209 protein-coding genes, 1 tRNA gene and 3 pseudogenes (1 of these 213 running past the window's edge) are annotated in these 226,313 nt (G+C 68.7%); 101 read left to right on the forward strand and 112 right to left on the reverse strand.

The window, feature by feature from the left end:
• Positions 1-56: 56 nt before the first annotated feature.
• Both ITJ61_RS11420 and ITJ61_RS11425 read right to left on the reverse strand, forming a co-directional pair.
• Complete coding sequence (locus tag ITJ61_RS11420) at positions 57-584, reverse strand: hypothetical protein (RefSeq protein WP_194686228.1); 528 nt, start codon at positions 582-584, stop codon at positions 57-59.
• Between the two features lie 234 nt (positions 585-818).
• The gene (locus ITJ61_RS11425; protein ID WP_104239742.1) at positions 819-2,990 is read right to left on the reverse strand and encodes an ATP-dependent Clp protease ATP-binding subunit; all 2,172 of its coding nucleotides are present in this window, start codon (positions 2,988-2,990) and stop codon (positions 819-821) included.
• Positions 2,991-3,178: 188 nt separating this feature from the next.
• Here ITJ61_RS11425 and ITJ61_RS11430 point away from each other — a divergent pair, with 188 nt between their 5' ends.
• Entirely contained in the window at positions 3,179-3,730 is a 552-nt protein-coding gene (locus ITJ61_RS11430; protein WP_194686229.1) for a methylated-DNA--[protein]-cysteine S-methyltransferase, read from the forward strand.
• Positions 3,731-3,733: 3 nt separating this feature from the next.
• Here ITJ61_RS11430 and ITJ61_RS11435 read toward each other — a convergent pair whose 3' ends face one another.
• A complete protein-coding gene (locus ITJ61_RS11435; RefSeq protein ID WP_194686735.1) occupies positions 3,734-4,822 on the reverse strand; it encodes a substrate-binding domain-containing protein in 1,089 nt (362 codons plus the stop codon).
• A 240-nt stretch (positions 4,823-5,062) separates the two neighbouring features.
• On the opposite strand from ITJ61_RS11435, the gene ITJ61_RS11440 reads away from it, so the two are divergent.
• Positions 5,063-10,465, forward strand: coding sequence for a fibronectin type III domain-containing protein (locus ITJ61_RS11440; RefSeq protein ID WP_194686230.1), 5,403 nt, complete (start codon positions 5,063-5,065; stop codon positions 10,463-10,465).
• Between the two features lie 193 nt (positions 10,466-10,658).
• A complete protein-coding gene (locus ITJ61_RS11445) occupies positions 10,659-11,513 on the forward strand; it encodes a hypothetical protein (RefSeq protein ID WP_194686231.1) in 855 nt (284 codons plus the stop codon).
• Positions 11,514-11,529: 16 nt separating this feature from the next.
• Here the strand turns inward: ITJ61_RS11445 and ITJ61_RS11450 are convergent, their stop codons facing one another.
• Both ITJ61_RS11450 and ITJ61_RS11455 read right to left on the reverse strand, forming a co-directional pair.
• Positions 11,530-11,940, reverse strand: coding sequence for an META domain-containing protein (locus ITJ61_RS11450; protein ID WP_181062843.1), 411 nt, complete (start codon positions 11,938-11,940; stop codon positions 11,530-11,532).
• Positions 11,941-12,036: 96 nt separating this feature from the next.
• Positions 12,037-12,624: a TetR/AcrR family transcriptional regulator gene (locus ITJ61_RS11455; RefSeq protein WP_104239738.1), complete on the reverse strand. Its 588-nt coding sequence runs from the start codon at positions 12,622-12,624 to the stop codon at positions 12,037-12,039.
• A gap of 23 nt (positions 12,625-12,647) precedes the next feature.
• Here ITJ61_RS11455 and ITJ61_RS11460 point away from each other — a divergent pair, with 23 nt between their 5' ends.
• The gene (locus ITJ61_RS11460) at positions 12,648-13,922 is read left to right on the forward strand and encodes an MFS transporter (protein WP_194686232.1); all 1,275 of its coding nucleotides are present in this window, start codon (positions 12,648-12,650) and stop codon (positions 13,920-13,922) included.
• Here the strand turns inward: ITJ61_RS11460 and ITJ61_RS11465 are convergent.
• Positions 13,858-14,808: a hypothetical protein gene (locus ITJ61_RS11465; RefSeq protein WP_194686233.1), complete on the reverse strand. Its 951-nt coding sequence runs from the start codon at positions 14,806-14,808 to the stop codon at positions 13,858-13,860. The genes ITJ61_RS11460 and ITJ61_RS11465 overlap by 65 nt on opposite strands.
• Before the next feature lie 145 nt (positions 14,809-14,953).
• Here ITJ61_RS11465 and ITJ61_RS11470 point away from each other — a divergent pair, with 145 nt between their 5' ends.
• Both ITJ61_RS11470 and ITJ61_RS11475 read left to right on the forward strand, forming a co-directional pair.
• Positions 14,954-15,733, forward strand: coding sequence for an L-threonylcarbamoyladenylate synthase (locus tag ITJ61_RS11470; protein ID WP_194686234.1), 780 nt, complete (start codon positions 14,954-14,956; stop codon positions 15,731-15,733).
• 88 nt (positions 15,734-15,821) lie between these two features.
• On the forward strand, positions 15,822-17,159 hold the full coding sequence (locus ITJ61_RS11475; protein WP_194686235.1) for a hypothetical protein: 1,338 nt from the start codon (positions 15,822-15,824) through the stop codon (positions 17,157-17,159).
• Between the two features lie 19 nt (positions 17,160-17,178).
• On the opposite strand, the gene ITJ61_RS11480 is transcribed toward ITJ61_RS11475, so the two are convergent.
• From ITJ61_RS11480 to ITJ61_RS11505, 6 genes are all read right to left on the reverse strand, one after another.
• Positions 17,179-18,333, reverse strand: coding sequence for a zeta toxin family protein (locus ITJ61_RS11480; protein ID WP_228496655.1), 1,155 nt, complete (start codon positions 18,331-18,333; stop codon positions 17,179-17,181).
• Positions 18,330-18,590: a hypothetical protein gene (locus ITJ61_RS11485; RefSeq protein ID WP_104239732.1), complete on the reverse strand. Its 261-nt coding sequence runs from the start codon at positions 18,588-18,590 to the stop codon at positions 18,330-18,332. Before ITJ61_RS11485 ends, ITJ61_RS11480 begins: the two co-directional genes overlap by 4 nt.
• Positions 18,591-18,639: 49 nt before the next feature.
• Complete coding sequence (locus tag ITJ61_RS11490; protein WP_104239731.1) at positions 18,640-18,978, reverse strand: hypothetical protein; 339 nt, start codon at positions 18,976-18,978, stop codon at positions 18,640-18,642.
• Between the two features lie 130 nt (positions 18,979-19,108).
• Positions 19,109-20,659, reverse strand: coding sequence for a maltokinase N-terminal cap-like domain-containing protein (locus ITJ61_RS11495; RefSeq protein ID WP_194686237.1), 1,551 nt, complete (start codon positions 20,657-20,659; stop codon positions 19,109-19,111).
• Between the two features lie 77 nt (positions 20,660-20,736).
• Entirely contained in the window at positions 20,737-21,858 is a 1,122-nt protein-coding gene (locus ITJ61_RS11500) for a class I SAM-dependent methyltransferase (protein ID WP_194686238.1), read from the reverse strand.
• Positions 21,859-21,860: 2 nt separating this feature from the next.
• Positions 21,861-22,301, reverse strand: coding sequence for a pyridoxamine 5'-phosphate oxidase family protein (locus ITJ61_RS11505; RefSeq protein WP_194686239.1), 441 nt, complete (start codon positions 22,299-22,301; stop codon positions 21,861-21,863).
• A gap of 154 nt (positions 22,302-22,455) precedes the next feature.
• Here ITJ61_RS11505 and ITJ61_RS11510 point away from each other — a divergent pair, with 154 nt between their 5' ends.
• Positions 22,456-22,704 (forward strand): DUF6458 family protein, encoded by a 249-nt coding sequence (locus tag ITJ61_RS11510; RefSeq protein ID WP_104239727.1) that lies wholly within the window; start codon positions 22,456-22,458, stop codon positions 22,702-22,704.
• A gap of 37 nt (positions 22,705-22,741) precedes the next feature.
• Here ITJ61_RS11510 and ITJ61_RS11515 read toward each other — a convergent pair whose 3' ends face one another.
• Positions 22,742-24,118, reverse strand: a complete 1,377-nt coding sequence (locus ITJ61_RS11515; RefSeq protein ID WP_104330060.1) for an NAD-dependent succinate-semialdehyde dehydrogenase — start codon at positions 24,116-24,118, stop codon at positions 22,742-22,744.
• 128 nt (positions 24,119-24,246) lie between these two features.
• On the opposite strand from ITJ61_RS11515, the gene ITJ61_RS11520 reads away from it, so the two are divergent.
• Together ITJ61_RS11520 and ITJ61_RS11525 are read left to right on the forward strand one after the other, a co-directional pair.
• Positions 24,247-25,809 (forward strand): CoA-acylating methylmalonate-semialdehyde dehydrogenase, encoded by a 1,563-nt coding sequence (locus tag ITJ61_RS11520; protein WP_194686240.1) that lies wholly within the window; start codon positions 24,247-24,249, stop codon positions 25,807-25,809.
• Between the two features lie 184 nt (positions 25,810-25,993).
• Positions 25,994-26,473 carry a hypothetical protein gene (locus ITJ61_RS11525; RefSeq protein ID WP_194686241.1) on the forward strand — a complete coding sequence of 160 codons (480 nt, stop codon included), beginning with the start codon at positions 25,994-25,996 and terminating at the stop codon, positions 26,471-26,473.
• Between the two features lie 13 nt (positions 26,474-26,486).
• Here ITJ61_RS11525 and ITJ61_RS11530 read toward each other — a convergent pair whose 3' ends face one another.
• Positions 26,487-28,097 (reverse strand): helix-turn-helix domain-containing protein, encoded by a 1,611-nt coding sequence (locus ITJ61_RS11530; protein ID WP_194686242.1) that lies wholly within the window; start codon positions 28,095-28,097, stop codon positions 26,487-26,489.
• A gap of 108 nt (positions 28,098-28,205) precedes the next feature.
• Here ITJ61_RS11530 and ITJ61_RS11535 point away from each other — a divergent pair.
• A pseudogene (locus ITJ61_RS11535) lies at positions 28,206-29,525 on the forward strand (aspartate aminotransferase family protein).
• Between the two features lie 202 nt (positions 29,526-29,727).
• Here the strand turns inward: ITJ61_RS11535 and ITJ61_RS11540 are convergent.
• The 4 genes from ITJ61_RS11540 to ITJ61_RS11555 form a co-directional block, all read right to left on the reverse strand.
• The gene (locus tag ITJ61_RS11540) at positions 29,728-30,309 is read right to left on the reverse strand and encodes a hypothetical protein (RefSeq protein ID WP_194686243.1); all 582 of its coding nucleotides are present in this window, start codon (positions 30,307-30,309) and stop codon (positions 29,728-29,730) included.
• Between the two features lie 55 nt (positions 30,310-30,364).
• Entirely contained in the window at positions 30,365-31,042 is a 678-nt protein-coding gene (locus tag ITJ61_RS11545) for a CE1759 family FMN reductase (protein WP_194686244.1), read from the reverse strand.
• 116 nt (positions 31,043-31,158) lie between these two features.
• Entirely contained in the window at positions 31,159-32,325 is a 1,167-nt protein-coding gene (locus ITJ61_RS11550; RefSeq protein ID WP_194686245.1) for an LLM class flavin-dependent oxidoreductase, read from the reverse strand.
• Positions 32,326-32,419: 94 nt separating this feature from the next.
• Positions 32,420-33,403, reverse strand: a complete 984-nt coding sequence (locus ITJ61_RS11555) for a DMT family transporter (protein WP_194686246.1) — start codon at positions 33,401-33,403, stop codon at positions 32,420-32,422.
• 70 nt (positions 33,404-33,473) lie between these two features.
• Between ITJ61_RS11555 and ITJ61_RS11560 the strand changes: the two genes are divergently transcribed.
• Positions 33,474-34,361, forward strand: a complete 888-nt coding sequence (locus ITJ61_RS11560) for a LysR family transcriptional regulator (protein ID WP_194686247.1) — start codon at positions 33,474-33,476, stop codon at positions 34,359-34,361.
• A gap of 7 nt (positions 34,362-34,368) precedes the next feature.
• Here ITJ61_RS11560 and ITJ61_RS11565 read toward each other — a convergent pair whose 3' ends face one another.
• The 7 genes from ITJ61_RS11565 to ITJ61_RS11595 form a co-directional block, all read right to left on the reverse strand.
• Complete coding sequence (locus ITJ61_RS11565) at positions 34,369-34,932, reverse strand: gluconokinase (RefSeq protein WP_323744346.1); 564 nt, start codon at positions 34,930-34,932, stop codon at positions 34,369-34,371.
• On the reverse strand, positions 34,929-36,011 hold the full coding sequence (locus tag ITJ61_RS11570) for an L-idonate 5-dehydrogenase (protein ID WP_323744347.1): 1,083 nt from the start codon (positions 36,009-36,011) through the stop codon (positions 34,929-34,931). The genes ITJ61_RS11565 and ITJ61_RS11570 overlap by 4 nt, the downstream gene beginning before the upstream one ends.
• 34 nt (positions 36,012-36,045) lie before the next feature.
• Positions 36,046-36,783, reverse strand: a complete 738-nt coding sequence (locus tag ITJ61_RS11575; RefSeq protein ID WP_104305621.1) for a fumarylacetoacetate hydrolase family protein — start codon at positions 36,781-36,783, stop codon at positions 36,046-36,048.
• Complete coding sequence (locus ITJ61_RS11580; RefSeq protein WP_323744348.1) at positions 36,783-37,580, reverse strand: SDR family oxidoreductase; 798 nt, start codon at positions 37,578-37,580, stop codon at positions 36,783-36,785. Before ITJ61_RS11580 ends, ITJ61_RS11575 begins: the two co-directional genes overlap by 1 nt.
• Positions 37,577-39,034 carry an MFS transporter gene (locus ITJ61_RS11585; RefSeq protein ID WP_194686248.1) on the reverse strand — a complete coding sequence of 486 codons (1,458 nt, stop codon included), beginning with the start codon at positions 39,032-39,034 and terminating at the stop codon, positions 37,577-37,579. Before ITJ61_RS11585 ends, ITJ61_RS11580 begins: the two co-directional genes overlap by 4 nt.
• A gap of 133 nt (positions 39,035-39,167) precedes the next feature.
• Entirely contained in the window at positions 39,168-39,980 is an 813-nt protein-coding gene (locus tag ITJ61_RS11590; protein WP_258064908.1) for an IclR family transcriptional regulator, read from the reverse strand.
• A 67-nt stretch (positions 39,981-40,047) separates the two neighbouring features.
• Complete coding sequence (locus ITJ61_RS11595; RefSeq protein WP_104244749.1) at positions 40,048-41,106, reverse strand: D-2-hydroxyacid dehydrogenase; 1,059 nt, start codon at positions 41,104-41,106, stop codon at positions 40,048-40,050.
• 111 nt (positions 41,107-41,217) lie between these two features.
• Here ITJ61_RS11595 and ITJ61_RS11600 point away from each other — a divergent pair, with 111 nt between their 5' ends.
• Complete coding sequence (locus tag ITJ61_RS11600; protein WP_194686249.1) at positions 41,218-42,114, forward strand: NAD(P)-dependent oxidoreductase; 897 nt, start codon at positions 41,218-41,220, stop codon at positions 42,112-42,114.
• On the opposite strand, the gene ITJ61_RS11605 is transcribed toward ITJ61_RS11600, so the two are convergent.
• Together ITJ61_RS11605 and ITJ61_RS11610 are read right to left on the reverse strand one after the other, a co-directional pair.
• Positions 42,111-43,178, reverse strand: coding sequence for a hypothetical protein (locus ITJ61_RS11605; protein WP_194686250.1), 1,068 nt, complete (start codon positions 43,176-43,178; stop codon positions 42,111-42,113). The genes ITJ61_RS11600 and ITJ61_RS11605 overlap by 4 nt on opposite strands.
• Before the next feature lie 119 nt (positions 43,179-43,297).
• Positions 43,298-43,693, reverse strand: coding sequence for a GreA/GreB family elongation factor (locus ITJ61_RS11610; RefSeq protein WP_323744349.1), 396 nt, complete (start codon positions 43,691-43,693; stop codon positions 43,298-43,300).
• A gap of 364 nt (positions 43,694-44,057) precedes the next feature.
• Between ITJ61_RS11610 and ITJ61_RS11615 the strand changes: the two genes are divergently transcribed.
• Positions 44,058-44,648, forward strand: coding sequence for a hypothetical protein (locus ITJ61_RS11615; protein ID WP_194686252.1), 591 nt, complete (start codon positions 44,058-44,060; stop codon positions 44,646-44,648).
• Between the two features lie 11 nt (positions 44,649-44,659).
• On the opposite strand, the pseudogene ITJ61_RS11625 reads toward ITJ61_RS11615, so the two are convergent.
• Positions 44,660-45,781: pseudogene (locus tag ITJ61_RS11625) on the reverse strand (helix-turn-helix transcriptional regulator).
• Between ITJ61_RS11625 and ITJ61_RS11630 the strand changes: the two are divergent.
• A complete protein-coding gene (locus tag ITJ61_RS11630; RefSeq protein WP_323744350.1) occupies positions 45,780-47,258 on the forward strand; it encodes an MFS transporter in 1,479 nt (492 codons plus the stop codon). The pseudogene ITJ61_RS11625 and the gene ITJ61_RS11630 overlap by 2 nt on opposite strands.
• Here the strand turns inward: ITJ61_RS11630 and ITJ61_RS11635 are convergent.
• Positions 47,255-47,623 carry a nuclear transport factor 2 family protein gene (locus tag ITJ61_RS11635; RefSeq protein ID WP_104301446.1) on the reverse strand — a complete coding sequence of 123 codons (369 nt, stop codon included), beginning with the start codon at positions 47,621-47,623 and terminating at the stop codon, positions 47,255-47,257. The two genes, ITJ61_RS11630 and ITJ61_RS11635, sit on opposite strands and share 4 nt — an antisense overlap.
• Before the next feature lie 121 nt (positions 47,624-47,744).
• Here ITJ61_RS11635 and ITJ61_RS11640 point away from each other — a divergent pair, with 121 nt between their 5' ends.
• From ITJ61_RS11640 to ITJ61_RS11650, 3 genes are all read left to right on the forward strand, one after another.
• Positions 47,745-48,203: an Lrp/AsnC family transcriptional regulator gene (locus ITJ61_RS11640; protein ID WP_104244735.1), complete on the forward strand. Its 459-nt coding sequence runs from the start codon at positions 47,745-47,747 to the stop codon at positions 48,201-48,203.
• A gap of 28 nt (positions 48,204-48,231) precedes the next feature.
• Complete coding sequence (locus ITJ61_RS11645; RefSeq protein ID WP_104305612.1) at positions 48,232-48,897, forward strand: VOC family protein; 666 nt, start codon at positions 48,232-48,234, stop codon at positions 48,895-48,897.
• A gap of 137 nt (positions 48,898-49,034) precedes the next feature.
• A complete protein-coding gene (locus tag ITJ61_RS11650) occupies positions 49,035-49,697 on the forward strand; it encodes a hypothetical protein (protein ID WP_194686255.1) in 663 nt (220 codons plus the stop codon).
• 28 nt (positions 49,698-49,725) lie between these two features.
• Here ITJ61_RS11650 and ITJ61_RS11655 read toward each other — a convergent pair whose 3' ends face one another.
• Positions 49,726-50,187 carry a VOC family protein gene (locus tag ITJ61_RS11655; protein ID WP_194686256.1) on the reverse strand — a complete coding sequence of 154 codons (462 nt, stop codon included), beginning with the start codon at positions 50,185-50,187 and terminating at the stop codon, positions 49,726-49,728.
• A gap of 110 nt (positions 50,188-50,297) precedes the next feature.
• Here ITJ61_RS11655 and ITJ61_RS11660 point away from each other — a divergent pair, with 110 nt between their 5' ends.
• From ITJ61_RS11660 to ITJ61_RS11695, 8 genes are all read left to right on the forward strand, one after another.
• On the forward strand, positions 50,298-51,287 hold the full coding sequence (locus tag ITJ61_RS11660) for a helix-turn-helix transcriptional regulator (protein ID WP_194686257.1): 990 nt from the start codon (positions 50,298-50,300) through the stop codon (positions 51,285-51,287).
• Between the two features lie 34 nt (positions 51,288-51,321).
• Complete coding sequence (locus ITJ61_RS11665) at positions 51,322-51,915, forward strand: NAD(P)H-dependent oxidoreductase (protein ID WP_194686258.1); 594 nt, start codon at positions 51,322-51,324, stop codon at positions 51,913-51,915.
• Positions 51,916-51,977: 62 nt separating this feature from the next.
• Complete coding sequence (locus ITJ61_RS11670; RefSeq protein ID WP_194686259.1) at positions 51,978-53,414, forward strand: DUF4041 domain-containing protein; 1,437 nt, start codon at positions 51,978-51,980, stop codon at positions 53,412-53,414.
• An 87-nt stretch (positions 53,415-53,501) separates the two neighbouring features.
• The gene (locus ITJ61_RS11675; protein ID WP_194686260.1) at positions 53,502-53,777 is read left to right on the forward strand and encodes a DUF1905 domain-containing protein; all 276 of its coding nucleotides are present in this window, start codon (positions 53,502-53,504) and stop codon (positions 53,775-53,777) included.
• A 126-nt stretch (positions 53,778-53,903) separates the two neighbouring features.
• On the forward strand, positions 53,904-55,334 hold the full coding sequence (locus ITJ61_RS11680) for a DUF2130 domain-containing protein (RefSeq protein ID WP_194686261.1): 1,431 nt from the start codon (positions 53,904-53,906) through the stop codon (positions 55,332-55,334).
• A 70-nt stretch (positions 55,335-55,404) separates the two neighbouring features.
• Complete coding sequence (locus ITJ61_RS11685; protein WP_194686262.1) at positions 55,405-56,592, forward strand: ATP/GTP-binding protein; 1,188 nt, start codon at positions 55,405-55,407, stop codon at positions 56,590-56,592.
• Positions 56,589-56,933: a hypothetical protein gene (locus ITJ61_RS11690; protein WP_104244715.1), complete on the forward strand. Its 345-nt coding sequence runs from the start codon at positions 56,589-56,591 to the stop codon at positions 56,931-56,933. Before ITJ61_RS11685 ends, ITJ61_RS11690 begins: the two co-directional genes overlap by 4 nt.
• A gap of 61 nt (positions 56,934-56,994) precedes the next feature.
• On the forward strand, positions 56,995-58,059 hold the full coding sequence (locus ITJ61_RS11695) for a hypothetical protein (RefSeq protein ID WP_194686263.1): 1,065 nt from the start codon (positions 56,995-56,997) through the stop codon (positions 58,057-58,059).
• Between the two features lie 83 nt (positions 58,060-58,142).
• Here ITJ61_RS11695 and ITJ61_RS11700 read toward each other — a convergent pair whose 3' ends face one another.
• The 4 genes from ITJ61_RS11700 to ITJ61_RS11715 form a co-directional block, all read right to left on the reverse strand.
• Entirely contained in the window at positions 58,143-58,838 is a 696-nt protein-coding gene (locus ITJ61_RS11700; protein WP_194686264.1) for a hypothetical protein, read from the reverse strand.
• Between the two features lie 1,088 nt (positions 58,839-59,926).
• Positions 59,927-60,340, reverse strand: a complete 414-nt coding sequence (locus ITJ61_RS11705) for a cupin domain-containing protein (RefSeq protein ID WP_323744351.1) — start codon at positions 60,338-60,340, stop codon at positions 59,927-59,929.
• Positions 60,337-61,770, reverse strand: a complete 1,434-nt coding sequence (locus ITJ61_RS11710) for an NAD(P)/FAD-dependent oxidoreductase (protein WP_194686265.1) — start codon at positions 61,768-61,770, stop codon at positions 60,337-60,339. Before ITJ61_RS11710 ends, ITJ61_RS11705 begins: the two co-directional genes overlap by 4 nt.
• Before the next feature lie 43 nt (positions 61,771-61,813).
• Complete coding sequence (locus ITJ61_RS11715) at positions 61,814-63,274, reverse strand: APC family permease (RefSeq protein ID WP_228496656.1); 1,461 nt, start codon at positions 63,272-63,274, stop codon at positions 61,814-61,816.
• 197 nt (positions 63,275-63,471) lie between these two features.
• Here ITJ61_RS11715 and ITJ61_RS11720 point away from each other — a divergent pair, with 197 nt between their 5' ends.
• The 4 genes from ITJ61_RS11720 to ITJ61_RS11735 all read left to right on the forward strand — a co-directional run bounded on the left by ITJ61_RS11720 (position 63,472) and on the right by ITJ61_RS11735 (position 67,413).
• Entirely contained in the window at positions 63,472-64,932 is a 1,461-nt protein-coding gene (locus ITJ61_RS11720; protein WP_258067445.1) for an aldehyde dehydrogenase family protein, read from the forward strand.
• A gap of 124 nt (positions 64,933-65,056) precedes the next feature.
• On the forward strand, positions 65,057-65,509 hold the full coding sequence (locus ITJ61_RS11725) for an Lrp/AsnC family transcriptional regulator (RefSeq protein WP_258064046.1): 453 nt from the start codon (positions 65,057-65,059) through the stop codon (positions 65,507-65,509).
• Positions 65,510-65,638: 129 nt separating this feature from the next.
• The gene (locus tag ITJ61_RS11730; RefSeq protein WP_194686266.1) at positions 65,639-66,280 is read left to right on the forward strand and encodes a DUF937 domain-containing protein; all 642 of its coding nucleotides are present in this window, start codon (positions 65,639-65,641) and stop codon (positions 66,278-66,280) included.
• Between the two features lie 206 nt (positions 66,281-66,486).
• Positions 66,487-67,413 carry a hypothetical protein gene (locus ITJ61_RS11735; protein ID WP_194686267.1) on the forward strand — a complete coding sequence of 309 codons (927 nt, stop codon included), beginning with the start codon at positions 66,487-66,489 and terminating at the stop codon, positions 67,411-67,413.
• Between the two features lie 47 nt (positions 67,414-67,460).
• Here the strand turns inward: ITJ61_RS11735 and ITJ61_RS11740 are convergent, their stop codons facing one another.
• The gene (locus ITJ61_RS11740) at positions 67,461-67,793 is read right to left on the reverse strand and encodes a nuclear transport factor 2 family protein (RefSeq protein WP_104244703.1); all 333 of its coding nucleotides are present in this window, start codon (positions 67,791-67,793) and stop codon (positions 67,461-67,463) included.
• Between the two features lie 202 nt (positions 67,794-67,995).
• Between ITJ61_RS11740 and ectB the strand changes: the two genes are divergently transcribed.
• Together ectB and ITJ61_RS11750 are read left to right on the forward strand one after the other, a co-directional pair.
• Complete coding sequence (gene ectB / locus ITJ61_RS11745; RefSeq protein ID WP_104244701.1) at positions 67,996-69,321, forward strand: diaminobutyrate--2-oxoglutarate transaminase; 1,326 nt, start codon at positions 67,996-67,998, stop codon at positions 69,319-69,321.
• Between the two features lie 859 nt (positions 69,322-70,180).
• The gene (locus ITJ61_RS11750) at positions 70,181-70,405 is read left to right on the forward strand and encodes a hypothetical protein (RefSeq protein ID WP_104244699.1); all 225 of its coding nucleotides are present in this window, start codon (positions 70,181-70,183) and stop codon (positions 70,403-70,405) included.
• Here ITJ61_RS11750 and ITJ61_RS11755 read toward each other — a convergent pair.
• Positions 70,383-71,117: an SDR family oxidoreductase gene (locus tag ITJ61_RS11755; protein ID WP_194686268.1), complete on the reverse strand. Its 735-nt coding sequence runs from the start codon at positions 71,115-71,117 to the stop codon at positions 70,383-70,385. The two genes, ITJ61_RS11750 and ITJ61_RS11755, sit on opposite strands and share 23 nt — an antisense overlap.
• 178 nt (positions 71,118-71,295) lie before the next feature.
• Here ITJ61_RS11755 and ITJ61_RS20300 point away from each other — a divergent pair, with 178 nt between their 5' ends.
• Entirely contained in the window at positions 71,296-72,084 is a 789-nt protein-coding gene (locus ITJ61_RS20300; RefSeq protein WP_323744352.1) for an HNH endonuclease family protein, read from the forward strand.
• Between the two features lie 61 nt (positions 72,085-72,145).
• Here ITJ61_RS20300 and ITJ61_RS11765 read toward each other — a convergent pair whose 3' ends face one another.
• Positions 72,146-73,687: a serine hydrolase domain-containing protein gene (locus tag ITJ61_RS11765; protein WP_194686269.1), complete on the reverse strand. Its 1,542-nt coding sequence runs from the start codon at positions 73,685-73,687 to the stop codon at positions 72,146-72,148.
• Positions 73,688-73,871: 184 nt separating this feature from the next.
• Here ITJ61_RS11765 and pdxY point away from each other — a divergent pair, with 184 nt between their 5' ends.
• Positions 73,872-74,723 carry a pyridoxal kinase PdxY gene (gene pdxY / locus ITJ61_RS11770; RefSeq protein ID WP_104244693.1) on the forward strand — a complete coding sequence of 284 codons (852 nt, stop codon included), beginning with the start codon at positions 73,872-73,874 and terminating at the stop codon, positions 74,721-74,723.
• Between the two features lie 147 nt (positions 74,724-74,870).
• Here the strand turns inward: pdxY and ITJ61_RS11775 are convergent, their stop codons facing one another.
• The 3 genes from ITJ61_RS11775 to ITJ61_RS11785 are packed head-to-tail and all read right to left on the reverse strand — an operon-like array spanning position 74,871 to position 77,988.
• The gene (locus ITJ61_RS11775; RefSeq protein ID WP_194686270.1) at positions 74,871-76,079 is read right to left on the reverse strand and encodes a metal-dependent hydrolase family protein; all 1,209 of its coding nucleotides are present in this window, start codon (positions 76,077-76,079) and stop codon (positions 74,871-74,873) included.
• Positions 76,076-76,591: a hypothetical protein gene (locus tag ITJ61_RS11780; protein WP_104305592.1), complete on the reverse strand. Its 516-nt coding sequence runs from the start codon at positions 76,589-76,591 to the stop codon at positions 76,076-76,078. The genes ITJ61_RS11775 and ITJ61_RS11780 overlap by 4 nt, the downstream gene beginning before the upstream one ends.
• Positions 76,588-77,988 (reverse strand): MFS transporter, encoded by a 1,401-nt coding sequence (locus ITJ61_RS11785; protein ID WP_104244687.1) that lies wholly within the window; start codon positions 77,986-77,988, stop codon positions 76,588-76,590. The genes ITJ61_RS11780 and ITJ61_RS11785 overlap by 4 nt, the downstream gene beginning before the upstream one ends.
• 171 nt (positions 77,989-78,159) lie before the next feature.
• Here ITJ61_RS11785 and ITJ61_RS11790 point away from each other — a divergent pair, with 171 nt between their 5' ends.
• Positions 78,160-79,056 (forward strand): MurR/RpiR family transcriptional regulator, encoded by an 897-nt coding sequence (locus tag ITJ61_RS11790; protein WP_104305591.1) that lies wholly within the window; start codon positions 78,160-78,162, stop codon positions 79,054-79,056.
• Between the two features lie 85 nt (positions 79,057-79,141).
• Positions 79,142-79,876 (forward strand): VIT1/CCC1 transporter family protein, encoded by a 735-nt coding sequence (locus ITJ61_RS11795; RefSeq protein ID WP_228496657.1) that lies wholly within the window; start codon positions 79,142-79,144, stop codon positions 79,874-79,876.
• A gap of 3 nt (positions 79,877-79,879) precedes the next feature.
• Here the strand turns inward: ITJ61_RS11795 and ITJ61_RS11800 are convergent, their stop codons facing one another.
• Entirely contained in the window at positions 79,880-80,251 is a 372-nt protein-coding gene (locus ITJ61_RS11800) for a nuclear transport factor 2 family protein (RefSeq protein ID WP_104305589.1), read from the reverse strand.
• A gap of 213 nt (positions 80,252-80,464) precedes the next feature.
• Between ITJ61_RS11800 and ITJ61_RS11805 the strand changes: the two genes are divergently transcribed.
• A complete protein-coding gene (locus ITJ61_RS11805; RefSeq protein WP_194686272.1) occupies positions 80,465-81,937 on the forward strand; it encodes a sensor histidine kinase in 1,473 nt (490 codons plus the stop codon).
• Positions 81,938-82,044: 107 nt separating this feature from the next.
• Positions 82,045-82,671, forward strand: coding sequence for a response regulator transcription factor (locus ITJ61_RS11810; protein WP_194686741.1), 627 nt, complete (start codon positions 82,045-82,047; stop codon positions 82,669-82,671).
• 175 nt (positions 82,672-82,846) lie between these two features.
• On the opposite strand, the gene ITJ61_RS20305 is transcribed toward ITJ61_RS11810, so the two are convergent.
• Positions 82,847-85,171 carry a S8 family serine peptidase gene (locus ITJ61_RS20305; RefSeq protein ID WP_194686273.1) on the reverse strand — a complete coding sequence of 775 codons (2,325 nt, stop codon included), beginning with the start codon at positions 85,169-85,171 and terminating at the stop codon, positions 82,847-82,849.
• Positions 85,172-85,485: 314 nt separating this feature from the next.
• Here ITJ61_RS20305 and nagA point away from each other — a divergent pair, with 314 nt between their 5' ends.
• A complete protein-coding gene (nagA, locus tag ITJ61_RS11820) occupies positions 85,486-86,631 on the forward strand; it encodes an N-acetylglucosamine-6-phosphate deacetylase (RefSeq protein WP_194686274.1) in 1,146 nt (381 codons plus the stop codon).
• Positions 86,632-87,828: 1,197 nt separating this feature from the next.
• Here the strand turns inward: nagA and nagB are convergent.
• The 7 genes from nagB to ITJ61_RS11855 all read right to left on the reverse strand — a co-directional run bounded on the left by nagB (position 87,829) and on the right by ITJ61_RS11855 (position 96,053).
• Positions 87,829-88,611: a glucosamine-6-phosphate deaminase gene (gene nagB / locus ITJ61_RS11825; protein WP_194686275.1), complete on the reverse strand. Its 783-nt coding sequence runs from the start codon at positions 88,609-88,611 to the stop codon at positions 87,829-87,831.
• Between the two features lie 179 nt (positions 88,612-88,790).
• Positions 88,791-90,710 (reverse strand): N-acetylglucosamine-specific PTS transporter subunit IIBC, encoded by a 1,920-nt coding sequence (gene nagE, locus ITJ61_RS11830; protein ID WP_104299996.1) that lies wholly within the window; start codon positions 90,708-90,710, stop codon positions 88,791-88,793.
• 94 nt (positions 90,711-90,804) lie between these two features.
• Complete coding sequence (locus tag ITJ61_RS11835) at positions 90,805-91,521, reverse strand: GntR family transcriptional regulator (protein WP_104244665.1); 717 nt, start codon at positions 91,519-91,521, stop codon at positions 90,805-90,807.
• A gap of 306 nt (positions 91,522-91,827) precedes the next feature.
• Positions 91,828-92,490, reverse strand: coding sequence for a response regulator (locus ITJ61_RS11840; protein WP_104342031.1), 663 nt, complete (start codon positions 92,488-92,490; stop codon positions 91,828-91,830).
• On the reverse strand, positions 92,487-93,716 hold the full coding sequence (locus tag ITJ61_RS20310) for a sensor histidine kinase (RefSeq protein WP_194686276.1): 1,230 nt from the start codon (positions 93,714-93,716) through the stop codon (positions 92,487-92,489). The genes ITJ61_RS11840 and ITJ61_RS20310 overlap by 4 nt, the downstream gene beginning before the upstream one ends.
• Complete coding sequence (locus ITJ61_RS11850; protein ID WP_194686277.1) at positions 93,713-94,402, reverse strand: DUF998 domain-containing protein; 690 nt, start codon at positions 94,400-94,402, stop codon at positions 93,713-93,715. The genes ITJ61_RS20310 and ITJ61_RS11850 overlap by 4 nt, the downstream gene beginning before the upstream one ends.
• A gap of 1,348 nt (positions 94,403-95,750) precedes the next feature.
• Positions 95,751-96,053, reverse strand: a complete 303-nt coding sequence (locus ITJ61_RS11855) for a DUF427 domain-containing protein (RefSeq protein WP_104243600.1) — start codon at positions 96,051-96,053, stop codon at positions 95,751-95,753.
• 195 nt (positions 96,054-96,248) lie between these two features.
• Here ITJ61_RS11855 and glgX point away from each other — a divergent pair, with 195 nt between their 5' ends.
• Entirely contained in the window at positions 96,249-98,294 is a 2,046-nt protein-coding gene (glgX, locus tag ITJ61_RS11860) for a glycogen debranching protein GlgX (RefSeq protein ID WP_228496658.1), read from the forward strand.
• 57 nt (positions 98,295-98,351) lie between these two features.
• On the opposite strand, the gene ITJ61_RS11865 is transcribed toward glgX, so the two are convergent.
• Together ITJ61_RS11865 and ITJ61_RS11870 are read right to left on the reverse strand one after the other, a co-directional pair.
• Complete coding sequence (locus ITJ61_RS11865) at positions 98,352-98,651, reverse strand: hypothetical protein (RefSeq protein ID WP_194686279.1); 300 nt, start codon at positions 98,649-98,651, stop codon at positions 98,352-98,354.
• Between the two features lie 142 nt (positions 98,652-98,793).
• On the reverse strand, positions 98,794-99,894 hold the full coding sequence (locus tag ITJ61_RS11870; RefSeq protein ID WP_194686280.1) for a DUF418 domain-containing protein: 1,101 nt from the start codon (positions 99,892-99,894) through the stop codon (positions 98,794-98,796).
• A 180-nt stretch (positions 99,895-100,074) separates the two neighbouring features.
• Here ITJ61_RS11870 and ITJ61_RS11875 point away from each other — a divergent pair, with 180 nt between their 5' ends.
• Positions 100,075-100,659 carry a hypothetical protein gene (locus tag ITJ61_RS11875; protein WP_194686281.1) on the forward strand — a complete coding sequence of 195 codons (585 nt, stop codon included), beginning with the start codon at positions 100,075-100,077 and terminating at the stop codon, positions 100,657-100,659.
• Here ITJ61_RS11875 and ITJ61_RS20315 read toward each other — a convergent pair.
• A complete protein-coding gene (locus ITJ61_RS20315; RefSeq protein WP_194686282.1) occupies positions 100,630-103,230 on the reverse strand; it encodes a LuxR C-terminal-related transcriptional regulator in 2,601 nt (866 codons plus the stop codon). The two genes, ITJ61_RS11875 and ITJ61_RS20315, sit on opposite strands and share 30 nt — an antisense overlap.
• Before the next feature lie 179 nt (positions 103,231-103,409).
• Positions 103,410-104,102: a hypothetical protein gene (locus ITJ61_RS11885; RefSeq protein WP_194686283.1), complete on the reverse strand. Its 693-nt coding sequence runs from the start codon at positions 104,100-104,102 to the stop codon at positions 103,410-103,412.
• Positions 104,103-104,452: 350 nt separating this feature from the next.
• On the opposite strand from ITJ61_RS11885, the gene ITJ61_RS11890 reads away from it, so the two are divergent.
• From ITJ61_RS11890 to ITJ61_RS11915, 6 genes are all read left to right on the forward strand, one after another.
• Positions 104,453-104,914 carry an Asp23/Gls24 family envelope stress response protein gene (locus ITJ61_RS11890; protein ID WP_194686284.1) on the forward strand — a complete coding sequence of 154 codons (462 nt, stop codon included), beginning with the start codon at positions 104,453-104,455 and terminating at the stop codon, positions 104,912-104,914.
• The gene (locus ITJ61_RS11895) at positions 104,911-105,111 is read left to right on the forward strand and encodes a DUF2273 domain-containing protein (RefSeq protein ID WP_104243617.1); all 201 of its coding nucleotides are present in this window, start codon (positions 104,911-104,913) and stop codon (positions 105,109-105,111) included. The genes ITJ61_RS11890 and ITJ61_RS11895 overlap by 4 nt, the downstream gene beginning before the upstream one ends.
• Positions 105,108-105,488: a hypothetical protein gene (locus ITJ61_RS11900; protein WP_194686285.1), complete on the forward strand. Its 381-nt coding sequence runs from the start codon at positions 105,108-105,110 to the stop codon at positions 105,486-105,488. The genes ITJ61_RS11895 and ITJ61_RS11900 overlap by 4 nt, the downstream gene beginning before the upstream one ends.
• Positions 105,485-106,066: a DUF6286 domain-containing protein gene (locus tag ITJ61_RS11905; RefSeq protein WP_194686286.1), complete on the forward strand. Its 582-nt coding sequence runs from the start codon at positions 105,485-105,487 to the stop codon at positions 106,064-106,066. Before ITJ61_RS11900 ends, ITJ61_RS11905 begins: the two co-directional genes overlap by 4 nt.
• Positions 106,063-106,668, forward strand: coding sequence for a hypothetical protein (locus ITJ61_RS11910; protein ID WP_194686287.1), 606 nt, complete (start codon positions 106,063-106,065; stop codon positions 106,666-106,668). The genes ITJ61_RS11905 and ITJ61_RS11910 overlap by 4 nt, the downstream gene beginning before the upstream one ends.
• A 64-nt stretch (positions 106,669-106,732) precedes the next feature.
• Positions 106,733-106,906, forward strand: coding sequence for a CsbD family protein (locus tag ITJ61_RS11915; protein ID WP_160073784.1), 174 nt, complete (start codon positions 106,733-106,735; stop codon positions 106,904-106,906).
• A gap of 114 nt (positions 106,907-107,020) precedes the next feature.
• Here ITJ61_RS11915 and ITJ61_RS11920 read toward each other — a convergent pair whose 3' ends face one another.
• Positions 107,021-108,352: an NtaA/DmoA family FMN-dependent monooxygenase gene (locus ITJ61_RS11920; RefSeq protein WP_194686288.1), complete on the reverse strand. Its 1,332-nt coding sequence runs from the start codon at positions 108,350-108,352 to the stop codon at positions 107,021-107,023.
• A 155-nt stretch (positions 108,353-108,507) separates the two neighbouring features.
• On the opposite strand from ITJ61_RS11920, the gene ITJ61_RS19870 reads away from it, so the two are divergent.
• Positions 108,508-109,122 carry a TetR/AcrR family transcriptional regulator gene (locus ITJ61_RS19870; RefSeq protein WP_104342045.1) on the forward strand — a complete coding sequence of 205 codons (615 nt, stop codon included), beginning with the start codon at positions 108,508-108,510 and terminating at the stop codon, positions 109,120-109,122.
• Positions 109,119-109,826, forward strand: coding sequence for an NADPH-dependent F420 reductase (locus tag ITJ61_RS11925; RefSeq protein ID WP_104243630.1), 708 nt, complete (start codon positions 109,119-109,121; stop codon positions 109,824-109,826). Before ITJ61_RS19870 ends, ITJ61_RS11925 begins: the two co-directional genes overlap by 4 nt.
• A gap of 15 nt (positions 109,827-109,841) precedes the next feature.
• On the opposite strand, the gene ITJ61_RS11930 is transcribed toward ITJ61_RS11925, so the two are convergent.
• Positions 109,842-110,705, reverse strand: coding sequence for an alpha/beta fold hydrolase (locus ITJ61_RS11930; protein WP_228496659.1), 864 nt, complete (start codon positions 110,703-110,705; stop codon positions 109,842-109,844).
• An 86-nt stretch (positions 110,706-110,791) separates the two neighbouring features.
• Positions 110,792-113,209: a phosphoenolpyruvate synthase gene (ppsA, locus tag ITJ61_RS11935; RefSeq protein WP_194686289.1), complete on the reverse strand. Its 2,418-nt coding sequence runs from the start codon at positions 113,207-113,209 to the stop codon at positions 110,792-110,794.
• A gap of 124 nt (positions 113,210-113,333) precedes the next feature.
• On the opposite strand from ppsA, the gene ITJ61_RS11940 reads away from it, so the two are divergent.
• On the forward strand, positions 113,334-114,773 hold the full coding sequence (locus tag ITJ61_RS11940) for a helix-turn-helix domain-containing protein (RefSeq protein ID WP_194686290.1): 1,440 nt from the start codon (positions 113,334-113,336) through the stop codon (positions 114,771-114,773).
• A 47-nt stretch (positions 114,774-114,820) separates the two neighbouring features.
• Entirely contained in the window at positions 114,821-117,058 is a 2,238-nt protein-coding gene (locus tag ITJ61_RS11945) for a beta-glucosidase family protein (RefSeq protein WP_194686291.1), read from the forward strand.
• 70 nt (positions 117,059-117,128) lie between these two features.
• On the opposite strand, the gene ITJ61_RS11950 is transcribed toward ITJ61_RS11945, so the two are convergent.
• Positions 117,129-117,731: a TetR/AcrR family transcriptional regulator gene (locus ITJ61_RS11950; RefSeq protein ID WP_194686292.1), complete on the reverse strand. Its 603-nt coding sequence runs from the start codon at positions 117,729-117,731 to the stop codon at positions 117,129-117,131.
• Between the two features lie 156 nt (positions 117,732-117,887).
• On the opposite strand from ITJ61_RS11950, the gene ITJ61_RS11955 reads away from it, so the two are divergent.
• Positions 117,888-118,601 (forward strand): SDR family oxidoreductase, encoded by a 714-nt coding sequence (locus ITJ61_RS11955; RefSeq protein WP_194686293.1) that lies wholly within the window; start codon positions 117,888-117,890, stop codon positions 118,599-118,601.
• Positions 118,602-119,018: 417 nt separating this feature from the next.
• Here the strand turns inward: ITJ61_RS11955 and ITJ61_RS11960 are convergent, their stop codons facing one another.
• Genes ITJ61_RS11960 through ITJ61_RS11970 form a run of 3 tightly spaced genes read right to left on the reverse strand, consistent with a single transcriptional unit; the run spans position 119,019 to position 121,832 of the window.
• A complete protein-coding gene (locus ITJ61_RS11960; protein WP_104307459.1) occupies positions 119,019-119,879 on the reverse strand; it encodes an alpha/beta fold hydrolase in 861 nt (286 codons plus the stop codon).
• A gap of 52 nt (positions 119,880-119,931) precedes the next feature.
• Complete coding sequence (locus tag ITJ61_RS11965) at positions 119,932-120,927, reverse strand: NADP-dependent oxidoreductase (protein WP_194686294.1); 996 nt, start codon at positions 120,925-120,927, stop codon at positions 119,932-119,934.
• Between the two features lie 53 nt (positions 120,928-120,980).
• Positions 120,981-121,832, reverse strand: coding sequence for an alpha/beta fold hydrolase (locus ITJ61_RS11970; RefSeq protein WP_194686295.1), 852 nt, complete (start codon positions 121,830-121,832; stop codon positions 120,981-120,983).
• Positions 121,833-121,915: 83 nt separating this feature from the next.
• Between ITJ61_RS11970 and ITJ61_RS11975 the strand changes: the two genes are divergently transcribed.
• Both ITJ61_RS11975 and lpdA read left to right on the forward strand, forming a co-directional pair.
• On the forward strand, positions 121,916-122,587 hold the full coding sequence (locus ITJ61_RS11975) for a TetR/AcrR family transcriptional regulator (RefSeq protein WP_194686296.1): 672 nt from the start codon (positions 121,916-121,918) through the stop codon (positions 122,585-122,587).
• Positions 122,584-123,984, forward strand: coding sequence for a dihydrolipoyl dehydrogenase (lpdA, locus tag ITJ61_RS11980; RefSeq protein WP_194686297.1), 1,401 nt, complete (start codon positions 122,584-122,586; stop codon positions 123,982-123,984). Before ITJ61_RS11975 ends, lpdA begins: the two co-directional genes overlap by 4 nt.
• 32 nt (positions 123,985-124,016) lie before the next feature.
• On the opposite strand, the gene ITJ61_RS11985 is transcribed toward lpdA, so the two are convergent.
• Both ITJ61_RS11985 and ITJ61_RS11990 read right to left on the reverse strand, forming a co-directional pair.
• Positions 124,017-124,724 (reverse strand): SDR family oxidoreductase, encoded by a 708-nt coding sequence (locus ITJ61_RS11985; protein ID WP_194686298.1) that lies wholly within the window; start codon positions 124,722-124,724, stop codon positions 124,017-124,019.
• Between the two features lie 54 nt (positions 124,725-124,778).
• Positions 124,779-125,645 carry an SDR family oxidoreductase gene (locus ITJ61_RS11990; protein ID WP_194686299.1) on the reverse strand — a complete coding sequence of 289 codons (867 nt, stop codon included), beginning with the start codon at positions 125,643-125,645 and terminating at the stop codon, positions 124,779-124,781.
• Between the two features lie 49 nt (positions 125,646-125,694).
• Here ITJ61_RS11990 and ITJ61_RS11995 point away from each other — a divergent pair, with 49 nt between their 5' ends.
• Positions 125,695-126,306, forward strand: coding sequence for a TetR/AcrR family transcriptional regulator (locus ITJ61_RS11995; protein WP_194686300.1), 612 nt, complete (start codon positions 125,695-125,697; stop codon positions 126,304-126,306).
• A 29-nt stretch (positions 126,307-126,335) separates the two neighbouring features.
• On the opposite strand, the gene ITJ61_RS12000 is transcribed toward ITJ61_RS11995, so the two are convergent.
• Positions 126,336-127,571 (reverse strand): MFS transporter, encoded by a 1,236-nt coding sequence (locus tag ITJ61_RS12000; RefSeq protein WP_228496660.1) that lies wholly within the window; start codon positions 127,569-127,571, stop codon positions 126,336-126,338.
• A 164-nt stretch (positions 127,572-127,735) separates the two neighbouring features.
• Between ITJ61_RS12000 and ITJ61_RS12005 the strand changes: the two genes are divergently transcribed.
• From ITJ61_RS12005 to ITJ61_RS12020, 5 genes and pseudogenes are all read left to right on the forward strand, one after another.
• On the forward strand, positions 127,736-128,194 hold the full coding sequence (locus ITJ61_RS12005; RefSeq protein WP_194686301.1) for a winged helix-turn-helix transcriptional regulator: 459 nt from the start codon (positions 127,736-127,738) through the stop codon (positions 128,192-128,194).
• Positions 128,094-128,720 (forward strand): annotated as a pseudogene (locus ITJ61_RS20320) (SDR family NAD(P)-dependent oxidoreductase); the annotation flags it as partial. The gene ITJ61_RS12005 and the pseudogene ITJ61_RS20320, both read left to right, overlap by 101 nt.
• 121 nt (positions 128,721-128,841) lie before the next feature.
• Positions 128,842-129,306: a hypothetical protein gene (locus ITJ61_RS20325; protein WP_323744353.1), complete on the forward strand. Its 465-nt coding sequence runs from the start codon at positions 128,842-128,844 to the stop codon at positions 129,304-129,306.
• 9 nt (positions 129,307-129,315) lie between these two features.
• Positions 129,316-130,161, forward strand: coding sequence for a helix-turn-helix transcriptional regulator (locus tag ITJ61_RS12015; RefSeq protein ID WP_194686302.1), 846 nt, complete (start codon positions 129,316-129,318; stop codon positions 130,159-130,161).
• A gap of 403 nt (positions 130,162-130,564) precedes the next feature.
• Complete coding sequence (locus tag ITJ61_RS12020) at positions 130,565-131,335, forward strand: SDR family NAD(P)-dependent oxidoreductase (RefSeq protein ID WP_194686303.1); 771 nt, start codon at positions 130,565-130,567, stop codon at positions 131,333-131,335.
• Between the two features lie 174 nt (positions 131,336-131,509).
• Here the strand turns inward: ITJ61_RS12020 and ITJ61_RS12025 are convergent, their stop codons facing one another.
• From ITJ61_RS12025 to dnaK, 4 genes are all read right to left on the reverse strand, one after another.
• Positions 131,510-132,058: a heat shock protein transcriptional repressor HspR gene (locus ITJ61_RS12025; RefSeq protein ID WP_194686304.1), complete on the reverse strand. Its 549-nt coding sequence runs from the start codon at positions 132,056-132,058 to the stop codon at positions 131,510-131,512.
• Between the two features lie 9 nt (positions 132,059-132,067).
• Complete coding sequence (locus ITJ61_RS12030; RefSeq protein WP_104243659.1) at positions 132,068-133,078, reverse strand: DnaJ C-terminal domain-containing protein; 1,011 nt, start codon at positions 133,076-133,078, stop codon at positions 132,068-132,070.
• 115 nt (positions 133,079-133,193) lie between these two features.
• Complete coding sequence (locus ITJ61_RS12035; RefSeq protein WP_104243661.1) at positions 133,194-133,904, reverse strand: nucleotide exchange factor GrpE; 711 nt, start codon at positions 133,902-133,904, stop codon at positions 133,194-133,196.
• A gap of 2 nt (positions 133,905-133,906) precedes the next feature.
• The gene (gene dnaK / locus ITJ61_RS12040; RefSeq protein WP_104307464.1) at positions 133,907-135,772 is read right to left on the reverse strand and encodes a molecular chaperone DnaK; all 1,866 of its coding nucleotides are present in this window, start codon (positions 135,770-135,772) and stop codon (positions 133,907-133,909) included.
• Between the two features lie 360 nt (positions 135,773-136,132).
• Between dnaK and ITJ61_RS12045 the strand changes: the two genes are divergently transcribed.
• From ITJ61_RS12045 to ITJ61_RS12105, 13 genes are all read left to right on the forward strand, one after another.
• Complete coding sequence (locus ITJ61_RS12045; RefSeq protein ID WP_194686305.1) at positions 136,133-137,758, forward strand: ABC transporter substrate-binding protein; 1,626 nt, start codon at positions 136,133-136,135, stop codon at positions 137,756-137,758.
• Positions 137,759-138,002: 244 nt separating this feature from the next.
• Positions 138,003-139,457 carry an MFS transporter gene (locus tag ITJ61_RS12050; protein ID WP_104330041.1) on the forward strand — a complete coding sequence of 485 codons (1,455 nt, stop codon included), beginning with the start codon at positions 138,003-138,005 and terminating at the stop codon, positions 139,455-139,457.
• Positions 139,458-139,591: 134 nt separating this feature from the next.
• Positions 139,592-140,422, forward strand: a complete 831-nt coding sequence (locus tag ITJ61_RS12055) for a MurR/RpiR family transcriptional regulator (protein WP_194686306.1) — start codon at positions 139,592-139,594, stop codon at positions 140,420-140,422.
• Positions 140,423-140,516: 94 nt separating this feature from the next.
• Positions 140,517-141,683 (forward strand): ABC transporter substrate-binding protein, encoded by a 1,167-nt coding sequence (locus tag ITJ61_RS12060; protein ID WP_104300071.1) that lies wholly within the window; start codon positions 140,517-140,519, stop codon positions 141,681-141,683.
• Positions 141,680-143,458, forward strand: a complete 1,779-nt coding sequence (locus ITJ61_RS12065) for an ABC transporter permease (protein ID WP_194686307.1) — start codon at positions 141,680-141,682, stop codon at positions 143,456-143,458. The genes ITJ61_RS12060 and ITJ61_RS12065 overlap by 4 nt, the downstream gene beginning before the upstream one ends.
• Positions 143,455-144,558 (forward strand): ABC transporter ATP-binding protein, encoded by a 1,104-nt coding sequence (locus tag ITJ61_RS12070; protein WP_104243676.1) that lies wholly within the window; start codon positions 143,455-143,457, stop codon positions 144,556-144,558. The genes ITJ61_RS12065 and ITJ61_RS12070 overlap by 4 nt, the downstream gene beginning before the upstream one ends.
• On the forward strand, positions 144,555-145,115 hold the full coding sequence (locus ITJ61_RS12075) for a histidine phosphatase family protein (RefSeq protein WP_104243678.1): 561 nt from the start codon (positions 144,555-144,557) through the stop codon (positions 145,113-145,115). The genes ITJ61_RS12070 and ITJ61_RS12075 overlap by 4 nt, the downstream gene beginning before the upstream one ends.
• A 77-nt stretch (positions 145,116-145,192) precedes the next feature.
• Positions 145,193-146,245 carry an aldo/keto reductase gene (locus ITJ61_RS12080; protein WP_194686308.1) on the forward strand — a complete coding sequence of 351 codons (1,053 nt, stop codon included), beginning with the start codon at positions 145,193-145,195 and terminating at the stop codon, positions 146,243-146,245.
• Between the two features lie 144 nt (positions 146,246-146,389).
• Positions 146,390-147,769, forward strand: coding sequence for a hemolysin family protein (locus ITJ61_RS12085; protein WP_194686309.1), 1,380 nt, complete (start codon positions 146,390-146,392; stop codon positions 147,767-147,769).
• Entirely contained in the window at positions 147,762-148,805 is a 1,044-nt protein-coding gene (locus ITJ61_RS12090; protein ID WP_194686310.1) for a hemolysin family protein, read from the forward strand. The genes ITJ61_RS12085 and ITJ61_RS12090 overlap by 8 nt, the downstream gene beginning before the upstream one ends.
• Before the next feature lie 152 nt (positions 148,806-148,957).
• The gene (locus tag ITJ61_RS12095; RefSeq protein ID WP_194686311.1) at positions 148,958-149,944 is read left to right on the forward strand and encodes a CPBP family intramembrane glutamic endopeptidase; all 987 of its coding nucleotides are present in this window, start codon (positions 148,958-148,960) and stop codon (positions 149,942-149,944) included.
• Between the two features lie 21 nt (positions 149,945-149,965).
• The gene (locus ITJ61_RS12100) at positions 149,966-150,493 is read left to right on the forward strand and encodes a hypothetical protein (protein ID WP_228496661.1); all 528 of its coding nucleotides are present in this window, start codon (positions 149,966-149,968) and stop codon (positions 150,491-150,493) included.
• Between the two features lie 49 nt (positions 150,494-150,542).
• Positions 150,543-151,346 (forward strand): IclR family transcriptional regulator, encoded by an 804-nt coding sequence (locus ITJ61_RS12105; RefSeq protein ID WP_104243688.1) that lies wholly within the window; start codon positions 150,543-150,545, stop codon positions 151,344-151,346.
• A 9-nt stretch (positions 151,347-151,355) separates the two neighbouring features.
• Here ITJ61_RS12105 and ITJ61_RS12110 read toward each other — a convergent pair whose 3' ends face one another.
• Genes ITJ61_RS12110 through ITJ61_RS12120 form a run of 3 tightly spaced genes read right to left on the reverse strand, consistent with a single transcriptional unit; the run spans position 151,356 to position 155,023 of the window.
• On the reverse strand, positions 151,356-152,288 hold the full coding sequence (locus ITJ61_RS12110) for a hydroxymethylglutaryl-CoA lyase (protein ID WP_194686312.1): 933 nt from the start codon (positions 152,286-152,288) through the stop codon (positions 151,356-151,358).
• Complete coding sequence (locus tag ITJ61_RS12115; protein ID WP_194686313.1) at positions 152,285-153,535, reverse strand: CaiB/BaiF CoA transferase family protein; 1,251 nt, start codon at positions 153,533-153,535, stop codon at positions 152,285-152,287. The genes ITJ61_RS12110 and ITJ61_RS12115 overlap by 4 nt, the downstream gene beginning before the upstream one ends.
• Positions 153,536-153,574: 39 nt before the next feature.
• Entirely contained in the window at positions 153,575-155,023 is a 1,449-nt protein-coding gene (locus tag ITJ61_RS12120; protein ID WP_194686314.1) for a GntP family permease, read from the reverse strand.
• 130 nt (positions 155,024-155,153) lie between these two features.
• On the opposite strand from ITJ61_RS12120, the gene ITJ61_RS12125 reads away from it, so the two are divergent.
• The gene (locus ITJ61_RS12125) at positions 155,154-156,095 is read left to right on the forward strand and encodes a 2-hydroxyacid dehydrogenase (RefSeq protein WP_194686315.1); all 942 of its coding nucleotides are present in this window, start codon (positions 155,154-155,156) and stop codon (positions 156,093-156,095) included.
• 45 nt (positions 156,096-156,140) lie between these two features.
• On the opposite strand, the gene ITJ61_RS12130 is transcribed toward ITJ61_RS12125, so the two are convergent.
• Positions 156,141-157,820 (reverse strand): methyltransferase, encoded by a 1,680-nt coding sequence (locus ITJ61_RS12130; RefSeq protein WP_194686316.1) that lies wholly within the window; start codon positions 157,818-157,820, stop codon positions 156,141-156,143.
• Positions 157,821-157,823: 3 nt separating this feature from the next.
• Complete coding sequence (locus ITJ61_RS12135) at positions 157,824-158,909, reverse strand: LLM class flavin-dependent oxidoreductase (protein WP_228496662.1); 1,086 nt, start codon at positions 158,907-158,909, stop codon at positions 157,824-157,826.
• 145 nt (positions 158,910-159,054) lie between these two features.
• Here ITJ61_RS12135 and ITJ61_RS12140 point away from each other — a divergent pair, with 145 nt between their 5' ends.
• The 3 genes from ITJ61_RS12140 to ITJ61_RS12150 are packed head-to-tail and all read left to right on the forward strand — an operon-like array spanning position 159,055 to position 162,161.
• Complete coding sequence (locus tag ITJ61_RS12140) at positions 159,055-160,137, forward strand: trypsin-like serine peptidase (protein WP_194686317.1); 1,083 nt, start codon at positions 159,055-159,057, stop codon at positions 160,135-160,137.
• Positions 160,137-161,042, forward strand: coding sequence for a hypothetical protein (locus ITJ61_RS12145; RefSeq protein WP_194686318.1), 906 nt, complete (start codon positions 160,137-160,139; stop codon positions 161,040-161,042). The genes ITJ61_RS12140 and ITJ61_RS12145 overlap by 1 nt, the downstream gene beginning before the upstream one ends.
• 48 nt (positions 161,043-161,090) lie before the next feature.
• Positions 161,091-162,161, forward strand: coding sequence for a DUF4333 domain-containing protein (locus ITJ61_RS12150; protein ID WP_194686319.1), 1,071 nt, complete (start codon positions 161,091-161,093; stop codon positions 162,159-162,161).
• Positions 162,162-162,250: 89 nt separating this feature from the next.
• Here ITJ61_RS12150 and ITJ61_RS12155 read toward each other — a convergent pair whose 3' ends face one another.
• The 3 genes from ITJ61_RS12155 to dcd form a co-directional block, all read right to left on the reverse strand.
• On the reverse strand, positions 162,251-162,799 hold the full coding sequence (locus ITJ61_RS12155) for an NUDIX hydrolase (protein ID WP_194686320.1): 549 nt from the start codon (positions 162,797-162,799) through the stop codon (positions 162,251-162,253).
• 5 nt (positions 162,800-162,804) lie between these two features.
• Entirely contained in the window at positions 162,805-163,935 is a 1,131-nt protein-coding gene (locus tag ITJ61_RS12160; protein ID WP_194686321.1) for a VIT1/CCC1 transporter family protein, read from the reverse strand.
• A gap of 156 nt (positions 163,936-164,091) precedes the next feature.
• Positions 164,092-164,697 (reverse strand): dCTP deaminase, encoded by a 606-nt coding sequence (dcd, locus tag ITJ61_RS12165; protein ID WP_104300105.1) that lies wholly within the window; start codon positions 164,695-164,697, stop codon positions 164,092-164,094.
• A 47-nt stretch (positions 164,698-164,744) separates the two neighbouring features.
• Here dcd and ITJ61_RS12170 point away from each other — a divergent pair, with 47 nt between their 5' ends.
• Positions 164,745-164,918 carry a hypothetical protein gene (locus tag ITJ61_RS12170; RefSeq protein WP_181058052.1) on the forward strand — a complete coding sequence of 58 codons (174 nt, stop codon included), beginning with the start codon at positions 164,745-164,747 and terminating at the stop codon, positions 164,916-164,918.
• Positions 164,919-164,987: 69 nt separating this feature from the next.
• Here ITJ61_RS12170 and ITJ61_RS12175 read toward each other — a convergent pair whose 3' ends face one another.
• Entirely contained in the window at positions 164,988-165,683 is a 696-nt protein-coding gene (locus tag ITJ61_RS12175) for a hypothetical protein (RefSeq protein ID WP_194686322.1), read from the reverse strand.
• 213 nt (positions 165,684-165,896) lie between these two features.
• Here ITJ61_RS12175 and ITJ61_RS12180 point away from each other — a divergent pair.
• A tRNA-Gly gene (locus ITJ61_RS12180) sits at positions 165,897-165,970 on the forward strand.
• Between the two features lie 59 nt (positions 165,971-166,029).
• Here ITJ61_RS12180 and ITJ61_RS12185 read toward each other — a convergent pair.
• From ITJ61_RS12185 to cls, 3 genes are all read right to left on the reverse strand, one after another.
• The gene (locus ITJ61_RS12185) at positions 166,030-166,266 is read right to left on the reverse strand and encodes a DUF3072 domain-containing protein (protein WP_104243732.1); all 237 of its coding nucleotides are present in this window, start codon (positions 166,264-166,266) and stop codon (positions 166,030-166,032) included.
• A 98-nt stretch (positions 166,267-166,364) separates the two neighbouring features.
• Entirely contained in the window at positions 166,365-167,282 is a 918-nt protein-coding gene (locus tag ITJ61_RS12190; protein WP_194686323.1) for a VOC family protein, read from the reverse strand.
• A gap of 126 nt (positions 167,283-167,408) precedes the next feature.
• Complete coding sequence (cls, locus tag ITJ61_RS12195; RefSeq protein ID WP_104243733.1) at positions 167,409-168,887, reverse strand: cardiolipin synthase; 1,479 nt, start codon at positions 168,885-168,887, stop codon at positions 167,409-167,411.
• A 114-nt stretch (positions 168,888-169,001) separates the two neighbouring features.
• Here cls and ITJ61_RS12200 point away from each other — a divergent pair, with 114 nt between their 5' ends.
• Entirely contained in the window at positions 169,002-169,625 is a 624-nt protein-coding gene (locus ITJ61_RS12200; protein WP_323744354.1) for a TetR/AcrR family transcriptional regulator, read from the forward strand.
• A gap of 121 nt (positions 169,626-169,746) precedes the next feature.
• Complete coding sequence (locus tag ITJ61_RS12205; RefSeq protein ID WP_194686324.1) at positions 169,747-171,438, forward strand: MDR family MFS transporter; 1,692 nt, start codon at positions 169,747-169,749, stop codon at positions 171,436-171,438.
• Here ITJ61_RS12205 and ITJ61_RS12210 read toward each other — a convergent pair.
• Both ITJ61_RS12210 and ITJ61_RS12215 read right to left on the reverse strand, forming a co-directional pair.
• Entirely contained in the window at positions 171,435-172,109 is a 675-nt protein-coding gene (locus ITJ61_RS12210; RefSeq protein WP_194686325.1) for a hypothetical protein, read from the reverse strand. The genes ITJ61_RS12205 and ITJ61_RS12210 overlap by 4 nt on opposite strands.
• A complete protein-coding gene (locus ITJ61_RS12215) occupies positions 172,106-173,653 on the reverse strand; it encodes an HNH endonuclease signature motif containing protein (RefSeq protein WP_194686326.1) in 1,548 nt (515 codons plus the stop codon). The genes ITJ61_RS12210 and ITJ61_RS12215 overlap by 4 nt, the downstream gene beginning before the upstream one ends.
• 369 nt (positions 173,654-174,022) lie before the next feature.
• Between ITJ61_RS12215 and ITJ61_RS12220 the strand changes: the two genes are divergently transcribed.
• The 3 genes from ITJ61_RS12220 to ITJ61_RS12230 all read left to right on the forward strand — a co-directional run bounded on the left by ITJ61_RS12220 (position 174,023) and on the right by ITJ61_RS12230 (position 176,609).
• Entirely contained in the window at positions 174,023-174,742 is a 720-nt protein-coding gene (locus ITJ61_RS12220) for a DedA family protein (protein ID WP_104300119.1), read from the forward strand.
• A gap of 200 nt (positions 174,743-174,942) precedes the next feature.
• Positions 174,943-176,139, forward strand: a complete 1,197-nt coding sequence (locus ITJ61_RS12225) for an MFS transporter (protein ID WP_194686327.1) — start codon at positions 174,943-174,945, stop codon at positions 176,137-176,139.
• Positions 176,140-176,402: 263 nt separating this feature from the next.
• Entirely contained in the window at positions 176,403-176,609 is a 207-nt protein-coding gene (locus ITJ61_RS12230) for a hypothetical protein (protein ID WP_194686328.1), read from the forward strand.
• Positions 176,610-176,721: 112 nt separating this feature from the next.
• Here the strand turns inward: ITJ61_RS12230 and ITJ61_RS12235 are convergent, their stop codons facing one another.
• The 7 genes from ITJ61_RS12235 to ITJ61_RS12265 all read right to left on the reverse strand — a co-directional run bounded on the left by ITJ61_RS12235 (position 176,722) and on the right by ITJ61_RS12265 (position 184,605).
• Entirely contained in the window at positions 176,722-178,197 is a 1,476-nt protein-coding gene (locus ITJ61_RS12235) for a GntP family transporter (RefSeq protein ID WP_194686329.1), read from the reverse strand.
• 87 nt (positions 178,198-178,284) lie between these two features.
• On the reverse strand, positions 178,285-179,187 hold the full coding sequence (locus ITJ61_RS12240; protein WP_104243750.1) for an NAD(P)-dependent oxidoreductase: 903 nt from the start codon (positions 179,185-179,187) through the stop codon (positions 178,285-178,287).
• A gap of 47 nt (positions 179,188-179,234) precedes the next feature.
• Positions 179,235-180,713, reverse strand: coding sequence for a four-carbon acid sugar kinase family protein (locus ITJ61_RS12245; protein WP_194686747.1), 1,479 nt, complete (start codon positions 180,711-180,713; stop codon positions 179,235-179,237).
• Positions 180,714-180,845: 132 nt separating this feature from the next.
• Positions 180,846-181,553 carry a FadR/GntR family transcriptional regulator gene (locus tag ITJ61_RS12250; RefSeq protein WP_104300127.1) on the reverse strand — a complete coding sequence of 236 codons (708 nt, stop codon included), beginning with the start codon at positions 181,551-181,553 and terminating at the stop codon, positions 180,846-180,848.
• A 22-nt stretch (positions 181,554-181,575) separates the two neighbouring features.
• A complete protein-coding gene (locus ITJ61_RS12255) occupies positions 181,576-182,481 on the reverse strand; it encodes a MerR family DNA-binding transcriptional regulator (RefSeq protein ID WP_194686330.1) in 906 nt (301 codons plus the stop codon).
• Positions 182,482-182,597: 116 nt separating this feature from the next.
• On the reverse strand, positions 182,598-184,070 hold the full coding sequence (locus ITJ61_RS12260; RefSeq protein ID WP_104243757.1) for an MATE family efflux transporter: 1,473 nt from the start codon (positions 184,068-184,070) through the stop codon (positions 182,598-182,600).
• A gap of 88 nt (positions 184,071-184,158) precedes the next feature.
• Positions 184,159-184,605, reverse strand: a complete 447-nt coding sequence (locus tag ITJ61_RS12265) for a MarR family winged helix-turn-helix transcriptional regulator (protein WP_104243759.1) — start codon at positions 184,603-184,605, stop codon at positions 184,159-184,161.
• 187 nt (positions 184,606-184,792) lie between these two features.
• Here ITJ61_RS12265 and ITJ61_RS12270 point away from each other — a divergent pair, with 187 nt between their 5' ends.
• Positions 184,793-187,075 (forward strand): FdhF/YdeP family oxidoreductase, encoded by a 2,283-nt coding sequence (locus tag ITJ61_RS12270; protein ID WP_228497033.1) that lies wholly within the window; start codon positions 184,793-184,795, stop codon positions 187,073-187,075.
• Between the two features lie 12 nt (positions 187,076-187,087).
• Here the strand turns inward: ITJ61_RS12270 and ITJ61_RS20330 are convergent, their stop codons facing one another.
• The 6 genes from ITJ61_RS20330 to ITJ61_RS12300 all read right to left on the reverse strand — a co-directional run bounded on the left by ITJ61_RS20330 (position 187,088) and on the right by ITJ61_RS12300 (position 192,874).
• Positions 187,088-188,059, reverse strand: a complete 972-nt coding sequence (locus tag ITJ61_RS20330; protein WP_146081109.1) for an AraC family transcriptional regulator — start codon at positions 188,057-188,059, stop codon at positions 187,088-187,090.
• 275 nt (positions 188,060-188,334) lie between these two features.
• Positions 188,335-188,970, reverse strand: coding sequence for a hypothetical protein (locus ITJ61_RS12280; protein WP_146082030.1), 636 nt, complete (start codon positions 188,968-188,970; stop codon positions 188,335-188,337).
• A gap of 156 nt (positions 188,971-189,126) precedes the next feature.
• Complete coding sequence (locus tag ITJ61_RS12285; protein ID WP_194686332.1) at positions 189,127-189,387, reverse strand: DUF3253 domain-containing protein; 261 nt, start codon at positions 189,385-189,387, stop codon at positions 189,127-189,129.
• The gene (locus tag ITJ61_RS12290; RefSeq protein ID WP_104243767.1) at positions 189,384-190,205 is read right to left on the reverse strand and encodes an alpha/beta fold hydrolase; all 822 of its coding nucleotides are present in this window, start codon (positions 190,203-190,205) and stop codon (positions 189,384-189,386) included. The genes ITJ61_RS12285 and ITJ61_RS12290 overlap by 4 nt, the downstream gene beginning before the upstream one ends.
• Positions 190,206-190,314: 109 nt before the next feature.
• Positions 190,315-191,847, reverse strand: coding sequence for an APC family permease (locus ITJ61_RS12295; RefSeq protein ID WP_219819530.1), 1,533 nt, complete (start codon positions 191,845-191,847; stop codon positions 190,315-190,317).
• Positions 191,848-191,965: 118 nt separating this feature from the next.
• On the reverse strand, positions 191,966-192,874 hold the full coding sequence (locus ITJ61_RS12300) for a LysR family transcriptional regulator (RefSeq protein WP_194686333.1): 909 nt from the start codon (positions 192,872-192,874) through the stop codon (positions 191,966-191,968).
• A gap of 121 nt (positions 192,875-192,995) precedes the next feature.
• On the opposite strand from ITJ61_RS12300, the gene ITJ61_RS12305 reads away from it, so the two are divergent.
• The 5 genes from ITJ61_RS12305 to ITJ61_RS12325 all read left to right on the forward strand — a co-directional run bounded on the left by ITJ61_RS12305 (position 192,996) and on the right by ITJ61_RS12325 (position 197,342).
• A complete protein-coding gene (locus ITJ61_RS12305) occupies positions 192,996-193,493 on the forward strand; it encodes a YjbQ family protein (protein ID WP_104307494.1) in 498 nt (165 codons plus the stop codon).
• A complete protein-coding gene (locus ITJ61_RS12310; RefSeq protein ID WP_194686334.1) occupies positions 193,490-194,971 on the forward strand; it encodes an FGGY-family carbohydrate kinase in 1,482 nt (493 codons plus the stop codon). The genes ITJ61_RS12305 and ITJ61_RS12310 overlap by 4 nt, the downstream gene beginning before the upstream one ends.
• Before the next feature lie 69 nt (positions 194,972-195,040).
• A complete protein-coding gene (locus ITJ61_RS12315; protein WP_228497037.1) occupies positions 195,041-195,847 on the forward strand; it encodes a sugar phosphate isomerase/epimerase family protein in 807 nt (268 codons plus the stop codon).
• Positions 195,844-196,578, forward strand: a complete 735-nt coding sequence (locus ITJ61_RS12320; protein ID WP_194686336.1) for a triose-phosphate isomerase — start codon at positions 195,844-195,846, stop codon at positions 196,576-196,578. The genes ITJ61_RS12315 and ITJ61_RS12320 overlap by 4 nt, the downstream gene beginning before the upstream one ends.
• A complete protein-coding gene (locus tag ITJ61_RS12325) occupies positions 196,575-197,342 on the forward strand; it encodes an SDR family oxidoreductase (RefSeq protein WP_194686337.1) in 768 nt (255 codons plus the stop codon). The genes ITJ61_RS12320 and ITJ61_RS12325 overlap by 4 nt, the downstream gene beginning before the upstream one ends.
• 119 nt (positions 197,343-197,461) lie before the next feature.
• Here the strand turns inward: ITJ61_RS12325 and fdhA are convergent, their stop codons facing one another.
• Positions 197,462-198,676 (reverse strand): formaldehyde dehydrogenase, glutathione-independent, encoded by a 1,215-nt coding sequence (fdhA, locus tag ITJ61_RS12330; protein ID WP_104243781.1) that lies wholly within the window; start codon positions 198,674-198,676, stop codon positions 197,462-197,464.
• A 258-nt stretch (positions 198,677-198,934) separates the two neighbouring features.
• On the opposite strand from fdhA, the gene ITJ61_RS12335 reads away from it, so the two are divergent.
• Positions 198,935-199,792 carry an SDR family oxidoreductase gene (locus ITJ61_RS12335; RefSeq protein WP_104300152.1) on the forward strand — a complete coding sequence of 286 codons (858 nt, stop codon included), beginning with the start codon at positions 198,935-198,937 and terminating at the stop codon, positions 199,790-199,792.
• 198 nt (positions 199,793-199,990) lie between these two features.
• Here the strand turns inward: ITJ61_RS12335 and ITJ61_RS12340 are convergent, their stop codons facing one another.
• Positions 199,991-201,166: an FAD-dependent oxidoreductase gene (locus tag ITJ61_RS12340; RefSeq protein ID WP_104243785.1), complete on the reverse strand. Its 1,176-nt coding sequence runs from the start codon at positions 201,164-201,166 to the stop codon at positions 199,991-199,993.
• 53 nt (positions 201,167-201,219) lie between these two features.
• Between ITJ61_RS12340 and ITJ61_RS12345 the strand changes: the two genes are divergently transcribed.
• From ITJ61_RS12345 to ITJ61_RS12355, 3 genes are all read left to right on the forward strand, one after another.
• Positions 201,220-201,762 (forward strand): TetR/AcrR family transcriptional regulator, encoded by a 543-nt coding sequence (locus tag ITJ61_RS12345; protein ID WP_194686338.1) that lies wholly within the window; start codon positions 201,220-201,222, stop codon positions 201,760-201,762.
• A gap of 182 nt (positions 201,763-201,944) precedes the next feature.
• On the forward strand, positions 201,945-203,468 hold the full coding sequence (locus tag ITJ61_RS12350; RefSeq protein ID WP_194686339.1) for an APC family permease: 1,524 nt from the start codon (positions 201,945-201,947) through the stop codon (positions 203,466-203,468).
• A 126-nt stretch (positions 203,469-203,594) separates the two neighbouring features.
• Complete coding sequence (locus ITJ61_RS12355; RefSeq protein ID WP_194686340.1) at positions 203,595-204,833, forward strand: saccharopine dehydrogenase family protein; 1,239 nt, start codon at positions 203,595-203,597, stop codon at positions 204,831-204,833.
• 245 nt (positions 204,834-205,078) lie between these two features.
• Here the strand turns inward: ITJ61_RS12355 and rbsK are convergent, their stop codons facing one another.
• Positions 205,079-206,008: a ribokinase gene (gene rbsK, locus ITJ61_RS12360; protein WP_194686341.1), complete on the reverse strand. Its 930-nt coding sequence runs from the start codon at positions 206,006-206,008 to the stop codon at positions 205,079-205,081.
• Positions 206,005-206,415, reverse strand: coding sequence for a DUF6157 family protein (locus ITJ61_RS12365; RefSeq protein WP_194686342.1), 411 nt, complete (start codon positions 206,413-206,415; stop codon positions 206,005-206,007). The genes rbsK and ITJ61_RS12365 overlap by 4 nt, the downstream gene beginning before the upstream one ends.
• 171 nt (positions 206,416-206,586) lie before the next feature.
• Here ITJ61_RS12365 and ITJ61_RS12370 point away from each other — a divergent pair, with 171 nt between their 5' ends.
• The gene (locus ITJ61_RS12370; RefSeq protein WP_194686343.1) at positions 206,587-207,120 is read left to right on the forward strand and encodes a hypothetical protein; all 534 of its coding nucleotides are present in this window, start codon (positions 206,587-206,589) and stop codon (positions 207,118-207,120) included.
• A 14-nt stretch (positions 207,121-207,134) separates the two neighbouring features.
• On the opposite strand, the gene ITJ61_RS12375 is transcribed toward ITJ61_RS12370, so the two are convergent.
• From ITJ61_RS12375 to rpmB, 11 genes are all read right to left on the reverse strand, one after another.
• Positions 207,135-207,692, reverse strand: coding sequence for an AAA family ATPase (locus ITJ61_RS12375; protein WP_194686344.1), 558 nt, complete (start codon positions 207,690-207,692; stop codon positions 207,135-207,137).
• 190 nt (positions 207,693-207,882) lie between these two features.
• Entirely contained in the window at positions 207,883-208,440 is a 558-nt protein-coding gene (locus ITJ61_RS12380) for a YceI family protein (protein ID WP_104243798.1), read from the reverse strand.
• 166 nt (positions 208,441-208,606) lie between these two features.
• Positions 208,607-209,896: an ATP-dependent DNA helicase gene (locus ITJ61_RS12385; protein ID WP_104243800.1), complete on the reverse strand. Its 1,290-nt coding sequence runs from the start codon at positions 209,894-209,896 to the stop codon at positions 208,607-208,609.
• Positions 209,893-212,046 carry a cytochrome c oxidase assembly protein gene (locus ITJ61_RS12390; RefSeq protein WP_228496663.1) on the reverse strand — a complete coding sequence of 718 codons (2,154 nt, stop codon included), beginning with the start codon at positions 212,044-212,046 and terminating at the stop codon, positions 209,893-209,895. Before ITJ61_RS12390 ends, ITJ61_RS12385 begins: the two co-directional genes overlap by 4 nt.
• Before the next feature lie 125 nt (positions 212,047-212,171).
• Positions 212,172-212,459: an HU family DNA-binding protein gene (locus ITJ61_RS12395; RefSeq protein ID WP_068483913.1), complete on the reverse strand. Its 288-nt coding sequence runs from the start codon at positions 212,457-212,459 to the stop codon at positions 212,172-212,174.
• 256 nt (positions 212,460-212,715) lie between these two features.
• A complete protein-coding gene (locus ITJ61_RS12400; RefSeq protein ID WP_194686345.1) occupies positions 212,716-214,434 on the reverse strand; it encodes an AMP-binding protein in 1,719 nt (572 codons plus the stop codon).
• Positions 214,435-215,191: 757 nt separating this feature from the next.
• Positions 215,192-215,428 (reverse strand): helix-turn-helix domain-containing protein, encoded by a 237-nt coding sequence (locus ITJ61_RS12405; RefSeq protein WP_104243802.1) that lies wholly within the window; start codon positions 215,426-215,428, stop codon positions 215,192-215,194.
• Positions 215,428-216,051: a DUF2975 domain-containing protein gene (locus ITJ61_RS12410; protein WP_104243804.1), complete on the reverse strand. Its 624-nt coding sequence runs from the start codon at positions 216,049-216,051 to the stop codon at positions 215,428-215,430. Before ITJ61_RS12410 ends, ITJ61_RS12405 begins: the two co-directional genes overlap by 1 nt.
• A 473-nt stretch (positions 216,052-216,524) precedes the next feature.
• The gene (gene rpsN / locus ITJ61_RS12415) at positions 216,525-216,830 is read right to left on the reverse strand and encodes a 30S ribosomal protein S14 (RefSeq protein WP_068483923.1); all 306 of its coding nucleotides are present in this window, start codon (positions 216,828-216,830) and stop codon (positions 216,525-216,527) included.
• Between the two features lie 2 nt (positions 216,831-216,832).
• A complete protein-coding gene (gene rpmG / locus ITJ61_RS12420) occupies positions 216,833-217,003 on the reverse strand; it encodes a 50S ribosomal protein L33 (protein ID WP_068483925.1) in 171 nt (56 codons plus the stop codon).
• On the reverse strand, positions 217,003-217,239 hold the full coding sequence (gene rpmB, locus ITJ61_RS12425; protein WP_068483927.1) for a 50S ribosomal protein L28: 237 nt from the start codon (positions 217,237-217,239) through the stop codon (positions 217,003-217,005). The genes rpmG and rpmB overlap by 1 nt, the downstream gene beginning before the upstream one ends.
• 195 nt (positions 217,240-217,434) lie before the next feature.
• On the opposite strand from rpmB, the gene ITJ61_RS12430 reads away from it, so the two are divergent.
• Positions 217,435-218,790, forward strand: coding sequence for a carboxylesterase family protein (locus ITJ61_RS12430; RefSeq protein WP_194686346.1), 1,356 nt, complete (start codon positions 217,435-217,437; stop codon positions 218,788-218,790).
• Between the two features lie 24 nt (positions 218,791-218,814).
• Here the strand turns inward: ITJ61_RS12430 and ITJ61_RS12435 are convergent, their stop codons facing one another.
• The gene (locus tag ITJ61_RS12435) at positions 218,815-219,543 is read right to left on the reverse strand and encodes a DUF554 domain-containing protein (protein WP_194686347.1); all 729 of its coding nucleotides are present in this window, start codon (positions 219,541-219,543) and stop codon (positions 218,815-218,817) included.
• Between the two features lie 239 nt (positions 219,544-219,782).
• On the opposite strand from ITJ61_RS12435, the gene ITJ61_RS12440 reads away from it, so the two are divergent.
• Complete coding sequence (locus ITJ61_RS12440) at positions 219,783-220,358, forward strand: hypothetical protein (RefSeq protein ID WP_194686348.1); 576 nt, start codon at positions 219,783-219,785, stop codon at positions 220,356-220,358.
• 129 nt (positions 220,359-220,487) lie between these two features.
• Here ITJ61_RS12440 and ITJ61_RS12445 read toward each other — a convergent pair whose 3' ends face one another.
• Positions 220,488-220,820: a VOC family protein gene (locus ITJ61_RS12445; RefSeq protein ID WP_104300171.1), complete on the reverse strand. Its 333-nt coding sequence runs from the start codon at positions 220,818-220,820 to the stop codon at positions 220,488-220,490.
• 156 nt (positions 220,821-220,976) lie between these two features.
• Here ITJ61_RS12445 and ITJ61_RS12450 point away from each other — a divergent pair, with 156 nt between their 5' ends.
• Positions 220,977-221,735 carry a hypothetical protein gene (locus ITJ61_RS12450; RefSeq protein WP_194686349.1) on the forward strand — a complete coding sequence of 253 codons (759 nt, stop codon included), beginning with the start codon at positions 220,977-220,979 and terminating at the stop codon, positions 221,733-221,735.
• Here the strand turns inward: ITJ61_RS12450 and ITJ61_RS12455 are convergent.
• Positions 221,711-221,947: an MbtH family NRPS accessory protein gene (locus tag ITJ61_RS12455; RefSeq protein ID WP_104243814.1), complete on the reverse strand. Its 237-nt coding sequence runs from the start codon at positions 221,945-221,947 to the stop codon at positions 221,711-221,713. The genes ITJ61_RS12450 and ITJ61_RS12455 overlap by 25 nt on opposite strands.
• A 235-nt stretch (positions 221,948-222,182) precedes the next feature.
• Here ITJ61_RS12455 and ITJ61_RS12460 point away from each other — a divergent pair, with 235 nt between their 5' ends.
• From ITJ61_RS12460 to ITJ61_RS12475, 4 genes are all read left to right on the forward strand, one after another.
• A complete protein-coding gene (locus ITJ61_RS12460; protein WP_194686350.1) occupies positions 222,183-223,649 on the forward strand; it encodes a protein adenylyltransferase SelO in 1,467 nt (488 codons plus the stop codon).
• 66 nt (positions 223,650-223,715) lie between these two features.
• The gene (locus tag ITJ61_RS12465) at positions 223,716-225,032 is read left to right on the forward strand and encodes a sensor histidine kinase (protein ID WP_194686351.1); all 1,317 of its coding nucleotides are present in this window, start codon (positions 223,716-223,718) and stop codon (positions 225,030-225,032) included.
• Entirely contained in the window at positions 225,026-225,742 is a 717-nt protein-coding gene (locus ITJ61_RS20335) for a response regulator (protein ID WP_104243820.1), read from the forward strand. Before ITJ61_RS12465 ends, ITJ61_RS20335 begins: the two co-directional genes overlap by 7 nt.
• A gap of 115 nt (positions 225,743-225,857) precedes the next feature.
• Positions 225,858-226,313, forward strand: partial view of a MarR family winged helix-turn-helix transcriptional regulator gene (locus tag ITJ61_RS12475; protein ID WP_194686352.1) — the 5' portion only. It continues 84 nt past the right edge of the window; 456 of the gene's 540 nt are visible here — the first part of the coding sequence; it begins with the start codon at positions 225,858-225,860; the stop codon falls past the right edge of the window.

The raw sequence follows: 226,313 nt of genomic DNA on the forward strand, positions 1-226,313 counted from the left end.
CCCCGCCCGGCCGCAGAAGCGAACGCACCGCCCGAGTGCGGGATCGAGGACGAGGGTCAGGCGGTGACGCCCACCTCGCCGGTCGCGGTCGCATCGGCGACGGCGCGCCTGCTGGCGCGGGCTCCGAGGGTACCGCGGAACCACAGCGCGCCCGCGACCGCGAGGCAGACGAGGAAGGCGCCGAGTGCACTCACGACGGGCACGAGCGCCTCGCTCGGTCCTGCCACGAACGGCATGAAGGCGACGACGAAGAAAGCAACGACGGCGATGGCCGGTGAGAAGAGCAGCGGCAGCGTCCAGGTCGCGAAAAGCGGCGTCTCGCGCAGTGCGATCCACCCGAACGTGGTGCCGACGGCGTACACGGCGTAGGCGATGAGACCGACGATGAACGCGAGGAGGACAAGCGGCACGAGCGTGCCAAGGAAGAACTGGTAGGCGTCGCGCCCGAACAGCACCATGACGTCGTCGCTCGCGACGGGCGTGGACGTGAGCCGTCGCAGCGAGAGGGCGATGACGCCGACGATGCCGAGCACGGCGACGACGGGCGCGGCGATGAGTGGCAGTATCCAGCGCAGGTGCTCCATGCCGCTCAAGATAAGCGCGGTTGCGGATGCGCGCGGCGAGCGACGCGCCCGAGTTACCCACCAGAGACCTCCCGACTGCGTCTCCCTGCCGCCTCACTCGGCGCTCACCCGGCGCAAGAGTGAGCCAGATGCAGGCTCCAGCGAACTGGAACCTGCATTTGGCTCACTCTTCTGTCATCGGCGCCGGCGCCGGCACTGATACTGGCGCCAACGCAGGCGCCAGGCGCCAGCGCCCTACTCGATGGCCGCGGAGTGCGGCGTGGTGGACTGCACGTTGAGAGACTCGCCGTCGCTCGCCACGACGACGGAGATCGTGTCGCCGTCGCGGACCGTGCCCGCAAGGAGTGCCCTCGCGAGGCGGTCGTCGATCTCGCGCTGCATGAGCCGACGCAGCGGCCTGGCCCCGTAGATGGGGTCGTAGCCTCGCTCAGCGAGCCAGGCCCTGGCGTCGTCGTCGACCTTGATCGTGAGGCGACGCTCGCCGAGCCTGCGCTGCAGCCGCTCGATGTACAGCGCCACGATCTGCGCCAGCTCATCCTGCGAGAGGGCGCTGAACACGACGATGTCGTCGAGTCGGTTCACGAACTCCGGCTTGAACGAGTGCCGGACGGCCGCCATGACGCTCTCCTCCCGATCCTCGGGGGTGAGGAGCGGGTCGATGAGGTACTGCGAGCCGAGGTTCGAGGTGAGGATCAGGATGACGTTGCGGAAGTCGACCGTGCGTCCCTGGCCGTCGGTGAGGCGCCCGTCGTCGAGCACCTGCAGGAGGATGTCGAAGACCTCGGGATGCGCCTTCTCGACCTCGTCGAACAGCACGACCGAGTACGGCCTGCGTCTGACGGCCTCGGTGAGCTGCCCGCCCTGCTCGTAGCCGACGTACCCGGGAGGGGCGCCGACGAGCCGGGCGACGGAGTGCTTCTCCCCGTACTCGGACATGTCGATGCGGATCATGGCCTTCTCGTCGTCGAAGAGCAGCTCGGCGAGCGCTCGCGCGAGCTCCGTCTTCCCGACTCCGGTGGGACCCAGGAAGAGGAAGGAGCCCGTGGGGCGGTCGGGGTCCGCGATGCCCGCGCGCGTGCGGCGGATCGCATCCGCGACCGTCGCCACGGCCTTCTCCTGCCCGACGAGTCGCTTGCCGAGTTCGGCCTCGAGGTGGAGGAGCTTCTCCATCTCGCCTTGCAGCAGCCTGCCCACGGGGATGCCGGTCCACGCGGCCACAACCCCCGCGATGTCCTCGGCGGTGACGTGGTCGTTGACGAGCTTGGGCCCGCCGCCTTCCGTGGCCTCAGCCTCGTGCAGCTGCTTCTGGATGCCGGGGAGCTCCCCGTAGAGCAGCCGGGAGGCGAGCTCGAGGTTGCCCTCGCGCTGCGCACGGTCGGCGCGCACGCGGATGTTGTCGAGCTCCTCGCGGAGCTCGCCGATGCGGTTGAGGGATGCCCGCTCGATGCTCCAGCGCTCCTTCAGCTCGCCGAGGCGCGCGTTCTTCGTGTCGAGGTCGGCACGGAGCGTGGCGAGGCGCTGCCGCGAGGCGTCGTCGTGCTCCTTCTTGAGCGCGAGCTCCTCGAGGCGGAGACGGTCGACCTGCCGCTGGAGGGTGTCGACCTCGACCGGCGAGGAGTCGATCTCCATCCGCAGGCGCGAGGCCGCCTCGTCGATGAGGTCGATCGCCTTGTCTGGCAGCTTCCGGCCCGTGATGTAGCGGTTCGAGAGCGCGGCTGCGGCGACGAGCGCCTGGTCGGCGATCGACACCTTGTGGTGCGCTTCGTACCGCTCCTTCAGACCGCGGAGGATCGCGATCGAGTCCTCGACGCTTGGCTCACCGACGAACACCTGCTGGAAGCGTCGCTCGAGCGCCGCATCCGATTCGATGAACTGGCGGTACTCGTCGAGTGTCGTCGCGCCGATGAGGCGCAGCTCGCCACGAGCGAGCATGGGCTTCAGCATGTTCGCTGCCGAGATGCTCGACTCTCCGCCCCCAGCACCCATGAGGGTGTGGAGCTCGTCGATGAACGTGATGATGCGCCCGTCGGATTCGGTGATCTCCTTGAGGACGGCCTTGAGCCGCTCCTCGAAGTCGCCGCGGTACTTGGCGCCCGCGATGAGCGCCGACATGTCGAGGCTGACGAGCTCCTTGTCCTTGAGGGATTCGGCGACGTCGCCGGCGACGATGCGCTGGGCGAGGCCCTCGACGACCGAGGTCTTCCCGACGCCGGGTTCGCCGATGAGCACTGGGTTGTTCTTGGTGCGCCGGGTCAGCACCTGGCTGACGCGTCGGATCTCGGAGTCGCGGCCGATGACCGGGTCGAGCTTGCCCGAGCGGGCGATGTCGGTGAGGTTGATTCCGTACTGTTCGAGTGCGCTCTTGGCCTCTTCGTCTGGTGCCTGAGCGCCTTGCATGTTTGCCATGGGGCTCCTTCGTCAAAGTTGCTTCCGACCCAGATGGATCAAAAGTTGAGTCGGAATGGCTCAAGTTTAGATTCCGAGACGGAATAACACCACCCAAAGCTGGGTGGCTCAGCCAACTCCCAGCGCAACCTCGACGCCTCCGCACCGCCTCTGACCAGGACTTCTCCTAACGTGGCAGAGTTCCTGTTATGCCAGAAGCACCCGAAGAGTCGCCGCTCGACGTCAACGCACTCCGCGTCGGCAGCGTCGAGCTGCTCGGCGAGCGATTCTCGATCGTCAAGGCCGGGCCGTCGGAGGCCGTGCGCGCCTCAGGATTCGGGAGCCCGAACTCGCTCGCCTACGCGGTCTTCGGCCGCCGATCCGAGCTCCTCGAGGTGCAGGAGCTCGATGACGCCGACGCCGCACTCGCCGCCGTCCGAGCCTTCGATGACGGCGACCCGTCTCTCCTCGACGCCATCGACGTCCACCAGGACGGCACCGAGCTGCGCCGCGCCATGTGGAGGGCGGCCAGGCTCGTCGAACCCGGCACCCTCGCGAGCTACGGCGACGTCGCGACCATCGCCGGGCATCCACGCGCCGCCCGCGCCGCCGCGAGCGCGTGCGGCGCCTGCCTCGTGGGCCTCTTCGTGCCCGTGCACCGCATCGTCCAAGCCAGCGGCAAGCTCGCGGGGCACGCTGACGACATCGCCGTCCGGCAGGCGCTCATCGACCACGAACGCGCGACGGGGATGCGCGGCTGACGGTCAGGAGCGCGCCGCGGTGGAGCTCCGAGCGTGCAGCACGGGGAGGACACGCGTGCGCTGCACCGGTCGACGGGGACCCTCCTCGAGGCGCGACACCATCGTCTCGACGGCCAGCCGCCCGATGTGCTGCTTGGGAGGACGCAGCGCCGTGATGGGCGGCTCGGCGTTCTGCGCCACCTCGTCGTCGTAGGCGACGACGGCAAGGTCGTCGGGGATCGACCAGCCGTGATCGCGGGCGTACTGCTGCACGAGCACCGCTTGAGGGTCGGAGTGGATGAGCAGGGCCGTCGCAGATGCCCGGCGGCAATCATCGAGCACTCGAGCGATGAACGCCTCCCGCGACAGCCCGTCCATCTCGTCGAGGTTCGCGTCGACGTCGACCACCGATTCGAGGCCGAGCTCCGTGACGGCACCGCTCCACCCCTGCCGGAGCTGCGCGGAGGTCGGGGAGCCGGTCGAGGTGAGGATGCCGACCCGGCGGTGCCCGAGCACTGCGAGGTGGTCGGCGGCGAGGGAGCCGCCGAAGACGTGGTCCGTGGTGACCCATTCGAGGCTCGTGAGCGCGGCGACGGAGGAGGCGTGGCGCTCAGCGAGCACGACGGGCACCGGGAGGGACTCCAGCCAGTGCAGCAGCGCCCGTCCGTCTGCACCGCCCGTCTCCGGTGCGGCGATGATGCCGTGGAGGCCGCCCGATTCGACGAGGGAGGAGATCTGCCTGCGCTGATCATCGACGGAGTAGCTGGCACCCCTGAGCACGAGCTGCACGCCGAGGTCCGTGGCCGCGGCCCGTGCGCCGACGATCACCTGGGGCCAGTAGTAGCTCAGCGACGGGGTGACCATGCCGACCCTGAAGCGAATCGCGGTCGCCTGTGCGGCGACCGATGGCACCGAGGTGTCGAGGCGGCTCCGCAGGGTCGCGCCGCCGTGGACTCTGGTCAGGAGACCGCGATCGGAGAGGTGCGTGATGTCGCGGCGGATCGTGAGCTCGGACACCTCGAGCTGCCGCGCGAGCGCGGCGACGCGGACGGATCCTGCCCGCCGCAGCTCGTTGAGGATCCGCTCTCGACGCAGGAGACCGAACGGCGGCATGTCGTCCACGGATCCGAGCGTACAGACATGTTCGCATCGCGTCGAGCATGAACGGTTCTGTTCGCTTTGCTGGCCTTTTCGCCGACCCCACTTCAAGATCAGCTCGGAAGCACACAGTCGTGCCCGCCGCGCACTCAACGAACGAGCCCGCGCGGACAGCGCACAGAACGGAGAGCGCACATGCCTCAGGACCATCGGCTCGGTCGAGTCACGAGCACGAGCAGGGTCCGCAGGCGGCGGATGAGTCTGGCATTCATCGCGGCCACGGCGGTGGCGATGATCGCGCCGGTTCTCGTCGCCCCCACGTCCGCGCAGGCCGCGGGATCGGATCCCGTCTCGGTGACCGTGGACGGCGCAGATGTCGCGGCAGCCGCAGAGAACGTCAACGGCCTCACGTTCAAGGGCTTCGGCGTGCTCACCGCCAACTCGACGAGCGCTCTGCTCCTCGACTACAAGGCGCAGCATCCGGAGAAGTACTGGGAGCTGATCGAGACGCTGTTCGGGGGCGACCGCCCGATCATGAACACCATCAAGATCGAGATGGGCAACGACCGCAACACCTCCACCGGGCCGAACGCAGCCACGATGCGCACTCGTGACGAGTACCCGAACGTGCAGCGCGAGCCCGGCTTCCAGCTCGCGGCCGACGCGCAGCTCGTCGCGCACGGCGACGTGCACGTCAGCATCCTGCGCTGGAATCGGCCGGCCTGGGCCACCACGCACGCCGCCCAGTACATCTGGTTCAAGAACACCGTGCTCGCCGCGTACCGCGAATACGGCATCATGGTCGACTCGATCAACCCGGACGCCAACGAGACGAGCAACCCCGAGGTCCAGCTCTACAAGGACTTCTCCGGCTGGCTCCGCGGCGACGACAAGGGCTACGAGAGCGCGAGTGCGGGCGACCCGAACAGCGGCTTCGCCTCGGACCAGGAACGGGACCTCTACCGATCCATCGAGACGGTCGCCGCCGACACGGTCGGGACTCCGCCGGTGTCCTTCGGCAACCAGATGACGTCCCCGAGCGACTCCTCGCTGCGTGACGCCGTCGACATCGTGGGCTTCCACTACTCGAGCGCCGACGACAACGCGGGCAACCTCAAGAAGGTTGCAGAGGAGCTGGACAAGGAGGTCTGGAACTCGGAGGGCCAGTCCACGTTCTCCAACTCGGCCGACCGGCCGAACAACACCAACAGCGACGAACGGGGCGGAACGGGCACCGAATTCGGCGGCCCGAACAGCGCCCTCGAGATGGGCAACTGGGTCACGACCGGATTCGACGAGTCCCGACGCACCCTCAACATCTTCCAGCCCGCGATCGGCTCGTTCTACGACGGGTTCCAGTACTCCTCCAAGGAGCTCGTGAGCGCGCGCGACCCGTGGTCCGGCTGGCTGTACTACGACGGCGGCCTCGCGATGATCGAGCAGTTCACGAAGTTCGCGAAGCTCGGCTGGGAGAACGACGACAACACGGCGGGAATCTGGCGGGCGATCCCCCAGGCGTCCGACAGCGAGCTGGGGAAGGGCAATCCGCCGAGCGGTGCCCGCCTCGGTGGCGCATCCTTCACGACCCTGGCGGCACCCGACGCCAGTGACTTCTCGACCGTCATCATCAACGACAGCAGCTTCACGAAGACGTACCGCATCACGGCCAAGGACATGGAGCTCGGGGCCGACCGCACGGCCGAGCTCTGGGAGACGCGCGCCGCGGACGACGGCCAGGCCTACAACGACAACTACCTCACCCCCATCGGCGAGATCTCGCCGGATGGGGACGGGCTCTACACCGTCGAGGTCAAGCCCTGGTCGTCGTTGACCCTCACGACGCTCGACCAGGCGACAGCAGCAGCCGACGGCAGCCTCGCGCCCAGGGACGGCTACGCCAGCTCGCTGCCGACATCCCCCGAATACACCGACCAGGACGGGGGCCGCGACGTTCTCGACACCGACCCGACCGGCGCCCAGAACGGTGTCACCGATGACGAGGTCCTGTACGCCGACGACTTCGAGTACGCCGGCGCAGGCAACATCAGCGGCTACGACCCTGCCACCGGAGCGCTGGTCGATTCCGGAGCGTCGTTCCTGGACAGCCGCGGCGCCAAGCAGAAGCCGAGCGGAACCCCAGCGCTGCAGCCGGAGGACCAGGGCGTGACCCCGCGCTACACCAACGACACCAACGGCGCATTCGAGTCGGTTGCCACATCCGATGCGACGCACGGCCGGGTGCTCAGGCAGCAGGTCGGCCCCGGCATGGCCGGCGGCGCGTGGAACAGCGGCGACCCCAAGACGACGATCGGCGACGCCCGGTGGGCGAACTACACCGTCTCGACCGACGTGCTCTTCGAGGCGGCGGGAGCGCAGTACGCGACCATCGGCGCCAGGGAGCAGGGTGGCACGGCGAACGGGCAGAACGTCTCGGCGGCCGAGCTCAAGGTCGAGCCCACCGGCGCGTGGACCTTCAGCCGCTACGGCGCGACGCTCGCGAGCGGCACCGTGGCAGGCAACGCGGAGGTCGCGTTCAATGCTGGTGCCGGCGTCTGGAACAGCATCGCCGTGACCGTCGCAGGCGACACCTCCACTGCCTCGATCAACGGCGTGCAGATCGCGTCGCACACGGATACCGCGCCGCAGGCCGCGGGGCGCATCCAACTCGGGTCCAGCTTCAACTTCGTGCAGTTCGACAACCTGCGGATCCAGACGCTGCCCGGGTACACGCCCTACTACACGCAGATCATCGACGGGATGCACCAGAGCAGCTGGTCGAACACGTCGACCCCGGTGCTCGAGTTCGACGCCAACTGGAGCCACGTCAACGGACAGGGCATGTTCGAGTGGCAGCGAACCGCATCCAAGAGCACGGCCAAGGGAGCCGCACTGAGCTACTCCTTCACCGGAACGGGCTTGGACATCATCGGCGCCAACCCCGGCACCGCGACGCTCGATGTCGAGGTGGACGGGATCCCCGTCGCGCTCGCAGCTCCAACGTGGAGCGCAGGCAGCGCCCGAACGACCTTCACGCTCCGCGGGCTCGCGAACGGGGCCCACACGGTGGTCATTAGGACCGCCAACGACAGCGCACTCAACGTCGACTCGGTCGCCACGATTAGTGCGGTCGCCGACTCCGCGCGCGTCGACACGGGAGCACTCACCGAAGCCGTCTCCGCCGTCGCGCAGCTCGTCGAGGCAGACTACGGCCCCCAGTCGTGGGCCCCGTTCGCTGCCGCACGGACGGCCGCGCAGACCGCGATCGCCGACCCGGTCGGCTACGGACTCGACGTCGAGGGCGCCACAGCGCTCGAACGGCGTCTCGACTCCGCGGCAGACGCGCTCACCCCCAAGGATGTGAGCGCCGACGTGACGGACCTCGGCTCCGTGGCCATCACGACCGCCCAACGTGCCCTGCCCGGCACACTCCTCCTCTCGGGCACCGAGGAAGAGGTCATCTGGACCGCCGCGTCGAACGCCAGCGCCGCGACCACCGGCGAACTCGCGAGCTTCGCCGCCAGTGGGCGCACCTCGGAGAAGACCGAGGCCGGCGTCTACCAGCGCTTCTCGGCGACGGTGCTCGTCGTCCCCGCCGATCTCGACTACTTCATCGACTCCGGCTCGAGCGGTTCGGAGGCAGGATCGGCCCACGCGGCCGCGGCAGGCGTCTCGCCTGAGCTCCGCAACGAGACCGCCGACCAGAAGTGGGACGGCACCGCCCCGGGCAGCACGTGGGGGTACTCGACCGCGGCGACCACGCTCGCGAGCGGAACACCGCAGGATTGGGGTTCCTCCTATATCGGCGCCGATTTCAACAAGCCGGTCACCTACCACCTGACCCTCCCCGCCGGTTCCTACAACATCGTCGGAGTTCAGGCACCCCGTGCGGGACTCACGACGAACCTCTCCGCGAAGCTCACGGCGAACGGCGAGACCGTCTCGAAGACGGCGACCTCGACAGGGTCGGCGACGCCGATCGCGCAGACGCTCACGCTCGACGAGGAAGCCGTCGTCCAACTGGAGTTCGGCACCAATGGAACGAGCGGCTACAACGCACGACTCGCACTCGTCTACGTGCAGACGCTGCCACGCGACCTCGGCGTGCAGGGCGTGCTCGACACCGACGATCCACTCCCGAGCACGGTGAAGGTCGCAGACACCGAACGTGCCGTCACGTGGGAGCCTGCAGCCCACGAGCAGCCCCGCACCGAATACGAGACGATCACGGCCAACGGACGCCTCGACGAGAGCGACGCACCGGTCGTCGCGCAGTTCGAGATCGTGCCACCCGGGATCGTGTACTTCATCGACGCCGGAACGGACGGCGCCGCCTCGCCCCAGTACGCGGCAGTGTCAGCCGCCGTCGATGGACTGCGCAACGACAAGGTCGACCAGGTCTCCACATCCGCCACGCAATGGGGGCACCTCTCTGACGGCATGAAGCTGAAGACCGGGACCGATATCAAGGACAAGTACTCGACCGGGCTCTACCAGGACACCACCAAGCTGAGCTACCGGCTCCCTCTCGAGGCTGGCACCTACACGCTGACCGGCGGCTTCACCGAGTGGTGGAACCTCAGCAGGACCATGTACCAGACCGTGTCGGTCAACGGCACGGAACTCGCGAAGGGAAGCATCCCCCTCTCCGGTTCAACACCCAAGCTCTCCGCCGGCCTGACCTTCACGCTCTCGGAGGCGGCGACGGTCGACTACCTCGTGACCAACGAGGGCGCAGGCGGCGAGAAGCCGGTCATCTCCTGGCTGGCCGTCGCCGACGAGACGCTGCCGGGGACTCCGCAGAACGCCGTCGCGACGCAGGAGGGCGACACCTCCATCGCCGTCTCCTGGGATGACCTCGCCAACCCCGGTGCGGGCTTCGCGGGCTACCGCGTCTACGAGGCAGGGGAATCGGAACCGGTCTGTGCAGCGACCGAGACGAGCTGCACCGTCACCGGACTCGCTCCAGGTTCGACCCACTCCTACGAGGTGACCGGCGTCAACGCCTCCGGCGAGGGTCCTCGCTCGGCGGCGACCGCACCCGTGACGCTGCCGGAGGCGCCGACGGACGACGGCGCGACGAAGGCGCCGGGAAAGGGAGTGCTCTCCTCCAACGACGGCTGGAACACCGGTCTCCGTGACGGCGAGTTCCAGCTGACGATGAATCTGTGGTGGGGCGAGAACGGCTCCATCTTCCGGCTCTACCAGGACGGCCAGCTGGTCAGCACGACACCGCTCAGCACGAACTCGCCAGCGGCACAGTCAGCCGTCGTCGACATCGCCGGCCTGGCGAACGGAACCTACGTCTTCACCGGCGAGCTGGTGAACTCGAAGGGAACGACCGCAACGGAGTCGCTCACGGTGACGGTGACGAACGCCTCCCCCGGCGCCCCGTCCCTCTCCTCGGACAACTGGGACGGCGACGGCACCTACACCGTGACGGCGAACCTCTGGTGGGGTACGAACGCCACCGCCTACCGCTTCCTCGAGAACGGCGTCGAGGTCGGCACCGGCGAACTCACCGCGGCGAGCCCCGCCGCCCAGAAGGCGACGCTGCAGGTCGAGGGCAAGGCGCCGGGGCAGTACGCCTACACGGTCGAGTTCATCAACGCCGCAGGCACCACCGTGAGCACAACCCACGAGGTGTCGGTCACGAAGTAGCTGCACGCCCGAGTGGGCTCCGCGTCGGACACGAACGCGGCGCCCGCTCGGCGGCGTTCGCCGGGCCCGCGGCCGAAGCGCTCACCGAGGGCACCACCCAGTTCCCGGCCGCGCCCGTTCGATAGCGTCGTCGTCGACCCAGAAGCCGGCAGCGCCTGCCGAAACGCGACGCGACGCGACAACGGGGGCCTCGATGCCAAAGAACCGCAACCGCAAGAGAGCGCTCGCAGTCCTCGCGAGCGCTCTCCTGCTCATCGGCCTCGTGACCGCCGCTGCGCTGCTCGGCCTCCCGACCGGCTGGGTGATCTTCATCGCCATCGCTGGTCTCCCGCTCGTCCTCGTGCTTGCCGCATTTCTCGGGCTTCGCTGGGGCGACGCCAGGATGGCCAAGGCTGGGCCCGGCGTCCTGACGGCCCTCGGCCCGGGGGAGATCCACGAAGTGGACATCGCTGAGACGTCCGTCGCGAAGCTCGGCTGGCGGGCCGCCGTGCAGCATCTCCCCGCTCAGCTGCCGCCGGCACGCATCCGCACCCTGGTGGTCGCTGGAGTCGTCGGCGCGGTCGCGGGCGTGTGGTTGACCGTGACGCTCACCGAGGCCCCCGAACCGTGGCAGACGACTCTCGGGGCAGTGCTCCTCGGCGTGACCGGGTCAGCGGCCCTCTGCCTCGCACTGCTCCTCGCCTGGCTGCTCATGGCTCACCGAGACACGCCACTTGACCGGAGCTCGCGCAGGCTCCTGGAGCAATCGATCAACCCCGCGAATGATCGCATCCGCATCAACATCGCGAGGATCGATGAGCTGCAGGAGGCGATCGATCAACGACGCACGGTCACCCCACTGCTCCTACCCATCGCAGCCGGCACGACGATAGCCTTCTTCACCGCTGCCGCCGCCGAGCTCGTCCTCTCGGGCGGCGAGCAGTTCCCCCGCCTGGCGTCATTCGCATCAGTGCCGATCCTGCTCTGGATCGGGCCCACGGTTCTCGGCAGAGTCGAGCAGATCGCCCTCGCGCTGGATGAGGTGCGGTCGCGCGAGGGGGCCGCCTGACGTCCGCACCCGGGGTTCAGCCCTCGCGAATGAAGCGAGCTTCTCCAGCAGACGTCGGCATGACGATCTCCTCACCATCGACAGACAAGCCAGTGAAGCCGCTGTAGAGCAGGTCCTCCACTTCGTGGAGATTCGGATCGCAGCCGACCTCGGACGCGGCCCAGAAGTCGATTCGGATCCGGTTCCCAACCACGGAGTACGGGCCGGATGCACCGTTGCAGCCAGCTCCGGCGAAGGCGTGCTCGTCGGTGAACTCGATCGTCGCCGAGCCGAACTCCGCAGGGACGTCGGCTGGCGACTGGCTCACGACCCAGGTGCCGATCAGCTCCTCCTGCGAGAGCGTCGGTGCCGTGCAGGCTGCAAGAGCGAGAACGACGAGGGCAAGCGACGACAAAGCCACTCGGGTGCGGCGGGACGTGTGCTGCAAGATACCTCCGGTGTGGTCGAGTGCTCGTCGAGCATCCGCTCACCATCACCCTACGAAGACCACGCGCTGCAGACCAGGCCGGCTGAGCCTCAGCCGCTACGCCGAGTCGCGCCTCGAGTCGGGTTCGGTCGTGGCGGCCCGGATGAGGCCCGACGCCATCCGCCGTGCCGTGGCCGTCGAGTACCGCTCATCGCGGAGACGCATCGCGAGGTAGCCCGTGACGAGCAGCAGCAGCTCCTCAGCGAGGGACGCTGACTCGTCGAACGGGCTCGCGAGGTGCGTGAGCCGCGACCGCAGCGACTCGGTGTCGGTCTGCACCGCGGCACGGACCTCGGCGGGAGCGTCGGCGTACTCGGCGGAAGCCCCGAGGAAGGCGCACCAGCGAGAGCCGAGAGGCTGCTGCCGAAACGCGTCCAGGGCATCGAAGACGGCGAGCAGCTGCTGCTCGTCATCGCGATGCTTGGCGATCTCCGCATCCCACAGCTCGATCCAGGCACGGTGTCGGCGCTCGAGGGCCGCCGCGACGAGGGCCTCCTTGCTGGCGTATCCGCGATAGAGCGTGGCCGCCGAGACTCCCGCGCGCTCGAGGACGGCGTCGATCGGCGTCGCGTGGATGCCTGCCGTGAAGAACAGCTCGTCCGCGGCGTCGAGCAGCTTGGTCTCGGTCCTGGAGCGGATTGCCATGCCAACACTCTAGAGTCGTAAACATGAAACGATCGTTTTCGTTACGGGATCGCCGCCCACTCCTGCTGGTCGCCTCGGGGACCGCCCTGATCGCAGCCACCTACGGGCTCGTCCGCCTCGCCTACGGACTCTTCCTCCCCGATGTCCAAGCGGAGCTCTCACTGAGCGCATCCGCCGCCGGACTCATCTCGAGCGGCGCCTCCGCCGCCTACTGCGCAGCCGCGCTCGCCAGCTTCCTGCTGGCGGCCCGCGCCCCGCACCTCTTCGCGGCCCTCGCGACCGTGACCGCTGCCGGCGGCGCGCTCGGCATGGCCCTCGCCGCTGACGGAGGCGTCTTCGCGGCCTCGGCGATCCTCGCGTCGAGCGGAGCCGGTTTCGTGTCACCCGCCCTGGTGGAGCTGCTGCACAGGACAGTCAAGAAGGAGCACGTGGGACGGATGCAGGGCGTCGTCAACGCGGGCACCGGCCCCGGCCTCGTCGCAGCAGGCCTCCTGGCGCTCGTCCTGCTGCCCGACTGGCGACTCGCCTGGACGCTCGCCGCGGGGGCCAGCATCGTGGCCGGCGGCTTGGTCATCGCCTCGACCTGGCGAGGAACCACCGCCACCACCGCGCGACCGGATGCTGCGCCCCGCCTCGCCCCCGTTCCGCCGCGATCGTGGTTTCGCCAGCACCTGCCCGTCATCGCCGCGGCGCTCTTCCTCGGCGCAGGCTCAGCCGCCGTCTGGACGTTCGGGCGCACCGCGCTCGTCGACGCAGGCGCAAGCCAGGAACTCTCCGCCGGGGCCTGGATCGCGCTCGGTGTGGGAGGAGCGGCGGTCATCGCCTCAGCCGGCAGACTCCAGAAGCTGACCTCTCGACGGGCCTGGCTCATGACCAGCCTGCCCGTCGCCGCGGCGACGGTCCTGCTCGGCACCTCCGCGGGGGTGTGGCCACTCGCCTTCGCCGCCTGCATCGCCTTCGGCTGGGGGTACACGGCCGGCACCGGCGTGCTCATCTGGTGGACGACGCGACTCGATCCCACCCGCGCGCCGGCAGGGACGGCGCTGCTGTTCGTTGTCCTCGTCCTCGGCCAGGCGCTCGGCTCGGCACTTGTCGGGCAGGCCATCGAGCTCGTGGGCATCCCGGGCAGCTTCATCGCATCCGCCCTGCTCGTGGTGATCGGCATCCTCGCCGCCTCGAAGCAACCGGCAGCGAGCTCACCGGCGCGCGCCTCGGACGCGCCTCCCACGCAGGTCAGTCGTACTGCAGGCGCAGACGCAGCCGCTCACCGACCTCGAACTGCGCATCCGCCAGCTTGAGCGGATCGAGCTGCAGGTCACGGAGATCGATCGGGTCCTTCAGCTCCTCGCGGATCTGACTGCGGACCGCCAGCAGCAGCAGGCCGATGAGCGGGTTGCGGCTCGTGAGGCGCGGGTTGATGAGCTGCAGCTTCAGGTCGTCGCCGAGCTGCGCCTCCGTCGTGAACAGCAGACTCGCGCGCAGGAAGCCCCGCCGGACCTTGCCGGACGCGTGCAGGTGCGCACCTCGGGGACCGGCCTGCGTGAGCTCGAGATCGACATCGGACACGTGGATGCCCTGGCTCTCCCCCGACTCCGTGACGATGGACACGAGCGCATCCACCACCTCCCGCTGCCTCGCGGAGACGTCGATCAGCAGCGTGTCGACGGGGAAGACCGTCGCGGCCTCACCACCCGCCGTGCCCTGCTTCAACGCCAGCGCGAGCTGCCCGCGATCATCCTCCGCCCAGTCGGCGTGCACACCGGCGGCAGTGATCGACGCCTCGACTTCGGCGCCCTGGATGCGAACCGGGAGGCCCCGCACCCGCACCTCGGCGACGCGGGCGTCGGTCCTTGCGACCTCGGTGCCGAACTCGGGGAACTCCGGGAGCGGCGGCGCCTCCTCGACCGTGGCGTCGAAGGTGACCTCGACGCCCGTGAGATCGATGTCGATGCCGAGGAGGTCTCCCGCGAGCGGATGCGCGGTGACACGCGCCAGGTCAAGGCCCCGCACGTCCATGGTGTTGTCCGCGTCGAAGATCGGCGGCATCACCTCGCGCACGAAGCGCTCCAGCACTTGGGAGACCTCCTCAGGCGTCGTCGGCCGCGGGGCCGTTGCGACGACCAGCGCCTCGGGTTCCACCTCGGAGGGTGCGTCGCCTTCTGGGCCCTGCTGAGGAGTCTCCATGCCCTCAACCCTACGGGCGAGCGGGTGCGCGACCCTGGCTGCGGGCCAACACCAAGTAGGATCGATCCTCGACGCGACCCAAGCGGACGCGACAGTTCACTCCGGCTCGACGAGCCCGAGCACCAATTTCGAGAGAAACGCAGCTATGGACAGCAAATTGATCGCGTGGAACGGCGACGTGCAGCCAGAAGCCGTCGAGATCCTCACGGGAGACGGCGGACTCGTCGTCGTCCCGACGAAGGTCGGCTACATCATCATGACCTCCGACAAGGAGGGACTCGAGCGGAAGTTCGAGGCGAAGGAGCGCAACCGCAACAAGCCTGGCGTCGTGCTGTGCGGTTCCCTCGAGCAGCTGCGCGAGCTCGCGCAGCTCACGCCGGAGATCGACGCGTTCTACGAGCGCCACTGGAACGACGACATCCTCCTCGGCTGCATCCTCCCGTGGAAGGAAGAGGCCGTCGCGGCCCTTCCCGACGACGGCACGAAGGAGCTCATGATGGACGGGCGCGGCACGAGCTGCTTCGTCATCAAGTTCGGCATCCCCGGCGAGAAGCTCGCGAAGGAGCTGTACGAGAAGCACGGACGCTTCGCGTTCGCGAGTTCCGCGAACCCGTCCGGCAAGGGCAACCGTGGACTCGTCGAGGGCATCGGCGAGCGCATCCACGACCGCGCCGACCTCATCATCGAGGCGAACGACTACGTCGCATCCATCCAGCCTGAGGCCACCACGGAGACGCGCCACGAGCAGGGCGTCATGATCTCGATGGTCGACGCCGACGGAACGCTCATCCCCGAGCAGGGCGGCCAGCGTTCCATCTCGCCGGCTCCCGTCGTGATCCGCAAGGGCCTCGACATCAACCGCATCATGGCGATCCTCGCTGAGTCGTTCAACAGCTGGGACTTCCGCCAGGGCGAGTACTACTGATTCCGGCTCGCACCGGGGGCTGAGCGCCTCTTGTGCGTACGGCAGATTCACGACGTGATTTGTCGGACGGGCTCGCTACGCTTTCCGCGTGCGAGCCCGTTCTTCGTCTGCTGACCTCACCCGCCTCATCGCGTCGCGGCCCATCTCGCGTGGGCGCCTGCGTCGTGTGCTGAACGCGCCTCCCACGGCCGCGACGACGCGGGAGTGGTGGGGCGCCTTGTCGGAGGCCGAGCGCGCGCGTCTCCTGAAGCAGGTTCCGCTGCTTGTCGGCAACCTCGATGGCATCCCGTGGTCGGTTCGCGTGCGGGCCAACCGGGAGTCGCTCGGGCGTGCGATCGGTGCTTTGGAGTCGGGCGCCTCCATCGAGCGTGCGCTCGGCAGTGCGAGTGCGTTCGCGGGTGGTGAGATCAAGAGCATCCTGGCGGATGCGAGCCGCGGGGAGCTGCGCGACCGCGAGCGGCTCGTGCACCAGCTGCGGGAGCTGCACGGGGGCCGTGGCTTCGTCGACCGCGGCGGGAAGCCGCGCTTCGTGATCGCGTTCGATCCCGAGCGGGACTCGATCGTCGAGTACGTGGGCGCGGCGATCTCGGAGTCGGAGGACCCGTTCGCGTCTCCGTTCGCGGAGGGGGTCACATCGGTGGGGGTGTTCGTGCCCGGCAACGAGTCGCGGCTGCTCGACTTCGAGGGCAAGGCGCACACCATGTCGGAGCTCATCACGCTCGCGCCCGCTGGCACGGCCGGGCTCGTCGTGTGGCAGGGCGGGCGGTTCCCGCGTGGCCCGTTGGCGTTGTCGGCGGCGATGGCGGATGGGCTGGCGCGCAAGCTGGGTGGGTTCGTGAACTCGATCCCCCGTGACGGGCGCGTGGAGCTGACGGCGTTCGGGTTCAGTTTCGGCGGCGGCGTGACGGGGCGGGCGATGGCGCTCGGGATGCGGGTCGACCGGGTCGTGCACGTGTCGAGTGCCGGGCTGGGGCACGGTGTGGCGTCGCTCGACGATCTGCCCGTGTCGGCTCGCGTGCCGCATTACTCGCTGCTCGCTCCCGTCGATCCCTCCGTCGGTCCGATCCTGGGCATCAACGTGCACCTGCCGTTCCTGGGGCGGGTCGGCCATTTCGGGCATGGTGTGGATCCGGCGCATGCGCCCGGGGTGGTTCGCTTGGAGACGGGGGTGCTCGGTGCGGCGCAGGGGAAGCGCGCTGCGGGTGCGGCGCTGTCGCTCGGTGACGTGCTGACGGGGCACTCGGCGGTTCTGGAGCAGTGGGGGACGACGGCGAAGCGCAACATGGTGGCGGTTCTCATGGGTGGTGGCGCTGAGGTCGAGTTGGCGGCCGACGGCGGCGTGCTCGGCCGCATCGCGCAGCGTCTCGTCGTGCCGTACGTGCCGTTCCTGCGGGTGCGCGAACCGGAGCTGCGCAGCGTCGCCTGAACGGGTGCGGTGCCGGAGGTCAGCGTTCGTCGCGTTCGTGCTGCGGGGAAGCCTGCTGCGTGCGCGCACGGGTGGACGTGTGGGAGCGGGTTGGGTCGGCGAGTGGGCTGGTGGTGTGTCCGAGCGCCGTGGCGAGCTCGGTGGTGAGGCGCGGGCCCTGCGCGCGCTCCTCGACCGCGCCCGCTCGAGTGGGCCGCTCGCCGTGGCTGAGGGCTTCGCGTGCGGCGCTGGTGCGGGCGCCGAGGGCCGCGAGCGCTGCCGACGTCTCCGCGTGGGCGGGGCTCTGCGTGGTGTGGGCGCGGGCCGCGATGTGGGGTGCGTCGGCTCGGAGGTCATCGATGGTGGCGAGCACGTCGCCGCCGAGATCGGCTTGTCTGAGCACGAAGTTCGCGTCTCGGTCGAGTGCTGCGAGCCAGGTGTTCGCGTCGCTCGGGGTGAGGCTGTCGAGGCCCCTTCCGGCGATGACGGCTGCTCGGGCGTCGGCGCCGTCGCGCGCGCCGGTTGTGCTCGCAGCGTTCGTGTCGATGTCGGCTGCGTGGAGGGCACGACCGCCGCGGTCGACGACGAGCACCCGGTCGACGTGCCCCTCGGCGATGACCCGTTCGAGCGACTTGGGCATCTGCTCGGCGGCGACGTCGTGGAATGCCTGTGGGGTCCACCTGCCGGCCCCTTGGTCGCGGACCTGTTCCGCGTACCGCGAGAGCACGCCGAGCCGCGAGACCGCTTCGGGCACGGCAAGCGCGCGCACTTCGACGCGGTAGCCGGCATCGCGAAATTCCTTGGCCGTCGCGACGACGGCGTCCGGCTGTCGGAACGTCGTCTCGAACACCACGGATGCCTGACGTTCCCGCAGGTAGTCGCTCGACATGCGCGCCCACGCGCCAGCAGCCTGCGCCGTCACCTCCGGCATGCGAAGCGGGTCCTCCCGCATCACGCTCACGTAGTCGGGATGAAAGACTCGCAGGTCGTCCCCGATAACCGGGATAGCCCCTCGGAAGTCCTTCTGCGCGCGACCCACCGTTCGCGTTTTCCCGGCACCGGGTTGTGCTCCAACAAGCACGAGCGTCGGCTCCGAGGCTCGTTGGGAAGATCGGAGAGCATCGAGTTCCGGCCGAATGGACTTCTCAAAGATCTCGCGCAGTTGCTCGCGGGTGACCTCTGACTCCGAGCTCAATGGTCCTCCGCCTTGAGCCGTGCGACGAACGACGCCCGGAGAGCTTGCACCGCATTGAGCGAGTACGTGTCGACTTCATCCGCCTCGATCCTGACGGCGATCTGCTTCTCCAGCCAGTGCTGTCGCTGTTGTTCAGAGCCGGCTTCATTCTGTCGAGCAACATAAAGACCCCTGAGCCGGTTCGCGGCTTCGCGCATGGCGTCGTAGATCATCGGGTCGTAGTCGTCGATGGGCTCGTCGCTGGGCATGTCGGTCATGTTCGTCCTCTCGTGGTGCGTGTCTGCCGTGGCGCAATCACCGTCGCGTTCATCCGGTGCCCCGGACTGCCCTGCCGCTGCCGCGCCCGCTGGCGACGATGCTCGCCTCTGCCCGGTGCCGCTCCAGCAGCTCGTTGCGCTTCCGGACGACGCTCACGTTCGACTGGGCGTCGACGCCCGCGACCTCCTCGCGGAGTTCGGCGAGCTTCCCCAGCCACCGCCTGGACTCGAGGTCGCTGCGGGCACGCGCTGCTCGCGCGGCATAGAAGGCGGCCAGCCTGCCGCCAGCATCCAGCAGGAGGTCGTACACCTCAGGCGAGTAGCCTCCCGTGCTCGGCACCCCTCGCGGGTCGCCGGGTGAACTGTCGAACGTCGTGGTGCGCGGCACGTGCATCCTCCCGATTGCGTACTCGCGAACCTACTCGCGGCGCGGCGCCCGAAACGGTGGAGGGGCGAATCTGTGGACAACGGCAGCCGACCACGCATCGCGGTCGGCTCCGTCGAGACCGGCAGCGCCCCTAGGCGAGGATGCGCTGCACCGCGCGCACGGGAATCCTGAGCCAGGCCGGCCGCTGAGATGCCTCGTAGATCACTTCGTACAGTGCCTTGTCGAGCTCGAAGACCCTGATGAGCGCGGCTGACTCCGCAGCGCTCAGCGGCAGCGAGCTCGACTGACCCCCTTGCGAGAAGGGACCAGACCCACCTCTCGCGTCGCGCGTGCTCCTGGCATCGTCGAAGTCACGCGCCTGCCTGCGCGCGGCCCGGCTGTCGAGCGTGATCGCGCCCGTGTGACGCCCGATTCGCTCCTGGCCGCTCACGGCCGCGGCGTAGCCGTTCAGGAACGACTGCCGAGCACGGGCGGCCCAGTCACCGGCGATATCCCGCCCAGTCGTCATCTCCAGCGACCCGGCGACGTAGTCGAACGATCGCAGGATGCCGGCGATGTCGCGTTGCGGGGCATCCGCCGTATTGCGCTGCTCGATGCTGCGCAGCGGCTCTCCCTCGAAGTCGAGGAACACCCAGCCGCTGCCCTCCACGGCAAGCACCTGACCCAGGTGCAGGTCGCCATGCACCCGCTGCAGCGTCGGCCAGTGCATCTCGGCGGCGTGCGCGTAGACCTCCTCCGCTGCACCCCGCAGGCGCTCGAGGGCCGGGGCGACGGCGATGGCCGCATCCAGGCGCTGCCGCATCGCGTCGACCTCAGCCTGCACCTTCAGGGCGCTCGCCTCGACGCTCGGCAGCACCTCGCGGAGCGTGCGATGCACCTCAGCGGTCGCCTCCCCGAGCGTGTACGCGGCGTCACCGAAGTCGTCGCCAGTCTCGGCGGCGCGCAGCGCCACCCGCCACGCATCCTCGACCCCGGGGAGGAACTCCTGCGCGAACACGAAGTTGCCAGAGGCGCGCCCGCTGCTGACGCGCGGGTCGGGCCAGTAGCCCGACAGGTGGCCGATGGCGGGCGGCACACGCACGGAACCGGCCGCGGCGAGCGCCGACTGCAGCGTCACCTCCGGGTTCTCGCCATCGTGCAGCATGCGGAAGACCTTGAGGATGAGCGGGGCAGCGGCGCTCCCATCTGGCATGCGCATCTCGCAGATGATCGACGAGTTCGACTGCTCCCCAGACAGCACCCGACTCGTCACGAAGCTGCCGAGCACGACCCCGGGCATCGGCAGTCCGTACGCAGCGATGTCCGTCCGCCCACCGGCCCCCGCCGCGTGCCCCTCGCGCTCGAGCAGCGCCAGGAGCGCCCGAGCGAACGCGATGTCGTGCGGACCATCGACGACGGCGCTCACACGCCCGGCCGCGTTGCTGATCGACCCGATGTACCCGAGCGCGGGAACGCGCGCATCCACCTCGCGGAGCACGATCGGCACCTGGTACACGACCGGGACGTCGCCGGAGGAATCGAGGATGCACGGCACCGTGACGAGATGCACCCCGGCCTCCCCGTTCGGGTTGGCGAGCACGTAGCTGCCGAGGTGCGTGAGCTGCGGCGTCCGACCCTCACCGCCCGAGTACCAGCGCTGCTTCGGCATCCAGTCGCGAAGCATGTGGATGAGATCGGTCATTGCGCCTCCGGTTCAGTTCCCCAGCCTACCGACCGGATGCCCGCCCGGAGGCGCGAATCCGCCACTTCTCGTCGCGATCAGCCGCGCCTGCGACTGAGCACCACCGTGAACTTTGCACCGCGCGAGATCTGCGTGCTGGGGCCGACGATTCGCTCGAGCGCCGCACGGTGGGCCAGACCCGAGTTGAACACCGTGAGCATGCTGGCACCGGGCCTCAGCATGCGCGCGGCCTGCTCGAAGAGCGGATGCGCCATGTCCTCGACCACCTCGTGCCGGTCGTGGAACGGCGGGTTGAGGAGCAGCACATCCACGGAACCGGTCTCGATGCTCGACCCCGCGTCCTCGCGGCGCACCTCGACCCTGTCTTCGACCCCCGCGATGCGCACCGTCTCGCGAGCAGAGGACACGGCAGCCCAGGATCGATCGCTCGCGATCACCTCGAGCTCCGGTCGGAGCCTCGCGAGCGCGACGGCGAGCACGCCCGTGCCGCAGCCGAGGTCGACGGCGAGGCCCGCCTCCGGGAGCTCGTCTGCGGGGAGGTCACGCAGGGCCGAGAGCAGCTCGCGCGTGCCCAGATCGAGGCGCGGGCCCGCGAACGCACCACCGTGGCTCGCGATCGAGAAGCCGAGCTCGTCGGAGCTCTGCACGATCGGGTACGCCGACGCCGCGCCTCGCAGCTCCGCCTTCGGGGCGCTCGCGTGCAGCACCCTCGACTTCTGCCTGCCGAGGCTCGCCGTCACACTCTCGAACGAGCGCTCGAGGGTCTCGTTCATTCCGCGGCTCATGTGCTTGATGCGTCCGCCAGCGACGATCCGCACCTCTGGATGCGCGTGCGCCGCGACGAGGCGCGCGATCTCATCGAGTTCCGCGAGCGACTTCGGCAGGCGCAGCAGCACGAGGCGAGCGCCGTCGAACAGCGCCGGCTCCAAGCCGAAGCGAACGGCCTTGAGCGAACGGAAGCTCGCCCGCACTGCATCGTCGCTGGCCCGCTCCTCCGAGACGGCGTCGTGGAAGGTGCGGACCGTGTCCAGGTCGAAGCGCTCCGCGGCCGCGACGGCCAGCGCACCCGTGGCGTCGCCGACGACCGCGAGCGGCACATCCACCACACCCAGCTCGGCGGCTTCATCGAGGATGAGCCGGTCGACGGGGTCGGGCTCGGTGACGCCGGAAGCTGCGGCACTCAACAGGGGATCCGGCATGCCTAGGCGATGGTGTCGATGAGGGGCTCGGCCTCTTCACCGGTGATGTAGCGGCGGCCAGAGACCTCGACGACCGTGATCGCCACGTACTCGTTCTTGGGTGCCGCGATGAGCGGGCGCACGCCGAGCGCTTCCGCCTTCTCGAGCTCGGCCTCCGTGCTGAGCACCCGGGCTCCCCCGCGTGCCACGAGGCTCGTCGCGAACCCGTCGCCGAGGGCGTCGGATTGGAACACGACCTCCTTCGCGATGGAGGCCCCCGCGAGCTTGAAGCCGGGCGCCGACTTGAAGACGATCTCACCATCGCGCTCGCTGAACACGACGTTGATCGGATAGATCTCCACACGGCCGTTCACGGCGAACGCGATGCGACCGAACGTCGTCGCGCGCAGCAGAGCGCGGCTTTCCTGGTCACTCAGGACGGTGATCAGTTGCTCGTCTTCCATGCGTCCATCATGGCCTGATCGGCGCCCCCTCGCCTGACCGATTCTCGTCGCCGCGCACGAATCGACATCTGGGAGTCGAGTTACGACGCGAGCGGTGCGAAACTTGAGGCATCCCCCGAGCGACGTCCGCTCGATCCGACACGGAGGTCATCCAATGGGCTACGGCAGCGGCATCGCACTCATCGTCATCGGCGCCATCCTGGCGTTTGCCATCAACATCGACCTCGACGGCTTCGTCGACCTCAAGACCATCGGCTACATCCTCATGGGTGCTGGCGTCGTCGTCTTCATCCTGAGCCTCGTCACGGCGCTGCGCCGCAAGCAGTCCACGTCGACGACCCGGAAGGTCATCGACCCCAACACGGGCCAGGAAGTCATCGAGCGCACGAACCGCAGCAACTGACCTGAACGGTCAGCGCTGAGTTCGGCACCCGCTGCGCTCAGGCGGAGACGAAGAACAGGCGCTTGTTGGCGAACTCGCCGATCCCTATGGGGCCCATCTCGCGTCCGAAGCCCGAGTTCTTGACCCCGCCGAACGGCAGCTCTGCCGCCTCCGCCGCGATCGTGTTGACGTGCGCCATGCCCACCTCGAGGCGCTGCGCGATACGGGTCGCGCGCGCTTCGTCGCTCGAGAAGACCGAGCCACCGAGACCAAGCGCGCAGTCGTTCGCGAGGTCGAGCGCCTCCTCGTCACTCGACACTCGGTAGACCGTCGCGACGGGACCGAAGAGCTCGACGCCGTACGACTCGGAGTCGCGTGGGACGCCGGTGAGCACGGCCGGCGAGTAGTGGGCTCCCGGGCCGTCGGACAGCACTCCGCCGATCTCGAGCGTCGCGCCCTCCGCGACCGCCTTCTGCACCTGAGCATCCACGGTCTCGGCCGCCGTTCGGCTGGACATCGGCGCGAACTGGCCCTCGGCCAGGTCGAGCTGGTCGCCGGGGACGAGTCCCGTCGCGAGCTTCTTCAGCTCCTCGACGAACTCGTCGTAGATGTCGTCCATGACGATGAGACGCTTGTTCGAGTTGCAGACCTGGCCCACGTTGTAGACGCGGAAGTCCCACGCCTGCTTCGCAACAGCCGCGACGTCATCCGAGTCGAGCACGATCATGGGGTCGATGCCGCCGAGCTCGAGCACGCACTTCTTCAGGTTCCGGCCCGCCTGCGCCCCGATGATCGCCCCAGCACGTTCGGAGCCCGTGAGCGAGATTCCCTGCACGCGCGAGTCGGCGATGAGCGTCGCGATCTGATCGTGCGACGCGAAGACGTTCTGGTAGCCCCCGACCGGGACGCCGGCCTGCTCCATGATCTCCTGAATGGTCAGGGCCGACCGCGCGCAGATGTCCGCGTGCTTGAGCAGGATGGTGTTGCCCAGCACGAGGTTCGGTGCCGCGAAGCGCGCCACCTGGTAGTAGGGGAAGTTCCACGGCATGACGCCGAGCAGGGTGCCGACGGGACGATGCTCGATGAACGCCTTGCCGGGAATGGTGCTGGGGATCTCGGCGTCGGTGATGAGGCTCGGGCCGTGCACGCCGTAGTAGTCGATGATCGACGCAGCGAACTCGACCTCGTCGATCGACTCCTGCACGGACTTGCCCATCTCGACGGCGATGAGGTGGGCGAGCTCGTCCTTGCGCTCGAGGAAGATCGCGGCGACGCGTCGCACGACAGCGGCCCGCTCCTGCACGCTGCGCTCACGCCATTCCCGGTACACGGTGTCTGCGCTCGCGACGGCCTGCTCGATCTGCGCATCCGTCGCGTCGTCGAACGTCTCGATGATCTCGCCGGTGGCGGGATTCTGCACTCGGTACTCGGACATTTCGCTCCTCGGTCGCACGGTTCGTCGGTGCCAGTCTGTCGCAAAACCCGCTGCCAGTTTGGTCGAATACCGGGACGCGGCTCTACAAAGCCGCCATTCGAACGTCGGTGCCCGTCCGTAGGCTGACCATGTTTTCAGCCAGAACAAGCCCGCACCCCGAGGAGCATCACGTGGACTCTGCCCTTCCCACGATCCAGCACTGGATCGACGGCGCCTGCTCGACCTCGACGCCCGAGCGCACCTCGCCGGTCTTCAACCCCGCCCTCGGCACCGCGACGAGCAACGTCGCTCTCGCCGACGACGCGGAGATCAACGCAGCGATCGCCGCTGCGAAGGCCGCATTCCCTGGCTGGTCGAACACCTCGATCGCGAAGCGCCAGAACATCATCTTCAAGTTCCGTGAGCTGTTGAACGAGCGGAAGCTGGAGCTCGCGCGCATCATCACCTCCGAGCACGGGAAGGTCGTCTCCGACGCCGCTGGCGAGATCCAGCGGGGCCTCGAGGTCGTGGAGCTCGCGACCGGGTTCCCCCACATCATGAAGGGCGACTTCACCGAGAACGCCTCCACCGGCGTCGACGTGTTCTCCATCAAGCAGGCCCTCGGCGTGGTCGGCATCATCAGCCCGTTCAACTTCCCCGCGATGGTCCCGATGTGGTTCTTCCCCATCGCGATCGCGGTCGGCAACACCGTCGTGCTCAAGCCGAGCGAGAAGGACCCCTCCGCCGCGATCTGGCTCGCGGAACTCTGGAAAGAAGCGGGCCTGCCCGACGGCGTCTTCAACGTCCTCAACGGCGACAAGCAGGCCGTCGACGGCCTCCTCAACCACGACGACGTCGCCGCGATCAGCTTCGTGGGCTCGACCCCCATCGCGCAGTACATCTACGAGACCGCCTCCAAGAACGGCAAAAGGGTGCAGGCCCTCGGCGGCGCGAAGAACCACATGCTCGTGCTCCCCGACGCCGACCTCGACCTCGTCGCCGACCAGGCCATCAACGCCGGCTACGGCTCCGCGGGCGAGCGCTGCATGGCCATCAGCATCGTCCTCGCGATCGAACCCGTCGCGGACCAGCTCATCGAGAAGGTCACCGAGCGCATCAAGGGGCTCCGCATCGGTGACGGCACCCCCACCGACACCCACGCAGAACCCGACATGGGCCCCATCGTGTCGGAAGTGCACCGCGACAAGATCGCCTCCTACATCCAGATCGCCCACGACGACGGCGCCGACGTGCTCGTCGACGGACGCGAGATCACAGCAGAAGGCGCCGAGGGCGGATTCTGGCTCGGCCCGACCCTCATCGACAACCTCCCCACCACCAGCCGCGCCTACACGGAAGAGATCTTCGGCCCCGTCCTCGGCATCGTGCGCGTCAAGAGCTTCGAGGAAGGCGTCGAGCTCATCAACACCGGCCAGTTCGGCAACGGCACCGCGATCTTCACCAACGACGGCGGCGCCGCCCGCCGCTTCCAGAACGAGATCCAGGTCGGCATGATCGGCATCAACGTGCCCATCCCCGTCCCCGTCGCCTACTACTCCTTCGGCGGCTGGAAAGACTCCGCGTTCGGCGACTCCAAGGCCTACGGCCTCCAGGGCTTCCACTTCTACACCCGCGAGAAAGCCGTCACCAGCCGCTGGCTCGACCCCGCCAAGCACGGCGGCATCAACCTCGGCTTCCCCGAAAACGACTAGGAGGCGGGGCGCCCGCACTGCGGGCGCCCTGTGACCGCTTCGCGCCCGCCCCGTGCCCGCTTCCCCGCGCCGGAGTTGTGGCGAGATGCGCTTCGGCACCGCGGCAGCAGCATCAAGCCACACCGCTGTCGCGGACGGGCGAGACGTGCAGGTGCCGCGCGGAGACACGAGGGAGGATGCACACGTGCGAATCCTCCTCAAGCTCGAGCTCGACTGCCCAACCGAACTGCTCGCCGACGCCCTCCAGCGGCCGGAAGCCTTCCGCGCAGTGGCGGGCCCACTCGCGGAAGTGCGCTCGCTCGAACCCGGCGGCTTCCCCGAACGCTGGTCACCCGAGCGCCCGCACCGCGTCGAGATCCGCCTGCTCGGCGTGGTTCCGCTCGGCACGCAGGTCATCGACGGCCAGTACCGCGACCTGGAAGACGGGATGCACGAGCTCCGCGATCGCGGGTACCCGGAGTCGGGACTCATGGCCGTCATGACGACGTTCGAGCACACGATGGTCGTCTCGCCGCTGCCCGGCGGTCGCACGCTCTACCGCGACCAGCTCCAGCTGGGCGCTGGCCTCCTCACTCCGTTCGTGTGGTTCGGGATGTGGATGTTCTGGCAGAAGCGCGCCTTCAGCATGCGGCAGCTCGCAGACAGACTCCGGAACGGGCGGTAGCCGCCGCGCGGGGTCAGGCCTCGTCGAGGAGGCGCATCGCCGACCACACCTCGGCCCGGCCGGCGAAGGTCTGCAGGTCGATGCCGAGAAGCTGCTCTGCCGTGGTCACGCGGCTGCGAAGCGTGTGCCGGTGGATGCCGAGTGACTTCGCGACCGGGTCCCACGCGCAGTTCCCCTCCGTCCAGGCGGCGAGCGTGTCGAGCAGCAGGCGTCCCTGCTCCCCATGCTCGAGCAGGGGCTGCAGGACGCGGCGCGCGGTGACTCGGCCGTCGGCCGCCTCGAGCGCGCCGAGCATCCCCGTCGTGGCGAGGTCCTCGAACCGCACGGACGGCCGGTTCGGCGTGCTGCGCTCCGCGGCCTTGCGCGCCTCCGCGAGCAGTCGCGGCAGCTCAGGCCAGTCCCCGGGCGCGGAGGCGCCGGCCGAGAAGCCAGCTTCTGTGAGCGCCTCGAGCAGTGCCTCGCCCCCTCGCGCCGGCACGATCGCCACGAGGTCGTGGTCCCGTGCGGCGAAGAAGATCGGCTCGGGACCGGACCCCGCGAGCCGCTCGAGCCGGTCGAGCAGCGCCTGCCCGGGTTCACCGCCCCGCGCCTGCATGACCCGGATCGGAGCCGCGGGGAGCTTGCCCCACACCGTCTCGGCAGTGCGCGTCGCCACCTCCATCTCGCCGGCGAGGAGCAGCTCCAGGAGGCCGACACGCAGGTGCCCGCGGGCCGCATCCAGCTCCCGATTCTGCTCGAGCGCGATCGACGCGTGACCGATCGCGCTCGCGACGAGGTCGTTGCCCGCCAGATCAAGCGGGGCTCGCCCGCCGACCGCGAGCACCCCGCGGAGCTGGCCGTGCTGGCCGACGGTCTGCAGGGTCACGTCACCGCTCTCGCCGTGCAGGTGCGCCCCCGAGCGACCGCCGCGCGCGAGGAGGCTCTGCACCATCCGCTCGATCTCAGGGGCTTCGCTCTCCGGCACCCGGATGCGCGTCTGCGCGTCCACGCGGAGCCCCGTCGAGTCGTAGAGCGCCACCCAGCTCTCCAGCTGCCGTTCGAGCTCGACGAGGATCGCGCCGAGACCGCCGGGCCTGAGGGCGGCCCTCGCGAGCTTGCGCTGCGCCTGCAGCGACCATTCGAGCCGTGCTCGCTGCTCGAGGGCGCGCTGGTCCGCGAGGTAGCGGATGATGCCGATGAACGGGGTGCGTTCGGCGACCTCGACGAGCGTCAGGCCGTGGCGCTCGCAGGCGGCGACGAGGGCAGCGGGCACCTCCGCGTGGATGACCTCGGTCGCGAAGCCGAGCGCCGCGATGTCGGCCGCCCGCAGTCGGGCGACATACGCGTCGAAGACGTCCTCGCTGGCGAGCGCTTGGAATCGAACGGTCGCGGTCGCGGAGACCGGCGAGCGCAGTCCGTTCGCGGCGCTCTGCGGCTGCGCTCCGGGGTCCGGCGCCTCGGACACCGCGAACTGCATGCCGTCGGTGAGCAGGAGCTGGCCGGCTTCGAGCCACGGTGTCGGGTCGCCGAGGTCGGAGCTGTGCGCCCACACGAGCTCGCGTTCCAGTGCGCTCGCGTCCGCGGCGTGCAGCACCCGCAGCTTGAACTCGGTCTCCTCCACGAGCTCGCGCAGCGTGACACTCACGCCAGCCCCCTGGGCGCGGAACCATGCTGACGCTTTTGTCGAGTCATGGCACCCATTCTCACCGATTTGACCACGAACGCGACGCATTCCGGGCCGCAGAGTGGAGACATGACCGCTCCCACCCTCAGCCCCCACCTCAGCAACACGGACGTTCGCGAGCGCGACCTCGCCTCGGTGTTCCACTCCTGGTCAGCTCAGGGGAAGATCTCGCCGCTGCCCATCGCCCGCGGCGAAGGCGCGAGACTGTGGGACTTCGACGGCGACGAGTACCTCGATTTCTCGAGCCAGCTCGTGAACGTCACGATCGGCTACCAGCACCCGAAGGTCATCGCGGCCATCCAGGAGCAGGCCGCGAAGCTCGTGACGATCGCCCCGGCGCACGCCAACGAGACAAGGGCGAAGGCGGCGGAGCTGATCCTGTCGCACGCACCAGAGAGCTTCTCGAAGGTGTTCTTCACGAACGGCGGTGCGGATGCGGTCGAGAACGCGATTCGCATGGCCCGCCTCTCGACGGGGCGCGACAAGGTCGTGTCCCTGTAACGCAGCTACCACGGCAACACGGGAGCCGCGATCGTCGCGACCGGCGACTGGCGACGCATCCCCAACGAGTACGCGCGCGGCCACGTGCACGCCTTCGGCCCGTACCTGTACCGCTCGGAATTCTGGGCCGAGACGCCCGAGCAGGAGAGCGCACGGGCACTTCGACACCTCGAGCGCGTCGTCCAGGCGGAGGGCCCCGCGTCCGTCGCGGCCATCCTCATCGAGAGCATCCCCGGAACCGCTGGCGTGCTCGTGCCGCCGCCCGGGTACCTTGCCGGTGTGCGGGAGATCTGCGACCGCTACGGCGTCCTGCTCATCCTCGACGAGGTCATGGCCGGGTTCGGGCGGACCGGCGAGTGGTTCGCGTTCGATGCCTACGATGTCCGTCCCGACCTCATCACCTTCGCGAAGGGCGTCAACTCGGGCTACGTGCCGGTCGGCGGGGTCGTCATCTCCGAGGAGATCGCCGCGCGCTTCGACGGGGAGGTCTTCCCAGGCGGGCTCACGTACTCGGGGCATCCACTGGCCGCCGCATCCATCGTCGCGACCCTCGAGACCATGGAGGAGGAGGGCATCGTCGAGAACGCGGCCCGCCTCGGACGCGAGGTCATCGGCCCCGCACTGCACGAGCTTGCCGCACGCCACGACGTCGTCGGCGAGGTGCGCGGCAAGGGCGTCTTCTGGGCGGTCGAGCTGGTCAGCGACCCGCTGACGCGCGCCCCGCTCGCCGCGGCCGACATGGCGACCATCAAGTCGCAGCTCGTGGCCCGCGGCCTGCTGCCGTTCGTCGCAGACAACCGCATCCACGTCGTGCCACCCGCCGTCATCACCGACGCCGATGCGCTCCGCGGCATTGCCATCATCGACGAGGTGCTCGCCGGATTCTGAGCGCTGGGCCTCGGCGCCGCCGCGCTCCTGCACGACTGGACTGCTGCGGCAATGGGCGTCGCCGCGAACGGAATCGCGTTTCCTGGCCAACTTCCGTGACGATTCGGCACCGGCGGACCGCCGGGGCGTCAGCGCAAGCAGGGCGTCACGGAAGTTGGACAGCCGCGGCTTCGCGCCGCAGGGAACGCCCGCGGCCGAGGGCCTACTTGTCCTCTGGCGGCGGAATCAGCGCCATGAGCGCGGTGAGGCCACCGATCACGAGGCCCGTCTTGGTGTGCGCGGCCGTCACCCCGCGGCTGGCGCGACGCTCGCCGAAGCGGTAGATCCACCGCTCGCCGGCGACGGCGGCGAGGATCGCCCCGGCTCCAGCAGCCGTGGCGAGCCCGCCGAGGGCGACCCGGCTCGCCGGAGAGAGCGAGATCCAGAACTGGGAGAAGCTCTGCGGCTTCCCGTCTGCACCGTCTTCACCGTTCGGTCGCTCGCCCGACGCCGGGTGTGGCGCATCAGCCTGCTCGCCTGGGCCGCCGATGAGCTCGCCCGGTGCCTGCGCCGCCGGCTGCACGAGCAGGTCGGTGTCTTCGGCGCGGCCGCGCTTGCCGATCTTCAGCTCGTCGTACTCCGACGCCGCGAGCCCGCCGACGCCGAGGGCCAGCATCGTCTTCGCGACTCCGCGACCAGCCCTCGACGAGATCACGTCAGGGGTGGCGTAGTAGAGGGCGGTCAGCGCGCCCTGTCCCGCTGCCAGGATCGCGCGCTTTCGGAGGTCGGTTCTCGGAGAAGTCATGCTCCATTGTCCCGACTCGGTCTGATCAGAGCCTCAGCGGCAAACCGCAGCGCGGCTAGGCCGCGCCTCCACCTGCGGCCATGCGCATGAGGTCGGAGTTCAGCTCGATGCCGAGCTCGGTTCCGCCTGCGCTGCCGAGCTCGTGCTGGTAGCCGCCCCAGTTGTCGCCGCGGATCGTCTGCTCGACGCCAGCCTCCATCAGGGCGAGGAGCTCGACGGATGCGCGCTCGATGCGGGACCCGAGGCCCGCATCCTGCCAGTCCTCGGTTGAGGCGAAGAGCGACGTGGGCACGGTCATGGTGCGCAGGTACGCGAACATCGACCGCATCTGCTCGTCCACGACAAGCGCGTGACGCGCGGTGCCGGCGGTTGCGGCGAGCACGACGGGCTTGGCGATGAGGAGGTCGTTGTCGAGGGTCTGGAAGAACGAAGTGAAGAGTCCGCTCGGCCCGGCCTTGTAGACGGGGGCGGCCGCGATGATGCCGTCGGCGTCGCGGAGCGCCGCGATGGCGCGCTCGAACTGGGGGCCGAAGCTCTGCGAGCCGAGGGCTGCTGGCAGTTCGGGGAGGAGCATCCGCAGATCGATGCGCGTCGATACGACGTCACGGCCTCGTGTCGCCGCGAGCTTGGAGACGCCACGCTCGATGCGGTCTGCGAGCAGCTTCGTCGACGACGGGTCGCTGATACCGGCGTTGACGACGGCGACGCGGTAGGCGCCTTGTGCGTTGGTCATGGAAGTCCTTCCGAACGGGTTGGAGCTGAGGGGAGAGCCAAGAGGAGAGGCGAGGAGCCGAACGGATGCGCGGGGCCGGTCGAATGGGCCGGCCCCGCGCACTTGCTTCGCGGTCGCTAGGCGACGAGCGCGGTGTCCTGGTAGGGCGAGGAGCCGGTGACGTTGTCGCCGCGGTTCTCGTTGGGGCGCGGCTGGCGCGGCGCGGCGTCGCCGTACTTCGCGAGGACAAGCGACTCGTGCGTGGGCGCGTCGGGGACCTCGGCGGGGCGGAGCGCCTCGAGCTCGCGGCGCAGCACGGGAACCACTTCGGAGCCGAGGAGCTCGAGCTGGTCGAGCACCATTCCGAGCGGCAGGCCGGCGTGGTCCATGAGGAACAGCTGGCGCTGGTAGTCGCCGAAGTGCTCGCGGAACGTCAGGGTCTTGTCGATGACCTCCTGCGGGCTGCCGACCGAGAGCGGGGTCTGCTGCATGAAGTCCTCCATACGCGGCCCGTGGCCGTAGACGGGCGCCTCGTTGAAGTAGGGGCGGAACTGGTCCTTCGCGTCCTGCGAGTTCTTGGCGATGAACGCCTGCCCGCCGAGGCCGACGATCGCCTGCGATGCCTTGCCGTGGCCGTAGTGCTCGTAGCGCTGGCGGTAGAAGTCGATGAGGCGCATGTAGTGCTCCTTCGGCCAGAAGATGTTGTTCGCGAAGAACCCGTCGCCGTAGAAGGCGGCCTGCTCGGCGATCTCCGGGGTGCGGATGGAGCCGTGCCACACGAACGGTGCCACGTCGTCGAGGGGGCGGGGCGTCGAGGTGAAGCCCTGCAGGGGAGTGCGGAACTTGCCTTCCCAGTCGACGACGTCCTCGCGCCAGAGGCGGTGGAGCAGGTTGTAGTTCTCGAGGGCGAGGGGCAGGCCGGAGCGGATGTCCTTGCCGAACCACGGGTAGACGGGGGCGGTGTTGCCGCGGCCGAGCATGAGGTCCATGCGGCCCTTGGAGAGGTGCTGCAGCATCGCGTATTCCTCGGCGATGCGCACGGGGTCGTTGGTCGTGATGAGGGTCGTCGACGTGGAGACGCGCAGCGTCTTCGTGAGCGCCGCGATGTGCGAGAGGAGCACGGCGGGCGAGGAGGAGAAGAAGGGCGGGTTGTGGTGCTCGCCGACGGCGAAGACGTCGAGGCCGACCTCTTCGGTCTTCTGGGCGATCTTGACGATCGCGTCGATGCGCTCGGCCTCGCTCGGCGTCTCGCCGGTGACCGGGTTGCGTGTGATGTCGCTGACGGAGAAGATTCCGAACTGCATGTTCAGCCCTTTCGTTGTGGATGCACGGGCCGGGTCGGTCCTGGTTCTGGATTCCCAACTCCATGCATATGCATACAACGTAGCGCGTTCGGATCTATTCCCGCGTGCTCGACTCCACTGGCAGCACACCTTCGACGGGAGCAGCGACAGGGGCGGCGACGGCGGTTCGAGCCCGCATCCCGGGCACGCGCCCCTGGCTCGCGAGCACCCCCACCACAACGATCAGACCGCCGAGCGGCTGGTTCCAGTGCACCGACTCCCCCAGCACCACGACCCCCAGGATGACGCCGACAACTGGCGAGAGATAGGTGACGGTGGATGCGCGGGCCGGACCCCAGTCACGCAGGATGCGGTTGTACCAGATGTAGGCGAGTCCGGTCCCGAGCACGCCGAGCCCCGCGACGGCCAGGAGCACCGGCAGGTCGATCGCGACCTCGCCCCGCGCGGTGAGGGGCGCGAGGAGCCACACGATGACGGCGGCCAGGCCGATCTGGACGGTCGACAGGGTGATCGTGTCGTATCCCGAGCTCGTGAGGAACCGGCGCATGTAGAGCCCGGCGAATCCGTAGGAGATGGTGGCGCCGAGGCAGGCGAGCTGGGAGGGCAGCAGCTCGGGCACCTGGCCTGTGCCGATGAGCTGCCAGGGGGCCGCGAGCACGACGACCCCGCTCAGGCCGACCACGAGGCCGACGACCTGCGTGCGCGTGAGTCGCTCGCCGACGAGCACAAGCGGCATGAGCAGGAGCGTCATGATGGGTGTCGTCGCGTTGTAGATGCTCGAGAGGCTGCTCGGCATGTACTGCCCAGCCCAGGCGAAGAGCGAATAGGGCACAACCGCGAGCGCGAGGGACACGACGAGCATGTGCACCCAGATCTTCCGACCCCTGGGCCAGCGTCGCCGAGTGACCAGCATGATCGCGACGAGTGCCGCGGCCCCCAGCGTGAGCCGTCCCAACACGAGCTGCGCTGGACTGAGCCCCTCGAGCCCGACTTTCATGAAGAGGAAGCTCGCACCCCAGACGAGGGAGAGGACGACAAAGGCGGCGACGGTGCCGCGGGTGTTGCCGGTAGGTCTCATGGGACTTATTGTTGGCGGCACCCCAACATGAGGCAAATGCATCTGCTTCATCCCCACATGAGGAGACCTCATGAGCGTCACCATCGCCCAGCTCCGTGCGCTGGTCACGGTCGTGGATCGCGCGTCCTTCACCGTTGCCGCCACCGAGCTGGGGGTCAGTCAGTCGGCGATCTCGCACTCCGTGACGGGCCTCGAGAAGGCTGTCGGCGGCCGGGTCCTGCGCCGCGACGGCGGGATCACCCTCACCGCGCTCGGCCTCGGCGTGATCGAGCACGCCCGAGCCGCACTGGCCTCCGTCTCAGCGCTGGAGAGCGCCGTGCGCAGCGACGAGACCCTGTCCGGCACCGTCCGACTCGGGGCCGTCGCGACGGTCTGCCAGGGACTGGTCCCTGACCTGCTGGCCCTGTGGTCCGCGCGGCTGCCCAACATCGCCGTGTCGATCTACGAGGGCGACGACGAGGAGATGCCCGAGTGGCTCGAAGCGGGACTCGTGGACGCCGCGGTCCTCGTCGAGCCATCCCCCGCGCCGCCAGGCGGGCTCCTCGTCGCCACGGACGAGTTCGCCGCGCTTGTGCCTGCCGACCACCCGCTCGCGCAGCAGGACTCGATCCCGCTCGACGAGCTCGACGACGACGGCCTCATCGTGTCGACGGGCGGATGCGAGACGCACGTCAGGAAGATGCACGACGAGCTCGGGCTCCCCTACGTCTTCTCGCACCGCGTCCGCGAGATGAGCACGATGTTCCGCATGGTGCAGCAGGGCATGGGTGTCGCCGTCATCCCGTCCCTGGGGCGCGGGATGCTCCCGGACGACCTCGTGATGCGCCCGCTCACGGCACGCAGGCCGCGGCAGCTCGTGCTGTCCGGGCCCAACACTCGCCCATGGCACCCGCTTGTGGGGGCACTCGTCGATGCGACTGGCGTCGACTTCGCGAGCACGGTGAAGGTCGAGCTCTGATGGCCCCTCAGGCCTCGGAGGGTTCGGCTCCTTCGAGGTACGCGACGATCTCGTCCACGATCTCCGCTGGTGTGCCCGCGACGGGAACGACGACCCCCGCTTCCCAGGGCGCGAGCGGTTCGAGTACCTCGAACTGACTGTCGAGCAGCGTCGTCGGCATGAACTCGTGCTGTCGCGTCGCGAGGCGTGAGGCGACGAGGTCGCGCTGGCCTGACAGGTGGATGAAGCGCAGCTCTGGCACGCTCGAGCGCAGCAGCTCCCGATACCAGCGCTTGAGCGCCGAGCACGCGACGATCGTCACGCGCCCTTCGGCGGCGTTCGCGGCGATCGTCGCGCCGATGACCTTGAGCCAGGGCACGCGATCTTCGTCGTCGAGGGGGTTCCCTGCCGCCATCTTGGCCTTGTTGGCGGGCGGGTGCAGGTCGTCGCTGTCGATGAAGGTCACGTCGAGTCGTGCCGCCAGTGCCGAGCCGATCGTCGTCTTGCCCGTGCCCTGCACCCCCATGACGACCATGGGCGGATGCGCAGGAGCGGGACGCGCGGCACCTTCGGCGGCCTCCGCAGCGCTCACGACGCGGCCCCGTCCACGCGAGCGTCGGCGTCGGCGTCGGCGTCGGCGAACGAGAGCAGCACCTTCGACGACCTGGAGGCGTCACCGGCCACGGCAAACGCCTCGAGCGCCCGCTCGACCGGGAACTCGTGCGTGAGCACTGCATCCACGACCAGTGAGCCGTCGGCGAGCGCGCCGATCACGGCGTCGATCTCGTCGGTGAAGCGGAACGAGCCGACGAGGGTCAGCTCGCGAGTGATCGCGAGCGACAGCAGGGCGGGGACCTCACCGCTGCGCTGCAGACCGAGCAGGACGACGCGGCCCGCGCGACCGGCGCCACGGATGGCGCTGGCGAGCCCCGGCACCGTGCCAGACGACTCGATGACGACGTCGGCGTGCACGGCGGCGATCGCAGCCGCATCGCGCGCGTCGATGACGCGATTCGCCCCGAGCTCGGTGGCGACGGCGAGCGGCAGCTCGTGGAGATCGCTCGCGATGATCTCGCCAGCGCCGTGGTGCTTCAGCACGGCGACGACGAGCGCACCGATCGGGCCGGCGCCGATGACGAGCACCCGCTTGCCTCGCACGTCTCCAGCCTGCCCGACTCCATGCCAGGCGACGGAGGCCGGCTCGGCGAGGGATGCCAGCTTGAGGTCGAGGCCCGCTGGCAGCGCGCGGAGCATGCGTGCTGGCAGGGCGACTCGACGCGCGAATGCCCCATGGGTGTGCGGGATGCGCGCGGCGGAACCGAGATAGGTGCCGGCAGGCGAGAGGTTCGGTCGCTCGGCCGGGTAGGGCGTCACACCATCGTCACCCTGCGTGGCGGGGTGGACGGCGACTCGCTGGCCGGGCTGAGGGCCACTGCCGTCAGCCGCTGCCTCGAGCACGGTGCCGACGATCTCGTGGCCGAGGAGGAGCGGGTCACGCAGGATCGACTCCCCCGCGGCCCCGTGCATCCAGTAGTGCAGATCCGATCCGCACACGCCGCCATACGCGATCGCGACGACGGCCTGATCCGGGGTCGGCTCCGGTTCCGGCAGCGCATCGAGCCGCAGGTCGTCCTTGCCGTGGGCGACGACTCCGAGGTTCTCCTGGGTCACTTGCGATCTCCTTGCACGTCGAATGGTTCGTGAGTCAGACGCACGGCGTCACCAGCGGCACGCCCGCGACGGTGATCTCGATGAGGTCCCCGGGTTGGGCCGCGAACCCCGACTTCGGGGCGCCCGTCATGATGATGTCGCCGGGGCCGAGCGGCACCCAGCTCGTGACGTAGGCGACGCACTCGGCGATGCCCGCTGGCAGCTCCTGGCTTCCGGTGAGCACCTTCCGCTCGCCGTTGATGCGCACCTCGAGCTCGGCGGCGGCGAGGTCCGCTCCCGTCTCGATCCAGGGGCCGAGCGGCGTGTAGCCGACGCCGCCCTTGCCCTCGAAGTTACGGGGGTCGATGCTGCCCCGGTCTGGGTTCGAGATGTCGTTGACGGCGGTGAGACCGAGGATCACGGTGTGCGCGTCCTCCGCAGACACGTCGACCGCGTCACGGCCGATGACGACGCACACCTCGCCCTCGATGACGACCTTGCCGACGCCTCGGCGCAGCGCCACCGGGGTTCCGCTCGGCACGACCGTGCGGGGGCTCTTCAGCCAAGCCTGCACCGGAGAGGGATGCTCCGGGCCGTTCTGCGCGATCCCGACGACGATGCGCGGCTCGCTCGGAGCGAGCAGCGTCGCATCCGCGACACCCTCGCCCTCGCGCGTCGGCTCGACGCCGCGTGCGAACGCCTCGTAGGGGTCACTGCAGGGCACCCACGAGTCGCCATCGGCGAACGCGTGCGTGACGGTGCCGTCACTGGTCTGGATCCTGGAGATTCGCATCACACAACCGCCGTCATTCCGCCATCGACATAGATCGTCTGGCCGTTCACGAACGCCGAAGCGTCACTGGAGAGGAACACGAGCGTGCCGACGAGCTCGTCGACCTGCCCCCAGCGCCCGGCGGGCGCCCTCTGGGCCACCCAGGCCGAGAACTGGGCGTCGTCGACGAGCGCCTTCGTGAGCTCGGTCGCGAAGTAGCCGGGTGCAAGCGCGTTCACGGTGATCCCCGCCGGCGCGAGGTCGGCGCAGAGCCCCTTCGTGAGCATCACGATGGCGCCCTTCGTCGCACTGTACGGCGCGATCGAGGGGCGGGCGATCTGCGACTGCACGCTCCCGATGTTCACGATCTTGCCGGTGCCCCGCTCGAGCATGCCGCGAGCCACGCGGCGCGAGAGCAGGAACGCGCTCGTGAGGTTCGTGGCCAGCAGCTCATGCCAGTCGGAGTCGGTGAACTCGGCGATGGGGGCGCGCCGCTGGATGCCCGCGTTGTTGACGAGGATGTCGACCGTTCCGATGCTCGCCTCGAGTTCGCCGATGCCGGCATCGACGGCTGACGCATCCGTCACGTCGAAGGTCGAGACGATCGGCTCGGCCGTCGTTCCCTCGAGGCCGAGGGCCTCGGCGATGGACGCCGCCGCGCGCTCAGCTTTCGCCCGGTCCCGTCCGTGCACCACGACCCTGGCCCCCGCGGCGGCGAGACCGCCCGCGAGTGCCCGGCCGATGCCCTGGCTCGACCCCGTGACGAGGGCTGTCCGACCCGTGAGGTCGAACGCCTTCAGCCCGGCGGGGAGGCTCACGACCTGGCCCCCACCGCGGCGGATGCGCTGCTCGCGGTGCCTGCGGCAGGTGCGGCCTCGTAGATGTCCTGCAGGTCGATCAGGCCGGTGTCCTCCTCGTCGGTGGAGACGCGAATGGCGTCTTCCTTGCGGAGCAGGTCGCGGCCCTTCGTCTCTGGAACGAGGAACGTCGCTGCAGTGGTGATCGCGGCGAGCGTCGCGAGGTAGAGCCCCATGACCACCCAGTTGCCGCCGGTGAGCGTGAGCAGCCACGTGCCGACCACGCCGGCCAGGCCGCCGGCGAGCACGGCAGAGAGCTCTCGGGCCATGGCCACGCCGAGGTAGCGGTGCTTGTTGCCGAACAGCTCAGGGAGCATGGCGCACTGCGGCCCGAGCATCGAGTTGACGGCCACACCGATACCGACGGCGATGACGGCGATCGTGAGGGGTCCGTTGCCGAGCGAGAGCATCCACCATGCGGGGAATGCGAAGAGCAGCATGAAGACGGCTCCGAACCGGTAGACGGCGCGGCGGCCGAGCTTGTCGGAGAGGTGCCCGGAGAGCGGCACCGAGAAGATGCCGATGAGCGAGCCGATCGTGACACCCCAGGTCGCGATGCCGCGGTCGACGGGGTTCGCGATGAACGTGCCGGCGACGAACGCGAGCGACACGTTCTGGAAGATGTACGAGCCGCCGTTCTCGGCCATGCGCAGGCCGATGCCCGTGATGACGCCCGGCATGCCGCGGGTGAAGATCTCACGGATCGGGTGGTCGGCGACCTGGTCGCTCTTCTCGAGCTCGACGAACGTCGGGGTCTCACGGAGGCGCATGCGGATGAACAGCGCGACGAGGATGAGGGCGAACGACCCGAGGAACGGGATCCGCCAGCCCCACGACAGGAACGCCTCATCCGGCATGAGCGTCAGCAGGCTGAAGACCACGGCGGCGAGGAGCGTGCCGGCCTGGATGCCGACGAACGGGAGCGCGGAGAAGAACCCGCGGCGCTTCACGGGCGCGTACTCGGCCATGAGCACCGTGGCACCGGCCTGCTCGGCGCCGGCGCCGAAGCCCTGCGCGAGACGCAGGAGAACGAGCAGCGCCGGGGCCCACAGCCCGATCGTCTCGTAGGTGGGGAGGAGGCCGATGGCGGTGGATGCGCCGCCCATGAGCACGATCGTGATGACAAGCACACCCTTGCGGCCGAGGCGGTCACCCATCGTGCCGAAGAAGAGCCCGCCGAAGGGTCGGGCGACGAAGCCGACGCCGTAGATGGCGAAGGCCCCGATGACGGCGACGGCCGGGTCGCTCTGGTCGAAGAAGAGCTTGTTGAAGACAAGCGCGGTCATGAGGCCGTAGAGCGCGAAGTCGAAGTACTCGAGGGCGGAGCCGATGCTCGAGGCCAACGTCGCGCGGCGCAGGTTGTCTGCGTACTCCGGGTCGTCGGTCGGCACTGGAGGCCGGGTGTTCTCAGTCACGAAACATCTCCTTTGATGTGCGGTGCACCGAGGCCGTGGTGAGCCCGTCGGTGCATGCTTGCTGACCACAAGCTAACACTCCAGTGGACGACGTTCAACACTTTGAACGCACGAGATGTTGCCGAGGCCTGAGCTACCGCCCTGCCAGCGGGTTCGTGAGCTCCCGCGCAGCCTCGATGAGCGCCGCACCGACGCGAGCGACGTGCTCAGCATCCGCGAGCTCCGTCGGCAGAGCCGCCCCGAGCGCAAACGGGGGATCACTCGGCGACCAGGAGGCGAGCGGCACCGCGACGCCCGTCACTCCCCCGACCGAGCCGTTCGAGTCGATCGAGTAGCCGCGCTCCCGAGCGACGGCGAGGCAGTCGAGCAGCTCCCGCGTCGTCCCGATGCTCTGCGGCGTCAGCTTCGGGAAGGAGGCGGAGGCGCCGACGAGCTCCACGACCTCCTCGTCGTCGAGACGCATGAGCAGCGCACGACCCGAGGCCGTGAGCGCCGCCGGCAGGCGCGAACCCAGCGGCGTGCCCAGCTGGTAGCGCCGTCGACCCTCGTGACGAGCGAGGTAGACCGTGTCCGGGCCGTCCAGCATGACCACCTGCACGAGCTCGCTGCGAAGCACGGGAGACGCATCGCATACCCCGAAGAACTCTCTGATCTGGTTGAACTGCTGCGCGAACGCGCCGCCGAGCTCGGCCGTGCGCCTGCCCAGCTGGTACCCCTGCGGCACACGCTGCAGCATCCGCCCGTCTTCGAGCACGGCGACCAGATTGGCGGTCGACGATTTCGCGATACCGAGCGCCCTGGCGATATCGCTCAGCGTCATGGGCGCGCCATCAGCGTCGGCCAGCAGCGACAGGATGCGCAGCGAGCGCGTCACCGCCGGTGCGAGGTCGCGCTCCGGCGCGTCCTGCGCGCCCGCCTTCGTTGATGCATCCGCAGCTTCTGGCACGGTGCCGCTCCTCGCCTCGTCACGCCTGCCGGCCCGTTGACGTCGCAACGGGCCCACAGGTGGGAAATCAGTAGAACTCGACGATATCGACAACGTTCTTGAGCGGCTCACCGTCGAGGAGCCGGCGCGCGTTCTCGGCGAAGAGCTTCGCGATCCGGGGCTCCTCTGCGCTCGAGAGCGCGGCCGTGTGCGGGCTGACGAGCACGTTCGGGTGCGCCCAGAGCGGGCTCTCGGCTGGCAGCGGCTCCACCTCGAAGACGTCGAGGGCCGCGAACCCGACGCGGCCGTCGTCGAGGGCCGCGAGAAGCGCGGATTCGTCGATGACCGTGCCGCGCCCGACGTTGGAGACGATGACACCCGGCTTCACGTTCGCAAAGACCTCCTCACCGAGGAGTCCCGTCGTCGCATCGGTGCCGGGGAGCGTGACGACGATGGCGTCAGCCTCGGACACGGCCGAGGCGAGCTGGTCGATGGGCACCAGCCTGTCGACACCCTCGACGGCCTCGCCGCTGCGCGTCGTGCCGAGCACGGTGGCACCGAGGGCCGAGAACTTCAGCGCCGCCGCCTTGCCGATGCCGCCGAGGCCCACGATGAGCACGGTCATCTCATCGAGCTGGCGCATCTCCCAGCGGCCCGTCCACTGCCGGGCCGACTGCTGCTGCTGCAGGCGCGGAAGATCCTTCGCCCCGGCGAGCACGCCGAAGAGCGCGAACTCGGCGAGGGTCCCGCCGTGGACTCCGGCACTCGTCGTGAAGACGATTCGCTCGAGCGCATCCTGGCCGAGGCCCGCCGCCTTCACCTGCCCCCCACCGCCCGCCGCCGTCGCATGCACCCAGCGGAGTCGCGGGTTGGCCGCGACCGTGCGCGCGAGGGAGGCGGAGTCGACATCCGGGAGCCCGAAGAGGACGTCGGCCGAGTCGATCAGCTCGTCGAACGCGGCCTGCTGCTCGGGAGTTCGAGTCACGCTCGGATCTCCGGACCAGTCGGCGGGCCCTCGCATAGGCCGGTAGAACGTGTGGTCCCGCACGACTTCGAGTCGAGGCTCGAGGCGCTCGACGAGCTGGCAGAGCTCCTCGCTCAGGTCGACGGCGACGACCGCGCGCAGTTTCTGGGGGCTGTCAGTCATGGGATCCTCTTCGATTCGTGGCGACAGGTGCAGTCTCTCGTGGTGAAGTCTACGTCGATTCAACACTGTGGACACTGTCCTACACAATGATCAGCAGGCTAGGGTGTGCTCATGACCACTGCTGCTCACACTCCTCGCGTCGGCGTACTCGGCCTCGGCGCCATGGGTCTCCCGATGGCCGGGCACCTGCTCGCCGCGCACGGCACCCTCCAGCTCACGGGGCGCCGCCCCGACCGGGCAAGCGCCCTCATCGAAGCGGGCGCCACCTGGCACGAGTCGCCACGCGAACTCGCCGCGGCCAGCGACGCGATCCTCGTCATGCTCCCCGACCTCCCAGAGCTCGAGGCCGTGCTCGCCGGGGACGACGGCCTGCTCGCTGGCGCAGGAGAGCTGCTCATCATGGTCGGCTCCACCGTGTCGCCAACCGGGCTCCGCGAGCTCGCGGAGCGCCTGGCCAGCGAGAGCGAGGGTCGCGTTCGCGTCATCGACTCCCCCGTCTCCGGAGGCGAAGACGGCGCGAAGGCTGGCACGCTCTCGATCATGCTCGGCGGAGGTGACGACGAGGTCGCGACGGCCACGAGCATCCTGAACCCCTGCGGACGCCCCGTGCACCTCGGGCCGCTCGGCGCCGGCGAGGTCGCGAAGGCCTGCAACCAGATGATCGTGTCGTCCACGATCCTGGCACTCGGCGAGGCGAGCGTGCTCGCCGAGCGCAGCGGCATCGATCTCGCCGTGCTCTGGGACCTGCTCGGCGGCGGCTACGCCGGATCCAAGCTGCTCGAGAGCAGGCGCGAGAAGCTCGTCACGGGAGACGACTCCCCCTCCGGCGTCGCCAAGTACATGGTGAAGGACCTCACCTTCGCAGCCGACGTCGCCGACGCGACCGGCACGCACCCAGTGCTGCTCCCCACCCTGCGGGCCGCCTTCGACGAACTCGTGGATGCTGGCCTGGGCGAGCGGGACATCGCCGTCACCAGACGCTTCGTCGCGGAACGCTCCGAGAACTAGACCGCGAGCGACGTCCGCGGCGCGAGGAACTGGATGTCCTCGCGAGGAACGCGCTGCTTCCCGCCGCGCAGGTAGCCGTAGGCGAGCGAGGTGACCACGCCCTCCTCGGCGTTCGGGCCCGCTGAGAACGTGAAGTCGAGGGTGAGCATCGAGCCGATGGGAACCTCCTGCGTCGTGGTCCACACCTTGCTCGGCGCCGTGGCCCAGTCCTCTTCGTTCAGGAAGCCGGGGCGAGCAGCCCCGTCGATCGCCACCGTGGCGACGTCGAACGCGGTGATGAAGTCGGTCGGCTGGCTCGCGAACGAGTACTCGATGGTCTCGCCGGCAGGGATCGGGTTGGGTCCGGTGGACGTGATCGTGAGCTGCCGCGGGAAGGAGTAGCTGTACTCGCTTCCATCGATCGTGACCGGATGCACTCCCCATACGGTCGAGAGCGTCGCATCCCACGGCTCGATGTCCTCGATCTGGGACGTGTACGTGACGGTGTTGTTGCTCAGGTCCGGGTCTCCGCTGGTGATCACCTCGACCTTCCAGGGGGCGAGGTCGGGGAGCATCTCCGTCAGCGCGCTCGGTTGAGTGGGAAGGACACGGAGCCGGCCCTCCGCCCCAGCCGCGATCGACTCCGGGTGCTCGGCCGACTGGGTCGAGACGTTCCCGACCGTCGTGATCGGCCCCGGAACCGAGCCTTCGGTCCATTCGACTGCCGTCGCCCAGCGGGCGTCCCAGCTCGCGCGCGCCGTGAATCCCGTCGGCGCTGGCGCCGTGCTCAGATTCGTGACGGAGAACATGGTCCCGACCGTGAGCGACTGGAGCTGCAGACCGTCCTCGCTGTACCAGGAGTCGGTGTAGCCAGCTCCGTTCGTGAGCTGGAGGTCTGCGCCGGTCGCGCCACTCGCGGAGGAGGCCGGGGCGGCACTGGCCAGAGCGATGACCGGAAGAGACCAGGCTGCTCCGGTGAGGATGCTGCGGCGGCCGATCTCGCGTCGCTCGCTGTTCGAGGCGCCGGCGGCGTGTGTGGAGGGTGTGGTGCGGGGCATGGCGGGGGTCCAATCTGCGGAAGCCATCGGGGAGGTCGTACGGCTACGGCTCTCGCACCGAGGTGCGGAGAAGAGGCGCTTACGATACCCGGATTTCCCCGGTGAATTCCCGCTATCGCCCGGGGAGTTCTCCCCGGGCGAGAGCACTACCAGGAGAACGGCACGGCAGACAGAATGGTGACGCGCTGCTGACCGGCCGGTGGCGTGAAGGTCACCGTGCTGCCGACTCGGCTCCCCAGGATGGCCTCCCCGAGGGGCGAGTCCGACGAGTAGACGTCGATCGCGACGCTCGGGTCCAACCCGGCGAGCACCCTGCTTCCGAGCAGGAAGGTCGCCTCGCGCCCGGCGTCGTCGAAGCGCACCGTCACCTGCATCCCGGACTCGACGAGCCCATCATTGGGCTTGGCGGCGACCTCGGCATGATCGATGAGCTTTCGAATCTCCCTGCCCCGCGCCGACGAGTCGGCGCCCACGCGCAGCAGCGCCTCGAGCTCGTCCTGCAGGGCACGCAATGCCGTCGGCGTCATCCAGACCGTTTCCACGGAAACCTCCTCTTTCATGTCGCGAGGCGACAAAAGGGTAAACGATCACGATAGCCCAAAAGCCCCCAGAAAAGCCATTTTCCCCAAGGATGAGAACGTGCAGGAAATGGACTATGGTCGTCCGGATACCCGCCAGCTGAGAAAAGGGAAGCGAGTAAGAGAATGACGGACAGAAAGTCCAAGGAAAACGCGAAGAAGGCACCACAGCTCACGCTGAAGGAGCGACGCGCACTCAAGCGAGACAAGACCCAGGCAGAGGACCCGTTCAAGCGAAAGAGCTAGAACGACAGGCCGCACGGGGACACCTGAGACCACCGGAGGCTCCCATGCGCCTCCTTCACAGCTCTGAACGAGGTATCAAGCCATGTTTTCGTCGAACCCCGGCGCCTTTTCGGCGCCGGGGCATCGTCACGCAGGAAAAGCAGCCAAGAAGATCGTGCCCAAGCTCATTCTTCGGGGCGACGCGTTACCGTGCCTTGCCGCCCTTGATCCACGTTTTCGGACAGATGAAAACGAAGCCTCGACATTCGAGGGACTGGCGGATTCTCCTGTCTCCCTGGTTATCGGAAGGGACGCCTCTCGAAGAGAGAATCGCCGAAGCTTGTCCGACCTCCTCCAGGAGGTCATGCACGACTGCGTCGCGCTCTCCTCGAAGCTGCCGAAGCTGCGCCACGTCATCGTGGTGCTCGCGGACCCGGGCCTCAGTGATTCGATCGTTCTCACCGCCTGCGAGCAGGCCGCCTCGCGACTCTGCGAACGGGTCGCGAGAGAACACGGCGACTACCTGGTCACGACATTTCTCCTCGTCGCCGATTGCGACGACCCTGAGTTGCTCGCTCGACGCATCCGCGATCGAGCCGCGCAGCCACCGGCGACCGATTCCGCCTGCGCACTCACCTGGGACGACATCAGGGACGTCTCCATCGAGTTCGCGGCCATGAATCGCTACGTCTGACACCGGCGCAGTCACTCAGGGGCGTCCGCCTCCTCTGGGAGGCCGACGCGCAGCAGCCGGCGACCCCAGGCTCGCAGCGCGTCGACGAGTTCAGGTGGTCCGACGACCTCGCACCGGGCATCGAGCCTGGCGAGGAGGTAGACGACGTAGTCGAGGTCGTCCGTGCGCATCCGCACCTCGCTTCACCCTTCTTCGAGCTCGAGGACCACACCCCACTGGCCAACCTCAGCCCGTGCGTCCTCGGCTGGCACCTCGACTCGCACGACCGCCTCGTAACGGGTGGGCAGGTTGCGGATGCTCGACTGCACGAACGCGTCAGCATCGCCTCCCGGAATGGGCCGCGAGCCGAAGCTCTTCGGCAAGGACTCGACGCCGCGCATCCGGTCGAGGCGGAACGTGCGCCAGCCGCCCGCCCCCTCGTCGAACGCGACGAGGTACCAGCGGCGGGCGACCGGAACGAGCGCATGCGGCTCGACGAGCCGACTCGAGAGGGCACCATCACGCTTCTCGTAGTCGAACGCCAGCATCGTGCGGTCCCGGCAGGCCGTCGCGACGCTGGCGAGCACGGCGACCTCGACCTGGGGCGCCCCCTCGCGCGCCTGCCCGGCACCGACCGTCGAGCCGATACCAGCAGCGAGCTTGCGCACGTGCATCGGCAGCACTGGCACGATCTTCGCGAGCGCGCCGACCGCCGCGTCCTGCACCCCTTGGACCCCACTGGCAGTCACGGCCCTGAGTCCGAGCACGATCGCCAGGGCCTCCTCGTCGCTGACCATGAGTGGCGGGAGCGAACCGCCAGCGCTCAGCCGGTACCCGCCCCCGACGCCGCGCGTCGTCTCAACCGGGTAGCCGAGCTCCCGGAGCTGCTCGACGTCACGCCGTAGCGTGCGCGGGCTCACCCGGAGCTTCGCGGAGAGCTCATCGCCGGTCCAGAACCGATGGTTCTGGAGGAGCGTGAGCAGCGTGAGCATGCGGGATCCGGTGGACATGATCCCATCGTAGGGAGATAGCGGCCAGTATTCGTCCGCAATTACCGTCATCGTGAATCCTGCAAGCATCACCCGACCCGCTTCCGAATGTCGGAGGACAGGTGGATGATGAGAACACCGATTCAGGAAATCAGGGATACGCATGGCCGACACCACACCCCCGTCCACACCTGAAGAACGCTCCTCGGCTCCAGAGGCCTCGCCGCGAGCGCTGCCACATCAGGACGTGCCAACGCTGGCGACCCTGCGCAGCTTCTACCAGGTGCTCGTCAACACGCTCATCGCCAACGTCACGACGAGTTACCTGTGGTTCGCGCTCACCTTCTGGGCGTACCTCGAGACCGGTTCGGTGCTGGCGACGTCCATCATCGGCGGCAGCTACATGCTGCTCGTGGCGGTCTTCGGCATGATCTTCGGCGCGATCGTCGATCACATGAAGAAGAAGGCCGTCATGCTCATCTCGAGCGCGGTGACCCTCATCACCTACCTGCTCGCCGGCGTGCTCTACCTGAGCTTCCCGGAGGAGGCGCTCGTCGACTGGAACGGCATCTGGTTCTGGCTCTTCGCCGGCGTCATCCTGGTCGGCGGGGTCGTCGAGAACCTGCGCAACATCGCGCTGTCGACCACCGTCACGCTGCTGGTGCCCGCCGACCGGCGCGACCGGGCGAACGGCCTGGTCGGCACGGTGCAGGGCATCGCGTTCATGGTCACCAGCGTGTTCTCCGGCCTGTCGATCGGCCTGCTCGGCATGGGGCCGACCGTGCTCATCGCGATCGTCGCGACCGCAGTCTCGTTCGCTCACCTCCTCTTCGTGTCGATCCCCGAACGCGGCATCGCCCACGACCCAGAAGCAGGAGCCGCGAAGGTCAACTTCCGCGGCGCGATTCCCGCCGTCATGCTCGTGCCCGGACTGCTCGCGCTCATCCTCTTCACGACGCTCAACAACCTCGTCGGCGGCGTCTTCATGGCGCTCATGGACCCGTACGGCCTCACCCTGTTCTCGGTCGAGATGTGGGGAGTCTGGCTCGGCGTCACGAGCATCGGCTTCATCGTGGGCGGCGGCCTCGTCGCGAAGTTCGGCCTCGGGAAGAACCCCGTCCGCACCCTCCTCATCGTCAACATCGGCGTTGCCCTGCTCGGCGCGACGTTCACTATCCGCGAGTACGGCTGGCTGTTCATCGTCGGCATGTTCATCTTCATGGCGATCATGCCCATCGCGGAGGCGGCAGAGCAGACCGTCATCCAACGCGTGGTGCCGTTCGAGAAGCAGGGACGCGTGTTCGGCTTCGCGGCCACCGTCGAGTCGGCCTCGACGCCCATCAGCGCGTTCATGATCGGCCCCATCGCGGAGTTCTGGCTCATCCCATACATGGAGTCCCGCGAGGGCCAGGAGTCGCTGGGGTGGATGCTCGGCGACGGCGATGCCCGCGGCATCGCGCTGGTGTTCCTGGTCGCGAGCGTCCTGCTGCTCAGCCTCGTCATCGTCGCGTTCGCATCCCCGCAGTACCGTCTCCTCTCGAAGTCGTACGCGGAGACTCCGCCGCCGAACTCGGAGGCAGCCGAGGCCGCTGAAGGGGCCGTCGTCGCGGAGGCACCGGAGGAAGCCGAGCAGCAGCGTTAGGCGTCGCGCCAGGTCTTCGCCACGACCCGAAAATCACCGTCGATGTTGGCGAGCGACAGGTGGTCCTCGAAGACCTGGTCGAGGATCCTCAGCCGTACCTTCGCGACGACCAGGTCGGCGGAGAGGAAGTCGAGCGACAGCAGCTCGTCCTCGCGCGCCTGCCCGACCGACTGCGGCGACGGTCGATTGGCGACGATCTCGCGCCACTCGGCGAATGGCATGGCGGTGAACGTCCCGTCGGTGACGTCGTACAGGCTCGCGGAGCTGTCGAAGACCCGGTCGAGCTTGGTGACATCGCACTCGTGCAGCGCTTGGAAGTAGAGGTCGACGGCGGAGGTCACGGCGGGGACTGCGTGGAGTGACATGAGGGCGGATCCTTCGGTTGTTAGTGTGCCATCCATTCAATCCGGGGCTGCGCGGAGAGTGAAGGCTCACTCAACGGCCCTCCGCTCTCGAGGGAACGGATTCCACGGTAGTTTCGGTCTCATGCCACCCGATCAACGGTCCAGCCTCGACGGCACCGATCATGCGATCCTGGCGCACCTGCAATCGGACGGTCGCGCCAGCATCGCCGACGTCGCCAGGTCAGTCCTGTTGTCGCCCAGCGCGACGGCGGAGCGGGTACGCCGCCTCACGGACACCGGCGTGATCACCGGCTACGCGGTCACCGTCGACGCGGAGGCGCTCGGGTACACGGTCATGGCGTTCGTGCGACTCGCCTACCCCTCCGGCAACTACAAGCCGTTCCACGACCTCGTCGCGACGACGCCGGAGATCGTGGAAGCCCACCATGTGACCGGGGCGGACTGCTTCATCATCAAGGTGCTCGCCAGGTCGATGCGGGACCTCGAACGGATCACGGGCCGCCTGGCGACGCTCGGGGGCATCACGACGAACGTCGTCTACTCCAGCCCGCTCCCCGCTCGCCACATCTCACCGGCATAACTCACCCGCTTCGGCGAGAATCGCCGTCATGAGCGATCGAGTCTCCCCCAGACAATTTCGGCAAGCGGACGGCACCGCCGACTGGCGGGTCGTGGGCGACGGCGCCCGCGCGAACTTCACGACCGGCGGCTTCGCGAAAGGTGCCGCGTTCGTTGCTGAGATCGCCCGCGCCGCCGACGAAGCCGATCATCACCCCGACGTGGACCTCCGCTACGGCTCGGTCATGGTGCGCCTCATCAGCCACGACGTGGGCGATATCAGCGAACGAGACACCGCCCTCGCCGCACGCATCTCCGAGATCGCCCGCGGGCTGGGCATCGAGGCGAGCACGGGCGCCGTGCAGAGCATCCAGATCGCGATCGACGTCGTCGACGTCGACGCCGCGCTCCCCTTCTGGGAAGCAGTCCTCGCGTACGAGCGGCGCGGTGGCGAAGACCTCGCCGACCCGATCGCCGTCGGACCGAACGTCTGGCTGCAGCAGATCGACGCGCCCCGCGCCGAGCGGAACACGATGCACGTCGACGTGTACGTTCCACGCGACCAGGCTGACGCTCGCGTCGCAGCGGCGCTCGCCGCCGGCGGGCGCATCGTCGACGAAACCAACGCCCCGGAGCACTGGACGCTCGCCGACCCGGAGGGCAACGAAGTCGACGTCGCCCCGTGGCGCGACGACAGCCCATGGAAGCCCGAGTAGCGCGCATCCGCCACCGCAGCGCAGTGCGACGGAAAGTTCAGACCCGAGACGCCCCGAGTCAGCGACCGTTTCGCAGCTGACGACGCCCGCATAGCTTGGCCCGAATACGCCAGGTACCAGCGAGGTGAGGAGTCCCGATGTCCGCGCAACCCAAACCCTCAGCAGTGATGTCGATGGGCACGCTCCGGCTCGTGGAGGCGGGCGAGCAGGTCGAGCCACGAAGGCTCGCGCATGCCAGGACCGACGCGCAGCTCCTCCAAGAGCTGCGCGCACTCCGCCGGGAGAACAGCGACCTCGCCGAGAGACTCCACGAGAGTGAGGCGCGACTCCGGGGCGTTCAGAAGCGACTTCGAGTCCTCCAGAAGGCCCGGGATGAGCGCGTCGGGAGTATCGACTTCGCCGACCAGGAGGAATGGGCTCGCCACCAGATCCACGTCAGCTGGCTGCAGAACTCCTCCGCGATCGATCGGGCCGCGCATCCGCTCGGCGAGTACCTCGTGGGCCCCGCCTTCGCCGCCTCGGTCAGATCACTCGCGCCGCAGCTGCAGGCGAAAGTGTGGCGTGCGGCCGTCGACATCGTGACCGGACGCGGTCGGCACCTGCACTCGAGGGGCGCGCATCCGCTGCGCAGCGGCAATGGCGCGCACGCCCACGACGTCGTCCGCGACGACGGCGCGAGGTGCTTCCGCTACTCCGTCGGCTTCAAGGCGGCGGGTGCCAGACGCCTGCACGCCTGGCACCTGCCGGACGGGCGAGTGGAGCTCTGCCGCGTCGTCGCCCACGGCGACATGTCACCGTGAGCCGTGGCCGACACTCCGGTCCGGCGGCTCAGATGGCAGCCGCGACATCGAGCACCCAGGTCACCCCGAAGCGGTCGCGGAGCATCCCGAAGCCCGCCGACCATGCCGAGGCGGCGAGCGGCTCGATGACGGCGGCCCCCACGGACAGGGCATCCCAGTAGGCGGTGATCTCGTCGAGCGTGTCCCCGCTCGCAGCGAGGAAGAAGGGCTGGGTCGTCACGGTGGCGCCCTGCTCCCGCCGCGTCTCTCCCACCGCGCCCGCGAGCCCCTCGGCAGCTTCGCCGAGGGTGTCGTAGGCGAGCACGCGGAAGCCGTTGGGGGCATCCACTCTGCCGAACACGACATTGGATGCGCCCGGCAGCTCGGCGGGCATCCCGAACTGCGCGTAGGTGGCGATCGAGACCTCGCCGCCGAAGACGCCCGCGTAGAACTCGAGCGCCTCGCACGCGGTGCCGGCGAAGTTGAGGTGGGTCGTCGTGGTGATGCTCATGGTGTTCCCGCTTCCTGACTGGATTCGAAGGTGCGCGGCTCGTGCCGCTGCGGCAAGGATGACAGCAGTAGCGGACGGGTTCGGTCCTCTACTCGGGGGACACTGATCGCATGACCTCGGCAACCTCCTCGCGCATCCTCACCCTGCTGTCGCTGTTGCAGACTCGGCGAGAATGGTCGGGCCTGGAGCTCGCCGAGCGTCTCGACGTGACCCCGCGCACCGTTCGCCGCGACATCGACCGGCTGCGCGAGCTCGACTATCGGATCGAGGCATGGAAAGGGCCCGCGGGCGGCTACCGCCTCGCGGCCGGCTCGGAGCTGCCACCGCTGCGGTTCGACGACGAGCAGGCCGTCGCGATCGCGGTGGCACTGCGCGGTGCGCCCGCGCTGGGGGTCGACATCGACGATGCCGCCGCGCGTGCCCTGGAGACGGTGCGACAGGTCATGCCGTCGAGGTTGCGGCACCGGGTCGATGGCATCCGCTTCACGGGGTCGGCCGGCGCGCAGGCCGGGGAGCTCGTCGACCCAGACGTGCTCGAGCTCGTGAGCCGAGCGGCCCAGGAGCACCGCACGCTTCGGTTCGACTACACGGGCGGCTCGTCGCACGCCGCCGTCGGCGCGGCGACCCCGACGCCCCCTCGGCGGGTCGAACCGCACACGGTGCTCGCACGGAACGGGCGCTGGTACCTCGTCGCCTGGAACCTCGACCGGAGTGAGTGGCGCGTCTACCGAGTGGACCGGATCGTGCCGCGGAGCCAGCTGGGCGCCCGCTTCGAGGAGCGGCAGCTGCCGAGCGGCGACGCCGCCGCCTTCCTCGCGGCGCGGTTCACAGGCTCGAGCGCGGAAGACCGGTGGCCGTGCACGGGCGACCTGCTCCTCCGCGTTCCAGCGCGCGAAGCCGCGAAGTGGTTGCCGGATGCGGTGGTCACCGAAGTCGACGACTCCTCCTGTCGGCTGCTGCTCGGCTCGTGGTCGTGGACCGGCGTCCTCGCGTCGATCACGAGGTTCGATGCCGACTTCACGGTGCTCGGCCCGCAGCAGCTCGTCGAAGCATCCACGGCTCTCGCCGAGCGCCTTGCAGCGGCGAGCCGGCGTCCCTGAGCGTGGTCGGAGGTGGGACCCCGAGAATGATCGGATGCCTACGCTCATCGTGACCGCGCATCCCGACGAAGATTCCCTGACCCACGCCGCGGCGCTGCATCTGCGCGAACGCCTCGAAGCAGACGGCGTGGAGGTGGAGCTCGCGCACCTCGCGCAGGAGGGCTTCGACCCGCGGTTCACCGCGCGCGACCGCGCAGATTACAAGGGCGGGGCGATCACAGGTCCCGACGTGCTCGCCGAGCAGGCGCGACTCGACCGCGCGAGCGATGTCGTCCTTGTGTTCCCCGTCTTCTGGTGGTCGATGCCGGCGCTGCTGAAGGGGTGGATCGACCGCGTCTTCATCACGGGGTGGGCCTTCGAGCTTGGCGACGACGACCGCGTGCTGGGGAAGCTCGGGCACCTGACGGCGCATCTGCTGCCGGTCTCCGGCTTCTCGGAGGCGTCCTTCGCGCGGCATGGCTACGAGGAGTCATTCAGCACGCAGATCGAGCACGGCGTCTTCGACTACTGCGGCATGCCGCGCGGGGCGAAGGCGTTTATCCGCGAGTCGGAGGATGCGGCTTCGGTGAAGCTGGGCCTCGAGGCCGCCGTCGCCAAGGTAGCCGCGGCGGTTGGCCTTCGACCTTAGAAGCCGGATTCGAATATCCCCGGACGTTGTGGGGATTCGCCTAGGGCTGGTTGCATCTCTTCATGAGCATGAATGAGACGTCCTTTCCCGCCGGTTGGTACCCGGACCCTATTCAGCAGTTCGAACATCGGTACTGGGATGGCGCCCGATGGACGGAACACGTGCAGCGCGGTGGACAGCAAACGACAAGCGCCCTGCATGGTCCGGCAGCGGATACACCTCGGGTCGTCTCGCAACTCGCGGACGCGAAAATCCCGGTCTTGGGGACTCGTCGTCACGCTGAATTGCTGCGCGAGGAAATCAAACGACTTGCGGGGCTGGTCGAGCACCATGGCTTGCTGGAAGTCGAAGAACGCGCCGCAGCGGTGGGTGCACTCTTGGCGGAGGAAGAACAGGTAAGGTCCCGGATCCGGGGAGCTCAAAACGAACTAGCTCAACGACAACACGAGGCCTCGGCCTTGAACACAAGCCTCTTAGATCTTCGGGGAGCAGTCGAGATTCAAGAGAATGGACTCTACGATTTCGAACATCCCGCCGAGGACTCGATCGTCCTTGCGAGTCGCTTGGAGGCTGTTCGATCACGAATCAAGACCACGGTCCGTGATGGTGGAGCAACCCAGGCCTCCACCAACTTTACGTTCAACAACAGTGAGGCCCAGGGGCGCAAGTTTGTTCGAGACATGTCCAAGCTCATGCTTAGGTCCTACAACGCCGAGGCCGAGAACTGCGTCAAGGCGGTGAGGGCCGGCAACCTCCACACAGCCCAGTCCCGCCTCAGTAAAGCCGTAGAACAGATCGAGCGCCTTGGCACGATGATCTCGCTCCGCATCTCACCACACTTTCACGCCCTGCGCCTCGAGGAACTCGAGCTCGCCAACCGCCATCTGCGCGCCCTACAGGCTGAAAAGGAGGCGGAGCGCGCGCACAAGGAAGAACTTCGTGAGCAGCGGAAAGCCGAGAAAGAACTGCAAGCAGAGAAGGCGCGCCTAGAGAAGGAGCGCAGCCACTACGCCAATACCATCGCAGCACTTGATGCGAAGGGCGATTTCGCCGGGGCCGAGCGAATGCGAGCACGGCTCGATGACGTTGTCCACGCCATAGAGAACGTGGACTACCGAGCAGCAAACATCCGTGCGGGTTACGTCTACGTGATCAGCAACGTTGGTTCCTTCGGACCTGAAGTCGTCAAGATTGGCCTCACCCGAAGACTCGAGCCCATGGATCGAGTGCACGAACTTGGCGATGCCTCCGTCCCATTTCGGTTCGATGTCCACGCGCTCTTCTTCGCCGACGACGCTGTCACAATCGAGGCTCAGCTCCACAGACACTTCGCAGATCGAAGGATCAACAAGGTCAACTTCAGACGTGAGTACTTCCGAGCGACACCAACCGAGGTTCGTGATGCTCTGCAAGAACAACGCGTCGAACTCTTGGACTTCAGGTTGGATCCGCAGGCCGAGGAGTTCAACGCCTCGCGGGCGCTCGAGGCCAGTGCTTAGGGGCGTCACCCCACCACGAAATGAGAACGAGCCCCGACGATGCGTGCTGAGCCACGGAAGTACAAGAGCAGAAGCTACGCTCACCCCATGACCGACAATCTCGTCTTCAGTGGTGAAATCGTGAATCCGGAATGGATGCCCTCGTGGTCCGTCATCGAGGTGCCCGGCTCCAAGGAGTTCTTCGGCACCGGCAAGTCGGTGAAGGCCGACACGACCGTCGACGGGGTGGCCGTGACCTCCGCGCTCATGCCGACCGGGCAGGGCGACCACTTCATCTCGGTGAGCGCGGCGCTCAGGAAGAAACTCAAGAAGGACGTCGGCGACCGCGTCGACGTGGTGATTGGGCACCTCGCGGCGAAGTAGGCCCCGCTACTTCGATCTCGCCTGGTAGGCGGCGCCGATGACGATACCGGCGAGCATCCCGAGGCCTGTGCACTTTACGATGACCACACGGAGCATCGCCGATGACGCACTGCAAGGAGAACTGACGTGCACGAGATCACCTGCCCCCACTGCCACAAGGCGTTCAAGGTCGACGAGGCCGGATACGCGGACATCGCGAAGCAGGTCCGCGACGGCGAATTCGAGAAGGACCTCCACGAGCGGCTCGAGCTCGCCGAGCAGGCGAAGCGCGCCGAGATCGAACTGGCCGAGTCGAGGGTCGTGCAGGAGTTCGAGGCGGCCGCCGCGAAGAAGAACGCCGAGCTGCAGGAGCTGAAGGCGAAGCTCGAGGCGGGTGAGGTCTCGCAGAAGCTGGCGATCGCCGAAGCAATGCAGAAGATCGAGAAGGAGCGCGACACACTCGCGAACGAGCTCGCTACGGCCAGACAGGAGCGCCAGGCTGCAGAGCAGCTCGCGGAGGCGCGGCGTGCCAGCGAACTGCAGCAGGCCGCATCCGCGAAGGAGACCGAGATCCAGGAGCTGAAGGCGAAGCTCGGCGCGCTCGAGACGCAGAAGAAACTGGCCGTGAACGAAGCCGTGGGACGCGTCGAGAAGGAACGCGACGAGTTGAAGAACGGCCTGCAGCGGGCGGAGCTCGAACGCCAGCTCGTCGAGAACTCCCTCAAGGACAAGTACGAGACGCAGCTGCGCGACCGCGACGACGCCATCGAGCGCCTCAAGGACATGAAGGCACGCCTGTCCACGAAAATGCTCGGGGAGACTCTCGAGCAGCACTGCGAGACGCTCTTCAACCAGCTCCGCGCCACCGCCTTCCCGAACGCGTACTTCGAGAAGGACAACGACGCTCGCAGCGGCAGCAAAGGCGACTACATCTTCCGCGACTCTGACACCGACGGCACGGAGATCGTGTCGATCATGTTCGAAATGAAGAACGAGGCAGACGGCACCGCCACGAAGAAACGCAACGAGGACTTCCTCAAGGAGCTCGACAAGGACCGCACCGAGAAGGGCTGCGAGTACGCCGTCCTCGTCTCCCTCCTCGAGCCGGACAGCGAGCTCTACAACACGGGCATCGTCGACGTCTCCCACCGCTACCCGAAGATGTACGTCGTTCGGCCGCAGTTCTTCATCCCCCTCATCAGCCTCCTGCGCACGGCGGCCACTGGCGCCCTGAAGTACAAGGCGGAGCTGGCGTCGGTGAAGGCGCAGAACGTCGACGTCACGAACTTCGAGGAGCGACTCGACGAGTTCCAGCATGCCTTCGGCCGCAACTACGAGCTCGCATCCCGCCGCTTCGGGGAGGCGATCGACGAGATCGACAAGGCCATCGCCCGGCTCCAGAAGGTGAAGGACGCGCTCCTCGGCTCCGAACGCAACCTGCGCCTCGCGAACGACAAGGCGCAGGACGTCACCATCAAGAAGCTCACGCGCGGCAACCCGACGATGACGCAGAAGTTCGCGGAGCTGGGCGGCGGCGACGGCGACAGTTCCCAGGACGCCGCAGAGGCGAACGCCTAGGCTCGACGCTCCGCGCACCACTTCCGCGAGACCCGCGGAAACCCGCCCCCGACCCGCAGGAGACGCGCCCATGGCATCAGCGAAGAGCAGGACGCGAGAGCAGCACATCGCTGTCTTCGGCGGCAGCGGAAGCGGGAAGACGGTGCTCGTCTCCTCGTTCTACGGCCCGACGCAGGAGCCGCAGTTCGCGAAGGACAACCTGTACGAGGTCGTCGCCGATGACACGGGGCAGAGCGACAAGCTGTACCAGAGCTACCTCGGCATGAAGAACGCAGCGAAGGTGCCCGCATCCACTCGCTTCTCGCACACCGCCTACTCGTTCATGGTTCGGCCGAAGGCCTGGTCCCAGCAGCGGGCGAAGCAGTCGAAGCCGTTCGACGCGCTCCGCCTCGTCTGGCACGACTACCCGGGCGAGTGGTTCGAGGAGTCCGCGGTGGGCGCCGAGGAGACCCGTCGGCGAGTGGAGACCTTCACGGCGCTGCTCAGCTCGGACGTCGCGCTGCTGCTCGTCGACGGGCAGCTGCTCCTCGAGAACGGGGGCTCTGAGGAGCTGTATCTAAAGTCGCTCCTCACCAACATCCGCTCCGAGCTGCTCCGCCTCAAGCCCGAGCTCCTCAAGGACGGGAAGCCCCTGACGCAGTTCCCGCGCATCTGGGTGCTGGCGCTGTCCAAATCCGACCTGCTTCCCGGTATGGATGCGCACAGGTTCAAGGCGCTCCTCGTCGAGAAGGTCAGCGACGAGCTCGACCAGCTGCGCCAGGAGCTGCGCGGCTTCGTGGAAGCACCCGAGGCGATGTCGTTCGCCGAGGACTTCATCCTGCTCTCCTCCGCGAAGTTCGCGCCAGGCAAGATCGAAGTGACCCAGCGGGTCGGAGTCGACGCCGTCCTCCCTCTGGCCGCCATCCTCCCCTTCGAGCGCCACGTCAAGTGGGCTAAGACCCTGCACGACGGCGGCAAGGTGGCCGAGAAGATCTTCGGCAAGGCCGGCGACGTGGCCGGCGTCGCGGCGATGGGTGCCTTGTTCGTCATCAAGAAGGTCAAGCTGCCGGGACCGCTCGGCCTGCTCGCCGGGCTCGCCGCATCCTTCGTCTCGAAGGATGCGATCGAGCGCGGAGCCTCGCTCGCGGGCGACAAGCTCAAGGCGGTGAACGCGGAGGCGCTCGCCAAACGCGACTACCTCACGGCCATGCTCACCCGCTTCAAGCTCGACCTCGAAGACGCCGAACGCAAGGGCGTCCTCCTCCGGAGCAAGAAGTGAAGCTCATCTGGGCCACCAGGGGCCGCACCTGGGGGCATCGCTTCCTCCTCGACGGCGGCTACGCCGACCCCCTGCCCGAGTACGACAAGGCGTTCTCGAGTCTCGGCGACGACTCCGAGCTCTGGCATCTCGGGGACGACCGGGCGGCGCTGCGCTTCCCCGATCCCGAAGGACGCACTGACCGCGCCGGCCGACCCATCTCCCACGAGTTCGTGGTCTTCGCCCCCGAGCTGAACAACATCTCCTCCGCGGCGACCGGCCTGTCGCTGATCTGGACGCAGCCCGTGATCGCGGCCCGGTTCGCAGACATCTGGGACCTGCCCGCCCCGCCCCGCGCATGACCGCGAACGCCGGGATCGACCGAAGCTGATCCCGAGAAAAACTCGAGGAGAAGGAGCCACGATGCAGCACCACGCTTTGGAACCTGAAGCGACCGGAACCGTCGGCGCCGGAGCCGAATGGCTGCACGATGCGAATGGCGCGCGCTCGCAGGCAGACCCGCTGCGCTGCGAGTTCGCGGGCTGGCTGGGCGATGAACTCGTCAGCGTGCTTCCGGACTTCGTCGTCACCGGCGCACTCGCCGACGCCTTGCGCGCCTCGGAACTCACTGGGTTCGAGCTGCGCGAGGCGATCGTCACGAAGTCGCCGGAGTTCGTCTCGTACGCAGGCGGGTTCCCGGAGCGCTGGGAGCGGCTCGCGCCCACCGGCCGTCCGGACACGGACGACGACTTCGCCCAGCGAGATGGGATGCTGTTGGTTAGCGAGCGAGCACTCGCGCTCCTCAACGGACACCGCATCGTCGAAGCGCAGCTCGCGGCGGTCGGAGAGACCGCCGAAGCATCGCGGTTCGCGCAGCACCGCGAGGAAGCACGAGCAGCCGCGCTGCTCCGCGAGCAAGCCGCGCAGGACTCCGAGGCCGACGAGGATGCCCGGGAGATCGCTCGCCTCACCGCGCTCGTCGACGCGCTCGGCCCAACCGCATCCACGCCGCCGACGATGCGGGTCAACGGCGACGCGAAACGCACGGTGGCCGGAGACCTCACGCTTGCGGCGGCCGCGCTGGGCAAGAAGATCGAGGATCCCGCGGCCCTCGCGCTGCTCCGGCTCATCGACGGACCGATCGAGATCAACCGCTCGGGCGCGTACCAGTGCGCCTACCGGAGCACCGACCGTTCCCTCATCGTGGGCATGAGGGGCGGCGCGGTGAAATGCGTCGAGCTCGTCTTCCACCCGCACCGGAACGCCCCGGAAGCCAACTACCCGCGCACGTCGCACCTGATCACGGGGCTCTCCCCGTTCACGCGCGAAGGAGTCCTCGAGCACCTCGGTGCCCCGAAGGAGGCCCTCCCTCCGGACGAAGACGAGCGAAGCCGCGACGAGTACAGAATCGGCCGTCAGCGCGTGATGCTGTACTGGAGAGGCCAGGACTACTCGCCGCGGTCGGTGATGGTCGGCCGGAAGGGCTGAGGGCTGAGGGCTGCGGGCTGCGGGCTGCCACCAGCACCAGCTTCGACGTCGTGCCCACTGGCGCCGGGCGGAGCCGCAGCCCGCTACCCACCACGCGCCTCAGCTCTCTGCAGCGCGGCGCGCACCTGGTCCACGAAGCGTGTCGGCGTCGGCCAGAGCTGCGCCGCGGTGGCCCTGATGGCAAACCAGTCGATTTCCTGCAGACGGTTGACGCGCCCGATGTCCTTCCGCCACTGTCGCTTGTCGGTCCGATGATGGTCACCCTCATATTCGATGGCGATTCTCTGCGCCCGATAGGCGAGGTCGACCCGTCCCACGAACTCCGGACCATTCCACACTTCGACGCCGACTTCCGGCTCCGGCAGGCCGGCGGCGACGATCACCAGCCGGGTCCAGGTCTCCATCGGAGATTCCACTCCGAGACGAATCCGCGCGGCGGCGACCCTCAGCGACGCTCCCCCTTCGCGATTGCCCCAGGCATTCGCGATGCCCGCCAGCTCTTCGAGTGATGCAAGCGCTGGGGCTGTCCGCGCGCCGTCGGACGGCGCGTTCGGCCGGACCAGCCGCTCGTAGTTCGTGGAGGTCGCGACGAGTGCATCGCCGAGCACGACCAGCTCGGAGACCTCGAGATGTCTCGCGGCCGTCGCCCAGGTCAGCGCCGGCGAGGCGACCGGCGTACCCTGCAGATCGCGGGCATCCCAGAACCGTTCATGGATGCTTCGCGACCGGATTCCGCGCCCCGCCGGCCGGTTCCGGCCCGCCGGGACGAGGACGTGCACGGTGGAGTCGCCGTCGAGGCGTCGAGGGACGGGGAGACCCCAGACGCGTGCAGCGCTCACGCCGCCGAGAACACTCCGTTCCCTGAGGCGCGGCACGAACGCCTGCGCGATCTCGAGGGGCGTGGTTGCGATCCCGCGCATTCGCACGCCTCGGTGCGGGCTCGTGAACTCCGCTGAGTTCAGCTGGCCCGCCGTCATTCCCGCGCGACGCCCGTCCCCGACGCTAAAGGGACCGGCTGCGGCGCCATCCGGCAGATTCTCGGGTCCAGACATGCGGCCAGAGTACGGACGCGCGCCGTCTCCTCCGCGTTATCCACAGCCGGGATACCGCCCGCGTCGCACCGGTGCGCCGGTGGCGCGGGCGCGGGCGCGGTGTCCCCGTCCCCGGCGGCTCGGCGGCTTGGTGGTTCGGTGCCTCCGTGGCTCGGTGGCTCGGTGGCTCGGTGCCTCCGTGGCTCGGTGGCTCGGTGGCTCGGTGGCTCGGTGACTCCGTGGCTCGGTGGCTCGGTGCCGGCTCAAGAAAGGCTCGTGCGGGGTTTTCGCGACTCTGATGGGTTTCTCGGATGCACGTGATGGGTTTCGGCGACCGGTGATGGGTAAAAACCCATCACGGTCACCGAAAGCCATCACGCACCCGGCGTCAGCGGCAGGCGCGGCACGGGACAAAGGGGAGGCGCGGGCGGGTGCCGGCGGCTCGTGCCGCTGCCTGAGATCCGCCTTGGCAGCACGCTGATGGGTTTTCGCGACTCTGATGGGTTTCTCGGATGCACGTGATGGGTTTCGGCGACCGGTGATGGGTAAAAACCCATCACGGTCACCGAAAGCCATCACGACCCCGGCGTCAGCGGCAGGCACGGCCCGGGACAAAGGGAGGCGCGGGGCCGGTGCCTCGTCCCGCGGCTCGGTGACTCGGTGCCGGCCCAGAAAGGTCCGTGCGGGGTTTTGCGACGCTGATGGGTTTCTCGGATGCACGTGATGGGTTTTAGCGACCGGTGATGGGTAAAAACCCATCACGGTCGCCGAAAGCCATCACGGCCAAGGCAGGGCGGCGGAAGCCGAAGCGGCGGCGGAAGCAGCCCCCGCCGCCGCTAGCTGCCGCTCTCCACGAGGTACAGCTTGCGCAGGGGCGCGCCGGTGACGGTCCACCGGGTGCGCATCCCTTCACCGAGTCGCACGATGGAGCCGGGTTCGAGGTCGATCGAGGGCAGTTCCGGCTCGAGGAACTCGACCGTCGCCGTGCCGCTGATGACAAGGAACACCTCGTCGGCCTCGACGTCGAGCATCGACCCGGCAGACATCTCCCACAGCCCGAACTCCGCGCCCGCGAAGGCACCGAGGTCGAGGGCGGCGGTCGTCGGCTCGCCGCTCACCTTCTGCCAGCCCTCGACGGGGTCGTGCGACAGGGATGCACCCCGCGCGTGCACAACCGAACCGGGGAGCATCCCGCTCACGTCCGCGGCTGCGGCCTCGGCATCCGCCTCACGAGCACCGTCGCCGCTCACGAGTCGAACCCCAGCCCGACTGCGTCCATCGTCTTCAGCCACAGTCCGCGCTTGCCTTCGTTGCGGTCGGCGCGCGCCATCTCGGCGAGCGACACCTTCGCACCGAACGACGCGAACGGCTCCGGCGGGAACGGCAGCGGCTTCTTCTTCACGAAGTCCATGCGCGTGCGCTCGGTCTCCTCGCCGCTCAGCAGGTCGAGGAGCACGTTCGCCGCGTACCTGGTCGCGCCGACGCCGAGGCCGGTGAAACCGGCGGCATGCGCGACGCGGCCGTCGTACTCGGTGTCGAAGAACGAGAAGAAGCGCGTGCACGTGTCGATCACGCCGCCCCACTTGTGGGAGAAGCCGAGCCCCTCCAGCTGCGGGTAGGTGGCGATGAAGTGCGCCGCGAGCTTCTCGAACGTCTCGGGGCGCTGGTCGTACTCCTTCTTGATGCGCCCGCCGTAGTTGTACACGGCGTCGTACCCGCCGTAGAGGATGCGCGTGCGGCCATCCGCATCCGTCACTAGTCGCGAGTAGTGGAAGCGGTTGTTGAGGTCGGTGATGCCCTGGCGCCGCTTCCAGCCGATCGATTCGAGCTGCTCGTCGCTCATCGGGTTCGTCATGAGCACGTAGTCGTAGACGGGGACCGTGTAGAAGCGGTCGCGCTTGATGAGCGCGGGGAACGCGTTCGTGCCGAGGGCCACGCGCTGCGCGTAGACGCTGCCCTCGTCGGTCCCGACCGTGATCCCGCCCCCGTCGGCGTCGAGCGAACGGACCGGGGTGTTCTCGAAGATCGCGACACCCATGCCGAGCACCACGCGCCGCAGCTCCCACACGAGCTTCGCGGGGTTCACGAGCGACGTGCCCTCGCGTTCGTAGGCTCCCGCCAGGTAGAGGGGCGACGCAGCTTCGGCTTGCACCTGCTGCCGGTCGAAGAACTCGACGCCCGAATCTCCGACGGCCTCGTCCTCGAGTTCCGTGACCTGGTGGGGCTCGGTGGCGACGCGCAGCACCCCGGTCTCCTCGTAGTCGCAGTCCATGCTGTACCGCTTGACGGTGTCGCCGATCTCGCGCAGGTTCTCGAGGCCGAGCGCCTGCAGCTTCGCGAACTCATGCGGCAGGCGGTCCTTGCCGTTCGAAGCGCCGTGCGTGAGGCTCGCCTCGCAGAATCCGCCGTTGCGACCGGATGCCGCCCAGCCGACCCGCTGTCCTTCCAGGAGCACGACCTTTCGCTTCGGGTCGCGCTCCTTCGCCAGCAGGGCGGTCCACAGTCCCGTGTATCCGCCACCCACGATCACGAGATCGGCCGTGTGGTTGCCGCGCAGCGGGGGCAGGGCCTCCGGGCGGCCCGGGTCGTCGAGCCAGTAGGTCGTCGCCTTCGCACCGGCGAGGGATGCTGCGACGCGTTCCTCGCTGATCTCGGCTTCTGCTCGATCGAACGTGGTCATGGTGTCCTCCGTTTGGGGGTGATGGCCATCTGTCTGCTGGTGCCTAGTCGTGTCTACCCTGCGTACCTACCGTTTGGGTGGACGCACTGTCGGGTGTTGATGGAAGCTCTCGACGATCCGTCCCCCGCTGCACGAAGACCCAGATGACAACACCGAGCGCCAGCAGACCGAGAGCGATGCCGAGCTCGAGGAAACCGCCATAGCCGGTGACCGAGAAGCCCGTTGCCCCCACGACCAGGATGATGGCGAGGATCACGGACAGGACGATCGAGAGCGGGACGAAGAACCGGGGAAGCTTGATGGGCCTCTCCGCGTCTGGCCGGTCCTTGCGAAGCAGGAAGAAGCCGGAGACGGCGAGCAGGTGCGTGAGGATGTAGCCGAGGTTGCCCGTGACGATGATCGCGAGCGGGTTCTGCAGCACCACGAGGATGACGACGTTCATGACGAGCATCACGTTGAGCGAGCGGAGCGGCACGCCGCGCTTGTTGAGGACACCCAAGCCGCGGACCGTCACGCCCTCCTTGCCCATGTTGAAGAGAACGCGCGACGCATCCGCCACCGACGTGGTCATGATGAGCAGCAGCGAGGCGATGAGGCACACGACCATGAAGTCGGACGCGCCGCCCACCAGGTCGGCGAAGCTCGCGATGAAGAACGTGGCCGGGTCTTCGGCGATGGCGGCCTCACCGGCGTACCCGCCGAGGGTGAGCGGCACGAGGAAGAACACACCGAGGCAGAAGAGGACGGATGCCTTGATCGCGCGCGTCGTGTCCTTTACGGAGTCGCGGTACTCGGGTGCGAAGGTGGCGCACACTTCGATGCCGAAGGTCGTCCAGGCCATGATGTACAGCCACACGATGGCCGTGTGGAGGCCCTCGATGCCGTGCAGGTTCCACGTGAGATCCATGGGCGCCCAGTCGGACTGGAACAGCGGGAACACGATGAAGACGAAGAGCGGGATCATGAGGATCGCCGCGGTCACGTAGACGAAGGTCATCGTCACGCGCACGCCGATGACGTTGATCAGGTACATGACGCCGATCACGATGAGCCCCACCATGACGGGGAACGTGATCGAGACCGGGCCGAGCTGCAGCACCCAGTCCTGGTCGGGGAACCACTGGGCCATGACGAGGGAGCCCGTTACGGCGCCGTAGGTGGCGAGGTTCGTGCCCCACGGCAGCCAGTAGCCGACGCCGGCGAGCGGTGCGACCCAGGGCGCGCGCTTCTTCCAAGCCTCCGCGGCGTAGTGCGCGATACCGCCGGACGAGTCGGGGAACATCGTCGCCAACTCCGTGTAGATCCAGTTGACCCCCATCGCGAGCAGCATCGAGATGGCCCACAGCACGGCGGCACCCCAGCCGCCGAGGCCGGCGATGGATGCGCCGAGCGTGGCGATCAGTGCGGCCGGCATGGTCATCGCCATGGCGAAGCCGTCGAACCAGCGCATTCGCTTGGGGAGGTGTTCCGCCTGGACCGCAGCGGGGATCTGTTCTGTCGACATGCGTGACTCCATCGATTCGGGGGCGGCGATGCTCTCGCCGTCGCACTGCGCCCACTCTGGCCCCGACTTCTTCGTCGGCGCAAGATATAGGCACTCAAGTTGCTGAAAACGTAACTCTTGCGAAACATAACTGCTTGTTCGTGAGAATGCAACGCCGTAGGGTGAAGGGGATCGTTCACCACACAAGGAGGTGCGGAGTGACAACTCTGCCTGCAGCAACCCGTACCCAGCTCTTTCTCGCTGGAGACTTCGTCGATGGCTCCACCGGGGAGCAGACCGACGTCGTGAGCCCCGTCACCGGTCAGGTCATCGCATCCATCGCCGTGCCAGGCCAGGCCGATCTCGACAAGGCCGTCGAGAAGGCCCGGACGGCGCAGAAAGCCTGGCGCAAGCTCGGGGTCTTCGAACGGGCGAAGGTCTGCCACCGCATCGGCGACGCCATCGAACGACGCGTCGACGAGCTCGCGCGACTCCAGACGCTCGAGCAGGGCAAGCCCGTCGCCGAATCGATCGCCGACATCAAGGAAGCCGCGCAGCTCTTCCACCTGCACGCCGAGGATGCGCTGCGCCTCTACGGCGAGACCCTGCCATCGAGCGACATCGACAAGCGCATGTTCACCTACCGGGCACCCGTCGGCACGTGGGGCATCATCACCCCCTGGAACTTCCCCCTCCTCATGTTCACGGAGTTCGTCGCCCCGGGCCTCGCGACCGGGAACGCCTGCATCGTGAAGCCGCCGAGCAACACCCCGCTTGCCGTGCTCGCAGCCATGGACTGCCTCCTCGAGGCCGGCGTCCCCGACGGCCTCGTCAGCGTGCTGCCCGGCGACGGGCCGTTCGGCGCGCAGCTCGTGTCGCATCCCGGCATCGACGCGATCGGCTTCATCGGCTCCTCGGCGACCGGCGCGAAGATCGTGCAGACCGCCGGCCTCAAGCGCTCGCTGATGGAGTGCTCCGGCAACGGCCCCATCGTCGTCCTCGAGGACGCGAACATCGAGCGCGCCGCGAAGGCCGCAGTCGATTCCGCCTTCTACTGCGGCGGCCAGGTCTGCTGCGCGACCGAGCGCCTCATCGTGCACCACCGCGTCCACGACGCGTTCGTCGAATCGGCGCTCGCCTACGCGAGCTCGCACGTCGTCCTCGGCGACCCGTTCGACCCGGCCGTGAACCTCGGGCCGCTCAACAACGAGGGAGTGGCCGCCAAGATGGACCGGCACCTCGACGAGGCACGCCGCCTCGGCTTCGACGTCCTTCTCGGCGGTGGCCGAGCGCCAGGCCACCCCACCGGGCTGTACTACGACTTCACGATCGTCGACGGGGTCAGCGAGGCCAGCCTGCTGTCGCAGGAGGAATCGTTCGGCCCAGTGCTGCCGATCCTCACCGCGAAGGACGATGACGACGCGCTTCGGATCGCGAACGCCGACCGCCTCGGTCTGCAGTCCGCTGTCTTCACGGAGAGCCTCAGCAAGGCCTACCGCTTCATCGAGGAACTCGAGACGGGCCAGGTCATCGTCAACGACTCCAACGGCTGGTGGGACATCAACATGCCGTTCGGCGGCGCAGGCGGCAAGGGCACCGGATGGGGACGCATCGGGGGCATGTACACGCTGCACGACATGACCGATCTCCGCACCGGCGCCATCCACGTCGGCTCCTAGTCCGACCCCACCTCGGTCGGGTCCTGCCTCAGCATGCGCGCTGCGGCAGGACCCGCCCCATCGTGCGAGCATGAAAGCAGGTCAGAACGTGATGACACCGCAGCACAGGAACCGAGGAGCAGCCGTGAACGAACTCGACGACATCGATCGGCAGCTCATCGCGATCCTGCAGAAGGATGGCCGGCGCTCTTTCAAGGACATCGCCGACGAGACCGGGCACCCCGCGTCGTCGGTCAGATACCGAGTCCAGCGACTTGAGGATTCGGGCATCCTGCAGATCGTCGGCATCGCGAACCCGCTCTCGATCGGCTTCGACCACCTGGCCATGGTGGGCATCCACTGCGAACCCGGAGCTGCGCGCAGCGTCTGCGAGTCGCTGTCCGCGCTTCCTGAGACGAGCTACGTCGTGCTCACGAGCGGTGGCTTCGATGTCATGGTCGAGGTGATCTGCCGCGACATGGAGCACTACAAGGAACTCCTGCTGGAGCGCCTCCAGACGACCGTCGGCGTGCGCCGCACTGAGACCTTCTTCGTACTGGAAGCGCACAAGCTCGCCTACGGGTGGGGCGTCGGATAGTCGGCCGCGCTCTCCAGGTCTCGCGCTCGCACCGCATCCGGATCTTCCGGCGGATCCACCGCCTCCACCGCTACCCTCGGGCTCACGCGGCCCCACGATCGGTGCCGCGCCATCGATCAAGGGGAACTCATGACCGACATCACTGAACTGCTCGCGCTCATCCCGGTGGACGACATCGCCGGCAAGCTCGGCGTCGACAAGCAGACCGCGCAGCAGGGGATCCAGGCAGCGTTGCCGACCCTCATCGGCGGACTGCAGGCCAACGCGGCTGACCCCGCCGGGGCCGCATCGCTCGAGCATGCGCTGGCGAAGAAGGACACGACCCTCGTCGACGGCCGTGTCTCGCTCGCCGACATCGACACGAACGACGGCCAGAAGATCGTCGACAACGTGTTCGGCAGCAACACCGACCAGGTCGCCGCCGCCCTCGGCTCGGCACCAGGCGGCCAGACCTCCGGCCTCGTGCAGAAGCTGCTCCCGATCCTCGCGCCCATCGTGCTCGCGTGGCTCGCGAAGAAGTTCCTCGGCGGCCAGCAGGGCGCATCCACCACGGCGGGCGCGAGCTCCGGCGGCGGCCTCGAGGACCTCCTCGGCGGGATCCTCGGCGGCGGTTCGGCGTCCGGCAGCAAGGCGGGCGGCGCGGCAGGCGGCGGGCTCGGCGACATCCTGGGCGGAATCCTCGGCGGCGCCGCAGGCGGCTCGGGCGGCGCTGCGGGCGGCGGCGGGCTCGGCGACATTCTCGGCGGGCTGCTGGGCGGCGGCAAGCGCTAGGCGCATCGAGCGCGGATGCGCGGGAGGGCCCGCGAGCCCGGTTCCCCCCTCCCGCGTGCCCGCAGCCTGACTCCAGGCGCGTTCCGATCCGGCCGCTGCTTCGAAACGAGACCACCATCACCACTGCCAGCACCGAGGACCTGTGGGCAGCAATTGCGTTCGCCGCCTTCCTGATCATCACCGCATCCGCGATCGCGCTTCTCCTGATGAAATTGCCGATCTCTCCGGGCTCGAGACTGCCGCTGACGCCACTGGCCGCGCAGCACCGTCTGAAACGACTCGACGACGACAGCCGCGGCTGGGAGACAGCCTTCGCTGGCGAGCTCCTCTGGCTGGCGCACCGCGGGATGCTGCGCATCCACGAGGTCGACGACACGGGTGGCGCGGCGAGAATCACCGACGCGGGCTACCGGCCCCCGGTTGCGACGGGGTGGGAGGTCGAGTTCCTCGGCGACGATCCGCTGCTGCCTGCCTGGTCGCAGGCTGTCGTGGACGTCTACTTCCCATCGGGGACACGCCGGCCAGCGGACCGGGCGCGAGTCGACCGCACCGGCAGGGACGATCCTGCCCGCAGAGCGGCGCTGAAGACGAGCGTCATCGCCGAACTCGACCGCCACCGCGTCGACACGTCGGCCCGCGGCACCTGGGTGTCGCGGCTCCTCGGGAGCCCATACAGCCGCGCCTTCGCGGGCCTCCTGGTGGTGCCGATCGGCTTGCTGCTGCTGGCCCCTCTGCTCCCCGCCTGGGCGGTGCCCGTCTACCTCGCGGCGCTCGCCGTCGTCGTCGCACTCACCTTCGTGCGGTCACCCCTGCAACGCCGCTGGTCGAAGCTCTGGGACCGATACCGCGAAGAGAGCCAGTACCTCCACGAGCTACCGCTCGGCGAGCGCGGCGCGGGACCCACGAGAGTCGTCTACCTCGAAACGTTCGCCGAGAACCTCGGCTTCGCCGACGTCGTCCTGTACGGCCTATCTGAAGATGTGGCCCGCGGATACGCGCAACAAGCCGACATCATGGTGCGAGAAGGGCTGCTGGAGAGCATCCAGCCAGCCTGGCTGGTCCCTCAGCGCCAACGGGTCACGCCGAGCCAGCTCACCGATCTCGTCGACGGATTCCTCTTCACCGTGCGCTGAGCGCCACCCCCTGCAGAATCCGCACCGCCAGGCCGCGCATCGGCCGACTAGCGGTGCGACGGGATGCTGAACCGCTTGATCTTGTCACCCTCGACAGTCACGAACGCGCGCGAGGTGCCGTTGAAACGGTTGCTGCGCCAGTCGAAGAACAACTCGGTCGTGTCGCCCTCGGTCGTCGACTCCTTGATGACCATCTGAGCGCTCTGCCCGATGGCGTCACTCTGCGCCCAGCTGCTGACACCCTCTCGCCCCTCGAGCACGCGGCCCCAGTCATCGACGCAGCCGTCTTCGGCGAACGCGTCGACGAACGCCTGCTCATCCCCGTCGTTGATCGCATCGACAAGGGCCTGCACCGGCGCAGGCACTGTGATTTCAGTCATGGAACCCCCATCTCGTTGCGGACGATCGCCGCCCGAACGGCCACAATGTAGCAAGCCAGCCTCCGGATTCCCGGGCATAGCCGTAAGCTCAGAATCTCAGGATGCGCGGCGACCAGCCCCACGCATCCGCCCTGCGGCTCCATAAAGGAAAGCCCGGCCCGTCACAAACGGGCCCCGTCAACAAGCAGAAGGTGAACTGAGCATGAGCGACTTCTCGCCCCTTGAAGTATTTGACCGTCGCGAGTCAGAAGTCCGCGGATACATCCGCTCATTCCCCGTGGTGTTCGACCGCGCATCAGGTTCGACCCTCGTGACGGCAGACGGCGACGAATACCTCGACTTCTTCGCGGGAGCGGGCGTGCTCAACTACGGGCACAACAACCCGCTGTTCACGAAGGCACTTGTCGAGTACATCGAGCACGGCGGCATCCTCCACGGCCTCGACATGGCGACCTCCGCGAAGCGGGCGTTCATCGAAGCGTTCGAGCAGTACGTGCTCGAGCCGCGCGGCTACGACTACAAGATCCAGTTCACGGGTCCCACCGGCGCCAACGCCGTCGAGGCGGCCCTCAAGGTCGCGCGCCAGGCGACGGGGCGCACGAACGTGGTCGCGTTCACGAACGGCTTCCACGGCCTCAGCCTCGGCGCGGTCGCCGTCACCGGCAACAAGAAGTACCGCGATGCTGCCGGCACGACCCTTGGCGACGTCACCCGCCTTCCCTTCGAGGGATACCTGGGCGACAAGCTCGACACGCTCGACCTGTTCGAGAAGATGCTCGACGACACCGGCAGCGGCCTCGACCTGCCCGCCGCCGTCATCGTCGAAGCCATCCAGGGTGAGGGCGGCATCAACGTCGCGAGCCCCGAATGGCTGCGACGCCTCCGCACGATCACGGAAGAGCGCGGCATCCTGCTGATCCTCGACGAGATCCAGGCCGGCATCGGCCGCAGCGGATCCTTCTTCGCGTTCGAGGAGTCTGGCATCGTCCCCGACCTCGTCACGGTGTCGAAGTCGATCTCCGCATCCGGCCTGCCCATGTCGCTGGTCCTCCTCCGCCCCGCGGTGGATGTGTGGAAGCCGGGCGCCCACACGGGCACCTTCCGCGGCAACAACCTCGCATTCGTCACGGCACGCGTCGCGCTCGAGCAGTACTGGGCTGACGACGTGTTCATGACGACGGTCGCGGAGCGTTCCGCCGAACTGCGCGCTGGCCTCGAGAGCATCGCCGCCGACTACCCGCAGCTCGGCCTCACGGTGCGCGGCCGCGGCCTCATGTACGGCATCGTCAGCCTCGACGACCGCGACCTGCCTTCGCGCATCTCCGCCGAGGCGTTCCAGCGTGGACTCGTCATCGAGACCGCGGGCGCTTTCGAAGAGGTCCTCAAGTTCCTCCCGGCGCTCACGCTCACCAGCGATGAACTGCAGACGGGTCTCCGCATCGTGCGCGAGAGCCTCGACGCGGTCCTCTCCGGTGACGACTCCGAAGCCGAGCACGCCGTGGAAGACCACGCCGCCTCGCACGCGTAGCTGCTCGCAGCACTCGACAGACGCGCCCCCGGCCCGACCTTCACGGTCGCCGTGGGGCGCGTCTCTGTCTCTGCGCCCCGGGCACAGACAAGTCACCCAGAAACACCCTCCGCGCGCCGGCAACATGCTTCTGGCTCGCTCCAGTGGCTGTGGCTGTGGGGCGGGGGCGGGAGTGGGAGTGGGGTCAGCTGCTTCGGGGTCCGCGGCCGCTGAACGTCGAGCCGTACTGGTGCGGCGCTGGAACGGAGGTTTCTGGATCAGACGCTGCGGCAGGCGCTGGCGCAGGAGGGGCAAGGTCAGGCGCGGCAAGCCGTTGAGCGACTTGGGGCGAACCGGACAGAGCGGGAGCGGGAGCAGGAGCAGGAGCAGCGGCCGGAGCAGACGCTGCGGCGGGAGCAGGACCAGATTGGGGCAGAGCTGGCGGAGCGGGCGCGTACCGAGGCGGGGCTGGAGGAGCCTGCGCCCCTCGGTCCTGTGCCCCTCCGCCATGGGCCGTGAGCCCCGGAACTCCGGACTCCGCGACGCCGGGCGCGCGCACCGCGAACCCCTGTCCTGCAGCTCCCTCTCTTGCAGCTCCCTGTCCTCCAGACCACGGAGCTCCGGGCACCGGCGCTCCAGGCCCGCGCACCCCAGACTCCGGCACCGCAGACTCCGGCACGCCAGACCCCGGCAACCCAGACCCCGGGGTTCCAGACGCGCGCTGCACTGAAGCCGACAGCCAGGCGGCCTGCCGTTCGGCAGGGCGCGGCGCCGCCGCCCAGGGCGATGGCTTCGCGGGTGCGCCGCTCGGGGCATCCGGTACCGCTTGCTGCACAGAGAGCCCAAGGAGGGAGATGCCGCCGCTCGTGTCGGTGTCCTCGTGCAGGCCTGCGATGCCCGCATCGACAGCCCTGCGGCGCTCGGCCTTCCGGAGGTCCGACGCGGCCTTCGCCTTCTTCGCCCGGTGTCGCTGCACGAAGATCGCGACGAGCAGGCCGAGGCCGAGCACGAGCACGACGAGCAGCGCGAACGCGACGATGGTGAAGATCTGGTTGGTGCCGCCCATGGTCTGGTCCGCGTCCTCAGCGCATCGGGCGGATCTTGAGCTCGTCGACCGCCCCGCCAGCTGGAGTGTCGACGGCGAGGCGTACAGCTTGGGCGACGGCCTGGGGGGTCAGGTAGCGCTCCCGCTCGTAGCTGCCGTGCTCGAGCTGGCGCAGCTCCCGCTGCATGTCAGTGTCGACGCGTCCCGGGTGGATGCTCGACACGCGGACGCCGTGTTCGCGTTCCTCCTCGCGGAGCGCGTCCGTCAGCGCGCGCAGCGCGAACTTCGTGCCGCTGTAGACGCTCGTGCCCGCGCCGCTCGCGTAGCCGGAGCCTGAGTTGATCATGACGATCGTGCCCTCGCTCGAGCGGATGAGCGGCAGCAGGAGGCGGGTGAGGTCGGCGACCGCGAACACGTTGAGTTCGAAGGCGCGGCGGAAGCGCTCGCGTGAGCTCTCGGCGATCGCGTCGTGCCCGCCGAGCACGGCCGCCGAGTGCACGAGCACGTCGAGACGGCGGATGCTGCGGGTCGCCTCGGCAAGTTGGCGCTCGTCGTAGAGGTCGGCAACGAACGGGGTGGCTCCGGGAATGCGCGCCGCGGCTTCGGCAACCGCGCGCGGCTCCCTGCCGCCGACCAGGACTTGGTGGGTGCGACCGAGCTCCTGCGCGATGGCCTCGCCGATGCCGCGCGTTGCGCCCGTGACGAGGGCAACAGGTCGCTGGGAGTCGCCTTCGGACCCAGCGGGTGAGCCGGTCTGGCCTACTTCAGTCATGGATGTTCCCCCGGGGGTGTGCGGCGTGTGACCGCGGGCAGCCGCGGCTCCCACATTCTGCCACCGTCAGGCCAGGCGCTCCCTCTGAGTCCGCGCACGAGGAGAGGAGGTGAGCTTCGTGCTCGGTGCCCCGCCCTGTGGCAGTCTTGAGCGGCAGACCCGCTCGAGAAAGCTCCAAGTGCCTCCCACCTCCTCGCCCACCGCGCGCCGCTCCGTTCACCGTTCCGGCCGCCGTGCGCTCGCGGCCGCGGCGCTCATCGGCGTCGCGGCCCTGCTCGCGGGATGCACGCCCCTCGCCCCTCCGGCGACGTCGCCCGCAGACGGCAGCACCGCTCCCGAGTCCAGCCAGCTCGTCGACCTCGCCGGCGAGGTCGAGGCCGCCGCCGCCGAGGGTGACGATCCGACATCCTTCGCCGCGGATGCCCTCAACGTGCTCGGCAAGCTCGACGTCGCTCCGCGCGACGAATGGCAGGAGTTCGACCGCGAGGGCTCGTTCGGCGAGGGCTGGCAGGACCCGGACGGCAACGGCTGCGACGCTCGCAACGACGCACTGGCCGCCTCCATGACCGAGGTCAACCGCAACCGAGACGGCTGCCGAGTCGACACGGGCGTCTTCGTCGACCCGTACTCGGGGGACGAGATCGACTTCCAGCGGGGACCCGACACCAGCCCGCTCGTGCAGATCGACCACGTCGTGGCGCTCGCGAATGCGTGGCGCACTGGCGCGAAGGATCTGTCGTTCGAGGAGCGGGTGGAGCTGTCGAACGACCCCATGAACCTGCAGGCGACGGCGGGGTGGGTGAACGACGACAAGAAGAGTCAGGATGCGGCGAACTGGCTGCCACCCGAGGAGTCGTACCGCTGCACCTACGTTGCACGGCAGATCGTCGTGAAGGCCACCTACCGCCTCTGGGTGACGCAGGCCGAGCACGATGCGATGCGCGATGTGCTCGAGGACTGCGCGTAAGCGCGACCTCGAGCACGCCGCGCCGGTCGCGTGCGGCCCGCCGGTGCACTGACGTCTCAGCTCAGATGACGAGCAGCGTCGACCCGAGGATGAGCAGCACCACGGCGAGGCCGACCCAGCTGAGCCAGGCCCATCTCTTGGGCTGGAAGCGGAGCGCTGGAGAGCGCAGCAGGCCGACCGCGACCGCCGCGAGCGCTGGTGCCAGAGCGAGCCCGAACGCCCAGCCGCCGACGCTCGCCCATGGTCCAGCGAACCAGAGGCTGACGAGGCCCGCGGCGGCGAGCAGCAGCCAGTTCACGATGGGCAGCGCCGCCTTCGAGCGGAACGCGAAGAGCAGGGCGAGACCCGAGGCGAGCACAGCGAATCCGAACGTCACCCACAGCAGGAGCGAGCCCTGCGCGCCGAGGTCGGGCACCTCGGCTCCGCTGAGCAGCGACACGGCGATGGGGTCGACGACCTGCTGCGTGTTCCCCAGCACGACGACCGCCCTCTGCGCTTCGCGGTCGATCATGACGACGGAGGCGAACCCACCGGTTCCGCCGCTGTGCCAGGTGAGTGTCGGGTTCGAGTCGGCCGTGGGGTTCGTGACCTGCGTGCTCTGCCAGACCCAGCCGATGTCGCTGCCTTCGGCGAACTGAGCAGTCGGCTCGAGCGCCGACGCTCCAGGTGCGGAGCCGTCGAGGTTGGCGGCAGCCCACGCGGCGAGGTCGTCGATGTCGGTTGTCGTCGAGGATCCGGTCGGCGCGTACCCCTCGCCCCACCAGTGATCGGTCGAAGCGCCGTTGGTGAGGAAGCCTGGGGTGGTCTCGGCCGGCACCTCGGCCTCGGTCGTGGCGATGCTCGTCGACTGCATGCCGACGGGCCCGAGCACGCGCTCCTCGAGCAGCGACGGGTAGCTCTCGGCGCCAGACGCGTTGACGAGGGCCGTGCCGAGGAGCGCCACTCCGAGGTTCGAGTAGACGGGGCCCTGCGCGGGGTCGACGGGAGCGGAGGCCGCGTCGGTGATCATGGCGTCGCGCGTCTGCGGGCCGTAGGGGTTGCCTCCGGAGAGGGAAGCCGCGAGCGACTCGATGGCGAAGGCGGGGCCGAGGCGTGGGAGGCCTGAGCTGTGCTGGGCGAGGCTCGCGAGCGTCACCTCGCCGGCCGGAGTTCCCTCGAGCTCGGGGATGTGCGTCGAGAGCGGGTCTTCGGCGCCCACCTCCCCGCGTTCGATCGCATCGGCGAACAGCGCGGCGGTGAAGGTCTTCGTGACCGAACCCAGCTCGTAGAGCGTCTCGTTAGTGGGCACTGGCCCGTTGCGGCCATCACCCGTCTTGCCCACCCCGGCCCACGTCGTGCTCTCCGGTGTGACCTCGGCGACGACGACGGAGCGGAAGCCGCCGTGCCCGCCCACCGCCTCCACGACCCTGGCCGCGAGCGCCTCATCGCCGGTGACCTGCGTGCCGAGCGACTGACGCTGCGGGCCGACCACCATGCCGAGCACCACCGCGACGATCCCTGCCACGAGTGCCGTGATGACGAGGATGCGCTTCGCCGGACCTCGCGGTGCTTCTGCGATCTGCGGCGCCCCGGCAGGGTGCTCCTGCTGACGTTCGTGTGACATTCGCTTCCCCAGTTCTCGGCCGTGTTCCTGTCCCGTCCTCCAACGCTATGGGCAGCCACCGACACCGGCCTCGGCCGTGGGCGGGAGATGCATCCGCCCCACGTGGGAGATGCGGCGAGCAGCCGAACCCGTCGCATGGCGTCGCCCGAGCGCGCTGCAGCGCTCGGCGTGGCAAGATCGGGGGATGAAGATCCTGTCGATCCAGTCGTCGGTCGCCTACGGGCACGTGGGCAACTCGGCCGCCGTGTTCCCGCTGCAGCGCCTCGGACATGAAGTGTGGCCGGTTTCGACGGTCGTGTTCTCGAACCACACGGGCTACGGCGCGTGGCGCGGTCCGCTCCTTCCTGCGTCCGATGTGCGCGACGTCATCCTCGGCATCGAGGAGCGCGGCGCGCTCGCCCAGGTCGACGCGGTGCTGTCTGGCTACCTGGGTGGCGAGGAGATCGTGGATGTCGTCGTCGACGCGGTCAAGCGCACCAAGGAGCTCAACCCGGCGGCGAGCTACACGTGCGACCCCGTCATGGGCAACGCGAAGTCGGGCTGCTTCGTCGCTCCCGCGATCCCGGAGCTGATCCGTGAGCGGGTCGTGCCGGTCGCCGACATCCTCACCCCCAACCAGTTCGAGCTGGGTTTCCTCACGCGCACGACACCCGCGACGATCGAGGAGACCCTCGACTCGGTGCAGCGCGCCCGCGACCTCGGGCCGCGCACGGTGCTCGTCACGAGCGTCGAGCGACCCGACCGACCTGAGGGCACGATCGAGATGATGGCCGTCGACGATTCGGGGGCGTGGATCGTACAGACCCCGTACCTGCCGTTCAAGGCGAACGGCTCCGGCGATGTCACGTCGGCCCTCTTCACGGCGCACTACCGCACGTCGGGCTCGGCAGCCGAGGCACTCTCCGCGACCGTCTCGAGTGTCTTCGATCTGCTGCAGACCACGCTCGACTCCGGCGAGCGCGAGCTGCAGATCGTCGCGGCTCAGGATGCGTTCGCGAACCCGCGCATGCAGTTCGAGGTGCGCGAGATTCGCTAGACAGCTGACGCGTGTCCGGGTACCCGCGCGCGCCCGGGCTGTCCTTCGCGTCCGAAGTTGTGGCGAAGTGCATCCGGTCGACGCCCGGACAGCACTCCGCCACAACTCTCGAGCCCCGAACCGCCGGGCCGGCCGGCGCCCGCCGTCCTAGACGCGCGTCCCGCCCTGCATGACCCAGTCGAGGCGCGACTCGGCGAGCACGCTCACGTCGTCGAGCGGGTCGGTGGATGCGGCGATCAGGTCGGCGTGTGCGCCCGGCGCGATCACGCCGAGCTCTCCTTCGCGCTGGAGCAGGCGGGCGGCCGTGGTCGTCGCGCTGCGGATGATGTCGATGACGGGCATGAACTCGGCGCGCACCTCGAACTCGCGGGCCTGGTGGCGCTGCATGCCGCCGAGCAGGTCGCTGCCGTAGCAGAGGTTGACGCCACCCTTGTGGGCCTTCTCGAGCGCGACCTTGCCGCCTTCGAGCACGTCGGAGACCTTCACCCAGTTGTCCTGCGGCAGGCCGTGCTCGCGGCCTTCCTCCATGAGCGCCCAGTAGGTGACGAGGTTCATGGTGAGGTAGGCGTCGTGCTCGAGGAAGAGCTCGATCGACTCGTCGTCGAGGAGGTTGCCGTGCTCGATGCCGCGCACGCCTGCCCGGAGCGCGCGGTTGATGGCGCGCGCCGTGTAGGCGTGTGCGGTCACGTAGCGGTTGGCGGCGGTCGCCTCCTCGACGACGGCCTCGATCTCCTCGACGGAGAACTGCGTGGAGTCGACGCGGTCGGTGGGCGAGGCGACTCCGCCACCGGCCATGATCTTGATGTGGTGCGCGCCGCGGCGGATCTCGTCTCGGGCCGCGTGCCGGACGGCGGAGATGCCATCCACGACCCTGCCGATGTGGGAGCACGTGTACTCGCCGTCATGGCTGTCGCGGCCCCGCGAGCGCGGGTCGCCGTGCCCGCCGGTCTGCGAGAGCGCCTTGCCGCCGAAGAAGAGCCGCGGCCCTCGCACGAGGCCATCGACCTGCGCATCGTGCAGGCCGAAGTCGGCGCCGGCGACGTCGCGCACGGTCGTGAAGCCGCGGTCGAGCATCTCGCCCATGAGCTTCGCCGCCTGGAGCGCGACGTAGTTCGGCGATTCCTCACCCATCGAGGACAGGTCTGCTGTGTGGGCGGTGACGTGCACGTGGCAGTCGATGAGGCCGGGCAGGAGGTATCGACCGGCTGCGTCGAGCTCCTCGACGCCGTCCTGCGCTTCGATCTGGCCACCGACCCGCTCGAAGCGCCCGTCGCGGATCGAGAGGTCGCCCGTGCGGTACTCCCCCGCGTCGACGTCGAGCCACGTGGCGTTGCGGATGATCAGGTTCGAGGTCATGCGGATGCTCCCTGCTGCTCGGCGCTCTCCACGCCGGTGTCGATGATCTGCACGGCGCGTTCCTGCGCCGTCGGCGTGTAGGTGCCCTCCGGGGCGCACATGTTGACGGTGGCGAGCGGGGTGCCGTCCGGGCCCGGGCCCAGGATGGGCACGTTGAGGATGGAGCCGCAGCCGAGGGCCTTGATCGTGCTCGCGTCGTCGAAGATGCGGTCGAGGTCTGCCGGGGTGGCACCGAGGAACGGCTCCCCCGAGTCGCGGCAGGCGGCGACCCAGTCTGGGGACACCTGCGTCGCGACCTGCTTCGTGCCGCCGACCGGGTACTCGTCGGCGTGCGACGAGTAGATGCGCTCCATGACGGCCCCGCCCTCGGTGAAGCGAAGGACCGTGAACAGCACGACCCCCACCTCCTGCTCGATCGTGTGGTGGATGCTCGCCCAATCCACCGCTTCCAGTGCCACCTCGCTGTTCCGTCCGAGTTCTCCGTTGCGCACTCGTTCTCCATTCGGGGTCATGCGTTGCTCTCCTTCTTCTCGATTGCCTGCTTGTCCGTGCCCTTGCCGCTTCCCGTGATGTCCTCGAGCGAGCGCCCGGCGGTGCGGACGGCGAAGAGGAGCGTGCAGGCGACGCCGATGACGAGCACGGTCGTGGTCATGCCGAACACTCCGACGAAGCCCCACTGGGCGGCGAAGGTGCCGATGATGATGGGGGCCGTTATCGAGCCGATGCGGCCGAACGACGAGCTCATCCCGACGCCGGTCGCGCGCAGCCAGGTCGGGAAGACCTCCGGCGTGTAGGCGTAGACGCCGGCGTAGGTGCCGTTGAGGAAGAACGAGAGGACGATGCCGGCGACCGTGACCATGATCGGGTCGTTGGCCTGGCTCATCCACAGTGCCGCACCGGCGGAGCCGATGAGGTAGAGCGCGATCGTGAACTTCCTGTCGAGCTTCTCGTTGAGGTACGCGGCACTGAAGTAGCCGGGGATCTGTGCGAGGTAGATGTAGAGCGAGTACGTGAAGCTCGTCGTCACGTCGATGCCGCGGTCGACGAGGAGCGTCGGGATCCAGGTGAAGAAGCCGTAGTAGGAGAACGTGATGACGAACCAGATGAGCCAGGTCGTCGCCGTGATGCGCCACATGGTGCGGCCCCACAGGAACTTGACGGCCTTGATGAAGCCGAACTTGACGGGCGCTTCCTCTTCTGGCGCGTTCGGGTCGACGGCCGGGAGGTCCTTGCCGGTGGATGCACGCACTCGGTCTTCGAAGCTCGCGACCACCGCTTCCGCTTCCGCGTGCCTGCCGACGCTGGCGAGGTAGCGCGGCGACTCGGGGAGCGAGCGTCGCCACCAGAGCAGCATGACGATGGGCAGGAAGGTGAGGACCTGCGCCCAGCGCCAGCCGTCCTCCGACGCGGGGACGACGAAGCGGCCGATGAGTGCGGCGGCGACGAACCCGAAGGAGAAGAACCCTGCGAGCGTGCCCACGAACCAGCCGCGTCGGTGCTTGGGCACGAACTCGGAGAGGAAGGGCGCGATGATGGCGCTCTCGGCTCCGGCTCCCATTCCGGCGAGGATGCGCATGAAGAGGAAGATCTCGAAGTTCCAGGAGAGGGCCGCGACGAGGGATGCGACCGCGTACAGCACCAGCGACCACATCATGACCTTCTTGCGGCCGATCTTGTCGCCGAGGTAGCCGGCGAGGAGGGCCCCGAAGAGGAACCCGAAGGGGGCGGCGGAGCCGACGAGGCCGAGCTGCGCGGCCTCGAGGCTGAAGACGTCGCGGACGCTCGGCATGAGGAAGGCGACGATCGCGCCGTCCATGCCGTCGAAGGTGTAGCCGAGCCCGCCGATGAGGAGGAGCGCGTAGTGGGGTTTGCTGATCGGCAGGCGATCGAGCCGTGCTGTGAGTGACAACGGGGTCTCCTGAGGGATCGGAACGTCGGTGTTCGAGAAAGCATGATCCAGCCGCATCCATCATGCAACAGAGATTGCAAAAATGTAACTCGCGCGAAATCTCTTGCAGGATTGTCCGGGGAACCGACCCGCGGCACGCGACCCCCAGCGGATCCGTGCTGAAATGAACACATGCCAGCCGTCGAACCGCCCACCGACGACGAGACGCGACTCTCCCCCGACGCGTGGCTGCGGGGCGTCCTCGCCGGCAGCAATCTCGGCCCCACCAGCCAGAAGCTGGCGAACTACCTCGTCACGAACATCAACGCCGCCAGCTACGCGCAGGCCTCCGAGATCTCGGCGTCGGCGAGGGTGAGCGCGTCCACGACGACGCGCCTCGCCCAGCAGCTCGGCTTCAAGGGCTGGCCGGACCTGCAGCAGGCCCTGCGAACCCGCTACCTCGCACAGCTCTCGATGGTCGACATCGCCGAGATCCACGGCCTCACGGACACTCCGTTCCAGAACGCGCTGCGCAACGACGCCGCACTGCTCGCGGCCACGATGCGCGACATCGACGACGTCGCGATCGCCCGCGTCGCGTCGGCCGTGCAGTCGGCGAAGCGCGTGCACGTCACGGCGATGGGCAGCTTCGCCGCGGTTGGCCAGGCGCTCGTCCACAATCTGCAGATCGCCGGCTACCACGTGCACGCGCTCCTCGACCGCGACAGCGCGCTCTCGAACAGCGTCGCCCAGATGGGGGCCGGGGACCTGCTCATCGTGTGCAGCTACTGGCGGCACTACCGCACCATCGTTGCGGCCGCGAACGCCGCGCACCGGCAGGGCGCGACGGTCGTGGCGCTCACCGACTACCTGCCCCCGCAGCTCGAGGGCGCCGTGGACGACCTCATCAAGATCCCCGCAGAGGGAACATCGTTCTTCCCGTCGCTCACCGTTCCCATGGCGGTGCAGCAGGGCCTCGTCGCAACGCTCGCGCAGCTCGACCCAGAGGCCACCAAGGTGCGCATCGACGCCGCCGAGCGGCTGTGGAACGAGCTCGACATCCTCATCGACCCGCGCGCAGCCGAGTAGGCACGAGGTCTTCGAAGGTCGCACTCACCAGAACGCCACCGTCGAACCGCTCAGACACGGCATCCTGCGTGCTTGGATGACGCCCATGACCGCACCCGCCGCGCCTGCCCCCGGCGCCCACGCGAACGAACCGCACGACGCGTCCATCCACAGCCGCCTGAACTGGCTACGCGCCGGAGTCCTCGGCGCGAATGACGGCATCGTGTCGGTCGCGGCGCTCGTCGTCGGCGTGGCCGGGGCCACCACCGCGACGCCCGCGATCCTCACGGCGGGGGCCGCGGGACTCGTGGGCGGCGCGATCTCGATGGCGCTCGGCGAGTACGTGTCCGTCAGCAGCCAGAGCGACAGCCAGCACGCGCTCATCGCGAAGGAGCGTCGCGAGCTCGAAGAGGAGCCCGAGGAGGAGCTCGCCGAGCTCGCGGGCCTCTACGAGCAGAAGGGGCTGACCCCGGAGACCGCGCAGCAGGTGGCCATCGAGCTCACGGCACGAGACGCGCTCGCCGCCCATCTCGAGACCGAGCTCGGACTGAGTGAGGAAGCCGTCGCGAGCCCGCTCGCCGCGGCCGGCGCATCCGCACTCGCCTTCACGACCGGCGCACTGCTGCCGTTGCTGTCGATCCTGCTCCTGCCCGAGAGCATCCGAGTGCCAGGGACCTTCGGCGTCGTACTGCTCGCCCTAGCAGCGACCGGCTACTTCAGCGCTCGCATCGGGCAGAGCCCACCCTTGCGACCGACCATCCGCGTCGTCGCCGGAGGCGCGCTCGCGCTCGGCGCGACGTTCCTGATCGGCTCGCTGCTCGGCACCTCCGGCGTGGTCTGAGCCTCAGAACATGGGGTGGTCGTGGATGCTCGTGGCCGGCACCTGCTGGAGCACGTCCCAGTGCTCGACGATACGGCCGCCCTCGAAGCGGTAGATGTCCGCGACGGCCGCGTCCGGGGCGCCGGGGCGGGAGGCACGCACGTGCACCATCGCCAGGTCGCCGTCGACGATGATGCGCTCGACGCTGAACGTCGCATCCGGCGACCCGTCGAACTTCGGCGTGAGCGCCTCGACGGCAGCCGCGGGCCCGTCGGCGATGTTCGGGTTGTGCTGGCGGTAGTCGGAGGCGACCAGGGAGTCGAAGGCGTCAGCCACGCGCTTGCGCGTATAGAACAGCTCGACGAAGTGCTCGAATGCGGCGCGGTTGTCAGTCATCGGTGGGGTCACGACCTTCGGTTCGCGGGGCGCGCCGGTGCCGACGCTGGCGATTCCAGCTTGGCCGCCGACGGCCCGAAGCGCACATCACGGGTGCGGATGCGCGGCATCAGCGCCGCGAGCACCGCCGCCGCTCACCCCTTCGGATGAAACGGGACACCGCAGGCGCCCACGTCGCCCTCCCCGACCGGAATCGCCCCTAGCTTGGTGAGCATGCTCCGAATCCTCGATCGCCTCTCCACCGCCCGACTGCGCTGGCTTCTCGAGCCCGCGGTGGGTGCGCTCTTCGTCGCACTGTGGTGTTTCGCGGAGGTTGGGCGGTGGAACAGCCACCTGCCGTTCTACGCGGCACCGGTCATCTACGGCGTTGCCATCGGCATCTCGCGACGCTTCCCGCGGGTCGCCCTGGGCATGGGGCTGCTGGTCCCGGTCCTGCAGCTGTCGGGGATGCTGCCCATGGCCTCGGCAAACGATTGGCCCGTGCACCTCGCCATGCCCCTCATCGTGTTCCTCGTTACCGTTCGCTCGCGAGGCGCACTCACCTGGGGATCGCTTGCAGCAGGCGTGGCCCATGCGGCCGGTCTTGCGTTCATGCTGGTCTACCTCGGGCAGTGGCTGCTCTGGACCGGGAGCTACGGAGCCGGTGTCGAGCGCTACTCCGCGAGCGGTGAGCTGTTCTTCCAGGACGGCGCCCAGGATATGGCGCGCAACCTGGGCCTCGGAGAGATCGACCTGACCATGCAGGAGAGCATGGTGCAGCTGATGACCGGGCCAGACGGACAGATCGCCGGCGTGACGGTCGCGCCACCCATGCCCGAGCTCCTGCTCTCGTCGGCTGCCCAGCTGGCGCTGGTGTTCGTCGCGTTGACCGTCCTGGCCTGGGCACTCGGCACCTCGACCCAGTTCGCGATCAAGTGGGCGCGCGAACGCGCCATGCGCACCGCGTTGACGGAGGAGCTGTCTGCGTCCTCCACGGAGGTCCTCGTGCTGCACGAACGGTCCCGCATCGCTCGCGAAGTGCATGACGTGCTCGCGCACTCGCTGACCGTGACGATCTCGATGGCGGATGGCTCTAGGCTGCTTCGCGAGTCGCGGGGCGAACCCGCCGACGACCTGCAGAAGATCGCCGACAACGCTCGGAGCACGCTCCTCGAACTGCAGGGCCTCCTCGAGGACATCGGCGGGGCGGGCTCCGCCCCGCAGCCGAAGCTCGATGAGCTGGGCGCCCTCATCGATCAGGCCTGCGACGCCGGGCTCGAGGTCGAGCTGCGACACCTCGGCGAACGCAAGCGGCTCTCCCAGGTGCAGGAGCTGAGCGTGTTCCGGATCGTGCAGGAGAGCCTCACGAATGCGATGAAGCACGCGGGCTCCGAAGCGTCGGCAACGGTCTCCCTCGACTGGCGCGGCGCCGGGCTCTCCCTCAACATCGTCAGCACCGGGGCCAGCAGTTCGGGTTCCGCAGAGGATCCGCCGCAGCGCAGCGGCCTCGGGCTGACGGGAATGCGCGAGCGTGCGCGCCTCGCGGGCGGCTGGCTGACCGCGGGGGCCGAGCCGAGCGACGGCGAGGCGAAAGAGCGCCAGGTCTTCGTGGTGACGGCCTTCATCCCGACGCAGGACATCGTGCCGCGGGTCGCTGCGACCGAGGACGCCCACCTCGCCGCCAGCCGCAAGGAGGACGCGCAGTGAGCGACGACACCGCCACCCAGCCCGTGGACATCCGCGCCGCTCGATCAGACTCAGACCCGCGCATCCGCATCGCCCTCGTGGATGACCAGGAGCTGTTCGTCTACGGCATGCGCATGCTCGTGGAATCTCAGCCCGACCTCGAGCTGGTCGGCACGGCAAGCGACGGCGAGGAAGCCGTGGAGCTCGTCGTCGGAGAACGCCCCGACGTGGTGCTCATGGACATCCGCATGCCCGGCCTCAACGGAATCGCCGCGACCAGGCGCATCCTGGAGGCAGCCCCGTACGCCGACGAGACGGGCCCGCGCCCGCGCGTCGTCATGCTGACCACGTTCAGGCAGGACGAGGCGGTGCTGCAGGCCATGCACAACGGCGCGAGCGCGTACGTCACGAAGGATGCGACGCCCGAGATGCTGCTGGACACGATCCGCGCCGTGCACGCGGGCGATGCCCCGGCGATGCCGGTGGGGCGCATCGCTCGCGGGGCGTCTCCGGCCCCGGAACCGGCCACGTTCGCCCCACGCCCCGACGTCGCGATCGCCGCACTGTCCCCTCGAGAGCGGGAGATCTTCCTCCTCGCCGCGAAGGGGCTGCGCAACAGCGAGATCGCGGCCGCCGCGTTCGTGAGCGAGGCGACCGTGAAGACGCACGTCCGCAACGTGCTCGCGAAGCTCGAGCTGTCGAGCCGCGCCCAGATCGTCGTGTTCGCCTACGAGCACCGCCTCGTCACCGGGTAGCCAACGCGCCCGTCCGCCACGGCCCCACGACCCCACGGCCCCACGGCCCCACCAGAGTTGTGGCAAAGTGCGATGCGCGCGCTCACGAACAGCACCGCGCCACAACTCTGCTCGGACTCCGGCGACGGGACGTGGGACGCGCGCCGGCGGGACGTGGGACGCGCGGCGACGGGCCCTACCTGTTGTCGAGCTTCCTGCGGGCGCTCGCGAGCGTCACGGCGATGCCGATCGCGATCGCGAGGGCGCTGATCGCAGCCACGAGCGCAGGCGACGAGTCGACGCCGGTCTGCGCGAGCTCCCCGGTGGCCACTGGAGTCGAGGTCGCACTCGTCGCCACGGGAGTGTGGGTCTCGACTCCGGGAACCGGCACCGCCGTCGGCGTGACCGGGACGGCAGTCGACGTCTGGGTCGGCGTCGGAGTCGGCGTCGGCGTCGGGGTCGGCGTCGGCGTCGGCGCGGGCAGCGCTGCGAGGAACGCGGCCGCGTCGACGAGCCCGGCCCCGGCCGAGTCCGCGACGCTGACGAACTCATGGATGCTGCCGATAGGTTCGGCAGTTGCCGTGATCGCGGCCCGCAGCTCCTGCTCCGTGATGCCCGGGCGGAGCTGCATCCCGAGCGCCGCAACTGCTGCCGCCGACGGTGCAGCAGCCGAGGTGCCGGTGAACGAGTAGACGCCCTCAGCGCCCTGGACTGCGCTTCCGAAGAAGTTCGTCCAGCCTCCGTCGAGCGAGGTGAGCGTCGGCGCACCAGAGATGGGCTCGGGCAGCGCGTCTGTGCTCGGGAACGCTTCGAAGTACAGCGTCATGGGCCCGGTGCCGCTGAAGTTCTCGAGCTCCGTCGGTGTGGCAGCGTTGGCGGCCGCGACGCTGAACGCTCGGGGCGTGCCGGCGTGTCCGTAGATCGAGGGCCCGACGATGTCGCCGCCGGTGCCCGCGGAGTACTCGGCGGCCCGGAGGTAGCTGCTCGGGAAGATCGTCTTCACCCGCGGGTTGAGAGCCGGTACACCATCGCTGGTGTCTCGAACGATCGTGTAGTTGTAGTCGCCGCCGGTGGGCTGGAAGCCCGCGAGCTGCACGGGCGAGCCTGCCGCGGGGAGGGGGCTGCCCGCGACGAGCTCGCCGGCGGCGTCGGTGACGGCGACCACGAGGCGGCTGGTGGCGGCCCCAGCGGGTTCAGCCCACTGCAACATGAACAGGGCGTTGACGTCGTAGGCGGCGAGGTCCGGGTAGGTCAGCGTGTTCGTGGGGTCCTCGCCCGCGCCCGGGTCGAAGTCCATGCAGTCGGCGCTGGTGATGTCGAACTGGTCGAGGTTCTCGGCGACAGCAGCCGGGCAGGCCGTCGGCCGGTAGGCGGGTGCCTCCCATGAGGAGATGATGCGACCTTCGCTCTCGCCGAGGCTGCCGACGATCGTGTCGTTGCCAGCGGCGGTGAAGAAGGGGATGCCGAGCGCAACCGCATCGTTGACGGAGTTGGCGGCGACTCCGTCCTGGAACATCGTCTCGTCGTAGTATCCGAGGTCGTCGACGATGATGTCGGCCCCGGCCTCTGAGAGACGTTCGACGGCGTTTGCGAAGCCAGCCTGCCCTCCGCTGCCGGACGCGAACAGCAGCGTCGAGCCGGGTGCGATGGAGTGGACCAGCTGGGCCATGCCGCGCCCCTCGTCGGTGCTCGGGGCCGCGCTCTCGACCACGACCTCAACGGGTTGCGTGTAGCCGCACGGGTTGTCGGCTCCCGGGAGCAGGCCCGCGGCCACATCCTCGTCCGGTGTCGACGGCAGCGTCACGGTCGCATGGTCGTACGAGTCGGAGATGATCCCGATGCGCACCCCCTCACCATCCACGCCATACAGGTCTCGCGCGAGGGGAACATTGAGGGGCTCGGTGAGGTTGGCCGGCACCGCGCGGCAGGTGTCAGCGGATGCGCTGGGGTCCGCATCCGGTTCGGTGGTGGGTTCCACAGCGGGTCCCGTCGTCGGCTCCGCCGTCGGTTCCGTCGTCGGCTCCGCCACCGTCAGAGCGTTGGCCGCATCCCACGCGGAACCGCTGGACACCGGCGAGAGAGTCTCCTGCACCGACTGCACGTTCGCAAGCCCTGCGACGGCTTCGAGATTGCCCGCCGGAACCGTCGCTCCGATCACGAGGTACTTCGCGGCGACCGCGTCGATGGTGCCGAGCGCAGCGAGTGCGTCGATATCGGCGGCCAGCGGGGGTGTCGAGTAGTAGACGGTGACCGCGACGCTGCCGCCGCTCAGCTGCAGGCTCGCCGGGCCAGACTCCGGCAGCGCGAGCTGCGTCGGCGTTGCCGCTGCGAGCTGCTGTTCCGCTGCCGCAGGGTCAGCGGACACGTCGACGGCCGCCAGGGCGGTCAGCCTTCCCGACAGCTTGTCGCTGTCATCGGTCGCCGGGGCAGCCGACGCTGCTCCGACCCCGAATCCGCCGAAGACGAGTCCGGCAGCGACGACAGCAGCTGTGAGGCGCGGGAGAGTACGAGCAGAATTCACCAAGTCACCTCAGGGAGTAGGCACTGAAACAGGAGCGGGGGCTGGAACAGGAACTGATGGTGCTGATGGAACTGGAGCCAAGAATGGCAGATGCGGCGGCACTTCCGCTACTGGAAGGCGCGGGCGAAAGCGCGCACGCCTCGCCGAGATCCGCGGGCTCGTCGCGGGCCGGGAAACGCTGGCCTCGGCGGTCGCTGTCGACGCCGCCCAAGAGCCGCGCTCCCCCTCTTCCCGACTTGACACCGACGTCCACACGAGCAAAAGTACAACTGGTACAGACCAGTGAGCAGGACCGAACAGACGGAGCGAGCAGAATGATCGTCAGCGCCGCGAACGTCATCACGCCGCACAGCCACCTCTCGCCCGGGTGGGTGCAGATCGAGGGAACCGTCGTGCAGCGTGTGGGCTCGGGGCGGCCCCCCTCGGACTCCGGCGACATCGTCGAACTCGGGGAAGCGACGATCGCGCCCGGCTTCGTCGATGGCCACGTGCACGGTGGAGGCGGCGCGGGGTTCGACGAAGCCGGCGCGGGCGACGGACGCGGCGCACTCGCGGCGAAGACAGCGGTGCGCACGCATCTCGAGCAGGGCACCACCTCGCTCGTCGCGAGCCTCGTCACCGACGAGATCGGCGCGATGTGCGACTCGGTCGCGGCGCTCGCGACCCTCGTGGAGGAGGGCATCCTCGCGGGCATCCACCTCGAGGGGCCATGGCTGAGCCGCGAGCATCCGGGCGCCCACGCGCAGCAGCACCTCATCGAGCCGAACAGTCGCGATCTCGCTGCGCTGCTGGCGGCAGGGCGCGGGCAGGTGCGCATGGTCACGCTCGCCCCCGAGCTGCCCGGTGGTCTCGACACCATCAAGGCGCTGACCGACGCCGGGGTCGTCGCCGCCATCGGACACACCGACGCCTCCTACGACATCGCCCGCGAAGCGCTCGACAACGGTGCAACGGTCGGCACGCACCTCTTCAATGCGATGCGCGGACTGCACCACCGCGAACCCGGCCCCGCCACAGCATTGCTCGAGCACCCGGATGCGGTGATCGAGCTCATCGCGGACGGCACCCACGTGCATCCTGCGGCCCTCCGTCTCGCCGCAGTAGCGAAGCCGCACCAGTTCATGCTCGTCACCGACGCGATGTCGGCCGCGTGCATGCACGATGGCGACTACACGCTGGGCTCGCTCGACGTCGAGGTGCGCGGCGGAGTCGCCCGCCTCACGCAGGGCGGCGCGATCGCCGGATCGACGCTCACGATGGCGCGAGCGGTGCAGTACGCGGTGGCCGTGGCCGGACTGCCGCTCGTCGACGTGGTGCGGGCCGCGTCGACAACGCCGGCGACCGCCCTCGGCCTCGAGAAGGTCGGGTCGTTGCTGCCGGGATACTCGGCGGATCTCGTCGTACTGGACCAGTCGCTCGGCGTGCAGCGGGTCATGCGTCGCGGCGAGTGGGTTCGCTGAGCGACGCCCGCCCCCACGCAGCGCTGGCCGCCGGCGCTGCGGGCACCGCAGGCACCGCAGGCACCGCAGGCACCGCAGGCACCGCAGGCACCGCAGGCACTGCGGGCACCGCAGGCACTGCAGGCACTGCGGGCTACCGCAGGCACCGCGCGCACCACAGGCACCGCGCGCACCACAGGCACTGCAGGCACCGCAGGCACCGCAGGCACTGCGGGCACCGCAGGCACCGCGCGCACCACCCTGCCGCACCTGCCAGCGGTGATCCTGCCGTCCCTGCCACCTTCGCGCTGCGTCGGCGCGACCCCCGTCATCCTGAGGCGCGTGATGGGTTTCGGCGACCGTGATGGGTTTTTACCCATCACCGGTCGGCAAAACCCATCACGCGCATCCGAGAAACTCATCAGCGTCGCGAAAACCCATCAGCGTCACTCGACCACGCGCGACCTGCCGCGTCAGAGCAGGCAACGGATGCACCGCAGCCGTTTCCCGCCCAGGGAGCGCAAGGCCGCAAATGTCCCCAGGCTCTCGCCCAGCCGAGGAAGCCGAGTGCCGCAGCTGTCCCCGAATGTCGCCCCACCGAGGAACCCGAATGCCGCAGCCGTCCCCGAATGTCGCCCCACCGAGGAACCCGAATGCCGCAACCGTCCCCGAATGTCGCCCCACCGAGGAACCCGAATGCCGCAACCGTCCCCGAATGTCGCCCCACCGAGGAACCCGAATGCCGCAACCGTCCCCGAATGTCGCCCCACCGAGGAACCCGCAAGCCGCAGCTGTCCCCGGATGTCGCCCCACCGAGGGAGCAGTGAAGGCCGCAGCTGCCACCCGAATGTCGCCCGGTCGCAGCCGCCGAAAAGCCGAGGTTCCCACCCGTGCCACCTTCGCGCTGCGTCGGCGCGACCCCCGTCATCCTGAGGCGCGTGATGGGTTTGGGTGACTGTGATGGGTTTTTACCCATCACCGGTCGGCAAAACCCATCACGCGCATCCGAGAAACCCATCAGCGTCGCGAAAACCCATCAGCGTCACTCGACCACGCGCGCCAGAGCAAGCGGCGGATGCGCCGCGGCCGCATCCCCGCCGATAGGCCGATACGCCGATACGCCGACGATAAGCCGAGGTTTCCGCGACGCCACGTTCGCGACGCCGACGGCGAGCCTCGTCGCAGCGGACGATAGGGCGCGGCGGCCGCCCTCGAGGGCTACGCCTCGGGCTGGACGCCGGCTCGGTGCTCGACCGTGTACCGGTAGTAGTCGGCCATGGTGAGCTCGGCGGCCGCGGCCTCGTCGATGACGATCGTCGCCCGGCGGTGCAGCTGCAGCACGGAGCCCGGCCACATCGAGGAGACGGGCCCCTCGACCATCGCGGCCACCGCGCGCGCCTTCGACGCACCCTGCGCGACGAGCACGACACTGCGCGCGTCGAGGATGGTGCCGAGCCCCTGCGTGAGGCAGTGCACCGGCACGTCCTCCGGCTTGTCGAAGAAGCGCGCGTTGTCGGTGCGCGTCTTGGGGGCGAGCGTCTTCACGCGCGTGCGGGAGGACAGCGAGGACGTGGGCTCGTTGAATCCGATGTGTCCGTTCGCCCCGATGCCGAGGAGCTGCACGTCGACGCCTCCAGCGGCGGCGATCTTGGCCTCGTAGTCCTCGCAGGCGGCGTCGAGGTCGGCCGCGAGGCCATCCGGCACGTGCACCCGCGCGGGGTCGAGGCCGAGCGGCTCGACCACCTCGCGGCCGACCACGGCGTGGTACGACTCGGCGTGCGACCTGGCGATGCCGACGTACTCGTCGAGGGCGAATGCGCTCACTCGGCTGAAGTCGAGGCCTTCGGCGCGTCGGTCGGCGAGCGAGCGGTAGGTCTCCAGGGGGCTGGAACCGGTGGCGACGCCGAGCACCGCTTCCGGATTGCCCGCGACGACGTCCGCGATGCGTCCAGCTGCAAAGGCGCCGACCTCTGCCGGCCCGGCCATGATGACAACTTCCATGCGCTGCTCCTAGAGATCGAAGGCGATCGGGGCGCCTCAGTCCAGTCTGGACGTGCGGCCGGATCGGCGAGGCGTGTTGCGGATGACACTACCGGGAAACCGACGCGTGGTCTAGTCCACCAAGGACAGCGGGGTGGGCTGCCGATCCGGCAGCCCACCCCACGAATCAGAGCGAGAACTCAGTCCTGGCGCAGCCTCAGCTCGACGTCGCCACCCCCGAGCACGATGACCGGAGTCACGGCAGGATGCCCAGCCGCGCGGATCGCGTCGAGGTCGAACCGAAGGAGCGGCGTGCCCTCCACGACCTCATCGCCGACAGCGACAAGCGTCTCGAATCCCTCACCCTTCATCTCCACGGTGTCCACACCGACGTGGACCAGCAGCTCGGTGCCATCACGGAGCTTCAACGCGACCGCGTGACTCGTCGGGAAGATGTGCGCGACGGTGCCGTCCGCCGGCGCCCACACGGTGTCGCCCGTGGGCTCGACCGCGACCCCAGAACCCATGATCCCCTGGGAGAACGTCGCATCCGGAACCTCGGAGAGCGGAACGACGCGACCGGCAACCGGCTGGCGCACGGTGAGCACGGTCTTCGTGGCGACGCCACCCTGCGACGGCGCGGCCACCGTGGCATCCGCCACCGCGACGGGCGCGGAAGGCGCCTCGACCCGGCCTGCGATGAGGTCCTCCATCGCATCCTTCACGAACTGCACCTCGAGGCCGTAGATGACCTGCACCGACTTTCCGCCCGGCTTCATGATGCCGGCGGCACCAGCACGACGGATGGCCGCATCATCCACCTTCGACACGTCGGCGATCTCCATGCGGAGCCGCGTCGCGCAGTTGTCGAGCTCGAGCACGTTGTCCTTGCCACCGAGACCCTTGAGGATCGCTGATGCCTGGTTGAGGAACTTCGACGACCCTGTCGATGTCTCATCCACTTCAACCTCCTCGTCTTCGCGCCCCGGCGTCTTCAGGTCGAAGCGCTTGATGATGAAGTAGAACGAGACGAAGTAGATGACGAACCAGATGGCGCCGGCCAGGAAGATCGCCCACGGATTCTGCGCCAGGGGGTTGACCCAGCCGAGCATGAGGTCGATGAACCCGCCAGAGAAGCCGAAGCCCATGCGCACCGGCAGCAGCGCCATGATGAACATCGAGATGCCGGTGAAGATCGCGTGGACCACGTACAGCGCCGGTGCGAGGAACATGAACGCGAACTCGAGCGGCTCGGTGACGCCGACGAAGAACGACGCGAAGGCACCGGACAGCAGGATGCCCGCGGTGACCTTGCGGCGGTTGGTCTTGGCCGTGAGGTACATCGCGAGCGCCGCACCGGGCAGACCGAACATCATGATCGGGAAGTAGCCGGTCATGTACTGGCCGGTGACGCCTGCCGTGCCCGTGCCGTTCAGGAAGTTGCCGAGGTCGTTGATGCCGGCGACGTCGAACCAGAACACCGCGTTGAGCGCGTGGTGGAGGCCGAGCGGGATGAGCAGGCGGTTGAAGAAGCCGTAGAGGCCGGCGCCGACCGGGCCGAGCCCGACCATCCATTCACCGAACGAGACGAGGCCGCCGAACAGCACCGGCCACACGAAGTAGAGCACGAGTGCGACGACGAGGGATGCACCTGTCGTGACGATCGCGACGGAGCGCTTGCCCGAGAAGAACGACAGGGCGGCCGGCAGCTGGACGTCCTTGAACTTGTCGTAGCAGTACGCGCCGATGAGACCGCAGATGATGCCGACGAAGGCGTTCTCGATGCGCCCGAAGCCGATGTTGACATCCTCAACCGGGATGCCCTGCAGCGTCGCGACCGTCTCAGGGCTGAGGAGCCGCGTGACGACGAGCCACGATACGAGCCCCGCGAGCGCGGCGGTACCGTCTGGCTTCGATGCCATTCCGATTGCCACGCCGAGCGCGAAGAGCAGGGGCAGGTTGTCGAGCAGCGCGCCACCTGCAGCGGTGAAGAAGGCCTGAACGAAGTTCTCGCCTGCCGTATTGAGGATCCAGTACCCGATACCGGACAGGATCGCCGCTACCGGCAGGACAGCCACCGGCAGCATGAGCGACTTGCCGAGTTTCTGGAGATATTTCATGGCGTGACTCCATGGTCAAAGGAAAAGTTAGGGGGACTCTACTTGGAAAATCCGCCCTGGTATAGACCAGAGTTCGCCGGTGGTTCGGTTTGCGTCAGGAGAAGGGCAGCGTGAGGCGCTCCTGGAGCGGGAACGTGAGCTCGAAACGATCCGCGGGGAACGTCGCACGCGAGTACGACATGGGCAGGCCGCGGGCGATCGCGGCGCGAGTGAGACGCAGGACCGGGTAGCTCGCGGCGATGCCGAGCACCTCGATCTCCTCGGGGCTCGGCAGCGTGGCCGTGACGACCTCGACCCCCTCCGTCGGCAGCAGATCGAGTGTCTCGAGCATCTCGTAGAGGCTCCCCTTGGCCGTCTCCTCGTCGAGCTGCGGCACCAGGGCCGCTGGCAGCCACTCGTCCTCGAGCGCGAGCGGACGGTCATCGCCGAGTCGCAGCCTGCGCAGGTGGATGGTCTCAGCTTCCGGCGGGAGCTGCAGGTGCTCTTCCACCTCGGCCGGGCGCTCCGTGCTCCGAACGAACGAGAGCACCCGCGTCTCGGCGCGCATCCCGTGCTCGCGGACGGCGCTCGCGAACGACCGCAGCCGAACCTGCAGGGAGACGGGCGGGGCGAGCTTCTCGGTGCCGATACCGCGTTTCGTGCGGACGAGCCCCTCACGCTCGAGGACATCGATCGCCGCTCGGACGGTCATGCGAGCCACCCCCAGCTGTGCTGAGAGCGTGCGTTCCGACGGCAGCAACTCGCCCGGGGAGAGCGATGCGGCGAGGGCGCGAACGCCCTCGAGAGCTGTTGAACCACTGACGCGTGCCATCCCGCCAGTATCCCATCGCGTCCGGGCCCGGGTACGACGACCGCAGCGCCTCGGCTCGGCACACCCTTGGCTCGGCTCGCGGTCTCACCGCCCCGAAGAGATCACTTTCCGCCCATCCCCAGCCCTCGGAAGGGCGGAAAGTGGCCTTTTCGCGGGATCGCGGGATCGCGGGGCGACGGGGTGACGGGATCGCGGGATGACGGGGCGGGGCGCGGCGGGCCGGCGGGGCGGGGCGGCGGGGCGGGGCGGCGGGGCGGGGCGGCGGGGCGGGGCGGCGGATGGGAACCAGCGCCGGATCGACCGACCCTAGGCACCACCGCCGACGAGGCCGGCGCGGTGCGCGAGGATCACGGCCTGGACGCGATCGCGGAGCTCGAGCTTCGCGAGGATGCGTCCGACGTGCGACTTCACGGTCGACTCGCTGAGGAACAGCTCGACCGCGATCTCGGGGTTGCTCAGGCCCTGGCCGATCGCGATGAGCACCTCGAGCTCTCGCGGCGAGAGCACACTCAGCTCGGGTGCCCCGCCGGGAGGAAGCGTGCGAGCGGCGTCGGGGTCTGTGAGCTCCCCGACGTCCCGCGCCAGCGCCGGGGGCAGCACGAAGTCGCCCGCGTGGACGTCACGGATGGCCTGCATGAGCTCGGCCGGGCGCACATCCTTCAGCAGGAAGGCGCTCGCGCCGGCGTGCAGCGCCTGCGTGACCGAGGAGTCGCTGTTGAACGTGGTCAGGACGATCACGCGGACCGGGCTGTCACGGACGATCATTCGGGTCGCGGCGATGCCGTCGAGGTCGGGCATCCGCACATCCATCAGCACGACATCCGGCCGCGTTCGGGCGGCGAGCGCCACACCCGCGCGGCCACCGGATGCCTCGCCGACGACGGTGAAGTCGCCGTCCGCTTCGAGGACGAGGCGGAAGCCGGTTCGGACCAGGTCCTGGTCATCGACGAGAGCGACGCGGATCTTCACGACGGGAGCCCCTTCCCCGCAGAGGCGGCGACGGACGGGATCACGGCCCGAACGCGCCAGCCGGGATGATGCGCTCGGGGGCCGGCCTCGAGCATGCCTGCCACGATGTCCAGCCGCTGCCGCATCCCGATGAGGCCGGAGCCCGAGCCGCGGCTCGCTGCGCCGAGCGGCGCTCCGCTCGGCGGCCCGTCGTCGACGACCTCGAGACACGAACCGGACGGCGAGTGGGTCAGCGTCACATCGACACGAGCGTCGCGACCAGCATGGCGGAGCGTGTTCGTGAGCGCTTCCTGCGTGACCCGGTAGGCGACGAGCTGGCGCGTGGCGTCGAGATCAGGAGTGCCCTCTTCCGTGAAGCGCACGTCGAGCCCGGCGTCGCGGGAGCGGTCGATGAACTCCGGCAGCGCGTCCAGCGACGGCTGCGGTGCAGGGTCGGCGGGAGTCTCGGCGTCGTTGAGCAGCGAGAACACGGTGCGTGCCTCGCGCATCGAGCGTCGCCCCGTGTCGGAGATGGCGGCCAGCAGCCCTCGAGCCTGGTCAGGGTCGCGGTCCAGGACCGCCGAGGCGCCGTCGGCGCTGCTCACGATCACCTGGAGGCCGTGCGAGAAGATGTCGTGCACCTCGCGGGCGATGCGGGCTCGCTCGGCGTGCGTCGCGAGCTGAGCGGAGCGGTCCCGTTCGATCGTGAGCTCCTCGGCGAGCTGGATGAGGGAGGCGATGAACCTGCGGCGCATCCCGACCGCGAGACCGATGAGGAGGGCCGCGACCCCGACGCCGAGGATGAGGAGGAGGTCGACCTGCCAGCGTCCGACGAGCGGCGGATCGTCGACGACGAGCCGGAGGGTGGACGCGCTGATCGCGGCGACGAGGCTGAGGCCGACCCACGAGAAGATCCCCACGCGGGGCGTGCCGCCCGCCGCGATCGAGTAGGTCACGACGGCGAGCACGAAGAGGTCGACGGGGAGCTGCAGCGGCACCGCCAGCGCGAAGGTGAGGGCCGCGGCGGAGATCGCGACGGCGGGCGCGGCGCGGCGCAGGGAGATGGCGATGCACCCCACCGCGAGCATGACGAGCTCGGGAGCGAGAGCACCCACGGGGATGCCGACGTACAGGGCCTGCCACCCGAGGATCGACCCGTTGAAGAGCACGTACACGGCCAGGAGCGCGGCGTCTCCGAGCGTGAATCGCGACGCCCTGGTCGGCTGCCCCTCGCTGGGCTCGGTCACGAAAGCACGCTCACGGGCAACACCGTAGCGCGGGCTCGTTCGGCGGGAATGAGAGCCTGTCGCACGAGGACGCCAGCCAGCCAGACGACCCCGACGGTCATGGCGACGAACTCGAGGGTCGCGCCGAGATCCGTCCGGAACCGCAGGAGCGAGAGGGATGCGCCCGCGGCCGCGACGAGGCCGGTCGCGCCCGCAGCTCCCCAGGCGACGAGCCGCGTCAGGCGCGGGAGCGAGCTCGTCGCGAGCTGCACCATGACGACGGCAGCCCCGGTGAAGCCCGTCGCGGCGAAGACGATGTGAACGAGGTCCTGCAGCGTCGAGCCCGGCGTGAACGGGATGGGGCAGCCGTACGTGCAGGTCACCTGGGATGCCCCCACGAACGCCAGCGCCGTGGCGACGAGGGTGCCGGATGCGCTCCAGCTCAACCAGCGCAGCCGTGATCGGATGCCGTGCAACGACGGGGCCCCGAGGAGCGCGCCAACGCCGATTCCGAGCAGAGCGATGTTGAAGACGTCGGCCGTTGGCATGCCCGTGGCACCTAATCCGCTGACATACACCTGCTCCGTCACCTGCGATCTTGTGAACCAGATCGTCGCGACGCTCACGAGGAGGATCGCGGCCGCCAGCCACATCGCGGTCGGCGTCGTGGGGGTCCGCTCTGCTTCGGTGAGTCTGTGCGCAAGCATCCCCTCACGCTAGGAATTCGCGGGCGGGAATTGAGCGAAGGCTCGATTTCTCATACCTGGGTACGAGCAGCGGGCCCGCGGGCTGAAGGCCGCAGGCGGAGGCGGGTGCGGAGGCGGCCCGGCGGTCACGCGGGCCGGGGCTCGCGTCGCGGTCCCACCGCCCCGAAAAGGTCACTTTCCGCCCATCCGCAGCCCTCCGAAGGGCCCAAAGCGACCTTCTCGCGGAGGCCGAGGCGCGTCCGGAGGCGGATGGGGATCCGGGTGCGGAGCCGGGCGCGGACGCAGAGACGGAGACGGAGACGGGTGCGGAGGCGGACTCGGACTCGGGCACGCAGGCGAACGCGGCCCGGCGGTCACGCGGGCCGGGGCTCACCTCGCGGTCCCACCGCCCCGAAAAAGGTCACTTTCCGCCCATCCGCAGCCCTCCGGAGGGCCCAAAGTGACCTTTTCGCGGAGGCCGAGGTGCGTCCGGAGGCGGATGGGGATCCGGGTGCGGACGCGGACGCGCATGCGGGTGCGGACTCGGAGGCGGACGCGGACTCGGACGCGGACAGGCAGGCGGACGCGACCCGGCGGTCCTCGACTCACCTCGCGGCCTCACCACCGCAAAAAGGTCACTTTCCGCCCATCCCCAGCCCTCCGGAGGGCCTAAAGTGACCTTTTCGCGGATGCCAAGGCGCGTCCGGAGGCGGATGGGGATCCGAGTTCGGACGCGGACGCGCATGCGGGTGCGGACGCAGAGGCGGACTCGGACGCGGGCACGCAGGCGGACGCGACCCGGCGGTCACGCGGGCCGGGGCTCACCTCGCGGTCCCACCGCCCCGAAAAGGTCACTTTCCGCCCATCCGCAGCCCTTCGACGGGTCGAAAGTGACCTTTTCGCGGAGGCCGAGGTGCGTCCGGAGGCGGATGGGGATCCGGGTGCGGACGCGGACGCGCATGCGGGTACGGGTGCGCGTGCGGGTGCGGACGCAGAGGCGGACTCGGACGCGGACAGGCAGGCGGATGCGGAGTCGGGCACGCAGGCGAACGCGGCCCGGCGGTCACGCGGGCCGGGGCTCACCTCGCGGTCCCACCGCCCCGAAAAAGGTCACTTTCCGCCCATCCGCAGCCCTCCGGAGGGCCCAAAGTGACCTTCTCGCGGAGGCCGAGGTGCGTCCGGAGACGGATGGGGATCCGGGTGCGGACGCGGAGACGGGTGCGGAGACGGACGCGGGCACGCAGGCGGACGCGACCCGGCGGTCCCACCGCCCCGAAAAGGTCACTTTCCGCCCATCCTCAGCCCTCCGATGGGTCGAAAGTGACCTTTTCACGGGGCGCGGGGCGGCGCGAGGCGGGGCGCGGCACGGTCAGCCGAGGCTGACCTGCGACTTATCGAAGGCGACGTAGCCGGCGAAGTCGTGGCCGACGCGTTCGGTCGAGCCGTCGAACGGCTCCGGGTAGCTCCAGGCCGCGTCACGGTGCGTGGCGCCGTCGACGACGACGTCCCAGTACTGCGCGTGTCCCTTCCACGGGCACGTGTACTGCGTGTCGCTCTTCGTGAACGACTCGGAGTGCAACGACGACGGCGGGAAGTAGTGGTTGCCTTCGATGCCGACGAGCTCCGACTCGGGCGCTTCGGCGATGACGGTTCCGTTGACAGTTGCCTTCATGGTGGTCTTCCTTCGACGAATAGCGAGTGGGTAGACGGGAAGCGTCGCCCCGTCAGCTGGGAGAAGGGTGATGTGCGTGGATGCGCGTCGCTCGTACCTGGGAGAACGTCGGCAGCGACGCCGATCGCCTGCCCTACTCTCAGCGGCGGGGATCCGCGCCGGGCCCCAGCTCCCCCGCCATTGGAAGGTCCCCCGTTGTCGAACTCCGAACCCTCCCGCCCGTATCCGCTCGGCTTCAGCACCGTCGACGGCAGATCGAACTTCGCGGTGTACTCCGAGACTGCAGATTCTGTGGATGTGTGCACCTTCGACGAGGCTGGGGCTGAGACCCGGACGCGCCTCGAGCACCGCACGGGCCACGTCTTCCACGGCTTCGTCGACGAGTTGCAGGTCGGCTCCCGCTACGGGCTGCGCGTCGATGGTCCATGGGACCCGGAGCGTGGCCTCCGCCACAACGTGAACAAGCTGCTGCTCGACCCGCACGCCACGGCGATCGAGGGCCAGTACGCGTGGTCGCAGTCGGTGTTCGGCCACGACATGAACGAGCCGGAGCGGCGCGACGACACCGACTCGGCAGGCTCGGTTCCCCTGAGCGTCGTCGCCGATCCCAGCTTCGACTGGGGCGACGACGTTTCGCCGCGTGTCCCCCTCGACAAGACGGTCGTCTACGAGGTGCACGTCAAGGGCTTCACGCAGCTGCACCCGGAGGTGCCTGAGGAGATCCGCGGAACGTACGCGGGCCTCGCGCACCCGGCGGCCATCAAGCACCTCGTCGACCTCGGCGTGACCTCGGTCGAGCTGCTGCCCGTGCAGCAGTTCGTGCAGGACAGCCACCTCGAGGAGAAGGGGCTGCGCAACTACTGGGGCTACAACTCGATCGGCTTCTTCGCCCCGCACGGCGACTATGCGGCCGCTGGCGACGGCGGCGGCCAGGTCGCCGAGTTCAAGGAGCTCGTGAAGGCCCTCCACGCCGCTGGCCTCGAGGTGATCCTCGACGTGGTCTACAACCACACGGCTGAGGGCAACCACCTGGGGCCGACGCTGTCGTTCAAGGGCATCGACAACGCCGCCTACTACCGCCTGGTGGAGGGCGATGAGAGCCACTACTTCGACACCACCGGAACGGGCAACAGCGTGAACGTGGGCCACCCTGCGGCGCTCGGGCTCATCATGGACTCGCTGCGGTACTGGGTGAGCGAGATGCACGTCGATGGGTTCCGCTTCGACCTGGCCACGACCCTCACACGTCAGGGCGGCGACGCGGAGCTGCACAGCGCCTTCCTCACGCTCATCCAGCAGGATCCGGTGCTCGCGCCGGTCAAGATGATCGCCGAGCCGTGGGACACGGCCGGGTACCAGGTGGGCGGATTCCCCGCGGACTGGTCGGAGTGGAACGGCAAGTTCCGCGACGACGCCCGCGACTACTGGAACGGCAGCGACGCGACCCTCGGCACGACGGCGCAGCGCATCCTCGGCTCACCTGACGTGTACGAGGCGAGCCGCCGCTCACCGCTGTCGAGCGTGAACTTCATCACCGCGCACGACGGGTTCACGCTCGCCGACCTCACCGCGTACAACGACAAGCACAACGCGGCGAACGGCGAGGACAACCAGGATGGCGAGAGCGACAACCGCTCGGCGAACGGCGGTGCGGAGGGCCCCACCGAGGACGAGGCGGTGAACGAGCGCCGCGCCCGCAAGCGCCGCAACCTGCTCGCGACGCTGCTCCTCTCGGCGGGTGTGCCCATGATCCTCGGCGGCGACGAGCTCGGCCGCACGCAGGGCGGCAACAACAATGCCTACTGCCAGGACAACGAGATCTCCTGGTTCGATTGGGAGGCGGTCGACGCCGAGCTGCTCGAGTTCACGCGGACGCTGCTCTCGCTGCGCGCCGAGCATCCCGCACTGCGGCCGGTCTGGTTCCGCCAGGCACCGGATACGGGTGCCGATGACACCGTGGACGTACTGCGCTCCGACGCGCGTGGCTTCGACGACGCGGACTGGGAGAACCCGGATGCGCGTTCCATCGCGTTCGTGTTCTCGCACGTCGGCGCCGACTCGTTCGCCCTGCTGCTGAACGCGGCGGAGAACGCCGTCGAGTTCACGGTTCCCGAGGCACCTCACGGCACCTGGGAGCTGGCGCTCTCGAGCGACGACGAGCAGCGCGTCAGCGACCCGGTGACCACGCTCATGGTCAAGGAGGGCTCGTTCACGCTGCTGCGTTCGCCGGCCGAGCGCTGACGGTCGCTGCGTCTCCGGCGCTCCCTGCGTCCGTGCTGACCGGGGAGCGCCGAGTGCTCAGTCTTCGACCCAGGGGCGCGCGAGGACGGCGTCCATCTCTCCACGGACGACCTCGGTGAAGATGACGAGGGCCTCATCCCTGGGTACACCGGAGAGCACGAGTTCCGGTTCGTGCGGTCGTGCCGCATGCGACAGCACCACGGTTCCGGATGCGAAGGCGGTGACGAACCAGCCGTACGGGTCGCCGGCGCCGACGTCCGGCTCCTCATCACTCGCATCGTCGAGCTCGGCCAGCAGCGCAAGCAGGTCCTCGACTCGGGCGGGATCCGACGAGCCATCGAGGTGCATCACGTCCATGGCGTGCACACTACGAGGCCTCCCTGAGCCCCTTCTCCGCGAACGGCCCGGCGAGATCGACGGCGGTCCAGCAAGCGACGACGAGCAGCACGTCAGCGACCCGATGACCCGGCGACCCCGCACACCGTCGAGGAGGACCAGTTCACGCTGCTGCGTTGGTCCGTCCGGCGCTGAGCTCGGTGTCGCGCACATGGCTGCTCGGGGCCGAGTCTCGCCGGAGGGGCCCACGCGTGCCCCACGTGCCCCAACGCCAGAGCCATTCGAGCGGCCCCTGCGTGAAGGCACGGAGCCAGAGCGTGCTCGCGATCCACTGCAGCACGAGGATGCCGATGACGATGCTGAGCAGCAGCGTCCACGAGGTGCTGTTGGGCAGGTCAAAGAGCGCACCTGCGGCGAGCATCAGCGGGGCTGCCGCGACGTAGTTCGTGAGCGCCATCTTGCCGAGCGGCGTGAAGACGGTCTGCAGGCCGCGGGCGGCGCGGGTCGTCATGAGCAGTGAGAGCAGCGCGATGTATGCGCCGGCCATCGCGAAGCCGGCGAGCCCGGAGGCGAGGTCGAAGCCGGACATCCGGATGTCCCCCGCCTGCCAGATCGCGAGCGGGATCGAGGCCGCGGTGAAGGCGAGGAGCGCGACGACGGAGCCGCCACGCGAGCGGCCGATCGACTGCACGATGCCGTACCGAGTGAGGGCGGCGCCGAGGAGAAAGACGCCCGGGATGAGGGTGATGCCGCCACCCGTCAGCGCGAGACTCGCGACGATGAGCACGGCGGCGCCGACGGCGACGGCCCAGCGCGGCAGCCAGGTGCTCGGGAGCAGCACGAGCAGGCCGGCGATGGCGTACGGCCAGAGCGCGGAGCCGCTCTGCAGGAACTCGAAGGGGATGCCGATGGCGAGGAGGATCAGGAGGCGCCTGAGCAGCACGAGCCTCGGTCGGCGCGAGCGTCGCGCGGCGGAATCGAAGAAGAGCGCGAAGCCGATTCCGAAGAGCAGCGAGAAGATCGGGAAGAAGCGCTGCTGCACGAACAGCTGCAGCCAGCCGCTCGGGTCGCCGAGATCGGCGGGCTGGAGCACGCCGGTGTCGGAGCCGAAGTGCACGAGCGGGGCGATGTTGACGAAGAGGATGCCGCAGAGTGCGGCACCACGGATGACGTCGAGGGCGGCGATTCGGCCACGGGCGGATGCAGGTGCGGATGCAGATGCAGGTGCAGCGGGTGCGCGTTCTGGGGAAGAGGGGGAAGTCAAGACATGCCTTTCGCGGCGCGGCCCGGATCTCGGGAATGACGCGACGACCCATCATCTGGCGGGGGCGTGACGGCTCGCGTCCGCCGCCGGATGGACCCGCGTCAGCCTCTGGGGTGACCTGGACGGCCCGCCGGGTTGGAGAATGGCAGCAGACACTCGGCTACGGACAGGACGACCTGCATGAACTCGCGGACATCACGTGCACCGACTCGCTGGGCGAGCTCTGCGCTGCTTCGCCTCGGCGCCCTCGCTGCCCTGAATGCGGTGGTCGCTCTGGCCCTGGCACCCGTGACGACGGTGTTGGCCACGGTGAACCCGCCCGCCTACGCGGTCGTCGCGTCGATGACGATGATGCTGCCGATGCTCGCAGCGCTGCTCGTGCCCCGTTTCGGGAGCGCGATCATCGTCGCGTTCTGTACCGGCATCTTCCTCATGATCACCCCGCTCGGGGCCATCGCCATCGTCGCCCTCTCCCTGCCCGCGCTGGTGATGGAGCTCGTCCTGCTCCTCGGACGCCTCGTCCTTCGGAGGTCCCGCCCAGGTGCCGAGGCGACGACGACCGACGTGCCGTGGACGACGTGGCTGCTCGCGTGCGCTGCCGGCGGGACCGCGATCGCCGCGATGTCGCTCCTGGTCCTCGCCCCTGGCGCAGCGACGCCCGGGCTCGTGGCGCTGCTCTGCTGCATCCGCGTGCTCACGTACACGACTCTCGGCGCGCTGATGCGACGCCTGCGCTCACAGCTGCGTTCGGCCGGCCTGGTCTGATCGCCCTCCGGGGCGCCGCTGGTCGTCGAGCAGATGGATGGTGAGCGCGGCGTTGATCGCCTCTTCGCGTGAACGCACCCCGAGCTTGCTGTACAGCGAACGCACCTGGGTGCGCACTGTGTTGATGCTGACGTCGAGGCGCGCGCTGACTTCTGCGTAGCTGGCGTTGTCCATCAGCTCTCGCAGCACGGCGATCTCCCTCGGCGTGAGCTTCGGCGGCGCGGCGTGCTGGGACTCTTCCGGCGCGTTGAGGCTGTCTGGCAGGCTCGGGAGGAGGATGCCGGTCTCCATCGCGAGCGACGTGAGCTCGGCGTGTCCGATGGAGCGATGGCCGAGGAGCGGGAGCGTCAGCCCGGCGTTCGTGAGGCTCGCCGCGGCGCTCCGGAGCAGGGTGACCGCGGAGTCGCGGTGTCCGGTCCGATGGTGGGCAGTTGCGAGGGTGAGCTCGTGGTCGATGCGGTCGCGCAGGGTCGTGTCGCGCACGGGCGGATAGCGCAGCAGCACGCCGAGGGCGTCGGTGTCCGACTGGCGAGCGAGGTCGACCTTCGCGCGAAGGGTGGCTGCCGGCACACGCCCGAGCACGTCGACGCCGCGAGAGTACTGCGCGGCGAGGGCGACGCGATGGGTGGCGAGCGCGACGTGCGCCGTCGAACGGTCGAGGTGCGCGGTCACGTAGCTCGGGAGTCGGCGCTGGCGCTCCGCGAGCTTCCTGATCTCCAGGATGCGGTCGAGCCCTTGGGCGGGGTCCAGTCCGATGTGCGCCCAGGTCTCGGCTTCGAGGAGGAGGTGGATGTTCTCGATGGTGCCGTAGTGGGGGTGGAGCCGCGCGAGCACCTCCAGGGCTGCTTCGTAGCGGCCCGCCTCCAGGTGCAGGTAGGCCTCAGCGAGGCGAGCGGGCGAGCCGCTGTAGTCATCGTGCCGATGCTCCTGGCCGGGGACGCTGTCCGATTCCACGATCGCCAGCTGCGCTTCGGCGAGCTCCCCCGCGATCGCGTGGGCGCCCGCGCGCAGGGAGAGCGGGAAGTACTGGGCGCGGAGCGGTGCGCGCAGGCGGCGCGCGGTCGCCGTGCCGGAGATGAGCGTCTGGAGCGCGTCCTGGGTCGCCCCGGTGAAGAGCTGCGTGGCGGCGAGCTGGGAGATCGCGTGCGGGATGACGCGGTGGGCGTGCTCGTACTCGGCTGCGGGGAACTCGGAGAGCATCCTCGAGAGGCGATCCGCGTGGTGCCTGGCTTGCTTGTACGACCCGAACACGGTTCTGGCGGCGACCATCTCGAGGAGCACGTACATGAGCTGCTCGGTGGCAGATGCGGTTCCCCGTCGAAGCCCGATCCCGGTCAGGCTGAGCGCGAAGACCTCCGCGGCTCGCCACTGGTGGTCCTTCATCGCGAGGTAGCAGAGGGCGAGTTCCACTCCGAGGAGCGGCCATCGCGCGATCGTCACGCGCGGAAGCCGTTCGAGCGCTGCGACAACCTGGGGACGGTCGTCACCCAGCTCGAACCAGTGGTCCATGACGATGCTCGAGGCAAGCGCGTAGTCGGATCCATCGACCGCGGCGGTCAGCGCCGCGTGCGGTTGGCCTCGATCCTTGGCCCAGGCGGCGAAGGATCGGCGCTGGCCGAAGAGGGCTTTCGCGTCCTTGGCCCGCAACCAGGCACGACCTGCCCGCGCGGTGGTCGGCGTGAATCGGAACACCGCCTGGCTCTGGCCGTCCTCCAGCACGAGTCGCTCTCGCGCGCCGAGCCCCCGGCGCTCGAACTCGTCCAGCACCTGGGCTCCGGGGCGAGCGGTGAGCTGACCCGCCAGGGTCTCATCGAGGAGGTCCGCGCCGATGGCGAGCGCGGCGAGGTCGTCGTCACCGCGGAGGATCGTCGCAGCGACGTAGTCGCCGAGCCGCTGGGTCAGCCATCGCTCGAGCACGTCGACCGTTTTCGGGTGGCCCCCTCCGGAGAGCTCGAGCAGGCTGAGCTTCACGAGCGCTGGCACGCGCCCCGAAGCGCGTTCGACGACGGCGGTCAGAGCTGGGGCGCCCATTCCGGCGCTTCGCAGCTCGGCTTCGATCTCCTCGGTCGTGAACAGCAGCTCCTCGGCCGCGATGACCTGCACATCCAACGACATGCGCGTGCGCGCGTCCTCGAAGCTCGTCTCCCGTCGACTGGCGATCACGACCCGGACACCGGGCGCGCGCGTCAGCAGCGAGATGAGATCCGTCTCCACGCTCGGCTGCTCGTCGAGATACTCGAACCCGTTGACGACCAGCGTCAGGGGGTGCGCCACGAGGACGTCCTCGACAAGCGCCTCGGCCGGACGGGCGTCGCCAAGCGAGGAACGCTCGGACCCGTGACCTGGGAGGGCCGCTGCGACGTCATGCCAGAAGCTCTCGCGGGTCGCGCCCCCTGGATCGATGACGACGCGGACGACGCGGCGACCGTCGCCCTCATCCCACCCGTCGAGCACCCTCGACTTCCCGAAGCCCCATGGGGCGCGGATCACGACAGCCCGCGACGTGCTGGCGGAACCGAGCAGTGCTCGGAGTCGGTCACTGCGCGGTTCCTGCTGGGGGGACGGGTTCACGGTGTTCGGACGCTTCCGGGGATGGACGCTCGTGTCGGCTGGGGTCGCGCCGGTGCTGGGGGCAGCGAGCGCGAGTGCTGCGTGAGCATGATCGCACAGCTGTGGAGCACACTGATCGCGCGCGACGGCGAAGCCGCCGCTCTCGAGGCGCCCTCGGAGGGCCTAGTCCCCGCCGAGCGCTAGCAGGGGTTCACGGCGAGGTTGCCGAGTCCGATGACCATGTTCTGCGAGTTGGTCGAGTCGCCTGGCTGGAAGTAGCGGAACTCGACGGCCGAGACGGGCGCTGCCCAGGTGAGCTGCACGTTGCCCTGGTTGGACGTCGGTGCGATGTTGCCGTACGGCGTATCCATCCGGAAGGGATCCCCCGCCGTGCCGGCGCCGACGACGCGCGCCTGGCGCGCGGCGGTGAACCCTGTCGTCAGGACCTCGACGTTGTCGCGGTAGCCGTTTGTCGTGGCGTCGATGTCGAGGAGGGAGAAGCTGAGGCCGGTCACCGGGCGGTTGAAGGCGATGCGGACCGTCGCCGAGTTGTTCGGGATCGGGTTCGAGAACTCGATGCGGTAGTAGTTGCCGGTGACGCCGCCCTGGGGGCCCGCCGCAACCCGACCGCTGGCCGCCGACGGAGTGGACCCAGACGAGTACGTGATCGAGAAGGTCGCGGTGGTGCTGGGGGCGGTGCCGGGAACGGTCACCGTCGTGACGTTCGCGCCAGCCGCGAGTGCTGCCCAGTCGAGGGTTCCGGCCGTGCACTGCGATGCGGAGGCGAGGGGGGTGGCCGTGGCGGCCGCGATGATCGGCACGGACCACACTGCGCCGGTGACCAGCGAACGACGAGTCAAGCCGGACTTGGCTTCGGTTTCGAGCGCGCTCATAGGGGACTCCTTGTCGAGGCGGGGGCCTCGGAAAATTCGAGAAGAGCACCGGGCGGGGGCTGCGGTGCCACACGAGTCGCGATGCCGCTGAACTCGGTGAGACCTCACTGTAGGTACGGACGAAGCCCTGTCCGGATGCCCTTAACATCGGCCTTCGCATCCGCGAGATCTCCCCGATCCCCGGGGAAAAACGTGGGTAAAACGCGACCTCGTGCGCCGAACCTGTACGCAAGCTGAGAGCCGAAAACGAGTTTGTGACACATCAGGGGTCGTCTGCGTCTCACCTGTACAAGCCCACACGGTGCATCTGCACCGGGGGCAGAGACCAGAAAGACAGAAGGAAGAGCATCATGGCGAACACCACACCCAACACGACTTCCGCCCACGGCACGGCTCAGACGTCCAGCAGCGTCGTCCCGACGACTTCGAACGGACGCGGCACGACGACGATCGTCGACAGCGTCGTCGCTCGTGTCGCCGGCATCGCGGCTCGCGACGCCCGTGGTGTCTACGACCTCGGTGGCGGCGCGGCCCGCGCGATCGGTGCCATCCGCAACGCCATCAACGCCACCGACCAGAGCCAGGGCATCAGCGTCGAGGTCGGCGAGAAGCAGGTCGCCGTCGACGTGACCATCGTCGCCGAGTACCCCGTCTCCCTCCAGGACGTCGCGGACGGCGTCCGCGCCGACGTGATCCGCGCCGTCGAGACGATCGTCGGCCTCGAGGTCACCGAAGTCAACGTCACCGTCAACGACGTCCACCTCCCCACCGACGACACCAACGACAAGACGGAAGAAGCGCGAGTCCAGTGAACACCGCATCCCTCACCCGAACCGGCATCCTCATCGGCGCCGTCCTCGCGCTCACCTGGATCATCCTCGGCTTCTGGGCGTTCTTCTTCGTCGCGATCGCGATGATCATCGGCGGCGTCATCGGACGCATCCTCGAAGGAAAGCTCGACGCCAGCGCCCTCGTCGACGTCATCCGAGGACGGAACACCTCCTCATGAGCACAGCCGCGACGACACACCACGGCGCGGCGCAGCGAGGCACAACACGACTCACCGCGAAGGCCCTGACTCGTGTCGCGTCAGCTGTCGCCGGTGACGCCCTCGGGGTCGACGCAGGCAACGTCAACGTCGACCTCGACGATCACAACGGCAAACTCGCGCTCCGTGTGCGGACCCCCATCCGGGTTCCGTCGCTCGCCCGAATCCGTGAGCAGCCGAATGCGCTCGCGCGCAGCGGCGGTCCACTTCTGGAGCGAGTCGAGAACGCCAAGACAACCATCCGAGACCGCGTGCAGAGCCTCACCGGCTCCCACGTGGACCAGGTCACTGTGCGGGTGACCGGGCTCGACATCAAACCAGAGGAGCGAGTCAGATGAGCAGCCACACGTCGCTCTACTCCCGCGTCTCCCGACGCGAGACGCATTCGCCTCGGTCGGCGCTCGCGATCGTCCTGGCCGTGCTGCTCATCGTCGTCGCGGCCTGGGTCGGCACCGAGGTGGTGCTCGCGCTCCTCGCCCTCCCGGCGCTCCTCGTGGCACCGGCTGACATGTTCACCTCCACGCTCGGGGTGCTCGAGCAGCCCGCCCAGTACGTCGGCCCAGCCGGCGTCATCGTGGCCATCATCGGGCTGATCCTGCTCATCGCAGGCCTCGCCCCCGGTCGCCGTTCCCGCCACGTCCTGCGCTCGTCGCGGACCGCAACCGTCGCGGACAACGCGGTCATCGCGTCCGCGCTCGCCCGGCACGCGGCCCTCGCCGGCCACGTCAGCCCGGACAACGTCACCGTCTCGGTCTCCCACCGCCGCGCCGACGTACGCCTCACCCCCGCATCCGGGATGCCCGTCGACGCCGCCTCCATCGAAGCGGCCGTCACACAGCAGCTCGAGCAGTACGAACTCAGCCCGCGCGTCACCGCCAAGGTGCGCGTCGCAGAGAACGGGAAGGTCGGCGCATGAACAGCACGAACCGAGGCCTGAACCGCCTCCTCATCGTTGTCACGGGGCTCCTTCTGCTCATCGTGGGCGCAGCTGCGGCACTCGGCGCCTGGCTGCCCGGGGCGAAGGACACCTGGACCCCGATCTCTGAAACGGTCACCACGCAGGTCGGCAGCTGGCTCCAGCAGACGCCCTTCCCCGGCACCGACTTCAGCTGGCTGATGATCGCCGTCGTCGCCGTCCTGCTGATCGGCATCATCCTGCTCCTCGCCTTCAGCCTCCGACAGGGGCAGGGGCGGACGGGAACCCTCATCCACGACCGCAGCTCGGACACGGGACGCACCGTCGTCGACGTGTCCGTCGCACGCGACGCCCTCGCTGACGCACTCGGCGAACGTGATGAGTTCCTCTCGACCAGCGTCTCGGCGTACTCGGTGAAGCGGGCCCCCATGCTCAAGGTCTCGGCGACCTGCCGACGTGGTGTCTCGCCCAGGGACGCGACCGCGATCGTCGAGCACAACCTCGACGCGCTCGACGCGCTCCTCGGCCAGCAGGTGCCGGTCCTGCTGCAGCTCAGCGGCGGATTCCGCGCCAAGGTGCAGCAATCGACACGCCTCCAGTAACCACGACTCCCCACCGCGGCACCCCGATTCCGAGGAACCGCATCCCCAACAGGAAGGAACTGCCATGAGCGCAGGAGACAAGATCAAGAACGCAGCAGAAGAGTTCGGCGGCAAGGCCAAGGAAGCCCTCGGCAAGGCCACCGACAACGACAAGCTCGTCGCAGAAGGCAAGGCCGACCAGGCCAAGGCCAACGTGAAGCAGGCGGGCGAAGACGTCAAGGACGCCTTCAAGAAGTAGCTCACATCATCACGCCAAAGCGGCAGCCGACTCGGTCGGCTGCCGCTTCTGCGTGCCCCGGCGACTCGCCGAGCTGCAAGCTCCGCGTCGTCAGGCGGCTCGAGCGACACTTGCCTAGGCGACCCGCGGGTCCTGACCGTACTGCGCAGGGGCCCCAAGGTGCTCTCGGAGCGTGGCGCCCGCGTAGTCGTCGGGGTAGATGCCTCGCTCCTGCAGAAGCGGGACCACCTCGTCGACGAACGCATCGATGCCGTCCTCATTGACGTCGACCGACACCCAGAAGCCGTCGCAGGCGCCAGCCTCGAACCACTCCTGCATGTGGTCGGCCACCACGCTCGCTGGGCCGACGGGCGTCGGGTGATAGTCGATGACGCCGTGCGCCAGGATGTCGCGGATCGTCCAGCCCTCCCGAGCGATCTCGAGAGCCCTCGCCGAGCGCGGGTCGTACGGGTTCGGACTCGCGGCGGCCAGCTGGCCCGCGGTCAGCGGCTTGTCGATCTGTGCCGGATCCAGGGCCGATGGCAGGTTCAGCATCTGGCCCAGGTAGCCGACGCGCGCAGGTGCGGAAAGCTCACCAAGGGCAACGCGGCGATCGAGCGCCTCACGCTTGGTCTTGCCGAGTGCTGGCATCACCCCGGCGAAGAACTTCACGTCGTCGGGGTCGCGACCGGCTGCTTGAGCGACTTCCCGGAGGGCGTTTCGCTGTTCCCGCGCATCATCGATCGTGAACACGGCCCCGATGACACCGCTGGCGTGACGACCGGCGATCTCTGCCCCGTTGGCTCCACCGCCGGCTGAGAAGATGACGGGCTGCCCCTGCTCCGAGGGTGGGATGTTGAGCGGCCCCCGGGACGCGACGTACTGGCCCTGCAGGTTGATCGGCCGAATCTTGTCGCGGTCGGCGAACTGCCCCGTCGCCGTGTCCTTGACCCAGGCGTCCTGCTGCCAGCTGCCCCAGAGCGCCTCGACGATCTGGATCGTCTCGTGGGCTCGCTGATACCGCTCGAGCCTCGGTGCGACGAGCTGCCCGAAGTTGGCGGCCGCCCCTGGGTCGCTCGTCGTGACCGCGTTCCACCCCGCGCGACCGTGGCTCATGATGTCGAGTGCCTTGAACTGGCGCGCGATGGTGAACGGCTCGTTGAAGGTCGTGGATGCGGTGGCGACCAGGCCGATCCGGTTGGTCTCGCGGGCGATCGCGGCGAGCGTCATGAGCGGATCGATGGAGATCATGAAGGATTCACGGGACAGGTCGACCTGCTCGCCCGGGAAGTCGGGGAAGAACAGGAACGCGAACTTGCCGCGCTCCGCGGCCTGGGCATACCGGACCTGCGCGTCGAAGCTCGTGTAGTTGGCCGGGTCCACGCCGGGAGCACGCCATGCTGAGCTCTGCGAGCCGTATCCGCTGCCGATGTGCAGCCCGAGGATCATCTGGCTCTTGGCCGTCATTCGCTTCGCTTCCTGTCGATATCCGTGTGCGTGCGAGGACGTCTGCGCGCCTTTCGTGCTGGTGCGAGGCCTGGCACCCACAGCGAAAAGGAGATACTCTCCACTTCAGAAGGACGATACGGAGAAGCTCTCCTCTTTGTCAACCGAGGTGCCATATGACTGAAGCAACGGCGGGAAGACCCCGCGCCCCACGAGCCGACGCTCGTCGCAACCGCGACCACATCCTCGACACCGCAGAGCAGTACTTCTCAGAGCACGGGGTCACTGGCTCGCTCGACGCGATCGCGAAGCGCGCTGGCATCGGCGCCGGCACTCTCTACCGCCACTTCCCAAACCGCGAGGCCCTGCTCGCCGCCTTGCTCACCGCACGCGACGAAACGCTTGTGGCCCGCCGCGACGAGCTCGGCGCTTCCGCCGAGAACGCAGCCGAGGCCCTGGACGGCTGGCTGAACGCGGTCACCGAATGGGCGTGCGCCTTCGATGGGCTCCCCGAACCGCTGCGCGTCGCGACGACCACCGAGCTGTCCCCCCTAGCGCTGACCTGCCAGGGCTTCATCACGACGACCGAGGAATTCCTCCTCGCCGCGCAGCGCGAGGGAAGCGCGCGCACCGACATCCGCGCGCTCGACCTCTTCCTCGCGGCGCTCGCAGCCAGCTGGGTGCGAGGCGCCGCGATGGCAGACGAGGCATCTGGCGCTGCGCTGGCGGCGCTCACGAGGAGCGGCTGGGAACTGCGAGCCGATCATTCAACCCCGAGGAGAGCAGCATGAAGCGCATCGGAATCATCGGCAGCGGATCCATCGGAGCAGCGGTCGCCCGCCTGGCGGTCGCCGCGGATTGGGAGGTGCTGATCGCGAACTCGCGCGGGCCCGCATCGCTCGCCGAGCTGATCAGGGAGCTCGGCCCACGAGCGCGGGCTGGCACTGTGAACGAGGCCGTGCAGTTTGGTGACATCCCTGTGCTGGCCGTGCCGCTGGCGGCCTACCCCAAGCTCCCCCAGGCCACCTTCGCGGGGAAGACGGTCCTGTCAACAGGGAACTACTACCCCCACCGCGACGGCCGCATCGAGCAGCTCGATACCCTCGCAACCACAACCGCCGAATACGAGCAGTCTCTGCTTCCGGATGCACGCATCGTCAAGGCGTTCAACAGCATCCTCTTCACCCACATCCCGAATCTCGCCAACTCGACGCCACGCACCGCGCTGCCGATCGCCGGCGATGACGACGCCGCCAAGGCGGGAGTCTCCGAACTCGTGAACGCTCTCGGCTTCGACACCGTCGATGCCGGCACGCTTGCCGAGTCGTGGCGCTTCGAACCGGAGTCCGGTGCCTACACGCAGGTCTACGTGGCGGATCTTGACGCGTTCCACGCTGACTACCTCAGCGACCCAGGCGCGCCACTGCCTGCCAACCGGCTCCAGACACTCCTGGAGAAGTCGACTCGAGCGGATGTGGCCGCGCGGGAGTTCTGAGCAGGGCGCGCCACCTCAGCCCTGCTGCCTACCCCGCCTGCCCGCCGGATCTCGGACGCCACTTGTCCACCGCGTGAGCTCAGCCGCGAGCGCTGCGGGAGCGTCCAGCTGGATCAGGTGGCCTGCGCCGTCGATGAGGGTGACCGAGGCGTTCGGGATGAGCGCGCCGAGCCGCTGTGCTCGGTCGCTCGGGATCCAGGTGTCCTCGCGCCCCCACACGATGTGCACGGGTTCCGTGAGGGTGCCGTAGCGCGGTTCGACCTCCGCCGTGAAGCGCTCGTCGGCCTGCGCGATCTGCCGGTAGAACGCCGCCTGCCCCTCCGCATCCGCCCACGGATCCACGAGCATGGCGAGGTCATCCGCGCTCAGGCCCTTGTGGCTGGCTCCGCGGATGTACGCCTCCACGGCGCCGCGATGCACCGCGGCCGGCAGCTGCTCGAACACCGGCGCGTGCTCTTTCACGAGGTTGAAGAACGGCGAACCCCACGGCGAGAGGGCGACGACGTCGACGAGTGCCAGCGACGCGTACGCGGCCCCGTGGAGCAGTCGAGCACGCAGTGCCACCGCGCCGCCGAAGTCGTGGGCGACGACGTGCGGCCGGTCGAGGCCCCAGGATTCGAGCAGCTCGGCGAACAGCTCGCCCTGCACGCCGAGGTCGACGGCATGCGACGGGTCCTTCGACGAGGAGCCGTAGCCGGGCATGTTCCACAGGTAGACGGTGAACTGCGCGGAGAGGGCCTCCGCGATCGGCCGCCACAGCGCCGACGACCACGGGGTGCCGTGCAGGAAGACGAGGGCTGGCCCTTCCCCGAAGCTGTCCCAGCGCACGGTCCTCCCGCGCCAGGAGAACACGTTGGGCAGGCTCTCGTCGCTCATCATCCACCGATTGTGTCAGCCGCGCGAGCGGCACCGCTTGTGACGGCGAGCTGGCGTCCCGCTCGAAGGCGGCACGCCAGCCCTCCGCCTCAGAGGTTCGCGGCGAGCCTCGTCCACGTCTCCACGACGCTGTCCGGGTTGAGCGACAGCGAGGAGATGCCACGGTCGAACAGGTACTGGGCGAGTTCGGGATGGTCGCTCGGCGCCTGCCCGCAGATGCCGACGTAGCGTCCGTGCTTCGTGCAGGCGTCGATCGCGAGGTCGATGAGGCGAAGCACCGCGGGGTTGCGCTCGTCGAAGCTGTCCGAGATGAGGCCGGAGTCGCGGTCGATGCCGAGCGTCAGCTGCGTGAGGTCGTTCGAGCCGATGGAGAAGCCGTCGACGAGCTCCAGGAACTGCTCCGCGAGGAGCGCGTTGGAGGGCACCTCGCACATCATGATCACCTCGAGGCCGTTCCGGCCGCGGCGCAGCCCGTTCTCCGCGAGGCGCTCGACAACCGCGCGGGCCTCCTCGACCGTGCGCACGAATGGGATCATGACCTTCACGTTCGTGAGCCCCATGTCGTCCCGGACGACCCTGATCGCCTCGCACTCGAGCGCGAACGCCTCGGCGAAGTCGTCGGAGATGTACCTCGCGGCACCGCGGAAGCCGAGCATCGGGTTCTCCTCGACGGGCTCGTAGCGGGCACCCCCGAGCAGCCCCGCGTACTCGTTCGACTTGAAGTCGGAGAGCCGCACGATGACGGGCTTCCCGTCGAACGCGGCGGCGAGCGTCGCGACGCCCTCGGCGAGGCGGCGCACGAAGAAGTCCGCGGGAGAGTCGTAGGCGGCGATGCGCTCGTCGATGGCGGCGCGGATGCTCGCCTCCTGGTCGTCGAGCTCGAGCAGCGCACGGGGGTGCACGCCGATCTGGCGCGAGATGACGAACTCCATGCGCGCGAGCCCCACGCCGTCGTTCGGCAGGGCGGCGAGCGTGAACGCGGCGTCCGGGTTGCCGACGTTGAGCATGATCTTGCCCGGCAGCTCCGGGAAGGAGTCGAGTTCGATGCGCTCGACCTCGATGGGGAGGATGCCGGCGAGCACGACCCCAGTCTCGCCTTCGGCGCAGGTCACGGTGACCTCGTCGCCGTCCGCGAGGCGCTCGGTCGCGTCGCCGGCCCCGACCACGGCGGGGACGCCGAGCTCGCGGGCGATGATCGCGGCGTGACAGGTGCGGCCGCCGCGGTTCGTGACGATCGCGGAGGCGCGCTTCATGATCGGCTCCCAGTCGGGGTCGGTCATGTCGGCGACCAGCACGTCACCCTGGCGGAACTCGCTCATCTGCGAGGGGGAGGTGAGCAGGCGCACGATGCCAGCGCCGATGCGCTGCCCGATCGCCCGGCCTTCGACGAGCGTCGCGCTGCGCTGCAGCAGGCTGTGCCGCTCGAGCGTGCCGGCTGATCGCCGCGAGACGACGGTCTCCGGGCGGGCCTGCAGAATGTAGATGCGTCCGTCGATGCCGTCCTTGCCCCACTCGATGTCCATGGGCCGCCCGTAGTGCTCCTCGATCGCGAGCGCCGCCTCCGCCAGCTCGGTGACCTCGGCGTCGGTGACGGAGAACTGGCGCTGCGCATCCGGTGCCGTCTCGACGAACTCGGTGGTGCGCCCGACGCGGGTGTCGTCCGTGAAGACCATGCGGGTCGCCTTGCTGCCGACTCGGCGCGACAGCACGGCGGGCCGCCCCTCGCGGAGGGTGCGCTTGTGCACCGTGAACTCGTCGGGGTTGACCGCGCCCTGCACGACCCCCTCGCCGAGCCCGTAGGCGCTCGTCACGAACACGGCGCCGTCGTAGCCCGACTCGGTGTCGACGCTGAACATGACCCCGGCTGCGCCCTCGTCGGAGCGCACCATGCGCTGCACGCCGACGGAGATCGCGATGCCCGTGTGCGCGTAGCCCTGGTGCACGCGGTAGGCGATGGCGCGGTCGGTGAAGAGCGATGCGAAGACCTTGCGGGTGGCGGCGAGCACGTTCTCGATGCCGGCGATGTTGAGGAACGTCTCCTGCTGCCCCGCGAACGACGCGTCCGGCAGATCCTCGGCCGTGGCGCTCGAGCGCACCGCGACGAGCAGCTGGCCGTCGGTCTCCGATTCGAGACGGGAGAAGGCCTCCCGGATGGCTGCTTCGAGCTCCGCGGCGAGCGGGGCGGCCTCGATGCGGGCACGGATGCGGGCGCCGACGATCGCGAGGCGCGCCACGTCGTCGACGTCGAGGCCCACGATCTCACCGCGGATCCACGCGTCGATGCCCGTCTCACGCAGGTGCCGGTTGAAGGCGCTCGCCGTCGTGGCGAAGCCGTCCGGCACACGCACTCCGGCGTCCGTGAGGTTCGCGATGAGCTCGCCGAGCGAGGCGTTCTTGCCGCCGACCTCGGGGATGTCCGAGAGGCGCACCGCGCTGAAGGGGAGGACGTACGCCTCGTTGCTCGCGGATGCGTCTGCGGAGGTCGGGGGTTCGTGGAGCAGCGTCATGGTGAGTCCTTGGGTGTCGTCGTTGACGGTTGTTGACGGGATGAACTCAGTATTCGTCGCGAATTGGGCACTCTTTCGTGGAAATACGTGTAAAGAAGTACTGTTCTTGCGCTAACGTCATGCCATGCCCGCCGACGTGTACACCGCTTCCGTGCTCGGAGCCCGCATCCGCCACTACCGTTCGCTCGCGAAGCTCACTCTCGACGACCTCGCGGCACAGCTCGAGACGAGCCCCAGCCGCATCTCGCTCATCGAGAACGGACGCCGCGAGCCGAAGCCCTCGGAGCTCCCCTCCTTCGCGAGGGCCCTCGGGGTGACGGTCGAGGACCTCGTGCGCGCCGAGGCGCCGAACAGCCGCGCCGCGCTCGAGCTCGAGCTGAAGCGCGCCCAGTCGTCCCCGCTGTTCGCGGGGCTCGGGCTCCCCAAGCTGCGCGGGGGCAAGGGCATGCCAGACGACACCCTCGAGACACTCGTGGGCCTGCACCGGGAACTCGAGCGACGCGCGCAGGCCGCCTCTGCGACGCCCGAGGAGGCGCGCATCCGCAACACACAGCAGCGGGCGTGGATGCGGGAGCGCAACAACTACCTGCCGGAGATCGAGGCGGTCGCCGAGGAGCGCCTCCGCCAGGTCGGGCACGTCGCGGGGGCGCTCACGCACCGCGAGGTGCACCTCATGGTCGAGCAGCTCGGCCTCGAGATCGTCTACGCCGACGACCTCCCCCGTTCCACGCGCAGCATCACCGACCTCGAGAACGGGCGCATCTACCTGCCGCCGGAGTCGATCCCGGGCGGCCACGGGCTGCGATCCATCGCTCTCCAGGCCGTCGCCCACCGCATCCTTGGCCATACGCCTCCCGATTCGTACGCCGACTTCCTGCGCCAGCGGCTCGAGATCAACTACTTCGCGGCCGCCTGCCTCATCCCGCGCACGCAGGCCGTCGACTTCCTGAGCGCCCGCAAGAAGGACCGCGACCTCGCCGTGGAGGACTTCCGCGATGCCTTCGGCGTCACCCACGAGGCGGCCGCCCTGCGCATGACGAACCTCATGACCGAGCACCTCGGGATGCGCGTGCACTTCCTGCGCGTCGGCGCCGACGGGGAGGTCTACAAGGCCTACGAGAACGACGATCTCCCCCTGCCGCTCGACGTGACCGGCGCCGTCGAGGGGCAGATCGTCTGCCGCCGCTGGGGGGCGAGGCGTGCGACGGAGATCGAGCACCGCACGACCGAGTTCTGGCAGTACACGGACACGCCCGCCGGCACGTTCTGGAGCACCATCCAGACGGGCAGGTCCGCCGAGGGCGCCTTCTCGATCACCTTCGGGGTGCCCTTCGACGACGCGAAGTACTTCCGCGGCCGCGACACCGAGAACCGCCAGGTGTCGCGCTGCCCCGACGAGACCTGCTGCCGGCGGCCCGACCCGACCCTCGCGGCACGCTGGTCCGGGCGCGCCTGGCCGAGCGCCCGCCTGCACGCGCAGATCCTCGCATCCCTCCCCGCTGGCCGGTTCCCAGGCGTCGACGACAGCGAGATCTACGCTTATCTGGAACGCCACGCGCCCTGATCTCCGGGCCGCGAGCACTCCCCCGCACGACAGATCGGAGCACGACGATGACCCACGCTGAGCACCTCGACGACCTCACCCTCGAAGAGAAGGCGTCCCTGACGAGCGGCGGGAGCTTCTGGTCGACGAAGGCGGTCGAGCGGGTCGGCATCCCGGCCGTGACGCTGACGGATGGGCCGCACGGGGTGCGCCTGCAGCGGGAGGGCGGCGACCACCTCGGCCTCGCCGACAGCGTCCCGGCCACGTGCTTCCCGCCCGCCGTCGCGCTCGGCTCGAGCTGGGACGCGGACCTCGTCCGCCGCGTGGGTGTCGCGCTCGGCGAGGAGGCCAAGGCGGAGGGTGTCGGCGTGCTGCTCGGCCCCGGCATCAACATCAAGCGGTCCCCGCTGTGCGGGCGCAACTTCGAGTACTTCTCCGAGGACCCGCTCGTGAGCGGCGTCATGGGCTCTGCCCTCGTCGGCGGCCTGCAGAGCCAGGGCGTCGGGTCGTCGCTCAAGCACTTCGCCGCGAACAACCAGGAGACCGACCGGCTGCGGATCAGCGCCGACGTCGACGAGCGCCCCCTCCGCGAGATCTACCTGCGCGCCTTCCAGCGCGTCGTCACCGAGCAGCAGCCGTGGACCGTCATGTGCTCGTACAACAGGATCAACGGCGTCTACGCGTCCGAGAACCACTGGCTGCTCACCACCGTCCTCCGCGAGGAGTGGGGCTACGAGGGCCTCGTCGTCTCCGACTGGGGCGCCGTCGACGACCGCGTCACCGGCATCGCGGCCGGGCTCGACCTCGAGATGCCGGCCAGCGGTGGGCGCACCGATGCTCAGCTCGTGGATGCGGTGCGCTCCGGCGACCTCGACGAGCAGCACGTGACCACCGCCGCCCGCCGCTCGCTGGAGCTCGTCGACAAGATCGTCGCGGGCGCAGACGCATCCGCAAGCTACGACGCGGAGGCACACCACGCGCTTGCCCGCGAGGCCGCCGGGCGCAGCATCGTGCTGCTGAAGAACGAGGGCGAGCTTCTCCCGCTCGCCCCCGCCTCGAGCGAGAGCATCGCGGTGATCGGCGAGTTCGCGCGCACTCCCCGCTACCAGGGCGCCGGCAGCTCGCTCATCAACCCGACCCGGCTCGACGACGCCCTCACGGAGCTGAGCCGGGTTGCCGGCGACCGGGTCCGATTCGCGCCCGGCTTCACGCTCGACGACTCCGGCGACGCCGACGCGCTGCGAGCGGATGCGGTCGAGGCCGCCGCGAGCGCATCCGTCGCCGTCCTCTTCCTCGGCCTGCCAGCGCACGAGGAGTCCGAGGGCTTCGACCGCGCGCACATCGACCTCCCCGCCGACCAGCTCGAGCTGCTCGAGGCCGTGCACGCGGCGAACGAGCACGTCATCGTCGTGCTCTCCAACGGCGGTGTCGTCCGCACCTCGACGTGGCAGGACCTCGCCCCGTCGATCGTCGAGGGCTGGCTCCTCGGGCAGGCCGGCGGCGGGGCGATCGCCGACGTGCTCTTCGGCCTCGTCAACCCGTCCGGGCGCCTCGCCGAGACGGTTCCCGTGCGCCTCGAGGATTCCCCGGCGCACGTCGGGTTCCCCGGCGCGTTCGGCCACGTGCGCTACGGCGAGGACATCTTCGTCGGCTACCGCGGCTACGACGCGCGTGCAAGCGAGGTCTCGTTCCCGTTCGGCCACGGCCTGTCGTACACGAGCTTCGCCTACGAGAACCTCGCCGTCGAGGTCGACGACAGCGGTCTGCGCATCCAGGTGGATCTCACCAACACGGGGAGCAGGGACGGCCGCGAGGTCGTGCAGGTCTACACGGGCCTCCCCGGCTCCGCCGTACCCCGCGCGACGCGCTCGCTCGCTGCGTTCGCTGTCGTCGAGGTGGCTGCCGGCTCGACGGTCCCCGTCACCATCGAGGTGCCCCGCTCCGAGCTCGCCTACTTCCACCCGATCGCCGGGCAGTGGACGGTCGAGGGCGGCGAGTACCTCGTCGAGGTTGGTGCCTCGAGCCGCGACCTCCGCGCCTCGACGCAGGTAGTGGTCGCGGGTGACGAGCTCGCGCTCACCCTCGACGAGACCTCGACGATCGCCGAGTGGCTCGACGACGAGCGGGGTGGCCCACTGCTGCGCACCGCACTGCTCGAGGGCGACAGCGGCCTGGCCGGAATGCTGGCCGACCCGGAGATGCTCAAGATGCTCGGCTCCATGCCGCTCGGGCGAGTAGCTGCGTTCCCCGGCAGCCCACTCGATGAGGCGGCGCTCGGCGGGCTCGTGCAGAACGCGAAGGGGTAACAGAGAGCGCAAAGGGCGAGCGGAGCGCCGGCGACGTGCCGGTTCGGGGATCCCGGACCGGCACATCGATTCAGGCGGGCAGCACCGCCCGAACCTGCGCGCGCACCTGCTCGACGAGGTCGTCGTCGGACAACGAGGCGTTGATCGACGCGGCCATGGTCGTGAACATGATGGCGGAGACGACCTGCGCAAGCGTGCGCGCGGTGTCGTTCGTGGCGGCGGTCTCCCGCTCGATGACGTCGGCGACCAGGTCCTGGGTCTGGCTCGTCAGTGCCAGCGCCTCTGCATGCCGAGGCTCTTCCGGGTCGCCGAAGACCATCTCCCGCAGGTAGGTTCGCCCGTTCTCGATCTGCTTGCGGTTGCACGCGACGACGGGGCGAAGCACGGCAAGCACGCCGTCGAGCGCGCCGGTCGTCTCGGCCACAGCCGCCCGACCCTCCTCGAGCGCAGCCTCGTACATGGAGTTCTGCACGAGCAGCAGCAGCTCGCCCTTGGTCTTGGCGTAGAGGAACAGCGTTCCGGTGCCGATGTCGGCGCGGTCCGCGATCTCCTGCGTGGTGACGTCATCGACCCCGCGCTTGGCGAAGAGCTCGCCAGCAGCCGCCGTGATGCGCTCGAGCTTGTCGAGCTTGTTTCGCTCGCGGCGACCCATCGGACGGACGTCGGTGGTCATCCAGATCTCCTCCGGGAATAATTCGTGAGCATGCTCAGTTATGAGTTTAGTCGCTAAGGTGTGGGTTCGGTACCCGTGCCGATTCTTCCACGCCGCCGCAGCGCCCATCCGCTGCCCGGAGGTCCGCAACAATCCACCGACTAGAAAGAGCCCCACATGCCTTCATGCAACGGAGCAGTTGTCCTCGTCACCGGCGCGAACGGGGGCATCGGCACGAACTTCGTCCGCGAGGCCCTCGCCCGCGGCGCCGCCAAGGTCTACGCCACGGCCCGCACGCCACGAACCTGGGACGACGAGCGGGTCGTGCCCCTCGCCCTCGACGTCACCGACTCGGCATCCATCGCCGCCGTCGTCGAGGCGGCACCCGACGTGACCGTGCTCATCAACAACGCCGGGGCCTCGGTCTCGTCCCCGGGCATCCTGTCGCACAGCGACGAGGAGATCCGGGCGAACGTCGCGACCAACTTCCTCGGCCCCGTCTTCCTCGCGCGCGCCTACGCGCCGCTCCTCTCGAACCGTGAGGGCGCAGCCATCATCGACGTGCACTCGGCACTCAGCTGGTACGCGGTCAACGGCATCTACAGCGCCACGAAGGCCGCACTCTGGTCGGCGACGAACTCGCTGCGCCTCGAACTCCAGCCGGCAGGCGTGCACGTCGTGGGCGTCCACGTCGGCTGGGTCGACACGGCCATGGCCGCGCACACCGATGACCCGAAGACCGACCCGGCCGTGCTCGTCTCGAAGGTCTTCGACGCGACCGAGGCAGGCGAGTACGAGGTGCTCGCCGACGAGACGTCGGTGCAACTGAGGGCAGGCCTCAGCGCCCCGCTCGAAGCGGTCTATCCGCAGCTCAGCCGCGCGACCAGCTAGCGGCTCGCAGCACGCACGACCTGGGAGGGGCGCCGCCACCAAGCGGCACCCCTCCTTCGGCCGGAACCGTGATGGCTTTCGCTGACCCTGATGGGTTTTTTCCCATCACCGGTCGCCGAAACCCATCACGTGCATCGCCGAAACCCATCAACGTCGCCGAGACCGACAACCATCGGCCACGCGCGACGCGCGCCTCAACACGAAGGTGGCGTGGCTCCCGGACAGTCGGGAGCCACGCCACTCTTTTGGCCGCTTGCCGAGCGCTACGCTTCCGGCTCGGCGAGGATCTCTCCGTCGCGCACGAAGGTCAGCGCTGCCGTGACGTCATAGGCGCGCACGGCGGATGCGACCGGGACGAGCAGCGCCGAGAGCTGACCACTGTCTCGCTCCGACGCGAAGCACGTGTCTTGCGCCGCGTCAGCGGGTGAGGAACTCGACGGCGACGGGTGCGAACTGGTGGTGGTACTGGAAGATGCCTCCGTGGCCCGAGTCGGAGTACATGACGAGCTCGGAGCCGGCGATGCGCCTGTGCAGGTCGTTGGAGAGCACCGACGGCACCATGCGGTCGTTGTCGCCGTTGGCGATGAGGGTCGGCTGCGTGAGGGTCGAGAGGTCGGAGGGCGCGGAGCGTCCGTAGCGCTGGATGGCCCCCAGCTGCGTCTGGAACGCCTTCGTGCTGATCGACTTGTCGCGGTCGACCGTGCGCTCGGACAACCGGGCGACGAACGCCTTCGCGGCCCGCTTGCCACGGTCGTCACGATTGAAGAAGAGGAACTCCTTGATGTCGGAGCGGGTGAGGATGGAGCGCACGAGGTCGAGGTAGGTGACGCCGACGACCTTGTCCATGTCCTTGCCGCCGCGCGGACCGGTGCCCGTGAGCACGAGCCGGCGCACGAGGTCCGGGTGCTTGACGACGAGGTCCTGCGCGATCATCCCGCCCATGGAGAACGAGAAGATGTCGACCTTGTCGTAGCCGAGCGCGGTGATGAACTCGTACGCGTGGTCGGCGGCTTCCTCGATGGTGCCGGGGACGACGCCCGTCGAGGCGCCGACGCCGCGCTGGTCGAAGGTGATGACGTGGCGCTTCTCGGCGATGGGGTCGACGATGCGGGGGTCCCAGTTGTCGAGCGTGGCCGCGAGGTGCACGAAGAAGATGACGGGGATTTCCTCCTTCGGGCCCAGCTCCCGGTAGGCGTAGCTGATGCCGCCCACGGTGATGCTCTTCGCCGGGGCGAGCGTGTAGGAGGTGACGACGGGCTCATTGGATGCAGTGCTCATGATGTTCTCTCTTGGAACTTTGAGGGGGTTGGTGGGGTGTGGCCGCCGATGGTCAGCGGCTGCTGATGACTGCCTTGCCGCGAATGCCGCCGCCCCTCAGCGACTCGAGCGCGTGCACGGTCTCGTCGAAGGGGAAGACTCGTCCCACTGTGGGCTTGATCGCTCCACGCTCGACGAGCGCGGAGATCTCACGCAGCTGCTCGCCGCTCGCGCGCATGAAGAGGAAGCGGTAGTCGACGCCGAGGCGTTTCGCCTGCTTGCGGACCTTGCCGCTGAGCCCGGCGATCGCAAGGCGCAGCACGGGGTTCAGGCCGGCACTCCGGGCGAAGTCGGGGGTGGGGGGACCGGAGATGCCGACGGCGATTCCGCCGGGCCCCAGGATGCGGAGCGACTTCTCGAGGTTCTCGCCGCCGAGGCTGTCGAGCACGAAGTCGTAGCCGCTGAGGAGCTGCTCGAAGTCCTCGTTGCGGTAGTCGATCGTGTGGTCGGCGCCGAGCTCGCGAGCGAACGCCGCGTTGGATGCGCTGACGGTGGTGGCGACCTCTGCTCCGAGGTGCTTCGCGAGCTGGATCGCGATGGATCCGACTCCGCCCGAGCCGGCGTGGATGAGGACCTTCTGCCCACGCTGCACGTTGCCGATCTCGACGAGCGCCTGCCAGGCGGTGAGGGCGACGAGCGGGAGCGAGCCCGCCTCTTCCATGGAGATGGAGGACGGTTTGGGCGCCACATCCGCTTCGTCGATCGCGATGCGCTCGGCGAACGTGCCGATGCGGTGGTCGCGAGGCCTCGCGTAGACCTCGTCTCCCGGACGGAACCCGCGAACCGCGGCGCCGACCCGAAGCACCGTACCGGCGACATCGTGCCCGAGGGTCAGCGGCAGCTTGTACGGCAGGATCTGCTTGAACTCGCCGATGCGGATCTTCTCGTCGAGCTGGTTCACCCCGGCGGCCTGCACCTGGACAAGCACGTCGTGCTCTCCCATGATCGGCTCCGGGATATCGGCGAGCTGCAGGTTGGCCTTGTACTTGGAGAAGACGAATGCCTTCATGGTTGATGCTCCTTGTGGTCTGGATGGGGTCGAGAACGGCTGGTTGAGTGGGGTCACCGTTGCAGGAACGTGCGTACGGCGGCGACGACCTCGTCATGGTGCTGGAAGACAACCCCATGGCCGGCGTCTGGGAAGACGGTGAGCGATGCGCTCGGGAAGACCTCGGTGAGCACCGCCGCGTTGGCGTGCGGAACCAGCAGGTCGTCGGCTCCGTGCAGGAGCAGGACCGGGCCGGGGAATGCTGAGCTTCCGGGCAGCGGACGCTGCCCGAATGTGTGGACCGCGGCGAGCTGTGCGCGAAGCACCCGCGGGGTCACGCTGCCGTCCCGGTCGTTGGTGCGCTCCTTGAGTCGCGCGGAGTAGGACTGCGCTGCGGCGCGACCAGCTGCGCTCCGGGTGAAGAAGAGGCTGGATTTCGGGTCTCGGAAGGCGAGGGCCGCGCGGAGCGAGCCGCCCACCATGATGCGCGTCATGTCCACGAGTCCCGGACCGCCTGCCGGGCCGGTGCTGATGAGGATCAGGCGGTCGACGAGGTCCGGCGCCAGGGCAAGGAGCCGCTGCGCGACCATGCCGCCCATGGAGAGGCCGAAGAGGTCCACCCGGTTGAGTCCGAGTGCCCGGATGGCCGCGATCGCATCGAGCGCCATCTCGTCGATCGAAGCGCGCACACGACCTTCAGATCGGCCGACGCCTCGGTACCCGAGCAAGATGACGCGGCGGTCTTCGGCGAGACCGTCGACGATGCGTGGGTCCCAGTCATCGAGGTTGGCACCCAAGTGGTTCAGCGCCACGATCGGCATCCCGTGGGCCGGGCCGATCTCTCGGTACACGATGCCGTGCCCGTCGACCGTGACCGTCCTGGTGCTCGCCCCCTGTGCGAGGCCCTTGCCTGCGGGGATTGCCATGTTCGTATCCTTCAGTCGCTTTTCCGTATTTGCCGAGTAAGCTCAATCATGAGTTCACTCACTTATTTTGTCAAGGAGGCGCCGTGAACACGCAGAATCGGCCGACGGGACGCAGGGGGCGCGCAAAGCAGGACAAGCACGAGCGCATCATGCGTGCAGCGAAGGCGCTCTTCACCCACCACGGCATCAACGGCGTGACGACACAGCAGGTCGCTGACGAGGCGGACGTGGCCATCGGCACGCTCTTCCTCTACGCGTCGACGAAGGCGGAGCTGCTCATCATGGTGCAGAACACGAAGTTCGCCGCCGCCATCGACGACGGCCTCACCGCCGCACGAGCGGCCGCGCCGTCAACAGATGCGCGGCACGATGCGGTCAGCACCGCCATGGCGCTGCTCCGCCCCGTCGTCGTCTGCATTCGAGAGCATCCCGACAACGGGCGCACCTACCTGCACGAACTCGTCTTCGGTGATCCCGGCGAGGCGCACCGCGCCGAGGGACTCGCGCTCGCAGCCCGCCTGGAGACTGGAATCGCCTCGATCCTCGACCGCACTGAGCCGGACATCACCCCAGAGCGGGCGGCGCTCCTCGCACGAGTCATCACCGCCATCGTGCACATCACCACGACAGCCTCGGTCTTCTCTGAGCTCGACGACGACACCATCCTCGCCGACATCCGAAGGCAGATCCGAGCCTCGGTCGACGGCACGACCCCATCCACTCCGCAGCACCCAATCGAAAGGCCACAACCATGAACACGCACTACGACCTCGTCATCCTCGGAGCTGGGCCTGGCGGCTACGTCGCCGCGATCCGTGCCGCACAGCTGGGCAAGACGGTCGCCGTCATCGAAGAACGGTACTGGGGTGGGGTGTGCCTCAATGTCGGCTGCATCCCCTCGAAGGCGCTACTCCGCAATGCGGAGCTCGCGCACACCTTCCAGCACAAGGCGGAGCAGTTCGGCATCGTCGGCGACGCCACCTTCGACTACGGCGCGGCATTCGACCGGAGTCGGCACGTGGCGGACGGTCGCGTGAAGGGAGTGCACTTCCTGATGAAGAAGAACGCCATCACCGAGATCGACGGGCGCGGAACGTTCCGTGACGCCTCCACGATCGACGTGAACCTGAGCGGAGGTGGCGTCGAGACGGTCACGTTCGACGACGTCATCATCGCGACCGGGTCGACCGTTCGACTGCTGCCCGGGGTGGAGCTCAGCCCCCGGATCGTCACTTACGAGACCCAGATCCTCACCCGCGAGCTGCCTGCGTCGATCGTGATCGTCGGCGCGGGGGCGATCGGCATGGAATTCGCCTACGTCCTCGCGAACTATGGCGTCCGCGTCACGATCGTCGAGTACCTCGACCGAGCACTGCCGAACGAAGACGAGGAGGTGTCGAAGGAGATCGCGCGGCAGTACCGCAAGCTCGGCATCGACCTCGTGACCCGGGCCGAGGTCGCCTCGATCACGGACGAAGGAACCCGCGTTGCGGTCACGTACACGACCGCAACCGGCGAGTCCAAGACGCTGCACTCCGACCGGGTCCTGATGTCGGTCGGGTTCGCTCCACGCATCCACGGCTACGGCCTCGAGCACACCGGAGTCGAGCTCACCGAACGCGGAGCCATCGCGATCGACAGCGTCATGCGCACCTCCGTCCCGCACGTGTTTGCGATCGGAGATGTCACGGCGAAGCTGCAGCTCGCGCACGTCGCGGAAGCCCAGGGGGTGGTCGCCGCCGAGACGATCGCCGGCGTGGAGACGATGCCCATCGAGGACTACCGGATGATGCCGCGAGCGACGTTCAGCCAACCGCAGGTCGCCTCCTTCGGTCTGACCGAGCAGCAGGCGCGAGACGAGGGGCACACGATCGTGGTCTCCAAGTTCCCCTTCACCGCGAACGGCAAAGCTCAGGGACTCGGAGAGCCCGGCGGTTTCGTCAAGCTGATCGCCGACGCGGAGCACGGCGAGCTCCTCGGCGGACACCTCATCGGCTCAGACGTCGCCGAGCTGCTCCCCGAGCTGACCCTCGCGCAGAAGTGGGACCTCACGGCGACCGAGCTCGCACGCAATGTCCACACGCATCCAACCCTCGGCGAGGCCCTCCATGAGGCGATCCACGGACTCACCGGCCACATGATCAACCTGTAGGGAGGTCAAGTTGATGGGCCTGAGCGTTCGACTCAGGGACGCGCGAGCTGCGTGTAGAGCGCCTCGATCGGCGCCGCGAGGCCAGCCTTGACCTGGGTACTGAGCTCGTCGGCGACGACCTCGTAGGAATCAGCCTCGACGCCGTCGAGGACCGCGGCGACCAGGTCCTCCGGCCGCATCTTGGCATCCTGACTGTGGGCGGCCATCGCCGTGTCCACGTAGCCGACGTGCACACCCGTGACGAGCACGCCGCTCGGCGCGAGCTCGAGCCTGAGGGCGTTCGTGGCAGACCAGAGCGCGGCTTTCGACGCGCTGTACACACCACCGAAGGCGACCCAGCTCGCGACGGAGTGCATGTCGATGAGCGCCGCGCCCGTCGCGCGGCGGAGCGTCGGTGCGAAGGCCCGGGCCACGGCGAGGGGCGCGAAGAAGTTGATCTCCATGTTCCGGCGGATGTCGTCCTCGCTGATGTCGAGGAGGCTTGCCGTCGGGGGAAGCCCTCCCGCGTTGTTGATGAGCATCGTGACGTCGCCGGCCGTCTCGACGGCAGCTTTGATCGACGCGGAGTCGGTGACGTCGAGGGTGAGGGGGACGATTCGCTCGTCGCCCCACTCGCGCGGGGTGCGGGCAGAGGCGTAGACCTTCGCGGCTCCGCGGTTGAGGGCTTCGGCGACGAAGGCGGAGCCGATGCCGCCGTTCGCTCCGGTGACGAGGACGATGGCGTCGGTGAGTGCAGGCATGAGGTGACTTTCTGTGGTGATGGAGCAGAGGTTGGGGTGAAGTGGGAGTGGGGCTCAGCTGGCCTTCGGGTAGAGCGGGCGCAGTGCGGAGGCGAGCACGCGGTCGAGCGCCCGGTCGGGGAGGATGCGCGCGAGGCGAGTCAGGATCGCGGCGTCGCGCCCGATCGTGTAGCGGGTCCTGGGCCTGGGGTTGGTGGCTGCCGTTGCAATGATCTTCCCCGCCACCGCCGCGTCGACGCCGTCCTTGAGGAACCCCTCGGACTGCGCGAGGATCGCGTGCATGAGGCCGCCGTAGCGCCGCTCCTGGTCTGGCGTCATGTTGGCGATGAGGGTCTTGGCAGTGGCCCCGCCTCGCCCGACCATCTCGGTGCGCACTGCACCGGGCTCGACGATGACGACCTTTACGCCGTGTGGGGCGAGCTCGCGTCGCAGGGAGTCACTGACTGCTTCGAGTGCGTACTTCGAGCCGGAGTAGGCGCCGTACGTGGGCTGCGCAAGGCGCCCGCCGACTGAGCTCATCATGACCACGCGGCCCCGGCTGCGGAGAAGCGCCGGCATGAGCGCCTGCGTGACCTCGATGTGCCCGAAGAAGTTCACATCGAATTGGCGACGCCATTCCGTCATGGGGAGCGCTTCGACCGGGGCGTTGACGGCGATGCCCGCGTTGTTGACGAGGGCGCGCAGAGGGCGCCCGTCGGCTTCGACGATGGATGCGAGGTCGGCGATCTGCTCGGGTCGTGTGATGTCGAGGATCACGGGTTGCACGTTCGCGCTCTCGAGTGCACGGCCGTCGCTTTCCTTGCGCACGCCGGCGAGCACGAAGTGCCCTTGGGCGGCAAGGGCACGAGTCGTGGCTGCGCCCATTCCAGTGGATGCGCCGGTCACGACGAAGAGGGATGATTTTTCAGGTGACAGTGTCATCTCAGTAGGCTAGCACCCCAGTTGACGCTGTCAACTGTAAGATGGATGCATGGTCAGTCGTCAGGAATCCGCCGCAGCCACGCGCCGCTCCCTCCTCGGAGCCGCTCGGGACCTTCTCAAAGCGGGAGGCCCGCAGCGAGTCACCCTCCGCGAGGTCGGGGCGAGAGCCGACGTGTCACGCGGGGCCGCGTACCGCCATTTCGCCGATAAGGAGAGCCTGCTCGCCGCCGTCGGCGCTGAAAGCTGGGACCGCATCGCCGAGCAGCTGAGGCAACTGCGCGACGACGAGCACGCGAACCCGCGGATGCGCATCCAGTCAGCCCTGGAAGCACTGCTCACTGTCGGGCGCGACGAACCCGAAGTATTCAAGATGATGTTCACGATGCCCGCGACTAACCCGGAACCCTCGATCGAGGCCGCCAGCCGCGCCCAGGCCGAGTTCCTCGGAATCGTGGGAGACGCCGTCGGACCGGAACGCGCACACCTCTACGGCGCACTCCTTCTCACGGGAGCCCACGGCATCGCGAGCATGGACGCGAGCGGCCACCTCTCCCCGCAGATGTGGGAGACCACGCCGGAGCAGCTCGTGAGCACGCTCGTGGAGCTGGTCACCCCGGAGGCGACAGAACCCCCCATTCCCGACGACGACGCGAGCCGCTGACACCGACACCGACGTGCGCGGTTCCAAGGTCAAGCCGATGAGATGTGGCCTGACCTCCGCGCGATCGAGATGAGAACGATGACCGCGACGCACATCGCGCCGAGCACCGCGGCGGCGACCAGGACGGCCGTGGCGAGCGTCCCACCCGTGGCGATCGCACCAACCCCGATCGCGGTGCCCGCTTGCAATGCGTACGCGACGACGTAGAGCAGCGACAAGCTCGCGCCGCGGTGGTGCGCGGGCGCGAGCCTGTTGATGAGGCCGAGTCCGCCGGTGAATGCGAGTGCGTAGGCGACGCCGCCCACGATGCACCACCCGAAGAAAAGCGGGAGGGAACCGAACGCACTGGCAGCGGCCATGAGCACAAGGCTGAGCAGGGTCACGACGGCGCCGGCAAGCACGGAGGCGTGCGCGGAGATCCTGGAGAGCAGGAGGCCCGTGACGCCGATGGTCGCCGAAGAGCAGGCCAGGATGACCCCGATCAGCGCACTGTTCTCCGTATCCGCGAACTCCCGGATCATGTGCGCGCCGAGGGACAGGAAGATCGCGCCGACGCAGTATGCGAGCGCGACCGACAGGGTCGAGATCATGAACCCGAGCCGGATGCCCGTCGGCACCTTGGGCGCCTGGGGGCGCCAGCGGCGGCGCACCGTCGGCCGGTCGTCCGGCGAGAGCACCAGCAGCCAGATGTTGACCACTGCCAGGACCAGAAGCACGACGTAGCTCCAGACGAGCGGCATCGCGACGAATTCCGCGAAGAGTCCGCTCAGAGCGAGAGCAGCCGTCAGGCCGACGGCAGTGGAGACGGTCGCCGCGGAGCTCGCGAAGCGTGGGCTCGCGCTCGTGTTGTTCTCCACGAGAGAGGCGGTCGCCGCGCCCATCGCGAGTCCCGCTCCGAGCCCCTGCAGGACCCGGCCGGCAAACAGGAACCCGACGTTCGGGGCAACCGCGAACACGAGGGCGGATGCGCCGATCAGCGCGACTCCCCCGATCATCACGCAGCGCCGACCGAACACGTCGGAGAGGTTCCCGAAGAGGGGCAGCGCGACCACGAGAGCCAGCTGGTATGTGGCGAAGACGCTCGTGACGACGACGGGCGACAGGCCCCACTGCTCGGCGTAGAGCGGATACAGCACGCTCGGCGCACCGGACGACCAGAGGGCGATGGCAAGCACGAACGCCGCGGCCCAGAAGGCGCGGCGCGTGCCCGGGCGCGATGGCGCTTGCTGCAGGTCAGCCTCAGGCAGTTGACGTGCTCGGCGCATGCAAAGTCTCCTTGGGCTCGTCATGGGCGCGCGGCATCGGGGAAGCGCCGCCTGGCACGACCATAGGAAGCTGACTCTGTTTTAGCAACTCAGATGGTCGCTCACGGTCACACTCGGACGGGTCAGCCTGGCTCCGGAAAATGGAGTCAGGCTAGAGTCACCCCATGCCTCGCCAGTCGCCCGCCCTCACCAAGGCTCTCAACGGCTCTTGCGCGATCGCCCGCTGCCTCGGCGTTCTCGACGACCCGTGGAGCTTCCTCCTCATCAGGGAGGCACTGCTCGGTCGACGCACGTTCGCCGAGTTCCGCGACAGTCTCGGCATCGCCAGCGACGTGCTCAGCGCCAGGCTCGCGAAGCTCGTCGAGGCCGACGTGATGACAAGAGCCTCATACCAGGAGCCCGGTCAGCGCACGCGAGAGGCGTACGACCTCACCCCGTCAGGCCGCGAGCTGAGCGCTGTCCTCATCGCCATGAAGCAGTGGGGCGAAACACACGTGCCCCGAGAAGCACCGGCGAAGGTGGATGCCCGCAGCCAGGGAAGCGAGTGCCAGGTCTCCTCGCAGCTCATCGACGCCCGAGGCCGGCCCGTCGACGCCGACAAGGTGTCCTTCGTGCGCCGCTGACCGACACCTCGGCCTCAGCTCCCAGCAACCAGCCTCATCCAGGGATCACCGATCCCTGGATGAGCGAGCCCTGAATCGAAGAAGATCGACCCAGCAGAGTGGTTCCAGCAGCCAGACTGCACCTTCGCCTCACCGGCGGAGCGATCTCGACATCGACACCACTCAGGAGCATCCCGTGCCCAAGAACCGCGACATCCCAGTCCCCTCCCTCACCGGCCAACTCGCCCTGGTCACGGGTGCGAGCGACGGCATCGGCATCAACATCGCCGCCAGGCTCGCCCGAGCCGGAGCGACGGTCATCATGCCGGTCCGCAACCAAGCCAAGGGCGAGAAGGCGGCGGCGCGCATTCGAGGAGCGAACCCGGATGCGAAGCTCGAGCTGCGCCAGCTGGACCTCTCCTCGCTGGCATCGGTCTCGGCCCTCACCGAGGAGCTCGTCGAAGACGGGCGCCCCATCAACATCCTGATCAACAACGCCGGGGTGATGACACCACCAGAGCGCCGCACCACGAGCGACGGCTTCGAGCTGCAGTTCGGCACCAACCACCTCGGCCACTTCGCCCTCACGACCGGCCTGCTCCCCCCTCCTCAAGGAGGGCAGGGCGCACGTCACGACGCAGATCAGCATCGCCGCCAACCAGGGCGCCGTGAACTGGGACGACCTGAACTGGGAGCGCAGCTACAGCAAGATGGGCTCGTACAGCTCGTCGAAGATCGCGACCGGCCTGCTCGGGATGCACCTCCACCGCCTCAGCGAGGCGAACGACTGGGGCATCCAGAGCAACCTCTCGCATCCTGGCGTCTCACCCACGAATCTCCTCGCCGCGCAGCCGGGCATGGGGCGAGCCAGCGACACCACCGAGGTCAAGGTCATCCGCCTCCTCTCACGGGTCGGCATCACCGGCACCCCGCAGAGCGCCGCCCTCCCCGCCGTCCTCGCTGCCACGAGCCCCGACGCGAAGGGTGGCCGCCTCTACGGCCCGAAGGGCCCAGGCCACATCGGCGGCCGCCCGGCCGAGCAGACGCTCTACTCGCGCGTCGCGAGCGAAGCGGATGCACGCCGCCTGTGGGAGCTCTCCGAACAGCTCGTCGCCGAGCACGTCGCCCGCTAGCCTCGCCTCATGGACAGAGCCCAGCTCGCCGACTTCCTCCGCAGCCGCCGCGAGGCGCTCCAACCCGAGGACGTCGGTCTGACGAAGGGACCCCGCCGCCGCACGCAGGGGCTGCGGCGCGAGGAGGTCGCTGCACTCAGCGACATGTCGGTCGACTACTACAGTCGCCTCGAGCAGAGCCGCGGCCCCCAGCCTTCGGAGCAGATGCTCGCCGCCATGGCGCGTGGCCTGCGGCTGACGGCCGCGGAACGCGACCACCTCTTCCACCTCGCCGGCCACCAGGCACCTCGCCGCGCCATCGGCGGCGAGCACGTGGCCCCCGGCCTCATGCGCATCCTCGACCGCCTGGCCGACACCCCGGCGCAGGTCATGACGGCCATGGGCGAGACGCTTGTGCAGACACCGGCCGCGCGCGCCCTCTTCGGCGACGAGACCCGCTTCGTCGGCAACGCCCGCAGCGTCGTCTACCGCTGGTTCACGGCGCCCGGCGCCCGCGACGTCTACCCGTCGGCCGACCACGAGAAGCTGTCTCGAGCATTCGCCGCGGATGCTCGCGGCTTCGTCGCCCAGCAGGGTCCAGGCTCTCGAGCGCAGCGGGTCGTGGATGCGCTCCTCGCCGAGAGCCCGGAGTTCGCCGCAATCTGGGCCGACCACGAGATCAACGCGACGCACGAGCTCGAGAAGCGAGTGCAGCATCCCGAGCTCGGGGCCATGGAGGTGCACTGCCAGTTCCTCATCGACCCCGCGCAGCACCAGACGCTGCTCGTGCTGACGGCCACGCCTGGCACAGAGAGCTACGACCGACTGCAGCTGCTCTCGGTCATCGGCACGCAGCGCCTCACCGCCGACGCCTGACTCAGGCGCCCGGCGTCCGGCACCCGACGACTGGCGTCCGACGTCCGACATCCGGCGTCCGGCGTCCGGCGTCCGAACACCCGCGCCCGTCGTCCGGCGTCCGAACACCCGCGCCCGGCGCCCTGCACCCGAACGCGCGCGCCCAGGCCGTGGAGTTGTGGCTTGTTGCTGCTGCGCGACGTCGCCACGACGTCACGCCACAACTCTGCGGTGGCCGTGACCCTGCTCGGGGCGGGGCGGGGCGGGGCGCATGCTTTCGGCGCATTCGCTGTGTCGGTACACAGTGGATGCGCATGCGTGGCACCTAGCCTGGCGGCGCCGTCGGGGATACAGCTCCGGCGGCCGACGACTGCCGCGGGCGAGCGACGTCACGCGGACAACCAGACGACAAAGGAGTTGCGACATGACAGATTTCACCGGACGCTCAGTGGTCATCACCGGCGGCGCGGGCGGCATCGGCGCGGCGACAGCTGAGGAATTCCTCAAGCTGGGCGCACGCGTGGCCCTGGTCGACCTCTTCCCGGAGCCCCTCGAGGCCGCGCGCGAACGCCTCTCGGCGCACGGCGAGGTCATCGCGATCGCCGCGGATGTCACCGACGAGGCCGACGTCGAGCGCTACGTCGCCCAGACCGTCGAGGCGTTCGGGACGATCGACGTGTTCTTCAACAACGCGGGCATCGAAGGCGCCGTCGGCCCGCTCACGGAAGCGAGCGTCGACAACTACGAGAAGGTCTTCGCCGTCAACGTGCGCGGCGTCTTCCTCGGCATGAAGCATGTCCTCAAGGTCATGACCGAGCGCGGCAGCGGCAGCATCATCAATACGTCCTCGGAGGCGGGCCTCGACGGGGCGCCCGGCGTCTCCGCCTACGTCGCGTCGAAGCACGCCGTGGTCGGCTTCACGAAGTCCGCCGCGCTCGAGGTCGCCCCGAGCGGGGTGCGGGTCAACAGCATCCACCCGTCCGGCGTGAACACGCAGATGGTGCGGCGACTGGAGGAGGGCTTCGGCGGCGGCGACACGGAGGCGGCGAAGGCCGGGTTCCAGGCCGCAATCCCGATGGGCCGCTACGCCGAGCCGCTGGATATCGCTCGGGTCGTCGTGTTCCTCGGCTCCGACGAGGCGTCGTTCGTGACCGGCGCGCAGTGGCGCGTCGACGGCGGCAACGGAGCCCGCTAACCCCGCGCGCCGCACCCCGCGCGCCGCACCCGCACCCACCCCGACGCGAAGAGGTCAGTTTCGCCCCATCCTGGGCCTCAGGATGGGGCGAAACTGACCTCTTCGGCGCTCGAGACGCGGGTGGTTCGGCGGAAGGCGCGGCGCGGGGCGCGGGAGGCGGGATGCGGCGCGGGCTTACGCGTCCGGCGGCCGCTTGGCGCGGGAAGCGCGCGTACGCGGTGCCGAGGCTTTCGCGCGGGTTCGCTTCGGGCGCCGCTCGTCGGCGTCGGCGTCGGCTTCGGCCTCGGCATCGTGGATGCGCGCCGGCCGCCACACGACGACCTCGGTTCGGCGGGCCGTGCGGCGACCGTGGGCGAGGGGCACGACATCGCCGCGTTCCCCGGCCGCGAAGATGCGACCACCGAGCCTCGTGAGGCGCTCGTCGGCGAGTTCCGCCTCGAGCGCCCGGACGCGGCGGCGCAGTCCCAGCACCTCGCGCTGCAGCTCGAGCACGCGGGCGATGCCCTCGAGGCTCACGCCCTCGTTCGACAGCACCGCGATCTCCCGCAGCTGCGCGACGTCGCGAAGCGAATACCGCCGCACGCGCCCGGCCGTGCGCCGAGGCGTGACGAGGCCCATCCGGTCGTACTGGCGAAGCGTCTGCGGGTGCATGTTCGCGAGCTCCGCCGCCATGGCGATCGCGAAGATCGGGGCGTCCTCGTCGAGGTCGGAGGGGAATGCCATGGGCGTCCCCTACCTGCCTTGGCGCGCGAGACGCAGCAGGTCCTCGCGGGGGCTCTCGTCTCCGGATGCGGCGACGAAGTCGGCGAGCGCCTTCTCCTGCGCGCTCGACAGGTGATTCGGCACGGCCACCTCGAGGTGCACGAGCAGGTCGCCCTTGCCCTTCTTCGACTCGATGCCCCTGCCCTTCACGCGGAGCGTCTTCCCGTTCGGCGTGCCCGGCGCGACCTTGACGCGCACGGTCTTGCCGTCGACGGTCGGCACCTCGATGGTGGCGCCGAGGACTGCCTCAGCGAAGGAGACCGGCACGGTCACCTCCAGGTTGAGGCCCGAGCGCGTGAAGACGGGGTCGGGTCGCACGGCGACGGTGAGGATGAGGTCTCCGGCTTCGCCGCCGTTCGGGCTCTGCCCGCCCTTGCCGCGGAGGCGGATCTTCTGCCCGTCCTCGACGCCGGCGGGAACGCGGACCTTCACGACCCGCCCATCCTGCCCCTGCAGCTCGACCGTGTCGCCGTGGATGGCGGTCATGAAGCTGAGCGTCGTGGATGCGCTCTGGTCGCGCCCCTTCTGCGGTCCGGTCTGGAACCCGGCAGGCCCGCCGGCACCTCCGCCGAAGCTGCCTGCCCCGAAGCCGCCGCCACCACCGCCGAACATGGAACCGAGGAGGTCCTCGAAGTCGGCGTTCGACGCGCCGCGGCGTCCGCCGCCACCGTTGAACATGCCTCCGAAGACGTCCTCGAAGCCCGCGCCCCCTGGGCCGCCTGGCCCCTGCTGGAAGCGGGCGCCCGAGCCCATGGCGCGCATCTGGTCGTACTCGGCGCGGTGCTCTGGGTCGGAGATGACCGAGTAGGCCTCGGAGATCTCCTTGAACTTCGCCTCTGCGGCAGTGTCGCCCGGGTGCGAGTCAGGGTGATACTGACGCGCGAGCTTCCGGTACTGCTTCTTGAGGTCTTTTTCGTCTACGTCCTTCGATACGCCGAGCACCGCGTAGAAGTCCTTGTCAAACCAATCCTGACTGGCCATATGGTCCTTCTGTTCCTAGGGATGAGCACGTGTCTTCCGGATGAAGACAGGAGGGGGCCCGCAGCTGCGGTGCCCCCTCCCGTGTTCGATCGGGCGGATGCGCCGATCGCGGTGCTTATGAAGCGGGTACGAAGACGGCTGCCTTCGCGACGCGGACGACGCGCTCGCCGATGGTGTAGCCGCGTTCGACGACGTCAGCGATCGTGTCGCTCGTGACCTCGGGGTTCGGCAGCTGTGCGATGGCCTCGTACCGCTGGGGGTCGAAGGCCTCTCCGGCTTCACCGTAGGCGGTGAGGCCGAGGCGCTCGACTGCGGTGCGCAGCTTGTTCGCGATGACGGCGACCGGGGTGTCTTCGATGAGGTCGCCGTGCTTCTGGGCACGGTCGAGGTCGTCGAGGACGGGGAGGAGGGACCGGAGCACTTCCGCCTTGGTGGCGTCGTAGGCCTCGGTCTTCTCGCGGTCGGTGCGGCGGCGGTAGTTGGCGTACTCCGCCTGGACGCGCTGCAGGTCGTGGAGGCGCTCCACTGCGAGATCGCTCTCGCCGGGGGCGCCTTCCGTTGGCGCGTCTTCTGCACCTTCGCCGCTGAGGAGCTTCTCGAGATCCTCGACGCTCAGGCCTTCAGCCGCGGCTTCAGCAGCCTGGCCGGCGGCCGGGTCGGCGTCGTCCGGTGTGGACTCCGCCGACTCGGCCCCAGCAGCCGTGCCGAGGTCGCGAACTTCGCCAGTCTCCGGGTCGATCCGACGCTTGTCGTTGATGATCGGCTCGTTTGCTTCTCCCGAGTTCTCGGGGCCGCGTGCTTCTGACTCGTTTCGCTCTTCAGCCATGGTTACTTCTTGTCCTTGTCGTCCTCGTCGTCCACGACCTCGGCGTCGACGATGTCATCGTCGGCTGCCTGGTCTCCGGCGGGTGCGTCGGCCGCGGGGGCCTCTGCTGCCTGCTCAGCCTGGGCTGCGGCGTAGATGGCCTCGCCGAGCTTCGTCTGGCTGGTGTTGAGCTTGTCGAGCGCCGACTTCACGGCCGCGTCGTCGTCGCCTGCGAGGGCCGTCTTGAGCGCGTCGACATCGCCCTGGACCTCGTTCTTGACGTCGGCGGGGAGCTTGTCGTCGTTCTCGGTGAGCACCTTCTCGACCTGGTAGACCGTGGTCTCGGCGATGTTGCGCTGCTCGGCGCCTTCGCGGCGCTTCTTGTCTTCTTCCGCGTGCTCTTCAGCCTCGCGGACCATGCGCTCGATGTCTTCCTTGCCGAGGCTGGAGCCGCCGGTGATCGTCATCGACTGCTCCTTGCCCGTGCCCTTGTCCTTTGCGGAGACGTGCACGATACCGTTGGCGTCGATGTCGAACGTGACCTCGATCTGCGGCATGCCACGGGGGGCCGGTGCGATGCCGGTGAGCTCGAAGGTGCCGAGGTTCTTGTTGTCGCGGGTGAACTCGCGCTCGCCCTGGAAGACCTGGATCTGCACGGACGGCTGGTTGTCGTCGGCCGTCGTGAAGGTCTCGCTGCGCTTGGTCGGGATGGCCGTGTTGCGCTCGATGAGCTTGGTCATGATGCCGCCCTTGGTCTCGATGCCGAGGGAGAGGGGCGTGACGTCGATGAGGAGGACGTCCTTGCGCTCGCCCTTCAGCACACCAGCCTGGAGTGCGGCGCCGACTGCGACGACCTCATCCGGGTTGACGCCCTTGTTGGCCTCCTTGCCGCTGAGCTTCTTGACGAGCTCGGCGACGGCGGGCATGCGGGTGGAGCCACCGACGAGGACGACGTGGTCGATCTCGTCGACCTTGATGCCGGCTTCGCGGATGACGTCTTCGAAGGGCTTGCGGGTGCGCTCGAGGAGGTCCTTCGTGAGGTCCTCGAACTTCGCACGCGTGATGCTCGTGTCGAGGTTCGCGGGGCCGTTCTCCGTGAGGGAGAGGTAGGGCAGCTGGATGCTGGCGCTGGTGGAGCTGGAGAGCTCCTTCTTCGCCTGCTCAGCGGCTTCCTTGAGGCGCTGGAGCGCGATCTTGTCGTTCGCGACGTCGACGCCGGTCTGCGACTTGAACTCGGTGATGAGGTACTTGACGAGACGGTCGTCCCAGTCGTCGCCGCCGAGGCGGTTGTCACCTGCGGTGGAGCGCACCTGGATGGTGGAGAAGTCGTCGTCCTTGCCCACCTCGAGGAGGGAGACGTCGAACGTTCCGCCACCGAGGTCGAAGACGAGGATGAGCTCGTCTTCCTTGCCCTTGTCGAGGCCGTACGCGAGTGCGGCGGCGGTGGGCTCGTTGATGATGCGGAGCACGTTGAGGCCGGCGATCTCGCCGGCTTCCTTCGTGGCCTGGCGCTCGGCGTCGTTGAAGTACGCGGGGACGGTGATGACAGCGTCGGTCACCTTGTCGCCGAGGTACTGCTCAGCGTCGCGCTTGAGCTTGCCGAGGATGCGCGCGGAGATCTCCTGCGCGGTGTACTTCTTGTCGTCGATGGCCTGGGTCCAGGTGGTGCCCATGTGGCGCTTGACGGATCCGATGGTGCGGTCGACGTTCGTGACGGCCTGGCGCTTGGCGGTCTCGCCGACGAGGACGTCGCCGTCCTTCGTGAATGCGACGATCGACGGGGTGGTGCGGAAGCCCTCGGCGTTCGCGATGACCTTCGGCTCGCCACCTTCGAGGACTGCGACGCAGGAGTTCGTTGTTCCGAGGTCGATTCCAACAGCACGTGACATGTGTGGTTCTCCTTTTGTAGTGCTTGTCTGTTCTGAGTCTTCGTCGGCTCTGGTTCTGTGCTCCGAATCGGAGGCATGAAGACCTGAGCCGTCTGCGCTCAAGTTTACTCAGCACGGTGCACGCGTCAAGCTGGGCGGCTGAGAGTTGAGTGGGAACGACTCAAGTCTTGACGAGTCACACGAGTCACGGGACACACGAGGCAACGAGTTCACGCGTGGAGTCACGCGAGTTCAGCCCCGGCCCCACTGTTACGCGCATCCTGGACTCCGCCTGAGCTACCTGCCACGCTCACGCCAGCCCGCCACTCAGGCTGGCCGCCCTCGGGCCCTCGCAACGCATCCACCCACGACAGGACCGTCATGAACAGACGCCGCTCCACCTTCTCCGCAGCCGTCATCGGCGCGGCCCTCACCTCCCTCCTCCTCAGCGGATGCGCGACCGGGCAGAGCACCGCGAGCGCGGGTTCCGACACCCCCGTCGCCGGCGGCGACCTCGTGCACGCCGTCACCGCCATCGCCGACGGGTGGCAGCAGCAGCAGTCGAACAACTGGTACAAGAGCCAGGTGTGGACGCAGCTCGTCGAGACGCTCGTCTACGTCGACAACACGGGCGAGGTGCACCCGTGGCTGGCCGAGTCGTGGGAGGAGAGCGAGGACGGACTTCAGTACACGCTGAAGCTGCGCGAGGGCGTGACCTTCTCGGACGGCACGCCGCTGGACGCCGACATCGTCGCGAAGAACCTCGAGGTGCTCGGCCTCGGCGACGACAGCAAGGGCATCACGCGCTCGCCGATCGTCCCCGGGGAGTTCGCGAGCGCCGAGGCCGTCGACGACACGACCGTGCTCGTCACCCTCAGCGCACCCAATCGCGGGTTCATCCCCAGCCTCGGCTTCTTCGCGGCCGGCATCCTCGGCGAGAGCACCATCGACCTGCCGCTCGACGAGCAGGCGGACCTCGCGAACGTCGTCGGCACCGGAGCGTTCGTCTTCGAGTCGCAGGTGCCCGAGCGCGAAATCGTGCTCACGAAGCGCGCCGACTACGACTGGGCCAGCGAGGCGTTCGACCACGAGGGCCCCGCCTACCTCGACTCCATCACCTTCAACGTGCTCGAGGAGGACTCCGCACGCCAGGGCGCCCTCGAGTCCGGCCAGGTCGACTCCGTGCACTTCGTGCAGCCGAGCGAGGAGCAGCGCCTCATCGACGACGGCTTCAACGTCATCTACGGCGAGTACCTCGGCACGCCCATCAACTTCGTGCTGCGACCCAACGCCGAGATCACGGACGACGTGAACGTGCGCCAGGCCATCCAGCACGGCGTGAACCGTCAGGAGATCGTCGACACCGTCTTCAACGCCAACTGGAAGCCGGCGACCTCCTCCGTGCAGGCCGCGACACCAGGCTGGGTCGACCTGAGCGAGAAGCTCGCCTTCGACCAGGACCTCTCGAACTCGCTCCTCGACGAGTCCGGCTGGACCGAGAAGGACGGCGACGGCTACCGGGTGAAGGACGGCACGCGCCTGACGATCCCCGCATACACGTCGCCGTTCGTGAACGGCTCCGGCCAGATCCTCGAGCTCGCCGCCCAGCAGCTCAAGGCGATCGGCATCCAGCTCGAGATCCGTCAGACGGATGCGAGCACGTACAGCGATGTCTTCGCGGCTGGCGGCACCCCGATCTTCCCCGTCGCCAACTCGTTCCTGGACGCGACGACGCTGCGCCAGTACTGGGGGCAGGACTACACCAACCAGTTCCAGCTGGCGGGCGGCGAGCTCGAGGAGCAGCTGCTTGGCGTCTCCCAGACCGCGAACGGCACCGACGAACGCGCGGCGAACCTCGCGAAGCTGCAGGAGAGCGTCCTCGAGGAGGCCTACACGGTGCCGATCGTCGACAACTACCAGGTGTTCGTCACGAGCCCCGAGGTGCACGGCATCGAGACCAACGCCGTCGGCCGCCCGTACTTCTACGACACCTGGCTCGGTCAGTAGCCTTCGGCGGCGCGCCTGCACGCGGGCACTGCACTGCACTGCACCGGCCAACTTCCGTGATGCTTCGGCCCGGCTGACGTCCATCCGGGCGGGCAGCCCCGAACCATCACGGAAGTTGGCCGGACCGGACCGGACCGGACCGAACCGGACCGGACCGAACCGGGCCGGGATGGGCCGACGTCCACGCGGACCCCACCGTCCGCGCGTTCGCCTGCGCGCCGCCTCCCGCGCATAGAATCCGCGCATGGCACTCCCAGGCCGCGCCGACGATGGCGCCCCCTCCTCCAGCGACCCGACCCCGAGCGGGCGAGTCGAGACCGTCGACGGCGGGGCGGCGGTCACGCCCAAGGAGCTGAAGAGGCGCGCGACGGCGTGGGCGCTGTGGGACGTCGGCAATTCCGCCTTCCAGGCCGTTGTCGTCACGTTCGTCTTCGCGACCTACCTCGCGAGCGACCTCTTCATCGACCCGCAGGTCGCGGCGCTGGGCGACGCGAACCCGCTCGACCCGCAGTACCTGGCGGCTCAGGCCGCATCCACGAACGTCATCGCGAACCTGAGCACCGTCGCTGGACTGCTCGTCGCGCTCATCGCGCCGGTCCTCGGACAGCGCTCGGACGGCTCAGGCAAGCGCAAGCTGTGGCTCGGCATCTTCACGGGCATCACCGTGCTCATCATGCTCGCCATGTTCTTCATCCAGCCGGGCGAGGAGTACCTCTTCTGGGGCGCACTGCTGCTCGCGGTCGGCACGATCTTCGCCGAGCTGAGCGGCGTCAACTACAACGCCATGCTCTCGCAGGTCTCGACGCCCAAGAACGTGGGCCGCATCTCTGGCATCGGCTGGGGCCTCGGCTACCTGGGCAGCATCGTGCTGCTCGTGCTGCTGCTCGTGCTGTTCATCCAGTCGTTCGGCGCGGAGGGCCGGAACGGGGTGCTCGGGGTGCCGAGCGGGGTGGATGGGGGCGCGCTCGACATCCGCTTCGCCATCGTGCTCGCGGCCGTCTGGTACGTCGTCTTCGCGCTCCCCGTCATGTTCAAGGTGCCGGAGATCGCGAAGGACGAGAACCGCCCGAAGGTGGGCTTCCTCGCCTCCTACGGCGTTCTCTTCCGCGTGATCGGGAAGCTCGCGAAGAGCGACCCGAAGCTGCTCCTGTTCCTCGCCGCGAGCGCCGTCTTCCGCGACGGCCTGCAGGCGATCTTCGCGTTCGGGGCGATCCTCGCGGCGCAGGTGTACGGCTTCGCGCCGAGCGAGGTCATCTACTTCGCGGTCGCCGCGAACCTCGTCGCCGGCCTCGGGACGCTCGCTGCCGGCTGGTTCGACGACCGCTTCGGGCCGAAGCTCGTCATCATGGCGTCGCTCGTGTCGCTCACCGCGTTCTCCGTGGTGCTCCTCTTCCTGCCGTCCGAGCAGACCGTGTTCTGGATCTTCGGCCTCGCCCTGTGCCTCTTCGTGGGTCCCGCGCAGGCGGCGAGTCGCTCCTACCTGTCGCGCGCGACGCCTCCCGGGCGCGAGGGCGAGCTGTTCGGCCTCTACGCCACCACGAACCGCGTCGCGAGCTTCATCACGCCCGCCCTGTTCAGCCTCTTCGTGTTCCTCTCCGGCAACCCGAAGATGGGCATCATCGGCATCGGCATCGTGCTCGCCGTCGGCTTCCTCATGATGCTGCCCGTGCCGAGCAAGGTGAAGCAGGCGAGCGCGTAGCAGCGGACTCCGCGGCGCTCCGGGGGCGCTCCGGCGGCGCCTCAGGGAACGCCGAATCGGACACTCGATGAACGGCACGTGAACGTGCAGGACTTGCACCCATTGCAAGTTCTTTTGCACTTAGCGTTCCTCGCGTGCTCATCATCAGCCTCGCCAAGCAGCAGGGTCACCTGCTCACGCCGACCGACCGTCGGCTCGTGTCGGCCCTGCAGACGCAGCCGCTCGAGGCCACCTTCTGGAGCGCGGCCGAGCTGACCGGTCCGCTCCAGCTGCACCAGTCCGCGGCCACCCGGCTCGCGCAGCGCCTCGGCTTCGAGGGCTACCCGCAGCTTCGGGATGCGCTGCGCGCCGACTACCACGGCGGCGACGGCCCCTCGCAGCGCATCAGGGGTCGCCTCGAGCGCCATCAGGCGAGCGACGTGCTCGGTGGATTCGTCGACGACGAGCTCGCTGCGCTCTCCGACCTCCCCCGCCACGTGCAGCAGGGCGAGCTGGATGCGCTCGCCGAGCAGGTGCTGCGCGCCGGAGAGGTGCACCTCTTCGCGCAGGGCAACGCGACCGTGCTCGTCGATCTCATGAGCCGCCGCCTGCAGCGGTTCGGGATGCGCACCGTGCAGCTCACGGGGTCGCGCCGCGACATCGCCGAGCGGATCGCGCGGCTCTCGGCGGGCGACCTCCTCCTGGCCTTCGCCTTCCGCCGGGCGCCCGCCGTGCTCGGGCCGCTGCTCGACGTGGCGGCGGAGGCGGGCGCGCACAGCGCCCTCATCACCGACACCGTCGTGTGGCCCGCCCCGCGCCCGTCGACCATCATCGCCGCGCCCCGCGGCGGCAGCGACGACTACCTCTCCCTGACCGTGCCGATGGCGATCAGCAACGCACTCATCCTCACCATCGCCCGCCGTGCCGAGCCCTCCCTGCGCTCCCTCGACCGCCTCGGCACGCTCCTCGACCGCCTCGACTCCTGACCTGCACCACGACCAGCTTCACCTCGCACCCGGATGCGCCTCGACGCATCCACCCCTCACCGCTCTGCGCTCCACAGACAACGAAGGAACACCCATGCGCTTCCCCGCCCGCCCTCTCGTGACGTCCGCCGCGGCGCTCACCGCCCTCGCGCTCCTCGCCGGATGCTCCACCACCCCGACCACCGGCGACGACGCGGCATCCGCAGTCGACTGGGACTCCCTCAGCCACGACGAGCTCGTCGCGATGGCCGAAGCGGAGGGCACGGTCTCCGTGTACGCCTTCACGAGCCGCGTCGCGAGCATCGAGGAGAGCTTCGAGGCCGCCTACCCCGGCATCGACGTCGTCTCGAGCGACCTCTCCTCGACCGAGCTCATCCAGCGACTCGCGAGCGAGCACACCGCGGGCAGCACGACCGCGGATGTCGCCTACGTGAGCGACGCCCCGGTCGTCGTCACCGAGCTGCTCGCCGACGGCGTGCTGACCCCCTACGTGCCGCCGCGCGTCGCCGAGTCGCTGCCCGCCGAGTTCCAGGCGCCCCTCGTCGCGAACCGCCTCTCGACGAAGGTGCTCATGTACAACGAGGAGGCGCATCCGGATGGCGCCCCGGTCGACAACCTGTGGGAGCTGACCGAGCCGGCGTGGGCGGGCAAGGTCGTCATGGTCGACCCGAACGTGCGCGGAGACTACCTCGACCTCGTGACCGAGATGTCGCTGCGCGCCGACGAGATGGCCGCCGCCTACGAGGAGCACTTCGGCACGCCGGTCGTGCTCGACGAGGGCGTGGACGACGCGGGCCTGCAGTTCATCTCCGAGCTCTACGCGAACGACGTCGTGCTCGTCGACGACACCGACACGGTCAACGCCGCGATCGGCGCCACCGGCCAGGCGAACCCTCCCGTCGGCTTCACCTCGTACTCCGACCGCCGCGACAACGAGGACGAGGGATGGGCGCTGCAGGTGGCCGCGAACGTCGCCCCGTCGCCCGGCATCGCGTTCCCCGCGATGCTCGGCGTCACCGCGAACGCCCAGAACCCGGCAGCCGCGCGACTCCTCATCGACTACATGATGGGCGATGACACCGAGACGGGCGGAGAGGGCTTCGAGCCGTTCTACGTCGCAGGCGACTACCCGACGCGCAGCGACGTGGTCGCGCCAGCCGACGCCGTCTCGCTCGACGAGCTCGGCGCGTGGCGCATCGAGCCGGAGTCGTCCGCCGAGCGCCGCGACGAGATCGCCGACTTCCTCCTCAGCATCCAGTGACGCTCCTCGCCACGTCCGTCGGCCGCGGCCCCACCCCTGCGCGGGGCCGCGGCTGGCGGACGGTCGCATCGCGAGGCCGCATCGGCGTGCTCGCGGCGGTCGTCATCGCCATCCTCGTCGTCCTCGTGGCGCTCCCCCTCGGCGGCCTCGTCGCCGCGACCGTCGGCGAACGGGGTGCCGGCGCGTGGGGCGACGTGTTCGTGGGGCGCATCGCGGGCAACCTCTTCTGGCAGCCGCTCGGGAACTCGCTGCTCGTCGGCCTCGGAACGGGACTCCTCTCGACCGTGATCGGCGCGTTCCTCGCCTGGGTCGTCGTCATGAGCGACGTGCCCGGCCGGAAGATTATCGGCGCGCTCGCCGCCGTGCCCTTCGCCCTGCCGAGCTTCGCCATCGCGCTCGCCTGGGAGACGGTCTTCCGCAACGACCGCATCGGCGGCTCCCCCGGCCTGCTCCAGTCGTTCGGTATCGCGGTTCCGGATGCGCTGTCCTGGGGAGCCGTGCCGATCACGCTCACGCTCGTCGCGCACTACTTCTCGCTGTCCTTCCTCGTCGTCGCCGCAGCCCTCGCGAACGTCGGCGGGGACCTGCTCGCGGCTGCCGAGCTGACCGGAGCCTCCAGGCTGCGCATCGCCCTGCGCGTGACCCTGCCCTCGGTCGCCCCCGCGCTCCTCTCAGGGTTCCTGCTCGCCTTCGCCGAAGGGGTCAGCAACTTCGCCGTGCCCGCCCTGCTCGGCCTGCCCGTCCGCTTCCAGACCCTGAGCACCCGCCTCTACGGGTCCATCTCGACGGGCGACGTCGAGCGCGGCTACGTCCTCTCGATCCTCCTCGTCGTCATCGCGGCCGCCGTGCTCTTCCTCGGCACGAAGGCCACGGGGCGCGGCTCGTTCGCAACGCTCACCGGCAAGGCGACGCAGGCCCGCGCCGTGCGGACCGGCGTCTGGCGCATCCCACTGCTCGTCGCCGCATCCACGCTCGTGCTGGTCACGGCGATCGTTCCAGGCATCGTGCTCGCCGTGAGCACCGTGCTGCGGCGCACGGGGCGCGTCGACGGCGGCTTCACGCTGCACTTCTGGACCGGCGGGTCCGACCCCGGCATCGCGCAGGGCGTGCGGGGCATCCTCACCGACCCCACCGTCATCACCGCGCTCGGCGGCACCCTCGCGCTCGGGGCCTCCGTGGCGGTCGGGGCGATCGTGCTCGGCGTGCTCGGCGCCTACGTGCTGCGTCGCCTCCCGCGAGCGCGCGTCACGTCCGGGACGATCTCGTTCCTGTCGTACGTGCCCTTCCTCATCCCCGGCGTCGCGTTCGGAGCCGCGTTCATCGCGCAGTTCGGGACGCCGATCGGCCCGCTCCCCTCGCTCTACGGCACCTTCTGGATCCTGGTCCTCGCGGGCGTCGCGGCGAGCGTCCCGTTCGCGTTCCAGACCTCACGGGCTGCACTCGGCCAGGTCTCGAGCGAGCTCGAGGAGGCAGCGACCGTCGCCGGTGCCCGCGGACCGCGCCGGCTGGCGCGCATCCTGCTGCCCCTCTCGGCCAGGGGCGTGGTGGGCGGAGGCGTGCTCGTCTTCGTGACCATGGTGCGCGACCTGTCGCTTGTCGTGCTGCTCGTCACGCCAGCCACCCCGCTGCTCTCGACCATGACCTTCCGGTACGCCTCCGAGGGGTTCACCCAGCACGCCAACGCCATCACCCTCATCATCGCCGCCATCTCGGTGGCCGCCACCCTCCTCGCCCGCAGACTGCAGGGCGACCGAAACGCCGGGAGCACCACGTGACCGCCATCACCCTCGACCGCCTCGCGAAGGCGTTCGGCCGCCAGAGCGCGGTGCGCGACATCGACCTCGATATCCCGGACGGCGCCTTCGTCGTGCTGCTCGGGCCCTCCGGATGCGGGAAGACCACGACGCTGCGCATGCTCGCGGGGCTCGAGGAGCCGACGGCGGGGCGCATCCGCTTCGGCGACCGGGTCGTCGCCGACGGCGACACGGGCGCGTCCGTGCCGGCGAGCAAGCGCGGGCTCGGCATGGTGTTCCAGAGCTACGCGCTGTGGCCGCACATGCGCGTGCGCGACAACATCGGCTGGCCGCTCAAGGTCGCCGGCTGGGGCTCCGCCGAGCGTGACGCTCGAGTCGCCGAGGTGCTCGGCATGCTCGAGCTCGACGGCCTCGCCGATCGCTTCCCGGCCGAGCTCTCCGGCGGCCAGCAGCAGCGCGTCGCCATCGCCCGCACCGTCGCGCCGAAGCCCGGCGTGCTGCTCTTCGACGAGCCCCTCTCGAATCTGGACGCGCGGCTGCGGCTCGACACGCGGGCCGAGCTCGTGAAGGTGCACCGGCTGAGCGGTGCGACGAGCGTGTACGTCACGCACGACCAGGTGGAGGCGCTTGCCATGGCGACCCACATCGCGGTGATGCGTGACGGGGCGATCGAGCAGTTCGGCACGCCGCAGGAGCTGCTCGATCGACCCGCGACCGCGTTCGTCGCTTCCTTCCTGGGGAGCCCCGCGAAGGTCATGCTCCGCGGTGAGGTCGGCCGAGGGCGCCTCTTCCGAGGCGTGGCACCGCTCGCCGAGGTGCCCGACGTCCCGGACGGGACGACGCTCCACGCCATGTACGCACCGGAGTCGATCTCGGTCGGGGCCGGCGGGCTCCTCGAGTTCGAGGTACTCGAGTCGACCCCGGTCGCAGGACGATGGATCACGACGGGCCTCGCAGGCTCCGACCGCCTCTCGATCGTCACCGACCGGGCCCACCAGCCTGGCGAGGCGACGCGCCTGCAGCCGCCGGAGCATCCGGACGCGATCTTCTCGGCGGACGGCTCGCGGCTCGCGGCCGCCGGGGACGCGGCGGGGACCGAGCTCGCGGGGGCGGCCCGATGACCGCGCTGCTGCTGGTTCGCCACGGCGCGACCTCGTGGACCGCCGAGCGCCGCCTGCAGGGGCGCACCGACATCGACCTGACCGCGAAGGGCCGGTCGGATGCCGCGGCGCTGCGGGATGCCGTCTCGGTGTGGGCCCCTTCCAGCGTGGTCGCCTCGCCGCTGCTCCGTGCTCGCTCCACAGCGTCGGCGCTCAGCGATCTCGAGCCGTCGATCGACGAGCGCTGGGCGGAGGCGACGCTCGGCGAATGGGAGGGGCGCGTGCCGGCGGAGATCGGGCCGGACTACGCAGAGTGGCGTGCGGGGCGGCTCGTGCCGCCCGGCGGAGAGTCGGCGCCAGCGCTTCGAGCCCGCATCGAGGGCGCCGTCGCCGACGCCGCCAGGCGCCCAGGACCCGTGCTGGTCGTCACCCACGGTGGCACGATCCGCGCGGTCCTCGCGCGCTACATCGGACTCACCGCGGACCTCATCGAGCCCGTCGCCGCACCGAGCCTCACGGCGATCGACGTGCAGCACGACGGCTCGGCTCGCCTCGTCGCCTTCAACGTGGCGCGGTAGCGAGCCGCGCCCCGAGTGTTACCCCCGGGGCGCGGCTCGCTGGCGAAATGTCGGTGGTCGGCACAAGACTTGACGCCATGACGAACAGCTCGGCAGGCCAGCTCCCCACGACACTCCTCGGCGACGGCCTCGTGACGACCGTCCAGGGCTACGGCGCGATGAGCCTCAGCGATGCCTACGGGCCCATCGACGACGCGCAGGCGCTGCGCACGCTGCAGCATTCGGTGGATGCGGGCATCACGTTCCTCGATACCGCCAACATCTACGGCGACGGCCGCAGCGAGAGCACCATCGCGAAGATCTTCCCGGCACAGCGGGAGCGCATCCAGCTCGCCACGAAGTTCGGCATCACGAAGGGCGACGGCGTCGGCAAGCGCGGAGTGCGCGGCGACCGCGAGCACGTCCGCGAGCAGGTCGAGCTCTCCCTCACGCGCCTCGGCACCGACCACATCGACCTCTACTACCAGCACCGCGTCGACCCGAACGTGCCGATCGAGGACACGGTCGGGTTCGTCTCCGAGCTCGTCGCCGAAGGCAAGGTCCGCCACATCGGGCTGAGCGAGCCGACGGGCGCCGAGATCATCCGCGCGGCCGCCATCCACCCGATCGCCGCGGTGCAGAGCGAGTACAGCATCTTCAGCCGCGACCTGGAGGCGCACGTCATCCCCGCCATCCGCGAGGTCAGAGCCGGGTTCGTGCCCTACTCGCCTGTCAGCCGCGGCCTGCTCACCGACTCGTGGGCGGAGCTCGACGCCGTCTCCCCCAATGTGCGTGCCAACTTCCCCCGCTTCTTCCCCGAGAACCTGCCCGTGAACCGCGCGCTTGCCGGCGAGGTCGCCGCCGTCGCCCAGCAGCTCAGCGAAGTGCACGACCGCCACGTCTCGGTCGCCGAGGTCGCCCTCGCCTGGGTCTACGCGAAGTCGGCGGAGTTCGGCGTGGGTGTCTCCCCCATTCCCGGAACCCGCAGCCCGCAGCGCGTCGACGAGAACCTGCGTGCCATCGGCCTCGAGCTGAACGTCGAGCAGCTGCAGCAGCTGGACGCGCTCGCCGACCGAGTCGTCGGCCACCGCTCCGCCGACCCCGCCTGGACCTCCCAGGGCCGCGAAGAGGCACAGCTCGCTCGTTCCTGACCCGGCGGATCCCCAGCTTGCCGAGTTGCGGGCAAACGAAGGGCAACTAGAATCTCTCCTCATGGAAGACCCTCCCAGTCATAGTCCCAAGCCTCTCGACGTTCCGGCCGACCCCTCGGCCGCCACAGTCTGGAGGCACCACGCATGAACGAATGGGTGATGCTCGGCATCGGCCTCGTTCTCACAGTAGGAACCGGGTTGTTCGTCGCGAGTGAATTCGCGCTCGTCAACCTCGACCGAAACGAACTCGAAAAACGGCAAAGCCGCGGAGAGAAGCGACTCGGGCCCACCATCAAGGCCCTGAAGATCACGTCGACGCACCTCTCCAGCGCGCAGCTCGGGATCACGCTCACGACCCTGCTCACGGGATACACGTTCGAGCCGGCCGTCAGCTCCCTCCTCGAGGAACCCCTCACCGGAGTCGGCGTTCCCGCGGGCCTCGTGCCCGTCGCGGGAGCCATCGTCGGCATCATCCTGGCGACGCTGTTCTCGATGATCATCGGCGAGCTCGTCCCGAAGAACTTCGCACTCGCCCTCCCCAGGGCGACCGCGAAGGTCGTCATTCCGTTCCAGGCGCTCTTCACGACGGTGTTCAAGCCCGTGATCCTGCTCCTGAACAACACCGCGAACGCCATCATCCGCTCCATGGGCATCGAGCCCAAGGAGGAGCTCTCCGGTGCCAGAAGCGCCGACGAGCTGTCGTACCTCATCCGCCACTCCGCGCTCTCCGGCCTGCTCGAGGAAGACGACGCGGCCCTGCTGCGGCGCACCCTCAAGTTCGCCGAGCACGACGCGTCCGACGTCATGACGCCCCGCGTGCGCATGGCGAGCGTGGAGGTCGACGACACGGCGCAGGCGATCATCGCCCTCGCCATCGAGACCGGCTACTCCCGGTTCCCGGTCGTCGACGGCACCCCGGACAACATCACGGGGTTCGTGCACGCCAAGCAGGCGTTCGCGGTCGCCGTGGAGCGCCAGACCGAGGTCACCGCCGACGAGCTGCAGACCGAGGCGCTCCGCGTGCCGGAGTCGATGGGCGCATCCGCCCTGCTGACCCTCCTGCGCGCCGAACGCCACCAGGTTGCCGTCGTCGTGGATGAGCACGGCGGCACCGCGGGCATCGTCACGCTCGAAGACCTCGTCGAGGAGATCGTCGGGGAGCTCGAGGACGAACACGACCGACACCAGACCGGGTTCATCCGGCGCGGCCGCTCCGTCACGTTCGACGCCTCCTGGCGCCCGGACGAGGTCCTCGACCGCCTCGCCATCGAGGTGCCGGAGGACGGCGACTACGACACCGTCGGCGGATTCATCACCGACACCCTCGAGCGTCTCCCCGAGCTCGGCGACGAGGTCGCCATCGAGTCGGGCATGCTGCGCGTCGAGCGCATCGACGGCACCCGCATCGTGCGGGTCCGCTACCTGCCAGACGAACCCGACGGCGACCGGAGCCTCATGACGGGCCAGGAGCTTGCGCACGACAGAGCCCACGACCGAGTCAAGGAGGTGATGACCAATGAGTGAGTACCTGCCAGGAATCCTGTGGCTGTTCGTCCTCCTCATCGGCAACGCCTTCTTCGTCGGCGCCGAGTTCGCCGTCATCTCGGCGAAGCGATCCCAGATCGAGCCCCTCGCTGAGCGGGGCAGCCGCGCCGCGAAGACCACCCTGTGGGCTATGGAGCACGCGACGCTCATGCTGGCGACGAGCCAGCTGGGCATCACCGTCTGCTCGCTGCTCATCCTGAACGTCTCCGAGCCGGCCATCCACCACCTGCTCGAGATCCCGCTCGGGCTCACCGCGCTGTCGGCCGAGGCCATCAGCGTGATCGCGTTCGCGGTCGCGCTTGTGCTGGTCACGTTCCTGCACGTCGTGTTCGGCGAGATGATCCCCAAGAACCTCGCGTTCTCGGTGCCTGACCGCGCGTCGCTCCTTCTCGCCCCGCCCCTCGTCGTGGTCTCCAAGATCTTCAACCCGATCATCTGGAGCCTCAACACGATCGCGAACGGCGTGCTGCGCCTCTTCAAGGTCGAGCCGAAGGACGAGGCGACGAGCACGTACACGCTCGAGGAGGTGGCCGGAATCGTCGAGCAGTCGACCCGAGAGGGAACGCTGAGCGACACGTCCGGCACGCTCGCTGGCGCGTTCGAGTTCACCGAGAAGAAGGTCAGCGACGTGGATGTGCCCATCGCCGAGATGGTGCTCCTACCGGCAGGCGCGCGCCCCATCGACGTGCAGCAGGCCGTCGCCGAGCACGGCTTCTCCCGCTACGTCGTCACCGACGAGCGAGGAGAGCCGACGAGCTACATCCACATGAAGGACGTCATGGACCTCATGGGTGCTGACGCCTTCACGTCGCCCATCCCCCAGAAGCGACTGCGGAGCCTCGTCTCCGTGTCGCGCGACGCGGAACTCGAGGACGCCATGGCGGTGCTCCGCGACCGCGGCGCGCACGTCGCCAAGGCGCTCGACACCGACGGCAGGGTGACGGGTCTCCTGTTCCTCGAGGACGTCCTCGAGGTGCTCGTCGGCGAGGTGAACGCGACCTCCGCGGCCGCGTAGCCCGCCGCTTCGATCCCGCAGAAGGGATGCTCCCGCTCGGAAACGGGCGGGAGCATCCCTTTTCCGCATCCGCTGCCGCATCCACCGCCGCTTCTCGCCGCGTTGCTCGCGTTTCTTTGACAGGACGCGTTCCGTGACGCCAGGCTGGAACGGTGCAGACGACAACGCCGACCACCCCGTCCACCCGTGACAAGCTCTCCGTTTGCGTCTTCCTGGCGTTGGCGTTCGGCCTCTCCTGGCTGGTCGCGCTTCCCCTCTGGCTCGGCGATGGGCTCGCCAACCCCTGGTTCCCCGTCATCTCGATCGCCATGATGCTGACCCCGGCAGTCGCCGCCCTGGTCACGGTGTTCGCCGTCGAGCGCCCTGCACGGCCGTGGCGCGCGCTCGGCCTCGTGCCGCTGAAGCCGGCGGGCAGACTCATCGCGTACCTGGCGCTCGCCGTCGTCGTCCCGGTTGCCCTCATCTTCGCCGCCCTGCCCATCGGCGCCCTCTTCGGCGTCTACTCCATGGACCTCGTGAACTTCTCCGGCTTCCAGGCGATGCTCGACGAGCAGCTCGCCGCCGAGGGCGTCGGCAACCTCGAGCTCCCCCTCCCGGTTGTCGTGCTCGTGCTGCTGCAGCTCGTGAGCATCCCCGTCGGCGCGTTCCTCAACCTCATCCCCGCCCTCGGCGAGGAACTGGGGTGGCGCGGCTGGCTGCTCCCGAAGCTCCTGAGGCTCGGCACCGTCCCCGCGCTGCTCATCTCGGGCCTCATCTGGGGCCTCTGGCACGCACCGCTGATCCTCCTCGGCTACAACTACGTGGATGCGCCAGGCTGGCTCGGGCTGACCATGATGACGGGGATGTGCATCCTCGTCGGGGCCGTGTTCGCGTGGCTGCGCATCCGCTCGGAATCGGTGTGGCCGGCCGCGCTCGCACACGGTGCCTTCAACGCCGCAGCCGGCTCGTACCTGCTGTTCGCCGCGGCCGGCGAGCGGGTCGACACGACGCAGGCCACGATCCTCGGCTGGACCGGATGGATCGTGCCGCTGATCTTCGTGGCCGTGCTCCTCGCGACGAAGCAGTTCGCGCCGTCCAAGCCCGCGCCGACGCAGGTGGCGCCGCAGCTGCACCAAGGCAACCCGCAGGTGCACCCGTAGCGGAGGGCGCAGACTTGGCGGATGCAGACTTCACCGCCAGCAGACCACCGACCGGCCGGCTCCAGCGCGCCACAGGACGCGCGCACGACGCACGCGGGGCGCACGCCCCGGACCTCGGTGGCGCGGACGATCGCGCGCGTGGTGCTCGGCGGATTCCTGCTGTTCGCGGGGGCCGCGCACCTGTCGTTCGCACGCGCCGAGTTTCAGGCGCAGGTGCCGACGTGGCTGCCGCTCGACGCGGACTTCGTCGTGCTCGCCTCCGGCGTCGTCGAGGTGCTGCTGGGGCTGGCGCTCATCGCGGCGGGCCGCTGGCGGGTCGCCGTCGGCTTCGTCGTCGCCGCGTTCTTCCTGGCGGTCTTCCCCGGGAACATCTCCCAGTACGTCACGGGGACGGATGCGTTCGGCCTGGATACCGACGCGGCCCGGCTCATCCGCCTGCCGTTCCAGGTGCTGCTCATCGCGCTGGCGCTCTGGTCGACCGCCGCGTGGCGCGACCGACGCGAGCTGCTCGCCCCGTTCCGGCGCGGCGACGCTCAGGGCCAGCGCTGAACCACGCCGTCGTCGGCGATCGAGCGAGCCGATGCTCTAGATTCCATGTATGACTGATTCCGGCAGCGCAGCCCCGCCAGCCACCGGAAACTCGGGCGTCGCCCCGCTGCTGGTGCTCGGCAAGATCACGGACATCCTCGACAGCTTCACCCTCGAGTCGCCCTCACTGTCGCTCGCGGAGATCCGCACGAAGACCGGCCTGCCCACCTCCACGACGCAGCGTCTCGTGACGAATCTCGTCTCGCAGGGCTTCCTCGACCGCGACGACGACCGGTTCCGGATCGGGCTGAGGATGGCGTACTGGTCTGCGCCAGCCGTCCGGGGCATCAAAGCGATCGACCTGCTCGCGCCGCTCCTGCGCGAGCTGCGTCAGGCGACCGGCGAGAGCGCGACCCTCTTCCGCGCCGATGACGATTACCGCGTCTGCATCGCAGTCGACGAGACGCGGCACGAGCTGAAGCAGGATGTCCACGTCGGCAAGGTCGCGCCGCTCACGGTCGGTTCCGCGGGGCGGGTCCTGCTCGCCTGGAACGCTGACCTCCGCGAGAGCATCCTCGCCGGGCCGATCCCCGACCTCGCGGCAAGCACCATCACCGACCCGGTCGAGCTGAGAGCCGTGCTCGAGCAGACCAGGGAAGACGGGTTCGCGATCACCCGCAACGAGCGCATCGACGGCCTCGTGGGGGTGGCAGCCCCGGTGTTCGAGCCGAGCGGACGGGTGCGGATGGCGCTGGGAGTGAGCGGGCCGGCCGCCCGCATCCAGCCGAAGATGCTCGAGGACTGGGCTCCGATGCTCGTCGAGACGGCCGAACGCGCGACGCGCCTCATCGGCGGTCGCGCTCCCGCCGAGTAGCGTCGCAGCCTACGCCGGCACGACCCATTCGAACGCGGGGGCCTTGGAGCGAGCGCCCTGGCGGGCCTTCGATCGGTTCGGCTCTTCGAGGTCGACGAGCAGCGCCTCCGATTCGCGGACGATCTGGGCGAACGCCGCCGGAGTGAGCCACTCGGGGCGCATCGCGAAGAGCAGGTCCTCCGTGGCCGTGTTGCCGCTGGCCCCCGGAGCGAACGGGCATCCGCCGAGCCCTCCGAGCGCGCCGTCGACGACGCTCGCACCCGCGAGGACCGCCGCGATCGAGTTCGTGACGCCCGCACCCCAGGTGTCGTGGCCATGGAACACGATCTCCCGCTTCGGCGACTCGGCGACGACCCTGGAGATGAGCGAGGACACCTGTCCAGGGTGCGCTTGGCCCAGGGTGTCGCAGATGACGATGTCCTCAGCGCCCTCGGCCCTGGGGTCGTTGGCGATCCGGATGACCCGGTCCGGGTCGACCTGCCCGTCGAAGGGGCACGTGAAGGAGGTCGCGAGGCACAGCTGGATGCGCCCGCCGGCCTGACGGGTCAGGGCGACGGCGTCCGGCATGGCCGCGAGACTCGTGTCGGTGGTACGCCCGATGTTCGCCTGGTTGTGGGCGTCGGAGACCGAGAGGCAGTACTGGAAGTTCTTCGCCCCGGCGGCCGCGGCCTTCTCGATGTGCCGCGGGGTCGCGACCCACACCCAGCTGTGCTCGAGCTCCTCCGGGGTGAGCGCCTCGATGACCTCGAGCGTGTTGGCCATGGGCGGGACGAGGTCGCCGCGCGCCATCGAGCCGATCTCGAGCTCTGGTACCCCGGCCGAGAAGAGCTCGCGCGCGAGCTCGACCTTGCGCTGGGTCGACAGCAGCTTGCCGGTGAGCTGCAGGCCGTCGCGCAGGGTGACGTCGCGCAGACGCGCGGAGGTGATCGGGTTCTGGCTCATCGTGCGTCCACCTTGCTGTTGTCGTCGGTCTGAGTCTGCCCGCTGCGGCCCGCGTAGGCCGCGAGCACCGCCTCGGTGTCCTGGCCGAGCCCGGGCGCGAGCGTGCGAATCGGCAGGGAGGCGCCGCCGAGGACCGGGACGATGCCCGGGAAGCCGACACCCTCGACGGTGGTGCCTCCGTCGGTCACGTCGAACTTCTGGATCATGTCGCGGGCCGCGTACTGCGGGCTCGCGCTGATGTCCTCGGCAGTGTAGATCGGGCCGGAGGGGACGCCGGCGTCGTCGAGGATGTCGAGCACCTCCTCGGCGGGGAGCGTCGCCGTCCACGCGCCGATCGCGGCGTCGAGCTCGTCGCGCCGGTCCCAGCGGAGATTGTTGGTCGCGAGGCCCGGGTCGCGGGCGAGGTCGTCTCTCCCGATGATGCCCATGAAGCGCACGAAGATCGCGTCGGCGTTGCCCGCGATCACGACGCTCTTCGCATCCCCGCACACGTACGCGTTGGTGGGGGCGATGCCCTCCATCCGCCCGCCGACCCGCTCACGGACCACCCCGTGCGCCTGGTAGTCGGGGATGAGCGACTCCATCATGGAGAACATGGCCTCGTTGAGGGCGACGTCGATGACCCGCTCCTCGAGCGGCGCGGGACCGAGGCCGGCGCCGCGGCGCTGCTCACGCTGGAACATCGCCATCATCACGCCGTAGGCGGCGTACACGCCCGCGATGGAGTCGCCGATCGAGACGCCGACGCGGACGGGGGCGCGGTCCGGGTCGCCGACGAGGTTCCTGAACCCGCCCATGGCCTCCGCGACGGCGGCGAACCCCGGCCGGCTCGAGAGGGGCCCCGTCTGCCCGAAGGCGGAGATACGGCCGATGACGATTTCCGGGTTGATCTCGTTGAGCACGTCCGGCCCGATCCCCCACCGCTCGATGGTGCCCGGACGGAAGTTCTCGAGGACCACGTCGCAGTCGGCGGCGAGCGCGCGCACCGCTTCCCGCCCCTCCTCGGTCCGGAGATCGAGGGTGATCGACTTCTTGTTGCGGTTGATGGTGTGGAACAGCATGGACGTCGTCGCACCGGGATGCAGGCGCCACGAGCGCAGCTCGTCTCCCGTTCCGGGCCGCTCGACCTTGATGACCTCGGCGCCGAAGTCGGCGAGCATCCGCCCTGCCGTCGGGGCTGCGATGAAGTTCCCGAGCTCGAGCACGCGGACTCCCGCGAGCGGGGCGATCTTGGCGTTGGTGTGCATGTCGGTCCTTTCCGGACGTGATCGGTCGGTGCGTGCGGGTCAGATGAAGATGCTGAGGACAAGGGTCACGAGCAACGCGACCACCGAGGCGACGGACACACCGATGGTGCACGTCTTGAGCGTGCCCCGTGTCGTCTGTCCGAGCAACGACTGCAGGAGCCAGAACGTGTTGCTGGTGACGTGCACCGCGAAGAGCGAGCCGGCTCCCGCCGCGAGGGCGATGAGGATCGGGTCGAGGCCGATGACGGACGCGATGGGCGCGAGGATGCCTGCGGCGGTGATCGCCGAGATCGTCACCGAGCCGACGGCGATGTGCAGCACGGCCGCGATGGCCCAGACGATGAGGAGTGGCGCGAAGCTGTTGGCGCTGAACGCCTGCCCGAGGATGTCGCCGAGGCCGGTCGCCGCGACGGTCGCCGCGAGCGAACCGCCCACACCCGTGAGGATGAGGATCTGACCGCTTTCGCGGAAGCCCGCGACAACCGACTTCTCGACCGCCTTGCCGCCGACCGTGAGCCTGCCGATGATGCTCGTGCCGAGCACGGCGAGGAGCAGCGCGAAGACGGGGTCGGTCACGAGGACAAGCGCGTCGATCTCGACGCCGACGATCTGCAGGATCGCGCCCGTCGCGATGAGGCCGAGGCAGAGCAGGAGCGGCGCGAAGAGCAGGATGAGCTTCGGCTCGGAGGTCGTGGTGCGCTCGGCGACGGCGACGCCGCGGGGGACGCCGCCGACCTTGCTGAGTCGGTCGCCGACTGGGATGCTCTCGGTCTTGAGGGGCGCGACGGGCTCTGGGGAGGCGTCGATGCTGTCGTCCGCTCCGTCCTCACCTTCGACGGGCTGCGTCTCGTCCAGCTTCTCCTTCCAGAAGCCGATGCGGAACAGCAGCGTCATGATGAAGATCGAGATGACGATGGTCGGCACGATCACGATGAGGCCGAAGAGCAGCATCTGTCCGAGGGGAACGCCGAGCACGCCCGCGAGCGCGAGGGCTGCGACGCCGGGCACCATGAAGACGATCCCGCATTCGAGGCCGATGGCGAGGGCCGTCGCGATGCGTGGCGTGCCGTGCTTGCCGATGAGCGGCGCCATCTTGCGAGCGAGCGGCGCGGAGATCACGAGGAGCACGTCGAGGAAGATCGACTGGAGCACGGTGCCGATCGTGAGCCCCATCGCGTACGGCAGCCCCTTGGGGCCGAAGATGCGCAGCAGGTGCGAGACGAGTCGCTGGATGGCGTTCATCTCGCTGAGCATCGAGCCGAGCAGCACGCCGAAGGTGATGAGGAGGCCGACCTCGGCCATGATCTCCCCGAAGCCGCCGGTGATCGTGCCGATGGTCTCGGTCGGCGGATGCCCCGTGGCGAGTCCCAGGTAGAGGGAGCCGATCACGAGGGCGACGGCGGGGTTCAGCCGGAAGCGCGTGATGAGCACGACGACGCCGAGGATGGCGATCGCCGTGTGGATGATCGTGATGATCTCTGACGTCATTGTCGTCCAATCGAGGTGGGGTCTCGCGCGGTCTGGGCCTCACTGGTGGAGAACAGGAGTTGCTTGGCTTGAGACCGCGTCTGGCTTACATTATGTGCATGAACTCAGTATGTAAGCAAGAGCCCGTATCGTGACCCGCAGCGAACAGCTCCTCGTCTCGGTGCCGACCCCCGCCCTCGCGGCCTCGATCACGCAGCTCGAGATCGCCGCCAGCCTCGAGTGCATCACCTGGGATCTGACGACGCCGTCACCCGCCCCGCACATCGACCTCGTCGTGCTCCCCTATCAGCAGGACCCGAGCCTCACCGCGAGCCTCGGGCGCACGACGACGCGACTCGTCCAGGCCCAGACGATCGGGTACGAGGACGTGCTCGCCCACCTGCCCGCTGGTCACACGGTTGCCAACGCGCGCTCCGTGCACGAGGCCTCCACGGCCGAGCTCGCACTCGGGCTCACGCTCGCGTCGCTCCGCCGCATCCCCGAGTACACGACGGCAGGGCAGCGGCACGTGTGGCATCAGCAGCCCGGCCAGAGCCTCGCCGACCGCACGGTGGCCATCGTCGGGTACGGCGGCGTCGGCAAGGCCATCGAGCATCGACTGAGCGGCTTCGAGGTGAACGTGCTCCGGTTCGCGCGCTCCGCCCGCGGAGCCGATGGCGGGCCCGACCGCGTGCACCCCATCTCGAGCCTCGAGGCGCTGCTCCCCGGGATAGACGTGGTGATCCTCACGGTGCCGCTGACCGACGAGACCAGGCACCTCGTCGATGCGAGCTTCCTCGCCGCGATGCGACAGGGGTCGCTCCTCGTGAACGTCGCGCGCGGACCAGTCATCGACACGGAGGCGCTCATCGCCGCGCTCGAGGCCGGCCGCATCCGGGCCGCCCTCGACGTCTCCGACCCCGAGCCGCTGCCGCCGGGGCACCGGCTCTGGGATCTCGACGGCGCACTCATCACCCCGCACGTCGGGGGCGCTTCCTCGGCGATGCATCCGCGCATGGTCGCACTCATCGACCGGCAGCTCCGCGCGCTTTTGGCCGGCGAGGCGCCGGAGAACGTCGTGGCGCACCCATGACGGCGGGAAGCGAGCACGCTCGGCGTCGCCGGCCCGGCTGACCTCCTACCGCCAGCGCGGCTCGAGGAAGCCGAGCGCCACGAGCTCGCGCACGTCGGGCACGAGGCTCGCGCGCAGGGCCTCTTCCTCGACATCGACGAGCGATGCGATGGCGGTGACGATCTGCGACCCGACGAGCTCACCGTCGCACACCGACACGAAGCCGGTGAGTTCCGTCGACATCGACATGGTGCGGCGGAACCCCGCGCCCTGGCGGAGCATGATGATGCTCGGGTCCTCGTCGCCTGGCCGCGAGTGGCGCTCCTCGGTCACGTCGGCGGCCACGACCAGCGGCTCGTCGAAGAGCTCGTCGTCGTCGACCCCGCGCAGCCAGGTGATGGCCTCGAAGCCGTCGCGGATGTGCGCGGCGAGCGGGTGGCCGAGCGCGTGCGTGAGGTGCTCGAAGCGGCGCAGCGGACCGCCGACGGCGCCCTCGTGGGTGCGGCGGAGGAAGAACATGCCCATGCCGATGCGCTCGACATCGCGGCTCGCGAAGTCCTGCAGGTAGCGGCGGAATGCGTGCTGCCAGCTCGAGAGCTCGGCGTTCTCAGCCGCATCCTTCAACCACATATCGGCGTACTCCACAGGTGTCGCGTCCTCGCGCTGCACGACCCACAGGTCGACATCGTTCGCGGGCCACGTCTCGAGGCGCGAGTGCCAGTTGGCGTCGCCCTCCCGCACCTCCCAGTTGCCGAGCATGCAGGCGACGCCGCCCGGGGCGAGCACCGTGCCGAGGTCGCGCACGAGCCCCTCGACGATGCTGTCACCCGGCTTGCCACCGTCACGGTACGTGTACTGGTCGCTTCCGCCTTCGCCCTCGCGTCGGGGCGTGATGACAAACGGCGGATTCGACACGAACAGGTCGAAGTGCTCGCCGGCGACGGGCTCGAGCATGTTTCCGAGGCGCAGGCTCACGCGGTCCTCGAGGCCGCCGGGGGCGATGCCGAGCGCCTCGGCGTTGAGCAGCAGGTTGAACTTCGCGAACGCGAGGGCGCGCTCCGAGATGTCGGTCGCGACGACGTGCCTGGTGTGGGCGAGCAGGTGCATGGTCTGCACGCCCATGCCGACGCCGAGGTCAAGCGCGCGGGCGACGGGTTCCCGCGGGGTGAGCTGGGCGAGCAGCGTCGTCGCCGGCCCGATGCCGACGACGTGGTCGCGGCGCAGCGGCTGGTCGCGGCCGAGCTGCACACCGCCGAGGTCGGAGGCGACCCACATCTCGACGCTGCCGTTGACGCCCTCGCTCGCGTACGGGCGCACGTCGACGAGTGCGACCACGAGCTCGTCCGCGAGCTCCTCGGCGCTGGCCTCCTGAGCCGATTCCGTGGGGCTCCGGCGCGGGACGCGAGCAACGAGGCGGGCCGCGAGCAACTCGTCGAGTGCCGGGACGTCGCCCGCCTCGACGGTCTCCGCGAGCACGAACAGGCGGATGAGCGCGGAGAGCGCGTCGTCCGGCTCACGCGAGAGGGCGAACGACGCAGGCTCGAGCAGGTCGCGGTGCAGCGCATCCGCCGCTTCGGCCCCCAGACGCGACTCGACCCCGTCGACGGTGAAGCCAGCGCCGGCGAACGTCACCGCGAGCGCGCGGAGCAGCGCCTCGTCGGTGCTGTCGGGGGCGTCGCTCGGGTCGTCGAACGTGAAGTCGTCAGGAGTGGAGGCGGAAGAGGCATGGCGCGCGTGGGAAGTCACCCGTCAATTATGCGGATGTGCACCGACAGTCGCGCGCGGCTCCCAGGCTGCCGGGTCGCGCAGCTCCGCGAGCGCCTCGATCGTGCGGATGCGCACCTCCACGTCGTGCGTCGTGGCGGCGAGGATCACCTCGTCGGCCCCCGTGCGCTCGATGAGGCGGTCGATGCCGTCGGCGACCATCTCGGGGGTCCCGACGAGCTGCGTGCCGGTCGTCGCGTCGTAGAGGGAGCGGTCCTGCATCCGGTCCGCGTACGCGGCGGCGCCCTCTGGCGAGAGGACCCTCGTAGGGCGGCCGAACCGGATCTGGTGCATGGCCGCCCTGCTGGGGAGCGCGAGGCGGGTGGCCTCATCGACCGTCTCCGCGGCGATCGCGGAGACCGACACCATGAAGTGCGGTTCGGCGAGCACGGGCGACGGCACGAAGTGGTCGCGGTAGTGGTCGGCGGCGGCTTTCGGGTCAGCGTGCATCGCGAAGTGGTGCGCGAAGGTGTACGGCAGGCCGAAGGCGGCGGCCAGCTCTGCCCCGTAGAGGCTCGAACCGAGGAGCCAGATCTGGGGATTCGTCTTCGCCCCCGGGCTGACTCGGAGGCGATTGAGCACCTCGCGGTCGTGCTCCGCCCTCACATCGCCCAGGTAGCCCATGAGCTCGAGCACGTCGTTGGGGAACTCGTCGACGCGATCACGGGAGAGATCGCGACGCATCGCGGCGGCGGTGAACGGGTCGGTGCCGGGCGCGCGGCCCAGTCCGAGGTCGATGCGCCCGGGGTAGAGCGACTCGAGGGTCGCGAACTGCTCGGCGATGACGAAGGGTGCGTGGTTCGGCAGCATGACGCCGCCCGAGCCGAGGCGGATACGCTGCGTTCCCGCGCCGAGAGCCGCGAGCAGCACGGGCGGTGTCGTCGAGGCGACGAGTTCGGTGTTGTGGTGCTCGGCGACCCAGTAGCGGTGGTACCCGAGCTCGTCGGCTCGCCGCACCAGGCGGGCGGATGCGGCCACGGCGTCGGCACTCGACTGCCCTTCGGCGACGGGGATGAGGTCGAGCACGGAGAGCGTGGGCGTTCCTGGCATGGTCGGGGCAACGCGCACCATCCCGCCGCTATTCCTGGATGGCCTCGGCAGCCTCACGGGGAGAAGTCCCCACCACCGGGGTTTTCGGCAGGTTCGCGGCCTGAGTGTCGGTGGCTCTGCGTAGCATGACAACGAACGGCATACCCAGCGTGCCGAAGGAGACCCCATGACCCGACACCGTCGCCGACCACGGGCTCTGCTCGCGAGCATCGGCGCGCTCGCTGCGGTCGCCTTGCTCGCGGGGTGCTCGGTGAGCGCGACGGCGACTCCCTCGGCAAATGGGTACGACGCCGTCGACGCGCCCATCGAGGGCGGCACGGTCAGCCTGCGCGACTCGTTCGAGTCCTCGGCGCAGGAATCGCACGACTTCTGGTCAGACCCCGACATGTTCAAGAACGCCGAGGGCTTCGACTACACGGCACCAGACAACGGCATCACGGTCGGCGTCGGCGACCCGGCGACCGGCGCGTTCGTCCCGCCGACCACCTCGGTGCCCGCTGCCGAGTCGGCGAACGGCTACGGAGATGTCTCGGAGGCGGTGCCCTACGACCGTGCCGGGCTCGGCGCATCCACCTTCGGTCGCCTGTACATGTCGTTCGCGAGTGGTCTCGCGGTGTGCTCGGCGACGGTCGTGAACTCCGGCGAGCGCAACATCGTCGTCACGGCGGCGCACTGCCTCGTCGACTTCGAGAGCAACAAGGCCATCGCGAGCAACGTCGTCTTCATCCCCGGCGACCGCGGCGACGGGGCCGAGCAGCCGTACGGTCGCTGGGCAGCCACCGACTACAGCATCCCGCAGCACTTCCTCGACAACGCCAACTACGGCGACCAGGGCGTGTACGGGGAGGGCTGGAACAACGACTTCGCGTTCCTCGTGATGGAGGAGAAAGACGGCAAGCGCATCCAGGACGTGACGGGCGGGCAGGGCATCGCCTTCGGGGTCCCGGCCAAGGCGATCACGCAGGTCGGCTATCCGAGTGCGAGCCCCTACGACGGCTCTGAGGAGTACATGTGCGCCTCCAGCCAGTGGCGGGAGGGCTCAGCAGGCGGATACACCCACATGTGCAGCATGACGCCGGGAGGCTCGGGTGGGGCCTGGCTCGTCTACTACGACACGGCGATCGGGGCCGGCTACGTCGCCGCAACCTCGTCGACCGTCCTCTCGTCGGCGAACCCGCCGTTCCGGTGGGAGGGCTCGGTGCTCGGCCAGACCGCGCTGTCGCTGTACAACGAGCTCGGGGGGTCCTGATGCGCACCCAACGCCTCATCGCAGGTGCGACCGCGCTGCTCGTCGGGCTCGTGCTCTCCGGATGCGCGACGACGACCCCGACAGCGGTCGCGAACCACGAGGCGAAGCTCGAGTACCACGCCGACACCGGCGCGGAGCTGCTCGGCGACTCCCTCGTCGAGGGCCTCGCCAAGGTCGAGAATTTCTCCGCCACCGCCTACACGCACGGCAAGGCCTCGACCGGGGCGACGCTCAGCACACAGCACGAGACGAGCGTGGTCGGCGCGTCCTACGTCACGAAGGAGTCGACCGCCGAGGCGGGAACCTCCATCGACGAGGTCCACATCGCTGGCAGCGACTACACCTACTACCTCTTCGGCAGCGCCTACACGACGGTCGTCTCGACCCCGTGGGCACGCCTGCCGATGGGCGACCTCGACCGCGCGAACGACCCGCAGCGCACGTGCATCCTCGGCACCGTCATCTACATGTGCAATCTGGTGAAGGCATGGCAGCTGTCGAAGGAGAGCAACGGCGAGGAGCTTCCCGAGAAGCTCGAGGTCTCGGCAGATGGCAGCAGGCACTTCACGTCGGCGGTCACGTTCGACTCGCTCGAGGAGGCCGGGCTGTACACGCTGGGCGACGACCTCCGCTCGCAGCTCAGCGACGACGAGCTCGGCACCCTGCTCCCGCTGCACGTGTGGGTCGGCGCTGACGGCATCGTGCAGAAGATCGAGGTGAACGGCACGATGGATGCGGCATCGCTCGACGTCGAGGTGCAGTTCGGATTCGAGATCACGGGCACGCCGACTGCCGACGATCTGCCGGATGACCCCGCGTCGCTCGCGCCTCAGTACGTGACCAATGTGACTGCAGATCAGGCGAGCGCGTTCTGGGATGCGATCGGGAACGCGAGAACCGGCTAGGCCGGGCCCGCTCATGCACGTCGCAGCAAGCAAGCTGGAGGAACCACGATGACCTTCCCACCGCAGGGCGGCCCGCAGAGGCCGCGCGACCCCAACGATCCGCGCGACCCGCAGCCGGGGCGGCAGGAGCAGCAGGGGCAGCAGGGGCAGCAGGGGCAGCAGGCTCATCGACCGCACGGGCCCGGCCAGGGGTCGGGGCCGGAACAGCACTACGGTCAGAACCAGAATCAGGGCCAGGGCCAGGGCCAGAACCAGCACCAGCACCAGAACCAGGGCCAGGGCCAGGGCCAGAACCAGCAATATGCGCCGGGCCAGCAGGGTCAGCAGGGTCAGGGCCAGCAGCCGGCACAGCATCAGCAGCCTTCCCAGTACGGCCAGCCGTTCCCCCAGCCCGGGTACCCGGCCGCATCGGCGACGCCAGGTGCGAGTAACGCCGGTCAGGCCGGCCAGACCAGCCAGACCAGCCAGACCAGCCAGTTCGGGACGGCGTCAGGCGCGAGGTCAACCCCCAGCGCGTACGGTCCCGGCGCTCACGCGGCATCGGCGTCCGGCTTCGGGCCTGGAGCCGGCTCCGGGTACGACTCCGGGTATGGCTCCGGGTATGCGACCCCGAACGCCGCCTACGGTGTTCCGAGCGCCACCTACGGGGCGCCAGCTCCCGCATCCTCGACACAGCAGGGCTTCGGCTACCAGCAGCCGCCGGTTGGCTACCCAGGCTCAGGCACCCAAGGACCAGGCACCCAAGGGCCCGGCGTCCAGGGCCAGCAGTTCGGGCCAGGGCCAGGGCTGGCTCCGGCAGGCAGGCCGAAGCGCAACTCTCGTCTGCTCCTGATCCTCGCGATTCCCGCGGCGGCGCTCATCGCAGGTCTCGGTGGCTACTTCATCGGACAGAGCAACGGCAGCGTGCTCGCCGCGGAGCCGCTGCAGGCTGAGGTCACGCGCGTGCTGCAAGACGACTTCGGTCTCGTCGAGGTGACCGACGTCGTCTGCCCAGAGCAGGTCAAGGCCGATCAAGGCGCCGAGTTCCAATGCACGTTCACGTACGCCGAGCAGGAGCAGTCCGTGACCGTCACCGTCTCGTCAGCCGACGGCCAGGTCGTCGTCGGCGCCCCGGAGTAGCCCGGCAGGGGAAACTCCACCCGCACCCCGCACCCCGCACTCACATGGGCGCGCGCCAGCACGAGCACCGGCGACCGGTGCCAGCACGCCTACCGAGAGCCTCCGGGTCCGACGATCGGCAGCGGCACCCCGTCCACGAGCAGCTCGCACTCGGGCCGGTCCGCGACGGCGACGGCCACACGGGAGGCGAGATGCTCGGGCATCTCGGGCAGGGCATCCACGGGGAACCAGGCGACATCCACCGACTCGTCGTCGCCGACCGCCGCCTCCCCGGACACCCAGGAGCAGCGGAAGACGAGGTCGCAGTACTGGGCGCGGTCACCCGTCGCGTGCACGATCTTCGGCGAGACGCTGAGACGCACGAGCCGCTCGACGCGGACTTCGACCATCGCCTCCTCGAGGCTCTCCCGCACGGCAGCCGTCGCCGGATGCTCGCCCGGGTCGACGATGCCCGTCACCGGGCTCCACACCCCATTGTCGGAACGCTGCACGAGCAGCACCTCCTCACCGCTGGCAGCGGACACACCAGCGGGTGCCATCGCGGGGCGGATGATGACGGCAGTCGAACCAGCAAGCCAGAGCGGATGCTCCGGCCCGATCTTGGCGCGCAGCTCGGCGACGAACTCAGGAATGGGCATGGGCCCTATCCAACCGCAACTCCGAAGACGAGGCCGAGCACGTACGTCACGGCCGCGGCCCCGAAGCCGATGAGCAGCTGGCGTCCGGCGCGACGCCACGGCGGACCGCCAGACAGCACGCCGACGATGGCGCCCGTCGAGAGAAGCGCGACTCCGACGACCGCCGCGGACACCGCCACGGCGGCGATCCCGCTCATTCCGAAGATGTAGGGAAGCACCGGGAGGAGCGCGCCGCCGGCGAAGAAGCAGAAGCTGGAGAGGGCCGCGGTCCATGCGGTACCGAGCTCCTCGTGCTCTTCCTCGGCGGACTGCAGCGAGATCGGGCCGGATTCCGGGTCGGCGCCCTGCAGCGCGAACACGCGGTGCGCGTAGCTGCGAGCCTCGTCCTCGCCCATGCCGCGGGCACGGTAGACGAGCTCCAGCTCGTTCGCGTTCACGTCGAGCCGCTGGATGGTCTGGGGAGTATCCGGGCTTGGCGTCGACGCCTCAAGGAGCTCACGCTGCGAACGGACGGACACGTACTCGCCCGCCGCCATCGACAACGCTCCGGCGAGGAGCCCGGAGAGGCCCGTCGCGAGGATGATCACCGTGGGCGCACCGGTCGCGCCGATGCCGAGCACGAGGGCGAGGTTCGAGACGAGCCCGTCGTTGGCGCCGAACACCGCCGCCCGGAAACCGCCAGACATGCGGGAGCGGCTGCGCATTGCCAGGCCCCGCACGACCTCCTCGTGGATGCGCTCGTCTGCCGCCATCTCGGGGGTCGCGTCCGCTTCGCGCTCGTACGGCGAACGTGACTCTGCTCGCTGGATGAGCGCCAGCACGAAGAGAGAGCCGAAGCGGCGCGCGAACCAGCCGAAGAGGCGCGTGCCGAGTTGTGCGCGCACCCCGCCGTCGCCCGCCGGGCCGAGGAGGCTCAGCCAGTGCTCCTCGTGCCGCACCTCGGCGCTCGCGAGACCCAGCAGGATCTCACGCTCCTCGCCCTCGCGCTTCGCCGCGAGGTCTCGGTACACGGACCCTTCGGCGCGCTCATCGGCGAGGTAGCGGCGCCAGCGGCGAATGTCGGCAGCGCTCGGCTCGCGGGAGAGATCCCCGGTTCCGGGCCCGCGCTGCGGCTGCGGGGGTGGTGTCTGCGGCATGGGCCATGCATCCTTCGTGGGGACGCCTCGAGCCCGAATGGAGCACGGGCATCGTTGACAACGTTGCCCCAACGCTACGTGCGCACGCCCCGGTTTCCGCAACCTCGCAGAGAAGTTCGGCGCACCGGAGCGGAGCGCCTCGCCGCCTTTCTCGAGCTACTCGCCGGCCGCGCCCGCCTCGGTGACCGAGACGTCGGCACGGGTGAAGTTCATGAACGACCTCGAAGCGGTCGGGCCGCGCTGCCCGAGGTAGCGGGAGCTGTAGATCGCGGAGCCGTAGGGGTGCTCCGCGGCACTCGAGAGCTGGAAGAAGCAGAGCTGGCCGATCTTCATGCCGGGCCAGAGCTTGATGGGGAGCGTCGCGACGTTCGACAGCTCCAACGTGACGTGCCCCGTGAAGCCGGGGTCGATGAATCCGGCTGTCGAGTGCGTGAGCAGCCCGAGCCTGCCGAGCGAGCTCTTGCCTTCGAGCCGAGCAGCGACATCGTCGCCGAGGGTGACGCGTTCGAACGTGGAGGCGAGCACGAACTCGCCTGGGTGCAGCACGAACGGCTCGTCTGGCTTCGACGTGACCAGCCTCGTCAGCTCCGGCTGCTCCTCTGCCGGGTCGATGAACGGGTACCTGTGGTTGTCGAACAGCCGGAAGTACCTGTCGAGGCGCACGTCGATGCTCGAGGGCTGCACGAGCCCGGGCTCGTACGGCTCGAGGCCGATACGGCCCGCTTCGACGCCCTGCTTGATGTCGCGATCGCTGAGAAGCACGTCGTCAGCCTAGTTGGTCGGCGGATGCGCGAGGCTAGGCTGATGACGTGAGCAGAAACGTGTGGACCGTCATCGGCGTCATCGTGGCCGTCGTGATCGCGTGGTGGCTCGTCGACGTGCTCTTCCACTTGGCCTGGATGGTGGCTCGACTGAGCATCGTCGCCGTGGTTGCCGTCATCGTGTTCTTCGTCATCCGCGCGCTCGTCGCCAAACGCGACTGAACCCGACCGGCGCGGTGCCGGTCGGGTTCAGAGGTTCAGTTCGCTCACTCCCCCCTCAGGTGCGCGGCCTCAGGCTGGGCTGGCGTCCGACTCGAGTTCCTCGTCGGGTGCGCTGAATGCGCGCTGGTCACGAGGAGTGTTCGGCATATTCGGTGGGGTGTTGTCGTTGAGCGGCGTGTACACGTTCGTGCCCATCTTCCGTCGGAACGCGAGTTCCACACCATCCACCGTCACGTACCTGTCGATGTAGATGGACGGTTTGTTGCCGTCAACGCGGACGTCGCCCTTGAAGACCATGTCGCTGACGAGGTTCGTGACACCCTCCGTCGGCACGATCGTACGCAGGTAGGTCATCTGGTAGCTCTCGTGCCTGCCCTCAGGGAAGTCGTGTGTGCCGATCGGGTCGAGATTGCTCCAGGACGAGGAAACGCTCGGCGACCATGAGCTCGGACCGGGAAGGTAGTGCACCACGATTCGCGTGTTCGCAATGACGGATTTGCTCGTCGTATTCGTCACCCAGAGCCCGTAGCGTCCGTACATGTGCTTCTGACCGGGGCGCCCCTCGATGCCGTAGGTGCCACGCCCCGCCTGCGGCCAGCTGAAGGCGATCCACCCGTTCAGGCCCGCCGGCTGTGCCGGTACCCCTGAGCTCGCCTGGGCTGGAGCGGAGACCGCGATGGCAATGGTCGGCAGAGCCCACGCCGCCGCAGATGCGACCGCCCGCCTGCTCGGTCCTTGTTTTTCGGCGCGCAGAATATCGCTCATGTTTCCCCCTGGAAGTGTCAAGCAGTGAACCGAAATTCCCCCATGTCGGCCCCACTGCAGCGTGCGGTCCACAATGACAGATCTGAAATTGGACCGCAACATTCCGGGGAGTTGGGTGGGCACCTCAGGCAGGCCCTCACGGCCGCGCCGCCACCACCCCCAGGTGGCTTCGTTGTACGATGGTGGAGTTCATCGCCCCGGGGTGCTGAATACGCGGATGTAGTTCAATGGCAGAACTTCAGCTTCCCAAGCTGATAGCGCGGGTTCGATTCCCGTCATCCGCTCCACGAAAAAGTCCAGGCCGGTCGCTGGACGCGACCTGGCCTGGCCCTTTCTCTTGCCGCGGTCAGCTCTCGCCGCGACCCGTCTTCTGCTGGAGGCGGTCGATATGCTCCGACGCCTCGGCTTTTGTGATGTCCGCAGGGATCTCTTCGCCAGCCTCGCGGGCAAGCGTGTCGAGGTAGCTGCGCTGCGCGCCGGTCATTGGCTCGTCGCCGGTGACCCAGTTCGAGGGGTCCTTCTCCGTGCCGTTCTCATCGGGCTCGGTTGCTCCGAGCATTTCACCTTCGTGTGTCTCTGCCATACCGGCGAGAGTAGGCGGCTCGCCTGGCTGGCGACCCGACGAATCCTGGGAAGATGTGTTCGAACCCGAGCGCCCTCGATGCCACACGGTGGTAGGTATCAGAAGTCGGCGATGACCAGCTTCTTCATCTGCATCATGTGCTCGTAGCCATCCGGTTTCGCCATGAGCTCCCCCATGTTCGTGGGCACGATCTGCCAGCTCACTCCGAACCTGTCCACCAGCCAGCCGCATTGCTCGGCTTCCGGGACGGCGCTCATCGCGCTCCAGTAGTGGTCGATCTCCGCCTGGTCGGCGCAGTCGACCTCGAGTGAGACGCCGCAGTCGAAGCCGAACTCCTGGCCGGCCCCGTTGTCCATCGCGACGAACCACTGCCCGGCGAGCTGGAAGTCGGCGTACATGACGGCACCCGCCGGAGCGGGACCCGAAGGCGCCGGGTACTCGGCGATCGTGCCGATGCGCGCATCCGAGAACAGGGAGACGTAGAAGTCGATGGCCTCGCGCGCCCTGTTCTGCGCCGCTCCGCCGAAGAGCAGACTCGGCACGATGAACGGCCGGGCCTCGTCGGCCGTGCTCAGCCCGGCGGGATCGACGAACATGAGCTGCCAGCTCACGCCGTAGCGGTCCTCGACCCAGCCGTAGTGCGGGCTGAAGGGGTACTCCTGCAGCGGCATGAGCACCTTGCCGCCATCGCTGAGCGCAGTCCAGAGCTTGTCGAGGCTCGCTCGCACCGACGCCGCGTCGCCGCCGAGCACGCGCGGGTCGAAGTTGAGCATGAACGAGACCGACGGGTTCGGCCTGAACTGGTCGCCGGCGTTGATGAGCGTGAACCGGTACTCGTCGATCTCCACGCCCACGACGAGCGGCAGGCCCGCGAAGTCCTTCTGGAAGTCGAGGAGGTCGGTCTCGGGGTATCGGGCTTCCACGGACGTCGTCGTCTTGGGGAAGCTGGAAGCGTAGAACTCGCCGGCCTCTTCGGCATTCTTGTTGAACCAAAGGTTCGGGATGATCTTCTGCATGACTCGCTGCTCCTGCACGCGTCGGTCGATCTGAGCCCGGTCGGGCCCACTCGCAAAAATTACTCCCGACCCCCGACAACGGCGGCGAGCCTCGTGCTCGAGTGGGAGCGAACACCCAGGGTTCGGCTACTGCAGACCCGCGGTGAGTCTCGCAAGATTGTCGAGGACGGTCGAGCGCAGCGGCTGCTTCCGCCACTCGAACATCGTCAGCTCTCGTGACTGCTCGCGGTAGTCCTGCTGCACCTCTCGGAGGTCCTCCACGAAGTCCGAGCTGCGCACCATGAGCGACACCTCGAAGTTCAGCGAGAAGGAGCGCATGTCCATATTGGACGACCCGATGACGGCAACCTCGTCGTCGATCGTGAAGTGCTTGGCGTGCAGGATGGTCGGCGACTTGTACATCCAGATGCGCACCCCCGCGAGCAGCAGGGCCTCGTAGTAGGAGCGCTGCGCGTGGTAGACCATGGCCTGGTCGCCGATCTCCGAGACGAACAGCTCGACGACCACCCCTCGTGCCGTCGCGGTCGTGATGGCATACAGCATCGACTCGTCCGGAACGAAGTAGGGGCTCGTGATGATGATCGACTTCTGGGCGACGTAGAGGAGGTTGAGGAAGAGGCGGAGGTTGTTCTCGCTGGGATACCCGGGGCCGCTCGGCACGATCTGGCAGTCCATCCGCGCTTCCTGCGGCATCGTCTCGACGTCGGTGAGGTCTTCCGGGATGATCGTTCCCGACTCCGAGTACCAGTCGGTGATGAAGACGGCGCTGACGGCGTGCACGGCCGGCCCCTCGAGGCGGACCATGAGGTCGTGCCAGTGGAGGCCGCGGCGGATGTTGCCGCGTTTGTTGTACGTCGAGTCGACGACATTCTGCGAGCCGAGGTAGGCGGAGTTGCCGTCGACGATGAGGAGCTTGCGGTGGTTTCGCAGGTCTGGCCGCTGGTACTCGCCGCGCCAGGGGCGGACGGGGAGCATGTAGTGCCACTCGGCGCCGGCCCGCTCGAGGGCCTTGAGCCGCGACAGCGTGTGCTTGCGGTAGCCGGGCACGCGGATGGAGGCGATGTGGTCGAGCAGGATGCGAACGCTCACGCCTCGGGCGACCGCTCGGTCGAGAGCATCGAAGATCGGCAGCGTGGTGTGGTCGCAGGCGAGGATGTAGAACTCGACATGCACCCACTTCTCTGCCGTATCGATCTCGGCGGCCATCGCGACGATGGTCTCCTCGTAGTCGCCCTGCAGGACGACCTCGTTGTCGCTGATGAGGGGGATGGCCGTGTACGTGCGGTTGAGGGCGACGACGGAGTCGAACCAGGCCGGGTCGCTGTGCTTGGTCGGCTCGACCTCGACGCTCCCGACGGCCATGTTGATGAAGGTCGTGACCTCCTGCTGGCGCTCCATGCGCTTCGTGGGGAGACGGAAGCTGCCGAGGAGCAGGAACGCGATGACGCCGACGTACGGGATGAGGAAGATCGCCATGAGCCAGGCGATGCCGACGCTCGGCTTCCGATTGCGTGGCACGACGATGATCGCGATGACTCGGATGATCAGGTCGATGATCGCGAAGATGAAGCCAGCGCTGATCGTGATGTGCGGGATCTCGGCCATCGGGTCTCCTCGGGGTACTAGGGGACAGCGTAGGCCAAGGGATGCGCGTGAGCGGGACGTGCATCCGCGCCCAGAACTTGTTGCACTTTCCTCGATTAGTGCAATACTGCACTAGTGATTGATAGTGCAACGAATCTGCGGGCTCGCAAGATGGCGCGGACGAGCCGCGACATCTCGTCGATGGCCCGACGCCGCGCCCTCGATGTCGGGCTTCCCGGCTTCACGATCGAGGAGCTCTGCGAGCAGGTCGGCATCTCCCGAAGGACGTTCTTCAACTACTTCGCCTCGAAGGAAGACGCCCTTCTCGGCATCTCGGCCCGACGAGACACGACCCACCTCGACGAGCGCTTCGTGGCCGGCGGCGACCCCGGGAGCGAGCAGCTGAGCCCTGACCTCCTCGAAGCGCTGACACACCTGGCACTCGAGCGGTGGCGCGAGTCCGACCCGGAGCCGAACTCGGGCGACATCCGCGAAGTCATGGCCGTCATCGACCAGGAGCCGAAGCTCTTCAAGCGGGTGCTCGAGCACATGTCGAGCGACGAGAAGCGAGACGTCGCCCTCGTCGAGCGTCGAGAGGGGCTCCCGACCGGGGACCTTCGCGCCTCCGCAGCCGTGCAGCTCCTCATGTCCATCATGCGGGCGAGTGCCTTCGAGTTCTTCACGACCGACAACACCGACGACATGGAGACGGTCGTCTCCAGACGCGTCGCCGCCATGCGCGCCGTAGTGCAGCGCTGAGGGCGGCGCCTGCCCCCTCGTCTCGGCCACGCCTCCTCCCGCTCCCCAGCCTTCCTCTCTCCCCCACCCTTCTCTCCCTCCCCTCTTCTTCCCGCACCGCACTCCTCGAACGGACCCACGCATGACCACCAGTGCACCGGCGCCAGCTGCGCCGCAGTTCCTGCTCACGAAGCGCAGGATCTGGACCATCTTCGGCGCCCTCATCGCCGGCATGCTCCTCTCGAGCCTCGACCAGACGATCGTCTCGACGGCGATGCCGACGATCGTGGGCGAGCTCGGCGGGGTCGACCACCAGGTGTGGATAACGACCGCCTACCTCCTTGCAACGACCATCGTCATGCCGATCTACGGCAAGTTCGGTGACGTGCTCGGGCGACGGAACCTCTTCCTCATCGCGATCGCGATCTTCACGCTCGCGTCGGTGGGCTGCGCCTTCGCGGACAGCTTCTGGGCGTTCGTGGTGTTCCGCGCCATCCAAGGCCTCGGCGGCGGCGGGCTCATCATCCTGTCGCAGGCGATCATCGCCGACATCGTGCCGGCCAGCGAACGCGGCAAGTACCTGGGCCCGCTCGGCGCGGTCTTCGGGCTCTCGGCCGTCGGTGGCCCACTGCTGGGTGGCTACTTCGTCGACCACCTGACGTGGCAGTGGGCGTTCTACATCAACATCCCGGTCGGCATCGCGGCGTTTGTCATCGCCGTGGTGGCGCTGAAGCTGCCGAGCAAGAAGGCGACGAAGCGCATCGACTACCTCGGCGTGCTCTTCTTGTCTGCTGCGACGACCTGCCTCATCTTCTTCACCGACTTCGGTGCGGATGCGCAGCACGGGTGGGCATCGATGGTCACGTGGGCGTGGGGCCTCGGCCTCCTCGTGGCGGCGGCGATGTTCGTCTTCGTCGAGTCGCGCGCGGAGGATCCGATCATCCCGCTGGGTCTCTTCAAGAACCCGATCTTCGTGAACGCGACGGCCATCGGCCTGACGCTCGGCATCGGCATGTTCGCGGCGATCGGCTTCGTCCCGACGTTCCTGCAGATGTCGTCTGGCACCTCGGCCGCAGCCTCTGGACTGCTCATGCTGCCGATGATGGCGGGCCTCATGGGCACGTCCATCGCTTCGGGAATCCTCATCTCGAAGACGGGGCGGTACCGCATCTACCCGATCGTGGGCACGGTGCTGACCGGTCTCGCGATGGTGGCGATGACCACCTTGACGGCGGATACGCCCATCTGGCTCATCTGCGTGTTCCTGTTCTTCTTCGGGGCGGGGCTCGGGCTCATCATGCAGGTTGTCGTCCTGGTCGTTCAGAACGCGGTGCCAGCGGCCGAGATCGGCACGGCGACGAGTACGAACAACTACTTCCGTGAGGTTGGGGCAGCACTCGGCACGGCGGTGTTCGGCGCGATCTTCACGACGCGACTGACGGAGAACCTCACCTCGGTCTTCACGGCGAGCGGCGCCAGCCCGGCTGACGCGGCGACGGCGACCTCGACGATCGACCCGCAGACGCTCTCGCAGCTGCCGGACGAGGTACGGGACGGGATCGTCACGGCCTACGCCGACGCTCTGGCTCCCGTCTTCTGGTACCTGGTGCCGTTCATCGCACTCGCGTTCCTGCTCTCGCTCTTCCTGAAGCAGATCCCCCTCTCTGATGTTGCCGGGCTTGTGGCTCGTGGCGAGGCGGTCGGCGGGGAAGAGGCGGAACAGCTCGACGCGGCGGCTCGGGAGAGTCGGGAGAGCCACGAGGCGGGCGATGGTGCCGCCCCGAGCGTGGATTCGACGCGGCTCAGCTCAAACGGGCCGAGGAGCCGCGACTAGCGGGGTGCCGTCGAGAACGCGCGTGCCGCGCGGAGGGCCGCCTCGACGTGCATCCCCTCGAAGGGGAGGACCGCAGCGAGCGCCTCTGCGGTGAGGTCCTGGCCCAGCTCGGCGCCCCGCCGGACGGCTTCCGCGTCGACCTGCTCGGGGGCTGATTCCGGGTCGTCGAGGTCCATGACGGCGCCCTCGAACCAGTCGGCGGCGGCGGCGAGCATCTGCTCCTCGCTGAGCACGGGGAGCAGGTGCCGGTCGAGTCCGTCGGCGATGCCGTGGTCGACGGTGCGCCAGGCCTCCCCCGCGTTCTCGCGCCAGTAGACGAATCCGAGCCAGGGCTGCTCCCCGCCTGCCACCCAGCGGCGTCCCGATTCCGAGCTGACGGCGGCTTCGACGTGCGCCACTCCCCACTCGGGCATGCCAGTGATGAGGTCGAAGCCCCGCCTGTACGTCTCGGAGTGGTCGCGGTCGATGCCAGCGAGGACGGCCCGGCCGTCGGGGAGCGGGGTGAGCCGAGCCCAGCTGCCACCCCCGTCGGAGTAGAACCAGCCGTGCTCGTCGGCGCGGGAGTTGTCGCCACCCTCGCCGAGGATCGCGGTCTCGATGGCCGCAGCGAGCGCCCAACGCCCCCTGATTACCTCGATGGTGGGGAACTGCTGAGTTCGGAATGCTGTCATGCGCTCATCTTTCCAAGCGCCTCCTCGGCGCTGCTGGGTGTTGCTTGGAACTGGACCGCGCGCGGTGTCTCGCGGATGCGCGTGCGAGCCACCCTGGGGCCGGTTGCGGGTTCGACCTTCCACGTCCGGCTCTGCGCGGGCAAGATGGTGAGCCGACCCAGGTGCACTTCGTGGTGATGGAAGGTGCAGAGCGCGATGCCGTTGCTCGTGTCGGTGCGTCCACCTCTCGACCACGGGGTGACATGGTGGATCTCGACGGTGTCGAAAGGGAGCTCGCACGCGGGCGCTCTGCACCCGCCGTCTCGGGCGAAGACCGCTCTCCGTTGAGCCGGGCTGAAGAGTCTTCGCTTGCGGCCGAGCTTGAGGACTTCGCCGTCGTCGTCGACGAGCGCAACCCGGATGATGCCATCGCAGAGGATGCGCAGGGCCGCCTCGACCGGGACAGCCTCGCCGCTGTGCTCGAGCCGCGAGATGTCCGCCGGCGTCTCGGCGGCTCCCGCGAGACCGGCCCGCGTGACGGTCATGACCAGGGTGGGCGCTTCGCCGCCGGTCCGGGGCGCGCGTGGGGACTCGGCATGCTGAGCGAAGACCGAGACGAGCGCGTCGATGCGTCGCTGAGAGAAGCTGCGATCGTCCCGGATCTGCGGCTCCTCCTGAGGAGCGAGGGTGCCGCTGGGCTCGTCGCCTGCTTCGCACGCGTGGTCGCGCCGCGGCGAGAGATACGCGTCGAGGACGCGCATGATGGCCTCGCCCTGCTCCGGGGTCGCGAGGAGCCTGCCCTGCACCATGCCGTCAGCGCGACGGGTGAAGGAGAGTCCTCGCTTCGCGGCTTGACGTTCCGCGTTGGGCTCCGCGCCGTCTGGGTCGAGGAAGGCCACCCACACGGCGGCCTGCTTGGCCAGACGCTCCGGCGACGCCGGCTCGTCGTCCTCCTGGGTGAGCCCGCACGCGGCCTGGACGAGCTCGTACTCTGCGCGATCGAGGTCGGCGATATCGACGCTGCCGCCCGCTTCGCGCAGCCCTGCGACGATCGCCGACGCCTGCGAGAGCGTCACCCGCCCTTCCGCGACCGCGACCGCGACCTGGCTCCGTGTGGGCCGAAGCGCCTCGCCCGTCATGCTGATGCGCTCGCGCGTCGCCTCGGCGACCTCGCGAAGCTTGGCCGCCTCGGCTCGGCGAAGGCCGAAGGTCTGCCGCACGGCCTCGTTCACGGACCGGTACCCACCCCGACGCACCAGAGAACCAGAGAAGGCCACCGGCGTGATCTCGTCTCGCCCGAGCAGCTCGGCCGTCATCTCCAAGATCGTCGCGTCGAGCATCCGCTTGCGAGCGGCCAGCTCCTCGAACGCGGCGAAGAACTCGGCGTCGAGCACCGACGAGACGGGCTGTCGCCCGTCGACGAGCGCCGTGACGACGGCCGTGGCTGCGATGCCGGACTCTCGCTCGACAGCAGCAACGCTCGCCGGTAGACCCGCGAGGACTCCAGCCCCTGCCCCAGCACCAGCACCAGATACTCCACCCGATGCGTGTTCGTCGTCGCCCATCGAATCCCCCCTCATTGTCTCAGCACCCTCCACCCAAGGCATTTCTGCCTGCGGATTCACGTGCCGAGCTGGCTTCCCCCGAAGCCAGTCCCAGCCTACCGTGTATCGAACGTATATTCGAGCCCTGTGAAGAAATCCCACGTCACAGAACAGTAACCGGACGCTGGAATCACCAGCCACGCAGGCGAGCCCGCGCGCCTCCCAGCACACCTTCGACGCTACTTCTGGCCGCCGACATTCGGCGGGCGAGAGCACCCCGCGGGTACCCCGTCCAAGCTGTGTTCCTCCCAGGGCGCGCGCGGGATACTCTTTCGATCACCTCTGCTTCACTTACCGCCCCTGCATCTCAGCGACTGGACGCATCCTTCCGTGGCTCCCACACTCTTCCCCTGGCTCGACCCTGAAACGATCATTCACGGTGCGGGCCCCTGGGCGCTTCTTGTCGTGTGCCTCATCGTGTTCTCGGAGACCGGGCTCCTCGTCGGCTTCCTGCTGCCCGGGGACACACTGTTGCTCATCACGGGCCTGCTCGCCTTCTACCCGGGCATCGGCTTCGACATCTGGTGGGTGTGCCTCGCCATCGGATTCGCCGCGTTCCTCGGCGGCGAGGTCGGCTACCTGATAGGGCGAAAAGCGGGGCCGAGGATCTTCGAGCGCAAGGAGAGCGGCCTCTTCAGCGTGAAGAACGTCGAACGGACCAACGCGTTCTTCGAGCGCTTCGGCGGCCTCGCGGTCATCATCGCCCGCTTCGTTCCTGTCGTGCGCACCTTCGCTCCGGTGGCCGCGGGCGTCGGCAAAATGGACTACCGCAAGTACACGATCTACAACCTCATCGGCGCGCTCATCTGGGGCGCCGGCCTCACCTTCGCCGGCTACCTCCTCGGCTATGTGCCGGTACTCGGCGACTTCATCCGCGAGTACATCGACGTGATCCTGATCGTCGCGGTGCTCGCGACCGTGGTGCCCACGAGCATCCACTACCTCCTGAACTCGCGGAAGTCCCGCCGCGAGGCCGAGCAGCGCAACCGCGATGAAGCGAAGAACCTCTCGCTTGCACCGAAGGACTTCGACCAGAAGCTCGGCGACTGAACGTCGGAATTCCGGCACCAGCTGCCCAGGCGCGCGGTGGACTCCGCCGCCCCGCGAACCGCCGGTAACAAGGCATGCCACCCTCCCGCGAGACTCGATTCCGCGCGCTGACGGGCGCCTCGAACGCGACGTAGGCTTGCCTGCGCGGCATGCTCTGCCGCGTCTCTCGACGGCGTTGCAGTGAGGAGTTCGGTTCACGGATGAGCGGCATCTGGCGGTACCAGTCGACCTCGATCCCCCTCCGACTGGCGAACGCCGGAGCAGTTGTCGCCCTTCCCCTGCTTGCCGTCGAGCAGCTCGGGGACGTCGCCGTCGGCGGTTTCCTCGTCGCCGTCGCCCTCTTCCCGAGCGTCATCGCGGCACCGCTCGTTGGCGCCCTCCTCGACCGGATGCGCCGCCCGAAGCTGCTCCTCATCATCGGGGGGACGATCACGGCGGCCGCCTACCTCTTCGCCTCACAGCTGGGCACACTGCCGATCGGCGTCATCGCCGTCATCCTCGCGGTCGCCGGGTTCGTGACTCCCGCCTACATGGGCGGCCTCTCGAGTTTCGCGACCGACAACATCGAGCCGGCCAGGAAGGCCTACGCGCAGGACGCGCTCTCCTACACGATCGCCTCGGTGGGTGGTCCGGCGCTGGCGGCGCTCGCGATCCCACTGGCGGGCTCAGCACGACTCGCGATGGTGCTCCTCGCGAGCCTCGCCCTCATCGGGGCGGTGGCCGGGTTCGGCATCCGGATGCACGCGAAGAACGGCCCGGTGGAAGGCCTCGGGCGGATGATCGCTCGCGGCATGACGTACCTCGTCAAGCACAAGCCGATCGCGATCGTCACGATCGCCGGCACCGTCAGCCAGGTCGCCGGTGGCGCGCTCGGCATCGCCGCCATCGCCATCTCCCTGGAGCGGACCGGCTCCGAGGCGTCCGCCGCCTGGCTCGTCACCGCCTACGCGATCGGCGGCCTCGCCGGCGCCCTCTTCATGGCGGTCAGGACCTGGACCACCCGAGGCCCGGTCTGGGTCATGGGGATGGGCTTCGTCGCGACGGGCGTCTTCCTGCTCATCGCGGTGCCGGCGCTCCCGATCGGGTTCGCGTTCGCCGCTGTCCTCATCTCGGGTCTCTTCGCGGCACCGGCAAACGCCGCCATGATGCTGCTCCGCGACAAGGAGAGCAAGCCGAACGTGCGCTCGCAGGTCTTCACGATCGGCGCGGGCCTGCGGGTCACGGCGGCCGCCGTCGGCGCGGCCATCGCCGGGCTCATCGCGGGCTTCGACGCAGGCTGGCTGATCGCCGGGATGGCCATCATCTGGATCCTCTCCGGCTCCATCCTCTGGTTCTTCCCGAACCCGCCGGCGCGCACGGGCATCATCCCCGTGCAGAAGGGCCCGCAGGCGCCGTAGCGCGGGCCAGCAGGCCAACCGCCGCCACCTGAGGCGAGTCCGATGCCGCGTCCGCGCAGGCAAACGCTGCCAGCCAAGTGGCCAGCAACACGCCCGGTGGAAGGGGCACTTGGCTGGCAGCGTTGGCACCCAGGCCCTGACGACCGCTTGGCCGCCACGGGCCAGCGAGGATGAGCGAGGAGCGAGCAGCGAGCGCTTCCCCGGCCGGCGTGGGAGACTCCCCGGAAGACGCGCGTGCGGCGCCTGAGCGAGCGGAGCATCCCATGACCGAGAACCCCGCCCTGGTGGTTGCCGTCATCGCGCTGGGCTTCGCGGCGGTCACGTTCCTCCTGGTGTGGATGCTGCACGCGGCCCCTCGCCCACCGCGCGATTCCGAGCTCTCCCCAGACGAACGGCGCCGACGAGCCGAGAACCCGGGTCCGGCGCCGACGAGCATCCGCTTCGATCACGGCAACAACTCGGGCTACTGACGCGAGAGACCTCAGCGCGGACGCCAAACGCTGCCAGCCGATGCGCCCTCCACGAACTCGGTGAAGGGCACATCGGCTGGCAGCGATCGCGGTGGGGCTGCGGAAGCCGTCGCTAGGCGACGCCCACGAGCAGCCAGACGACGAAGCAGAGCAGGAAGCCGACGAGGCCAAGCACCGTCGTGAGGACGGTCCACGTGCGGAGGCCGTCCGCGACGCCGAGGCCGAGGTACCGGGTGACGACCCAGAAGCCGGAGTCGTTGACGTGTGACAGGCCGAGTGCGCCAAACGCGATGGCGAGGGCGAGCAGCGCGACCTGGATCGTCGAGTACCCGCCGCCGAGGATCGACGCGCTGAGGAGGCCAGCCGTCGTGAGGATCGCGACCGTGGCCGACCCCTGCGCCGCGCGGAGGGCGAGCGAGATGATGTACGCCATGATCATGAGCGGCATGCCGGTGGCGAGCAGCGTCTCGCTGAGTGCCGCGCCGATTCCGCTCTCGGTGAGGACGCGGGCGAACGCGCCGCCTCCGCCCGTGACGAGGATGACGACCGCGACCGGTGGGAGCGCCGCTTCGACGACGTCGCCGAGCTGCGATGCGCTCCAGCCGCGGCGGATGCCGAGGAAGAAGCTCGCGAGGAGGACCGTCACGAGGAGCGCGAACAGCGGGGCGCCGATGAACGCGAGCACGTTGCGGATGGGGTCGCCGGCCGGCAGCAAGGTGGCGCCGACCGTGCCGAGGGCGATCATGATGAGCGGCGTGACGATGAGCGTCATGACCATGCCTGCGCTCGGCGGCGCGACCGTGCGCGCCTTGGTGGCGGTGCCGGACGCGCCGCCCTCCGAGCCGGACGCGCCTTCGGCGTCGGCGTCGGCGACGATCGCATCCGCCTTCTCCGTGCCGAACTCGGCGAACGACTTCGCCGTGGTCGGCAGCATCGTGAAGTCCTTGCGGTTGAGCCACTTCGAGAAGAAGTGCGAGACGACGGCGAGGACGAGGCAGACGGGGAGGCCTATCATGGTCACCCAGCCGAGGTCGGCGCCGAGGATTCCGGCGCCTCCGACGATTCCGGGGTGCGGGGGCATCGCGACGTGCACGGCGAGCATGATGCCGCCGACGGGCAGCCCGAACTTCACCGGGTCGACGCCTGCCGCCTTGCAGAAGCCGTAGATGATCGGCACGAGGATGATGAACCCGACGTCGAAGAACACGGGGATCGCGAGCACGAGGGCGGCGGCTGTGAGGGCACCGGCGACGCGCTTCGGCCCGAGCAGCTTCGTGAAGCGCCCGGCGAGGCTGGAGGCACCGCCGGAGATCTCGATGATCTTCCCGAGCATCGCGCCGAGCGCGACGAGGATCGCGACCGACCCGAGCACACCGCCCATTCCGGCGATGATCGACTCGATGATGCCGACGCGTGCCGGTTCGAGTTCCGTCTCGGGAACCGTCACGAGCGGCAGTCCCGTCGCGAGGCCGACGAGGACGCTCACGATGAGCAGCGCCAGGAAGGCGTGCACCTTGAGTTTGATGATCAGCAGCAGGAGGAGGCCGATGCCTCCAGCTGCGATCGCGAGCAGTAGAAATGTGGACAAATCCGTCTCCTTTGACGAGGGCGCCGACGAGAGCGCTGACGAGGACGCTGACGAGCGCGTTGTTCGGGTGTGAGCGGGGGCTCTTGCTTACGAGTCGGTGGTCTTCGGGGCGAGGGCGAGGATGACGGCTGAGTCGTCGGACGCACCGAGCCCCTGTGCCTGGCCAAGGAGATACAGCTGCTCGGCGGCGGCGGCGACCGGTGTCGGGAGTCCGACGGCGCGGCTCGCCTTGCCGACGATGCCCATGTCCTTCACGAAGATATCGAGGCGGCTGAGCACCTCGGCGCCGTCCTCGTCGTAGGCCTCGAGGATGCGGGGGCCGCGGTTCGCGAGCATGAATGAGCCCGCTGCTCCGGCGCCGAGCGTCTCGAGGGTCTTGGCCGGGTCGAGCCCGAGGCGCTCGGCGAGTGCAAGCGCTTCCGCTGCGGCCGCGATGTGCACGCCGCAGAGCAGCTGGTTGACGGTCTTCAGCGCCTGACCGTCGCCGGGGCGGTCGCCGACCACGGTGAGGGTGGATGCGAGGAGGCCGAGCACGGGCTGCGCCTTCTCTCGCGCTGCCGGCGTCGCACCGACGACGATGAGCAGGTCGCCCTCGCCCGCGCGGACGGGGCCGCCGGAGAGGGGCGCATCCACGAGCTCGACCGAGTGCTGCTCGAGGCGAGCGACGACGTCGGCGATGCCGTCGGTTCCGACGGTGCTCGTGAGGATCACGACTGCGCCCTCGTCGAGCTTGTCGGCGATGCCGTTCTCTCCGAACAGCACTTCATGCAGCTGCTCGCCGTTGCGGACGGCGAGGAGGACCGCGTCGACGCCGGCGACCGCGCTGGCCGCGGAGGCGTGCGGCACGATGCCCGCGGCGGCCGCGAGGTCGAGGCGCGGCTGCGCGATGTCGAAGCCGTTGACCGTGAGCTGGCTGCTGAGGCGGGTCGCCATCGGCAGGCCCATCGCGCCGAGCCCGAGGACGGCGACGGAGTAGGTGGAGGAGGTCATGGTTGCTCGTTTCTCGGTGCGTGTGGAGATCTCAGCGCTGTTGCTGATCAGTTGGATGCGGGAATGGGTGCGGATGCAGGTGCGTCGACGCCGACAGCGGCGCTCGCGTGGAACTTCTCGACGACCCGCGCGAGCGAGTCCTCGTCGCCGACGTTGCCGGCGAACACGACGTAGGGGATGCCGTCTGCCGGTCCCCCGACCGCCTGCCAGAGGGAGACGATGCCGGGCAGCATGGGGCCGCGGACGACGGCGTGACGGATCTCGAGGCCGTTCGTGGCGACGTCGCTCGAGGTGATCCCGCCCTTGGCGATGACGAAGCTCGGCGGCGTCACGCGGAGCGCGTGCGCGACGACCTCGCAGACGGCGGCAGAGACGTCTCTGGAGATCGCGAGGGAAGCGTCCGCGTCGTCGGTCTTCACGAGCTCGCGGCTCGTGTGGAGGATCACGTCGCCGCTCGCGAGCGCTTCGACGACGCGAGTCTTCGCCTCGCCGATGTGCGCGGCTCGGGCGTCCGCGTCGATGATCGCCGAGACGGAGAGCTCGACGGTCGGCAGGTGGGGATGCTCGGCCCGGAGGGCTGCGAGCTGCCGTGTCGTGAGGTCGACGTGCGAGCCGACGACGATCAGGCCGCCGGCAGCGGACTGGGCCACCCCGTCGCGCGCCAGCTGCGCCGGGGCGAGTGGGGAGGCGATCTCCTGCCCGATGCGGGCTCGCACGAACGGCGGCCCGACGCGGTAGAGGAACTGCTTGCCGTCGGCCTCCGCGAGCTCGAGCCCGAGGGCGACGATGCGGATGTCGTCCTCGATGACCACGTCGACGACGATCGGCTGACCGTCGCGCGCATCCTGCAGCACGCTCGCGACCGCTTCTGGGCCGCGACGGATGATGTCGAGCGAGAGCACCGTCACATCTGCGGCGGCCCAGCGACCCTTCGTCTTCTCCTCGACCCATTCGGGGAGCGCGGAGCTGCGGAAGCCGAACGTCGCATCCTTCGCGAACTCCGTCTCGGCGACCGGCACGAGCTCGCCGTTCTGCCGGTAGTAGTGGATGCCCCCGATCGTGACCCTGCCAGCGTCGGGGAAGGCCGGAACGATGAGGACGCCGTCCGGCACCGGGCCGCCGAGCTCGGCGAGCGTTGCCGCGATGACGTCGGTCTCGAGGGGGAAGTGGCCTCGCAGCGTGCTGTCGCCGCGGCTCACGAAGGCGATTCGGCGCTCGAGGCGCTCCGCCGCGGCGAGGGCTGCCGTCACGATCTCGCGGTTGCGTGCGGCGGCGGATTCGGCGTCGAGGCTGCGCGTGTTCGTGAGGACGTACACGGCGTCGCGGCCCTGTTCGAGCGCCCAGACGAGGTCGTCCTGCTCCCAGCGGGTGAGGACGGGAAGATCGGCGACGGACTGCGTCCCGGTGGGATCGTCGTCGAGCACGATGAGGGTCACTCCGGATTCGCGGACCCGGTCGGCGACCTCCGCAGCGTCGACGCGCACCGGGGCGGGGTACTGCTCGAGCAGTCGGCTTTCATCCATCAGAGAACTCCCTTGTAATCGGATATCAGATATCTTGCGCCCGCCAAAGGGTGTTGTCAAGGAGATATCTGATATCTCGAGGGAGGGAACCGGGTGACGCCTGCGACGCACCGCCGCCGGAAGGAAGTGCGGCGATCAGGCTCGAGGGGTGAGCACGTACTCCTGCAGGTCGTCCGCCGTCTGCTGCATGTGCGACTCCATCGCCGCTCGCGCGGCTGGGCCGTCGCCGGAGCGCAGCGCCTCGAGGATCCCCGCATGCTCGCGGATGGCATTGACCTGCACCTGCGGCACCGCGGAGGTCTCGTAGCGGCGCTCGTACATGAACTTCCCGAGCGGCTCGAGCAGCACGCGCAGGAACGGGTTGCCGCTCGCCCGCAGCACGACATCGTGGAACGCGATGTCGGCGGTGACGAAGGTGTGCACGTCGTTCGCGGCGCTCGCCGCGCGCATCTCCTCGAGGTACCCCTCGAGCTTCTCGAGGTCGTCGGCGGTGCGCAGCGGGGCAGCGAGCTCGCAGGCACCCGTCTCGATCATCCGTCGAAGCTGGACGAGCTGCACTGAGGCCTGCGCCTTGCCGCCGGTCGACGTCGCAGCGCGCAGGAGCGGCTCGATGCCGGTCCAGTCCTCCATGGGAAGCACGCGACCGCGAGTCCCGGGAACCGGCTGAACGACTCCCTGCGCCTGCAGCGTCTTGAGGGCCTCGCGCAGCGTGAGGCGGTTCACGCCGAGCCGCTCGGCGAGGTCGATCTCACGCGGCAGCGGCGCCCCCTGGGGCAGCGCCCCCGAGATGATGTCATCGAGGAGCCGGTCGCTGACCGACTGAACAAGCGACGCTCTCGCCATGGTGACCTCCGAACTCGCAATGCTAGTGGGCGCGTCCGGACACCGGCTCACGCGAGCGTAACCGCAGCGTGACGGCGACCTCCACGACGACGTCGTCCGCATCCTCTCCGATGACACGCTGGCGCACCTCGGGCGATGTGAGCGCCACGCCGCGCTCCGCGAGCGCGTCGAAGAGGGCCACAACGGCCGGATGCACGGAGCCCTCCGGCAGATCGGCACCGTGCGGGCGCCACACGGCCACGAGGTCGGTTCGCGGCGGCAGCTCATCCGCGAGGATGCGCCCGTCATGCCACGACTCGTCGTCGGCTTCTGGGAGGCGCGCGACCGGCCAGCAGAGGAGCATCTGCAGCTCGGATGCTCTTGCCGTGCTGCCGGGGGCCTCCCGAAAGGACGTCCAGAACCCCGGCCCCGGCTCGAGCCCGGCCTCGACACTGCGCCGATGCAGTTCGGCGAATTCCCGGTTCGCGTCCTCATCGCTCGGCGCCGCACCGGCGCCGTCCCCGCGAGCGACACCCCCGCCGGCCGTATCCAGGTCAGCGGGCAGCGGGATGACGCGCGCGACGAACGGCGTGGCCTCGAGTCGCCGCTCCTCGACGACAACCGGGCGCGCGAAGGCGGTGAGCACGGCGTCCGCAGCCGTCATGGCCGCATCCTCGGCGTCACGCCCCCGCAGCACCTCGGCACGATGGCGAAGCAGCACGTCGGCTGCGTCTCCGTCTCGGAGCGCCCTCGCGGCGGAGGGCAGCGGCACGCCGGCCGCCCGCAGCGCATGCAGGAGGGCGCCGTCGCGCACCTGCGACTCGGCGTACCTGCGGTACCCGGTCACCGCATCCACCTCGTACGGGACGAGCGCCTTCGTCTCGTCGTAGTGACGCAGCGCCTTCACGCTGATGTTGGTCGTGTTCGCGAATTCCCCGATGGTGAGCATGCCTCAAGCCTGCCGCCTCCCGTAGGAGGAGAGTCAAGCGGGGCACTCCGCAGATCTGCCCAGTTGGACCAGACGCCTCGAGCTCGCCGGCATGCGCCTCGAGGCGCGAGGCCCGATCAGGCCGCCGCCATCTCGAGCGCCTCCTCCGCACGCTCCGCGCTGCCCTCCGCGAGGCCGCGCTTGAGGGCCGGAGCCAACGCGACACACAGGACCACCCCGACAGCGAGCACCGCGACCTCGGTCACGGTGAGCGCCCAGATGATGCCGGGCAGGCCGAACCAGATGCTCCCCGCGATCACCACGGGGATGAACAGCACCCCTTGGGCGGCCGACATGATGGTCGCGGGAAGGGCACGGCCGGTTGCCTGGAACAGCGACGTGATGAGGCCGGTGAAGCCGTTCGCGATCATCGCGATGAGCTGCGCCGCGAGCACCACGACGCCGATCGCGAGCACGGATGCGTCGGCCACGAAGAGCGCGAACACCTGCTCTCGGAAGCACAGCAGGAGGATGGCCGCGAGCGCGGCGACCGCGCCGACCGTGATGGCGGATGCTCGCAGCGCCGACCCGAAGCGTGCGCCGTCGCCCTTGCCGTACGAGTAGGCCAGGAGCGGCAGCACGCCGAGGGTGACACCCATGATGAGGAACTCGGGCACCTGGGCGATACGCACGGCGACGCCCATCGCCGCGAGCGGCCCCTCACCGTAGGCTGCGGCGAGGTTGTTGAGCACCAGCGCCGTGACGATGAGGAACGCCGACTGCAGCAGCGTGCCGATGCCGACGCCGAGGACCGGCTTCTGCACGGAGCCCGCGAGGGTGAACCAGCGAGGAGAGAGACTCACGTGCTCGCTGTTGCGCGTGAGCCAGAGAACGAAGTACGCGACGACGACGAGGTTCGCGAGCCCCGTCGCCACGGCCGCCCCCGCCACGCCCCAGTTGAGCACCAGGATGAACAGGGCGTCGAGAGCCAGGTTCACGACGGCGGAGAGCACGAGCGCGACCATGACCTGCTTCGCCGCGCCTTCCGCCCGGACGAGCTGCTCGAGGCAGACCGCCGCGGCGAGGACGGGCACGAAGCCGAGCAGTACCCCGACGAAGGCAGCCGTAGGCGCCGCGACGGATGCATCGGCGCCGAGCAGCGAGACGAGCGGCGAGAGGAACACGAGCCCGATGGCGGCGACCACGGCCCCCACGACCACCGAGCCCCAGAGCGAGTAGGACGCGACCCGCTTGATGGTCGCCGCCTTCGAGGGGTCGCGTTCGGCCCCGCCGAGGAGGCGCGACACGAGCGCCCCTCCCCCGACCCCGAAGACGTTCCCGACCCCCATGACGAGGATGAGGACCGGCGAGCCCAGGGTGATGGCGGCCAGCAGGGCCGTGTCCCCGAGCGAGCCGATGAACCCCGCATTGGTGAGGTTGTAGATCGCTCCGACGATCATCGCGGCCGCCATGGGCACGCAGAGGTGCAGGAGTGCACTGACGATCGGTGCCGACGAGAGGTACCAGCGGTTCGTGTGCACCGCATCCGGGGCGGCCTCACGGGCTGTCGACAGATCGGCCGTGGCTTGTGTTTCTGGTGGTGTGCTCATGGTTGCTTCTTTCTGGGCAGGACGGAGCGCGCGCCGACACTCGTCGGCACGTGAGGGGATGCGCGACTCGGTCGCGCGCCTCGGAGGGCTAGTCGCGCACTGGCTGCGGGAGCTGAGCCGTGATCTTGGCGAGGAGCGCCTGGAACGCGACTCGTTCATCGGCATCGAGCGGCGCGAGGATCGTCTCGTCTGCGGCGATCATGGCCTCCTCGAAGCCCGCGATGAGCTCGGCCCCGGCGGGCGTGGCGTAGACGCGCTTGGTGCGCTCGTCGCCACCCTCGGTTCGGCGTTCGATGAGCCCTCGCCCCTCGAGGCCGCGGAGCAGACTCGAGACGCTCGCCGGGGTTGTGCGACTCATTCGAGCGAGCTCCGATTGGCTCGCCCCTGGGCTCTGCACGAGGTAGCCGAGCACGAAGCTCTGCGGCCGGGTGAGCTCGCGCTCACGTGTCCAGTCTTCCCCGGCCTTCATCTGCGCCCAGCTGATCCATCGGACGAACTCGAGGGGCGTGCGTGGGGCTGGGGCTGTATCCGACATAGTTAGAACTATGACAGTTAGAGTTCTAACTGTCAAGATGGCCCAGCCCGTGCCCCGCGCCGCACGCGTAGACTGGGCGGATTCACCGGGAGGAGCAACGATGCCCGAACCGAAGCATCCAGAGAAGCGCGCGAAGCCGGAAGCCGGCGTGGCGCGCATCGTCGAGAACATCGACGAGACCGCGGCCATGTTCTCCGAGCCGAAGATCACCGCCGTCGGCATCCCCGCAGTGCTCAACTCGCTCAAGGTGACGACGGCGCAGATGGGCCCAGCCCGCACAGCCCGGACCCTGCTGCGCATCAACCAGAAGGACGGCTTCGACTGCCCCGGATGCGCGTGGCCGGAGGGCAAGCACCGCAGCCCGGCCGAGTTCTGCGAGAACGGCGCAAAGGCCGTCGCCGAGGAGGCGACGAAACGGCGCGTTCCCCCGAGCTTCTTCGCCGAGCACTCCATCGAGGAGCTGCGTACCTGGGACGACTACTCGCTCGGCCAGCAGGGCCGCCTCACGCATCCGATGCTCCTCGAGGAGGGCGGCACGCACTACCGGGCCGTGAGCTGGGACGACGCGTTCGACATCATCGCCGACGAGTTCGCGCAGATGTCGCGCCCAGACGAGGCGATCTTCTACACCTCCGGCCGCACCTCGAACGAGGCGGCGTTCGTGTACCAGCTGTTCGTGCGCGGCCTCGGCACGAACAACCTCCCCGACTGCTCCAACATGTGCCACGAGTCGAGCGGTTCCGCACTCGGCGAGACGCTCGGCATCGGCAAGGGCTCGGTGAGCCTCGAGGACCTCCACGAGGCCGACCTCATCATCATCGCCGGCCAGAACCCCGGCACCAACCACCCGCGCATGCTCACCGCGCTCGAGAAGGCGAAGCTCAACGGGGGCAAGATCATCGCCGTGAACCCGCTGCCCGAGGCGGCGCTCATGCGGTACGAGAACCCGCAGACCGTGCGCGGAATGGTGCTCGGCGGCACCGCCCTCAACGACCTGTTCCTGCAGATCAAGCTGGGCGGCGACCAGGCGCTCTTCCAGGCTCTGGGCCGCATCCTGCTCGACGCAGAGGAGGCGAACCCCGGCACCGTCTTCGACCACGACTTCATCGCCGCGAAGACGTCGGGCGTGGATGCGTACCTCGAGTCCCTCCGCACGCTCGACTGGGCCGAGGTCGAGACCGCGACCGGCCTGAGCGAGGCGGAGATCCGCGAGGCCGGTGAGCTGCTGCTCGCTTCGAAATCGACGATCGTCTGCTGGGCGATGGGCCTCACCCAGCACAAGCACTCCGTGCCGACACTGCGCGACTGCGTCAACCTGCTGCTCCTGCAGGGCAACATCGGCAAGCCCGGCGCGGGCGTCTGCCCCGTGCGCGGGCACTCGAACGTGCAGGGCGACCGCACGATGGGCATCTTCGAGCGGATGCCGGAGTCGTTCCACGACAAGCTCGACGCCGAGTTCTCGTTCGCGTCTCCCCGCGAGCACGGCTACGACACGGTCGAGGCGATCCGCGCCATGCGCGACGGCAAGGCCCGCGTCTTCATGGCCATGGGCGGCAACTTCTCCAGGGCCACACCCGACACGGCAGTGACGGAGGCGGCCATGGAGTCGCTTGCCCTCACGGTGCAGGTATCGACGAAGCTGAACCGCTCGCACGTCGCAACGGGACGCCGAGCGCTCATCCTCCCCACCCTCGGCCGCACGGAACGCGACCGGCAGGCGGGCGGCACGCAGCGCGTGACCGTCGAGGACTCCATGAGCGCCGTGCATGCCTCCCACGGGCGGCTCGAGCCGGCAAGCGATGAACTGCTCAGCGAGGTCGCCATCGTCACGATGCTGGCCGAGCGGGTCCTCACCCGTTCGCGCCCGAACGTGCCGCAGGTGAACTGGGCCGAGCTGCGCGCCGACTACGCGAACGTGCGCGCATCCATCTCCCGGGTCATTCCCGGGTTCGAGGACTTCGAGGCGAAGATCGACGAGCCCGGCGGGTTCGTCCTGCCGAACGGGCCGCGCGACGGCCGCGACTTCTCGAGCATCGGCGGCACTGCGAAGTTCACAGCCAACGAGCTCGAGTACCCGAAGGTCCCCGAGGGGCGCCTGCTGCTGCAGACGCTGCGCTCGCACGACCAGTTCAACACCACCATCTACGGCAAAGACGACCGGTACCGGGGCGTGAAGAGCGCCAGAAGGGTCGTCTTCGTCAACGAGGCGGATGCACGGGACCGCGGCCTCGCCGACGGCGACCACGTCGACATCGTGTCGGAGTGGCCCGGCCGCGACGGCTCGCTCGAAGAGCGCCGCAGCGAACGCCACCGCATCGTCGTCTACTCCACCCCGCGCGGCTGCGTCGCCGCGTACTACCCGGAGACGAACGTGCTCGTGCCGCTCGACTCGACCGCCGATGTCAGCAACACGCCGACCTCGAAGTCGATCGTCGTTCGACTGGAGCGAGCTGCGGCCGAAACGCGCTGAGGAAACTGGCTCTCAGCGCTTGACCCTGGGCGCAGTGCGGATTTCCCGAGGCGAGCGGTTGAAGATGTCGCGGAGGGCGCGTCTCATCGTCTCCTTCGACGGGAAGCCACTGGTCACCCAGACCTCTTCGATCGACAGCTGGCGTTGCGTCTGCAGGAGAGTCTTCGCCGTGTGCGCACGCTCCGAACGGATGAGCTGCGCAAGGCTCACATCGCCGGAGTCCGACATCACCCGGTCAGCCGTTCTTCGCGAAATGCTCAACCCCAGGGCTATCGAGTGTGGAGTGAGCGCGGGATCCTGATGCCGGAGACGCACGATCGCACGAATCTCTCCGGCCAGGTCCCTGGAGACGTGGTTGCCAGTCTCGAGGAGCTCCAACACGAGCGACCGCGCCATCGATCGGAGGAGACTCCGCATGTTGTGGATCGTCAGGACATCGTCCACGCGCGGATACCGAACGAAGGACTCGAGCATCGGCCGCATCATGTCGAGGATCGGCGACCCAAGCTCCCTCTTCCCCGGCCGGATGGAGGCCGCCAGAGAGGGCAGCACCTCGCGAGCATCGAAGGCGAAGAAGATTCCCTCGAAGTGGTTGTCGCTGCTCATGAGCACTGGAGTGCTGCCCGGGAGTACGAGCCAGACTCGATCTTGTATCTTCAGCGTGTTCGAGGGGCCCGATTCCACGTTCAGCACGCCCGATCGAGGGAAGATCATCAGCACTCGCCTCCGAGCAGACGCCCGCGCCCTTGTCCAGGAGACAGCGAATGCAGTCGTGGTGACCTCTGCAGCGAAGTAGTTCTCCATGGTCAGAAGCTGCACGTCAGAGATCAGAGGGGCCGAGTACCGAACGATTTCCACACCGATCGACTCGAGGCCCCACGTCTGCGGCGAACCCCTGAACCGAAGGACGCTCCTCTTGTACCCTGACGGATGTTCCACGTCCTGGCGTGCGTCTCGTCGAGAGGAATTGACGTTCACGGTCACCGAATCTTTACTCACATGAAGAGAGCCGTGGAAACCCTCGACCCACCATCTCGCTCCGACCAGAGTCGGCGGTGAACTGACCGCTCGACAGAGAGCGAACAGGGTTGCCGCCACTCGGCTGCAGGACTGCTCGGACGACCCAGAGGAACAACCTCATCGAGCCTGCCGTGAGCACGCCAGGACCAACCCACGCCCTTCATAGCCTTTCCGAGTCCGCGTCCGCGTCCGAGTCCGCGTCCGCGTCCGCGAACGACCCTCGAGGCTCGCCCCCAGCGCTAGTTCGTTGTCATGGTGGTGCACGAGGTGGCGAAGACACCGCTTCGCTGTGCGCACTGACCGGCGACGAAGTCGTTCTCACCTGCCCAGCAGATCTGGACGCCGTTGTACTGCTGGTAGTTGTTCACCTGGAACTCATGCCCCTGGCTCGGGTAGATCCGACCGCCGGACGACACAAAAGTCCCGGTGAAGGTGGTTTTGAAGGCGTAGTAGAGCTGCCCCCCGATGACCCGAGTCTCGCCCGTCGGCTGGAGGTTGGTCCAGCTGGAACTACCGGTGTTCGTGAAGGTCAGACCCGGCACGGTCCACCAGTAGATGATCGAGAAGCTCTTGACGTCGCCGGGCGTGACGCCACCTCCACCTACTCCTCCGGTCTGGGTGTTGGTGGCACTCACCGTGTACCTTCGAGGATTGCTTGTCTGCTGCAGGCGGATTCCCGTGCTTCCACCGCGCACTTGGCTGCAGTTCACCGACGCGCTCGCACTGGGAGCCTGTACCGCGAGTGCGAGCACCGGCACCGTCCAGGCGGCACCTTGCACGATCTTCCGCCGGGAGACACGGTCGCTTTCGCCCGCACCGCCGCGGGAAATCGACTGGCCATGCTTATCGAGCGTGTTCTTAGGGAGAGATTTCACCTTCACATCATGCTGTTCCGGTCAGTCGCTCATGTCGTCCTGGCTGAGATTGCGCGACACCTGGCCGAAATTGTGCCGATTATCCCCGAACGGGTACCAACAGCACGAGGGAATGCCACCGCATCGTGGCCACTTCCACCCTGGGCGGTGAGGGCCTCAGGCTCGGCGGCGGATGCGGATCGGCCCCTTCGCCGAGGCGCCGTCGACGACTTCGCCGCCCTGGGTGATGTCGACGTCGCCGGCCGCCACGAGGCGCAGCGCGGCTGCCCTCGCCGCGTCCATCTCGCAGCGCCACTCGTCTCCCCCGACGGCTCGCGCCGCCTCGGACGGACAGATGGTGGCCCCTTCGGCCCGCTTGGCGAGCAGCTCGAGGATCACACGCTCGAGCTGCTGATCGCGCTGCGAGGCCGGGGTCACAGCAGCCGCTCCGCGAGGACCTTCGCCGTCGCCTCGGGATGCACGCGGTGCCCGACCGACTCGGCGACCTCGACGAGCTCCGACCCCGGCAGCGTCTCAGCCAGCCGCCTCGCGGCGCTCGCGAGGAACGGGAACGTGTCGCCGCCCACGACGATCGTCACGGGCACCTGCACGTCGACCATCGCCGCCGTCGGCGTCGACACCTGCCGCACGAGCTGCGCGTCGTAGACCGTCGACTGCGCGAGCGGCATGAGGCCGGGGAAGATCGGGCTCTGCCGAATCTGCTCGACGAGGGCAGGGTCGAGTCCAACCCCCTCGAGCTGGAACGTCGAGACCGCGGTAGCCGCCTCGCCCTCATCGACGAGCCGCTGTAGGCGCTCGGCGAGGTCGGGCGCCGGCTCGTGCTGCCCGAACCGGAACGGAGGCTCCGACAGGAACAGGTGCTGCACGGGAACGCCGAGGGAGGCGGCGAAGAGCGCGAGCACGGCCCCGGAGGAATGCCCGACGACGCTCACCTGGCCGCCGACCGCGCCGATGACGGCCGCCAGATCTTCTGCTTCACGCTCTGGCGCCGACGGCTTCGTATCACCGCTGTCGCCGCGGGCGCGGCGATCATAGGCGACGGCCGCGAAACCGGCCCTGACGAGTGCCAGCGCGAACTCCGTCACGTCTCGCGCCGTCGAGAACGCACCGTTCACGATGAGCACCACGGGCCCCGAGCCGCGGATCTCGTAGGCGATGCGCGTTCCATCCGCCGACAGGACCGTCTCGCGATCGACGCGAACCCCGCCCGTGCCCGGCTCTTCTGCTGCGACCATGTTCCTGCTCCCTCACCCTTGAGCGCTGCCGTCGGCCCTCCAGCGAATGCGGGCCGCGAGGCAAGTCTGCACCCTCGCGGCCCGTCTGAGGCGTTTCCTCCTCGCCTCGTTACCGAGCGGCAGCCAGTTCCTCGTCTGGGTGCTCACGCGCGTAGTTGGAACCAGCGTGGCCCGTGCTCAACCGCTTCCTGAGCACCAGCAGCCACCAGAGGAATGCCAGCCCGAGAGCTCCTGCGAACACGAAGCCGTTGCCAGCGAACGCGGGGAGGAACAGCAGTGCGATCTCGACGATCAGGAACACCACGAGACTGATGATGAGCAGCGGTCGCCTGGCGCGCCCGAGATCGAAGGTGCCCGGTTCGGGCGCCGGGATACGGCCCTTGTACGACGCGATCAGCAGACCGATCGTCTGCAGGACGTAGGTGCTGAAGAACGCAAGCGTCGCGATGCCGAGGAAGTAGTTGAAGGCGGCGGGACTGACGAGCGCAGACAGGAGCAGGAGCACCGAGACCACCCCGAGCGTGAGCACTGCTGTGGATGGGGTCTTGCGGGTGGGGCTGACGTGGCGGAGCGCTTTCGAGAACGGCATCATGTTGTCCCGCGACATCGAGTAGAGCAGCCGGGTGCCGACCAAGACGTTGGCGAGCAGGCACACGAGGATGTTGGTGAGCGCGATGGCGATGACGATCTTCGAGACGACGGGGCCGAGCTGCTGCGAGATGATCTCGTCGATGGGCGCCGAGGAGGCGAGCACTCCCGCAGGGTCCTTGATCGCGAGCGTGTACACGAGGTACATGGCGAACTCGATGATGCAGGACGCCGCGAACGCGTAGAACATGGTGCGGGGGATGACGCGGCGCGCGTCCTTCGTCTCCTCCGCCACGTCGGCGACCGCTTCCACCCCGACGAGTCCGAAGAACGGCCCGAGGGATGCGGCGAGCCATGCCAGCAGGTACGGAGTCGCGTCATCGGGACTGTTGCCCTCGAACAGCGACGAGAACGGCTGCGCGTTGCCAGGGATGACGAAGGCCACGAACGCGATCACGAGTGTCACGCCGATGGTGACGACGAACTCCAGGCCCACCCCGATGTTGTTGATGAGCGTCGCGAGCCGGACTCGGTAGGCGTTGATGAGCACGCACACGACGACGACCGCGATGGCGAGGAAGATCTGATTCGGCTGCGAGAGCTCCCAGCCGAAGACGCTGCCGAGATAGCCGGCGAAAACGTAGCCGAGGCTGGTCATGCCGCTGGTCCAGCCGATGAGCGCCGCGAAGCCGGTGAACCAGCCGAAGACCGGCCCGTTCAGTCGGCTTGTCCACTGGTAGGCGTAGCCGGCGAGGGGGATCTTGGCCGAGATGTCAGCCGCGATGAGCGTCCAGAGCAGGAATACCGGGATCGCGATGAACAGGGTCCAGATGAATGGAGCTCCCGCATTCGAATAGCCAGCCGCGAATCCGGAGAAGACCGCCGTGGTCGCGCTGATCGTCGAGAATCCGATTGCGAAGGATGCGATCTTCCCAACAGATCTATCGAGTTTCTGGTCATACCCGAATTCCGCGAGCCGCGCATCCTCGTCCGTGCCTGAACTCGATGGTTCAGGCAGAGGATCACGCCTGGACCTTTTCAGTGGATTTATCACTGCATCTCCTCGCCTCTTTGCGTGGAACGACCATGATCCGGCCGTGTCCTTGGAGACAGTGAACCCAGTGGCCCAGCACTCTGGAAGTCCGGTCCTCTTATGGATTGATAACTCTGGTCTATCGGTCCGAGTCCGATTGCCGCACCTGCGCCCGGTCGAGCATGCGCTGGACGAGTCTTCGCGCGGAGGGTGACACCCGGTCGGGGTGCCAAGCGAGCGCGGAGTAGCTGACGGGTCTGTCCACGATGGGGACGAACGTGATGCCCGGCCGGTCGTAGAGCCTGGTCATCGACGAGGTCGTGAAGCTCACGCCGATGCCGCGCGAGACCATCGTCGTCTCAGTCTCGTAGGTCGCAGCCTCACCGGCGATCAACGCTGGCTTGCCGTGTCGCGCGTCGGCAGCCATCCAGTAGTCTCGCCAGGCTCCTGCCGATTCGGGGGCGACGATCAGCGGCTCGTCGAGGAGCTCCTCGATCCGCAGCTCGATCTTGCCCGCGAGCCGGTGCGCCCTCGGCAGACAGGCCACCCAGGTCTCCTCCTCCACCACTGCGATCTCCAGCCCGAACGCCCCGACAGGAGGGCGGATGAGCGCGATGTCGGACTTCCCACTCGCGAGCCCGGCCGTCGGGTCGGCGAAGTCGTATTCCGTCATCTCGATCGTGATGCCCGGCAGGTCCCGCTCCACGTCCTCGAGCAGGGTGAAGAGGAGATCCGCTCCCGTCCCGATGAGATACCCGATGCGCACTTCGGCGTGATTGATGAGCGTCGAGGCGATGTCGAGGGTCTCGTCCACAGCGCGCAGCGCCGCACGCACATGGGGGAGCCACTCGCGTCCGAATGCGGTCAGCGTGACGGACCGGGTGTCGCGGTCGAAGACCTTCGCACCCAGCTGCTCCTCCAGTTGACGGATGGCGGAGGAGAGGGCGGGCTGGGTGATGAAGAGCTTCTCGGCAGCTCGCCGATAGTTCAGGTCCGCTGCGACCGCGTTGACGTAGCGAAGCTGCCGCAGGGTCACGTCTCCGGTCATCGCTCCTCCAAGAGTCAGTGATAGATGCAGCTTATGAACTCATCGTAGCTTCGTCTTTCCGCTCGGAGAGATTCGAGATCAGGATGAAGTCACTCACACGACTTCATTTGAGGAGCAGAACATGGGCGTTCACAGCGGGTCGCATTCGATCGACACACCCGCGCGGCAGGAGTTCTTCGACATCACCGACGAGGCGCAGACGTTCCTCGCCGAGCTCGGTGCCAGAAATGGACTCCTCACCGCCTACACGGCGCATACGAGCTGCACGGTCTTCCTCCAGGAGGAGTCCGAAGACGTGACGTATTACGGCACGCAGCTGATTCTGCAGGACACACTCAACGTCCTCGCGAAGATCGCTCCCCCTACTCGCCATGAGGGCCAGTACCTGCATCCGGGGCCGATCCACATCGAGAACGCGGCCGCGCTGCGGGATGAGCTGCCCGAATGGGGCCTCAACACCGACGGTCACATCATCTCGTCGATCCTCGGCCGTTCCGAGGTCATTCCCGTCGTCGATGGCGCGGCCGTACTCGGTGAGTTCGGACGCATCTACTTCGGCGATCTCGACGGTGTGCGCCCGCGCACACGCGTCGTGCACTTCCAGTTCATGGGTGAATGACGATGCTCGTCTACGCCATCGACGTCGGCACCACCAACCTCAAGGTCGTGCTCTATGACGAGCGGCTCGCGGTTCTTGCGAGCGCATCCGGGCCCGTGAGCTACGAGAGGTCAGGCGACCGCGTCGAGTTCGATGCCGAAGCGCTGTTCCAGACCGTCCTGGCGCTCGTGGCGGATTGCGCGCGGCGCGCGGCGGTGACGACTCGTGAGCACGACGCAGTACTCGCGTTCACGGGACAGGCGGAGTCGCTGGTTCTCGTGGATGCCTCCGGTCGTCCCGTGCGTCCAGCCCTCTCCTGGCTGGATAGCAGAGCCGGTGGCGAGGCCGAGCTCATGGCTGCGTCGTTCTCAGCTGACGCCGCGTTCGAGACCAGCGGGCAGCCATTCGCGTCAGCTGCCTGGCCCGCCGCCAAACTGCGCTGGCTGCGAGCGCACGAACCGGAGACGATGGCGGGAACCCACGAGGTGCTGATGGTGAAGGACTATCTCATCCGCTGCTTCACTGGTCGCAGCGTTGGCGAGGTCTCGACACGTGGTTTCACGTACCTGTGGGATGTCCGACGATCCGAGTACTGGGCAGAGATGCTCGAGTTCTGCGGCATCACCTCGGACCAGCTGCCTGAGGTCGCCGCTGCCGGCTCCGACGTCGGCCCAGTCATGCCGGATGTCGTCGCTCAGCTGCCGGAAGCTGTCGCGTATCGGGTGAACGTGGGGGCGCTCGACCACTTCTGTGCGATGGCAGGAACCGGCTCCTACCGGGCTGGCACCATCAGCGAATCAGCCGGAACGGTGCTCTCGCTCTCAATGCTCGCGAGCGACTGGCGCTTCGATCCCAGCCGCAGGATCTCATTCCACACCGGGCTCCACCCCGACGACATCGTCCTCTTCAACGGCGCAGACAGCGGAGGGGTTGTTCTCGAGTGGTTCAGAAGGGAAGGTCTCCAGAACCTCTCCCACGCAGAGCTCGAACGCGAACTCGCTGCCCGCTCGGCACTGGGCGCACCCATCTTCCTCCCGTACCTCACCGGCCTGAATCCGCCCGATTACCTTCCGGATGCTCGCGGAGCTTTCGTGGGCATCTCTCTCAGCCATGACCGCTTCGACCTCGCCTACGCAGTCGAAGAAGGCCTCGCCCACCTGTTGAAACGCAACATCGACTCTTTCACTGGAGCGCGTGCGCAGCAGATCGTGTCCACCGGCGGTGGCACTGCATCGACCTTCAGGAACCAGCTCAAGGCGGACGTCTGCGAGGTGGACGTCGTCGTCCCCAACGAGCGGGAGGCGACCTGCAGAGGCGCCGCGGTGCTCGCCCTCGTCGCAGCGGGAGAGCTCGCGAGCATCCACGACGCGGCGGAACTCAACCCACCGCTGACCGCGCGCTACCAGCCGTCCCGCGGGCGGCCCAGGACCGAACTCGTCGACCGTGCCGAGCGCTACGCGCTGTTCGAAGACTCCCTGCAGCGCCTCTACGCGACCTGACACCTGCACCAGCGTGCAGACGACGACCTGAAAACCACCTCACACGAGGTCGAGAAAAATGGAGTGAAGATGAAACTGTGCTGCTCGTCGCCGATGGTTCCCGGCGCGACTCTCACGGAGAAGGCGGAACGCCTCTCGGCCTGGGGGTACGACACGATCGCGGTCTTCCAGCCGTTCGCCGATTGGAACGACGACATCCGATCGGAGCTCGGCGAGCTCGAGTCGCGAACCGGGGTGCGCCCAGTCGAGTTCGTACTGACCGACGACGTCTACGGCAACGCCATGTCCCCAGACGCGGATCTCCGGGACCGATGCCGAGGGATGTACCTGGAAGCGGCATCGGTCTGTGCTGAGCTTGGCCTCGTCACCGAGATCGAGTTCGAGTACGGCGCCCAGAATCCCTTGCCCCTCTTCGACCCGTTCCTGCAGCTCGACCCCCGCCAGCAGGAGGGCTTCCTGAACTTCTACGCGCAGATGCTCGACGTCGTTGACGGGACCGCCGGGCGCGTGCTCCTCGAACCGCTCAACCGGTACGAGAGCCGGTACCTCAACCGCGCCTCTGACAACGTCCACCTCCTCGAGATGATCGACCATCCGAGCGCCGGCCTCCTCCCGGACACGTTCCACATGTCGATCGAGGAAGCGGACATCGCCGCGACGCTGCGTCAGTGCGGTGGCCACGTCAAGCAGGTGCACCTCGGGGAGAACAACCGACTCCTTCCAGGTCATGGCTCGCTCGACTGGCCCTCGATCATCGGAGCCCTCCGAGACATCGGATACACGGGCTCGCTGAATCTCGAATGCTCCACTCACGGTGATCCGGAGCGGAGCCTGCCGGAGACAGCCCGCTTCCTGCGGGCACTGATCGACGCATGAACAGGCTCCTCACTCCGCCGTTATTCGAGATCGGACCGAAGAACCTGCTGCGTCAGACCGAGATCGAGGCGCTGGCCGTCGCAGCGGGAGCGGCGGGGGCCGAACACGAAGTCGACGTCGTCCTGACCGTCCCGAACGCACTCGTCACGCGAACCGCAGAGCTCGATTCAGGCGTGCTCGTCTTCGCGCAGGCCATGGACGCGGACACGATCGGCGCCACCTTCGGTTCCACGACCGCGGAGGCGCTCGTCGACGCGGGCGCCGACGGCGTCATGCTCAATCACGAGAGCCGCCAACTCGACCCAGGAACACTCGCCGAAACCGTGTCCCGTGCTCACGAGGTCGGGCTGCTCACCATCGTCTGCGCTGGCACGATCGGCGATGCCGTTCGCTTGTCGCTCCTGAACCCGACGGCGATCCTCTTCGAACCGCCCGCACTCATCGGGACCTCGGGTGCCGTCAGCCGCTCCTGGATCCCCGAAGCGAATACGGCGGTCCGCGACACCGGCGGGGCAGTTCTCATGATGCACGCGGGAGGCGTCGCCTCCCCCACCATCGCCAGGCACATCATGGCCGCCGGCGCGGACGGCACGGGATCGACGAGTGGCGTGCTCGGTGCGCACGACCGGTCGGACGCAGCTCGCACGTTCATCGCATCCACCAGACAGGGGTTCGACGAGGCACTCGCCTCTCCCCAGCACGTCCACCACAACGAAGGAGACAGAACATGAGCAGAGAACTTGCAGGCAGGACCGCAGTCGTCACGGGTGGCGGCCGAGGGATCGGGCTCACCGTCGCCCGTTCACTTGCCGAGAACGGCGCCGACGTCGCGCTCCTCGATCTTCTCGACAGCGTCGAGGACACCGCAGCACAGCTCGCAGACGAGTTCGGTGTCAAGGCCGTCGGGCGGAGACTCGATGTCGTCGATCAGGACGCGACAGCGGCCGTCTTCGCGGAGGTCACGGAACTGCTGGGCACCCCGCAGATCCTCCTCACAGCGGCCGGCATCGAGATCAACGGCGACTCGATCGACGTCACCGCAGCCCAGTGGCGGAAAGTCATCGATGTGAACCTGACGGGGACGTTCTTCTCCGCGCAGGCCTTCGGCGCGGGTCTCCTGAAGTCAGGGCTTCCGGGGAGCGCCGTCCTCATCGCATCCATGTCGGGCTCCATCGTCAACGTGCCGCAGTGGGCCGCCTCCTACAACTCGTCGAAGGCAGCAGTCGCCCATCTCGGAAAATCCCTGGCTGTCGAATGGGCCAGTGCAGGCATCCGCGTCAACTCGATCGCGCCCGGCTACGTCCTCACCGACCTCACCCAGCAGATCATCGACCGCGAGCCGGAACTCCTCGAGGACTGGGTCTCCCGCATCCCGCTCGGCCGCATGGCCACCCCCGCAGACCTCACCGGCCTCGTTCGCTTCCTCGCCTCGGACGCGTCGAGCTACCTCACCGCGCAGCAGATCGTCATCGACGGCGGGTACACGGCGATCTGACCGATCTCGTGTGCTGGCAACCCCACGCACACGGCGGGCCCCACGCTGCAGTCCTCCCTGCAGCATGGGGCCCGCCGCCCTCCACGCTCTGTCGCGGTCTGATGTACCCCCGCGCCGGGCTACTTCACGTAGCCGTTGGGGTTGAGCACGTACTTCTTCGGCGCGCCCGCATCGAAGTCGGCGTAGCCCTTCGGAGCCTCGTCGAGCGTGATCGGCGTCGCCTGCACGGCGTCGGCGATCTTCACCTTGTCGAAGAGGATCGCCTGCATGAGCTGCCGGTTGTACTTCATGACCGGGCACTGTCCGGTCGTGAACGACAGCGACTTGGCCCAGCCGAGGCCGAGCCGGATCGACAGCGAGCCGACCTTCGCCGCCTCGTCCACTCCGCCCGGGTCACCCGTCACATACAGGCCGGGAATACCGAGGGCACCACCAGCCTCCGTCACCGTCATGAGCGAGTTCAGCACCGTCGCCGGCGCCTCGTGCCCCGCATCGGAACCGTGCCCGCGAGCCTCGAAGCCCACAGCGTCCACACCGCACTCGACCTCCGGCACGCCGAGGATCTGCTCGATCTGCTCACCGGGGTCGCCCTTCGAGACATCCACCGTCTCGCAGCCGAACGACCGCGCCTGCGCGAGGCGCTCTTCGTTGAGGTCGCCCACGATGACGCACGCGGCGCCGAGCAGCTGCGCGCTGACTGCCGCAGCGAGTCCCACCGGACCGGCGCCGGCGATGTAGACCGTCGACCCTGGGCCGACCCCCGCGGTGTAGGCACCGTGGAAGCCCGTCGGGAAGATGTCGGAGAGCATCGTCAGATCGAGGATCTTCTCGAGCGCCTGGTCACGGTCCGGGAACTTCAGGAGGTTCCAGTCGGCGTACGGCACCAGCACGTACTCCGCCTGCCCGCCGACCCAGCCGCCCATGTCGACGTAGCCGTAGGCGCTGCCGGGGCGGTCCGGGTTCACGTTGAGGCAGATGCCCGTCTTGCCCGACTTGCAGTTGCGACACCGCCCGCACGCGATGTTGAACGGAACCGACACGATGTCGCCGACCTTGATGAACTCGACGTCCGGGCCGACCTCGATGACCTCACCCGTGATCTCGTGACCGAGCACGAGGTCGACCGGAGCGGTCGTGCGCCCGCGCACCATGTGCTGGTCGGACCCGCAGATGTTCGTCGTCACGGTGCGCAGGATGGCCCCGTGCCGCACCTGACGGCCCACGTTCGCCGGGTTCACACCCGGTCCATCCTTCAGCTCGAACTCGGGATACGGGATGTCGATGACCTCGACCTCGTTCGGCCCCTTGTACGCGACGGCTCTGTTACTCGCCATGATCTCTCCTTTGAGTTGAGCGGGTTCTGCATGCGGTGCACACGACGGTGCAACCCTGCGAACGTCTCTGTTACGCAGTGTTTCGAGGCTATTGGCCGCCCTCAGGGCACGCCAGGATTCGGGGCAGATGACCAGCGGATGCACAGACTCAGGCCCGGGTGATCTGCTCCGTCGACTTCCCAGCGCGTTCGGAATACGCCGGATACCCCATCGGTTGTTGTACCTGCAAGCATCCACTTCTCGGAAGGAACAGCAAGCATGGCAATCGTCATCACCGGCGCGACCGGACAGCTCGGAACCCTCGTCATCGACAGCCTCCTCGAGCGCGGCGCGACCCCCACCGAGATCGTCGCCGGCGGCCGCAACGCCGAGCGACTCGCACAGCTCGCTGCGAAGGGCGTTCGCACCGCCACCATCGACTACTCGAAGCCCGACACCGCGACCGCCGCCATCAACGCTGGCGACACCGTCGTGCTCATCTCCAGCAGCGAAGTGGGCACCCGCGTCGCGCAGCACGAAGCGGTCATCGACGCGGCGAAGGCGAAGGGCGCGGCCCGCATCGTCTACACGAGCGTCCTCGGCGGCGACCCGGATGCCCTCATCCTCGCACCGGAGCACGTCGCGACCGAGTCGCTCATCCGCGAATCCGGCCTTCCCGCCACCATCGCGCGCAACGGCTGGTACACGGAGAACTACGTCGCCGACATCGCCCAGGGCGAGACGACGGGGGTCATCGTCAACAGCGCAGGCAAGGGCCGCGTCGCCAGCGCCTCCCGCGCCGACTACGCCGCCGGCATCGCCGCGATCGCCCTCGAAGACGGCCACGAAGGCAAGGTCTACGAGTTCTCCGGCGACAAGGCCTGGGACTTCGAGGAGTTCGCGAAGACCCTCGCCGACGCGATCGGCCGCGACGTCGAGTACCGCGCCCTCACCACCGAGGAGCACAAGGCCGCCCTCACCTCGAACGGGCTCGACGAAGGCACCATCGGCTTCATCACGGGCCTCGACGCGAACATCCGCGACGGAGGGCTCGCCCTCACCACCGGCGACCTCTCCCGAGTTTCCGGACGCCCCACGACGACGCTCGCCGAGACGCTCCGCACCCTCACCGCGTAGGCGGCGCCACCTGAGCAGCTTCACCCGCGGTCTGGCCGAGGGCCTGGTCGACGGTCCGGCTCACGCCACGACGACCCTCGCTTTCGGGATGGGTTTCGCGCCTGCGGATGGCTTGCAGAGCATCCGCAGGCGCGAAACCCACCCGGAGACGGTCATGGGTTGCGGGTCCGACGGCCCCGCGACGGATGCGCGCGGTTGCTACCGGAGCGGCTGCGGGGCGAGCGAGCGCGGTCGGCTGATCGAGAACAGCTCGGGAGCTGCACCGGCACCGTTCTCGGCGAGGTCGGCCCCGAGGCGGCCGATCGAGGGAACGAACTTGAACCCCTCCCCCGCGAAGCCAGCGAGCACCACGATGCGGCCGACCCGGTCGATCACGAACCTGGCGTCGTCGGTCGTCGTGTAGGTGCAGCTGATCGGGTCGGCGCTGTCCGCGTCGACGCCGGGCAGCCAGTCCCGCGCGTACTGCCTGATGCCGTCGAGCTGCGCGGACACCGGCAGGAAGTCCCGCGAGTCCGGATCGACGACGGGCCCGACCCCGTGCCATCCCGCCTTGATCCCCTCGCCGGGGGTGAGCATCCCGTACACGGGCGAGAGCCACCCCTCGTAGCCGGGCCTCCCGAGCGCCGGCAGGTGGTTGAAGCTCGGCCAGTCGACGTACCCGTTGAACTCGCGGAAGTGCACGGGCGCCTCCTGCGTGACGCGCAGGCGCGGCAGCTCGACGGCCCCGCCGAGCAGCGTGCGGGTCCACGCGTTCACCGCAGAGACGACGACCTTCGCCGTGATCGTCTCGCGCGCGTGACCGCGATGCTCTGCCTCCTCACCCCAGGAGTGCGCCTCGACGACCACGTGTTCGGCCTGCTCGACGACGTTCACTGCTCGCATGCCCCAGCTCAGCTCCGCGCCGCTCGCAGCGGCCAGCTCGGCCATGCTCGTGAGCGCATCCGCGGCCCGCACGCGTCCCGCCCTCGGGAGGTGCAGCACCTCGGTGTCGAAGCGGATGCCAGGCCACCGTTCGCCCGCATCCTGCGTCGAGAGCAGCTCGGCCGGTTCGCCGCTCGCGGAGATCGCGCCGTGCACCTCGGGGCTCGCCGCCCCCGGTCCGTGGTTCACGAGACCAACGAGGTCGAGGATCTGGCGGCCCGAGTCGAGCTCGAGCTCGCCCCACAGCGCCCGAGACTCGTGCAGCATCGCGACGAGATCCGGCTGCGTGTACGACGTGTTGAAGTTGCGGGTCGCCCCGTGGGATGCGCCCATGTGGTGACCGGGCTGGAACTGCTCGAGCAGGCGCACGCGCCTGCCGCGCCTCGCCAGCTGCCACGCGGTCGACAGGCCCATCGCGCCGCCGCCGATGATGAGCACGTCAACGTCAGTCATGACCCCACGCTACCCGCACTCAACTCGGGCGCTTTCCTCGGTACCATGGCGGAATGCTCACCGTCTCCGGTCAGCGGGAGAAGATCCTCACCGCGTATATGAACCTGCTCGTCGACTCCGGCGTGCGCGGGACGACTCTCGAGGCCGTTGGCACCACCTGCAAGCTCTCCAAGGCCGGGGTGCTGCACCATTTCTCGTCGAAGCAGGCGCTCGGGGATGCGCTCCTCGAAGAGCTGCGGGGGCAGGCACGGGTCGACGCCGACAACATGCTCGCCGACCTCGACAACGCCGTCTCGTACTACATCGTCTCGTCGCAGGATCGGGACAGCCTCCTCGAACGGCTCGTGGAAGCGGTGTACCGCCTCGCGCAGACCGGTGACAAGGACGCGCTCGACGTGCTCCGCCAGTGCCGCGAGGGCTGGTTCGACGCACTGGTTCGCGCTATCGGCGACGCCTCGGTCGCTCGGCTCGTACTGTTCGTCGGTGACGGCATGAACCACAACGCGCTGCTCAGCGTGGACTCGGAGAACGAGAGGTTCATCAACGCGGAGTCGACAGCCGAGATCATGGACGCGATCGCGCAGCTGCGCGCCTAGGGCCAGCAGCAGCGCAGCCTGCGGGGCGGGTCGGGTCCCTCGCTCCCGCCGACTGCAGCGTCCTGCGCGGAAACACAACCGTTACGACGGGATGCGGGAAAACTCTCGGCGCATCACCGACCAAATGGTAAGTTCGTGCTCACTCCGCGAACGCGGCAGGCCCTTTGATGCGGGAGACAACGATGACCAACGCACAGCCTGGCCCCATTACCGAGGCCCTCGCCACCCAGACGCCCATCGGCAAGGGGCTCGCCCCAGCACGACTCGGCATCTGGGGGTCGACCGTCATCGGCCTCGCCTCGACGGCGCCCCTCTTCTCCCTCGCCGCGACCCTCGGCTTCGTCGTGATCGCCGTCGGCGAGCAGGCTCCCATCGCGTTCATCCTCGCGTTCATCCCGATGATGTTCACGGCCTTCGCGTACCGCGAGCTCAACAACGAGCTCAACGACTGCGGCACCGTCTTCACCTGGGCGGCCAAGGCCTTCGGCCCTCGCACCGGCTGGATGTCGGGCTGGGCCCTCGCGGTCGCCGGGATCCTGGTCATGGCGAACCTCGCGGAGATCGCCTCCGTCTACATCCTGCTGCTCGTCGGAGACGGATCGCTCGCCGAGAACCGGGTCGTCGTGACGCTCTTCGGCGCCGTCATCATCGCCGTCATGACGTGGATCTCCATGCGCGGCATCGAGCTGGGCGAGAAGATGCAGGTCGTCCTGCTCGTCATCCAGTACGCGGCCATGGCGGCGTTTGTCGTCGGCTGCCTCGTCGGCTACTTCAACGGCACGGCGCCCGACCCGACGCCCGTCAGCATCGACTGGTTCAACCCGTTCCTCGCGGACGGCACCGGCATGGTGCAGGCGATCATCCTCGCTCTCTTCATCTACTGGGGCTGGGACACCTGCCTCGCCCTGACCGAGGAGACGAAGGACCCGAAGAAGACCCCGGGCCGCGCCGCCGTGCTCTCGACCGTGCTGCTGCTCATGACGTACGTCGGCATCACGATCGTCGTCATGATGTACGCCGGCCTCGGCGAGACCGGCACGGGCCTCGCCAACGAGGAGAACGCGGACGACGTCTTCTCGGTGCTCACCGACCTCGCGATGGGTCCGTGGGGCTGGTTCCTCGTGCTCGCCGTCGCCGTCTCGTCGCTGTCGTCGTCGCAGACCACGATCCTCCCCACCGCCCGCGGCACCTTCGCGATGGGCGTGTACAAGGCCCTGCCGAAGCGCTTCGCCGTGGTGAGCGAGAAGTCGAAGACCCCGACGTTCTCGACGCTCCTCATGGGCATCGTCGCGATCGTCTACTACGTCGGCATGAGCTTCGTGTCGAACAGCGTGCTGCAGGACTCGATCCTCTCGATCGGCCTTGCCATCGCGTTCTTCTACGGCATCGCGAGCTTCGCCTGCATCTGGTACTTCCGCACGAGCCTTTTCACGTCGACCCGCAACTTCCTCTACCGGTTCCTGTTCCCGCTGCTCGGCGGCGTGTTCATGGTGTGGGCGTTCTTCCAGTCGGCGATCGACATGGCCAACCCCGAATACGGATACACGACCTTCTTCGGCCTCGGCAGCGCGTTTGTCATCGGCATCGGCTCGTTTGTCATCGGCTTCATCCTCATGTTCGTCTGGGCCGCGATGCCCGGCTCGAAGGACTACTTCGAGAAGCGCACCATCAACCGCCACTCGGCGATCCTCGCCCCGGAAGACTGACCCGCGGCCAGGGCGTCCCGCCTCTCGGCTGGGCACTCGAGCCGCACCGCATTACCTACCAACCGCAAGGTTCACACCGTGGACCGGGCAGCACATCCACCGCACGTGATCAGAGAAAGGCCTTTCGTGCATATCCTCATCATCGGTGCCGGAGGCGTCGGCGCAGCCGCTGCCCGCATCGCGAAGCGACGCAGCTTCTTCGACTCCTGCCTCATCGCCGACTACGACCCCGCCCGCCCGCGGGACCTCGTCGCCGAACTCGGCGACGACCGATTCCGCGCGGCCCAGGTGGATGCGTCCGACCCCGGTGCCGTCGAGGCGCTCGTGCGCGACAACGGCATCACCCACGTCCTCAACGCGGTCGACCCCCGCTTCGTGATGCCCATCTTCACCGGCGTCACCGGTGCCGGCGCGACCTACCTCGACATGGCGATGAGCCTCTCGAAGCCGCACCCCGAGCATCCGCACGAGCAGACCGGCGTGAAGCTCGGCGACGAGCAGTTCGAGCACGATGCGGCACTGAAGGAGCGCGGCGTCCTGGCGCTGTGCGGCATCGGCGTCGAGCCAGGCCTCTCGGACGTGTTCGCCCGCTATGCGGAAGATGAGCTGTTCTCGGAGATCGACGAGCTCGGCGTGCGCGACGGCGCCAACCTCACCGTCGAGGGCTACGACTTCGCCCCGTCCTTCTCGATCTGGACGACCATCGAGGAATGCCTCAACCCGCCCGTCATCTTCGAGCGCGAGCGCGGCTGGTACACGACGCCGCCCTTCAGCGAAGCTGAGGTGTTCGACTTCCCCGAGGGCATCGGCCCCGTCGAGTGCGTCAACGTCGAGCACGAGGAGGTGCTCCTCATGCCGCGGTGGACCGACGCGAAGCGCGTCACGTTCAAGTACGGACTCGGCCAGGAGTTCATCGACGTGCTCAAGACGCTGCACATGCTCGGCCTCGACAGCACCGACCCGGTCAGCGTCAAGGGCCAGCAGGTGTCGCCTCGCGATGTCGTCGCCGCGGTGCTGCCGGACCCAGCGAAGCTGGGCGACCGGATGCGCGGCAAGACCTGCGCGGGCCTCCTCGTGACCGGAAAGGGCAAGGACGGCGAGCCGAAGCAGGTGTACCTGTACCACGTGGCCGACAACGAGCAGACGATGGCGAAGGACAATTCGCAGGCCGTCGTCTGGCAGACCGCTATCAACCCGGTCATCGCCCTCGAGCTGCTCGCGACGGGCGTCTGGTCTGGTGCCGGCGTGCTCGCGCCCGAGGCGTTCGACGCGAAGCCGTTCCTGGAGCTGCTCGGCTCGGCGGAGCCCGCCGGCTACGGTTCGCCGTGGCACGTGCAGGACCGCAGCGCGGCGCTGTCCGCGTAAGCGCAGGGGTCCGCTGACCAACTTCAGTGCGATATCGGGCCGAAAGCGCTGTTTTGGCGCCGCTCGGCCCGATATTGCACTGAAGTTGGACAGCGACTGCGCAGCCGGGGCGCTCGACGGCAGCCGGTGGGCTCCGCTCCACACCCTGCCGCGCGCGCCGCCCGGCGGCCAACTTCCGTGATCAACGAGGCCAAGACGCTACTCTCAACGCGGCGAGCGCCGATCCATCACGCAAGTTGGCCGCATCAGCTGGCGAGCAACTCCTCGATCTCGGCGGCCGTCGGGATGCTCGGCGAGGCCCCGCGCTTCGAGACGGCGAGAGCACCAGCGGCCGCCCCGAACCGGATCGACGCTTCGAGGGATCGCCCGCCAGCGAGCGCAGCCCCGAGCGCACCGGCGAAGGCGTCGCCGGCCGCCGTCGTATCTACGGCGTCGACCTCGATCACGGGGTAAGTCTCCGCGCGTTCGGGCGTCACGAGCGTCGTCCCGTCCCCGCCGCGCGTGACGAGCACCGCCCCGACGCCGCGGTCGAGGAACCACCGCCCGGCCTCGACGGCGCTCGCCTCCGAGTCGACGACGATGCCCGTGAGCATCCGCGCCTCCGTTTCGTTGGGGGTGACGAGGTCGACGAGGCCCCACACCTCCTCGTCGAGAGGTGCGGCGGGCGCCGGGTCGAGGATCGTCGTGATCCCGGCATCCCGTGCCGTGCGCAGGATGCTCGCGGTCAGCCGCGCGGGCGTCTCGAGCTGGGTGAGCAGCACCGAGCTCGTGGCCGCGGAGTCGCGGATGCCCTGCACGACGGTCGCCTCGTCGAGCGCGTCGTTCGCTCCCGGCACGATGACGATGGAGTTCTCGCCGCTCGCATCCACGCGGATGTGCGCGATACCCGTCTCCCCTGACACCGTCCGCAGCCTGTCGACACCCACGCCGGCGTCGACGAGCTCGCGCGTGACCATCGTGCCGAACGTGTCGTCGCCGACGCACGCGATGAACGAGGTGGATGCGCCAGCGCGGGCGGCCGCGACGGCCTGGTTCGCCCCTTTCCCCCCGAGGGCCAGGCTGAAGCTGTCGCCCCGCAGCGTCTCGCCGGGTTCCGGCGGCCGGGCGGAGAAGGCGGTGAGGTCGGCGGAGACGCTCCCGACGACAAGCACGCCGTTTCGGTTCGTGCCGCTCATGCGCGCTTCGAGCGCATCGCCTTGAGCTGCGTGAGCGACGCGTCGCCCGCCTTCTCCTCGTACTCGTCCGAGCCGAGCGGCACGAGCGCGACACGCGCCTCCTCGTCGGAGTGGATGCCCCACCCCCAGCGCTTCCCGAGGGGAGACGCGCGAAGGCACGCCTGGTCCTTCGCGAAGAAGGCGGCCCTGGCCGCGTCCCGCTCCTCAGCCGGTACCGCGTTGCGCACGGCGTAGGTCTCGAAGAGCACATCGTCGGACGTGTACTCGTACGGGTGCGCGGCGATGAGGGCGTGCTGGAGGCTCGCGATGGTCGGCCCCTTCGCCGACTCGGGCGGCGCCTCAGCCTCGTCGACGGGGCAGTCGTCGGCGATCTGGATGAACGTGCTCGCGTAGTTCGTCGTTCCCATGGGCAGAGCCTACGGGGCGTTCAGCTGGGGAGCCGATCGCGAAGAGCATCGTTAGCGTGACGAAGACGTGACCGAGTGGTCGGCGCGTGCGCTGAACCGTTATCCGGAAATCCGCCCGAGGGCAGAGCCCCTCGCATATGGTTCGAATTCGGTGTTCGGAAGGAACCTGCATTGCGCGACATCTCAAGCCTGAAGCTCGCCCTCAGCTTCACGACGGCCACCCTCGTGCTCCTCATCTCGGGGTGCTCGCCATCGGTCCCGGCCGAGACGGCACAGGCGGAGCCCGCCGCAGCACCGTCGGCGACCCAGGCAGTCACACCTTCGACCACCCCGATGGCAACCACGACCCCCGAGGCGAGTTACGAAACCGACGCGTACGGTGTGCGGTTCTGGAATTCCGAGTCCGACCGCAGCGCCGTGACGTACGAGGAGGGCGCATTGGGGATGACCGTTGCCGACCAGCAGCTATACGTCGAGGAGAAGTTCCTCATCTCGCAGTGCATGCGCGAGAAGGGCATCCACTACCGCTTCCGACTGCCCTGGCAACTGCATCCCGAGGACAAGAGCGAAGCGAACGAGCACTTCGGGGAGGCCGAACTGCTCGCCCTCTACGGCGAGCCCGCGCCAACCGGGCCGTACGACTGGACGCAGCACGGATGCATGGGCTTCGCGGAGCACGAGATGGGCCAAGACGGCACGACATAGGGCGCAGGCGCGGGTCAGGCGCGCTGCAGGCTCCGAAGCCAGTCGTCGGCCTCGGCCTGCGACCGGAGACGGATCACGCGGAGGTTCGGCCAGGCCCGCTCGGCCGCGTCCACTCTCCGGCGAATCTTGGCGCGCCCCTTCCACCCCCACCGGACGATGTGCTCCGGGTCGACGAGGATCGTGTGCAGGGGAGGCTCGACGTTGCCGTTCCACAGCTCGACGCGCCGCAGCCTTCTGCGGAGCGTGCGCCGCACGAGCCGCGACATGTGCGTCCAGACCGAGTAGTCGAGGAACACGAGCGTGTCGGCCCGGCTCGTGAGCAGGTCACCGAGCTGAGTCGCGTACTGCCACTCCGTGACCCAGCGCTCCTCGCTGGTGAAGGCGTCGACGGACTCGAGGAACCCGGGCTGCACCGTCCATCCCGGGCCATGGAACAGGGCGTCGATCTCCGTGTGCGGGAGGTTCGCCGTGCGCTCCACCCGGCGCGCAACCGCCGTCTTCCCGACGCCAGCGGCACCCGCGATCAGCACACGCCGAGGGGCGGATTCCGGGGATCCTGTAGGAGCTGACACTCTGCAACCCTACGTTCGCCCTCCGGCACTCGCTGGCCGGGTGCCGCTCGAGCTCGCCGCGCGGTGGTCGGCGGCGGAGACACGAAGATGGCCGGACACAGGGTGTCCGGCCATCTTGTGCGCGTTCAGGGGAAACGCGCAGCACGATCGGGGGATCGCGCCTCGGCCGCCGAAGCGACCTGGTTCGTCATTAGACGGCGAGCGTCGCCTGCACGTCGAGGTTGATCGTGACGGTGTCACCGAGCGTGAGGCCGCCGGCCTCGGTCGGTGCGTTCCAGTTGACGCCGAAGTCCTTGCGGTTGATCTTCGTGACAGCCTCGAAGCCGAGCTTCTTCTGGCCGTAGCCGTCGGTCGTGATGCCACCGAACTCGACATCGAACGTGACGGGCTTGGTGACGCCGCGGAGCGTGAGCTCGCCGTCGACCTTGACCGAGTCGCCCTCGACGCGCGTGGCGGAGGAGGCGAACGTGAAGGTCGGGAACTCTTCGGCGAGGAAGAAGTCGGAGGTCGCGAGGTGCTGGTCACGAGCAGGCTGCTTCGTGTTGACCGATGCGACCTCGACCTCGGCATTGACCGTGGACTCCTCGATCGTCTCACCCGTCGTGATGGTGCCCGAGAAGGTCTCGAAGCCGCCACGGACCTTGCTGATCGCGAGGTGGCGAACGACGAAGCCGACCTCGGTGTGCGTGGGGTCGATGTTCCAGGTGCCGGCGGTCCAGCCGTTGATGTCTGCTGCGCTGATGCTCATGTCTTCTCCTGAAGGGTCGTTGGGTGCTGTCTCGGTCAAGTCCTGGACAACGTAACACATTGTTGCGGATACAAGTTATTCAAACGCATAGAACTGTGACGGTATTCCGACGCCCAGGGAAATCTTTGGGAAACGGGACGACAGCCTCGGCGGCCAGCCGTCCGAGCTAGCCCTGCTGCTGCTTCGCGGCGTCGCTGACCGACTTCATGAACCGCAGCACATTGTCATCCACGAAGATGTCGTTCGGCTGCAGCGGCCGCGACAGATGCAGCCCATCGAGCGCCCGGATGCGCGACAGGGCCACGTAGGTCTGCCCGGGCGAGAAGGCCCTCGCCCCGAGGTCGACGACGGCGCGATCGTAGGTCTTCCCCTGCGACTTGTGGATGGTCACCGCCCACGCGAGCCGCAGCGGGAACTGCGTGAACTCCCCCACGACGTCGCGCGACAGCTCCCGCGTATCCGGCGAGTACGAGTACTTCAGCTTCTCCCACACGAGGGGCTCCACCTCGTGCTCGTCGCCATCGATCTCAACGTAGACGGTCTTGTCGATGCGCGTGACCTCGCCGATCGAGCCGTTCACCCAGCGCCCGTCAGAGTCGTTGCGCAGGAACATGACCTGCGCGCCGACCTTCAGATCGAGGCGCTCATCCGCGGGGAAGTTGCGGCCGCCGAACTCCCCCGAGATGTCGGCGTTCGCGGTCATCGACGCCCCGGGCAGGCGCTCGAGGTTCTGCGCGTTGATGCGAGAGACCTGCGCGTTGCGCGACGCGAGCGTGATCGTGCCGTCGGCCGGGGCGGGCCTCGCGCCGACCGTATTGAGGCGGTTCGCCATGTCGGCCGTGACCTGCCCGTACCTGACGGCCGTGAGGATGTTCTTGAACTCGTCCTCGTGCTGCCGGTGGATCTCGCGCAGGGCGTGGATGCGCAGCTCCGCCTCCTGCCACACCCTCGCGTCGAAGAACCACAGCGAACGGTAGTGGTCGCGGAAGTACGCGCGCTCATCGGGGTCCGACGGCGGCACCGGCGCCAGCTGGAACGGGTCGCCGAACATCACGAGCTGCACGCCGCCGAACGCCTCGTTCTTCCGCTGGCGCGCCTGCCGCAGCGAGCGGTCGATGGCGTCCATGAGGTCGGCGCTCACCATCGACACCTCGTCGATGACGAGCGTGTCGATCTTGTTGAGCAGCTTCCGCACATCCCCGTTCTGCTCGATGGGCGCATCCCCGATGACGCCGATCGGCAGCTTGAAGAGCGAGTGGATGGTCTGCCCGCCCACGTTGAGGGCCGCGACTCCCGTAGGTGCCGCGATGACGAGCTGCTTCGACGTGTGCCACGCGAGGTGGTTGAGGAGCGTCGACTTGCCCGTGCCGGCGCGCCCCGTCACGAACAGGTGCTCGCGCGTGTGCTCGATGGCGTCGAAGACACCCTGCTGCTCCGGGGTGAGGACGATCGTCACTTGGTGGACTCCTGCTGCTGCTCGCGCTGGAGCCGCTCCTGCTTGCGCTTCTCCAGCGCCTCCGTGCGGTCGGCCATCACCTTGAGCTGCGCGTTGTACGCCTCGAGCTCCGCGTCGCCGTCACGGTCGGCCTTGCGGTCGCGCCGCTTCGCCTCCCGGTCGTCGGACCGGGACCACGAGTAGGCGACGAGCATCGCGAGGAGCACCGTCGGCACCTCGCCGACACCCCAAGCTATGGCACCGCCGATCTGCTGGTCGGTGATGGCATCAGCTCCCCACGGCCTGCCCATCGCGCCATACCAGTCGGCGAGCAGCAGGCCCGTGCCACTCATGATGCTGAGGCCGAAGAAGGCGTGGAACGTCATGACCAGCACGAGGGCGATGAGGCGCATCGGGTAGGGGGCGCGGGTGCCGATCGGGTCGATGCCGATGAGCGCGTTGGCGAAGAGGTAGCCGACGATGAGGAAGTCGGCGATCATCCACATGTGCCCGACGTGGTCGGTCACCGCCCAGCGGAACAGCGGAGTGTAGTAGAAGACGAGCAGCGAGCCAGCGAAGACGACGGCGGACACGATGGGGTGCGAGAAGAACTTCGCCCACCTCGAGTGCACGAACTTGAGCGCCCACTCGCGCGTGCCGAGGCTGCCGTCGTGGCGCGCGTGCACGCTGCGCAGGAGGAGCGTCATGGGGGCCGACAGCACGAACATGATCGGAACCAGCATGGTGAGGAACATGTGCTGCGTCATGTGGAAGCTGAAGACGAACTTGCCGTAGACGATGAGCGAGCCATTGACGAGGTACAGCAGGATCACGATGCCGAGGACAAACGAGATCGTGCGACCAAGCGGCCACTCGTCGCCGCGGCGACGCAGGCGCAGGACCCCGGCGATGTAGAAGAACAGGCCGAAGAGGCACAGCGTTGTCCACATCGGGTCGAGACGCCACTCGGTGAGCAGACGGAACGGCTCGAACTCAGGAGGCAGCAGCTCGCCCGTGAGCAGCTGCGCCGGCGTCGGGGCCGCGAGCTGGTCGGCCGTGACCTCCGTGACGGGCGACGGGGTGCGACCGAGCGCCGCGGCGGCACCGGACGCGATGCCCATGAAGGCGAGTTCGAGCGAGATGAGCCACACCATGGGCTTGCGAGTGGATGCTCCCTGCTCGACGGCAGCGCGCATCCGGTTGATGAGTCCCCGCCGCTGCGCCCAGCCGATGAAGCCGAGCACCACGAGCACAACCGCCTTCACGATGACGATGACCCCGTATGGCGAGGCGAGCTCGGCGAACGAGCCGATGTTGGCGACGCTCGCGACGACACCGGATGCGGCGACCACGATGAACGCGACGAGGGCGAGCGACGAGTAGCGCTCGATCACTGCGAGGCGGCGGACGTCCGGCATGCGCGGCGCGAGGATCGCGACGACGAGGAGGCCACCGAGCCAGAGCGCGGCGCCCATGTAGTGCAGGGTGATGCCACCCACGACGGTCTCGTGGTTCGCGGCGCCCGCGGCGTGACCCTGCGCCCCGAGCGGCCACAGGCAGAAAAGCGAGAACGCGGCCGAGAGCCCGACCATCCACGGGCTGCGGCTCGCGAACACCACAACCGACAGCAGCAGCACCATGCCGAGCGCCAGCACCCACGCCTGGCCGAGCTCGAGCGAGGTGAAGAAGAAGAGCAGTCCCTGCCCGAAGGCGGCGTCGAGCGAGAACGCGGCGTTGGAGATCTGCAGGTAGGTGAGGAAGGCCGCAGCCGCCGTGGACACCACCCAGGCCGCGGCACCGGACGAGGCGATCGTCATGGCCCGCTCGAACTCGGGCTGCTTGCGACTCGCCGCCCACGCCGCCAGCACCAGGGCGCCGATTGTGACCGAGGCCGACAGGTTCAGCGCGAGACGCGCAACCGGCACACCCCACATGACGATGGGTCCAGGGTCGGAGACGATGAGCGGGGTCGCTCCGCCACCGTAGGCGAGCCCCCAGATGACCGCCACGAGGGCCGCGAGGAGGAAGATCGCCGGCCCGAGCACGATCATGCGCTTCGTGTGCAGCGACCAGGAGTCGGCGCTCGCGCGATTGCGCTCGGCCTTGCTGCCGCCCCTATCCGCAGTTGCCGCCGCCTCGATCGTGGAACCGGAATCGAGGGGCGTAGGCATGATCATCAAGTGTAGATCGTCGCTGGCGCCCGGGCCTGTCATCCACAGGGGAAGCGACCGGCTGGGACAAGAACGCGGGGCCGCTTCCGAGTGGAAGCGACCCCGCGTGCATTCAGGCGCGAAGACTACTTAGCTGCGGCCTTGAGCTTCGAGCCAGCCGAGATCTTGACGCCCTTCGAGGCGGCGATCTGGATGGCTTCACCCGTCTGAGGGTTGCGGCCGGTGCGCGCGGCACGAGCGGTCTGCTCAACGGAGAGCCAGCCCGGGATCGTGACCTTCGTGCCCTTGGCAACGTTCGAGGCGAGTTCGCTGAAGAGTGCGTCGAGGACGCTTCCAACAACAGCCTGGCTCTGGCCGGTCTCGGTCGCGATCGCGGCAACGAGTTCGGTCTTGTTCACAGTCTTGTCTGCCATATGTCCTCCTTAGGACGCAGCCCCGCCCTTGCGAGTGCAGCATGTTGGGTTCAGAAGTCCTGCAGTTCCGCGGGATTCCGCGGCAGGACCTTCGTCAACCTACCAAAACCAGGGCCTCTCGCTTGCAGATTCGCCTGACACGCCGCGTCTTGCCACGGAATTCACCGGTTCGTGGCCGTTCTGGACCGGATCGATGCCCGTATCGGCGCTTGATGGGCCCAAGCGGTGGCGTTGCCCCAGCAGCGACGGAGACCACTCAGCGCCGCTTGATCTCCGGGAAGTCGTCGTCGCGCCACTCCTCGGCGAGGCGGGTGCCATCGGCCTCGATCTCGCGATTGCGGAGTTCGACGCGACGGATCTTGCCGGACGCCGTCTTCGGCAGCTCGAAGAACTCGAGACGCCGAACCCGCATGTACGGCGGCATGACCGCGCGGGCGTGCCGGAGCACCTCGAGCGCGGTCTGCCGGTTCGACTCCCAGCCGGCCGCGAGCGTCACGTAGGCCTTCGTGATGTTGAGCTTCGTCGCGTCCGGCGCCCCGACGACACCCGCCTCCGCGACGGCATCGTGCTCCAGGAGGAGGCTCTCGACCTCGAACGGCGACACCTTGAAGTCGGACGACTTGAACACGTCGTCCGTGCGCCCGACGAAGGTGATGCATCCGTTCTCATCGCGCACCGCGACATCACCGGTGTGGAAGAAGCCGTCGCGCACCGCGTTGTCGGTCGCCGCGGGTGAGCCGAGGTACTCGGTCATGAGGTTCACGGGGCGCTCACCACGCATGTCGAGGCAGATCTCCCCCTCGTCGCCTTCGAGGCCTGTCACCGGGTCGAGGAGCACCACGTTCATGCCAGGCAGCGGATGCCCCATGGCACCCGGCTTGATGACATCGCCCGGCGCATTCGCGATGAGGGCGGTCGTCTCGGTCTGGCCGTAGCCGTCGCGGATCTCGAGCCCCCACCAGGCGTGGATGCGCGCGATGACCTCGGGGTTCAGTGGCTCACCGGCTGAGAGCAGCTCCCGCATCGCCCGGGGCTTCGCTGACTTGCCGTGCTGCACCAGGATGCGCCACACCGTCGGCGGGGCACAGAACGAGGTTGCGCCCGCCTTGTCGAGCTGGTCGAGCAGGAGGGCCGCGTCGAAGCGCTGGTAGTTGACGACGAAGACCGTCGCCTCGGCGTTCCAGGGCGCGAAGAAGCTGCTCCATGCGTGCTTGCCCCAGCCCGCCGCACTGATCGCGAGGTGCACGCCGCCCGGCTCGACGCCGATCCAGTACATCGTCGAGAGGTGCCCGACGGGGTAGGAGCGGTGCGAGTGGACCACGATCTTCGGGTGGCTCGTCGTACCGGAGGTGAAGTAGATGAGCGCGGCGTCGTCGCTTGCCGTCCGCTTCTCGATCGGCGCATCCGACGCGTCGTAGATGTCGTTGAAGTCGAGCCACGCCTCCCGCGCGGCCCCCTCGAGGCCAGCACCCACCTGCGCGATGCGGTAGCTGCCGAGGACGTTGTCGAACTTCACCGCGTCGGCCTCCTCGGCGATGACGAGACGCACCCTGGCACGTTCGACGCGGTCGTCGAGGTCGTGCGGGCCGAGCACCACGGACGTGGGGAGGATGACGGCGCCGAGCTTGAGCGCGCCGAGCATCGCCTCCCAGAGCTCGCGGCGATTGCCGAGCATGAGCATGACGACGTCACCGCGGCGGATGCCCTGTGCCTCGAGCCAGTTCGCGACCCGGTTGGATCGCCGGCGCAGGTCGTCGAAGCTGTACTTCGCCTCGCTGCCGTCGTCCTCCACGATCCAGAGCGCGGTGCGGTCGTTGCCCTCGGCGATCTGGTCGAACCAGTCGAGCGCCCAGTTGAAGCTGTCTCCGACTTCGGGCCATTCGAACTCCCGGCTCGCGCGCCCAGCGTCTGTGCGGAGGGCGAGCAGCTGGTCACGTGCGCTGCGGAAGGCGTCTGCGCCTCGAACTTCTGACATGCGTGCCATTCTCACGCACCCCGCCGACAAAGACCTTCGCTCCGATAGGGCAGCTTCCTCCCATCCCCGCGGCCGAAACGGGAGGAAACTGCCCCATTCGCGGACCCGACGCGGCGGAGGCGCGAGAGCGGCCGGGATAGGGCGGCTTCCTCCCACCCATGAGGCCGAGACGGGAGGAAACCGCCCCATTCGCGGACCGGGCGGGGCAGGACAGGCCGGGATGGGGCAGCTTCACCCCATCCCCGCGCCCGAAACGGGAGGAAACTGCCCCATTCGCGTGGCGGACGCAGCGGGAGGCGCCGGGCGCGGCGGGGCGGGGCGGGGCGGGGCGGGGCGCGGATAGGGCAGCTTCCTCCCATCCACGCCCCCAGGACGGGAGGAAACTGCCCTAATCACGGACCGGGCGGGGTAGGACGGGCCGGAATAGGGCAGCTTCACCCCATCCCCGCGCCCGAAACGGGAGGAAACTGCCCCATTCGCGGACCCGACACGGCGGAGGCGCGAGAGCGGCCGGGATAGGGCAACTTCGCCCCATCCGCGCGCCCGAAACGGGAGGAAACTGCCCCATTCGCGTGGCGGACGCAGCGGGAGGCGCCGGGCGCGGCGGGGCAGGGCGGGGCGCGGATAGGGCAGCTTCGCCCCATCCCCGCGCCCGAAACGGGAGGAAACTGCCCTACCTGCGGACATGCAGACCGGCGGTCCGGATGAGGCGGAGGGGCGGCGAGGGCGGCGGATCGGGGCGGCGGGGTGGCGGGGCTCAGCTTGGCGGGAGGAAGTCGAGCAGCTCGCCCGGCTTGCACTCGAGGACCGCGCAGAGCCTCGCGAGCGTCTCGAAGCGCACCGCCTTGGCGCGGTTGTTCTTGAGGACTGACAGATTGACCACGCTGATCCCCACACGTTCCGAGAGCTCCACGAGCGTGATCCCGCGCCTCGCCATGATCTCCCCGAGGTGGCACACGATGTGGTTCGGCTCCTCGAAGGGGTCCGGCACCATCAGACGAGCCCTTCCTGGTCCTGCTGCAGGCGAGCGCCGCGGCGCATGATGAGGTTCACGACGAGCACGATCACGAGGATGAGCAGGAACGTCCACGTCTGGTCGAGGACCGTCGGCTCCGGGGCGTCTCGTCCGTCCCAGCCGAGCTTCGCAATCGTCCAGTTCGTGCCGAGGAGTTCGAAGAACCCCGGTGCGGCGAGGGCCGCGATGACGAGCCCCGACGACCAGTCGAGGAGGCGGATGCTCTTGCCGCCGAAGAAGTCGCCCTTCGCGAGGTTCCTGGCGAAGAGGAGGAGCATCCACACGGCGGCGAGGCTCAGGAGCGCACCGATGACCTGGCCGATGAGCAGCAGCACGAGGGCGCCGGTGGGGATGAGGTCGCTCGCGACGAGGATCGTCGAGGCCCCGTCAAGCGGGACGTCGGCACCGACAGGAGTGGGGAGCGAGACGGCCGCCCCCTCGAACGATGCGTTGACACGCACCTGGCCGTCGACGAGGAAGCCGATGACGTTCTCGAGCGGCTTGAGGACGACGAGTCCGGCGGCGGCGATGCCGAGCGGCCACAGGTAGCCGAGTTCCTTCGCTTCGCGGTCCGAACCTGTCGCGTTCTGTCGTGCGTTCATGATCTTCCTCCATATCGTTTCTCGATATGCATAACGATAAACGATATGGCTGGATGCGCAACCCCGGACTCGTAGCTCGTTTCGGGATGCCCTCCACGCTTCCGGATGCATTGCAACCCATCCGGAGGCGCGCAAGCCATCCCGAGAGCGAGAGTGCGCCGGAGGTGCGCGGCGCGCCGGAGGTCTGCGTGAGCCCGACAGGGAACGTGCGTGAGCCCGCGAGGGATCGCAAGTGGCGGGAGGGTGCCCGAGAGTTGCCCAGGATGCGAGAGCCCCGGGCACGAGATCGGAAAACGCGACCGGGCCGCCGTTCCGCGCCCAAGCACGCACGCACCCCCGCCGTTCCGCGCCCAAGCACGCAAAACCAGCACTCACGGAACTCCAGCGACCCGATCCCCCGCACGCACGAAACCCCCGAGCGAAGACGCTCGGGGGTTTCGGAAAGCACTACGCCATTGCTGGCGGGCCGGTGGTTACCAGCTCGACTTCGTGATTCCTGGCAGCTCGCCACGGTGTGCCATGTCGCGGAAGCGGACACGCGAGATGCCGAACTTCGAGACGTGGCCGCGGGGGCGTCCGTCGATGCTGTCGCGGTTGCGAACGCGGACCGGCGAAGCGTTGCGGGGAAGCTTCTGGAGGCCGACGCGAGCTGCCTCGCGCGACTCGTCGGTGCCGTTCGGGTCGACAAGCGCCTTCTTCAGCTCTGCGCGGCGTTCCGCGTAGCGCTCGACGATGACCTTGCGCTGCTCGTTCTTGGCGATCTTGCTCTTCTTGGCCATGTTTAGCGCTCCTCTCGGAATTCGACGTGCTTGCGGATGACCGGGTCGTACTTCTTCAGCACGAGGCGGTCAGGCGTGTTGCGACGGTTCTTCTTCGTCACGTAGGTGTAGCCCGTTCCAGCGGTGGAGCGGAGCTTGATGATCGGACGTACGTCCTGGCTCTTCTTCGCCATTAGAACTTGACTCCCTTCGCACGAAGCTCAGCGACGACGGACTCGATGCCGCGTGCGTCGATGACCTTGATGCCCTTAGCCGAAAGCGTCAGCGTGATCGTGCGCTTCATGGAAGGCACGAAGTACTTCTTCTTCTGGATGTTCGGGTCGAACCGACGGTTGGTCCGTCGGTGCGAGTGCGAGATGTTGTGACCGAATCCGGGAACCGCCCCGGTCACCTGGCACACTGCTGCCATTGTTTCCTCCGTAGATACCGCGGGAACCAGAAGGCCCCGCCCAAGATCTCTTGTCTGCGTCGATGGCGGTTGCACACCAACACGGTCGCGCCAGAGGGGAACCCCGGCGCACCAAGGGTCGAGCTTAGGCGACACGCCCGGGGAAGCGCAAGCCTGCATCGGGAGAAGCGCTGCGACGGGATGCAAGACTCGAGCATGGTCTCCTCCCCCGGCTTCTCCCCTCCCTGCGGCCCGATCACCGGCTGGACGGAGGACTGGCCCGGTGGCCGGCAGATCGTGCGGGCAACGGGCATCCGCTACGCGAGGGCCGACAGGTTCGGGGCCCCGCGGCCAGAACCCGACCACGGCGAGACCTTCGCTGCGACGAGCTGGGCGCCCGCGTGCCCGCAGGCGCCCATGCCCGTGCTCGAGGAGGTGCTGGGGAGCGGCATCGACGAGCTCGGCGTCGACGAGGACTGCCAGCGGCTGTCGATCACGCTGCCCGATGATGTGGGGCCCGGGGAGCAGCTGCCCGTGATGGTGTGGATCCACGGCGGCTCGTATGTCTCTGCCGCCGGCGACGCTGCGGCGATGGACCCGGCACCGGTCGTCGCCGAGCAGCGTGTGGTCGCCGTCAACGTCACGTTCCGACTCGGCCTGTTCGGGTTCCTCGGGGGCACGGATGCACGCCCCGCGAACCTGGGGCTGCTCGACATCCTCGAGGCGTTCCGCTGGGTGCAGCGCAACATCGCGGCGTTCGGCGGCGATCCGCGTCAGGTGACCGCTTACGGGCAGTCGGCCGGCGCGCACGCGATCGTGCAGCTGATGGCGCTGCCGGAGGCGGCGAGCCTGTTCCGGCGGGCCATCATCCAGAGCGCGCCCCTCAACGTGGCGGGCGGACGGGAGGAGATGCAGGGCAGGATGCTCGACGCGACGGACGACCTCACGACCGCGAGCCCCGTCAGCGAGGTGGTGCGCGCGCAAGCAGCCGCGCTGCGTGCCTCGTCCGCGTACGGATTGCAGGGGGCGATGTCGTTCAGCCCGCAGCACGGTCAGCATCCGCTGCCCGACGATGCCGGCGTGCTCGCCGGGCGGGACGCGAACGCTGCGGCGATCGACCTGCTCATCGGCTTCACCGCGGAGGAGGCACTCCTCTTCGTGCCGCGCATCCCGGCCACCAAGCGCCTGAGCGAGCTGCCGATCGTCGGGAAGCCGCTCACGAGGGCCGTCGTCGCTGCGCTCACGTGGCTCGTCTACCGGCGCGACGCGGCGACGTTCGCGAAGCGGCACGTGCGCGCAGGCGGCCGAGCATCGACGTACGTCGTGAGCTGGAAGGCGCCGCACAACGTGTGGGGTGCCTGCCACATGATCGAGCTGCCGCTGCTCTTCGGCAGCGAGAAGACGTGGCATCGGGCACCGCTCGTGCGCGGCGCGAGCTGGGCGGAGATCGATCGCGAGGGCAAGCGGCTGCGCGCCGTCTGGGGCGACTTCGCCCGCGGAACCCTGCCGACCGGCAACGACAGCATTCCCGGGGTTGCGACGTTCCGGCGCCTCGCGACCCGCGGGCGCTGACCGCAGCCCACGGGGCGCGCACCATTAGGAGAGGAAGGCCAGGGCCACGGGGGCGATGACCAGCGCTGGCAGCAGGTCGCCGACGGGGATCGACTTCAGGGGGACCAGGCGGACGCCGAGCGCGATCAGGATGAGGCCACCCACCGCCGAAAGCCCGTCGATCTGGGCGTCACTGAAGACGTCGCCCGCGAGGAATCCCACGAGCGTGAACGCGCCTTGCAGGATCGCGACGGGGATGGCGGCGAAGAGCACGCCCTTCCCGAAGGTCGAGGCGAAGGCCATCGCAGCGAAGCCGTCGAGCACGGCCTTCACGTAGAGCTGGTCGGCGCCGAGTCCCAGACCGTCGGAGATGGATCCGAGGATGGAGAGCGGGCCGACGCAGAAGAGCAGCGTCGCGGTCACCATCCCGTCGACGAAGCGACCGTCGCCGTTCGCGTCCGAGGTGAGGCGGCGTCGCACCCAGCCGGCGACGCCTTCGAGCCGGTCCTCGATGCGCAGCCAGGAGCCGAAGAGCGCGCCGAACACGAGCGACAGCAGGATGACGATCATCGCGAACGGACCAGCCGCGTCCGCGAGCGCCTGAGAGCCCATGTCGGCGACGCTCATCCCTCCGAGGACGATCACGAACAGCCCGAGGACGGCGGTGACGGTCGCCTTCGTCCGATCCTTGAGGCGGTCGCCGAGGAGGATGCCGAGCAGGCCGCCGACGAGGATGAGTGCGACGTTCAAGAGCGTCCCGGACCCGATGATCACGGTCCGATTATCGCGATGCCGTGCGCCGTTTCCGAATCGCGATCCCCTCGGGGTTGCTGGAGCGGCTGCCGCTATGCCGCAAGTGATCGAGCGAAAGAGAAGGAAACCTCAACGGATCGAAGAATATTCGTTAACTCGCGCTGGACTCACTCGCTGTTGAGAATCCTGACAGACTCGGCGTCGGGGCCTCGACGTCGACGCATCGGCGGGGGAGGTCTCGCGAATTCGGGGGGATTTTCATGACCGATGCGGCTTCAGATCGTCGCGCCCTGCTGCACGCCGGAGCGTGGGGCGTCCCGGTGCTCGCCGTCGCGGCGGCGGCGCCACAAGCGGCGGCAAGTGCCGGCACCGGTGGCGGCTGCAACGACTTCAGCACGGGAGTGTGCAACGTCGATTTCGCGTTCGTCACCGACCCGCCTGGCATCAACGAGATCGGCATTCGGAATCTCACCGACGTTGGACAACGCGTCGAGCTGCGGCACTACTCGTCAAGCGAGCCGGTCACCTTCACCGTCAGGGACACGTTCGGCGAGCTCATGGAGTTCACTCCGTTCCTGCCGGAGACGGCATCGTGGAGCCATGCCTTCGCCAGTGGTGCGTGCGTCAGCTTCGAGACGATCGCCATCGAGACCGGTATCGGCCTGTACACGCTGGATCTGCCGCCGGGAGCAGAGCTCATCCTCGGCGGCAGCATCGACATGCCCTCCAACGCACCGTTGTGCCTGTACACCGGGAAGGTCTGGTTGCGGGGCGACGACCCGTTCACCTGTGTCGCCAATTACTGGCTGCAGTGCACTGCGGAAGACGACGTCTGATCCAGGGAGAGGGGACTTCTGCCCTTCAGCTTGCCGGTGGGCGCTCCTATGGCGGGCTTCACTGCGACGGTGCGGCCCGTCGGGACGGTCTGAGTCAGCTGACACCTGGGCGGATCGCTGCGTCCAGGGTCATGGCCCGGGCTCGATCACCGAGAACACGTAGTAGGTGTGGCCGGGCGCCGAGACCTCGACGACCCTCCCGCCCGGGATGTCGCGTGGCTCGCCCGTCACAACCGTCGGATGCTCGGCTCGCCACGCAGCCACGTCGTCGACGAAGTACATGGGGCCCGCTGCGCCCCAACCGGGCTCGTCGTCGAGCATCAGCTCGATCTCGAGCTCCGGCATCTGCAGCGACACCGTGTGCTCGCCCTCGCGCCACGCCTCCTCCCAGCCGAGGTCGAGGTAGTGCTGCACGGCGGCTTCGAGGTCGTCGACGGGTTGGAACTGGAACGTCAGGATCACGGTGCTCTCCCCGGTGGGCGTGCTGGCTCGGTGCTCCGAATGTAGCCCTCGATGCGCGAGGGGCGCCATGCGCCGATTCCGAATCGTGATGCTCGCGATGAGCGTCGATACGGTTCCGTGACCGGATGCGGGCCGCCGGGTTCGTAGGGTCGGTTCATGCCTTCTCGACGTCTCACTCCAGCGACGATCGTCTGCGCCGCGCTCGCGGTGCTGCTCGTCGGATGCGCGCCCGCGGACGCCCCGAGCGTCGTGGGTTCCGCATCCACCCCGGCGCAGACCGCGAGCGCCAGTGTCGAGTCGGCGCCCTCGGAGACGGCACCCTCCCAGGCGTCGCTCGAGGGCATCCCGATGCAGGAGATGACCCAGCAGCCGGTGTCCGTGCAGATGACGCAGTGCCTCACGCAGCACGCGAAGTGGATCGACCTTCCCGCGGGCACGACGTCGCCTGACCTGTACACGCGCATCTCGGCGTATGAGCAGGAGATGCTCTTCCTCCTGCCCGATGCGGTCGGCGGCTTCGACAACGTGGACGTCGCGGCCGACCCCAGCCCGCGCGGCACGGTCACCGTCTTCGTCGTCGGATCCGCGGAGGCCGGCGACGAGGCCGCCACCACATGGACGGCGCTGCGCGACGCATCACCGGAAGTGGAGGCCGCCGCGGCCAGCATCGAAGCGGAGGGCGCATCCTTCGCACCGGAGCTCGTCGAGTACTCCTACGCGGAGCTCTGCACGTCGAACCTGGCGATCCTGTCCGTCTGGATGGAGAACGACAAGGGGCTCGTCTCCGCCCGCATGGACGTCGAGCTGAATCGCAACATCCTCGGCATCGAGCCTGAGCACTTCTCGGACGAGTACCGACAGGAGCTGCTTGCCCTTGGGCCTGCTGGCATCTACGAGTTCGAAGAGGTCCGGTAGTCGCGACCCGGCGGTTGTCTCGCCACGTAGGCGCGGCAGTCCTCCGCGGTCGCCGGGCCGAAGACGCGGACCCACCCAGTGGGGGTCTGGGCGAAGTCCGGCCAGAGCGAGTGCTGCCGGTGCTCGTTCCTGACCACGAACACCTGCTCGCCCGAGTCCTCCCAGGCGCTCACCACGCGCGGAGGGACGTGCAGGAGTGGCGGACGTCGCATCGATCGTGCATTCCGGACCTCGGTTCAGCGTTCACTCGTGCTCCGAGACGGAGCGTGGCACTGTGCCGCAGCGGGGGCTGCGCAGGGGAGCGCGACCGTACGCCCGGAGCCAATGAGTGGGGTGTGAAGTAGGCAGGCGGGCTACCCTCGAGGCGGCCTGCCGATCGCAGCTCTCAGCGCCACCCAGCCGCGCGCTCCCACGCAGCACCCCGCCGCTGCGCCTACTGTGTCCCGCATGACTGCGACAACGCACGAGGGCCTCCTCTTCGGGAATCGCTTCGCGCGCGAGTTCCCCGAGCTCGCCCTTCCCTGGGAGGCCGAACCAGCCCCTGCACCGCGATTGCTGCTCCTCAACGAGGACCTCGCCGGGGAGCTCGGCTTCGAGCCGGCGTTCCTCAGCTCGGAGGACGGCGTCGCGATCCTGCTCGGCACCTCCGTTCCCGAAGGGGCCACCCCGGTCGCGCAGGCCTACGCGGGCCACCAGTTCGGGCAGTACTCGCCGAGCCTCGGCGACGGCCGTGCGCTGCTCCTGGGAGAGGTGACGGATGTGCGCGGACGGCTGCACGACATCCACCTCAAGGGCTCCGGCCGCACCCCGTTCTCTCGCGGCGGCGATGGGCGCGCCGTGCTCGGTCCCATGCTGCGCGAGTACCTCGTGAGCGAGGCGATGCACGCCCTCGGCATCCCGACGACCCGCGCGCTCGCGGTGACCGCGACGGGACGCCACGTCCAGCGCGACGACATCGAGCCTGGCGCGGTGCTCACGAGGGTGGCCAGCAGCCACCTGCGCGTGGGCTCGTTCCAGTACGCGCGGGCCACCGACGACCTGCAGCTGCTGCGTCGCCTCGCCGACCACGCCATCGCCCGGCATTACCCGTCCGTGGCGGGCGCCGAGGCCCCCTATCTCGAGTTCTTCGAGCAGGTGGTGGCCGCACAGGCGAGGCTCGTCGCGCAGTGGATGCTCGTCGGCTTCGTGCACGGGGTCATGAACACGGACAACATGACGATCTCGGGCGAGACGATCGACTACGGGCCGTGCGCGTTCATCGACACGTTCGATCCAGAGGCGGTCTTCAGCTCCATCGATCACCGCGGGCGGTACGCCTTCCGGAACCAGCCGCCGGCCGCTGCCTGGAACCTCGCGAGGTTCGCGGAAGCCCTCCTGCCACTCTTCGCCGAGGACGAGGACGAGGCCATCGCTCTTGCTGAGCGCAGCGTCTCAGCGTTCGGCCCTGCCTACGAGGATGCCTGGAACGCAGGGATGCGGCGCAAGCTCGGCCTGGGCGACGATGTCGACTCGGAGGCGAGCGATCGTCTCGTGGCCGAGCTGCTGGCGCTGCTCCAGAAGAGCGGGGCCGACTCCACCTCCACCTTCCGGGCGCTCGGCGCGTACGCGCGCGGCGACCGCGCACCCGCCCTCGCCGCGTTCGGTGAGGCTGCCCCCTCGTTCCGAACCTGGGCGCAGGCCTGGCTGGCGCTCGCGCCGAACGCGGGCGCGATGGACCAGGTCAACCCCGTGTACATCCCTCGCAACCATCTTGTCGAGGAGGCCCTCGCCGCCGCAGACGCCGACGACCTCCGGCCGCTCGCCGATCTCCTCGAGGTCGTGACCAGTCCCTACGACGTCCGAACGGGTCGCGAGCGCTACGAGGCCGGGGCGCCGGCGGACTTCGGCGCCTACCGCACCTTCTGCGGCACCTGAGTCGGGCTGCCCGAGTTCAACCGAACGGCCGATCCGGATGTCGGTGGTGGTTCCTAGACTCGCTGCATGACCGTTCCGCTGCCTCAGGCTCCGCCCCTCGTGGACGAGCTGGCCCTCGACGGCGTGGAGACGGCGGGTGGGCTGACGCAGAGCGACCTGCGGTCGGCTGAAACTCCGGTGGAGAACCGACGCTGGAAGCCGTGGATGCGCGCGGTGACCATCTCGCTCGGCTCGTTCCTCGGCGGGGCGCTCCTGTTCGTGCTCACGCTCGCGCTCCAGGTGGAGGATCCCGCAACAGATTCGGAATCCGGCGCATTCATCGGGTTCCTGATCGTCAACGTGGTCGTCGGCCTCGCGGCCTGCATCGCCATCGGCCCGGTTCGCGGGTCCCGCGCTGGAAACCTGTGGATCGTCGCGGTCGGCATGGCGAGCTCGTTCGCATTCGCAGCCTGGCTCGTCGCCGTCATGCGGCTCGGAGCCAGGCGTTCGCTGCCCATGGATGTCTCGGTCGTCGCGATCGTCGTGGTCGGCGGAATCCTCTGGGACTGGCTCGAATCGAGCATCACCGGCCGCGCGCCCATGGACGCACCGATCTTCTACATCGTCGTCGTCGCGCTCTCGACGATCATCGCCCTGCTCTTCGGCCGGTCACGGGGCACGCGAGCCGCGCTCATCACGTCGCTGCGGGCCCAGGCCGCCTCGGCTGAGCGCGAACGCGCGGCCCTGGCCCAGAGCCGCGCCTCCGACATCGAGCGCGCACGCGCCGAGGAGCGCGCCGCCATCGCCCGCGACATGCACGACTCCATCTCCCACGACCTCGCGGTCGTCGCCACGCAGGCCGGCGCGCTCGCCTACCGCAGCGATCTGTCACCCGAGCTGGTCAGGGAGACGGCCGCCACGGTTCGCGAGTCCGCTGCGCGAGCGAACACGCAACTCCGGGAGGTGCTGCAGGGCATGCGCGAGCCGAGCGAGACCGGGCGAGACGACACGCCACTCCCTGACCTGGACGGGCTCGCGTCCCTCCTCGTCGACGGCATCCCCGCACACGCGCCGCCTCAGATGACCTGGCTCACCGTCGGGCCAGGAGACCTCTCGAAGCTCTCCGAGGAGCGCATCCGCGCGCTCCACCGCACCCTCTCCGAGCTGTTCGTCAACGCTGGGAAGCACGCACCGGGAGCGGAGGTGCGCGTCGAGCTCGCCGGCGGCGACACCGAGATGGCCATCTCGGTCGCGAACGCCGTCCAGCAGGGGCAGGCTCCCGCGCCGGGCACCGGCTACGGACTCATCGGCGCTCGGGAGCGCATCCACCTCGTGGGCGGCACGCTCGAGGCAGGAACTCGCGCAGACGGCGACTTCGTGGTGGAGGTGAGGCTCCCGTGGTGAACCCCGACAGCATCCGCGTGCTCATCGTCGACGACGAGGCGGGCATCCGTCTCGGCCTGCGCCTGCTCATCGATGGCGCAGAGGGCATTCGTGTCGTCGGCGAGGGCACCAACGGCGAAGAGGCGCTTGCGCTCGCCGCCGAACAGCACCCCGACGTGATCCTCATGGACGTTCGGATGCCCGGGCTCACCGGCATCGACGCCGTCGAGCGACTCACCGCCTCCGGTTCGAGGGCGAAGGTCGTCATGCTCACGGCGTTCGACACCGAGGAGTTCCTCCTGGATGCGCTCCGGGCAGGCGCGGTCTCCTTCCTGCTGAAGGACGCCCCACCCGAGGACATCGTCGGGGCGGTGCTCGACGCCGCGCGAGGCAAGGCCGTCTTCTCGCCGAGCGCCCTCGACCGGCTCGTACGCGCGGCCGCGAACGGCTCGAAGGATGGCGCTCACCACGGCGACAGCGTCGGCACAGGTCAGCGCCCCGCTCGCGACGCACGGGGCGACGAGGTCCTCGCGAGCGTCACGAGCCGAGAGCGGGAGATCGCCCGCTACGTCGCGCAGGGCATGACCAACGCGGAGATCGCTACCGCGCTCTACGTCAGCCAGGCGACGGTCAAGACGCACCTCGCGAGCCTGTTCTCGAAGCTCCACGTCACCAACCGCGTCCAACTCGCGCTGCTCACCCTGGAGTGGGACGCCGCCGGCAGAGTCTGAGCGACCGGCAGGCGGCGCCTGACCGGGGGCTGACCGGCGCCTGACCGTGACGGGTGGCCGCATGCTCCCTGCGTGTACTCTGGGCGGCACCACGGAGATCAAGGGGAGCGCTGCCATGCCGAACATCTCTGCCGCCGAGCGCGACGGCCAGAACGACGGCCAGAGCCCCACCCCGACGGCCGAGCAGAGCCCGGTGCTGCTGCTGAGCATGGCGCTCACCGAGTATGCCAAAGCACGATCCGCGTCGCAGAGCGGGGCACGCCGCTCGCTCGGCATCGGCGAGATGGATGCTCGTGCCCTCGCCTACCTCACGGAGAACCCGGGCGCCAGGCCCAGCGCCCTTCGCGCGCACCTCGGGCTCACGTCCGCCGGTGTCTCCACCCTGTGCGACCGCCTCATCGAGCGGGGCACGATCCATCGTGACACCGACCCGAGCGACCGCCGCGCGAGCCTGCTGACCGTCATCGTCGACCTCGACGCGGAGCCGTGGAATCGCCTCGGCGAATTCGACCGCGACCTCGCCGAGGCCATCGAGGCCGAGGCCGAGCCAGAGACGCTCCTGCGCCTGGCG

The sequence above is a fragment of the Pseudoclavibacter sp. VKM Ac-2888 genome (assembly GCF_015351285.1).
Lineage (GTDB): Bacteria > Actinomycetota > Actinomycetes > Actinomycetales > Microbacteriaceae > Pseudoclavibacter.

Coding starts and splice junctions, on each gene's coding strand:
- ITJ61_RS12205 (WP_194686324.1), top strand. CDS start 169,747: ATGACCACCAGTGCACCGGCGCCAGCTGCGCCGCAGTTCCTGCTCACG.
- ITJ61_RS12025 (WP_194686304.1), bottom strand. CDS start 132,058: ATGGCATTCCCCTCCGACCTCGACGAGGACGCCCCGATCTTCGCGATC.
- ITJ61_RS11805 (WP_194686272.1), top strand. CDS start 80,465: ATGCTCCGAATCCTCGATCGCCTCTCCACCGCCCGACTGCGCTGGCTT.
- ITJ61_RS11435 (WP_194686735.1), bottom strand. CDS start 4,822: ATGCCGCCGTTCGGTCTCCTGCGTCGAGAGCGGATCCTCAACGAGCTG.
- ITJ61_RS11670 (WP_194686259.1), top strand. CDS start 51,978: ATGAGCATGAATGAGACGTCCTTTCCCGCCGGTTGGTACCCGGACCCT.
- ITJ61_RS11995 (WP_194686300.1), top strand. CDS start 125,695: ATGGTCAGTCGTCAGGAATCCGCCGCAGCCACGCGCCGCTCCCTCCTC.
- ITJ61_RS11910 (WP_194686287.1), top strand. CDS start 106,063: ATGAACAGCACGAACCGAGGCCTGAACCGCCTCCTCATCGTTGTCACG.
- ITJ61_RS11920 (WP_194686288.1), bottom strand. CDS start 108,352: ATGACGGCCAAGAGCCAGATGATCCTCGGGCTGCACATCGGCAGCGGA.
- ITJ61_RS12075 (WP_104243678.1), top strand. CDS start 144,555: ATGACCGCGCTGCTGCTGGTTCGCCACGGCGCGACCTCGTGGACCGCC.
- ITJ61_RS11740 (WP_104244703.1), bottom strand. CDS start 67,793: ATGACTGAAATCACAGTGCCTGCGCCGGTGCAGGCCCTTGTCGATGCG.
- ITJ61_RS12215 (WP_194686326.1), bottom strand. CDS start 173,653: ATGGGCGACGACGAACACGCATCGGGTGGAGTATCTGGTGCTGGTGCT.
- ITJ61_RS11755 (WP_194686268.1), bottom strand. CDS start 71,117: ATGACTGAAGTAGGCCAGACCGGCTCACCCGCTGGGTCCGAAGGCGAC.
- ITJ61_RS11800 (WP_104305589.1), bottom strand. CDS start 80,251: ATGACTGACAACCGCGCCGCATTCGAGCACTTCGTCGAGCTGTTCTAT.
- ITJ61_RS12450 (WP_194686349.1), top strand. CDS start 220,977: ATGCCTTCTCGACGTCTCACTCCAGCGACGATCGTCTGCGCCGCGCTC.
- ITJ61_RS11850 (WP_194686277.1), bottom strand. CDS start 94,402: ATGCTTGCGCACAGACTCACCGAAGCAGAGCGGACCCCCACGACGCCG.
- ITJ61_RS11650 (WP_194686255.1), top strand. CDS start 49,035: ATGTCCGCGCAACCCAAACCCTCAGCAGTGATGTCGATGGGCACGCTC.
- ITJ61_RS11495 (WP_194686237.1), bottom strand. CDS start 20,659: ATGACCGATCTCATCCACATGCTTCGCGACTGGATGCCGAAGCAGCGC.
- ITJ61_RS12085 (WP_194686309.1), top strand. CDS start 146,390: ATGAACGAATGGGTGATGCTCGGCATCGGCCTCGTTCTCACAGTAGGA.
- ITJ61_RS12225 (WP_194686327.1), top strand. CDS start 174,943: ATGAGCGGCATCTGGCGGTACCAGTCGACCTCGATCCCCCTCCGACTG.
- ITJ61_RS11510 (WP_104239727.1), top strand. CDS start 22,456: ATGGGCTACGGCAGCGGCATCGCACTCATCGTCATCGGCGCCATCCTG.
- ITJ61_RS12345 (WP_194686338.1), top strand. CDS start 201,220: ATGCTCACCGTCTCCGGTCAGCGGGAGAAGATCCTCACCGCGTATATG.
- ectB (WP_104244701.1), top strand. CDS start 67,996: ATGAGCGACTTCTCGCCCCTTGAAGTATTTGACCGTCGCGAGTCAGAA.
- ITJ61_RS11810 (WP_194686741.1), top strand. CDS start 82,045: ATGCGCATGCTCGTGGAATCTCAGCCCGACCTCGAGCTGGTCGGCACG.
- ITJ61_RS12255 (WP_194686330.1), bottom strand. CDS start 182,481: ATGCTCACCATCGGGGAATTCGCGAACACGACCAACATCAGCGTGAAG.
- ITJ61_RS12250 (WP_104300127.1), bottom strand. CDS start 181,553: ATGGCGAGAGCGTCGCTTGTTCAGTCGGTCAGCGACCGGCTCCTCGAT.
- ITJ61_RS12120 (WP_194686314.1), bottom strand. CDS start 155,023: ATGACGTCAGAGATCATCACGATCATCCACACGGCGATCGCCATCCTC.
- ITJ61_RS12440 (WP_194686348.1), top strand. CDS start 219,783: ATGACCGATGCGGCTTCAGATCGTCGCGCCCTGCTGCACGCCGGAGCG.
- ITJ61_RS12210 (WP_194686325.1), bottom strand. CDS start 172,109: ATGACAGCATTCCGAACTCAGCAGTTCCCCACCATCGAGGTAATCAGG.
- ITJ61_RS12230 (WP_194686328.1), top strand. CDS start 176,403: ATGACCGAGAACCCCGCCCTGGTGGTTGCCGTCATCGCGCTGGGCTTC.
- ITJ61_RS12145 (WP_194686318.1), top strand. CDS start 160,137: ATGCGCACCCAACGCCTCATCGCAGGTGCGACCGCGCTGCTCGTCGGG.
- ITJ61_RS11930 (WP_228496659.1), bottom strand. CDS start 110,705: ATGATGAGCGACGAGAGCCTGCCCAACGTGTTCTCCTGGCGCGGGAGG.
- ITJ61_RS12140 (WP_194686317.1), top strand. CDS start 159,055: ATGACCCGACACCGTCGCCGACCACGGGCTCTGCTCGCGAGCATCGGC.
- ITJ61_RS11900 (WP_194686285.1), top strand. CDS start 105,108: ATGAGCACAGCCGCGACGACACACCACGGCGCGGCGCAGCGAGGCACA.
- ITJ61_RS12315 (WP_228497037.1), top strand. CDS start 195,041: ATGAAACTGTGCTGCTCGTCGCCGATGGTTCCCGGCGCGACTCTCACG.
- ITJ61_RS12265 (WP_104243759.1), bottom strand. CDS start 184,605: ATGTCGGATACAGCCCCAGCCCCACGCACGCCCCTCGAGTTCGTCCGA.
- ITJ61_RS11560 (WP_194686247.1), top strand. CDS start 33,474: ATGAGCGTCACCATCGCCCAGCTCCGTGCGCTGGTCACGGTCGTGGAT.
- rpmB (WP_068483927.1), bottom strand. CDS start 217,239: ATGGCAGCAGTGTGCCAGGTGACCGGGGCGGTTCCCGGATTCGGTCAC.
- ITJ61_RS11645 (WP_104305612.1), top strand. CDS start 48,232: ATGAGCGATCGAGTCTCCCCCAGACAATTTCGGCAAGCGGACGGCACC.
- ITJ61_RS11575 (WP_104305621.1), bottom strand. CDS start 36,783: ATGCGAATCTCCAGGATCCAGACCAGTGACGGCACCGTCACGCACGCG.
- ITJ61_RS11505 (WP_194686239.1), bottom strand. CDS start 22,301: ATGGAAGACGAGCAACTGATCACCGTCCTGAGTGACCAGGAAAGCCGC.
- ITJ61_RS11735 (WP_194686267.1), top strand. CDS start 66,487: ATGAAATTGCCGATCTCTCCGGGCTCGAGACTGCCGCTGACGCCACTG.
- rpsN (WP_068483923.1), bottom strand. CDS start 216,830: ATGGCCAAGAAGAGCAAGATCGCCAAGAACGAGCAGCGCAAGGTCATC.
- ITJ61_RS12035 (WP_104243661.1), bottom strand. CDS start 133,904: ATGGCTGAAGAGCGAAACGAGTCAGAAGCACGCGGCCCCGAGAACTCG.
- ITJ61_RS11555 (WP_194686246.1), bottom strand. CDS start 33,403: ATGAGACCTACCGGCAACACCCGCGGCACCGTCGCCGCCTTTGTCGTC.
- ITJ61_RS11925 (WP_104243630.1), top strand. CDS start 109,119: ATGAAGCGCATCGGAATCATCGGCAGCGGATCCATCGGAGCAGCGGTC.
- ITJ61_RS11500 (WP_194686238.1), bottom strand. CDS start 21,858: ATGCCGGATCCCCTGTTGAGTGCCGCAGCTTCCGGCGTCACCGAGCCC.
- ITJ61_RS11540 (WP_194686243.1), bottom strand. CDS start 30,309: ATGACTTCTCCGAGAACCGACCTCCGAAAGCGCGCGATCCTGGCAGCG.
- ITJ61_RS11550 (WP_194686245.1), bottom strand. CDS start 32,325: ATGCAGTTCGGAATCTTCTCCGTCAGCGACATCACACGCAACCCGGTC.
- ITJ61_RS11640 (WP_104244735.1), top strand. CDS start 47,745: ATGCCACCCGATCAACGGTCCAGCCTCGACGGCACCGATCATGCGATC.
- ITJ61_RS11950 (WP_194686292.1), bottom strand. CDS start 117,731: ATGACCACCGACGTCCGTCCGATGGGTCGCCGCGAGCGAAACAAGCTC.
- ITJ61_RS11455 (WP_104239738.1), bottom strand. CDS start 12,624: ATGGCAATCCGCTCCAGGACCGAGACCAAGCTGCTCGACGCCGCGGAC.
- ITJ61_RS11470 (WP_194686234.1), top strand. CDS start 14,954: ATGGACAGCAAATTGATCGCGTGGAACGGCGACGTGCAGCCAGAAGCC.
- ITJ61_RS12290 (WP_104243767.1), bottom strand. CDS start 190,205: ATGGTCGCAGCAGAAGAGCCGGGCACGGGCGGGGTTCGCGTCGATCGC.
- ITJ61_RS11635 (WP_104301446.1), bottom strand. CDS start 47,623: ATGTCACTCCACGCAGTCCCCGCCGTGACCTCCGCCGTCGACCTCTAC.
- ITJ61_RS12365 (WP_194686342.1), bottom strand. CDS start 206,415: ATGGGAACGACGAACTACGCGAGCACGTTCATCCAGATCGCCGACGAC.
- ITJ61_RS12335 (WP_104300152.1), top strand. CDS start 198,935: ATGGCAATCGTCATCACCGGCGCGACCGGACAGCTCGGAACCCTCGTC.
- ITJ61_RS12050 (WP_104330041.1), top strand. CDS start 138,003: ATGGCACTCCCAGGCCGCGCCGACGATGGCGCCCCCTCCTCCAGCGAC.
- ITJ61_RS11485 (WP_104239732.1), bottom strand. CDS start 18,590: ATGACCGACATGCCCAGCGACGAGCCCATCGACGACTACGACCCGATG.
- ITJ61_RS11730 (WP_194686266.1), top strand. CDS start 65,639: ATGACCGACATCACTGAACTGCTCGCGCTCATCCCGGTGGACGACATC.
- ITJ61_RS11875 (WP_194686281.1), top strand. CDS start 100,075: ATGAACTCGCGGACATCACGTGCACCGACTCGCTGGGCGAGCTCTGCG.
- ppsA (WP_194686289.1), bottom strand. CDS start 113,209: ATGACGCTGCTCCACGAACCCCCGACCTCCGCAGACGCATCCGCGAGC.
- ITJ61_RS11600 (WP_194686249.1), top strand. CDS start 41,218: ATGACCACTGCTGCTCACACTCCTCGCGTCGGCGTACTCGGCCTCGGC.
- ITJ61_RS11520 (WP_194686240.1), top strand. CDS start 24,247: ATGTTTTCAGCCAGAACAAGCCCGCACCCCGAGGAGCATCACGTGGAC.
- ITJ61_RS11655 (WP_194686256.1), bottom strand. CDS start 50,187: ATGAGCATCACCACGACGACCCACCTCAACTTCGCCGGCACCGCGTGC.
- nagE (WP_104299996.1), bottom strand. CDS start 90,710: ATGAAATATCTCCAGAAACTCGGCAAGTCGCTCATGCTGCCGGTGGCT.
- ITJ61_RS12410 (WP_104243804.1), bottom strand. CDS start 216,051: ATGAACGCACGACAGAACGCGACAGGTTCGGACCGCGAAGCGAAGGAA.
- ITJ61_RS11710 (WP_194686265.1), bottom strand. CDS start 61,770: ATGACCACGTTCGATCGAGCAGAAGCCGAGATCAGCGAGGAACGCGTC.
- ITJ61_RS11465 (WP_194686233.1), bottom strand. CDS start 14,808: ATGGAGACTCCTCAGCAGGGCCCAGAAGGCGACGCACCCTCCGAGGTG.
- ITJ61_RS12240 (WP_104243750.1), bottom strand. CDS start 179,187: ATGACCTCCTCCACCTACTCCGTCGCCGTCCTCGGGCTCGGCGCGATG.
- ITJ61_RS11990 (WP_194686299.1), bottom strand. CDS start 125,645: ATGACACTGTCACCTGAAAAATCATCCCTCTTCGTCGTGACCGGCGCA.
- ITJ61_RS11970 (WP_194686295.1), bottom strand. CDS start 121,832: ATGGCAATCCCCGCAGGCAAGGGCCTCGCACAGGGGGCGAGCACCAGG.
- ITJ61_RS12430 (WP_194686346.1), top strand. CDS start 217,435: ATGGTCTCCTCCCCCGGCTTCTCCCCTCCCTGCGGCCCGATCACCGGC.
- ITJ61_RS12465 (WP_194686351.1), top strand. CDS start 223,716: ATGACCGTTCCGCTGCCTCAGGCTCCGCCCCTCGTGGACGAGCTGGCC.
- ITJ61_RS11905 (WP_194686286.1), top strand. CDS start 105,485: ATGAGCAGCCACACGTCGCTCTACTCCCGCGTCTCCCGACGCGAGACG.
- ITJ61_RS11775 (WP_194686270.1), bottom strand. CDS start 76,079: ATGACCTCGAACCTGATCATCCGCAACGCCACGTGGCTCGACGTCGAC.
- ITJ61_RS11630 (WP_323744350.1), top strand. CDS start 45,780: ATGGCCGACACCACACCCCCGTCCACACCTGAAGAACGCTCCTCGGCT.
- ITJ61_RS11615 (WP_194686252.1), top strand. CDS start 44,058: ATGTTTTCGTCGAACCCCGGCGCCTTTTCGGCGCCGGGGCATCGTCAC.
- ITJ61_RS12160 (WP_194686321.1), bottom strand. CDS start 163,935: ATGCCGCAGACACCACCCCCGCAGCCGCAGCGCGGGCCCGGAACCGGG.
- ITJ61_RS19870 (WP_104342045.1), top strand. CDS start 108,508: ATGACTGAAGCAACGGCGGGAAGACCCCGCGCCCCACGAGCCGACGCT.
- ITJ61_RS11665 (WP_194686258.1), top strand. CDS start 51,322: ATGCCTACGCTCATCGTGACCGCGCATCCCGACGAAGATTCCCTGACC.
- ITJ61_RS12460 (WP_194686350.1), top strand. CDS start 222,183: ATGACTGCGACAACGCACGAGGGCCTCCTCTTCGGGAATCGCTTCGCG.
- ITJ61_RS12300 (WP_194686333.1), bottom strand. CDS start 192,874: ATGACCGGAGACGTGACCCTGCGGCAGCTTCGCTACGTCAACGCGGTC.
- ITJ61_RS11420 (WP_194686228.1), bottom strand. CDS start 584: ATGGAGCACCTGCGCTGGATACTGCCACTCATCGCCGCGCCCGTCGTC.
- ITJ61_RS11915 (WP_160073784.1), top strand. CDS start 106,733: ATGAGCGCAGGAGACAAGATCAAGAACGCAGCAGAAGAGTTCGGCGGC.
- ITJ61_RS12380 (WP_104243798.1), bottom strand. CDS start 208,440: ATGAGCATCAGCGCAGCAGACATCAACGGCTGGACCGCCGGCACCTGG.
- ITJ61_RS12270 (WP_228497033.1), top strand. CDS start 184,793: ATGTTCTCCGAGCCGAAGATCACCGCCGTCGGCATCCCCGCAGTGCTC.
- ITJ61_RS11765 (WP_194686269.1), bottom strand. CDS start 73,687: ATGTCACACGAACGTCAGCAGGAGCACCCTGCCGGGGCGCCGCAGATC.
- ITJ61_RS11885 (WP_194686283.1), bottom strand. CDS start 104,102: ATGAGCGCGCTCGAAACCGAAGCCAAGTCCGGCTTGACTCGTCGTTCG.
- ITJ61_RS11955 (WP_194686293.1), top strand. CDS start 117,888: ATGCCTTCATGCAACGGAGCAGTTGTCCTCGTCACCGGCGCGAACGGG.
- ITJ61_RS12110 (WP_194686312.1), bottom strand. CDS start 152,288: ATGAGCCAGAACCCGATCACCTCCGCGCGTCTGCGCGACGTCACCCTG.
- ITJ61_RS12100 (WP_228496661.1), top strand. CDS start 149,966: ATGCAGACTTCACCGCCAGCAGACCACCGACCGGCCGGCTCCAGCGCG.
- ITJ61_RS12305 (WP_104307494.1), top strand. CDS start 192,996: ATGGGCGTTCACAGCGGGTCGCATTCGATCGACACACCCGCGCGGCAG.
- ITJ61_RS11945 (WP_194686291.1), top strand. CDS start 114,821: ATGACCCACGCTGAGCACCTCGACGACCTCACCCTCGAAGAGAAGGCG.
- ITJ61_RS12020 (WP_194686303.1), top strand. CDS start 130,565: ATGACAGATTTCACCGGACGCTCAGTGGTCATCACCGGCGGCGCGGGC.
- ITJ61_RS12045 (WP_194686305.1), top strand. CDS start 136,133: ATGAACAGACGCCGCTCCACCTTCTCCGCAGCCGTCATCGGCGCGGCC.
- ITJ61_RS12340 (WP_104243785.1), bottom strand. CDS start 201,166: ATGACTGACGTTGACGTGCTCATCATCGGCGGCGGCGCGATGGGCCTG.
- ITJ61_RS11675 (WP_194686260.1), top strand. CDS start 53,502: ATGACCGACAATCTCGTCTTCAGTGGTGAAATCGTGAATCCGGAATGG.
- ITJ61_RS12405 (WP_104243802.1), bottom strand. CDS start 215,428: ATGGTGCCGGACCCCTTCGAGGAGCCGAACCACATCGTGTGCCACCTC.
- ITJ61_RS12175 (WP_194686322.1), bottom strand. CDS start 165,683: ATGAGCGATATTCTGCGCGCCGAAAAACAAGGACCGAGCAGGCGGGCG.
- ITJ61_RS11835 (WP_104244665.1), bottom strand. CDS start 91,521: ATGGCACGCGTCAGTGGTTCAACAGCTCTCGAGGGCGTTCGCGCCCTC.
- ITJ61_RS12325 (WP_194686337.1), top strand. CDS start 196,575: ATGAGCAGAGAACTTGCAGGCAGGACCGCAGTCGTCACGGGTGGCGGC.
- rpmG (WP_068483925.1), bottom strand. CDS start 217,003: ATGGCGAAGAAGAGCCAGGACGTACGTCCGATCATCAAGCTCCGCTCC.
- ITJ61_RS11790 (WP_104305591.1), top strand. CDS start 78,160: ATGCCAGCCGTCGAACCGCCCACCGACGACGAGACGCGACTCTCCCCC.
- ITJ61_RS11890 (WP_194686284.1), top strand. CDS start 104,453: ATGGCGAACACCACACCCAACACGACTTCCGCCCACGGCACGGCTCAG.
- ITJ61_RS11865 (WP_194686279.1), bottom strand. CDS start 98,651: ATGGACGTGATGCACCTCGATGGCTCGTCGGATCCCGCCCGAGTCGAG.
- ITJ61_RS11425 (WP_104239742.1), bottom strand. CDS start 2,990: ATGGCAAACATGCAAGGCGCTCAGGCACCAGACGAAGAGGCCAAGAGC.
- rbsK (WP_194686341.1), bottom strand. CDS start 206,008: ATGAGCGGCACGAACCGAAACGGCGTGCTTGTCGTCGGGAGCGTCTCC.
- lpdA (WP_194686297.1), top strand. CDS start 122,584: ATGAACACGCACTACGACCTCGTCATCCTCGGAGCTGGGCCTGGCGGC.
- ITJ61_RS11515 (WP_104330060.1), bottom strand. CDS start 24,118: ATGTCCGAGTACCGAGTGCAGAATCCCGCCACCGGCGAGATCATCGAG.
- ITJ61_RS12185 (WP_104243732.1), bottom strand. CDS start 166,266: ATGGCAGAGACACACGAAGGTGAAATGCTCGGAGCAACCGAGCCCGAT.
- pdxY (WP_104244693.1), top strand. CDS start 73,872: ATGAAGATCCTGTCGATCCAGTCGTCGGTCGCCTACGGGCACGTGGGC.
- fdhA (WP_104243781.1), bottom strand. CDS start 198,676: ATGGCGAGTAACAGAGCCGTCGCGTACAAGGGGCCGAACGAGGTCGAG.
- ITJ61_RS11855 (WP_104243600.1), bottom strand. CDS start 96,053: ATGAAGGCAACTGTCAACGGAACCGTCATCGCCGAAGCGCCCGAGTCG.
- cls (WP_104243733.1), bottom strand. CDS start 168,887: ATGGCCGAGATCCCGCACATCACGATCAGCGCTGGCTTCATCTTCGCG.
- ITJ61_RS12400 (WP_194686345.1), bottom strand. CDS start 214,434: ATGTCAGAAGTTCGAGGCGCAGACGCCTTCCGCAGCGCACGTGACCAG.
- ITJ61_RS11460 (WP_194686232.1), top strand. CDS start 12,648: ATGAAACGATCGTTTTCGTTACGGGATCGCCGCCCACTCCTGCTGGTC.
- ITJ61_RS11960 (WP_104307459.1), bottom strand. CDS start 119,879: ATGAGCACTGCATCCAATGAGCCCGTCGTCACCTCCTACACGCTCGCC.
- ITJ61_RS12080 (WP_194686308.1), top strand. CDS start 145,193: ATGACGAACAGCTCGGCAGGCCAGCTCCCCACGACACTCCTCGGCGAC.
- ITJ61_RS11440 (WP_194686230.1), top strand. CDS start 5,063: ATGAGTCTGGCATTCATCGCGGCCACGGCGGTGGCGATGATCGCGCCG.
- ITJ61_RS11695 (WP_194686263.1), top strand. CDS start 56,995: ATGCAGCACCACGCTTTGGAACCTGAAGCGACCGGAACCGTCGGCGCC.
- ITJ61_RS12150 (WP_194686319.1), top strand. CDS start 161,091: ATGACCTTCCCACCGCAGGGCGGCCCGCAGAGGCCGCGCGACCCCAAC.
- ITJ61_RS12115 (WP_194686313.1), bottom strand. CDS start 153,535: ATGCACACCAACGCCAAGATCGCCCCGCTCGCGGGAGTCCGCGTGCTC.
- ITJ61_RS11595 (WP_104244749.1), bottom strand. CDS start 41,106: ATGACTGACAGCCCCCAGAAACTGCGCGCGGTCGTCGCCGTCGACCTG.
- ITJ61_RS11685 (WP_194686262.1), top strand. CDS start 55,405: ATGGCATCAGCGAAGAGCAGGACGCGAGAGCAGCACATCGCTGTCTTC.
- ITJ61_RS11985 (WP_194686298.1), bottom strand. CDS start 124,724: ATGCCTGCACTCACCGACGCCATCGTCCTCGTCACCGGAGCGAACGGC.
- ITJ61_RS12090 (WP_194686310.1), top strand. CDS start 147,762: ATGAGTGAGTACCTGCCAGGAATCCTGTGGCTGTTCGTCCTCCTCATC.
- ITJ61_RS11445 (WP_194686231.1), top strand. CDS start 10,659: ATGCCAAAGAACCGCAACCGCAAGAGAGCGCTCGCAGTCCTCGCGAGC.
- ITJ61_RS11965 (WP_194686294.1), bottom strand. CDS start 120,927: ATGAAGGCATTCGTCTTCTCCAAGTACAAGGCCAACCTGCAGCTCGCC.
- dnaK (WP_104307464.1), bottom strand. CDS start 135,772: ATGTCACGTGCTGTTGGAATCGACCTCGGAACAACGAACTCCTGCGTC.
- ITJ61_RS12455 (WP_104243814.1), bottom strand. CDS start 221,947: ATGCGACGTCCGCCACTCCTGCACGTCCCTCCGCGCGTGGTGAGCGCC.
- ITJ61_RS11940 (WP_194686290.1), top strand. CDS start 113,334: ATGCCCGCCGACGTGTACACCGCTTCCGTGCTCGGAGCCCGCATCCGC.
- ITJ61_RS12155 (WP_194686320.1), bottom strand. CDS start 162,799: ATGCCCATTCCTGAGTTCGTCGCCGAGCTGCGCGCCAAGATCGGGCCG.
- ITJ61_RS12030 (WP_104243659.1), bottom strand. CDS start 133,078: ATGGCCAGTCAGGATTGGTTTGACAAGGACTTCTACGCGGTGCTCGGC.
- ITJ61_RS12000 (WP_228496660.1), bottom strand. CDS start 127,571: ATGCGCCGAGCACGTCAACTGCCTGAGGCTGACCTGCAGCAAGCGCCA.
- nagA (WP_194686274.1), top strand. CDS start 85,486: ATGATCGTCAGCGCCGCGAACGTCATCACGCCGCACAGCCACCTCTCG.
- ITJ61_RS11780 (WP_104305592.1), bottom strand. CDS start 76,591: ATGACCCCGAATGGAGAACGAGTGCGCAACGGAGAACTCGGACGGAAC.
- ITJ61_RS11715 (WP_228496656.1), bottom strand. CDS start 63,274: ATGTCGACAGAACAGATCCCCGCTGCGGTCCAGGCGGAACACCTCCCC.
- ITJ61_RS12320 (WP_194686336.1), top strand. CDS start 195,844: ATGAACAGGCTCCTCACTCCGCCGTTATTCGAGATCGGACCGAAGAAC.
- ITJ61_RS11545 (WP_194686244.1), bottom strand. CDS start 31,042: ATGACCAACGCACAAGGCGCCTACCGCGTCGCCGTCGTCAACGCCGGT.
- ITJ61_RS12260 (WP_104243757.1), bottom strand. CDS start 184,070: ATGAGCACACCACCAGAAACACAAGCCACGGCCGATCTGTCGACAGCC.
- ITJ61_RS12135 (WP_228496662.1), bottom strand. CDS start 158,909: ATGGTGCGCGTTGCCCCGACCATGCCAGGAACGCCCACGCTCTCCGTG.
- ITJ61_RS12005 (WP_194686301.1), top strand. CDS start 127,736: ATGCCTCGCCAGTCGCCCGCCCTCACCAAGGCTCTCAACGGCTCTTGC.
- ITJ61_RS12060 (WP_104300071.1), top strand. CDS start 140,517: ATGCGCTTCCCCGCCCGCCCTCTCGTGACGTCCGCCGCGGCGCTCACC.
- ITJ61_RS12310 (WP_194686334.1), top strand. CDS start 193,490: ATGACGATGCTCGTCTACGCCATCGACGTCGGCACCACCAACCTCAAG.
- ITJ61_RS12390 (WP_228496663.1), bottom strand. CDS start 212,046: ATGCCTACGCCCCTCGATTCCGGTTCCACGATCGAGGCGGCGGCAACT.
- ITJ61_RS12015 (WP_194686302.1), top strand. CDS start 129,316: ATGGACAGAGCCCAGCTCGCCGACTTCCTCCGCAGCCGCCGCGAGGCG.
- ITJ61_RS11795 (WP_228496657.1), top strand. CDS start 79,142: ATGACCGCACCCGCCGCGCCTGCCCCCGGCGCCCACGCGAACGAACCG.
- ITJ61_RS12190 (WP_194686323.1), bottom strand. CDS start 167,282: ATGCAGAAGATCATCCCGAACCTTTGGTTCAACAAGAATGCCGAAGAG.
- ITJ61_RS12105 (WP_104243688.1), top strand. CDS start 150,543: ATGACTGATTCCGGCAGCGCAGCCCCGCCAGCCACCGGAAACTCGGGC.
- ITJ61_RS12350 (WP_194686339.1), top strand. CDS start 201,945: ATGACCAACGCACAGCCTGGCCCCATTACCGAGGCCCTCGCCACCCAG.
- ITJ61_RS12395 (WP_068483913.1), bottom strand. CDS start 212,459: ATGGCAGACAAGACTGTGAACAAGACCGAACTCGTTGCCGCGATCGCG.
- nagB (WP_194686275.1), bottom strand. CDS start 88,611: ATGGAAGTTGTCATCATGGCCGGGCCGGCAGAGGTCGGCGCCTTTGCA.
- ITJ61_RS11605 (WP_194686250.1), bottom strand. CDS start 43,178: ATGGCTTCCGCAGATTGGACCCCCGCCATGCCCCGCACCACACCCTCC.
- ITJ61_RS11430 (WP_194686229.1), top strand. CDS start 3,179: ATGCCAGAAGCACCCGAAGAGTCGCCGCTCGACGTCAACGCACTCCGC.
- ITJ61_RS11660 (WP_194686257.1), top strand. CDS start 50,298: ATGACCTCGGCAACCTCCTCGCGCATCCTCACCCTGCTGTCGCTGTTG.